This window comes from Pseudodesulfovibrio thermohalotolerans, assembly GCF_021353295.2.
In the GTDB taxonomy this organism is placed as follows: Bacteria; Desulfobacterota; Desulfovibrionia; order Desulfovibrionales; family Desulfovibrionaceae; genus Pseudodesulfovibrio; species Pseudodesulfovibrio thermohalotolerans.
On the sequence record NZ_CP120635.1, the window covers coordinates 2104897 to 2333535 of the forward strand.

Genomic DNA, 228639 nt, shown 5'->3' on the forward strand with positions numbered 1-228639 from the left:
CCTGGGCAGCCGCCCGGGAAAGGATGGATTTGATCGCCTGCTGTCCGGCAACTTCCTCAAAGGTCTGGGGACGATACTTGGCCGTGAGATTCGCTGTGCTCATGGGTATGCTCGGGGCTGTGGCGCGGAAAGGGCATTTGCCGGGAAAGATTGACGGAAAAGGGGAAATCCGACATTCCGCGCCGGATTTCCCCCTACTTACCAGATGATGCCCCGGTTTTCTAGACTTTCTATTAAACCTGGTAGCGATGCAGCCAGTGCTCGTAGTCCGGATTTTCGCCCTTGACGATATTGAAGAACTCGGTCTGGAGCAGCTTGGCGACAGGACCGGCATGGCCGGAGCCGATCTCACGGCAATCCACGGAGCTGATGGGGGTCAACTCGGCGGCGGTGCCGGTGAAGAAGACCTCGTCCGCAGTGTAAAGCATGTCGCGGGTGATGGGTTCCTCGCGAACCTCGTAGCCGAGGTCACCGGCCAGGGCAATGAGGGAGTCGCGGGTCAGGCCGCCCAGCACGCCGTCGGTGTGCGGGGTGTAGATGATGTCGTTGAGGACCATGAAAATGTTCTCGCCGGAACCTTCGGAGACATGGCCGGTGGTGTCGAGCATGATAGCCTCGTCATACCCGTCGGCCAGGGCCTCGGTCTTGGCCAGCACGGAGTTGACGTAGTTGCCGGCGGACTTGGCTTTGGTCATCATGACATTGACGTGATGACGGCTGAAGGAACTGACCTTGACCTTGATGCCCTTTTCCAGGGCGTCCTCGCCGAGGTACGCGCCCCACGGCCAGGCGGCGATGATGGTCTGGATGGGGTTCTCGCCGGGACTGACGCCCATGGCGCCCTCGCCGACGAAGACCAGAGGACGGACATAGGCTCCGGCCAGCTTGTTGCGCTTGAGGGTCTCGATGGTGGCGTCGGTCAGCTCGTCCGCGGTATACGGCATCTTCAGGCCGAGAATCTTCGCGGAATTGACAAGGCGGACCATGTGTTCCCGCAGGCGGAACACCTCGGAGGAGCCATCGCCGCACTCGTATGCGCGAATGCCCTCGAACACGGCGGTACCGTAATGCAGGGCGTGGGTAAGGACGTGAACGTTGGCCTCGTCCCAGGGAACCTGTTTGCCGTCGAACCAAATGGTTTCGGATTTTTGAACCATGAAATGTCTCCTTATAAATTTCGGCGTAGCCGTACATCTTTTGATTGGAAGATGGACGCTAAAAAAAACTGTCCCCAAGGTCAAGGCGCAACCGCCAACTCCCTGATTCCGCGCCCTTGCCGGGGAGACGCCGCAGGCCATTTTCATTTTGACACTACACACGGCGCAGAGTAAGAAAAATCTCTTGTACTAATACATTTTGAGGAGTTTTCCACCATGTCACAGTTTGCGAGAGTAGATAGACTGCCCCCCTATGTGTTCGCTCAGGTCAATGAACTCAAGATGAAGCTGCGCCACGCAGGCGCGGACATCATCGACCTGGGCATGGGCAATCCCGACGTGCCCACACCCAAGCCCATTCTCGACAAGCTGGCGGAAGCGACCTACAAGCCCGGCAACTCCAAGTATTCGGCATCCAAGGGAATCAAGGGCCTGCGCAAGGCCATCCGCGATTGGTACTACCGCCGTTTCGACGTCACTCTGGATCTTGATCAGGAGGTCTGCGTGACCATGGGCGCCAAGGAAGGCCTCGCCCACCTGGCGCTGGCCATGCTCTCCCCCGGCGACGTCGTTCTGGCCCCGGACCCGGCCTACCCCATTCACCCGTACGCCTCGATCATCGCAGGCGCGGACGTGCGCCGCGTGCCCATCGGCCCCGGCCAGGATTTCTTCGAGAACCTGGAAACGGCCATCCGGCACACCTGGCCCAAGCCGAAGCTCCTGATAATCAACTTCCCGCACAACCCGACCACTCAGTGCGTGGACTTGCCCTTCTTCCAGCGCATCATTGATTTCGCCAAGGAAAACGGCCTGTACGTCATCCACGATCTGGCCTACGCCGACTTCGTCTTCGACGATTACAAGGCGCCGAGCCTGATGCAGGCCGACGGAGCCAAGGACGTGGCCGTGGAATTCTTCTCCATGACCAAGAGCTACTCCATGGCAGGTATGCGAGTCGGCTACTGCGTGGGCAACCAGGACATGGTTCAGGCCCTGACCCGGATCAAGAGCTATCTGGACTACGGCATCTACCAGCCCATCCAGATCGCGGCCGCCTGCGCCCTGAACGGCGACCTGGACCCCGATCCCAAGTTCACGCAAGAGGAAATGGACAACTCGGTCCGTGAAATCATGGCCGTCTACCAGGACCGCCGTGACGCCCTGTGCGAAGGCCTGAACCGCATCGGCTGGCCCGTGACTCCGCCCAAGGCGACCATGTTCCTGTGGGCGCAAATTCCCGAAGAGTTCCGTCCCATGGGGTCCGTGGAATTCTCCAAGATGCTTCTACAGGAAGCCGAAGTGGCCGTTTCGCCCGGCCTCGGTTTCGGTCAGTACGGCGACGATCACGTGCGGTTCAGCTTCGTCGAGAACCGTCACCGCACCAACCAGGCCGTGCGCAACCTGCGTAAATTCTTCGCCAAGGGATAAATATGGATGTAATAAGACTCGGTCTTGGAGGTTTCGGCACGGTCGGTTCCGGCCTGGCCAAAATCCTCGACATGAACGCCGAACGCATTGAGAAGCGGCTCGGCAAGCGCGTGGAAATCGCCAAGGTCCTGGTTCGGGACCTGAACAAAAAACGCGCCTTCGACCCCGGTTCGGCCGTGGTCTTCACCGATGACCCGGACGAGTTGGTAAACGACCCGTCCGTGAACATCGTGGTGGAGCTCATGGGTGGACTGGACACGGCCCGCGATCTCATGCTCAAGGCGTTCTCCGCCGGAAAGCACGTGGTCACGGCCAACAAGCACCTGCTCGCCGAACACGGCCTGGAATTGTTCCAGGCCGCTTCGGACAATGCAGTGGGGCTCATGTTCGAGGCCAGTTGCGCCGGTGGCATCCCCATCGTCCAGACCCTCAAGGAGAGCTTGGCGGGCGACGAGATCACCAAGATGCTCGGAATCATGAACGGCACGGCCAACTACATCCTGTCCGAGATGACCACCAAGGGCATGGACTTCGAAGCCGCACTGGCCGACGCGCAGGACCTGGGCTACGCCGAAGCTGACCCGAGCTTCGACATTGAAGGGTTCGACACCGCCCACAAGCTGTGCGTGCTCATTCGCATGGCATACGGCTTGGACTACCCCCTGGCTGAGCTGCCGGTGCAGGGCATTACCAGCGTGACGCCCATGGACATCGATTTCGCCCGCGAATTCGGCTACCGCATCAAGCTGCTGGCCCATGTCATGGATGTGAACGGCCGTCTGGAGGCGGGCGTGCACCCGGCCCTGGTCCCCTACACCTACCTGCTGGCCCGTGTGGGCGGCAACTACAACGCCGTGCGCCTGGAAGGCAACGCGGTGGGACCGATCATGCTGCACGGCCAGGGCGCGGGAGACCTGCCCACGGGCAGCGCGGTACTGGCGGACATCATGAACCTTGTGCGCAAGATCAGCGACGGCTGCACCGGCCCGGACAACACCGGCTTCCACAACCAGCCGATCCCCAAGGCGAAAATCCTGCCGCCGGAGGACTCCGAGTCCAAGTACTACTTCCGGTTCACCGTGGCCGACCGCACCGGCGTAATGGCAGCCATCACCCGGTCCATGGCCGATCACAACGTTTCCATCGCCCAGGCGGTGCAAAAAGGCGAAGGCGGAGCCGAAGGCATTCCGCTGGTGATTATCACGCACGAAACCTCGGCGCGGGACGCGGACGCTGTACTGGCTGAAATCGACGCCATGGACTTCTCCGTGGAGCCCTGCGTCAAATTCCGAATCCTGTAAACGGATCGCACATGAAGCTTCTTTATCTCATAGCGGACGGCATGGGCGGATGGCCCCTGGAAGAACTGGGCGGCAAGACCACCATGGAAGCCGCGCACACGCCGAATATGGACGAACTGGCCCGCACGGGCGCGGTCGGTCTTGCGCAGACCGTCCCCGAGGGTATGGCCCCCGGCTCCGATGTGGCCAACATGGCCCTGCTCGGTTTCGACCCGGCCGTTTATCACACGGGCCGCGGCCCTATCGAGGCCGCCGCCCAAGGACTCTCCCTCGGCCCGGACGACCTGGTCTGGCGGCTCAATCTGGTGACTGTCTCCAAGCTGACCATCGACGGGGCCATGCGCGACTACTCCTCGGGGCACATTGCCTCCGAGATTTCTCGTCCCCTGGTGGAAAAACTCCAGGAGAAACTCGGCGACGAGACCTACACCTTTTACCCGGGCATCCAATACCGCCATCTGCTGGTCCAGAAGGACGGCGCGTTGACCGACGACGCGCACCTGTTCATCAACCCGCCGCACGACATCACGGACAAGCCCATCAAGCTCGACCTGCGCGCCTTTTCCAAAAGCCCGCACCTGTGGGACCTTCTCTTCGAAGCCCATGAGTTCTTGGCCGACCGATCCAACAACCGCTCGGCCGCCAACTCCATCTGGCCCTGGGGCCAGGGACGCCCCCTGAATCTCCCCGACTTCAAGGCAACCAACGGGCTCGACGGCGCAGTCATTTCCGCCGTGGACCTTATCAAGGGACTCGGCTTCGCTTCGAACATGTCTGTTCTGGACGTGCCGGGTGCCACAGGACTGCTCGACACCAACTACGAAGGGAAAGTGGAAGCGGCCCTGTCCTTCCTTGAGGACCACGACTTCGTCTTCGTCCATCTGGAAGGACCGGACGAATGCGGCCACGGCGGCAGCGCAAGGGACAAGGTGGAGGCCATCTCACGGTTCGACGCGCGAATCGTCGCCCCCTTGCGTGAAGCGCTCAAGGATGAAGAGACCGCCTGGATCGTCACCTGCGACCACTTCACGCCCATCAAGGAACGGACTCACACTTCCGACCCGGTACCCTTCCTTCTCAACGGTCCGGGCTGTGCCCCTTCCGAGGTGGACGGCTTCAGCGAGAAAAATGCGGCCTCGGGCAAAAAACTGGACAACGGGCACGAACTGCTCGCCCACGCCCTCAAAATCTTCGGGATACGGTAATGGCGACCCCAAAGGACTTCCCGGAACAAGACACCTGGTACACTCACTATGTCTCCTACGGCGAGACCGACGCCATGGCCGTGCTTTATCACGCCGAATACCTGCACCTGTTCGAACGCTCGCGTAGTCAGTTCATTCGTGAATCGGGCCTGAGCTACCGTGAGGCAGAGGCACGCGGCATCATGCTCCCGGTTCGCGATGCGGCCTGCCGCTACCGCACCCCTGCGCGCTACGATGAACGCATCCATGTGCGCTGCGGCATCTCCAAATGGGGCAGGGCCTCGGTGAACTTCGTCTACGAAATCTGGAACGACGACAAAACCGTCCTCCATGCCACCGGCTCCACCAGCCATGCCTGCGTCAACCTCGACGGCAAGCCTATCCCCATCCCCGGCTGGCTTCGCGATTTATTTCAATAAAATCGCTTTATTGTCATGAATTTTACGGCAACATTTTCAAACAACCGTTTACAGTCCCGGAGAGGACCGGGTACACTTCCGTCATGCGAATCGACATACATACTCACGCTTTTCACAACAAGATAGCCGACAAGGCGGTCCACCATCTTGTGGATCACTACGGCATCAACCCGGTGGGAACCGGGAAAGCCGACGACCTCATCGAACGACTCGACCGAGCCGGATTGGACAAAGCCGTTGTGCTGGCCGCAGCCACCTCGCCCCGCCAAGTCGTTCCCGCCAATAACTGGGCCATCGAGTTGAAGAAGACCGCTCCCCGTTTTATCCCCTTCGGCACCCTGCACCCCGGCTACGACCGCAATGGCGAGGAACTGGAGCGGCTCGCCGCCAACGGTATTCAGGGCCTCAAGTTTCATCCCGATTTCCAGGGATTCCGCATGGACGATCCAGCGTTCTACGACCTCATGGAACTGGTTGACGAGCGGTTCATCTGCATGTTCCACGTCGGCGACGACTTGCCGCCCGACCAAAACCCGTCCTGCCCGAAAAAAATGGCGGCCCTGCGCAAGACTTTCCCCAAACCGATCATGATCGCGGCCCACATGGGCGGCCTCAAACAATGGGAATACGCTATCAAGCACCTGGCCGGGCTGGATGTGTATGTGGACTGCTCCAGCGTCATGGACTTCGTGAACGACGATCTGCTCGAACGCCTTGTGGAGGCTTTCACACCGGACCGCATCCTGTTTGGCAGCGATTATCCCTTGTACGACGCAGATAGGGAAATTCAGCGCATATCCCGGCGTCTCAACATGTCCGAGGAACGGCTGGACGCCTTTTTGAGCCGCGCAGGCAAAATATTCGGTTAATATTACCCGACAGAATCATTTAGGCATTGATAAATCGCCCTATAAGGGGCTATTGTCTGCCCAATATCGAAACATTCGGGAGTTTTCATGTCCGCATTGCCGAAACTGCTGGCAGCGTGCCTTCTGGCCCTAGCCGCCTGCACGACAACAAGCTACAAAATTACTACCACGAACGGGCAAATCTATTTTGCCCAAGACAACCCGGTATACGACGTTTCCTCGGACACCTATGTCTTCGTCGACGAAAACGGCGAACAGGTGACCTTGGGAAAATGTGAAATCAAACTCATCAAAGAACAGTAGATTTCAAAGAAAAGCCCCGACATTCCCGGGGCTTTTCTTATGCGGCCCCATGTCAAGGACTCCCTATTTACTCGATTTCCCTATTTCTTAGGCCAGACTCCACCCTCACCATAACGGCTATTGGTTTGTATTCCTTTTCTTATTCGTGCTCTACGGCACCAAGTACCTATTCGGTACGTAAATCAGTTTAAGATCGCCATTTCTATTTTCGTGGTCTACGCCACCAAAGCCCCGCCGCGATCTTTGTTTACGACTGCGTTACAGGTAAGCTGAGCTTCCACAAAAGCGCGGCCAATTTACGAGCAAGCGCAGCTATTGCTTTTTGTGCCACACCATGTCGGCTATAAATTCGGTTGTAGAACTCCCTGGCCCACTCATCTCGCTGCTTCCACACCCAAGCTGCTTCAATCAGTAAACTTCGTAATCGCTTTTGACCGACCGGGCGAAGTGTTGCCTTACCCTTGCTGCCTCCACTTTGCCGCATCACTGGCGCAAGGCCCAGGTAAGCTGTCACCTCTTCGCTGCGATTGAAACGTTCCGGGCGGTAAACCTCTGCCGCAAAAGTCGTGGCCACGACTTCGCCAACGCCGGGAACGGACCTCATGGCGGCAATACGTCTTGCCTCGTCTTGTTCCCGGATGCTTATTCGCAAACGCTGATCCACTTTGCGTTGTGCACAAGCGAAGTACTCCAGTTCATCGAGCAAGCTTTCAAGAGTCTCTTTTGCCCCCGAAGGAAGTTCCACCTGATGAAGTGTGAGTATGGCAGCCTTGCTCCAATGGTCCAGATCGGCAGGCTCCTGCGCTCCAAGATAAAGAAGAAGTGAACGAATCCGTTGTTTAGCTCGACGAAGAGAGTCGGTGAGCTGATGCCTTCGACGCTCAAGAGCACGGAAGGCTTCAGCTTCAACGGAAGGAATGGCGATTGGTCTGATCAGGCCGGAGGCTGCCAGCTCTGCCAGTTTGCGGCAGTCCAGGCTGTCGGTCTTGTTGGTAGCGGTAATGGGGCGCGGGATTCGGCTTGGCGCAGCAACGACAACCGTAACACCTTCTGCTTCGAGGCTCCTGGCCAACTCAAAGCCAGTCGGTCCAGATTCATAGCAAACCGCGCCAACCTCAACAGGTAATGACATGACAAGCCGGGTGAGTGCTGTTGCATCAGCCGGACAAGTCCAGTCCTTCACGGCACCATCAGGTCTGAGCAAAGCCACGCTGAAACTCAGCTTATGGACGTCCACTCCTATCCATACCTTCTCGCCGGAAAACGCTTCAACAAACCGATGAACAGATGATACTTTGAGCTTTGCCATGTCGGCCTCCCTTGGGTTTGGGTTTCACTGGTACTGTTACCAGCAAAACTTGGGAGTGCCGACATGGTATTTCTTTGTTCAGGTAAACAGGCACAGGTCACATTCGCCCGCGTATTTTATAAACTCTTCCGCAGTCCAGACCGACGCCTTCCACGAAATCCTCCTGCTTGAGCTTCATCATCTCCATGGTCATGTGACAGGCCACCAACTTTACCCCTTCCAGTTGCGCCATCTCGAACATCTCGGCGGCGCCGGGAATGTTGGCCTCGTTCATCCATTTCTTCATCATGCCGGTCGCAATGTGGGGCATTCCAGGGATCGCGCCCATGGTGCCTTCCGGATAAAACTTTAACTTCTCGATGCCGCCGGGCCGAATCACGTCCATTCCCATGAATGTGTAAAAAATGGTCGCGTCATTGCCGAGCCTGACGGAATTGAGCGCCATGACCAGCGCAGGCATTGCGCCATCCAAAGTTCCCCTGGAGGTAATGAAGCCGTGCTTCTGGTTCATGCCTCCGGTTTTCGTTGACTGGGACATAACATCCCCCCAATATTTCATCGTATTAACTTTTATATTAAAAAAAAATTACTCGACCACATCCTTTGCCGTCTTCATGTGACAAGAAAGCAAGGAAAGAGAATTAAGCAATTCTCCACGCTGTTCAGAGCTGAACTGTTCAAGCACGATTCGGTGCATCTCGAAACGAAACCTGGAAATATCCTTGAGAAGTCTTCCCCCTGCCGACGTCAGGGAAAGTAGCTTCACCCGGAAATCGGCCGGATCGGGCAACGACACAAGGAAACCACGTCGGACAAGGGCCGCGACTAGCTTTGTCACCCTGCTCTTGGCAACATTGAGACGATAGGCCAGAGCCTTGGCCGTCAGGTATCGTTCCCCATTGAACTGTAGTAGACAGCGCAACTGGGCATCGGGCAGATCGAACCGTTCGCTCTGATCCTGCATCCGCTCCCGGCAACATTGGAAAATACCTTCCATGAGGTGTCGAAATTCCGCTACGTCCCGATCTGGGATCAATGTGTCGTCTTTTTTGTTCATACTATTTACCATATCGGTGAGTCACGGATGTCAACCAGAGGGAATGTACACACAACAAAAAAAGCCTCTTCGCGCCGAAACGCAAAGAGGCTTTCAAGCCGATCCAGATGGGATCAGCCGAGATCCGGAACCGCGCCTTTTTCTTCGCGAGCTCCGCTGCCCGCAGACAGTTTGCGCTCAAGCGCGTTGAAAAAGCGGGAAAAGCCGAAGGTCAATGTCAGATAGATGACCCCGACCCCGACCAGGAACGGAACATAGGTGTAATACCGCGCACCCAGCACCTTGGCGGTGAACATGAGTTCTGCGACGCCGATGGTGGAGATCAGGGACGAATCCTTGAGCAGAACGATAAGTTCGTTTCCAAGGGGCGGAATCATCCGTTTGAGGGCCTGGGGAAGGATAACGTGGAACATGGCCTGCACATGCGTCAGCCCTGTGCCGCGTGCGGCCTCCATCTGTCCCTTGTTGATAGACTGGATACCGGCGCGAATGATTTCGGCGTTGTACGCGCCACTGTTGATACCCAACGCCACGATACCCGTAAGAAGCGGGTCGGGAGTGTAGCTCTCGCCAGTGACCGTCATGAAAATCTGCGGGAATCCGAGATAAAAGAAAAATATCTGCAACAACATAGGGGTGCCGCGAATGATCTGAATGTAGATGTCGGCTATGATGCGGATATGCAGACGGCGGCTGATGCGCCCGGTTCCTGCCAGGATGCCGAGAAAGAGCCCCAAAGACAAAGCCCCGAAGGTTATCTGCAGCGTGGTCCATGCGCCCTGAAGGAGCATGTCCTGGTGTTTGAAGATAAGGGAAAAATCCATCGCCAAAACTCCTGAAAAGGCCGGGGACGCAAGGCCCCGGCCCGGTTACGCCAAAACTACAGATTCCACTTCTTGACGATGGCGGCATAGGTGCCGTCAGCCTTCACTTCCGCCAGCGCCTTGTTCAGGGCGGTGAGCAGATCGTCGTTACCCTTGCGGGTAATCATGGCGAACTCCTCGAAGGAAAGCGGCTCTCCGGCGCGCTTGAACATACCGCGCTTGACGAACTCGTCGGCCACGGAGATGTCGGCGATGACCGCGTCGGCGGCCTTGGTATTCAGCATCATGAAGGCGATGTTGTAACTCTCCGGCTTGACAACTTCCGCGCCCTCAATCTTGTCGGCCTCCTGCTCGCCGGTGGTGCCGAGCTGAACCGCAATCTTCCGGCCCTTAAGGTCGGCGGCGGACTTGATCTCGGAATCACTGCGAACCACGATGACCTGGCCGCTGGCGAAATAGGGAGCGGAGAAGCTCACCTGCTCGGCGCGCTCGGGCGAAATGGAGAAGCCGGACATGCCCATGTCCACCTGACCGCTCTGGGTGGCGGTAACGATGGCGGCGAAGTCCATGGTCACCCACTTGACCTTGATGCCCATCTTGGCGGCAATGGCGTCAAGCAGGTCGACATCGAAACCAACGCGCTCGCCGCCGTCGCCGATGGCTTCGAACGGAGGATAGTCGGGAGAGTTGCCCACGGTGATCTCACCGGCGGCTTTGACCTTCTCCAGGGTGGTTCCGGCCTGGGCGAAAGAGAAAGCACACAGCGTAAGAGCCATGACCAGCATGAGGATGACGCGCAATTTGCTGAACTTCATATCTGTCTCCTTGTAAAAATGATTAATGGATCAATCCGGCCGGAGTGGCGGGAAAATTATACAAGCTCTTCATGACGGAAAGGTCTAATCGACGATCCCGGCCATGAGAGGACCAATCTTGCGGAAGGTGTCCTTGTCGGTATTGTCCAGGACATCCAGAATTCGGCCCCGGTAGATGACCGCGATGCGGTCGGCCAATTGCAGGGCCTCGTTGAGATCCCCGGTAACCAGAAGCACGCCCGCCATGGACCGTGCTTCAAGCAGCCGCTTCCAGACTTCTTCGGTGGCGGACACATCCAGTCCCTGGGTGGGTTGTTCGGCCACGATGAGCTTGGGTTCGCGATAGAGTTCGCGGGCCAGAACGGCCTTCTGAAGATTGCCGCCCGAGAGCTGCCAGGCCAGGGCGTGAATGCGGCCGGGGCGGATATCGAATTTCTCGATGAGCCGGACCGTGTGCTTCGCGGCCTTTTTCTTGTCCAGCCATAGCCCTTTGGCAAACCCCTTGCGGGTAGTCAGGAGCAGGTTGTCCACGAGGTTCTGATTGGGCAGCGTGGCCAGGCCCAAACGGTCCTCGGGGATGTAGCACATAGACCTGTTCCAAGTGGATTCGGCAAAGAACTTGCGCCACGGGTGGCCCATGATGAACACGGTGTCGAGCGGCGGCTTGGTCAGGCCGGTCACGGCCTCCACCAACGCCTTCTGGCCGTTTCCGGCCACGCCCACCAGCGCCACGACCTCGCCACGGCGAACGTCCAGGTCCACCTCGGTCAGACCGAGGCCGGTGAGATTCCTGACCTCAAGGACCGTATCGCCGATCTCGGCGGGCTGCCGGTCCACTTCAAGAAGGACTTCCTTGCCGACCATGCGCGAGGCAAGATCGGCCTTGGACTCGATGGATTCCGGGTCCAGCTCGCCCTCGATCCGACCGCGCCTGAGAATGGCGATCTCGTCGGCCAGGGCGATGACCTCTTCCAACTTGTGGGAGATGAAAATGATGGACTTGCCCTGCTCGGTCATGCGCCACAACGCTTCGAAAAGGCTGCGCGTCTCCTCCGGGGTGAGAACCGCCGTGGGCTCATCAAAAATGAGAATGCGGCTCTCGCGGTAAAGAAGTTTGAGAATCTCCACCAATTGCCGCTCGCCCATGGACAGATTGCAGATGCGCTCGCCAGGCTTGATGTCCAGGCCGTATCGTTCCGCCAATTCACCCACGCGGTGTTCCATCTCGCGGGGGGAGACGAAAAAGCTGCCCTCCTGCCCGAGAAGAACGTTTTCAGCCACGGTCATGGAATCCACAAGCATGAAATGCTGATAGACCATGCCGATGCCCGCCCGAATGGCGTCCTTGGAAGAATTGAACCGGACAGGCCGACCGTCCACCTCGATCGTTCCCTCGTCGGGCTTGTACCTGCCCGCCAGCATGGACATCATGGTGGACTTGCCCGCGCCGTTCTCGCCGAGCAGGGCCTTGATGCGGCCCGGATACACGTCGAGCGTGATGGCGTCGTTGGCCACCACCTTGCCGAACCGTTTGGTCAATCCCTTGAGGCTGACCACCGGCCGCGCGTCCTTGGCAAGGGGGCGGGTCCGCACGGGCCGGACATATTGCAGGTCGGTCATCCCCTACCCCTCCGGCTCGATGTTGGTGCCGAGAGCGGCCGGAGCATCAATACGGCGGCCGCGCCAAGCGGAGAGAATCAAGACCAGGATGGTCAGCAAATACGGAAGCATGAGCAGCAGAGAGGACGGCAGATGCGTACCCGCGGCCTGGAGCCTGAGCTGAAAGGCCATGACCCCGCCGAACAGGTACGCCCCCACCACGGCCCGGCCGGGCCGCCAAAAGGCAAAGATGACCAACGCCACGGCGATCCAGCCACGACCGCCGGAAAGCCCGTTGGTCCAGAGGTGAGTGTAGGCCAGGGACAGATACGCCCCGCCAAGTCCGACCAGGAATCCGCCGGCCATCACCGCGAAGTAACGCAAACGAATGGGCTTGAGGCCGACGGCAGCGGCTGCTGCGGGCATCTCTCCGGTGGCGGCCACATGCAGGCCAAGACTGGTCCGCCGGAAGAAGAACCAGAACAGGAACGGAATGACGAAGGAAAGATAGACCAGCATGTCATGCTTGAAAAATATTTCGCCCACACCCGGAATCTGCGACAGCAGCGGGAAATCAAACGGATCGAAGCCGGGCGCGGCAAGGCCGACGTAGGGCACGCCCAGAAAATGAGTCAGACCACCGCCGAGGATGGTCAGGGCCAGGCCGGACACAACCTGGTTGCCCAGGCAGGAAATGCAGACGAAGGCGTGTAGTGAGGCAAGGAGCATACCAGCACAGCCGCCCGCCACAAACCCGAGCCAAGGGGAACCGGTGACGAGGCTGGTCCAGAATGCGGCCAGAGCGGCCAGGGCCATCATGCCCTCCACGCCGAGGTTGAGCACCCCGCCCTTCTCGGTGAGCATTTCACCCAGGGTGGCGTAGAGGATGGGGGTGCCGGACTGCACAGTGGCCGCGAATAGCGGTATGAGGAATTCCCACATGACCTTACTCCTGCCTCGGTTTGCGGACCAGCTTGTAGGTCAGGAAGAACTGTCCGGCCAGAACGGTGAGAAGAATGACGCCTTCCATGATGGTTCCGAAGGCGGCCGGAATCTGAAGCTTGAGCTGCATGTTCTCGACGCCCACCCTGAGAGCGGCCAGGAGAAAGGAGGCGAAAGCGATGTTCAACGGCTCCAGGCGCGCCAGCCAGGCCACCACGATGGCGGTATAGCCGTAGCCGACCATGAGCGAGGGCTGAAGCCGATTGAGAATGGCCGAGGTCTCCACGCACCCCGCCCAGCCTGCAAAACCGCCGGACAGCCCCATGACGAACAGAACAAGCATACCGTAATGAATCTTGGCGTAGCGGGCCACGCGCGCGCCCTCGCCGCTGGCCTTGAGCTCGAATCCGAGCCGGGTGAAGCGCATGAACGCCCACAGACCGACGCCCACGGCCACGCAAAAAAATATGCCCCAGTGCACGCGGCTGCCGCCGATACCGGGAATGATCGCGCCTTCGGTAAATTCGGGAGTCATGGGGAAACCGAAGCTCGCGGGGTCCTTCCACACGCCGAAGACCAGATAGTCGAGGAGCAGGATGGCGATGTAGTTGAGCATCAGGGTGGAAATGATCTCGTTGACCCGGAGCTTCAGCTTGAGGAAGGCCGGAATCAGCGCCCAGGCTCCGCCCAGAATGAAGGCCATGACGAACATGAGCGGCAGCAGGACAAATCTCGGCAGATCAGGGAACGACAAAGCCATCCAAGTGGCCCCGATGGCTCCTAGGGCGAACTGCCCTTCGGCCCCGATGTTCCACAACTGCATACGAAAGGCCACGGCCACGCCCAGCGAACACAGGAAAAGGGGAATGGCCTTGAGGAGCACGTCCTCCAGGGACCAAAGGCTGCCGAAGCTGCCCTGCCAGAGCACGGTCAGGCCGTAGAACGCGTCCTTGCCCTGCCCTTCGAGAAGCAGGCCGCTGATCGCGAGGGAAAAGAGCAGGGCGCCCAGGAAAACAACCAGGGCGCCCCACTTCCAGGGTTCATCTCTTTTTCTTATCTTCAGCACGTGTACCGTCTAGTTGGTGGTGCCGACCACGCCTTCAACGAACCAGTCCATGCCGAGCAGCGCGGCATCATCGGGGGCGGTACCCTCGGCGAAGACCACTTCACCGGCCTGATTCTTGACGGGGCCCGCGAAGATGACGTCCTTGCCGGATTTGAGCTCGTCCCGCTTGGCATTGACCATGGACTTCACGTCGTCCGGAACCATGGCACCCAGGGGAGCGATATCGACCACGCCGTCCTGCAGGGAGCCCCAGGTGGACTTGTCGCCCTGCCAGGTGCCGTCGCGAACCTCTTCAACGGTCTTCACGTACATCGGACCCCAGTTCCAGATGGCGGAGGTCAGGTTGGCCTTGGGAGCGAAGGAAGCCATGTCGGTGTTGTAGCCAATGCAGTAGGCGCCCGCTTCCTGGGCCGCTTCCTGCGGAGCCGGGGAATCCTGGTGCTGGGTGATGACGTCGCAACCGGCGTCGAGCAGGGATTTGGCGGCGTCCTTCTCCAGCGCCGGATCATACCAGGTCTTGGTCCAGACAACGCGGACCTGAGCCTCGGGGTTCACTTCGCGCACGCCGATGGTGAAGGCGTTGATGCCGCGAATGACTTCGGGGATGGGGAAAGCAGCCACATAGCCGATTTCATTGGACTTGGTCATGGAACCGGCGACCAGGCCGGTCAGGTAGCGGGCCTGATAGATGCGGCCGAAATAATTATTGACGTTGGGACCTTTCTTGAAGCCGGAGCAGTGCATGAATTTGGTGTCAGGAAATTCCTTGGCGACCTTCATGACCGGGTCCATGTAGCCGAAGCTGGTGGCGAAAATGATGTCCATGCCTTCGCGGGCCATGTTGCGGATGACGCGCTCGGAGTCCGCACCTTCGGGAACCGACTCGGCGAACTTGGTGGTGGCGAAGGGCAGCGCTTCCACGGCCTGACGACCAATGTCGTGAGCAAAGGAGTAACCGGCGTCGCCCACGGGAGAGACGTAAATGAATCCGGCCTTGACGACCTTGGGCGCTTCAGCGGGAGCCTGGGCTTCCTCGGTCTTGGCGGGTTCCTCTGCCTTCTTTTCCTGCTGCGGAGCTTCACCGCAGGCGAAAAGGGAAAGCGCCATCAGCAGCGCCGCAGATATTCCAATCAGTTTCAGCAGTTTCTTCATGAAGACCTCTCCATTAGCGGTTAAATATCAAAAACGCATATCCCAGCTACCGATATCGGGCAAGACCCAATTTGGCCGGGACGATGCGAGTTCATTGAAATTCAATGCTGTTTTTTCAGCTCGATTCCTATTCATTGACCTGGACAATAGGTTCCACGAACTGTGTACCGGCATCCCATGGAAACAGTATCCAGGTATCCTGGCTGACCTCGGTGATGAAGGTGTCCACCGTGGGGCGGCCTTCCGGCTTGGCGTAAACCGTGGCGAAATGCGCTTTGGGCACCATGTCGCGGGCGATCTTGGCGGTCTTGCCGGTGTCCACCAGGTCGTCGATGAGCAACCAGCCCTCGCCGTCGCAATCCACTTCCTTGAGGATATTGGCCTCGCCCTGATCCTTCCAATTATAAGAGGACAGGCAAATGGTGTCGATGAGGTGAATGTCCAGCTCACGGGCGATAATGGCGGCGGGAACCAACCCGCCGCGCGTGATGGCCAGGATGCCCTTCCACGGGCCCCTTTCCACCAGCCGCCAGGACAACGCCCGGCAATCGCGGTGCAGTTGCTCCCAGGAAACGGGAAACATCTTCTGATATCGGCTCTTGTCGACCATGCGGATAAACTCCTTGCGCGGTGTGGGAACGACGGGCTTCGTACCCGTGTCCGGACAATTAATCAAGGGGGCAAGCGTCCCCTTTGTAATCTAAAAGGAAATCAAATGGCTTCCGAGCCTTGGAAACGTCAGCGGCGAAACGGATCACGACTGAGGCCGGGCGCCGGACAAAGCGGCCCCTCCGCCTCATACGCCCTTGCCGCGTTCCGCCAGCATCTGCGCACCGTAAAAGGCCGCGCCGAACAGGCCGCTCGCTTCGTTACCATTGAGCCGAATCGGAATGGAATGAAGAAATTCTTGATAAACATGGGAGTTGTGAAATTCCACCATGAATTCCGGCACCTGCACGAACATGGGGTTCTTGGCCGCCACCCCGCCCGTTATGAATAACCCGCCGGTGGTCATGAGCCCGATGGCCCAGTTTCGGCACGCCCGGGCGTAAAATCGGGCGTACCATACGGTGGTTTCACTCTCCGGAACGAGTTTGGCGGATATTTCCTTCGGCGTCAGATCCTCGCCGGTCAAATAGCGGTGCAGCAGACTAAGTCCGAGCCCGGTGACCACGGAATCCCCTTCCGGCCAGTTTCGCCCGCCCTCGACGCGATTGAATTCTGCGTACTCGGCCTCATCTTTCCCGACAAACGGAAAAGCCATATGTCCGCCTTCAGAAGGCAAGGCCATCCACGTCCCGCCGGTCTGAAGCAAAGCTGAATAGCCCAGCCCGGTTCCAGCCCCGATAACGCCGATGGTCTCGCCCTCCACGGGCCCCCCTTCCTGAATGACCAGGGCATCGTCCACCGCGCTCGTCCGACAGGCGAACGCCTGGGCGGAGAAATCATTGATGAGGCGCACGGCGGGCGTGCCGAAATCAACTTCCCGGAGATCGATGCCCCAGGGAGCGTTGGGCAGGTTTGGACAAGTAACGCCATGGTACACGGCCCCTGCCGGGGCCAGTACAGCGGCTTCGAAGCCGCCGGGAACAGCCGGGAACTCGCTCTCCCAAAGCTGTTCGACGAGTTCCGGAAATGTCCGCGCCCCATGGGTTTCGAGCCAGATGGACTCCAGCATCTCAAGCCCGTCGCCATGCGCCTCGAACAAGGCAAACCGACTGTTGGTGCCGCCGATGTCGGCGGCCAGAATCTTGGCCATGTGCCCCTCTCCTCCGTGGAACGCACCCTATCACAATCAGCCGAAAAAAAAAGGAGCCCAAGGGCTCCTTTTCCTGCCGATTCGAGATGTTCCGGATCAGGCCGCTTCCGTTGTTTTGCGGAGTTCGCCGTCTTCATCTCCGCCGGGCATGTCGGTCAGGTCCACCGGGCGGTTTTTCTTCTGCACGTATTTGCGAGTGATACGGCGCAGTGTTTCGGTCTTGCCCTCCCGTTCGGCCGGGGAAAGAAACGAAGCGAGTTTGCGTTCCAGCTTGTAGGAGTTCTGCTCCTTGCTGATGGCCACGATGCCCTCCATGACGAGCTTCTGATTGAGCAGCTCGGCCCTGGTGGAATAATTAATGTTTTCCGCAATGGGCGCAAACACGAGATGAGACAGGATAAGACCGTACAGGGTGGAGATGAACGCCACCGGGATATTCTTCAGGATTACGGCGGTATCGTTGATCCCCATGAGCAAGCCGATAAGCCCTATGACCGAACCGGCCACGCCGAAGGCCGGAGCCGTGCGGGCCAGGGTCTGGAAAAATCGCTCGGACTGTTGGCGGCGCAGGTTGAAGAAGGCCATCTCAGCGTTGAGGCATTCACGAATCTCTTCTTCCTTATAATTATCCACCAGCAGGCACAGCCCGCTCTTCAAAAAAGCGCTGGTCGCCTTGTTGGCGGACCGCTCCAGGGAGAGCACTCCGTCCACCTTGGATTTGACCGACAGATCAAGCAGCGTATCGACAATCTCCTCGGCCGTGGTACGCCCGTTGGCGTATACGGCGCGAGCGACATCAAAAGCGTTTTTCACGTGCTGAACGGGGTAGCTGATGAGCATGGCCGCGGCCAGCCCGGATGCGACCACAAGAAAAGCCGCAATATTGAAATACGCCCCGGCCGCTCCGGTGAGCATGAAGCTGCATACAAAAACGGCCAGACTCAGGGCTACGCCGATAATATTTTTTCTGCCCATGAATGCCTCCGATGAATCAATTGTTGGAAATGACGATTTCGACCCGGCGGTTCAGGGTCTGGTTGGCTGCCGAGGTTTCGGGCAGTTCGGGCTGGTACGCCCCCCGGCCCGATATGACCAACCGTTTCGGATCGATGCCGAGCCTCGCGATGAGACGGCCCGCCACATCGGCCGCCCGTTCGGACGACAGGATGAAGCTCCTCACCCCTTCCGCCTCGCTTTGATCCGCGAATCCGATGACGTGCACCATGCCCGGACTCAGGCGAACCACTTCGCCAATCTCGTCGAGATAGACGGCCGACTCGGGTTTGAGCTGTCCTGAATTGACGTCGAAGAAAAGATCGCCGCGCAAGGTCGCGCGCACCTGTCCCGGGGCCTCACGGACCACGGTGATGCCGTTGGCCCGGGATCGGTACAGGACCTCGTTTTCAGGCATACGGACCACATCCGACGATCCGCCCGTCTCGGCCCGGCTGGCGATCTGCCCAATGAGCCCGATGAGCGGGTCCAGGGCGCTGGCCGACTGGGCCTGTTCAGCGGATTGGCGGCTGAACAGGATTTTCACGTCCTGCCGGTTGCTCGCATAGATAAACAACACGGCGAACAAGACGAACATGACCATCATCAAATCCGACCACGGCACAGCCCAATCATTGGCCCCCCGGCTCGGGTCCGCGCCGTCCATCTGGTGAAACGAGGTGAATCCCTGTAGGTCTTTCGAATTCATTTTTTGCATCTTTTCTCCTGCGCCTAGCGCGCACGATTTGAAGCAAAAAGCCTGCCACGATTTTAACACTCTAAAATAATGAGAAAAACTTAAAACTGCGTCGAATCAAGAACGATCCGAACGACAGAAAGACCTTCCGTCCGTCAAGAGTCCGTCGTTGACGCGCGGGATGATATGGGGAACATTCCGGGCATGACAAAAACAGGCCCATTCATCAATCGATCGCCCATCGTCCTGGCCTCGGGTTCGCCCCGACGGCGCGAACTCCTCTCCGACCTCGGACTGACTTTAGACGTCCACCCCAGCCCGCTTGAGGAGCCGGCCCCCAAACCGGACGAATCGCCCGCCGACTATGTCCTCCGCATGGCGGAATTGAAGACTTTGGATGTGGCCGGGAAATTCCGGGGCGCAACTGTGATCGGCGCGGACACCGCCGTGGTCCTGGGCAACCGCATAATGGGCAAGCCGCGCTCCAAGCTCGACGCGCTGGACATGCTGGAAGCGCTGTCCGGCGAAACGCATCAGGTGGTCACCGGATTCTGCGTGGTCCTGCCCGATGGCGCAATCCTGTCCGAAGCGGTGAGCACGGATGTGGACATGCGCGTCTCCACCGAAGACGAGTTGATGAGCTACATTGAAACCGGCGAGCCCATGGACAAGGCCGGAGCCTACGCCATTCAGGGCGTGGGAACCTTTCTGGTCACCGCCATACGCGGCTCGTACACCAACGTGGTCGGTCTGCCCGTGGCACGGCTTTTTGAGGTACTGACAAAATACGGCATCGTGACGCCGGGGAATTTGTAAAGGCGGCCGTTGGCCATTCAGCTCGCGACATGGCATTACACGGCAAAGGAGACAGCATGACGAACCAGGGCGATATCCTCGACTACTCCGACAGGCTTTTTGAAGTCGGTTTCGAAGTTGCCGACCACAAGGAAAAAGCGCTGCGCATAATCAGATCCCACTGCAATTTCGGCTTTCCCGAGCCCGTGCAATCCGGCCGGACATACACAGTGGTCATCCCCATGCAGATCATTCCGGAAGTGATCCGTTCCCTGAGCGAAGCAAACATTGCCGTGTACGGGATCACCCGGCGTTTTTTGGAAGACATGGATTCAAGAAACGCGTCGCCCGCCGCATCCCCTATGGCTTGATGTACCGGACGAGATAGGTAAATTCGCCTAAATCGGCCACACTTTCCTGAACGAAACCGAAAGGCTCGACCAATAGATCAGCGTTCTCGAGGCCGATTCGCTTGCCCATGGACGGGCCGGGGCCGTGGTCGAGTTTCTTGAATTCGATGAGCGAAAAGCGTCCTCCCGGCACAAGCACCCGATTCACTTCGGCCATGAGTCCCGGTCTGACGGATTCCGGCAGGTCATGCAGCACGGTTGCCATATACGCGGCGTCAATGGCCCCGGCCTCCAGGTGAAGCGGCTGCGAGATATCTGCCACCATGGGTTGAATATTCCCCAGCCCTTCCCGTCGGGCGGACTCGGCCAGGGCGGCTATGCCCTCCTCCCAAAGGTCCAATGCGTATATCAGGGAACCGGCCTTCAACCTACGGGCCAAGGGCAAGGCATACATCCCCGCGCCGCAACCGAGATCAAGGTACGTGGCCCTGAGGCCGACAATTATGCTGTCGAAAACGAGGTCCTGATCGATGTGGCCGAAACTGCTCTTACCGGCGGCTTTTGGCATGGCGTCCATGATTTCTCCAGGAAGATGTTCACGAATCAATACAGGATACGCACCAAAGACAACGACGTCAAAAGAATGGAATCGTTTATGGGTTGACCCGTTTGCCCAGAATGGACAGGCTATATTCCCGGCCATCCATCTCGGCGATGTCGGGGAATCTGCCCCACTCCTCGAAACCGAAGGATTTGAAGAGGCGAATGGAACCCTCGTTGTGCGAAAAAATGTAGCCGAGCACGGTCTTGATGCCCAAAGCCGGTGTCATGGCCAAGACCTCCTTGAGAAGCCTGCCGCCCAGTCCCTGCCGTCGATGCTCAGGAGCGATGTAGATGCTTATTTCCGCAGTGTGGTCATAGGCCGGACGGCCGTAAAATGACTCGAAGCTGACCCATGCCGCTACTTTGTCGCTGATGCGCTCCACAAGTATGGGTCTGGCGGGAGTGTGGGAGCGGAACCAGGCCACTTTGGACTCGACCGAGACTTCCTCGGTGTCGGCGGTGGAAATGCGCGTGGCAACCGTGGAATTGTAGATGTCGACGATTCTCGGGAGGTCCTGTTCCGTAGCGGGCTGCATTCCGTATGCTCCTTGATTCCGAACTCTGCCGGGCACGTTTGCAGACAACCTTAATTCCCCTTTTCCCCATCCGCAAGAGGCCTTGGCGAAACAGGCGACAAAAATCCGACGGTACCTTCCGGGCCTTCTCCAAGGATGTTGCCTGCGGCCGCGTTTCCGATTATCACAGCGAAAAAACAGCCTGGAGCCGTCATGTCCACATCCAATCCTCTCGACAAACTGGCTGCCGCAGTGGCCACGCTCGGCCCGGTGGGCCACTTCCCCAAAGCCCCCGGCACCTGGGGTTCCCTTGCGGCCGTAGTGGCCGCGCCCTGGCTTTTCCTGACTCTGTCCCTGCCGTTGCGTGCGGCCGCCCTCGCCCTTGTCTTTTTTGTCGGCACCTGGGCCTGTGGACGGGCGGAAATCGTTATGGGAAAAAAGGACCCCGGCTGCGTGGTCGTCGACGAACTTTTCGGCCAGTGGCTCACCCTGATCTTCTTCACGGCCATGCCCATCTGGTACCTGCCCGCTGCCTTCGTCCTGTTCCGCATCTTCGACATCCTCAAGCCGTGGCCCGTCAAATGGGCGGAAAACGCCTTCCCGGGCGGCTACGGAGTCATGCTGGATGACGGCGTGGCCGGACTTTATGCCATGGGCTGCCTCCATCTTCTGGCCTACTTCGTCTCGATGATCGGCTAAAACCGGCCTCAAAGCTTCCTGGCGAATCGCTGATGCTCCGACGGAATTGATAGATTCAATTCCTCTTCCGCCGTTCCTTCCGGCCACCACCCTGACTCGCTCCGACGAAGGGCCTTACGAGCGCGGCCGAACCAAAACCGCGACAGGCCAACGGTGAGGCCCCGGCCAAAAATAAACGCCACCCCTTTCGGGACGGCGTCTATTATCGCATCGGTGTGCGTCGAGCTATTTGACTATGAACTCGTCGCGGCGGTTCTTGGCCCAGGCGGTCTCGTTATGACCGGGATCGACCGGGTATTCTTCGCCGAAGCTGACGATCTTCATGCGTTCGGGCTCCACGCCAAGAATAACCAGATGTTCATAGGCGGCACGGGCACGGCGCTCGCCCAGAGCGAGGTTGTATTCCTCGGTGCCGCGTTCGTCGCAGTGACCTTCGATAACCACATTGACGTCCTTGAATTTACGCAGAATGTTGGCCTTCTGGGCAAGGGTGGAACGCGCTTCTTCGCTGAGGTCATAGGAATTGAAGGCGAAATGGATGGTCACGTTGGTCAGCTCTTCAACAGCCTCGGCTTTAGCGCGGGCCTGCGCTTCTGCGGCCAATGTGGCCTCGTCGACAACAGGCTCCTCCTGAACGGGCGGAGTCCACTGGGTATCATCCTTCACTTCGACCTGGCTCGGGGCAGGTTCCGTGGTTGTGGATTTCTTTGCACACCCGGCAAAAAGAAGAAGGGACACGGCCATAAGGGCCACCATACCGACATACCATTTGATTTTCATGCTCACTCCTTGGTAAAGCTGTCGCCCGGCCATATTGTATTGATCCGAGAGCGCTCGGTTTTCGCGACTTTTACGATGTACATTTTCCCCAATAAAAATCAAGTCCAGTTGTATTACATTTTACCACTGCATGGAAGTATCCCAGGCCGGAGCGAAGGCGGCTCCCTTGCCAGTGGATATTTTTCGCGGCTTATCTCCGTGCCGGGTCGTTAAATAAAGCTGATATTCTCCGGTCCTGCTGGAGGCGAATGCCACAAAGTAGCCATCCGGGCCGAAGGCGGGGTACTCGTCGTTTCCGGGGCCGAAGGTCAACTGCTTCTCCCTGCCGGTTTCCAGGTCGTGCAGGAAGATACGGTGCCCATTGCTGGTTTGATGGGTGTAGGCCACATACCGGCCATCAGGGCTCAGGCAGGGATGGGTGTTGTACTTGCCCGTCGTGGTCACGCGCCGGACCTGCCCGGTCTTCATGTCCAGAAGATAAATGTGCGGATTTCCGGCCCTGCCGGAGGTGAAGGCCATCTTGGAGGCGGTACGGTCAAAGCTGGGCGAGACATCGATATAAGGACTGGCCGCCAGCTTTTTGCCGATCTTGTAGGACTTGCTCAACTCGTAGATGTTCGTGGTCCCATTCAGATTGAGGGAAAGGTAGAGCACATCGTCCGGGCCGTAGACCGGGCTGATGACCGTGTCGCCCAAGCCCTTTGCGAAGCGGCGGATTTTCTGCGTATTGCTGTCGTAGATGCACAGTTCGTGGCGATCGTCCCCGATGTGGGTAAAGGCGATTTCATCGCCCTCGGCGGACCATGCAGGGCTAAGGTTGAAGCCGCCCAGATCGGAAATCTGGCGAAGCCCCCTGCCCTGCGGCAAAACGGTGTAGATCTCCTTGACCTTGCCGTCCTGCTTGACGAAGGCGATAGGCGAATCAAAGAATCCCTTCTTGCCGGTCAGAGCTTCCAGAAACGCCGAGCAAAACCTGTCGGCCACCATGGGAAGCTTGTCGCCCACATCGCGATAGGCTTTGCCCACCACCCGGCGTCCGCTGAACGTCTCGAACACCCGCGCTTCGATATACTGACCGTTCCAGCCAGTGGTCATGCACAGGTCGACGCGAGCGAGCTGAAACGGCTTGAAGTCGATATCCTGGGCACTCACGCCCCGGCTCGGATCGCCTCCAAGAAGCTCTCCCACGGAAACCAGCTTCAGAAACGGGATGTAGGCGAGGTTGTTTTTCACCAACTCCTCGAATTCCTTGGCCGCGGCCTCGGGAACAGGATTCCCGTCAAGCCCCTTGGGCGGAAGCAAGGTAATGTTGACCATGCGCTGGCCCGGGCCATGAATATCCACGGTCAGGGGGCCTTGCGCCAAAGCGGTCGAAGCCGCGAGGCAGACGAGTGCAATCAAGACAAAAAAGGTCGTTATCCGTTTCATACCGTTTACTCTGAGAGTTCCTGGCTGTTGAAATTGATGCGAATAAGCCGATCGCGCGGGGTTCTCGGCTTTTCGACATACTCGGTTTCCTTGATGGCTCGAAGGGCAGAACTGTCGAACTCAGGATTATTCGATGATTCCAGAACCTTCGAGGAAAGAATCTTACCGTCTTCCGCAAGGGTCATCTCAATGGTCGCCGTCAGATTGGTCTCCCCGGCGAATGCGGGATACCGCCAATTCTTCTTGATGGCGGACCCGACGATGAGAGCATAAACCTCGGACAGACCGGAACCGGAACCGCCCGTAAAACCACCTTCACGGCCGCCCTCCTGCCCACCCGGTTGACCGCCATGGGCATAGACGTCACTCCCCTCGCGCTTCTTGAGCGCGGCCAACTCGGCGGCCAGATTCTTTTTCTGGGCAGCTTCTTCGCGCTTGGCCTGCGCCTTGGCTGCCGCCATGCCTTCCGCCAACAATTGCTGAGCGGTTTTTTGGGGCTTCGGCTTAGGCTTCGGCTTAGGCTTCGGCTTAGGCTTGGGCTTAGGTTGAGGCTTGGGCTCTTCCTTTTTCTTGACCACGGTTTTCTTTTCAACCTTCTTGGGGCTGATGTCCTTGACCTTCGGCTCCGGTTCGGGCTTGGCCTCAACCACCGGCACAGGCTTGGCCTCGGCCGCCGGTTCGGGCTTGGCCTCCACCACAGGCACGGCCGAAGTTTCGACCGGAGCCTCGGACTTGGCCTCCACCTTGACCGGCGGACCGGACGGAGGCGGAGCAAGGGAGATAAGGTCCACGTTGTACACGGGCCGGTCCAGGCTCACACGCGGCGCAGTATAATTCACGCCATAGAGCGCGAAGACGAAAATGCCCGCGTGGAACAAAAGAGAAAGAAAAAAGCCAAGGCCCTGCCGCATATCTCTAACAACTCTGTAAAATTACTTTTTCTTGTCCGGCTTGGGCTCTTCGGCCACGATGCCGAGCTTGTCGATGCCCGCCGCCTTGATTTCGCCCATGACCTGAACCACCGTGCCGTAGGGCACCTCCCGGTCCGCGCGCAGGAAAAGCTGCTTCTTCTGGGTGGCCACCAGCCGCTTGAGGTGCTCCTCAAGCTCGTCCAGGCTTACCTTGTACTCGTCCAGAAAGATGTTGCCGTCCTTTTTCACGGTCAGGACCAGATGTTCGGAATCCTGCGGCAGGTTGCGGACCGTCCGTGTCGCGGGCAGGTCCACCTCGACCCCCTGTGTCATGAGCGGAGCCGTGACCATGAAGATAATCAGCAGCACCAGCATCACGTCCACGAAGGGCGTGACGTTGATCTCGTTGAGAAACCCGCCGCCGGTCTTGATCGCCATGACCGACTCCTAGTGGCGCTCGGGCTTGTCGGCCCAGGCGATTTCACGTTCGGCCCGGTTCAGGAACGCGCCGGCGAAATCCACCATGCCGGACTCCACCTCGTTCAGCTTGCCGAGAAAATAGTTGTAGAAAATGGTCGCCGGGATGGCCACGAGCAGGCCGATGGCCGTGGCGATAAGCGCCTCGGAAATGCCTGGCGCGACCGTTGCCAACGCCGCGGACTGCGCCTGCCCGATGGAGTGGAACGAGTGCATGATGCCCCAAACCGTGCCGAACAGGCCGATGAACGGGGCCGCGTTGGCGCAGGTGGCCAGGAACGGCAGGTTGCGGGTCAGGCCGCGCATCTCCTTGGAAATGCCCTGCTTGAGCACGCGCCGGAGGGTGTCCTTGACCAGGAGCCGTCTGCGCTCCCGGTTGACGTCCGCCTTTTCGAGCTGGCGGAATTCCTTCACGGCCAGCGAGGAAACCCGGGCCAGGGGCGAATCGCTCTTGTCGCCCAACTGCTTGATGCCCTTGGACAGATCGCCTGCGGCCATGAACGCGTCGTAACCGCTGATGACCCGCTTGCGGGCCGTGCCGATGGTGAAGAACTTGAGGAAGATGATGGTCCAGCTCCACAGGGACATGCACCCCAGAAAGAGCATGACCAGCTTGACCGCCAGGGTCGCCCCGGAAAGCAGGGTCAGGATGTCGTTGTCGGGCAGAAAATTCATGATTTCACCTTTGATTCTATGGGCTTTGCAACCCGCTTCATGCGAAGAAAGCCGGGCCAGAAAGCCACGGCTTTTCCGTATCTCCGAAAGTGCCTACGCCTTTTTTGTCACAACAGTGCGACAATCGGGAAACATCATTTCATGCATCGCTGTACGATCTCCCAGGCGTTGGACTCGGTCTGCCGATATTCTTCGACCGTCAGCCCCGCGCCCAGCGCAATGGTCCGGCGCAGCTCCTCGCCCACCAGATCGCGCGGGGCGTGGGCGTCGTTGTTGACCACCAACTTGGCTCCGTGCTTCCGCGCCAGCGCCGCCACGTGTCCGTTGGTGTAGCTGTGGCCGCCGCGCGTGGTGATCTCCAGCGCGACGCCTCGCTCCGCCGCGAGCCGGACCTCCTCGTCGGTAATCAGGCCGGGATGGGCCAGAACATCCACCCCCGCCTCAATGGCCGCCAGGTTGGTGCCGGGAGCGACTGGCTCCACCGGGGTCTCGCCATGCACGACCACCACCTGCGCCCCGCTCTGCCGGGCGGCCCGGGTCATCTCGTCGATGAGCGCGGGCGGCACGTGGGTCAGCTCGACCCCGGCCAGAACGTTGATATCGAAAAAGTGCCCGTGCTTCTTGACGAAACGAAGCACGTTCTCCAAGGCGTGATACATGGTCGCCTCGTCCGCATGATCGGTCATGCAAAGGGCCTTGTACCCGATGACCTCGGCACGGCGGACAAGTTCGGCGGGGATAAGCTCCCCGTCGCTGAAAATGGTATGGGTGTGCAGATCTATCATAGGGGCCTACATCTTATATTTGATGTCGTCTTCGGAGAGTTTGTCCAGTTCATCCTGCCACTTCTCGGCGTCCTCCGTCTTGATGACCGCCTCGGGATGTTCCGGAAACGGGCCTCCGGCTTCTTCCAGAACGGATTCTCCAGCCAAAATGGGACACTCCGCGCGCACGGCCAAGGCGATGGCGTCCGAAGGGCGGCTGTCGATGCGCCAAGTCTCGTCGCCCGAAGCGATAACCAACTCGGCGAAAAAGGTCCCGTTCTCAATGTCGGTGATCTCGACGCGCGTGACCGTACCGCCCATGGCGCGGATGGTATTGAGCAGAAGGTCGTGAGTCATGGGCCGGGGGAAGGGCACCTGATTGATGGCCATGGAGATGGCCATGGCTTCCATGGCCCCGATCCAGATGGGCAACACCACGGTCTCCGCCTCATCCTTGAGGACGATTATGGGAGACTTCCCCGCTTCGTCCAGCGCCAGCCCGAAAATTTCGACCTTTACCACGGCTCGCCCGCCCTCTCTCCCACCAGGGAGTGTTTCTTGGCTTCCTTGATCGCGACCGGAACCATCATGCCGGTCAACCCGGCCGTCTCCTCCATGGATACGTTGACGATGCGCCCGGCCGGGTCGCGCCCTTTCCAGGAAGTGAAATCACCACCCTGCATACGGCTCAACCCTTCGATAAACGCGTCTGTACGTGCGCCCAACTGATTCTTTAGACATTTTCTAGTAATATTATTTTGCAGAGTCTGCAAGCGCAGCAACCGATCCGAGGCCTCTTCAGCAGGGACCTTGGGCTCCATATTTACCGCCGCCACGCCTGGCCGGTCGGAATACTTGAAGGAAAAGCTCGACTCGAAACCGACCCGCTCGACCATTTCAAGAGTCTGCCGGAAGTCCTCCTCGGTCTCGCCGGGGAAACCGACGATGAGATCCGAGGTCAGGCTGATGTCAGGCCTGGCCGCACGCAGGCCCTCCACGATGGAGAGATAGCGTTTGATATCATACTTGCGGCGCATGGCCTTGAGCACCCGATCCGAACCGGCCTGCATGGGCAGATGCAGCGAAGGACAAAGATTCGGCAACTCACCGAAAGCGCGGATGACCTCCTCGGCGATATCCTTGGGGTGCGAGGTGGTGAAACGCAGCCGGTCCAGGCCGGGGATGGCCGCCACGGAACGCAGAAGCTCCGCAAAGCTCACCCCCACTCCGCCCTTGTCCAGGCCGAAGCTGTTGACGTTCTGCCCCAGCAGGGTGATCTCACGCACGCCACTGTCGACCAGAGCACGGCACTCGTCAAGGATGGCGTCCGGGGTACGGGACTTCTGGCGACCGCGCGTGTACGGCACGATGCAATAGGCGCAGAAGTTATCGCATCCCTGCATGATATTGACGAACGCCTGCCGGGTGTCGCCCGAAACCACGGGCGCATCCGGCCGCTCGCGCTCCTCGTAAAGGGTAACGAAATCAAGCAGGGCCACCCGGTCGTCCTTGCCACCGGCAATGCGCTCCAGCGCGTTGGGCGCGCCCGCAATGCCGTCCGAACCGAAGACCAGCCTTACAAAGGGAAAACGATCGAAAAAACCGCGCCCCACCTGCTGGGCCACGCACCCGCCCACGGCGGCAAATACATTCTCGTCCCGCTTGAGATGGGCGGCAACACGTCCGAGTTCGCTATAAACCTTCTGCTCCGGCTTCTCGCGCACGCTACAGGTATTGAGGATATACACCTGGGCGTCGTCCTCGCCGGTCTCTTCCCAACCCCTGCTTTCCAGGGCGGCCGCCAGCCATTGAGAATCATGGACATTCATCTGGCACCCGAAGGTGGTGATGTGAAATTTCATATAATCTTATCCCGTCTTTCGGGTAGGTCGTTAGGTTCAGGCCGACAAGTCGGCGCGGTCAAGCGGGCCATTACGCATTGGCGAGCCATGTGTCCAGAAAGTGCAAGGTTTTTCCCAATGTTTTCTCTCTGGAAAGTGCGGTGTTGTCGATGACGAACTCGGCTTCCGGGTCCTGCTCGAAGGGCACGTCGACGCCGATGACCTCGCCCAACCCCTCAAAACTGCGACCTGTTTTCCGCCGCTCCAGCGCTTTGCGATAAAGATTCGCCATAACCTGGCCCGCAGGACGGCCCGCCTCGCGGGCCATGGCCGTCTCCAGATCGCAATGCACGAATATTTCGGCGAAACGGGGGATCAATCCGCGCGCATACCGCCGCATGGACACCCGATAGGCCGAACCGTCCATGATGATGTTGCGCCCCTCACGCGTCAGGCCGGCCGCCTCCTCCGCGAACAGTGCGTAGGCGGCCTCGCGCTCCTCCGCGGTGTACGTCGGCTCCGGGAAATACGCCTTGCGCCGCTCGTCCATCTGCAACAGCATCGCATCCACGCCCCGGGCCGCAAGGGCAGCGCGCACGCCGCGCGCCAGGGTGGACTTGCCGCTGCCCGGAAGCCCGACGATCCAGACCGCCCACCCCCGCCGTCCGCCGCGATCCGTCATGTCTACTCCAGGTACTTGTTGACGTGCTCCCAATCGAAGATTTCGTCCTCGATGACATTGGACACGAAGTTGAACAGACGGCGACGCACGGAATCGGGATGATCCGGATACCACTCGGGAGAAGCGATGACCAGGCCTCGGAATACGCAGAACGGAGCCAAAACCTCAAGGACCTCGGTGTCGCCGGTACGGACCAGATATTCCTCGAAATACGCCCGGTACAACGTCTCGAAAGGCCCGGCCAAACCGTCGTGGCCGTACATGGACCAGAGCAGATAGTTAATGGCCATGCAGGCCAGATCGCCGCCGGGTTCGCCCCATTCCCCGCGGCTGCGGTCCAACACCGAGAACCGGCCGTCTTCGGTGACAAGGACATTCCACGGATGGAAATCGCCGTGCACTGCGCTCAGCCGATGAGCATACCTCTTAAGCTTCCAGCGCCAATCGACAAGACGCTTTTCCAATGCCTTGAATTGCTCGTCGCCAAAAAAGGCGTAGTTGCGGGGGAACGCCTCATCCACCAGACCGAGAATGCACTCGCTGGCTCCAAGTAGGTTACGGATGCGTCGAGCGTACAGGGACGGGTCGTCCAGTTTGACCGAATGCACTTCGGCCAGCCAGCGGGCGAACTCTCGGGCCATGTCCACGTCAGCGTCACGAAGGCCACGCTCCCGAATACGCTCCAGGTCGCGGAAGTAGTCGTATCCTTCGAGCTTCTCGCTGACGATGAAGAACTCCTTGGGGTCCAACACCGGCACCAGGGCGTCCGAGACGTTCACGTACCCCAACCCGAGGGGCCGGGCGTGACACTCCATGCGGCCCGATGTCTCGTACTGGGACATGAGGATGGCCGCCCGGTCCCAGTAGAACTGGTGGCCATACCTGTCGCCCTTCATAATCGAAAACACGGCCTCCCGGACCTCGCCGCCCGTTTCGAAACGGACAAGCAGCGGTTTTCCGTAGCCGAATCCCTTCATGCCCTGCGCATCGAGGCTGCCGATATCGCCCGCCTTGAGAAGGCGGGCGTCGTCGCCGTATACGCTGCGCAAATACAATTCGATGGCCTGGTCCCTGAGTTCGATCATATCGCCCTCCCCGGCCTGTTCGGCCGCCGCTATTCGAGAGGCCCGAAGACCGACTCGTAGCGTTCCGTAAATTCCTTCAGAGAGAAGGAATGCTCCTGAGTGCCCTTGAACTCCACCGCATAGGTGGCACAGGTTGCGCCCAGCTTGGCCGCCTCGGCAACGGTCTTGCCCAGAGACAGCCCCTTGAGCAGCCCGGCCCGATAGGCGTCGCCCGCCCCGGTAGGGTCAAGCACTTCACTCGCCGGGACCACGCCGACGGCGGTATCCTTGTTGCCGCAACTGACGATGGAACCGTTCTCGCCAAGCGTCGTAATCAGATAGGCCGTGTTTTCAAGAAGCTCGGCCTTGGTCATCCCGGTAGACTTCTTTATCATTTCCAGCTCATAGTCGTTGACGATGAGGATTTCCGCACCGCAAACGGCTTCCTTGAGCTGATCGCCCGACAGGGCCGGAATCTGCTGGCCCGGATCAAAGATATAGGGAATGCCCTGCTCGCGGTAGTACCTGGGATGCTCAAGCATGTCGTTGATGTTGCCCGGGGCGATGAGACCGATGGCGTCGGACGAATCGATACGGCTCATGTCATACTGGCAGGGATACTTCATGGCCCCGGGATTGAATCCGTTGATCTGGTTGTCGGACATGTCGGTGGTAATGTAGCACCCGGCGGTGAACTCCTGCTCAATGGTCCTAATGCCGTCCACGGCGAGACCATACTCCTGAAGCCGCTTGTCGTAGGGAGCGAAGTCCTTGCCGACCTGACTGAGGATGGTGGATTTCACGCCCAGCAGGGACAGGTTGTAGGCGATGTTTCCTGCCGTGCCGCCGAAGCGTTCCACCAGGCCGTTCACCAGGAAGGAGACGTTAAGGATGTGAATCTTGTCCGGCAGAATATGGTTGGAGAACTTGTCGGGGAAAGTCATGATGCGGTCGAAAGCCAGGGAACCGGAAATATAAATCTGCATTTTCGCTCCTTGAAAGCTGATTGAATCACCGGGAAACTACGTGCATGGACGCGAACCTGTCAACGGTGCTCGTAGGCAGGGTCACGACTTGGCCGTCTCGCTCCTGATCCACGCGAGAAAATCCTGGTTGCCGCCGGAAATGGGCATGGCCACGACGCAGGGGACCTCGTAGCCGTGAGCGCCCTTGACCGCTTCGGTCAGCGTATCCACAAGCTCGGTCCTGGTCTTGGCGATAAGCACGACCTCCTTGCCGCGCTCCAGCTTCCCCTGCCACCAGTAAATCGATTTCATGCCGGGCAGGATGTTCACGCAGGCCGCGAGCCGCCTTTCCACAAGCATGGAACCGACGGTCTCCGCCTCGAACTCGTCCGCGCAGGTAATGTAAATGAATGATTCGGACATGGATTCCTCCGTTCACGGAAATGATACATGGTTCGACGCAGGACGCAACCGGGGAAGGGGTTCCTTGACCCTTGAGCCGCGCGGCGACAGGTGTTAACAAGCCTCCGACACGGAGTACATATGAACAAGAAAGAACGCGCGGCTGAAATTTTCGACCGTCTCTCGAAACGGTACCCCTCCCCCAAACCGGCCCTCAGCTACAGCACTCCATGGGAGCTGCTCGTGGCCACGGCCCTGTCCGCACAGTGCACGGACGAGCGGGTGAACAAGGTCACCCCGGTCTTCTTCGAGCGTTGGCCCGAAATCTCGGACGCCGCCGAGGCCGACGTGACCGAAATCGAGGAAGTGGTTCGCTCCACCGGATTCTTCCGCAACAAGGCCAAGAACATCAAGGCCGCGGCACAACGCATCATGAGCGAATACGACGGCGAGGTGCCGAGAACCATGGCCGAGCTGACGACCCTTGGCGGCGTGGCCCGCAAGACGGCGAGCATCGTGCTCTCCAACGCCTTCGGCGTGAACGAGGGCATCGCGGTGGACACACACGTCAAACGGCTGGCCTTCCGCATGGGACTGACGGACAAGACCGATCCGATCCGGGTCGAGAAAGACCTCATGCCCCTCTTCCCGCGCGATCAATGGGGCGACGTCAACCATTCCCTGGTCTTCTTCGGCCGGGAAATCTGTCCTGCCCGTAAACCCAAATGCGATATCTGCGAACTGGCCGACATCTGTCCGAAAAAGGGAGTCGAATAATGACCAAGCCCGGCGATTTCACCATCCACGCGACCGACAACCTTGCCCGGCGCGCCACCCTGACGACCGCCCACGGCGACATCCAGACGCCCATATTCATGCCCGTCGGCACTCAGGGCACGGTCAAGAGCCTGACCCCGCTGGACCTGGAGGAGATGGAGGCCCAGATCATCCTGGGCAACACCTACCACCTCTACCTCAGACCCGGCGACGACCTGGTGGCCCGGCGCGGCGGACTGCACAAGTTCGCCAACTGGAAGCGTCCCATCCTCACCGACAGCGGCGGATTCCAGGTCTTCAGCCTGGAAGGCATCCGCAAATTGTCCGAGGAAGGCGTGGAGTTCCGTTCCTACATCGACGGTTCCAAGCACTTTTTCTCGCCGGAAAAGGCCATCGACATCCAGCGAAACCTCGGCTCGGACATCATGATGGTGCTCGACGAGTGCGTGGGCTACGGCAACGACCGGGCCTACACCGAGAAATCCCTGGAAATGACCACCAGGTGGGCCAAACGCTGCCGCGACCACTATCCCAGGGGAACCGGCGACCAAATCATGTTCGGCATCGTCCAGGGCGGCTTCCACAAGGACTTGCGGGACCGCAGCCTGGAACAGCTCCGGGAAATCGACTTCGAAGGGTTCGCCATCGGCGGCCTGTCCGTGGGCGAGTCCACCGAGGAGATGTACGACATTCTTCATCACATCGCGCCCAAGCTGCCTTCCGGCAAGCCCCGCTACCTCATGGGCGTCGGTACGCCGCTGGACATTCTGGAAGGCGTCTCGGCGGGCGTGGACATGTTCGACTGCGTCCTGCCGTCGCGCAACGCCCGCAACGGGACCCTGTTCACCTCGCAGGGCAAGGTCAACATCAAGCGGGCCGAATACGCCGAGGATGACTCGCCTCTGGACCCCAACTGCGGATGCTATACCTGCCGCAACTTCACCAAGGCGTATCTGCGCCACCTGTACATGGCCAAGGAGCTGCTCTCCTACCGGCTAAACACCTACCATAACCTGTATTTCTATCTGGATTTGATGAAACAGATCCGGAAAGCCATCGAAGAAGGCTCCTTCCGGGATCTCAAGGCGAAATACGAAGCGGCCTACGGCCAAAAATAGACACCGAAATCCGCCGCGCCTCGGTTACTTGTCCGATTCCACCTCGGGAGCGATGCTGAAGATCGCCCCGGGGTATTCTTCGGCGCACTGAAGCAAGGTCAGATTGGCCTCGCTTCCGGAAAGCACTTCAGCCAACCCGCCGAGGATGCGGTCCAGAAAACCGTACTTTTCGTCGAACTCTGCGAAGACACGCGGCTCGCCCTCCATGTTGACGGCCCGGATGATGTCGAGGACGCGAACCTCGCCGAGTTCGCGTGCCGGAGCGTAGACCTCGCTTCCAGGCAGGTCCGCGGGAACGGTGTACCCCGCTGTCTGCAGGACCCGAAAGAGGTCGGAGACCAACGAGGCGGGCGCCATGAGGCCGTCGGAGATTTCCTCCACGGAAGGCAGCGGACGGCCTTCGTGAAACCGCTTGGCCAGGACAACCATCATCAGCACAGCGATCTTCTGCCGCTCGTAGGGCGTGGCCGCGCCGAAATAGCGCTGCTTGACGAATGAGTTGATGTTTTGCCAGGCGTGGCTCACCTGCGCCCCGAGCAGAACTATGAGCCAACTCAAATATATCCAGACCAAGAGCAGCGGAAGCTGCGCGAAACTGCCGTAAATGGCGTTGTACTTGACCGCGCCGATCTGCCAATTGATGTAAAGCCACTGGGCCATCTGCCACAGCACGCCGCCCACCACACCGCCGATGACCGCCGCCCGTATGCGCACATGCGTATTGGGAATGAAGGCGTACATCATGGAAAAGGCCATGATGATAAGGAGGTAAGGCACCGCCTTGAGAAACATGGCCTCCAGGTAGCCGATGGCTCTGAGGCTCACCACATTGGAAATGAAATCCTGATTTTGCAGGCTGAAATTGAAGCTCGACGCGACAAACAGGAAAATGGGACCGAAAAGGATGATGGGAAAGAAATCCGTCACTCTGCGCCAGGCGGACCGACCCTTGCCCACGCTCCATATGACGTTGAATGCTTTTTCGATGGTTCCCACCAGGGAAAGAACGGTGAAAAGCAGCGTAACCACGCCGACCCATCCCAAGGCCTGGACATTGGTCCGATCAATGTATTCGATAATCTTGTCCGCCACCTCGGGCTGTCCCGTGGTCAGATGAAGGATGAGGTCGCGCATCTTGCCGGTGTTCTGGAACCCGAACCCCTTGGAAATGGAGAAGGCCACGGCCAAAAATGGAACGATGGACAAAATGGTGGTGAAAGTCAGGGCGGCCGCGCGGATGATGGTCTGATCCTTCACGAAGCTGAAGCCCACCAGATAAAGCAGACGGCAACCTCCCCGCAATGTACGAATCAAATAGGGAGTATCCGGAGTGTCGCGCACCCAGATATCTTCCAAAAGCTGTCTCTTCAGTTGTAATAACTGTCTCGCCGGATTCATAACCGCTCCGCGTGGATGATGAGAGTTCGTACCGTTGCCGCTTACACCGAATCAGCCTTCGCGGGCAAGTTGAGATCGCCCGATCAGAAAAGATCCCGCAGGAACTCGAAGGATTTCTTGGGCAGGCTCAAGATGTTGAGCACCGTATCGTTGAGGATTCTGCCCGTGGGGACTTCCACCTTCGGGTCCGTCAGTTTGCCCGTCAAACGCAGGGTGACGCTTGGCACGGCCACAAAATCGTTGCGAATGGACATCGCGATGGTATTGGCGGGCAGGCTGAAATTCCCCTCGCCGTAGGCCTGGAGCACGGGAGGCGCCTCAAGCCGGAACTTGTCGAGATGGAACACGCCTTCCTTGACCGTGGCTTCGGAATAACCCCGCCGAAAAGCCGTGCGTCCACTGGAGTGCACCGTCCGGCTCGAACCAATCTGGGGACTCCGGGATGCGGTAGGCTGACTGACGCCTCCGTTCCAGCCTGTAAACTTGAAAGAACCGTTGAGGATACTGAGCGAAGCCTTGCCCCTCAAATTGGCCAGGATTTCGTCGTCCGTTTTCCCAACGCTACGCAAATCCCCTTTGATGTTTGTCTCTCCGCGCATGTACTCCCGCTCGGCCATCTCGGCCATGAACGGTCCTGCCTGCATCCTTTCCACATCCAAGATCAGATGCAAATCAAGCGAATCCGACCCGACCTTTCCGTCCAAATTTCCCTTAAAATCGCCACCATGTAGCTTGGCTTGCAGCCGGGCCAAGGAAATGATGCCCGCGTTGGCACGAACAAATCCCTCTAGGAACTCCCCACGAATTCTGGCCAGAGTGAACTCCCGGAAAAAGAGCTTGCCGTTGAGCTTGAGAGCGCGAAGGAACTCAAGGGGCATCTCCACCGGCTCGGATTTGGGCACGACGCCCCTACGAATGTCCTCCAAGCTGGGAGCGGGACTCTTGGTCAGGTAGCGGTCGAGATCGAAAGAGCCTGCGGCCAGGGAAAAGGCGAACATGGGGTGGACATATCCCGTCCCGACCACATGTCCCTTGATCTCCATGCCGTCCAACTCTCCACGCAGGTCGCTCAAGGTGAACCCCTTCCCGTCCGCTGAAAATTCGGTGCGGACCGACGCTTTACGCAGAGCCTCGCCGTCCCGGGTCGAAAGACTTTTCCCAGTCAAAAGGTAAATTATGCGTTTGGGATCGGCCCCGTCAATGGAGAGGCTGCCCTCCGCTCTTCGCTCCTTGGCCGTTCCGGCCAACCGGGCACTGCCCTTGAGCGTGGTTTCCAAAGCTTGTAACACGCCGTTTTCCAGCCGGGCCGTCCCCTTCCCGGAATCAAAGGAGATGTTCCCGTCAAATCCCAGCCGCCGAGCTTCGTTGGGCAGCAAAGGGGTGGTCAGGTAGCCGTTGACGGACATTCCGGAACTTTTGGCATGAAGTTGATCGATATCCGCCGTGACAGGTCCCTTCGCCGTGACGTTCAGACTTCCCAGCGTCCCGGGGCTGCGTGTCTTCGCCGTGGCCGACACATCACCGCTCCAGATATTCGCGTCTTTCAAGGCTCTGGAGGTGATCTTCAAATCCAAATCGGCCTGGGTATAGGCGAAATCGAGCGGATCGCCCTCTTCCTTCTGGACAACCGCCTTGCCCTGACCAAGAAATAGTTTAGCCGTCACATCGAGATGCTGAAGCAAATTAATGGAGCGGGCCTCCGGCCGACATGTCATTTGGGGGACCATGGCCTCCAGATGAAGCTTTCCGGTTCCCCCGGCCTTGAAAGATTCGTGCTGCAGAAACGCAAACCCGTCCCCCTTCGATTCGGCATCCACCACGCAATCCAGGGAGAGGGTCGGAATCCCTTTGGCCTCCCGGCCGATGGCCACATTCAGCTTTCCGCCCAGCGAGGCGAAGCCGTCCCGGATCGCCCCGGCATCCACATTGAGACCCTTATCCGTGGCGGCCGCCTTCAGGCGAACGTCCGAAACGGTGATGTCCAAGACCTTGAAATCGTCAGCGCGTATGGCCCCGCTTCCCCGAAAGCCCCCGAAGAACGGCAGGCCGAAATCATCCCAAATGAACGGAGTGCCGGTCCTGAACAGGGGCAGATAACGATCCAGATCGATAGAGTTGCCGCGCAAAGCGAAATCGAAAACCGGCTTTTGCCACCCCTTGAAGCCGCACCGACCGCGCACGGTGATATCGTCCAGGGCCAGGACCAGGTTGTCGAAGCTCATCCCCTCTTCGGTGACGTGCACAAAAGTCGCGACCGCACCGCTGTTCAGGCCGTCCACATCCTTGAGCGGCAGTTCAGGAGCGTATCGGGCGATGAGTTCCCGTGGCACAAAGGGACGCACCGAGACATGTCCCTTGAAATCGATCCCTTCATTCAGATCGCCGCTGGTCACATTGCCCTCGGCGCGCAGGCCGAACAGACTGGCCTTTACATTGTCGAATGCGACAATTCGTTTGACAAGATCGAGATCAACGTCGGCGATGAATTCACCGGGCTCGGCATTTTTGGGAAGAAAATCACCGAACACCTTGGCCTGAACGCTGGTCCGTGAAAAGACCGGAGGCGAACCGTCGCTATTTGCCCGGACCATGCCCTTGAGTTCCAGGGCCGCCTTGATCCCCTGGTCGGCCCAGGAAAAATCACTATTCAAGAAAAATGGAACATCGACGCCAAACTTGACGGTCCCGGTGTTGATATCGATGCCGCTCAACCGATACTCGGTCTTTTCCTGCTCATCGCGAAACAGAATTTCGGCATCCGTGATCTTCACGCTATGCACGGCGAAGGTCCACTCGTCCGCCGCGTCCGCGCCGGAATCGTCCTGACCGTCGGACTCAGTAAGGGACTGCCAGTTGAAAACGCCATCGCTATTCCGGATGACATTCGCTTCCAGGCCGTCGATTTCCAGGGATTCCACCTTGATACGCCGGGAAAAAAGCGGAACGATCCGCACGCGGATACTGATATCGTCGAACCGGACCGCCGGATCGTCGCCAAAACCGGCAGCCTCGCCCACACTGACATCTTCCAGCGTGACGGCGAGCCGCGGCCAAAATGCGAGGTCGATATCGCCGCCGACCGTAACAGGCCGGTCGATAGCGTTCTCGACGGTGGTCTTGAGACGAGCGCGAAACTCGCCGGTATCAATGTAATAAGAGACCCACAGCAGGAGCCCGGTGCAAACCAGGACGAACGCCACCAGGCACTCGACCAGGATGCGCGGCAGCTTCCTAAGCATGATCTCCCCCGGCCCCGTTGCCGCCGGGCCCTTCGCAGACACTCACGCACAGGGCGCTCTCGCCGAAATTCAGGCCGGTCTTCCTGGCAATGCGGGGGCACTTGACCTTGAAGGCGCAAAAGACACCGGCCCAGACCCCGTTCAAAGCCTCGAAATTGCCTTGTCCCTTGCTCAGGATGACATCAGATTCGCGCATACGCTGAAGGAATTCAGGCGTGCAACGGCTCAGAACCGTGCCGGGAGTGTCCACGCCGGACTCAACCACGGGACAAAGCTCGGTCATGCCCACGGCCTTTGCATCGGCCATGGTGGCGTCGTTGAGCACGGGTTTGGAACGGACCGCGTAGGTAACATCGCAGCCGAGCCGGGAAAGTTCCCGGACCAGCAGGGTGTCCAGGACGATCTCGCCGGTATTGTCTCCCAAAATAAGCACGGAAACGCCCGGCCTCGCCTGCTCCGCGAACGCGGCAAGAGCATCGGGAGACACCGAACCGGCCACGTCGGCCAGTTCCTTTTCGAGGTCGAATTCAAGCTCGACGCCACGATCGATATAATTGCCGATGATGGACAGCTCCAGGGCCAGACTCAGAGAATCGCCGGTTGCGCGCGCAGCCTCCACGCGTTCTTCCAGAGACGGCAGCAGACCAAGAACGAATTCGTTGGCGGCTTTTTTATCTTCGACATAGAGATCACGGCAGCCCGACACTTCGCGAACCAGTTCGGCGAGCAGACGGGCAATAGCCGGCGGCGGCTCATCCATATTCAACCGGGGAAGGAGCGCCTCCCATCGGGTCAGGATTTCCTCGCGGAGATCCGGATCGTTCGGGCACGCGATTTGCGCCTCCCGGACCGCCATTCTCTTGAAACAGGGCATACATTCGAGGGCTGTATCCATGAAATAATCCGTATTTGAAAAGGGAAATGGAAGTTGTGGATATTATGGCCGACCATAACTCCACGACTTCAAAGACTAATCGCACAACGTCCCGGCATTGGCAAGGAGACGGCGAACTGAACGACAAAATGTCAGGAAGTTTCTGGAAAGGACCCCGGGGTCAATCCGACCACGGTGATGCCCGCCTTGTCGGCGAACTCGACTGCCGCTTCCCTGTCGAAGAAAAGACTTTTCCCGGCTTCGACGCCGAGACAGGTGGCCTTTCCTTCGGCCATGAGGCGGAGGGTGTCCAGACCGAGGCTCGGCAGGTCCACCTCCTTCTGCTGGCCGGGCTTGAAGACCTTGACGACCACGCACCCGGAGCCGCCATAGCGCGCCCCCCGGCGCAAGGTCTCGTCCGTGCCTTCAAGAGCCTCCACGGCGACCACGATGCCCTCGCGGACCACGACGCACTGTCCAACGTCCATACGCCCCAGCTCTTTGGCGATGCCCCAGCCGAACTTGAGATCGCTCCACTCGCGCTCGTCGGGCTCGCGGCGGGTCATGACGCCTTCGGGAGAAAGCAGATCCGGCATGTATTCGTGGGCGGGAACCACCGGCATTCCCTCTTTCTCGAATTCGCGGGCGATGATCCCGAGCAGCGCGGAGTCGCCCTTGTCCTTGCGTCCAAGGACAAGCTTGATGGCACGCATATCCAAATGGCGGATGTCCATGACCTTGGGCTTCTCGATGGTCCCGGCCATGATGACCTTGTCCACCTTCTCGGACTTGAGGAAGCCGATGAGCTGATTGAGTTTGCCGAGCTTGAGTTCCTTGAACACGTCGGCCAGAGGGACGACGTCCATGTTGGTGTGCCCGGTAAAACCGGCCACCACAAGCCGGTGGCCCTTGGCTTTGACGCCACGGGCCACCAGAACGGGAAACTGCTTGCCTCCGGCAATGAGGCCGATGGTGCTGACAGACTCGGTCATGCCGTTCGATTGCTGGTTAGTGGCCGTTTGCGGAGCGCTGCTTGTGATCGGGCACCACGCCGTTCTTGCTCTCGCGAATGAAGGCGATGAGGCGGTCAACGGACGGAATTCCCTGAATCTCCTCTTCTACCTGGGCCAGACTTTGCTCCTTGGTCAGACCGGAGCGGAAGATGATCTTGTAGGCTTTTTTCAAAGCCTTGCAGGTGGCGGAATCGAAACCGTTGCGCTTGAGACCGATGAGATTGGGGCCGAACAACATCCCGCGGACGCCGTGGGCCAACATGAACGGCGGCACATCGAGCTTGTAGCCGCTGGCTCCGCCAAGGAAGGAATATTCGCCGATGCGGATGAATTGCTGGACGGCGGACATGCCGGAGATGATGACGTTGCGCCCCACTTCCACGTGTCCGGCCAACTGCACGGCGTTGGCCAGGATGACATGGTCGCCGATCTTGCAGTCATGGGCAACGTGCGAATACGCCATGAACATGCAGCCGGAACCGATAACAGTTTCCTGCACGCCCTGCACGGTGCCGCGATGGATGGTCACGCACTCGCGAATGATGTTGTCGTCGCCGATGCGGGTAAAGGTCTTTTCCCCTTTGAATGCGGCGTGCTGAGGCTCTCCGCCGATAACGGCGTGGGGATGAACATGGTTGTTCCGGCCGAGTTCGGTGTTGGCCTGGATGACGCAATGGGCCTCCAGGAAGGTGCCGTCACCGATTTTGGTGTCGGCACCCACAACGACGTACGGGGCAATCCGAACGTCGGCTCCCAGTTCCGCCGAAGGATCAATGACGGCGGTGGGATGAATCAGATTGGACATTACATGTCCCCCTTGCTGGCGATGGCGGCGGAGAATTCGCCCTGGCAGGCCACCTGGCCCTCCACTTCGGCAACACCGCGCATCTTCCAAATGTTCAACTTTTGTTTCAGGAATTCGACCTTGAGGATGAGCTGATCGCCCGGAACAACAGGCCTGCGGAACTTGACCTTGTCCAGGCCGGTGAAGAGGAAAACCTTGTCGCCCAGGGGCTCGTCAAAGGAACTCATGACGAAGACCGCCCCGGTTTGGGCCAGAGCCTCCAACTGAAGCACGCCCGGCATGACGGGCAGGCCGGGGAAATGCCCCTGGAAGAATTCCTCGTTCATGGTCACGTTCTTCATGGCCTTGAGCCGTACTCCAGGCTCAATCTCCAAAACGCGATCGACCAACAGAAACGGATACCTGTGCGGCAGCATTTCCATGATCTTTCGTATGTCGAGAGGGAATTGGTTACTCATCGCTCACTCCCGATGCCGCCTTCAGGGCAGCCAATTCTTTTTCCAATTTCTTTACTCGCTTGTAAAACTCAGGAAGCTTGGGCAAGCAAACGCCCGCAGCCTTGAGAAACGTTTTGGCGGGCATGGCGGGACTGCCCGCGAGCCTGCTGCCGGGCTCCACATTGCCGAGGATGCCGCTCTGAGCGGCAACCATGGCCCCGTCACCGATCCTGACGTTATCCGGCACGCCGGTCTGGCCAGCCAGGACCACGCCGTTTCCGACCACGGTGGAACCGCCGATGCCGGTCTGCCCGATAATAAGGCAATGTTCGCCTATTTCAACATTATGGCCGATCTGGACAAGATTGTCGATTTTTGTCCCACGTCCAACGTGCGTGGTGTCCAATGCGGCGCGATCAATGGCGGAGTTGGAACCGATTTCCACGTCGTCTTCAACGCGAACCGTGCCGATCTGCGGAATCTTCATGTGTCCGAGCGGCGTCTGGGCGTAGCCGTAACCGTCGCCTCCAAGAACCGCGCCGGGCTGAAGAATAACGTTGTTGCCAAGAGACAAACCGCCCATGACAACGCTGTTCGGGTAGAGGATACACCGATCGCCGATAACGGTTTCTTCGCCGACATAGGCACCGGCGAAAATCACGGTTTCTTCGCCGATCTTCGCCCCCGCCCCCACAAAGGCGAAGGGATAGATCGTGGCCGAATCGGCCACCTCGGCATCAGGATGGACAAAGGCCAGCTCGTGCGTCCCGGTCAGGCACCCCTGGGGACGCGCGAAAACATTCACCACCCGCGCAAGATCCATGTACACATTTTCGCTGACGAGCGCGCACTGGGCCTTGTGGGCATAAGAGCCGGATGTGAGGACACATCCGGCATTGGTGGTTTCCAGCTGTTGCAGATACTTGGGATTGACCAGGAACGACAGATCGCCGGGTCCGGCCTTTTCCAGGGTGTTCACCCCGTCAATATCCCTATCCGCGCCGGTGTATTCGAGCCCGAGCTTCTCGGCCAGGGCGGACAGCTTGATGGACATTGCTTATTTTCCGGCCTTTTTGGCTTTGTCGAGTTCCTTGACAAGCGCGTCGGTGATGTCCAGGCCATCGGCGATGAAAGCCAAACCGGGGGTGTGCTTGTCGAAGGCGATGGAGTAGCCGTGAGTGGTGCAGTAATCCAGAACAATCTTCTCCAGCTTTGCGAGGACAGGCTTGCCCAACTCATTCTGCTCGGCCTGGATGGCCTTCTGGTAGACGGAGAAATCCTCATTCCAGTCGCGGCCGCGACGGCGAAGCTCGGTCACTTTGTCCTGCAGGGTCTTGCCCTCGAAGGCATTGCTGTCGATCTGCATTTTGAGCTTCTCCAGATCTTCCCGCTCCTTCTTAAGCTGAACGCCGCGGGCGTTGAACTTGGCGTTGAGCTTTTCGCTGACTTCTTTTCCGTAAGCGGACTTCATCATGACCACCTTGGTGTCGAAAACCGCGATCTTGGTCTCGGCAAAAGCCACGGACTGAAGCAGAAAGACGAAGCAAACGGCAAACAGACTGATTTTTTTCATTGTATGACTCCTTAAACTGATTGATAGCAATACGGGTTAAAACTGCTGCCCCATGATCAACTCGACAGTATGCTGCTTCGAGTCGTCCAGGTCGTCCAGGGCATATGCATAGATGAGACCCACGGGACCGATGGGGGAATACCAGTTGATGCCGACGCCGACGCTCTTGTAGAGGCCGAAGGAAGGTTTACCGACATCGCCGCGCTCAACGGACTCGAACCACTCTTCCCCTTCCTGCCAGGAGTTACCCGCATCGAAGAAGCCCAAGGCCACGATGCCGAGTTCCTTGCTGATGGGACGCTTGAGTTCGAGGTTCGTGTAAAACGCCTTGTTGCCGCCCACGGACGAGTTGGAAGTCGGCCCTTCCGTCGGCGAAATGCCGTAGTTGGAATAACCGCGGACAGTATATACACCGCCGATATCAAACCGCTGAGCGGTGGGAACTTCATCTCCTCCGAAGTTTTTGTGCAGGTAACCAGCCCAGAACTTGGAATGGAAAACGACTTGCTCGAACACGGGCTGCCACCACTCGTACTCGCCGATGTACTTGACGAAGTCATCAGTGCCGCCCAAGGGGCCGCCGCCAAAGTATATGGTCAAGGTCGTCTTGGTGCCGGAGGTGGTATCCCGAAAATTGTCCCGGGTATCACGCGAGACGGAGGCGCTCAAGACCGAGGCAAGGTGCTCGCCTTCGTCGTCCTTGACATCCTGGGAGGCGTCATCGTCGACATCCTTGATCTTATAGGATTCAAGACCGTAGTTCCAACGAAGTCTAGTATATTCGCCGATGGGATAGAAGAAGTTCAGGTCCCCGCCAGTGCCGTCCAGGGTGTATTGATTGTACTCGGTTGAACGATTGTAGGCCTGGAGACCAAAACCGAGGTCGGTATCGTTGATGCGCGGGTTGGTGAAATACAGGACGTATTTGGTGGTGGAACCGCCGATCTGCCCGTTGAAACCGACATCATACCCGCGGCCGAACAGGTTTTTTTCGGAGATTTCGCCGCCGAAAAAGACGCCGTCATAGGTCGAATACCCGAGACCGCCGCTGATCTTTCCGGTGGCCTTGTCCTTGACCTTGACCACCAAGTCCATTTCCTCGGGGTTGCCGGTGGGCACCGGGGCTATGTCTACCTTTTCGAAGAAATCAAGGTTGGTCAAACGCTGGCTCGAACGCTTCAATTTCTTGCCGCTGAACTGGTCTCCGTCGGCAAGACGCATCTCGCGCAGGATGACGTTGTCCCTGGTGACCGTATTGCCCTCGATAAGCACTCGTCGGATATGCACGCGCTGGTGCTTGCTGACGTTGTAGACGACATTGACGATCTTGGTCTCGGGATCGTCGTCGAGTTTCACACCGACGTCGGCATAGGCATAACCGTAATTGTTGTAATAATTGGTGAGGGCGGAAACGTCGTGCTTGAGGATGAGGCGGTCGAAGTACTCGTCATTTTCCTTGAGCTGATCGATCTCGGTTACCTGCAGAAGCTTGGCCGGATCGTCGATGAGGTCGCCGGTAAAGGAAGTCTCGCCCATCTTGTAGCGATCGCCCTCCCAGACCTTGTAGATGACGTCGATGCCGTCGTCCTTGATCTCCACCTCGGGCTGGCCAACTTTGGCGGCCAAAAAGCCCTTGGACTGATAGAAAGCCATGATGGCGGCGGCGTCACGTTCCAGGAGCTCCTCCTTGAGGACGCCGGAATCGTCAATCCAGGAAAGCCAGCCGCGTTCCTTCAATGCGAGAACATCCTTGATGTCATCCGGGTCGAGCTGTTTGGCACCGTCGATGACAACATTTTCAATGTAGAGCTGCGGCCCCTCGTCTATAACGAAAGTCAGACGGGCGACGCCGGAGCCCGCGTCTTCGATCTCCTGGGTGACATTGGCCTTGTAGTAGCCTTCCTTGCGGTACATCTCGCGAATGACGCGGATGTCGTCAGACAGGACCTTGGGGTTGGTGACGCTGCCCTTCTTGGTGGACACGGCCTCAAGAATGTCGTCAGCGTCGATCTCCTTGGCCCCGCGCACGCCGATAGCCTGGATACGCGGCTTTTCCTTGACGACGAAGATGACGTTCTTACCGTCCTCGGCATCCTCGACTTTCACTCGAACATCATCAAAATATCCGAGATCATATACATTTTTCAGAGCAGTATTGATAGCCTTACCGGTAATCATGTCGCCCTTCTGCATGGTCATGCGCATAAGGACCACGTCCTTGTCCAGGACCTTGGTGCCTTCAACGTCGACTTTCGCGACAATGTCGAGACGCAGGAGGTCCATACGCATCCGGTCTACCAGGGCGTCGACTGCGGGCAGAAGGTTGATAAGCCCTTTTTTTGTAACGGAAATTTTCTTGCCGGTATCGTCGGCGTAGGCGTCAACCAGGCGGCCATCAATGGCCAGGTCCTCACCTATCTGATTCAAGACACCATAAACGGAGAATTGGGCTCCGGACGCGAGGGCCAGTTCGCGGGCCTTTTGGGGATCAAACCGGGTGTATCCCTTTTCGGCGATCAAACGGGCGACTTCCTTGGGGTCGACGACCTTGAAGCCCGCCTCGACCAATCGATCCTTCAGGAGTTCGGGAAGACTCTCTCTGAGATAGCTTAAATCCTCCCCCGCGTTGACTTCGAAGGGCAGGACAGCGACAGAAACGTCCTGGTTGAGTTTTTCGGCGGCGAGTGCGACTCCGGAGGCATACAGGACGAGTGTGGCGACTACCCCCATCGCCAGTCCGCGAACAAAATTACTGAGCATAGAGTTCCCCTGAACGCAGTTCGACGCGCCGATGCATCATCGCTGCGAGTTCCGGATTATGTGTAACGACAACGAAGGTCATACCCAATTCATTATTTAGTGAGGTCAGCAAGCGGCCAATTCTGGCACCGTTCTCCTCTTCGAGATTGCCCGTCGGCTCGTCGGCAAGAAGAACCTTGGGACGAAGAAGGATGGCTCGTGCAATAGCAGCCCGCTGTCGTTCTCCGCCCGACAGAGTCGTTACCTTGTGTTCAAGCCTGTGAGCAAGCCCAACCATGTCGAGCGCCTCCTTTGCCATGCGCAACCCTTCGTTGCGCCCCTTCCCGGCGATGAAAGCGGGCATGGCGACATTCTCCAGCGTGGAAAATTCAGGCAGGAGATGATGAAACTGAAACACGAATCCGATTTCCTTGTTCCGCAGTTCCGCCCTTTCCCTGTCCCCCAGCGTGCCGAGGTCGACGCCATTCAAAAAAATCTTTCCGCCGGACACGGCATCCAACGTGCCGAGCATATGCAGCAGCGTGGTCTTGCCTGAGCCGGACGCCCCCAAAATAGCCAGAGATTCTCCCCTGCGTATTTCAAGATCGATTCCACGCAGAACGCGGACTACTTCGGACGGCCCATCGAACTCCTTACTAACGTCAATCAATTGGTATATCGCCTCCCTACTCATAACGCAAGGCCTCCGAAGGGCTCAGAGCCGCCGCCCGCCGGGCGGGATAAATAGTGGCCACAAAACAGAGCAGGAAGGCGGCTGCGCCGATGGTGAAAAGGTCGAGAGCTTCCAGTCGGACAGGCAGATAGTCCACGGGGTAGACGTTGCTCGGCAGCTTGATGAACTGATACTCCTTGAGAAGCAGGCTGAGTGGCACGCCGATGAGGAAACCGAAGAACGTTCCGGCAAAGCCGATGAACGTCCCCTGAAGCATGAAGATGTTGCGAATGCTCCGCATGTCGGCCCCAAGGGACATGAGTACGGCGATGTCCTTGGTCTTCTGGATGACCAGCATGACCAGCGTGGTGACAATACTGAACGATCCGACCAGGACGATCATGGCCAGGATGATGAACATGGCCGTTTTCTCAAGCTCCAACGCGGCGAAAAGATTGGCGTTCATATCCTGCCAGTTGCGCACATAGACCGTAAAGGACGAGACCCGTTCGCGCAGGTCGCTGGAAATCTTCTTCACGTTGTAGACATCGTCCACGCTGATTTCCAGCCCCGAGACCACATCGCCCTTGAAGCCAAGCAATTGACGGGCGGCGGGAATGCTTACATATCCCATGGAGGAATCGTATTCGAACATGCCGGTGCGGAAAACGCCGGCCACGACGAAACGGCGCACCTTGGGCGTAAACCCGGCCGAACTGCTCCTGCCAGACGGCGAAAGCAGATTGACCAGAGAGCCCTCGGTGAGCCCGAGTCGTTTCGCCAGCTCGGAACCGATGATGATTCCGGGAAAGTCCCCGTTGTCGTTGAGCCGGTTTACATCCCCGCTGACCATATCCTTGGACAAGGACAGGACGGACCCCGAAGTGGACGGATCGATGCCGCGAAGAACCACGCCCTTGACCCCTGTGCGGGTGGAAAGCATGACCTCAGAATAGACGAAGGGCGTCACTCCAGTGACGCCCGGAACCTTTTTCGCTTCGTCCGCCAGTTCCTGATATTCGCCTATGCCGCCACGCAACGACGTAATCAGGATGTGCGCGTTGACCCCGAGAATCTTGTCGCGAAGGTCAGTCGAGAACCCGTTCATCACCCCAATGACCACGATCAGCGCGCCAACGCCTATGGCCACCCCGCACACAGCAAACAGCGATATGACGGAAATGAACGACTGCTTGCGCAGTGCGAACAGGTATCTCAGTGCGACGAATGTCTCAAAGCGCATACAGCTCTACCCCGCCTCCGGCCTGAGGAGCGGGAAGAGAATGACCTCGCGGATGGAGGCGCTGTCCGTGAGCAGCATGACCAGCCGATCGATGCCGATGCCCTGACCGGCCGCCGGAGGCATACCGTATTCAAGAGCGCGGACGTAATCTTCATCCATGAAATGGGCCTCTTCGTCTCCGGCCTCCTTCTCCTGGACCTGGATCTCGAAACGACCGCGCTGGTCGACGGGATCGTTGAGTTCGGAAAAGGCATTGGCCAGCTCGCGGCCGGTCATGAACAACTCGAAACGATCCGTGATCTCGGGGTTTTTCTCGTTTCTGCGAGACAACGGCGAAATATCCGTCGGATAATGATAGATGAAGTGAGGCTGAACCAGCTTGGGCTCGACCAAAAGGTCGAAAAGCTTGGCTTGTAGTTTGCCCAGCTTCTCGCCGGTGATGACCTTTTCGCCCTTCTCCTTCACCAACGCCGCACACTTCTCGTAGTCCGTGTAGACCTCGGGAGACACCCCACCGATCTTCTCCAGAGATTCGTGGAAGGGCATCCGGGTCCAGGCCCCCACGGACAGGTCGATCATCTCGCCCTGATACGGGACCACGGAGGAGCCTGTGACCTTCTCGGCTATGCGAGAGAAAATCTCTTCGGTCAAATCCATGAGGTCTTCGAAGGTTGCGTACGCCCAGTAGAATTCGAGCATGGTAAACTCGGGATTGTGCTGGGTGGAAATGCCTTCGTTGCGGAAGTTGCGGTTGATCTCGTAGACGCGCTCGAACCCGCCCACCAGAAGCCGCTTGAGGTAAAGCTCCGGCGCGATGCGCATGTAGAGCTTCATGTCCAGGGCGTTATGGTAGGTCTCAAAGGGCTTGGCAGTGGCACCACCGGGGATGGCCTGCATCATGGGGGTTTCCACTTCCATGAAACCCTTCTCGTCCAGAATGTCCCTCAACTCGCGGATAATTGCCGTGCGGGCCTGAAAAATCTCCTTGGTCCGGGGCGTGACGATGAGGTCAACGTAGCGCTGGCGGTACCGGGTCTCCACATCCTTCAACCCGTGGTATTTCTCGGGCAGGGGACGCATGGACTTGGTCACCAACTGAAAATGTTCCGTCCGGATGGTCAACTCGCCCGTCTTGGTCCTGAACAGGGAGCCGGTCACGCCGACGATGTCGCCTATGTCAGTTTTTTTGAAGAATTGGTATCCTTCGGGACCGAGCTCGTCGCGGGCCGCGTAGACCTGAATGCTGCCGCTGCGGTCCTGCATATGAAAGAAGGTGACCTTACCGAAAGAACGGTAGGAAACCACGCGTCCGGCAATAGTGAACTGTTCGTCCAGGCCGTCCAAGGCTTCGCCGTCCGTCTCCCCGTACCGATCCCAGATGGATTTGATTTCCGTATCTCTGCGGAAATTGTTGGGGTACAGATCGATGCCGCTGTCCAACAGCAGGCACGCCTTCTCGACACGCGTCTTGATAACGGAGTTGAGTTCGTCCTTGGCCTGGAGGGCCTCAAGCATGTGCGTGAACCGAGCCGCATTGGGCGACTTGGTTGCCAGCTTAATTTTCTTTGTATTCTTAGTATCTTGTCCCAAAATTTTTTTCCTTATCTCCCGCCAAGTCTAGAAAAATACGAGAGACGTTGATTCCGTAAGCCATATAATGAATGGCGTCAAGAAAATGGACTCCTTAGCCTCCGGCAAAACCTTATTTGCATTTTCTAAAAAAAATCCACTTTTTTACTTGACCCCCCGGAACGATTTGTTTAAACCCTCTCTCGCTTCGACGGAAAAACGTTCCCCAGTAGCTCAATCGGCAGAGCGGGTGACTGTTAATCACTAGGTTCGCGGTTCAAGTCCGTGCTGGGGAGCCAAAGAGAACAAGGCCCTTACGAGAAATCGTAAGGGCTTTTTCTTTTTCTCCATTGGGGTACACACCCGCAACGTCCCGTAAACGCCGAACATCCTCCATTCTCCGCCTTGTTTCCAGTCCTGTTCCTCCCTGTCCACGCAAAGGATGTCCACAAACGGCTTTACTCGAAACCGACGGCCCTTGCGGAAATCCGCAAGGGCCTTTTCTCATCAACGCCTGACCAGGCTCCCGGCCGCACCTTCGGCACAGCCCAACCCTTTATAGTATCTATCTTGTCAGCGAATTATAATCACATTGCCTATATTTTTCTGCTAACTACCCATAACGCATCAAACAACCACGCACACGCCCATGGGTTTCGGGTGTTGCCGCAGGAGGGAAGGATGAGTCTGAGATTGAAGCTCTATTCGGCCATCGGGATTCTCCTGGCCGTGGGCCTTGGCATGTTTGTCGCAACTATCGTCATAACCTCGGCTCAGGAGCACGACGGGCTGGTCATCAATCTGGCTGGACGCCAGCGGATGCTCAGTCAGAAGATGGCCAAGGAAGCCCTGCTCTACCTGGAAGAGAGACGGGCCGGCGGCGACGGCGACGCGCTGCGAGGCCAGGTGGTGACAACCTCCCGCCTGTTCAGGGACACCCTGACCGCCCTGACCGACTCCGGGCCTGCCCCGGTGACCGCCAATCCCGACGGGCCGAAGCGGGACCTGCCCGCTCCGTCCGCATCCGTGAAGGCGCAACTGCTCAAGGTCAGACAGCTTTGGGGACCTTATGACGCGGCCCTCGGCGACATCCTCGAAAGGCAAATCCTGGACAGCGACTTCAACAAGAAAAGCCTGGCGGTCCTGGTCAACATGAACGAAGCCGTGACCATGATGCAGGCGGAATCCGAAAGCCGGGTGGACGTCCTCCTCGCCACCCAGATAGCGGGTATCGCCATCATGATTCTGACCACTCTGGTCAGTTTCCTGACCATCCAGCGCAAACTGGTCAGGCCCCTGCACACCTTCGGCTCGACCATGGACACCATCTGCCGGGGCGACCTCACCCAAGCCTACGACAACCGGCAAAAAGATGAAATCGGCATGGTCGCGCGCACCCTGAGCACGATGGAGGAAAAACTCAAGAGCGTGGTCAGCCGTGCCAAGGCGTCGACGGTGAATATGGCCGACCGTAGCGCGGACCTGAACGACATGGCGGCCGACCTGGCCCGAAGCGCCACCAGCCAGGCCGCTTCCGTGGGAGAAATCGCATCCCTCATGGAGGGAATGCGCTCGACCATCTCGACCACGGCGGGCAATTCGAGGGAAACACACCAACTGGCCGTAAAGGCGGCGGAAGACGCCCGAAAGAGCGGCGAATCCGTGGGCACGGCCCTGGAGGCCATCACCACCATCGCGGGAAAAATCACGATCATCGAGGAAATCGCGAGACAGACCAACCTCCTGGCCCTGAACGCGGCCATCGAGGCGGCGCGGGCGGGCGAGCACGGCAAGGGATTCGCCGTGGTCGCATCCGAGGTCCGCAAGCTCGCCGAACGAAGCGGCCAGGCGGCCAAGGAAATCAGCGAATTGTCGGCCAACACGCTGGGCATATCAAATGAGGCCGGGGAACTGCTACAGCTTCTGGTTCCCGACATTGAAAAGACCGCATCCATGATCGAGGAGATCAACGCCTCCAGCGCCGAACAGCAACGGGACGCCGAGATGGTTGGCCGGTCTGTCCGAGACCTGGACCAGGGCATCGGGGAAACCGCCCACATGGCCCGTAACCTTTCGGCGACCACCGAGGAACTGTCCGGCGAGGCGGACGCCCTTCGCGGCGAACTGCACTTTTTCAAGACCGGCAAAAGTGAACAAGCTCCGCCGCCCCGAAAGGCGAAACCGCAGTCGGAATATCCGCTCCCGTCGGGCCCGGCCCAAAATCCAGCCGCGCCCACAACTCCCAAGCGGACTGCGCATTTCCGCAAAGAGCGCCTCTCAACCGAGGGAAACAAGCCGCTCATCGTCTGGGACGACAGCATCGCCACGGGCATCGACCTCATCGACGACCAACACAAGGAGCTGGTCAAACTCATCAACCGACTGAACAGCGCCATGCTCCAGGGCAAGGGCAAGGCCGTGATCGGCGAGACACTGGAGGAACTGCGGCGCTACACCACATTCCATTTCAATCAGGAAGAAACTCTTTTCGAAAAATACGGCTACTCCGAAACGGATGAACACAAGTCCGTCCACCGCGAACTTCTCGGCCAAGTCTCGGAATTCATCGACAAGTTTGAATCGGGACAGACAGCCATGAGCCGCGACCTGTTCTATTTCCTCAAAGACTGGCTGGTGAACCACATACAGGGCGTGGACAAGCGGTATGTTCCCCACATCAGGGAAGCCCTGAAAAATGACAGTTGACCCATCCTCCTCCTAGGGCTTCGGGCCGCCTCGCGCGGTCCGGAGCCCCAAACCTCCCCTCCGTCCCGGCCGAAACATGTTTACAATGCGCCCCCGGCAAACTATGAGTGCAATATCCATCAGTTGCAAGGAGCCAGATACCGTTGCCGATTTTCCCCCTTTTTGCTGGCCTGTTCGGCGGCCTCGGCCTCTTTCTGCTGGGTATGCGCCTCATGACCTCGGGTATGCGCAACGCTGCGGGCAACGCCCTGCGCAGTCTGCTCGGCAAATGGACCAGGACGCCCCTCCACGGGCTCTTCACCGGGTGCGCCATCACCGCTCTGGTTCAGTCCTCCAGCGCCGTCACCGTGGCCGTTATCGGCTTCGTCAATGCCGGACTCCTGTCCCTGCCCCAATCCGTGGGCGTGATCTTTGGCTCCAATATCGGCACAACGGCCACCAGCTGGATCGTCGCCGCCGTCGGCGTCAGTGTGAACGTCAAGGCCCTGGCCCTGCCCATGGTCGGCCTGGGAGCCCTGCTCCGCCTGACAGGCAGCCGGACGCGACGCAAATACTTCGGCGACGCCCTGACCGGATTCGGCATATTCTTCCTGGGCATCGAGATTCTTCAGGGCACATTCCAACACCTCGAACAGATGGTGGACCTGTCGGCCTACAACATCGGCGGGATCGGCGGCATGGCCCTCTTCACGGCCGTGGGCGCGATCCTGACCCTGCTCATGCAAAGCTCCAGTGCGGCGATGGCTTTGGTCCTAACCGCCGCCATGTCCGGGGTCATCACCCTGGAAAGCGCGGCGGCGGCGACCATCGGCACCAATGTCGGAACCACCTCCACGGCCCTGCTTTCCGTGATAGGGGCCACCTACAACGCCAAGAAGGTGGCGGCCGCACACATTCTTTTCAATCTGGGCACCGGGCTCGTCGCCCTGCTTGGCATCCCCCTGCTGCTCAAGGGCGCGTCCCTACTCGCTACCCTCGGGCCTGACTTCGACACGGCAACCATCCTGGCCCTGTTCCACACCGCCTTCAACCTGCTCGGCGTGGCCATATTCCTGCCTATCACCAACCGACTCACCGCGTTTCTGGACCGACACATCGGACGGGAAGAGGCCGAGATGGGCAAGCCGAAATACCTGGACGACACAGCGCTCCAGGCCCCGGGCCTGGCCATGGACGCCCTGTTCATGGAACTGGGCAGGCTCGGTGACATGACCCGAGACATTTGCCAAAAGGGACTCGCCTCCAAATTCCGCCCCGGCGATTTCCTCAAGGACCGGGCGGCCGTGGAAACGCTGATCTCCGCCATCCGCGCCTATTGCATCAAGCTTCAGCCGCTGGAGCTGTCCGACAACGCGGCCCTGCGGATGCCCTCGGCCCTGCGGGTCATTCAATATTACGCCAAGGCCCTGAATATCGTCTCCGAAATATATCAGCAGTACGCTGACCTGGACCACCAGTTGCCCGGCACCTATGCTGAGACCGCCCGATCCTTCCGCCGGGAGGTCCGGCGCATCCTCGATGCGGCACGCACGCCGTGCGCCCCGGAGTTCGCGGACCTTGCGAAAATGATGTACGGCATTGAAGAGCTCTATCACGAGCTGAAAGAGGCATTGCTCAAAGCGGGCGCTCAGGGTAGCCTTGAACTCGACAGGATGGTTTCGCTGCTGGAATTCTATTCCCATGTGCGCGTCATGTGCGAACAGGCCGTGAAGGGAACCACCTATTGGTCGAGGCTGCGGGATATCGAGCTGACCTGCGCCAACGCCGACGCGGACAACAAGTACGCCTGGAAACACGAAGGATAACCCACATAATTCCCTGCCGGGAGGCATGGTCATGAAACAGAACCGGACCGCCCTCATACTGATCGTCTGCGCCGCACTGCTCGCCGTCGGCGCCTTTCTCATGCTGAACAGAACCAAGGAGGACCCCTTCTCCGTCCGGGTCGAAGTGACCCAGCCCGCCGAACCGCCCGCGAAAGCACCGGATTGGGTCGACAACGGCCAGGAAGCAAAGCCTGACTACTCAGCCGCGACGGCCGAGCCGGAAACCATCGCACCTTCCCAGGAACCCGCCCAGGCTCCCAAGGAACCGGAGACCATAGAGGTCACCGAGGACAAGATGGTCACGTTCTCTTTCGTCGAATCCCTGACGGACTTCCTGCTCCAACGCTTTCAGCCGCGCAACTCCAACGGCAAGCCCGACTCCCTGGCCACAGCCGTGGCCCTGAACAGATATTATGGCCGCGAACTGGACGGCTTCGCCGTGTCCGGCAACGACATCGTCACCTCGCGCAAAGCGGTCTACGACTATGTTTTCACCCCCGGAATGCTCAAGACCCTATATGAGATCTACGCCCCGGCCTTCATGGTCCATCTGGTGGACACCGCGTCCACCAGCGAACGCGAGTACGTGGTCGGCGACGCCACCGAAACACGCACCCTGACCAACGACGAGATCAAGGTCATGCTCCGGCTCAACGCGCAACGCATCGAGCGCACCGCCGATGTGTTCCACGCCTTTGCCGACGATCCGTCCATCGTCGAGATGGCTGGCAAATACCGCCGCGCCGCCAAGGCCGTGGAGCGGGCCAACGGCCAGTTGCAAACCGCCATGGCCGAAGGCAAGGACTCCGGCGAGGCCAGCGACCGCCTCAAGCAGGCCATACTCTTCCGTGAACGGACCCGGGCCGAAATCGTCGGGCACCTGAAGAAGGTCTGCCAGCCCTGCCCCGAAGCTGAACTCTTCTACCTCTCCCAATGGGCCTACCGTCGCACTCTGGGGCAATCCGAAGAAAAGCTGAAGGTATTCGGCGCGGCGGCGGACATCATGGACGACCTGGCCGCGCGCTTCCGAACCAAGGCGGACGAACTCAAATAATTGCTCACATGTTGCATTGATCTCCCTTAGTGCTTATCCTGTCGGCAGCAAGAAGAGAATCCACCAAGGAGCCGATCTATGTACTTCAAACAGATCACCACACCCGGACTCGGTTGTTTTTCCTACGTCATCGGCTGCCCGGCCGCCGGCGAAATGATCGTCGTGGACCCAAAGCGCGACGTGCAGGACTATCTTGACATCTCCCGCGAGGAGGGCATGAAGATCGTCCACGCCATCGACACCCACGTTCACGCCGACCACGTATCCGGCGCGCAGGAGCTCAAGTCCCAAACCGGCTGCGATATCATGGTCTACGAGACCTCGCCGGTCACCTATGACTTCACGCCCCTGGCCGAAGGCGACCCACTGACCGTAGGCAACGCCAAGCTCGAAGTCCTGCACACCCCCGGCCACACCCCGGACGCCCTGTCCCTGCTGGTCACCGACACCACGCGCGGCGACGAGCCGTGGATGCTGCTCACCGGCGACGTGCTTTTCGTCAACGACATCGGCCGCCCCGACCTGGTGGGCGGAGCCAAGCTCGACGAGCAGGTCCGGAACCTATGGAACACCCTGTACGTCAAGTTCGAGAAATTCCCCGACAGCCTGGAGGTCTTCCCGGCGCATGGCGCGGGTTCCCTGTGCGGACGCGGCATGTCCTCGAAGCCTAGCTCCACACTGGGCTTCGAACGTCGGCACAACCCCATGCTGGGCTTCGACAACTTCGAGGAATTCCATTTGGCCATGAGCCAGAATTTCCCGGCCAGGCCTAAATCCTTCACCCACATCATCTCCACCAACGCGGGCGGTGCGCCGCTCCTGGAACGATGCCCGCTCGACCTGGCCATGAACCCGTACAAGTTCGAGGAGAAAATGCTGGACGGCGCCGTGGTCATTGATGTGCGCGACGCCGCGGCGTTCGCCGGATACCATATCCCCGGCTCCCTCAATATCGGCTTCGAGCCGAGCCTGGCCAACTGGGTCGGCATGACCGTGGAGCCCGACGCCGACATCCTCCTGGTGGTCGACACACGCGAGGACTACGACCGGATGCGCACGGAGCTGCACCGCATAGGCTACGACCGCATCTACGGCTACCTGTCCGGCGGCATCCAGGCCTGGGTCTATTCCGGCCGCCCGGTGGACTCCCTGGCCATCGACTCCGCCCAGGTCCTCCAGAACATCCAGGAGGAAGGCAAGCCGATCAGCCTTATCGACGTGCGCACTCCCACCGAGTGGGAAGGCGGACACATCCCCGGCGCCAAGCACCTCCCCCTGGTCGACATTCTCGACGGCAAGGTGGATCTCGACGAGAACGCGCATCACCTGCTCTACTGCGCGGCCGGTTATCGCGCCAACATCGCGGCGTCCTACCTTCAGAAGCACGGTTACTGGGATGTGCGCAGCCTTGCGGGCGGCTATCTCGCATGGAGCCGCGCGGGCTTCCAAACCGAAAAATAATCATCGCATCCGAAAACGGTTTCCGACACGACAAACGGCCCCGATTTTTCGGGGCCGTTTTCTTTTTTTCGCTGTAGCCCGCCATCGCGCGAGAGCTATCCGTCTGCAAACACAACTGATCGCGAATGCACAACCAATAGTGTAAAATGTATCACAAAACTGTACTTCAACCGTTCACCCGGCAATATATTCGGTAAACGGTTTCGATCTGTCGGGGAACGGAGGGTAAATGACTTGACCAGAAGCCCGGAAATCGCGACATAAATAAGATGGATTGCATTTAATTCGCATGATCCGGTCCGCACGGACCGTACGGGATTCGACCGTCGAACCCCATATGACCCAGGCAGACACAGGTCCAATCAAACCACTTGGAGAAGCACATGCCCAAGAAAATCATGAAAACAATGGACGGCAATACCGCTGCCGCGCATGTGGCCTACGCCATGAGCGAGACGGCCGCCATCTATCCCATCACACCGTCCACGCCCATGGGCGAAATCGCCGATGAATGGGCGGCCCAGGGGCGAAAGAACATTTTCGGCCAAACCGTGCAGATTCGCCAGATGCAGTCCGAGGCGGGCGCGGCGGGCGCGGTTCACGGCTCCCTGGCCGGCGGCGCGCTGACCACCACCTTCACGGCCTCCCAGGGGCTGCTCCTGATGATTCCGAACATGTACAAGATCGCGGGCGAACTGCTGCCCGGCGTCTTCCACGTGTCCGCCCGCGCCGTTGCGGCCCACGCCCTGTCCATCTTCGGCGACCACCAGGACGTCATGGCCTGCCGCCAGACCGGCTTCGCCATGCTCTTTTCGAACTCGGTGCAGGAAGTCATGGACCTCTCCCTGGTAGCGCACATCGCCGCCGTTGAAGCCAGCGTCCCGTTCATGTCCGTGTTCGACGGTTTCCGCACCTCCCACGAAATCCAGAAGATCGAAGTCATCGACTACGAGGACATGAAGCCCCTGCTGAACATGGACAAGGTGGCCGAGTTCCGTAAACGGGCCATGAACCCGGAACATCCGAACATCCGAGGCACTGCACAGAACCCGGACATCTATTTCCAGGGCCGCGAGGCGACCAACACCTATTATGAGGCCATCCCCGACATCGTCGCCGACGCCATGGAAAAGGTCGGCAAGATCACCGGCCGAGGCTACAAGCTGTTCGACTACGTTGGCCACCCCAACGCCGAGCGCATCATCATCGCCGCGGGTTCCGCCTGTGAGACCATCGAGGAGACCGTCAACTACCTGACCTCCAAGGGCCAGAAAGTCGGCCTGGTCAAAGTCCGCCTGTACCGGCCGTTCTCGATCAAGCACATGTTCTCCGCCATCCCCAAGACCGTGAAAGAGATCGCGGTGCTTGACCGCACCAAGGAACCCGGTTCCCTGGGCGATCCCCTGTACCTCGACGTCTGCGCCGCCTACGCGGGCAAGGCCGACGCCCCCGTCATCGTCGGCGGACGCTACGGCCTCGGCTCCAAGGACTTCACTCCGGCCCAGGCCGAGTCGGTCTTCAACTCCCTGGCCAAGCCCAAAAACGGCTTCACCGTCGGCATCAACGACGACGTCACCAACACCTCGCTCTTCGACTGCGACTGTGTGGACACCACCCCCGAGGGCACGGTCCAGTGCAAGTTCTGGGGCCTGGGTTCCGACGGCACGGTGGGCGCGAACAAGCAAGCCATCAAGATCATCGGCGACAACACCGACATGTACGCGCAGGGCTACTTCGCCTACGACTCCAAGAAGTCCGGCGGCATCACCATCTCCCACCTGCGCTTCGGCAAGAAGCCCATCCAGTCCACCTACCTGGTGCAGAACGCGGACTACATCGCCTGTCACAACCCGAACTACGTCAACCTCTACGACGTGCTGGAAGGGATCAAGGACGGCGGCACCTTCGTGCTCAACTGCCCTTGGACCGCTGATGAGATGGACTCGCGCCTGCCTGCCGCCATGCGTCGCACCATCGCGGAGAAGGGCCTCAAATTCTACACCGTCGACGCCGTCAAGATCGCGGGCGAGGTGGGCCTCGGCGGCCGCATCAACATGGTCATGCAGACCGCCTTCTTCAAACTGGCCGACGTCATCCCGTTTGATAAGGCCGTTACCCTGCTCAAGGAAGGCATCGTAAAGGCATACGGCAAGAAGGGCCAAAAGATCGTCGACATGAACAACGCAGCCGTGGACGCGGCCACCGGAGCGATCGTGGAAATTCCCGTGCCCGAGGCATGGAAGACCCTCAAGGACGACAAGCCGGTCAACCGCGACGAGCCCGACTACGTCAAGGACGTCATGCGCCCGGTTCTGGCCCAGAAGGGCGACACCCTGCCCGTCTCGGCCTTCTCCCACGACGGCACCATGCCCTCCGCCACCGCCAAATTCGAAAAGCGCGGCGTGGCCATCCTGGTCCCCCAATGGATCAAGGAAAACTGCATCCAGTGCAACCAATGCGCTTTTGTCTGCCCGCACTCCGCCCTGCGCTCCGTGCTGGCCACTGACGATGAGTTGAAATCCGCCCCCGCGACCTTCGAGACCATCGACGGCATCGGCAAGGATGCCAAGGGAATGCACTTCCGCCTTCAGGTCAACACCCTGGACTGCCTGGGCTGCGGCAACTGCGCCGACATCTGCCCGGCCAAGGAAAAAGCCCTGGTCATGAAGCCCATCGCCACCCAGACCGAGATCCAGGTGCCGAACTTCGACTTCTCCGAGACCGTCTCCTACAAGGACGCCTTCGGCCGCGACACGGTCAAGGGCTCCCAGTTCCGCAAGTCTCTCATGGAGTTCTCCGGCGCCTGCGCAGGCTGCGGCGAGACCCCTTACGTCAAGGTCATCACCCAGCTCTTCGGCGAACGCATGGTCATCGCCAACGCGACCGGCTGCTCCTCCATCTGGGGCGCATCCGCTCCCACCGCTCCTTATTGCGTCAACGGCGAGGGACACGGCCCGGCCTGGGGCAACTCCCTGTTCGAAGACGCGGCCGAGTTCGGCTACGGCATCGAAATGGCTACTGACCAGCGGCGCACCCATCTGGCCGCGCTCTGCACCGAGGCCGCCAAGGCCGAGGAAGGCGCGCTCAAGACCAAGCTGAACAAGTGGGTCAAGGTCATGGACGATCCCGAGGAATCCCGGCTTGCCGGCGAAGCCATCAAGGAAGCTCTCAAGGGAACTCGCAAGAAGGCCCTCAAGGAGATCCTGTCGATGTCCGACCTGTTCACCAAGCAGTCCATCTGGGTCTTCGGCGGCGACGGCTGGGCCTACGACATCGGCTACGGCGGGTTGGATCACGTTCTCGCCTCGGGCAAGGACATCAACGTCCTGGTTCTCGACACCGAAGTCTACTCCAACACCGGCGGCCAGTCCTCCAAGGCCACTCCGCTCGGCTCCATCGCCAAGTTCGCGGCGGCCGGAAAGACCACCAACAAAAAGGACCTCGGCCGCATGGCCATGACCTACGGCTACGTCTATGTCGCCTCCGTGGCCATGGGCGCCAACAAGCAGCAGTTCCTCAAGGCCGTCAAGGAAGCCGAGGCCTACCCCGGCCCGTCCCTGATTATCGCCTACGCCCCCTGCATCAATCAAGGCATCAAGAAGGGCATGGGCAAGACCCAGCTGGAACAGAAGCTGGCCGTGGAATCCGGCTACTGGCCGCTCTACCGCTACAACCCGCTGCTGGCCGACGAAGGCAAAAACCCGTTCGCCCTGGAGTCCAAGGCTCCCGACGGCTCCCTTCAGGAGTTCCTGTCCGGCGAAAACCGCTACGCCATGCTCGAACGCTTCTATCCCGAGTTCTCCAAGGAGTACCGGACCAAGATCGAAACCGACTTCAACAAGCGTTACGAGACCCTCAAGCACATGGCGGGCGAAGACTGCAAGGAATAGCCTGTCCGTATCCACAACCATCAAGACAAGGCCGGGGCGAAAGTCCCGGCCTTTTTATCTCCGCAGCCCCGCCGTCCTCCTCCCGGCATGATTCGGGCGGCCATGACAACAGCTTTTTGAAGGCCGAACATTGACGTCGGAAGGGAATGGGTCAATTCTTGGGCGGTTGGCCGCTTGTTCGGCGGTCCCTTTTCATACACTTCAAATAAGGAAAGACACCGTGAGTTGTGTAGCCACCTTTAGCATCTTCCCCCTGGAACGGACGGACGAAGGGTCTCTCGCGCCCTACGTGGCCCGGACCATTGCGATCGTCCGGGAATCCGGGCTGCCCTATGAACTGGGAGCCATGGGAACCGTCATCGAAGGCGATTTCGACAAAGTCATGGCCACCATCAAGCGTTGCCACGACGACATGCGCAACGACTGCGGCCGGGTCTACCTCACACTGGCCGTCGATTCCCGGTCGGGCGAGGCGGGACGGATGCAAAGCAAGGTCGACAGCGTCGGGGAGCTGCTGAAATGAGCGCTTCCGAAACGTTGATAAAAAGGGTCTGGAACGATGTGCGAGCGGTCCGAGAACAAGCCCCGCTCATCGTCAACATCACCAATTACGTGGTCACCAACAACACCGCGAACTCCCTGCTCGCGCTGGGGGCCTCCCCGGCCATGAACCATGTGGCCGAAGACCTGCCCGGGCTCGTGGACCTGGCCGGCGCGCTGGTGGTCAACATCGGCACCCTGGCGGACGACTACGTGGAGGGAATGCATGTGGCCATGACCCAGGCCAACGACATGAACATGCCCGTGATTCTCGATCCCGTGGCCGCCGGAGTGAATGCGCTGCGCACCGGCATTTCGCTGGAATTTCTGGAAAAGTATCATCCCGTCATCCTTCGTGGCAACGCCTCGGAGATCATGGCCGTGGCGGGCGAGGACGGCTGCCCCAAGGGTGTGGACACCTCCATGGAAGTGGACGAGGCCAGGGGCGCGGCCAAGGCACTGAACAAGCGGTACGGCTGCGTGGTTCTGGTCAGCGGCGAGACCGACCTGGTAGTCGACGCGTCCCGGGAAATCCGGTTGGCCGGAGGCTCGGCCATGATGCCCCGCGTAACGGGCCTCGGCTGCACCTGCACAGCCCTTGCCGGAGCCTTCGCCGCGGTCCAGCCCGACTATTTCCAGGCGGCCGTGGACACCGCCGCGGTCATGAACATCGCCGGAGAACAAGCCGCCGAGGTCTCGCCCGGCCCAGGCAGCCTGCAAATGCATCTGCACGACGCGCTCTACCTCCTCGACGAGGACACGATACGCGCAAGACTCAAGGTAGCGGCGTTATGAGAACCGAAGACCTGCTCGTCTATCTCGTTACCGACCGCATCCTCTGCCTGGGCCGTTCCCTGGAGGAAGTCGTGGCCGAGGCCGCCTCGGGCGGTTGCACCATGGTCCAGCTGCGGGAAAAGGACGCCGACACCGGAGAGTTCGTCGAACTGGCCCGCTCCCTGCATCGACTGCTCAAACCGCGCAACATCCCCCTGCTCATCAACGACCGCGTGGACGTGGCCCTGGCAGCCGGGGTCGAAGGCGTGCACGTGGGGCAATCGGACATGCTTCCCGAAGACGTCCGCCGCCTTATCGGCCCCAACGCCATCGTCGGCCTGTCCGTGGACACCGAAGCCGAACTTCTGGACGCCCAGAACCGTCCCGTGGATTACCTCGGCATCGGCCCGGTCTATCCCACCGACACCAAGAAGGACATCAAGGGCACGCCATGGGGCCCGGAAGGGCTGCGGCGCGCCGTGGAGCTATCCTCCATCCCGCTGGTGGCAATCGGCGGCGTACAGCGCGACAACGCCCGCGCCGTGTCCGGTTCCGGAGTGGCGGGCATAGCCGTGGTGTCGGCCATCTGCTCCGCCCCCTCCCCGGCCGAAGCGACGCGGGCGTTGGTCCGCGCCATGAAGGAAGGGGCGCAATAACGCCCCCTCTCCAAGGCCCCGCTCAGGGGCGTATACGCGGCCTCAATCGGGGGCCGCGTTATTTTTCGGCCAGATTCCGGTATGCTGCGGGCGGCCGTTTGAAGGCCATGATGTGCAGCTTGCGCCGGATGTCCTCCAGAATCATATACAGGCACGGCACCAACACCAGGGTAATCAGGGTGGCGAAGAGAATGCCGAACCCGAGCGACAGGGCCATGGGGATGAGGAACCGGGCCTGCATGGAGGTTTCAAGGATCATCGGAGCCAAACCGCTAAAGGTTGTCAGAGTGGTCAGCAGGATGGGCCTGAACCGGACCGTGCCTGCGTCGAGCACCGCGTCGTGGGCACACCGCCCCTCCCTGCAATACTGGTTCGCCCGGTCAATGAGCACCAGCGAATCGTTGACCACCACGCCCGACAGGGCAACGATGCCGAGCAAACTCATAAGGCTGATGGGATAGCCGAAGGCCATGTGCCCGAGAATCGCGCCCACCGCGCCGAACGGGATGCTGACCATGATGATGGCCGGCTGGACGTAGCTCTTGAACGGAATGGCCAGCAAGGCGTACACGGCGAGCATGGCCAGCATCAACCCTTCAAACAGGGTGTTGGTGGACTCGGTCATGTCCGCCTGCATCCCCTGCATACGGCAGGACAGCCCCGGATACTTGACCTTGAGCACAGGCACGACCTCGGCCAGGACGCTCTGCATGACCTTGGTTGCCTGATCGCGCGGGACCACGTCCGCCGTGACGGACAACACCCGTCGACCGTCCGTGCGGTTGATGGCGGTGTAGGCACTGCCCCGCTTGACGTCGACCACGTCGCGCAGGAGCACTTCCTTACCGTCCGGGGTCTTGAGCACCATCTCTTCCAAATCGTATTCCGACACCCGTTCCCGCTCGGGCCTGCGAACCACCACCTTGACCTCGTTGCGGCTCCGCTGCTGGCGCAGAACCTCCTTTCCGTTGTAGGCGGCGCGGACCTGACTCGCCACTTCCTGAGCGGTCAGCCCCAGAGCGCGGCCCGCAGCGGTCATGCTGAAATCGAGCTGATCCTTGCCGGGAGAAAATCCGTCGTCCACATCCGTGACGCCCGGATATTGCGCAAGGTCCTCGGACAACTCGGCAGCCGCCCGCTCCAGAACCCTGGTGTCCGAGTGACTGAGCTCGAATTCAAGGGCGGCCCCTGCGCCTGGGCCGCCCCGGTCCGAAGCGAAGGACAGGACTTCGAGCCCGACGATGTCGCCCACTTCCTCGCGCCACTTGTCCACGAACTGCTGCGTGGTGATGGGGCGAATATCCGCCGATTCCAGGTACACGTTGATCTTGACCACGTGCGTACCGGAGATGTCTCGGCCCGCCCCGCCGATCTTGGAATCCACCCCCACGACCAGCCGGTCGCCGCCATTCTCCGCCGTCACCTTGTCGGCCGCGGCCAGAAGCCTGTCGCGCACGGCCTTGGTTTTCTCCACGGGCGACCCATAGGGCAACTCGGCCGTGGCATAGGCGAAATCGGACTCGACCTTCGGCATGAGAGTAAAGCCCAACCGGCCGCTCACGACGAATGCGCCGCACAGGAGAAGCAGGCCGACCCCCGTGGCCACCGTGGCGTACCGCCATTGCAGGCACCAATCCAGAAACGGACGGTAGACGCTTCGAATGAACCGGAGCAGTCCATTGGCCACACGCTCCTGATATCGGGTAATCCAAGCCATGCCCCGGCTCCGCTTGTCGCCCAGATGGGACAGGTGGGCGGGCAGGACGAACAGGCTCTCGATGAGCGAAACCGAGAAAACGGCTATGACCACCACCGGGATGGCCCAGAACATCTTGCCCATGACACCGGGGACGAACAGCAACGGCATAAAGGCCGCAATGTTGGTCAACACGCTGAAGACCACGGGCATGGCGATGCGCCTGGCCCCGGCTATGGCCGCTTCGAGCGGAGACAGCCCCTCCTGCCGCATGGTGAAGACGTTTTCGCCCACCACAATGGCGTCATCCACCACGATGCCGAGCGCGATGAGAAAAGCGAACATGGTTATCATGTTGATGCTCACGCCCAGCAGGGAAAGGACCAGGAAACTGCCCAGAAAAGATATGGGGATGCCCATGGCGACCCAGAAAGCAAGCTTCGGCTCCAGGAACAGGGCCAGGAAAATGAAAACCAGGGAGAGCCCCATGACGCCGTTGCCCAGGAGCAGGTCCATGCGCTGGGAATATGTCTCGGACATGTCGTTGAGGATGTCCACGGACACGCCCGCCGGGAGCCTGGCTTTGAAGGTCTTAAGCGTCTCCTTTACCGAATCGGCCACGGATATAGGCGTCTGGTTACCGACGCGATACACGTCCAGACGGACGGCGGGCTTGCCGTTATATGAGGTGATGATGTCGTCGTCCTCGAACCCGTCGACGACCTCGGCGATATCCTCCACGCGCACCTGGGTGCCGTCGTTGCCGGTGACCACCGGGATGCGGGCGAAATCGCGGCCGTAATCGCGGCGGTCCTTCATGCGCACCAGGACTTCGCCGGACTGCGCCTTGATGGCGCCGCCGGGCAGGTCTACCGAGGCCTCGCCAATGCGGTCCGCCACCTCTCCAAGGCTCAGATTATGGGCGCGCAGACGGTTCTGGGGGATCTCTATGGAAATTTGAAGCCCGCTGACCTCGGACAACTCGGCCTGTGTCACGCCCTGATTGGCGATAAGCTCCTCGCGGAGCTGCTCGGCCAACTCGCGCAGGGTGGTTTCCTGTAGATCGCCGTAAACCACCACCGACAGGACCTGCCGTTGATGGGAGACCTCGGAGACGACCGGGTCCTCGGCCTCTTCGGGAAAAGAGGTGATGCGGTCGACTTCGGTTTTGATGTCCTGCGCGAGCTTTTGCAAGTTCGCCCCTTCCAGGGCTTCCACCACCACGCTGCCGTTACCTTCGGAGGAAACCGAAGTGACCTCCTTCACACCGTCAAGCCCCTGCACGGCCTGCTCGATGGACAGGACACACCCCTGTTCCACCTCCGAGGGACTGGCCCCCAGATAGGAGATGGACACAGTGACCGTATCCATGGAGAACTCGGGAAAAACCTCCTGCTTGATTTGCAGGGCCAGGATGAGACCGCCCACCAGAAACACGACCATGAGCAGGTTGGCGGCTACGGAATTGCTCGCCATCCAGGCAATAGGTCCTCGGGGAGCGTTTTTTTCCGCGTTAGCCATTGTCGGCCTCCCCGGCACCCGGCACAGCTATTTCGTCGTCCTCATTCACATCGTGAAGGGCCATGCCCTGCACCGGGGCCGAGAGATCGGACATGACGATACGTTCGCCGGGTGCGAGCCCCTCCCGCACCACGATGCTCTCCTCATCCCTCCAGACCGGGGCCACGGTGCGGATATCCAGGGTGTCGTCCTCGGCAAGAACCCAGACCTGGCTGTTGTCGCGAAAAGCGGTCCTCGGAATGGCGAACACGTTGTCGAGTTCGCCGCCCTCGATCCTGACCGACACATAGCTGCCGAGAAGGAGCGGATTGACGCCCGGTTCGCCCTTGAGATTGAGCGGGTCCTTCACGGTGATAAGCACGCGGGCCATGCGGCCTTCGTCTTCGAGCGCCGGGAGCAGACGGACCACATATCCCTCGCATTCGGACTCTCCTGCCGCGCCCACCGAGACAATCCGGGCCTTCGCCCCCTCCGGGGTGTTGTCGGACGGAAGACTGATCCAGCCCAACCGGTCCACGGGCACCGACGCCTGAATCCAGAACTCGTCGGTCCCCACCAGGGTAGCAAGGTCTCCCTGCACGGCCACGGCCGCGCCCAAATCGACGGTCCTGGACTCGACCTTGGCCGCGAAAGGCGCGGTGACGCGGGTGCGCGACAGATCGAGGCGCGCCAGTTCAAGCTTGGCTCTGGCCGCCCGCAGGTCCGCCTTGGCCTTTGCCAAATGCGGCTTGCGCAGCGCCAGTTCGGCCTCGGCTTCGGTGGCTCGCCCGGCTTCCTGCAACAGGTCCCATTCACGAGCGGAGACGTTCTGATACCCCTGCTCCACCTTAAGGTTGTACTCGGCCTCCGCCACCTCGGCCTCCACCTCGCGCACGGCCAGCTCGTAATCCTTGGGATCAATGGTCAGAATCTCCTGGCCCGCGTCGAAATAGCCGCCGGGCACGAACTCTCCGCTGACCCCGACGACCTTACCCGACACCTGCGACTGAAGCGCGATCAGCCTCGCCGCCGTGACCGTGCCCATGACGTCCACGACCACCCGGTGATCCATCCGGACCGCCTCACGAGTCTCCACACCGGGGCGAATAACCTGGGGCGGCATCTTCATCGCCTTGGGCGCTGACATCACGGTCGCGTAGGCTCCCATGGCGCCCGCCGCCAGGATGACAAGCGGTATCAACGCCTTGGGACGAAAAATCGACAATATTTTCTTAAAGTGACGGTTCATGTTTATCCCTCGATTCCTGTCTGTTCGATGTTGATGTCAGCGGTTCGTTTATCGGGATCGGGCAGCGATTCGGTCCAGGTCCCGCCCAGAGCGCGGTACAGGGAAACGCGATAAAGCATCAGGTTGGTCCGCTCCGCGGCCATGGTCACTTCGAGATTCTGGACGGACATGAGCGCGCTCAGGACGGGAAGATAGTCGTCCAACCCCTGCGCGTATCGGGACACGGCTTCCCGCAGGCTGATCCGTGAGGCTTCGAGCTGGGCGGAGAGCGCGGCGATGTATTCCTTCTGCCACTTCTCCTCGGTCAGGGCGTCCTCCACCTCCTTGAAGGCTGTGTAAACGGTCTCCCGGTACGCGGCGAGCCTCTCGTCCACCACGGCGCGGGCCTTGTCCACTTCGGCCTTGCGGTAGCCGCCGTCGAAGATGGGCCCGACAACCGCCCCGGCCAGACTCAGCATCCAATTATCGAAGAGCGTCCCGAGCTGCGCGCCGGAATACTGCCCGCTCCCCGCCAGGGTGAGCGACGGCAGCCTGTTCGCCCTGGCCGCGGTTACGGACCAATCGGCCGACGACAGGGACAATCCGGCGGAACGGACGTCGGGCCTCGCCGCGAGCAGGTCGGCGGGCAGCCCCAGCCCGGGCAGTTCGCGCGGTTCCAGGACCTCGGCGTCGGATACGGCCACAGTCCCGGCGGCTTTGCCCAGAAGCAGGGCCAGCTCGTTGAGAAGAAGCTGTTCCTGGGACTTCACTGGCGGCAGGAGCGCCTTGACCTTGGCAAGGTTCTGACGCTGCTGATAGACGTCCAACGCCGTGGATATGGAATTGCGAAAACGCAATTGAATGAGTTCAAGATAGGTCTCGTTGGTCTTGATCTGCTCTTCGATGATCCGCTCCTTGCGCCGTTGGGACTGGATTTCCAGCCAACGGGAGACGACCTCACCGGCCACGGTCATGGCCGAGGTGTTCAAGTCCTCGCGAGATGCCCGGTAATCAAGGCGTCCACTCTGGGCTTCGGCCTCAATACGGCCCCACAAATCGATCTCGTAACCGGCCTCAAGGCCGATGGCATGAGTCTCCGAAGTGGTAGAAGAACCGGTCCCGTCCTTGGCGCTCGACCGCGTATGCTGATAGTCGCCCGTAGCGTCCAAGGTCGGGTATTTGTCCGCCGAGGACTGCACGGAGACGGCTCCCGCCTGGCGCAATCTGGCCCACGCCTGGATGATGTCCAGATTGGCCGCCAGGGCCGTCTCAACCAAACCGTTCAGCTCGGCGTTGCCTATGGATTCCCACCACTTGCCCATTTCACGGGGCTGCTCCGAATACAGGGTGTAGGCCACGGGCAACGGCGCAAGCGTCGTTGTACGGGCGTCCGGCCTGAACGGCGAGCAGGCCGTCAGGGCCATCGCCAGAAGGAAGACCGCCGCCATGGACGCAATGCAATATGGAATTCTGCCTGTCACGTTCCTCTCCGCGTATGATTTCACTGGCCCCGAAAGTACCGGAAAAAGTTCGGCAGAGTGTTGGATGGATGATAAAAGTTGTTAAAGATTGTAAAAGAACGCGAAGGAACCTTTTCATTCCACGCCGCATATGGGTAAGGACAAATCATGAAAAACAATGGCCCGATCCTGATTATCGACGACGACAGCAAACTGCGCGACCTCGTGGTGGAATATCTTGAGGAATACGACTTCGCCACGGCCACCCTCCCCTCGGGCGCCAAGGCCCTGGAGACCATTCGTTCGCTCAATCCCAGCGTCATCGTGCTGGACGTGATGATGCCCGGCAAAGACGGGCTCGAAGTCCTGCGCGACATCCGCGCCGAATTCGCCACCCCGGTAATCATGCTCACGGCCAAGGGCGAGGACACGGACCGTATCGTGGGCCTGGAGCTCGGAGCAGACGACTACATGGGCAAACCGTTCAATCCCCGCGAACTGCTGGCCCGAATCAAGGCCGTCCTCCGACGGATGACAAACAACAACGACCGCAAGCCCGAAGCCACATCCATCCGGGCCGGAGGGCTCATCCTGAATCTCTCCCGGCAAGTGCTGGTCATCGACCATGACGAGATCGAACTGGCCCCAACGGAGTTCCGCCTGCTCAAATCGCTCATGGCCCACGTGGACCGGGCCTTGACCAGGGACGAACTCATGGACATGGTCTGGGACAAGGATTTCGCGGCATACGACCGCTCCATCGACGTGCACATCTCCAAGCTGCGCTCCCAGCTCAAACCGTATCCGGCCCATGCCAAGCGCATCAGGACCGTCTGGGGCACGGGCTACATGTTCGTGGGTGAATGATGAAAGTCAGCCGACTCTACCTCCGCATACTCCTGGCCTTTATCCTGGTCCTCCTGGTCGCAATTGCGGGCGTTGGTGTGCTGCTCAAGATGGGCCACATGCGGCCGCCCTTCACTCTGCACGCCAAAAACCGCACCGAGGCCCTCAAACAAATCGTCGGACTGGAAATCAGCGATTCGGCCGGGCTCACCCCGGAACTGCGCGACCGCCTCAACCGCGTGCTCGACATCTACTCCAACGCATTCAACGGCCAGGCATGGATCGAGAACGAACAAGGCGAGATCGTGGCGAAGTCCTTCAGCACCCGTCCCCTGACCGGCGAGGAGAAGCTGAACCTCAAGTTGGTCACGGCCGAGGGAGACCGCATCTATTTCATCCGAAAAGGCAAAAAGGGGGCCATCTATTCCTACGGCCCGCTTGAAACCCCGCTGGGGCCGCTGACCGTCCACCTGCTCAATCAGTGGTTTGCCCGCAACGAAGAGATATGGTTCATGGAAGGGCTGGCCCTGATGGCCACGGTCGCCGCCCTGCTGCTCATCCCGGTATCGCGGCGCATCACCCGGCCCATCAACCAAATGACCAAATCGGCCGGAAAACTGGCGCAGGGAGACTTCTCCCCCCGGGTGGATGAAAGTCCGAAGGACGAGCTGGGAACGCTGGCCAGGACCTTCAACCACATGGCCAACAGCCTGGAAAAAATGGTCCGGGGCGGACGCGAGCTGACCGCAAACCTCTCCCACGAACTGCGCTCCCCCCTGGCGCGCATCCGCATCTCCCAGCAAATCATCCGCGAGCGCCTGGATGCCGGGCGTACGGACGGAATCTCCAAGCACGTCCGGCGCATGGAAGAGGAAATCAACCATATGGATTCCCTCATCGACCAGATTATGAGGCTCTCCAAGCTCGATCTCCAGGAACCGCCGCCCCGCGAGGATACGGCCGACCTGGCGGAAATGCTGGAGGAAGCGGCGGAGCGCGTCAGGCCGCTCTCGGGCGGGCGGAATATCCCCGTCAGGCTCGACCTGTCACCCATGCCTCCCTATCGCTGCTGCAAGCAGGACATGCGCATCGTTCTCGACAACGTGCTCTCCAACGCGGTAAAATATTGCCCGGACAACAACCCGGTGGACATCGTCTGCGAATCGGACGACGAAATCGCAACCATCCGGGTGACAAATGCCTATCCGCCTCTGTCCGAAAAGGAATTGGAAACCGTGTTCGTGCCATTCAGGCGGCTTGGCTACGATAACGTGGAGGGCAACGGTCTTGGCCTGGCCTTCGCCCGCAAAATAGTCGAGGACCACGCCGGGACCATCAACGCGTCCAGTGTCGACGGAGGATTTTGCATGACCATACGCTTGCCGCTGCGCTGACCGCTCCTGCTTCCCCTTTTCCATGGGAAAAGGCTGCGCCTGGATACAGAGAGGTACCCGCCTCATCCGGGCTACCCGACGTTCGGCCGATGCGCCCAAACCGCCCCGCTCGAACCGAAAAACTCGCCTTTCTCTTATCCCGATTCTCCTGCCCCTCCCCGTTTTCGCCTCAAAAACCATCAGTAACACACTGAACATTAAGTAAAAAGTTTCTTCCAGCAAAAACACGGTTTCAAAATTGATAATACTGAATCCATCGCGTACTGTGCATTTCTTTTTTTGAACTTTGCCTCCCCGCGACAGGGAATAAACTCAAGAGAAAAAGCACTGACCCAAATGATGCAATACAATAATGAAAACAGATATGTCCGCCGACGCTTTTACCGCGTCTCCCCGCTAGCCCTCATAATACTCGCCCTGCTCCTGCCCGGCGCGTTCCATGCCCAAACGGCCGAAGCCGTGGAAAACAGCGGGTTCAGCCGCCAGGTCGTGGTGGACCGGGCCAGGGAACTGAGCCAAACCCCGTTCGACCCCAATCAGGGCCAGGTGCCCAAGGCCCTGCTCAACCTCTCCTACGACGCTTGGCGCGACATCCGCTTCCGTCCGGAAAAGGCCCTGTGGAAAAAGGAAAACCGTCCCTTCCATCTGCAATTCTTCCATCCCGGCCTCTTCTATGATCGACTTGTAGACATCAATATCGTGGACAAAGGGACTGCGAAACGGCTGCCCTTTGATTCGACGATGTTCGACTACGGCAACAACCACACCGTGCCCGAACAGATTCCGACTCCGTTCGGATTTGCCGGATTCCGCATCCACGGGCCCATCAACACCGCAAAATATTTCGATGAAATCGCCGTGTTTCTGGGAGCCAGCTACTTTCGGGCCGTGGCCAAGGGACAGGTCTACGGCCTTTCCGCCCGGGGCCTGGCCGTGGATACAGCCCTGCCGGACGGCGAGGAATTTCCCTATTTCCGCGAATTCTGGATCGAAAAGCCGGCCCGCCGGAGTTCAAGCCTGACCGTGCACGCACTGCTGGACAGCAAGAGCCTGACCGGAGCCTACACCTTCGTCATCCAGGGCGGGAAAACCACCACCATGGACGTCACCGCCACCCTGTTCCTGCGGGTTCCCGTGAAAAAAATCGGCATAGCCCCGCTGACCAGCATGTTCCTGTTCGGCGAGAACACCGACGAACGCAAGGTTCGGGACTTCCGCCCCGAGGTGCATGATTCGGACGGCCTGCTCATCAAGAACGACTCGGGCGAATGGTTCTGGCGTCCCCTCGACAACCCGGCAACGCTGGCGGTCAACGGATTCAGGGCCGACAACGTCCGAGGCTTCGGACTCATTCAGCGAGACCGCAACCACCACAGTTACCAGGACCTCGAAGCCAACTACGAACGGCGGCCCACGTTGTGGGTGGAGCCGCGCGGCGACTGGGGCCACGGTCACGTGGAGCTTATCAACATTCCCACGGACCAGGAGATTCACGACAATATCGTGGCCTTCTGGACCCCCGAGGACGACCTGCCCATCGGCGTCCCGCAAACCTATGAATACCGGCTGTTGTGGTATCACGGCAGCTTCACCCATCCGCCCCTGGGGTACACGTACGCCACTCGAACCGGCGACGCGGGCAACGGCGGACAACGCTTCGTCATCGACTTCAGGAGCAAGGCCCTGAATCTCCTTGAACCTCCTTCCAACATTGAAGGAGTGATAACCTGCGGCGAGGGCGCGACCGTCACCGAGCAGCATGTGGAGAAAAACACGCATATCGGCGGCTGGCGGCTTTCCTTCGTGGTCCGCCCCGACCAGGCGCCCTCGGCCCTGGAAAAGGTATTGCCCAACCGTCGGGCTCCCGTGGACCTGCGCGCGTTCCTGAAAATCAACGACACCACCCTGACGGAAACGTGGAACTATGCCTATCGCCCCTGACCCCCGGCCGTCCGACGATGACGCCCGGCGCGAGCTGACCGCCCGTTGTCTGCTGGAATATGCGGAACAACTCCCCATACCCACTGAGCAACGCCTGGCGCTGGTTCTCGAAACACTGCGCGAGCTGCCGCGCGACGCTTCTTCGGCCCAAGCCCTGGAGGCATTGCTCGCGCGGTTGCCCGCCGTGGCCCCTTCGGCACATCCGCCGAGCCATCCGCCCATCGACCGCAGCCATATGCCCGCGCAATACCTCGGTCGGCCGCACTCCGGCCTCAGCGCCTTCCTCGTCCACTGGGCCTGGCTTGGCGTCGTCGGGCTTCTGCTGGCCCTGACCCTCCTGCTGAACTTTTCCCAATGAGAAACCCGATGCAAAGCGATTCGCAGGTTCCCGGACTGTCATTCTCCACAGGAAAACGGCGCCTTGTCCTGACGCTGCTCATCCTGATCCCCTCGGCCATGGCCAGCGCCTACGTGGGATCTGTCCTGCCCGACAAGGGCTCCACCCCGCTGGAGCTCGCGATCATCATCGTCTACTCCATCCTTTTCGCCTGGATTTCCGTCGGATTCTGGACGGCGATCATGGGGTGGTTCACGATCATGCGCCGCTATGACCGCTTCGCCGCGAGCCGCGCCCTGTCCGAGCCGTTCGACCCGAACGATTTTCCGCGCACGGCGGTCCTGTTCCCCATCTGCAACGAAGATACGCCAAGGGTCATGGCCGGGATCAAGACCACGTATCTTTCGCTTCAGCGCACTCCCGGCGCGAACCAATTCGACATCCATATCCTGAGCGACTCCGGCAGCGCGGACAAATGGATGGAGGAAGAAGCGGCCTGGGCCGATCTGGTAAAGGAACTCGGTGCGCAGGGCCGCATATTCTACCGCAACCGAAAGGTGAACCTGAAGCGCAAGAGCGGCAACGTGGCCGATTTCTGCCGCCGACACGGCAGCGAATACACGTACATGGCCGTGTTCGACGCTGACAGCGTCATGAGCGGCGACACCCTGAACGCCATGGTCCGAATAATGGAGCGCCGCCCCAGGATAGGCATATTGCAGACCGCCCCGGCCTGTTTCGGCCGCGACACCCTGCTCGGAAGGCTTCAGCAGTTTGCCAACCGCGCCTACGGCCCCATGTTCGCCGCCGGGCTGCATTTCTGGCAGTTGGGGGACGCCCAGTACTGGGGCCACAACGCGCTCATCCGCATCGAGCCGTTCATGAAGCACTGCGGCCTGCCCAGGCTGTCCGGCAAGCCCCCGCTGGGCGGCGACATCCTCAGCCATGACTTCGTCGAGGCCGCGCTCATGCGCCGGGCCGGGTGGGAAGTCTGCCTCGCCTTCGACCTGACCGGCAGTTGGGAGGAATGTCCGCCGAACCTGCTTTCGGAACTGAAGCGCGACCGCCGCTGGTGCCAGGGAAACCTCCAGCACCTCCGACTGCTGTTCACGGAAGGGCTCTTTCCCGCACACAGGGTCCTGTTCCTCAACGGGGCCATGAGTTATGTCTCGGCCCTGCTGTGGTTCCTCTTCCTTATGCTCTCCTCGGCCGAGGCCGTTATCCAGGCCGTTGTCGGCCCGAGCTACTTCGCCGCCACGCGCTCCCTGTTCCCGTCCTGGCCGGTGTGGCAACCGCTCTGGGCCCTGATCCTGCTGGCCACCACGGGCGTGCTGCTGTTCTTCCCCAAAATCCTGAGCTATCTCCTGATCGTGCTGAAAACACGCCGCTCGAAGCAGTTCGGCGGTGCGTTCCGCCTGCTGGCGAGCATCGCTTTGGAGGTAGCCTTCTCCGCCCTGCTGGCCCCCATCCGAATGCTCTTTCACAGCAAATTCGTCTGCATCACCCTTCTCGGACGACAGATCGGCTGGGGTTCGCAGCAACGGGACGACCGCCCGACGTCCTGGGGCGAAGCGATCCGCTTCCACGGCGGCGGCGCGATTTTCGGACTGCTCTGGGGCGGTGTGGTCTGGCTCTACGCCCCGTACTTCTTTTGGTGGATCGCGCCCATCGTCCTACCCATCGTCCTCTCCATGCCCCTTTCGGTCCTCACCAGCCATGACGGCCCTGGACGCTGGCTCCGTCGAAAAGGGCTGCTTCTCATCCCGGAGGAGACAGTACCGGCCCGCGAAATCCGAGATGTGATCCGATTCACCAAGGAAATGGAAGCCGCGCCCACTCCCCTAGAACTCCCGCGCGAAGCGGGCTTCCTGCGCGCCCTGCTTGATCCGGGCGTCAACGGACTTCGACGCGCCCTGCTGTCCCGAAACCAGCGGCGGCCCGGGGAAAAGGCCCGCGAACGCAACGCGAAACTGGTCGAAAAGATTCTCGGCAATGGTCCCGAGGCCCTGACTCCCGACGAGAAGCTCTGCCTCCTGCGCGACCCGGACGGCCTGCTCGAAGTGCATACCCGGGCTTGGACGGCCGACGACGGCGCATTGCGAAGGGCATGGCTCCAACGGAACTGAGCCAGGCCCAAAGGTGTGCCAATCCTCGGCCAACCATCATTTCATTGACCTGACCCCGGTGTAGGGTAATATGAAATTGGCGCCGGGTTTTCCGTCCATGAGGCAGGGAATCCGGCACGAATTATCCCGGATACAGCGACGAGGACTCCGATGCGCACCGCCGCCATTTGTTTCAAGGCTCGACCGCAGCAACAAAAAAACCCCGCCATTTCTGACGGGGTGTGTGTTCTGAGTGGTGGGTCACCAAGGAATCGAACCTTGAACCTCCGGATTAAGAGTCCGCTGCTCTGCCAATTGAGCTAGTGACCCACTCGGCCGTGTTTGTCACGACGGGGGGATATTTATAGAGCCTCCCCGGAAATGTCAACAGCAACAAGGACATTCATGCAATTTTCCTACATTTTTTTTCGGAACCCGCACCAACAAAAGAAAAACCCCGCCATTTCTGACGGGGTGTGTATTCAGAGTGGTGGGTCACCAAGGAATCGAACCTTGAACCTCCGGATTAAGAGTCCGCTGCTCTGCCAATTGAGCTAGTGACCCACTCGGCCGTGTTTGTCACGACGGAGTGATATTTATAAGCCGCTCCCGGAAATGTCAACAGCAACGAGGACATTCATGCAACTTGCTCACGTCTTTTTTTTCGAAACACGATCCAGCTCAAGAAAAAACCCCGCCATTTCTGACGGGGTGTGTATTCTGAGTGGTGGGTCACCAAGGAATCGAACCTTGAACCTCCGGATTAAGAGTCCGCTGCTCTGCCAATTGAGCTAGTGACCCACTCGGCCGTGTTCGTCACGACGGAGAGATATTTATAAGTCGCCCCCCGAAAAGTCAACAACTAATTTTCATTTTTTTCATGGGACTTAAATGATTATAAAAAAACCCCTTTTCACGTTGCTCCTGAGTTTGTTCATCCTCCTTTCCGCAACGTCCGCAATGCCCCTTTCGCAGCCGTCTTCCCTCCCCTTGAAGACCTCGGTGGAGCCGTTCGCCGTCGCTGCGGACGCCATCCGCCCCGGGTCGCCCGGAGGCGTTCTCCTGGCTCTGACCCTGCACATGGAAAAGGAATGGTACTCATATTCCAACGTCCCCGGCGAAACGGGCAAACCCACGAGCCTGACCGCCAAGGCGGCCGACGGGACTCAGTTGGAGGTATTTTATCCCGCCGGCAAGAAAAAGCCCGACTCCTACGACCCGACCATCACCGTGGCCGCATACCTCGACGGAACGAAACTCTTCGTTCTCGTGCCCGACGGGCTCACGGCCCCCTTCCCGACCAGTCTCGCCCTGGACCTGCTTCTGTGCCATCCGACGAAATGTGTCCCCGCCCGCGTCAATCTGACTTTCGGCCAAGCGGGTCTCGACACCGGCACGCTTCCGCCTGCGGACGGACAGCCCTGGTGGAGTGAATTTCAGGGAATGAGCGGGGGCCAGGTCAAAACGCAAGATTCGACAAAAGAGGACACCGGAAACGCGCACATAGTGGACTGGCAGTTCACCCCCGCGTATTTCCAGCCCGGCCTCGAAGTACGCGGCCTGCTTTCGGCGGTGCTCATGGGTCTGCTTGCCGGGCTCATTCTCAACGTCATGCCCTGCGTCCTGCCCGTGGTCAGCCTCAAGCTCTCCTCGCTGCTTGGAGCCGGAGCCGAAAAAGGCCCCGACCGCATCCGCGCATTCAGGGAGCACAACGTTTTCTTCGTACTCGGGGTAATATCCTTTTTCCTGTTCCTGGCCGCTGTCCTGGGCGCCACCGGCTCGGCCTGGGGCGCGCTCTTTCAGGACCGCTGGCTGGTACTCGGCATTGCCGCCGTCATGGGCGCACTCGCCCTGAGTCTGTTCGGCCTGTTCCATCTGCCGGTGATCGACCTCAAATTCGGCGTCGGGAACAAGGACCCTCGCAAGCAAGCCTTTTTCACCGGCATGTTGACCACCCTTCTGGCCACCCCGTGCAGCGGCCCGTTCCTGGGCGGCGTGCTCGGCTGGGCGCTCATCCAGGGACCGGTCGTCATCGCCACGGTTTTCGTGTCCATAGGACTCGGCATGTCCGCGCCGTATATTCTGCTGATCCTCAATCCCGGCCTGGCCCGTTTTCTGCCGAAGTCCGGACCATGGATCGAATATGTGGAAAAGGGCATCGCCTTCTTCCTGCTCGGCACGGCCTTCTATCTGGTAGGCATCGCCCTGGGAGACGCCAGCCTGCGCATTCTCGCCCCGCTTTGGGTCATTCTCTTCGGCGGCTGGTTGTGGTTCCGCACCAAAACCGCCGGGCAAGGCGTCCGGCTCCTTCTGCGCGTGAGTATGCTCGTGCTCCTGGCCGCCACCGTCTACTGGACCACCCCCATGCAGACAGAAGTTGACCCGTGGGAACAATTCAATCCGGCCGTCCTCAACCAGGACCTTGGCGAAGAGCGGATATTCCTGGAATTCACTGCCGACTGGTGCCCAACCTGCAAGGCCCTCGAAGCAACGGTCATGACCCGCGAGAACGTCGAGGACTGGAAGGAGCGGTACAACGTCCGCTTCATCAAGGTGGACATGACCGAGCGCGATCCCGAGGCTGAAGCCCTGTTGGAGGCCCTCGGAAGCCGAAGCCTGCCCACGGCTGCCGTGTTCCGAAAGAACGATCGGCAAACCCCGGTTGTCATACGCGACCTGTACACCGTGAACCAACTTGAAAACTTGCTGAAATCCCTTTAGATCAGAGAAAAAACATCGAGGAGACGCTTCGTGCTCAATTTCCAATACTACATGCCCACCCGCATCATCTTCGGCCCCGACAGCCTCGACAGGCTGGGGGACACCCCGCACCTGCCCCGGGGCGACAAAGCCATGATCGTCATCGGCGAATCCGGAGTCATGATCGAACAGGGATACCTGGCCCGCGTCCAGTCCCTGCTTTCCAAGCAGGACGTCCAAACCATCGTCTACGACCGAATCAAGCCCAACCCCGAATCCGACGCCGTGGATGAAGCCGCAGCCATCTGCCGAGAAAAAGGCGTCAAATTCGTGGTCGGCCTGGGCGGCGGCTCCACCATCGACTCGGCGAAAGCCATCGCCGCCATGGCCGTCAATTCCGGCAAGTATTGGGACTACATGCAATCCGGGTCCGGCGGCGGCCAGACCCCGGAAAACGAGCCACTGCCCATCGTGGCCATCCCCACCACGGCCGGGACCGGCACCGAGGCCGACCCGTGGACCGTCATAACCAAATCCGGCACCGACTCCCGCGAGAAGCTCGGCTGGGGGTATGACGGCACCTTCCCGGCCCTGTCCGTCGTGGACCCCAAACTGATGCTCTCCGTACCGCCGAGACAGACCGCCTACACCGGCATGGACGCGTTCTTCCACGCGGCCGAGGCCTACCTCGCCACCTGCCGCCAGCCCGCCAGCGACATGCTCTCCTTGGAAGCCGTCCACCTCATCGCGCACACCCTGCCGCAAGCCGTCGCCGAGGGCGACAACCTGGAAGCGCGGACCGTCATGGCCTGGGCCTGCACCGCAGCGGGTCTGTGCGAAACCTATTCCTCGTGCATTTCCCAGCACTCCCTGGAACACGCCCTGTCCGCCTTCCACCCGAACCTGCCACATGGAGCCGGACTGGTGCTTCTGTCCAAGGCATACTTCGGTTTCCTGGCCTCGCGCGGCGAGGAGCGCCTCGGCGACCTGGCCCTGGCCATGGGCGACACTCTTGAAGAAACCGTTGAAGAGGAAGTGACCGGCGTGGCCTTTCTCGACGCCCTGGACAACCTCATCACCGAGGTCGGCCTGGCTGACGAAAAGCTGTCCGACTACGGCGTGACCCGCGAAGAAATTCCGGCGCTGGCAGAAAACGCCCTGACCACCATGGGCGGCCTCTTCGATGTCACCCCCGTGGATATGTCCCTGGAGGACGTCATCGCCATATTCGAAGCGGCCTACGATTAGCCCGTCCGACCATACGCGACAAAAAAAGGCTCCCTTTCGGGAGCCTTTTTCATGTCTCGACACAGGGATATCCGGCCCTAGGGACAGAGCCACTCCTGAGCTCCCCGCTGTGACTGAAAGCCCTTGTATGATGCGGAACGGTTGACCAGAGCCGTCTCCACGAGTCGGCTGGATTCCGGATTGTACGGATTGGAAAGAACGGCAAGGCGAAGGCCCAGCTTGGCCACGCCCTGATCCTCCATGAAATTGGCGAACGTGATGATATCCAAAGGCGACAGGGTCAAACGAAAGGTCCGATTGTCCACAAGTACCCGCGTCCGCTGACAATGGCGAGTCTTGTCCACGAGCTTCAGGCCCCATTCGATGAAAGTCTCGACATCAGATACTTCACCGTCCGTGATGCACAACAAGTATGAATCCTTGATGGTGAATATCTGCGTATAGGTCATGATCCCCCCGAGTTTGATGCAGGCGTGTGAAAACCGTCCCGCACGGCGTCAGCGTACTCAAGCGCGCAGAAAAGACAACATTAATAATGCGTCATTCCACCGGAATCATGTCATATCTGTCGCCGGAGATGCATCGGCAGCCGTCGGCGGTGATCTCGAAAGTGTTCTCCACGCCGACCATGGCTTTGCCGCGTATGCCCTGCTTGGGCTCAAGGGCGATGACCATGCCCTGCTCCAAAGGGAGGGAAAAGCCTCTGGCAATGGGCGGAAACTCGTCGACGGTCAACCCAATGCCATGGCCCACGAACGGGACCTGGTTCTCGTCGAGCCCCATGAAGCCCTCGGCATACCCACGCGTCCCGGCCTCGTCCAGGCAATGACGATAGAGCTCCTCGGGGGTAACGCCCGGCTTGGCATGGGCACACATCCAATCCTGCAACTCAATGCAGAAATCGTGAGCGCGGCGGATGTCGTCGGGCATGGCCTCCTGCGGCCCCGCGAAATACGCCTGGGTCTTGTCCGTGTGATACCCTTCCAACTGAAAGCCTATGTCGAGCATGAGCGGCTCGCCCAATTCCCATACCTTGTTCTCGTTACCCATGAGGGCGGAGGCCGGATGCTCTCCGCGCAATCCGAGAGGCCCGTTGAACCCACTGGGATAATTACCGGAATCACCGGCCGAGACATGGCCGAGGAAAGCCTCCTCGCCGTGGGCCTGCATCCGCAGGATGCCCATGTGTCCCTCGCTGAAAAAGGCTTCCCACGCCTTGTGGGCGATCTCCCGCTCGGTCATGCCGGGACGGATCACGGTCGGCAATATGTCGTAAAGACACCGATGGTGCTTCTCGCCGCAACGTCGGAGAATATCGAGCTCGAACTCGGATTTGACCATCCTGGCCAGGGTCACGGCGTGATCGCCCGGCACGATGGCATAGTCCTTGAGCTTGTCCGCGAGCATGATTCCGAGCTGCCAGGTAAGCCCCGACATCACTGCGGCCAGGGTCGGCGTAAAGGGGCTGCCCGCGTCGGCGCACAAGCCGGGCAGTTCCGAATAGGACTTGTACGGCAGGATGTGCTTCACGCCGGCTTCGAGCCGGGCGCGATTGACGCCCTTGCGGATGAGCAGCACGGACTCGCCGGAAAGAGGCAGCCATAGCACGCCCTGGCCGAACGTGCCGGTCAGGTAGTAGATGTTCAACCGGGAAAACACGAGAATTCCCCCCGCTTCCGGGGCAAGATCCTGAAGGTGATGCCGGACGGAATCCCGGCGACGTTTGAGTTCCTCTTCGGGGATGCGGGCTATGGCTTCGAACATGGGGGACTCCTTCGGGGATATATCGACTAGGCAACCGGAAAGGTTTGCTGTACAAGGACGGTCACAATCAACGAGGTATCGAAAATGCTGATCGACATAAAAGAGCTAGCTCCCCTGCTGCGCGAGGTCAAGACCATCGCCATTGTCGGGGCGGTGGACAAACCGGGCCGCCCCGTGGACATGGTCGGCCGGGCGCTCATCGAAATGGGCTTCACGGTCATCCCCGTTCACCCCAAGCGAAGTGACGTCTGGGGACTGCCCACCTATTCCGCCCTGGGCGACATTCCGATGCAGGTGGACATGGTTGACCTGTTCCGCGCGCCGCAATTCTGCCCCGCACATGCCCGCGAGGTTCTGTCCATGACCCCTCTGCCCAAGATTTTCTGGATGCAGTCCGGCATCTCCAGCCCGGAGGCCCGGGAAATACTGGCCGGAAGCGGCATTACCGTGGTCGAGGATCGTTGCAGCAAAGTCGAAATGCAAGCCATGGGAATTCACCGATGACCGAGAACGCCTTCGAATGCCGCATGTGCGGCCACTGCTGCCAAGGCGAGGGCGGCATCGTCATGACCGCCAAGGACCGTGAACGTCTGGCCGCCTTCCTGGGCATCGACGTGGACGAACTTGTCTCCCGATACGCCCACACGCGCGGCGGGAAAATCCATCTCAACGTGGGCGAAAACAACTACTGCGTCTTTTTCAAAGAAGGTTGCGGCGTGCATCCGGGACGTCCCGACATCTGTCGGGCCTGGCCCTATTTCCGAGGCAATCTCATCGACAAGACCAGTTGGGAGATGATCCAGGATTACTGTCCCGGCGTGAATCCCGATGCGGGGCACGAGGAGTTCGTCCGCCAGGGACGCGCGTATTTGCGCAAGGAAGACCTTTTGCGCTATGATCCCGAATCTTCGCCCAACGCATTGATTTCCGACGAGTAACCAAGGACGCGTCCCATGAATCTCCAGGAGTGCCTCAAGGAGCTTCAGCTCGCCCCCGGGGCGAACCTGGAAGAGGTCAAGTCCGCCTTCCGCAAGCTGGCCTTCAAATACCACCCGGATCTCAACCCGAGCGCATCCGCCGCCGAAAGGTTCCGTGTGGTCAATGAGGCCTATGTCACGGCCAAAAAGCTCATTGATACGGACGGTCCTTCGTCTTCCGCCGCGCCCGGGCCTGATGCGGGCGGCCCCAAGACGAAACGCGAGGAAGGCGCCAAGACGTATGCCCGCCAGCAGCGCAGAACGCCCCCGCCCGGCGCGGAGAAGAAGCGTCGTTCCACCAGCAGGGCCAGGGCCCAGAGGTATTACTATAAGGAAGAGGAGGTCCTGAAGACCATCCTCAACGATCCCTTTGCCAAGAAGGTTTTCGAAGACATCTACTCGCAAATCCGCAAGGAACAGCCCGGCTACCAGGGGCCGTTGGAGCTGAAAAAGCGAAGCCTCCAGCTTCACTGGGGCGAGCGGACCATCAATCTCGACTTCTCCAAGGGCATCAAGGGCTGGCTCAAGGGCCAAATGGACTTCGAGCAGACCGTCCACTACCCGGCAACGCACCTCATGCCCGGCCGCAAAATCCGCATTTCAGTGGAACGCCCCTTCACCAAAGGGGCTAAAACCATTGAAATAACGTTGCCGACGGACTTCGTGGTCGGCCGTCCCATCCGGCTCAAGGGACTGGGCCGCAGGCTCGGTCCCTTCAAGGGCGATCTCCTGTTGCGCATCCTCGGGAAATAGCCGCCTGGACCGCTCTCCGCAATCCCTCCCAACTCCCCGCCGCAACGGGCGTTTGCCAATCCTGGCATACATTTTTGAGGCTAAAATAAAAGCCTTGTTTTCCCCCGCTATTTTTACTAGTCGCTGTAGGATACCGAGTTTCAAGCGGAGGAACCAATGCTCGCCATCTTCGATTACAAAGCGGGGAACCAGACCAGTGTCCACAGGGCATTGGAACACCTGGGCATCCCGAATGAAATTACCAACGATCCCGAAAAGCTCGACAAGGCCATCGGCATCATCTTCCCCGGTGTCGGCGCGGCCGGCCAGGCCATGGAAGAACTCGAATCCGGCGGTCTCGACGAAGTCATCAAGAAACTCATCTGGCAGAAAAAGCCGGTGCTGGGCATCTGCGTCGGTTGCCAGATTCTCTTGGACTACTCCGAAGAGAACGACACCAAGGCCCTGGAAGTGATTCCCGGTGAATGCCGCCTCTTCAACCCCTCCTGGGTGGATTACGAGGACATCTCCATCCGCGTTCCCCACATGGGCTGGAACCAGGTGGAACTGCTCCAGGACTGCGAGCTCTTCAAGGGCATCGATCCGGACGCGGACTTCTACTTCGTCCACAGCTACTATCCGGCGCCCAAGGAGGAGTTCGTCATCGGCACCACCCGCTACGGCATCGACTTCTGCTCGGTGCACGGCCGAAAGGGCCTTTGGGCTGTCCAGTTCCACCCGGAAAAAAGCGGACGCCCCGGCCTGCAAATGCTCAGGAACTTCTACAATTTCTGCCGGGAGGCCACCGATGCTGAGTAAACGCGTCATTCCCTGCCTCGACGTGCGCAATGGTCGTCTGACCAAGGGCATCAAATTTGAAGGCAACGTGGACATCGGCGACCCGGTCGAGTCCGCCAAAAAATACTACGAGGAAGGCGCGGACGAGATCGTCTTTTACGACATCACCGCCTCTCACGAGGCGCGCGGCATCTTCCTTGATGTTGTCGAAAAGGTCGCCTCCCAGATATTCATCCCGTTCTCCGTGGGCGGAGGCATCAACTCCGTCGACGACATGCGCGATGTGCTCGTCGCGGGCGCGGAAAAGGTCTCGGTCAACTCCGGCGCGGTCAAGAACCCGGACATCATCAGCGAAGGCGCGGCCCGGTTCGGCTCCCAATGCGTGGTGCTCGGCATGGACGTCAAACGCGTGCCCGTTTCAGAGGAAATCCCTTCGGGCTTCGAGATCGTCATCCACGGCGGCCGCAAATACATGGGCATGGACGCCATCGAATGGGCCAAGACCGGCGAGGCGTTGGGCGCAGGTGAAATCTGCCTCAACTCCATCGACGCGGACGGCGTCAAAAACGGTTACGACCTGGAGCTGACCCGTTTGGTGGCCGAGGCCGTTACCATCCCGGTCATCGCCTCCGGCGGCGCGGGCAACCCGCAGCACATGGTCGACGCCGTCACCGAGGGCAAGGCCACCGCCGCCCTCATCGCCTCCATCGTCCACTATGGCGAATACACTATCCCGGAAATCAAGAAATACATGTCCGATCACGGCGTTCAGACCCGCATGGTTTGGTAGCGACAAACGGACGAAAGCACAAAAGAAGCCCCGTCGGATAACCCGACGGGGCTTTTTGCATTCTCTGTTCGATGCGTCCGGCTATTCGGCCCGGAAGGTCCCGCTCTTGCCACCGGATTTGAAAACCAGACGGCAATTGTCGATGACGATGTCCTTCTGGACCGCCTTGCACATGTCGTAGATGGTAGCGGCCGCAACCTGGCAGCCGATAAGGGCTTCCATCTCCACGCCGGTCTTGTAGGCGGTGCGAACCTCGCATTCAAGCTCGATGGTCGAGTCGGTGTCCGCCACATTGAAGCGGACGTCGATATAGCTGATGGGCAGGGGGTGGCACATGGGAATGAGGTCGGCGGTGCGCTTGGCGGCCTGAATGCCCGCGATCTTGGCCGTGGTCAACACGTCGCCCTTGGGCAGCGCGTTCTCCTTGAGCAGCCTCATGGTCTCCGGCGCAAGTCTGACGAGCCCCCGGACTATCGCGGTGCGATTCGTGTCGTTCTTGGCGGACACGTCCACCATGCGAGCATTGCCGTCCTGATCCATATGCGAAAAACCGTCTGCCATCGTCTACTCTCCCATGACCTTGCTCTTGGCCTTCTTGAAGAACCCTTTGGCCCGATTGCTCAATTTTCCGGTCTCGATCTCGGCGAACTCACGGAGCAATTCCTCCTGGCGGCTGTTCAGGCGGGAAGGCGTCTTCACGCGAACTTCCACGAGCAGGTCGCCATTGTGAGTCGAACCCAGATGGGGCAAACCCAGTCCACGCAGTCGGAATATCTCCCCGGACTGAGTACCGCTGGGGATGTCCAGGTTCACCGGATCGTCCAAGGTGGGCACTTCGAGCCGATGGCCCAACGCGGCCTCGACCATGGAGATTTCACGGCTGATGATAAGATTCTGGCCCTGACGCTCGAAGGTCTCGTCCGGCGCGACCCGGATGACCACGTAGAGGTCGCCCGGAGGGCCGCCGTTGACGCCCGCTTCGCCCTCGCCACGCAAGCGCAGGCGGGAGTTGTTGTCCACACCGGCCGGGATGCGGACATTGAGGTCCTTGTCCTTGATGACCGTCCCGCGCCCCATGCAGGTGTCGCAGGGATCGGTAATCAGCTTGCCGGTGCCGCGGCACTGGGGACAGGTGGCGGAAATACGGAAAAAGCCCTGGGACTGTTGCACGGTCCCGGACCCGCCGCACTGGGGGCAGGTCTCGGGCGAGGAGCCGGGAGCCGCCCCGCTGCCGTCGCAATCCTCGCAGGTGACTTCCACGGGTATCTTGATGCCGACCTCGGTACCCTTGGCGGCTTCCCTGAAGGATATCTCCAGGTTGTAACGGAGGTCGGAACCACCTCTGGGCCGGTTGGCGCCACGGCCCGCAGAGGAGAATCCGAAGACCTCGCCAAAGATATCGCTGAAGGCCCCGAAGATGTCTTCGTTGCTGGAAAAACCGGAAAAGCCGTGACCGTTCATGCCGTCGTGGCCGAACCGATCGTAAGTCTGACGCTTCTCCTGGTTGCCCAAGACCTCATAGGCCTCGGCGGCCTCCTTGAACTTGGACTCGGCTTCCGGATCATCCGGGTTGCGGTCGGGATGATACTTGAAGGCCAGCTTTCGATATGCCGTCTTGATTTCGTCCTGAGTGGCGGTCCGCTCCACTGCCAGGACTTCGTAATAGTCGCGCTTGGACATGGTCGGGTACTAGGCTTCCTCGGTTTCGGAAGAATGGAGATGCAGGTCGGTGGAGGTATCCGGAATGACCTTGGAGGCCGCTATCTCGCGCAGGGCGCTGACCACTTCCTTGTTCTTGCTTTCGACCAGAGGCTCATACCCTTCGCGGTACTGCTTGACCCGCTTGATGGCCATCTGGGTAATGAGAAAACGATTGCTCACTTTTGCCAAACAATCTTCTACGGTGATCCTTGCCATGATATTCTCCTTGAGACTTCGTTTGAAGCGCCGTTATTTCTATTCCACGATCGGGCCGGCCGGGAACATGCCCTGCAGGTCCTTAAGCAGCCGCGCGGAAACGGGATAATACATTCCGTCCCCGTTCTTCATCCAACATTGCCCCTGAGGCAGCTTCGGGTCGGCGTAGAAGGTTATCTCCTTCAACTCGTTCCCGTCGCGGTCCAGCAGGCGGCAGTGCATGAGCTTCACAGCAGTGGCGGCCAGGTTGTTCAGCGGCAACGCCTCAAACTGTAATTCAGTAAATCGCCAGAGCGCCATGTCAATGCCGGGAATGACTTTTTCCGTGCCCACGGACCGCCATCCGGCGTCCTCCCGCACCACGGCATAGCGACGCTCCCCGTTGGTGACGACGAAAGTGGCCACCTGGCCGATATCCAGGGTAAACACATTCCGGCCCTGAACGTCGAACGCGCTCTTCACAAGCTGGCTGACGCTTTCCGCATCAAGCAGAAAAGGCACAGTCAGCCAGGACGAACGCCCGTAAAAATGCTTGGGATCACCCTCGATGGGAAAGAACTCCACCGAAGAGGGCTTCTTGGCGTTCCCGGACCAGACCTTGATGGTCAGCGCCGCCATCCCCTTCTCGCCCTCCGCCTCGGGCTCAAGCACCAGCTTGCCCGCGCGAAGCAGAGCAAGAGCGTGAACGTAGAGCTTGAGCTCGGAATCGGCCGCCTCCTTGTCCTTGAGATAGCCGGGCAGGGTAAAGTAAAATCCGTTCTTTCCGCGCTTCACCACCCAACTGGAGCCGAAGGGTTGGACAAGCTGCACCTGGTTGACCTTCTCCTCGTTGAAACGAAAGACCCTGGTATCGAGGAAATAGGCTGCCGGAAGCGCGAGCTGCTCGTATACATCGCCCACGAACTCGAACGCCAGATCGGGCGTCTCCGAGTTCCAGCCGTAGGTCCTGCCGGTTTCATCCTTCGAGAAACGGAGGCTCAAGGGGGCGTTCACATCCTTGAGACGGACAACAAGCATCAGGCCAGGCTCTTCGAGACCGTACTGCCGCTGCACATCGCCCTGCTCTCCTTCCAGCGAAAGCAGCGGAGCCAGTTGAGATATCCTTTCGAGATAGTCCCGGACCCGGCCGCGCAACGCCTTGGCCGAAACGCTCCCTTCCCCGCCGGGAATCCGCATGTCCCAAAGGCGGTCCCGGGCGACGAGAGTATAAACGTCACTCCCCATAACCACCTGCACGGACTCGGCCTTGTCCAAGGGATGCCCCAGCCAATGGAACGATGCGACGCGTTCATCCACGCTCGTCCTGTACCAATACGCGCCCCCGGCCAGCGAGGCCGCGAGCACAATGGCGACAAGGAACAATAAACGTCTCAAAACAGGCATCCTCCGGGGGGACCTTGTTCGGCCTCGGGCGTACCTTCCGGACCGTGACGCGAAAGCTTGTAAAGCTGCCCCAAAGGGGCTTGCAAGTCAAGCGGGAATACACTATCCCCCTTAGCTGGCCCGCCCTGCATACCAGATAGAAAGGAAGAAAGACAGATGGCCTCATGGGGCAAACTCACCTTTGCACAGAAAAAATGCGTCACAGCCACCGGCAAGCTCATGCAGCGAACCGACATGGTCTCGAAAGGAGCGCGCATCGGCCTGGCCATCTCCGGCGGGGTCGACAGCTTCCTCATGCTCAAGGTCATGACCATCCGCAAGGCCATCATGCCTTTCCCCGTGGAACTCATGGTCCTGCATGTAAATCCCGGGTTCTCACCCGAATCGCACGAGCCGCTGGTCAGGTGGTGCGCCGACAACGGTCTGGCCGCGCACATCGAGCTGACCGACTTCGGCCCCCGCGCCCACACCGAGGAAAACCGCAAGAACTCGCCCTGCTTCTGGTGCGCGATGCAGCGCCGCAAGCGGCTCTTCGAACTGTGCCGCGACTACGGCCTGACGCACCTCGCCTTCGGCCACAACGCGGACGACAACGTGGTCACGTTCTTCATGAACATGGTCCAGAACGGTCGCGCGGACGGCCTGTCGGCCAACGAACCGTTTTTCGGCGGCAAACTGAATGTTATCCGACCCACCATGCTCCTGGACAAGAAAACCGTCATAAAAGCGGCCACGCAGTGGGAACTGCCCATATGGGAAAACGTCTGCCCCTCGAACGGCTTCACCAAACGTGATGAAATACACGAATGGCTCCGGACCATGTGGCGTCACGATAAACGCATAAAAAACAATATCTTCAATGCTGTAACAAGACAACAAGTCGACTTGACAAGCAAAAAAGTCTAGACTAAAAGTACACAAGCCTCAGAGCTGGCTGCTCTACAAAACATGTAACATCCTGGAAAGGTAATGCTTTTCCGAAAATACCACATAGTTGTCTTTAAGGACAAACAGGGGTCGTGCAGGAAATTCCAGCTTCGAGGCTGGTTTATCGCATTCCTTGTCTTGATGACCGTCACCATGGCCGCCGGCAACGTGATCCTTTGGAAAAATTATGCCGAGCACTCGCGCATCGAACAGGGTCTGAACATCGCCGAGAAAACCGTCCAAGAACAGAAAACCCAGCTACTGAGCCTCTCCCAAAAAATCACCGCACTGCAAGGCAACCTGAACCGCATCCGGGACTTCGACTCCAAGCTGCGGGTCATGATAAATCTGGACCAGGACGGCAGCCAGGCCGCGGCTCCCAAGGGCGGTCCCGCCAACGACAATTTTTCCAAAGGATACCTGCCCCTCTATCGCCAGGAACTCCTTGCCCGCAAGATGCATGAATTCCTCCGCCAGTTGAATGTGGAGGCGCGTCTTGAAGAGGTCCGCCAGCAGGAGATCATGCATACCCTGCGCAGCAATCAGAACATCCTCGAAGCCACCCCGTCCATCTGGCCGACATCCGGCTGGGTGACCTCGGGCTTCGCCTGGCGCTCCTCGCCCTTCACCGGGAAGCGTGAATTCCACAAGGGTCTGGACATCTCCGCCCCCAGGGGCACCCCGGTGTACGCACCGGCCCGCGGGGCAGTGACCTTCGCCGGACGCGACGGCTCCTACGGCCTGTCCATCCGCCTGAAGCACAACTCAAGCCTGTCCACCCGGTTCGCGCACCTCAACCGCATAGCCATCAAGAGCGGTCAAGAGGTCACGAGAGGCGAGCTCATCGGCTACGTCGGCAGCACGGGTCGCTCCACCGGCCCCCACCTCCACTACGAGGTTCGCCTGAATGGCGTGCCGGTGAACCCGAAGCGGTACATCCTCAACTAAACCGGCCCTCGGTTCGCGAATGTCCCAGGCCCTTTTGGAATGTGATGTTCCAAAAGGGCCTGTCTTTTGCGGGCCGAACCGGATGAAACCCGACTTGGTTCGGGTTTTGCATTGAGTCTGGCAATGGAGATTTTCGGATTCAACCCGGGCGACATGCTCAGCTTCTTCCTGACGCTCTTCCGCATCAGCGTCGTGCTCTTTCTGCTGCCCTTTTTCGGAGGGGCGTCCATTCCCAGGCCCGTCAAGGGAGCCCTCGTCCTGGTACTTTCCATGGCGCTATGGCCGCAACTTTCCTTTCCCGGCTCCATGATGCCCACCGGCTGGAACATCCTCATCATGTTCCTCGGCGAACTGGTGCTCGGCCTGATCCTCGGGATGCTCGTCAATTTTCTGTTCGCCGCAGTCCAGTTGGGAGGCCAGATCATCGGCTTCCAGATGGGGTTCGCCATGGTCAACGTGGTCGATCCCATCACCGGCACGAGCAACGCGGTCTCGGCCCACTTCCTCTATATGTGCACCATGCTGACGTTTTTCGTCCTCAACGGCCACCTGTACCTCCTCAAGGCCGTGGGCATGAGCTTCCAGTACATCCCGCCGGGAACGCTCCTGCTTCACCCGGAATTGGCCAAAGACATCTTTCATTTCTCCAACCTGATGTTCACCCTGGCCATCAAGATCGCGGCCCCGGTCATGGCCGCCCTGTTCCTGGTGGATCTCTCCCTGGCGCTCATCTCCCGCGCCGCGCCGCAAATGCATGTGCTCATTCTCGGCTTCCCCATCAAAATTACCGTGGGATTCTTCTTCCTTGGCTTCATCTTCAGCATCATGGCCCTGTATGTGGGCGACTTCCTGAGCGGCCTGAGCAATATGTATGAAAACCTCATGAAATTCGGAACTTCCACCATCCCATAAGGAGCGTTAGCCATGATAGGCCAGGAAGATCCGAGTAAAACCGAACGAGCCACGGAAAAACGGCGGACAAAGCAGCGCGAGGAAGGCAACGTCGCCAAGGGTGACGAAATTACCAAAGTGATGGTCCTGCTGTCCGGCGTGCTGATCCTGCGCGCCATGATCGGCTTCTACAGCGACCAATTCACCGAGATCTACCGTTGGACCTTTTTGGAGGCGATCAACTTCACCGTCGACAAGCCCATGGCCTACACGCTGTTCACTTGGGGCTTGCAGAAAATGGCGCTCCTGGTGGTGCCGTTCATGCTGGTCATCGCCTTCGTATCGTTTCTGACCATGCGCCTACAGGTGGGCTCACTGTGGACATCCAAGCCGCTAAAACCGAAATTCGGCAAGCTTTTCAACATTATGAGCGGCATCAAAAAAATTATGGTCAGCCCCGATGCCCTCATCAAGCTGGCGAAAAGCATCCTCCAGGCAATGGCCGTGGCCATAGCCCCCTACATAGTCATCCGACAAGAACTGCCCAACCTGCTGCCCTTGTTTCACGCCAACGTCCAGGGCATCCTCGTCTTCATCCTGTCCGTCGGCTACAAGATGGTCTGCTACGCGCTGATTCCCATGTTCGTCATCGCCCTCGTCGACCTCTGGTATCAGCGTTGGAACTACGAAGAACAGATCAAGATGACCAAGGACGAAATCAAGGACGAACGCAAGCAGGCCGAGGGCGATCCCAAGATCAAACAGAAGCAGCGTCAGAAGATGATGGAGGTGATGGCCTCGCGCATGTTCCAGGACATTCCCAAGGCGGACGTGGTCATCACCAACCCGACCCACTACGCGGTGGCCTTGCAATACGACCCCATAAAAGCTCCCGCTCCCCTTGTGCTGGCAAAAGGCGTGAACAAGGTTGCCGAACGAATCAAGGAAGTTGCGCGGGAAAACTCCATCCCCATCGAAGAGAACCGCCCCTTGGCACAGGCTTTGTATAAACAGGTTGAAATCGGTGAAACCATCCCGGAGGAAATGTTTCAGGCCGTGGCCGCAATCCTGGCGAAGCTGGAGAAATTCAAGCATCGTCAGTAATTGCGGGGACCTGACAACCTCCACGGGAGTAAAAGCCCAACCGTCCGAGAGGTGTCAAAAACATGGCCCAACCTTCTGCCAAGAGCGCTATTCCGAAAATCGACTACGCCAAATTCGCCAAGCAGGGCGACATCCTTCTCGCGGGCGGTGTGGTGGTCATCCTCTTCGTGATGCTCATCCCCCTGCCCACCCCGTTCATCGATTTCATGCTCTCGGTCTCCATTTCCCTGGGACTGGTCATCCTTGTGACGTCCATGTTCATGACCTCGCCCCTCGAATTTTCCATTTTCCCGTCCCTGCTGCTGGTCACCACCCTGCTTCGGCTCGCCCTGAACGTGGCCACGACCAGAGCCATCCTGCTGCACGGCGACGAAGGCACATCGGCCGCCGGTTCGGTCATTCAGAGTTTCGGTGAATTCGTGGTCGGGGGCAATTACGTCATCGGCATCGTCATTTTCATGATCCTGTTCATCCTGAACAAGACCGTCATCGTCACCGGTACCACCCGTATCGCCGAGGTCGCCGCCCGATTCACCCTGGACGCCATGCCGGGCAAGCAGATGGCCATCGAGGCCGACCTCAACGCCGGACTGATCGACGAGGAGCAGGCCACCAAGAAGCGCGATGACCTGCGTCGTGAAGCCGACTTTTACGGCGCCATGGACGGTGCGGGCAAGTTCGTTTCCGGAGACGTCAAGGCTGGCCTGATGATTACGGCCATCAACATCGTCGGCGGCTTTCTCATCGGTGTGCTCCAGAAGGACATGGAGTGGATGGACGCGGCCCAGACCTACACCCTGTTGACCATCGGTGACGGTCTGGTGGCTACCATCCCCTCGCTCATCATCTCCACCTCGGCGGGCATCATCGTCTCCCGCGCGGCAGCCGAAGCCAAGATGGGCGAGGAGTTCATCGGACAGCTTTCCTTCCATCACAGGGCTCTCAAGCTCGTCTCCGGCATCCTTGTCATTTTCGGCATCGTTCCCGGAATGCCCACCCTGCCCTTCCTGACCCTGGCCACCATTGTCTTCGGCGTCGGGCACATTTCGTCCAAACAGCAGCACGGTTTCGCCGTGGAGCAGGAGGAAAAGGAGCAGAAGCAGCCCGCCACTCTGGACACCCCGGAGGAAGTCCAGGCCCTGCTTCCCCTGGACCAACTGGAACTCGAAGTCGGTTATGGACTCATCCCCCTGGTGGACGAGGAACAGAGCGGCAACCTGTTGTCGCGGATTCGCTCCATCCGCCGCCAGTTCGCCCTGGACATGGGCGTGGTCATCCCGTCCCTGCACCTGCGCGACAACCTGCAGCTCAAGCCCGGCGAATACCGCGTGCTCATCAAGGGCAACCCCGTGGCCAGCGCCGAACTGCTCATAGACCATTACCTTGCCATGGACCCAGGCGACGCCAGACACCGCATCGAGGGCGTGGAAACCGTGGAGCCGGCCTTCAACCTTCCGGCCGTGTGGATTCCCGGAGCCCAGAAGGAAGAGGCCATGTTGGCGGGGTACACAGTAGTCGACCCGTCCACGGTCATCGCCACGCACCTTACCGAGGTCTTCCGGCGCAACCTGCACGAATTCCTGGGGCGGCAAGAAACCCAGGAGCTGCTCGACAACCTTTCCAAGCGCGCTCCCAAGGCTGTGGAATCCCTGGTGCCCGCAGTGCTCAGCCTCGGCGGCGTCCAGAAGGTCCTCCAATCCCTGGTCCAGGAAAACGTGTCCATCCGCGACCTCCTGACCATCGTGGAAACCCTCGCGGACTACGGCACAGCCACCCAGGACCCCACGCAGCTCACGGAGTATGTCCGAGCCCGCATGGGCCGGACCATCGTCAAACCGTATCTCGGCGAGAACGGAGTGTTGCCCATCATCACCCTGAACCCGAAGATCGACGAAATTCTGAACCATGCCATGCGTCCGGCTGAACAAGGCGGCTACCTGGCCCTTGAGCCCGGCGTGGCGCAACAGATCATCCAGGCCATCAACCGTTCCACCGAGGACGCCATGGTGGCCGACGGCCAACCCATCCTGTTGGTCATCCCGCAGATCAGATCGCAACTGGCGCAACTTCTGAACAGGTTCATCCCGACGCTCCCGGTCATTTCCCAGGCCGAGATTCCGGCGGACGTCAAAATCCAGTCAGTCGCAACCGTTGAAATCTAGGACCCATTATGAAAATGAAGACGTACAGGGCCGCCACCTCCACGGCCGCCTTCGCCAAGGTCAAATCCGAACTCGGCAACGAGGCCGTGATACTGTCCAACAAAACCGTCGTTGAAAACGGATGCAAGTGTTGCGAAATCGTAGCCGCGGTGGAAAGCGCGCCTGTCCGCCCGCAGCGGCACAGCAAAGAAAGCGTGGTGGACGCCGCCCTGTGCGACTCGGTGGGCTGGCAGCGGGAATGGAGCCAGATCAAGGGGCAGATCATGGCGCTGATGAAGCCGCAGATGGACCCGTCCAAGCTCACGCCGAAGCAGCGCATCGCCTTGGAATACCTGGAGCGAGAAGAGGTAAACGAGCGTGTTCTGACCCACATCTACTGCACCATGCGCGAGACCAGCGACTGCCCGGTGATGACCGCTCTGGACCCGCTCATCAAGGCGACTCCGTTCCGAGCCGAGACCTGGACCAACACTTTTCACGCCTTTGCCGGACCCGGTGGCGCCGGAAAGACGTCCAGCCTGGTGCGACTCGCTCTGCGCATGAAAAAGGAGCGCCCCGGCATGAGGCTATGTCTGGCCACCGCCGACGGCGGCCGGGGCAAGGGCCGTCTGGTCCTCAAGCATTACGCCGAATTGAGCGGCCTGGCCTTCCGCGAAATCATCACCAAGGAGGACTTCGCCCTGCTTCAGGAGGAGTCCCGGCAGTTCGACATGATCCTCATCGACCTGCCCGGCCTGTCAGGCCAAACGACTCTTGAAGAGTGGACACGCCTCTACGGCCTGGACGACTGCCGCGACCTGTCGATCCACCTGGTCATGAACCCCTATTACAGCACGGCCCAATTCGAACGGTTCGTGGACAAATACAAAAGTGAACAACTAGCAAGCGTTATCTGGACGAAACTCGATGAAGCCTGTACATTCGGAGCAGTGTTGAACTTGGCGTTCACCAGCGGACTGCCGGTATCCGCCCTGTCCTACGGACCGGGCATCAAAAACAGCATCCGCCCGGCCTCGGAAGAGATGATCTGGCGGCTCATGTTCATGCGCACGTTGCCAGACGGCAACAAACAACCCTAAGGAGCACGACACACGTTATGAGCTCGCATCTTCCCCTGGTCCTCTCCGTCACCTCCGGCAAAGGAGGCGTCGGCAAGACCAACATGTCGGTCAATCTGGCCTACACCCTGAGCGCCGCAGGCAAGAAGGTGGTCCTCCTGGACGCTGATCTGGGCCTGGCCAACGTGGACGTCATCCTCGGACTCGCGCCCCAGTACAACCTCTTCCATCTGTTCCATGAAGACATGACCCTGGACCGGATTCTCTACGACACCCCCTACGGGTTCCGCATCCTCCCGGCTTCGTCGGGCGTGAGCGACATGGTCAACCTGGACAAGGGACAGAAGCTCGACCTGCTGGACGCCATGGACTCCCTCGAGGACAACGTGGACTACCTGATCGTGGACACGGGCGCGGGCATCAACGACAATGTACTCTATTTCAACCTCGCCGTGCAGGAACGGCTGCTCATCATCACCCCCGAGCCTACATCCCTGACCGATGCCTACGCGCTCATCAAGGTCCTCAAGCTCCACCACGGAGTGGAAAAATTCCGGGTGCTGGTGAATATGGTCAAGGACGTGAAGATGGCCCGCGAGGTGTACCTCAAGCTCCTGAACGCCTGCGATCATTTCCTCGACGGCATCTCCCTCGACCTTGTCGGATTCGTGCCCTTCGACCAGAACGTGCGCAACTCGGTCATCGCGCAGACTCCGTTCTGCCACAAATTTCCCAAGACCCCGGCCAGCGTGGCAGTCCGTCAGACGGCCCAGAAGATCAAAACCTGGCAAGTAACCCCCAACACCGATGGCAATATTAAATTCTTCTGGAAGAAGCTCCTCTTCCATGAACGATCCGTGGCTTGAGCTGGAACAAGGCGTCAGGCATTGGGACGATTTTTCGCCGAGGGACCGGGAAAACATCGTTCGATACTACTCGCCCAAAATCCGCATCCTGGCCCTGCGACTCAAGGCGAAGCTGCCACAGAGCGTCGAGCTCAACGAGCTCATCAGCGCGGGCAGCCTCGGCCTTTTGGACGCCCTCGGAAAGTTCAACCCGGAATTGGGGATCAAATTCGACACCTATTCGGAGAACCGCATCAAGGGGGCCATGCTCGACGAACTGCGGCGCATGGACTGGTTCTCCAGGGGGCTGCGCCAGAAGGTCAAGGTGCTTGAGGACTCCATGCGCCAGATCGAGCACGAGACCGGCTCTCCCGCCACCACCGAACAGTTGTGCGAACTCACCGGCATGTCGGACCGGGAAGTGCAGCAGGGGCTTGAGGCCCTGAACAACCAGGTCTGCCTGAGTCTCGATTCCTTCCAGGACAATCTCATCGGCCCAAAAAAAATGACCGACAACGAGCCGTTCCAGTCGGCCGCCTTCCAGGAGATTGTTGACAAAGTAGCCAATCTCATTGAAGAATTGACTCCAAGAGAAAAATTGGTCATATCTCTTTATTACGGGGAGGAGTTGAACATGAAGGAGACCTCCGAGGTTATGGACATAACCGAGGGCCGCGTTTCACAGCTTCACTCCCAGGCCTTGAATAAATTGAGAAAAACGTTCAGAGCTCGCTACGAAAACGAGTAGAACTCATGAAAGGAGACTTTCAATGGCGTACGATACCAATATGCGCATCCTGGTTGTAGACGATTTTTCCACCATGCGTAAAATCATCAAGAACATCCTGCGCCAACTGGGCTTCAACAACATCGTCGAAGCCGACGACGGCTCCACAGCATGGGACACGCTCAACAAGGACAACATCGACTTCATCGTTTCCGACTGGAACATGCCCACCATGTCCGGTATCGAACTGCTCCGCAAGGTGCGCGCCAGCGAGGAGTATTCGGACATCCCCTTCCTGATGGTCACCGCAGAGGCCCAGCAGGAAAACATCATCGAGGCCGTCCAGGCCAAGGTGTCCAATTACATCGTCAAGCCGTTCACTCCCGAGACCCTGGGCCAGAAGATCGAAAAAATCTTCGCCTAAATTCGTAGCTGTTAGGCGTATGCCATGGTTCTGCTCGTCCCGGATGATGCCGATGAAGTAACCGACGCTCCCGCTGAACAACGAAAAGCGGAGCTGGACGACGCTTCGACGAGCAGAGCCACGCAAAAGGTCGACCTCGACCTCGATGACGCCCCCTTCCTCGAAGATGAGGAAGAGGAAGAGGAAATCGGTGACGTCGAGGTCGAAACTCCGCTCCTCGCCGGGGACAAGGCCCAGACCAAGCCCGGTCTGGCGGCCCTGCTCAAGAACAAATTCGTACTCATGGGCCTGGGCGTCATTCTCGTCCTTCTTATCGTCATTGCCATCCTCCTCCTGCGCGAACCCGAAACGCAACTCCCTCCGCCACCTCCTCCGACCGCGGAAAAAACGGATATCCCCGAGCCGGGACCGGCTGTGGAAGAGACGCCACAGATCATCATCAAGCTCGACCCGTTCCTCATTGAGCAACACGACAAGAAGGGCGACATACGGTTCCTTGAAATCAGCATTCTGCTGTCCACCGAGGACGAAGGACTGGCCCGACAGTTCAAACAGGAGACGTTTGCCGTTCGCAACGCTCTGTTCTATTATCTCAAGAATAAGAATCTCCAGTTTCTGTCCGATAAGGAGAACAGTGAGAGACTTAAAAGAGAACTGCTGGTAATCGTCAACCAGTACATGGGGTTCGGCCAGTTCGACACATTGATGTTCGAACAATATCTTGTGAGGTGATCCATGAGCTCCACGCCGTTGGACCTGCCCATTCTCATATCTCAACTGCCCTTCGTGCAGAAAATCGCCCATGCGGAAAAGGCCAAACCGGAAATCAACCGACTGCTTTTCGGCCCGCTTATCCAGGCGCAACTCCGCCAGCGCGAAGGCACGGTCCAGCAAGTTCAAAAGAAGACCGCCACCGATCCCGTGGACCGCGACGGCCACGACAATCAGCGGCAGGAGGCCGCCTCGGAACGCAAGGACCGGGAACGGGACGAGGACACCCCTGAAACCGGCGCCTCGGACGGCTCCCCCTGGTCCGGCAACATCGTCAACGTCAAAATCTGACCCCGAAAAGGGCAAGCCATATCATGTCCGATCTGCTCATCATTCTTTTCTCTCTCAGCGAAGTCGTGCTCCTCGGCGTCGTCATCGTCTTCTTCCTCCGACTGCGGAAATCCGAAACGCTTCTGAACGGCTTGCACGCCCGACAGGAGGAATTCATCAAGCGTCTTCAATTCAACACGCAACTGGAAAACGAACTGGTGGCCACCTTTGAACAGCGCCAGCAGGAGCTCGTTGCCTTGAATTCCCAACTGGAGCATAAGGCCGACGAACTCGGAAAACTCGTCAAGCTCGCCAGCGAATACGCCAAGTCTCCGCAATTCATGCGTGAAATAATCATCCAGGGACACCGTTCCGGCAAAACACCGATGCAACTCGCAAAATCCACCGGCCTCGGGCTGGAGGAGGTCGAGCTCATCATAGACCAGGCATAGGTCCGCGTCATGCGCATCTCCGGTTCAGGCAACTCCGGATCATACGGCGGAGGCGGCAGCCGGTCCGATCGTTTTCGCAATCGACACCGGCCCGGCCAGAAAGTACGAGGTGTACTCCTCAAGAATCTGCCCGACTCCATGGCCTGGGTGGAGATCGACGGCGAACGCCTGCTCGCACAGCTCGAAACCGTGCACCCGGAAGGCAGCAGACTACTCTTCCTCATCCAGCAACTCACTCCGAAAATCATCCTCAAGGAGTTGTCCGCAGGGGCCGGGGGCGCGGCCGCAAACGCCCTGGGGATTGTCAGTGACTTCGATTCGGCCCGCACGCTTTTTGAAAACCGTCTTCGGCCCGCGCTCGCGCAGGCAGGCCTTTCCGAACGCCCACTCACCCAGCCCGAATTTCTTCTCCTGCTTGCCCAAACTCCCGACCTTTACGCAGCCTACCTAGACGCGGCCAACTGCGTCCACCCCCTGTCCAAGGCCTTGGAGTCGGCCAATAAAGGACACCTCGCTTATCAGCCGTGGCTCGCCCCCTCTTCCCGCCGACAAATCACCTTTGTGAAAACATGCGAGGCGACATCCCAACTGACCGAAACCATCGTTGAATTCGAACACGACAAGATGGGACTGACCCGCGTGCAATTCCTCGCGAATCCCGACACGCTGTCCTGCCGGGTCCTGCTTCAGCATCCGGAACACGCCGAAGCCTTATCGCGCTATCTCGGCTCCCGCCGACATCCCGACGCCGCATTCAATGTTCAGCACCTCGGCATCGGGAAGCTGCCCCGAACAAGCCACGCGGGCATCCTCGCGGAATTGCTTTTCAGATAAGAGCCGAACCTCCCCCGCCGTTCCATGGTAGCTTGCCTTCTACGGCGGCCCAGTGGCCTCCTGAGCATCCCCAAATCAGATCCCGGTGGCGGACAAACGCTAAGCGGCAGCACGAAGCAGACCCAGATCAACCGGCTTTCGCCACTCTTTGCCGACTCTGAACCGGAATTGTCCCCACAAACGAAGTGCCCATTCGCCAGGATTAGCCTAGGACCTCGCGCAAGACATAAAAAAAGACCCGCCAACAGGCGGGCCTTCTTCCTAATCTATTGCTGTGGACTAGGCCATGGCGGGAACAGGCTGAAGCCGTTCGCGGCCGATGGCCTCCTCGGCGACTGGAGCCGACTGGGACTTTTCCTCCAGATAGAGGTCCCGGTTCTCGTCCAGATGACGCAGGAAGGCGTTGTTCAAGGCGTGACCAGAGGCGAAGACCTCGAAGCTGCCCTGGAGACGCGAACCAAACGTGGCGATGTCGCCGACAAAGTCGAGCATCTTGTGACGCACGAACTCGTCTTCGAAACGCAGTCCCTCGGCGTTGAGGATATTGTACTCATCCAGAACGACCGCGTTGTCCAGAGAACCGCCCAGAGCAAGACCATTGGCATGAAGGTAATCGACTTCCTTGAGGAAACCGAACGTACGGGCCTTGGCGAGATGCTGCGAGAAGTTCTCGGGGGTGATCTCCATGGACAAGTGCTGGCGGCCGATGCGCGAATGGGCGAACTCGATGGTGTAATCCAACCGCAAGCCGTCGTACGGGCGAGCCTTGATGTACTTGCCGTCCTGCTCGAAATCCAGAGCTTTCTTGATGGCCATGACCTTGCGGGGCTTGTTCAGCCTGCGAACTCCGGCCTGCTTGAGCAGGTAGACGAAGGAGGCGGCGCTGCCGTCCATGATGGGCACTTCCTTGCCCGACACCTCGATATGGATATTGTCGATGCCCATGCCGTTGATGGTGGCGAGCAGATGCTCGACAGTAGCCACGGTCTCGCGTCCGTCACCCAGCACCGTGGCCAGGCTGGTCTCGACGACCAGGGACGGGGCGGGAGTGAGGAAAGTGGACCCGGAACCATCGCGCAGTGCGAACAGAATGCCGGTGTCTTCCGCTGCGGGCCGAAGAACCATATCCACCTGTTTTCCGCTGTGGAGTCCGATTCCGGTGCAACGTACTGATCTATGTATAGTTGTCTGTGACATTATTCCTCCGGTTGATTAACCAATCACGATAAAGCAAGAATAATGCCACGACACTATAGCAATGCAATTTGTTGATTTTAATGACTTTTATGTTTTTCAACGATTAAAACGCGTGTTGCATTCACACGAATCTTCGTTTTTTTACAACACCAATCAAACGATCGTGTTGCATTTCTACGATTATTTCTTTCGCGCGGCCACAACACGATCCAGCCCGGCAAGGTCTTTTCGCACCTCAACCGACTCGAATTGCGGGAATTTTTCAGTAATAATATCTATTATCGCCTGCCCCTGCCCACAGCCAATTTCCATGAAAAAACGACCGCCGGGCTTGAGCATGGCCACGACTCCAGGAAGCATCGCCCGAATGTGATCGAGCCCATCCGCCCCGCTCACCAGAGCGCCTGTGGGCTCGAATCCGGTGACTTCACGGCTGGCCTCCTCAAACTCAATTTCGGTCACATAAGGGGGATTGGAAAGAACGAGATCGAATTCCCCTTCCGGAGTTTCCCTGGTGAAATCGAGCAGATGAAATGCAATTCGATCCCCTACGCAATGGGCTGCCCCATTGGCGCGAGCCACTTTCAGGGCGTCCGCACTGATGTCCACGGCCGTACCGCGAGCCAAGGGGAAGAGTGACGCAACGGTCACGGCCAGAATGCCGGACCCGGTGCCGAGATCGGCAAAAAGAAAAGGGAACTCCTTGGAGTAGGTCTCTTCCACGGCCTCCACGAGATGCTCGGTTTCGGGGCGGGGAATGAGCACTGCGGACGAAACCGCGAAATCAAGGCCGTAAAATTCCTTGGAACCGAGAATATAGGCCACCGGCTCACCGGCCTCGCGGCGCGACACCAGGGCGTCCACGGCGTCGAACTCTTCGTCGGTCAGCGTCCTGCCGCGTTCAAGGTTCAGGGACAGGCGCGAACAGCAGAGGGCGTGGGCAGCCAGCAGCTCGGCGCTCAAACGGGGCGAGTCCACGCCTGCAAGGCGGGACTCGCAATCCCTGAGAACATCCTGAATGTTTCGGGGCACCGGAGTTTCTCGGCGCGGAGGCTTAATCGCCCTGCCGCTTGAGCGCTTCGGCCTGGAAGTAGCTTATCAGCGCATCGGTCAACTCCTGCAACTCGCCCTCCATGACCTGGGGAAGCTTGTGCAGGGTCAGGTTGATGCGATGATCGGACACGCGGCCCTGGGGATAGTTGTAGGTGCGGATACGCTCGGACCTGTCGCCGGACCCGACCTGGCTCCGACGGGCGGCCTCTTCCTCAGCCTTGGCCTTGTCCTGCTCGACCTGCAACAGACGGGAGCGCAGAACCTTGAGGGCCTTGGCCTTGTTCTTGTGCTGGGACTTTTCGTCCTGGCAGATGACCACCAACCCGGAAGGAATGTGCGTCACGCGGATGGCGGAGTCTGTGGTGTTGACCGACTGACCGCCGGGACCGGAGGAACGGAACACGTCCACACGCAGATCCTCGGGACGAATATGCACGTCCACCTCTTCCGCCTCGGGCATGATGGCCACGGTTACGGCCGAGGTGTGGATACGGCCCTGGGATTCGGTGGCCGGAACGCGCTGCACCCGGTGAGTGCCGGACTCGTACTTGAGCTTGCTGTAGACCTTGTCGCCGGAAATGGAGGCGATGACTTCCTTGTAGCCGCCGGAACCCGTGTGGTTGGCGCTCATCTCCTCGACCTTCCAGCGGTTGATCTCGGCATACCTGGTATACATGCGGTACAGGTCCGCCGCGAACAATGCAGCCTCGTCGCCGCCAGTACCCGCTCGGATTTCAAGAATAATGTTCTTTTCGTCCATGGGGTCCTTGGGCAGCAGCAGGACCTTGAGCTGATCCTCCAGCACGGGCAGGCGCTCCTCGATATCCTCAAGTTCGGCTTTGGCCATGTCCCGGATATCCGGGTCGGAGTCGCCCATCATCTCTCGGTTGTCTTCGAGATCCTGCGAAAGCTGCTTGTACTTGCGGAAGACCTCAACTACCTCGCCCAGATCGGCATGGGCCTTGGAGACCTTTTTGTAACGCTCCTGGTCGTTGAAAATATCGGGTTGAGCAAGCTCCTGCTCCAACTTGACATATTTTTCCTCAATCTCTTCAAGCTTGCCAAACATAATCAGCACTCCTCGGCATTGACGGCACAACGCAGGGCGGCAATAGCCACCTCAAGCTGGCTGTCGTCGGGTTCCTTGGTGGTCAGCATCTGCATCATCAGCCCGGGCCAGCACATCAGTTTGCACAGACCGTTCTTGCTGTATTTGCCGGCGAACTTGATCATCTCGTAGGCCACGCAACTGACCGGAATCATAAGAATGAGCTTCATGCCGACGATGTACAGATGTTTGACGATAAAATGTTCCGGAGAATAGAACGTCAGAAGCCACGGCACCAACACGGCATAAAGCATGATGGACACCGCCAGGACAAACAACAGGAAAGCGGTGCCGCAGCGCGGATGCAGACGGCTATAAAAACGGCTGGACGCCGGAGAGAGTGCCTTGCCCTCTTCCCAGGTCCAAATGACCTTGTGCTCGGCCCCATGATACTGAAAAACCCGGTGGATGTCCGGGATATAGGAAATGGCCAGGATATAGCCGACGAAGACGATCATCTTTATCAGCCCGTCCCAGGCGTGGAAACTCAGGGAATCCACATCGCCGCCCAGGCCGAGCATCTCCATGCCCACGGACAGGAAATGCGGAAGCACCACGAACAGTCCGAGGGCGGCGCCCAGGGCCAGCACCATGGTCAGCACCAGATGCCAGGTGGTCAGTTCGCCGCCTTCCTCCTCGCCGTCATCGGCCGCTTGCACGGCGGAATAGTTAAGGGCCTTGATGCCGTTAACCATGGTCTCGATGAGGATGGGAAAGCCGCGCAGGAAGGGTTTCTTGAGCAAGGGATGCTTGACCATGGTATACCACGGCCGGACATCGGTGACGATTTCGCCGTCCGCCTTGCGGATGGCAATGGCAAGTTTGTCCTGGGCGCGCATCATGACGCCTTCGATCACAGCCTGACCGCCCACGGATTGGGGAGCGGCCATCGTCAGAATTCCTCGCAGTTTCAAGTAGATACCCTCCGGTAATGAAATAGGACCGAGGCGGCTGACGCCATGCCCCGTACTACGGAGAATTAAGGATTCCCCGCCCGTTGTAAAGCACCGGATAAAACAATATGCCTCCGAAGGGTACACGACCCCAACGAAGGCATATGGTCTCGGCTTGCGCCGAAAAAAAGAGCTACTTGGACTTGGCGGCCAGGGTGCTCAGATCACCGTACTTCTTGCGGAAGCGATCGATGCGGCCGGCGGTGTCCACAAAACGCTGCTTGCCGGTGTAGAAGGGATGGCAGTTGGAGCAAATTTCCACTTCGAACGCCTCACCCTTGGTGGTCAGCAGTTCGGCCTCGTAACCGCAGTGGCAACGAACCTTTGCCATGTAAGTCTTGGGATGAATATTGTTTTTCATGACTATCTCCTGTCATTCTTTGTGCGTGGAACTCGGTCTTATACGCACTGCCCCACCGATTGGCAAGCAAAAACTATCAGTTTTTCCCGGTCCTCGCCGCATTTCGGCTACTCAGCCGCCCCGTTCCACCCGGGCGCAAAAAAGGCGGGAGCCGAAGCACCCGCCTTGAACTGTCGAGTTCGATGAGAACTAGACGCAGCCGGTGGGCTTGGGCAGACCGGCCATCTTACAGGCTCCCTTGCCCGGTCCGGACGGGAACAGCTCGTAGATCTGCTTCAGCTTGAAGCCGGTGACCTTGGAGAGGATACGGACCATCGGAGCGATGCCGTTCTTCTTGTAGTAGTCCTGCAGGAAGTCGATGACTTTCTGATGGTCCTCGGAGATCTCCTTGATGCCCTCGGATTCCTTCACGTATTCGACCCAAACAGGGGTCCAGTCTTCAAATTTCTGCAGGAAGCCGTCTTCGTCAACTTCGAAAGAAGAGCCCTGGAATTCAACAACAGCCATTGTATCCTCCTAAGTGGATGTTTCTCTTGCTGTAGCTCCGCGCAACCGTCGGAGCGACCTTATCCAAATAAACAGCGATCCGCTGCTTAGCTGCAAACTAAAAGACACGGCTCAAAACCGTGTGGGGACATTACGTCGACTCCCCAACCTTGTCAAGTACTCGGCACATTTCAATACAACAAAAAACGATCTGAAAGGACGCCCGTAACAAACTAGGATTCCAGAAGTTCGTTCAAATGTTTTTGAGCATAATCCAAGGTCGGGTCCATATCGAGAGCAGCCTGAAGGTAATCGGCCGCTTCCTCGCGGTGACCCAGGAACTTGTGACACAGGCCGAGGTTGGCCAAATCATGCGGCGAACCGCTGTCGATATCAAGAGAAGCCTTGAAGTCGGCGGCGGCAAGTTCGTACCGTCCGCCCTTGAAATGCGCCACGCCGCGCAGGTTGAAGAACTCCCGGCACTCGCGGTCCAGTTCGATGGCCCGATCCAAAAGCCCGACGGTGTCCTCCCACTCCTCGGCCTGGGACAGGGCGTAGGCCTGATAAAAGACGGCCAGACCGCGTTCGGCGTCGGCGGGTTGCAAGTCCACGGATTCCTCGAACCGTGCGGCCGCGTACATGGGATCGCCCATACGCAGAGCCAGAAGACCGTGGAAGAAAGGCAGGAAGTACGCACCCGGATAGACATCCTCAAGCACGTCCAGCCCTTCCAGGGCCTCGTCGAAATCGGCGTCCTCCGCCAGAATGCGGCCCACGAACAACCCTATGGAGCGATGCGGGGTCCGCTCGCGGAAATCGAAACCGGGCACAAAGTTGTAGTTGGCCGTGACCATCAACTCCGGGTGCCGGGTATCGACGGAATAAAGGGTGCGCCCCATATCCGCGAGTCCACCGGCCAGGGCCATCAGTTCATTGTAAATGTCCGAGTCCTCCACCGAAGGCAGGGAATCGAGCGGAACGACCTCCCCTTCCTTCAGCCACTCGATCTGGTCGAGTTCGGTGAACTTGGGCAGTCCAGACGCCTCATAGACGCGGCTGGTCTCGAAATCGCCCGCCAACTGGGCCACTTCCGTCACAGCGCGGATGGCCGCCTTGACCGGCGACGATGCGGTGCCCGCAGTGAAGACTATCTCACTCAGGGCGGGAAAGGTCTTGCGATCCCAGGCGACGGCTCCGACGGTGGGAACGGGGTGGCCGAGAGAGAAATCCTTGAGGATGATGGTCACGCCGTTTTGCTCGAAGCAGTCCAACAGGCGGCGCAGAACCGAATCATCGCTGGAAGCGGGATCAATGGTCGGCGTGACCTGACGGCTGCGGTCGATAAGGGCGCAGACATGGCGCTCGACCAGCTCGCACGCTCCCTGGGCAATGGACTCCTCGAAGGTGTTGCCTGCGGAGGACCCGTTGAACTCATTAAGCTTCTTGAACCAATCCAGGGGAACATACTCCTCCTTGCCGGAGAGCACGTTCAACGCGGGATGGAACTTCCAGCGCAGCAGGTCCATGAGTCGTACGGCCTTGTCGGGATCGAGGTCCTCGTCCACCGAGCGAATGATCTGCCCGATGTCCATGACCTGCCCGGGCCACATCTTCTGCGCCTCGGACCAGGTCAGCTCCGTGAAGTTGGCCGGAGAGGCCCAGAAGCTGAAATAGGAAAACCGCTCCACCAGCTCCATAAGCGCGGAGGCTTCAGCCTGTTCAGGGGACGCGCCCTTGCCCATCTGCTTGCGGGTGGGCATGACCTCGCGGGCCTCCGGTCCACACTCGCTGACGAACACCGGAATCCCCAGCCTTCCGGTGTCGACCCGATCCGTCTTGGCCAGAACGCCCCGGCATTTTTCAGCCAGAATTCCCTTTACGCGGGTAACGGTCTCCACCGGGCTGCACGCCTTGTCCTGATCGGTGGTAAAGGATTTTCGGCAATTTCCAAGTTCCATCATGCCCCCTTCCTTTTCATCCGGAACAGGTTGACGATGTTCTCTTCGCCGGTCTCATTATCCTTATAACTTGCGCCGGACTTCATCATGGCGAACATGCCGTCCGCCTTGTCGAAGAACTTCCGGCCCTGCCGCTTCTTATCCATGGCCATGAGCACCTCGGCCTTCGGGGACGTGGACAGATGCGCGTCCAGAAAGTCGGCCAGCGGCTCGTAAACGGCCTCCTCGTAAAGGACTTCGCAGCCGATGATATAATCGAAACGGCGTCCCAGCACATCCTGGGTGAAATCGACTTGCCGAATGTCCACCTTGCCGTCCAGGCCGTTCTTGAGGATGTTGATCCGGCTGACGAGCAACGCGAAAGGCTCCACATCGGTGACGGTCACCTTGTGGCCGAGCTTGGCCATGACCATGCCGTCGACGGCACAACCCGCGCCCACCTCAAGGATTGAGCTGCCGGGAGCGAACGGGAACCGGGTCAGGGTGTAGCCAAGCACCAGACAGGACGGCCAGACCTTGGCCCACAGGGGCAGCTTGATCGTCTTGCCCGACCTGCTCTTGTCCACCAGTTTGTCGAGATATTTCTGCATGTGCAGAACCTGGAGAACCTCCAGATTCATGTCACCTATGGTCACGGTTTCAAAGCCAACTTCGCCGAACTCGCGAACCGCGACGTCGATGAGCGCACCAATAGGCTGATCCAGGTCGAAAACGGTATCCGCCATGTTTCCCTCCGGGAACGGTAAGCCTCAAGAGGAGGCTGTGTTTTTATTGAACGATCGAATTGATTTTTTCCAGAATCCACAGACCGCCGCGCACGGATTCGTTGCTGTCGAACTCCCATACGGTCCGATGCTGAACCGGACGGCCCTCCTCGCCCACACGCAACTGAGCGTCGTAATGGACGGAGGCGGTGGTCAGGTCACCTTCGGTCTTCACCTCCAGGAGTCGGGCGGAGACCAGCATAACGTCGGTCCGGGGACGTTCCCCCGCGGCCACGGCGTCACTATAGACCTCGTCGGACAGGAAATCCCGAATGGCGTCGAAATCCTCCTTGTCCCTGGCCTGCTGGAAACGCGAAAAAAGAAGCTTGGCTCCCTCCAGGAACTCGGCTTCGTCGAACCCGTCCGCCCGGACCGGCGCACCGGTGGGCGTGGTGGACGCGGGCTTGTCCTGCCCCTGGGAGCTGAGCATATCCCAGGTACGGCGGGCGGCCTCGTGGCGGTCCATGGCGGCGGGCTTGGACTGTTCCCCGCCGGACTGGCCGTCTTTGCCGGAAGCGGAGCCGTCGTCGGGACGAGCGGAATCATCGGGTCGGCTCCATTGGCCGGGACGAGTATTGTCTCCGCCACCCGACCGCCGCCTGAAGGCGCGGACCAGGAAATAGGCGATAAGCGCCAGCAGAAGGATATTCAGGACACTGCCGGTGCGGCCGGAGGTCGCGTCCTGGGCCAGGGCCGGGGTGGCCGTAAGCAGGACCAGGGCGGACGCGGTCAGGCAACGAGCCAGACGGGCAACCGGGCCCGGCGCGATAGCATGAATGACGTTGTGCATGAGTACTTCGTAAAACAAAGTCGAAAGACAGGCAATCAATCGATGAACGCCAGATTGCGCAGAATGGCGTAAAGGCTCTCCACCTCGATGGGCTTGGGCAGGTATGCCGCCGCGCCGCCCTTGTAATAGGCGCGGACCACGGTCTTCGGATCGTTCAGGGCGGTAATCATGATGACCTTGGCCTCATCGGCGGCGGAAACGCCCGCCTGCTGCTCCATGGCGCGGATATCCTTGAGAGCCTGATGACCGTCCTTGTTAGGCATCATAATATCCATGCAGACCAGGTCATAGGGTCGCCCGTCCTCAAGAGCCCGACGGAATGCATCCACGCATTCAACGCCGTCGGAGGCAGTATCGCACTCGCCGAAATCGGACAGAAGAGCGGTCAACAGCTTGCGACTGGTAAATTCATCTTCCACAATGAGAATTCGCATTACGACACCCCTCCTTTACCGGGCGGAAGATACATCAAACTCACAAGAAATTCAACGGGCAGGGAGCTACGCCTTGCCCGATTATAATCAACCGCGACGGTCCCCGCCCGCGACCGGGACTTGCCCTGAAAGCATTTGCAACGTAGGAACAGGCCACGGCGAACCTCGACGTGCGGGAGGAACGAACGCATGGACTTTTCACATATCCCCGCCATTCTCGGCGGCTTTTTCGATTTCCTGGACAGCCCCCAGTGGCGCGCCTGGCCATTCAACTCCGGCTACGGCGAACACATCCTGCCCGCAGCGGCCCGGATGCTTTTCGTCGCCGCGATCATCGGTGTGGTCCTCCTTTTTCTCCGTGTGCTCTTCGGCCCCGGCGGTCCGCTCCGGGACAAGGAACTGGAGGAAGAGGCCCGGCGCGAAACCGAACAGGAACGGGCCGAACTTGAAGAAATGTTTGCGAAAGGCGAAATTTCCGAGATGGAATACAATGTCAAGATGAAGGGCCTCAAGGATTGACCATGCCCCTGTCCGACCATGTCCGCCTGGTCAGGGAATTCGCCGAAGGCCACCTCATCGGTGAAAATCGCCGCGACTACCACATCCGCCTGAAGCTTGACCACTCCATGCGGGTGCTGGACAACGGCATGGCCATCATCAAGGGCGAGGGCATTGACGGCCGCACCGCCGACCTCGCGGCCATGGCCGCCCTGTACCATGACATCGGACGGTTTCCGCAGTTCGCCCGATACGGGACCTTCAAGGATGCCGAATCGATCAACCACGGACGCATGGGTGTGCTCACCCTGCGCACCCTCGACCTTCCCGGCGGGTTCACGCACGACGAATGGCGGCTTATCCGGGCCGCCGTTGGCCTGCACAACGCCAAAGAGGTCAACCCCGGCCTGAAAGGCGTCCTGGCCACCATGGTCAACGTCGCCCGCGACGCGGACAAGGTCGACATCTTCGGCGTGGTCCTGGACCACCTGAGCCAGCCGGACTCACCGGACCGGGTGGTCGTCCTTCAGCTTGAGGAACACCCCACACGCTACACCCCGGCCGTTCTCGACGCGGTCATGTCCGGCGGCTCCTGCGACTACTCACTGATGCGCTACGACAAGGACTTCCTGCTTCTCATGACGGGGTGGCTCTTTTCACTGGCCTACGGAACCTCGGCCCGACTGCTGCTTGATCGCGGCATGGTGGCGCGCACGTTCGGGATGCTGCCGAAAAACGATGACATCAGTGCGCTGAAAGAAAAGGTGCTCCGCCACCTGCAAGCCGCAGCCTCGGCCCGACGCTGAACGAAATCCCGCCGCGAGACACCCGGGCCGTAAAAATCCGCCACGGCGAACGGCCGCTCCCTTTCTCCCGATGGATGCTTTACATCCTGTCGCGAATGCTTATCCTTTTCGATAACGCATTCTATCCGAACACAGGAGAATTCCCATGTCCGACACACTTTACGACGTCGCCATACTCGGCTCCGGCCCCGGCGGCCTACAGGCCGCCATTCATGCCTCGCGCAAGAAAGTCAAAACCCTGATGCTCGGCCGCATCGACAACTCCAGCCTCTACTGGGCCCATGTCGAGAACTACTGCTGCCAAATCGAGATCACGGGCGAGGAAATCCTGAAAAAAGGCCGTGCACAGGCTGAGAGCTTCGGCACCGAATTTCGGGACGAGGATGTGCTCGCCATCGAACCCGAAGGCAAATTGTTTTCCCTCAAGCTGGAATCCGGGGACATTGTCCGGACCAAAAGCGTCATCCTCGCCACGGGCTCCAACCGCAACAAGCTGGGCGTCCCCGGCGAGAAAGAGCTTCTCGGCAAGGGGGTGAGCTACTGCGTCGATTGCGACGCGGGCTTCTACCGCAACGAAGTGGTGGCCGTGGCGGGCTGCCGCAGCGCCGCCGCCGGTGGAGCCGTGGCTCTGACCAACTTCGCCAGCGAAGTGCACCTCTACTGCGCCGAGCTGGATGTGAACGAAGGATTGCGCCAACAGCTCGTCGACACGGGCGTAAAAGTCCATGAAGGCGTGAGCATCAAGGAAATAGTCGGCGAGAACGCGGTCGAGTCCGTGCTTCTGGACGACGGCACCACGCAGCCGGTCTCCGGGGTATTCATCGAACTCGGCGCCAAGGGAGTGCTGGAGCTGACCGCCATGCTCGGAGTGCAACTGGACGAAAACATGAAATATATCGAAACCGACAAAAAACAGCGCACCAATGTGCCCGGCATATATGCAGCGGGCGACATCTGCGGCCCGCCCCTGCAAATGGCCAAGGCCGTGGGCGAAGGATGCGTGGCCGGAATCGAAACCGCCACCTACGCCAAAAAACTGGAACTGAACTAGTCGGAACGCTAGTCTCCCGAAATGCGGCAGCAGACTCGGGCCTTGATGAAACCGGATATCCGCTCGCGGGTGTCCGGTTCGTCGTTTTCGAAGCTCAGGACGGCATACCGCTCATGATCCTTCATGAACATCTTAAACACGGAGCAATCGACGGACACCACGGCCCCCTTCACACCGTAAGGCCTAATCGTCAGCAAGACCTCAGCCCCCTTGTCGATGGGAAAATCGTCCCGGCTTGAGACCGGGAAACGGATTCGTGCGCAACTGTCGGAGATGTCCTCGACAACTCCGTTGACGACACGCTCCCCAACAACCACCGACGCCGGGAAAAAACAGGCATAGCGAGGTTCGCCGCGCTCTTCGGCGTCAAATGCCGCCTGCGGGGCCGCCAACTCGATGTGCGCGTCCGGCGAACCGCCAACGCTCAAAATACGGGTATCGAAACAGAGCAACTCGCCATCATAGACGTAAAGGACTTCGGCAAAGACGTCGGCCTCGATCCGGTCCAGAACGGCAGAAGGCACCTCGGCGCGGACCACCAGGCTGCCGTCCCGGCCAACGCCGGATACAAAGGCGATAAAACGGTCCTCGAACGTGGACACTTCGAGGAGTATGTTGTCGCCGACGCCGATATCCATACAGCCCTCCTTATCCCTTCAATAAACTATGGCCTTTCCGCCCGCAATTATATATACACGCTCCCCATGCTCAAAACGCTCGGAATCCTCGCCTGGGGAGGATGCCTTCTGACACTGGCCTGGCAAGGAATAGCCTGGGCCGTCACCGGATCACGCCCCTCCCTGACCCTCATGAACGTTCTCGGCGGTCTGTTTGGCCTCGACCTGCCGGCCCTTGCGCTCAGGCTTCCCCTCGACATGGCCGCAAAGGCCGCCTACTTGCTCGCCACAACCGAACTCGCCCTGTTCCTATGGTGGGCGGGAGTGGCGATATTCGGTCTGATGTTCGCCATCGGGCTGCTGCGCCGGAAATAAATTCGGCCCGAAACAACCATTTTCGGACAACCGTCGTCACAACCATGAAACCCTTAGGGTATGGACTAAACCACACGATTTCAGCTAAACATTGGTATTAAGCCCTAAATCAAGAGGTTCATCTATTGCAGAAACGGTATCTCCCCATCGTCATCGTGACCGGCATCCTCTTTCTCGCCGCCCTGGGCGGCTATCTGGCCCCAACCGGTCACGAAGGACCGCCGGTTCGGGTGCTGCTGGAGAATAAAGGCGGCAAGGTCATCCTGAACCACGCCCAACACATCGAGGACCAAGGCGGACAGTGTGCGGACTGCCACCACACCACTGGTGACGACCCGAACCCTCCGGCCTGCTCCACCTGTCATGTGGCCAAGTTCGACAAGGCGTTCGCTGCCGAACACCAAAAGACCATGGACGAAAAGCTGTGCGCCTCCTGCCACCACGCCGGAGCGACCATCAACAGGTTCGACCATGACGAACATGCGGACGACTACGCCGACGGCGACTGCCGGTCCTGCCACCATTCCGAGGACATCGAACCAGAACCGCAGGCCTGTTCCGACTGCCACTCGAACGGTGACGACTCCCTGCCCAGCCTTCGCGACGCGGCCCACGCCCGATGCGCCGACTGCCATGACGACATGTTCAAGGAAGGGACTCCGGGCTGCACACGCTGTCACGAGCGCAAGACCGAACCGACCGCCAAGGCCGAATACCGGGCCTGCGCCGACTGTCATACCGTCCCGACGGACCAGTTGATACCCACCACCATGGCCGCCTACCACGCGCAATGCATGAGCTGCCATGAAGAAAACGGAAGCGGCCCGTTCGGCGACGACGCCTGCTACCAATGCCATATGAAATAAGGGATCCGAAGAACATGAGCTATTACGACTTCAGCCTGCTATGTGGCGAGACCGGCCCCCTGGCCTCGGCCTCCCTCCCCGACAGGCTGCGCCTCCCCATGGACGGTCTGACCCCGATCCTTGCCGTGGGCGACCAGGTCCTTGCGGGCGCCAAGGTGGCCGTGGGCAACGGTCCGGACACGGGCGACCTGCACGCCCCGCTGGCCGGGACCATTCTCGAAGTGGAACGCCACTCCATGCTTATTGAAATGGATGGAGGCGGAAAAACCGACACGCTTCAACCTTGTCTGGACGGCGGCGAGCCGCTCAGGCTGTGGCTCAAATCCATGGGCATCAACGTGGGCGCGCTGTACAAGGCCCCCACCCTGATCGTGAACGGCGTTCCGCCCGAACCGGGCATATCCGTATTCGAGCCTCTGCTGCACGACTACCGCAAGACATTGGAACTGGGTCTGGAGACGGCCGCCAAGGTTGTGGAGCCGTCCAAGATGTACCTGGCGGCCGCCAAGGGCAACCGGGCCAACGCCTTCGCCAACTGCGAAGTGGTCCACGTGGCCCCGGTCTATCCCAACGGGCTCGATCCTCTGGTGTACAAGGCGGTCCTTGGACAGGAGGTCCTGCCCGGTTCCCGACCGAACAACGCCACCATGCTTTCCGTCGCCGACCTGTACGCCATCGGCCGGGTCATGGAAACCGGCCGCCCGGTGACCGAGACGGTCATGACCATCGGCGGGCAGAACCAGCTCGTCCGCGTGGGCACCCCCGTCGGCTTCCTGGCCGCCGAGGCCGGAGCGCAAATCCAACCGGGCGACCGCATCGTCCTGGGCGGGCCCCTGCGCGGCCTGGCAGCGGCCAACCTCGATCAGGGCGTGGGCAAGGACGCCTGCGGCCTGACCATCCTGCGCCGTGAAGCGGCCCTGGAGCCCACAGACAATTTCTGTCTGGGCTGCGGAACGTGCGAACGCCACTGTCCGGCCCGGATCATGCCCGGCCTGATAAGCCGGTGTGCCGAATTCAAACAGTTCAAACGGGCCGAGGCCTATCACATCCACTCCTGCATGGAATGCGGCCTGTGCGGCTACTGGTGCACGGCGCAACGCCCGCTCCTGCAATACATCCGCCTCGCCAAGTACGAGCTGGCCCTGCTGGCCGGAGCCAGCGCGCCCGCCGGACCTTCGGGCGACGAAATCAAGGAGCAGACCGGAGACACGCCATGCTGAAGCCGCTCAATCCAATTCTGACCGTAACCGCCCCGCCGCACGTGCACTGCGGACGGACCATCCGCCGCCACATGCTGGACACCCTGATCGCGCTCCTGCCGGCGGCCGTCATGGCCGTGGCCGTCTTCGGCGTGGAAGCGCTCCGGGTCATGGCCCTGTCCTGCGCCGTCGCCGTGGCCGCCGAGGCCGCGCTCAACCGAATCATAAAACGCGAACAGTCCGTGGACGACTACAGCGCCCTGGTCACGGGCCTGATGCTCGCCTTCCTGCTGCCCGCCTCGACCCCGTGGTGGCTGGTGACGGTCGGCTCGATCGCCTCCATCGCCATGGGCAAGATGATCTTCGGCGGCCTGGGCGGCAACCCGCTCTGCTCGCCGCTGGTGGGCTGGGCCGTGTGCCGCATCTCCTGGGGCGGCTACATGGACACCAACGCGACCATGCTCTCCTCCAGACTGGCCGCGCCCCTGCAACAACTCAAGTACTTCGGCGTGGACGCCATCGACTCCATCCACTTCTCCGACCTGCTCCTGGGCAACCAGCTCGGCGGCCTGGGCGCGGTCCATGTGGCCGCTCTCCTGGCGGGCGGAGCCTACCTGCTCCTGCGCAGGCACATCTCATGGGAAATCCCGGCCGCATTCATCGGCGGCCTCCTGCTGACGGCCTGGGTCTACCGGCTCATCGACCCCACGGTCTATGCCCCGCCCCTGTTCCACCTGCTGGCGGGCGGTTCGGTCTTCGGAGCCTTCTTCCTGGCCACCGACCCGGCATCCAGCCCCATCGGACGGCTGCCGTCCGTCCTCTTCGGGCTCATGGCCGGGGCCATGGTCATCGTCATCAGGGTTTACGGCATCTATCCCGACGGCGTGCCCTTCGCCATACTGCTGGCCAACCTGTTCACCCCGCTGCTGGACCGCATCCGGCCCAAACCGTTCGGCGGTCCCTATTCATTCCTGGACGGCACGGAGGGCGCGTAAATGAAAGAAATGATAAAGATGGTCCTGGTCCTGTCGCTCATCTGCGGCCTGTCCGGGTTGACCCTGGCCTCGGTTCGTCAGGCCACCTCCGAACGCATCGAGGAACAGGTCATGACCTATGTGCAGGGCCCGGCCCTGACGCAAATATTCGCCGACTGCGACAACAACCCGGTCAAGGACCGCAAGACCTTCGACCTGCCCGACGGCCCGGTGACGGTGTTCCCCGCCATGAAGGACGGCAAGCTCCTGGGCGTGGCCTTCGAGACCTTCGGCAAAGGCTATGGCGGCCCGGTAGGCATCATGGTCGGCTTCGACACCGACGGCTCCAAACTGGCGGGCATCGGCACGACCACCCTCAAGGAGACGCCGGGACTGGGTATGCGCCTGGTGGAACCCGAGTACCGCGATCAGTTCCGCGGCCATTCCACCGACTCCCTGGCCCTGTCCAAGGACGGCGGCGACATAACGGCCATAGCCGGAGCGACCATCTCGTCCACCGGCAGCGTGGCCGCCGTCAACGAAGCGATCAGGATTTTCCAACAGATCAAGGACAAGATCCACACCACGTGGGCGTCCTAGCAAGGTATTGAGCATGAGCACATTGTGGAAGGAATTCTCGAAAGGACTGTGGCGCGACCTGCCGCCGTTCAAGCTGGTCCTGGGGCTTTGCCCCACCCTGGCCGTGACCAAGACGGCCTACAACGGTTTCGGCATGGGCATGGCCGTCATCTTCGTCCTGGCCCTGTCCAACATGCTGGTATCCATGTTGCGCAACATCATCCCGTCCAAGGTCCGCATCGCCTGCTTCATCGTGGTGGCCGCATCCCTGGTGGTCTGCGTCGAGCTGCTCATGCAGGCCTACGCCTATCCGCTGTACCAACAGCTCGGCATCTTCGTGCCGCTCATCGTGGTCAACTGCATCATCCTGGGCCGGGCGGAGGCGTTCGCCTCCAAGAACCCGGTTCTGTTGTCCGTGGCGGACGGCCTCGGCATGGGGCTGGGCTTCACCCTCTCCCTGACGTTTCTCGGCTCCCTGCGTGAACTGTTCGGGTACGGCACCTGGTTCGGTATGCAGATCATGGGTTCCTGGTACGAGCCCTTCGGCTTCATGGTGGAGGCCCCCGGCGCCTTCGTCTGCCTGGGCGTGTTGCTCGCGGGCATGAACGCCCTGACCAACTGGCAGCGCAAGACCAAGGGACTGGAAGCCATCGAAGGCCCGGTCCACGACTGCAAGACCTGCGGCATGTGCTCCAGCAAGCCGAGAGTGTAGGGAGGCATCATGGATTACTTCGTTCTCGTCATAGCCGCCATCTTCGTCAACAACATCGTGTTGGCGCAATACCTGGGCAACTGCCCGTTCATCGGCACGTCCAAGGAATCGGGCGTGGCCATCGGCATGGGGCTGGCCGTCGTCTTCGTGGCCGCCATGGCGGCGGTCATCACCTGGTGCGTGCAGAAATTCCTGCTCGCGCCCAGCGACCTCGGCTACCTCCAGACCATCGCCTTCATTCTGGTCATTGCCGCCCTGGTCCAATTCGTCGAGATGTTCCTGAAAAAGGCCATCCCCCCGCTCTACAAGTCGCTCGGCATTTTCCTCCCGCTGATTACCACCAACTGCGCCGTGCTCGGCATCGCCATCATCTGCCAGCGCGAGGAATACACCCTGCTCGAAACCCTGATCTTCTCCGTGGCGTCGGGCTTCGGCTTCATGCTCGCTCTGGTGCTTCTGGCGGGCATCCGCGAACGCCTCGACCTGTCCAGAGTGCCCATGGCCATGAAGGGCACGCCGCTCGGCCTCGTCATGGCAGGCCTCATGTCTCTTGCCTTCTTCGCCTTCAAGGGCATGGCTTCCTAGGAGTTTGACTACATGATAACCGCTTCCGTTCTGATTCTTTTCGGCATCGGGTTCACGGCCGCCATCATCCTGGCCGTGGCCTCCAAGCTGCTCTACGTCTACGAGGACCCGCGCATAGCCCAAGTGGAAAGCGTGCTGGCCGGGGCCAACTGCGGCGGTTGCGGCTTCCCCGGCTGCGCCGGGGCGGCCCAGGGCGTGGTCGAAGGCAAAGCCGGCGCCACGGTCTGCGTCATCGGCGGAGACGCCGTGGCCGAAAAGGTGGCCGCCATCATGGGCCTTGAGTTCTCCTCCATGGAGAAACAGGTGGCGTTCGTGGACTGCACCGGCGGCGTCCGCGCCGAGGAAGTCTACAAATACGCGGGCGTCAAGGACTGCCGCGCCCAGCACATGCTCTACAGCGGCTCGAAAATGTGCCCCGAGGGCTGCCTCGGCTTCGGCACCTGCGTCACGGCCTGCCAATTCGGCGCCATCGAGATGGGGCCCAACGGCTACCCCGTGGTCGACCCGAACCTCTGCACGGCCTGCGGCGGCTGCGAACAGGTCTGCCCGCGCGGCGTGATTACCGTCTGGGGCATGTCCGCGCGCATCACCCATCTCAACCTCGAATCCGACTGCCTGGCTCCGTGCCGACAGAAGTGCCCGGGCCAGATCAACATCCCCCGCTACATTGAGCAGGTCTCGCGCGGCGATTATGCGGGCGCTCTGGAAACCATCCGCGAACGCATCCCCATGCCCCTGTCCATCGGAAGGGTCTGCCCCCACCCCTGCGAAGGCGTCTGCCGTCGCGGCCACGTGGACGAACCCGTGGGCATCAACATGATAAAGCGGTTTGCAGCGGACTGGGAAATGAACTCCGGGACCCGACTGCCCATCTCCTGCGCTCCGGACACCGGCCGCAAGGTAGCGGTGATCGGCGGCGGCCCCGCCGGGCTGTCCTGCGCCTTCTTCCTGCGCCGCCTGGGCCACAGCCCGACCATTTTCGACTCCATGCCCAAGCTCGGCGGCCAGTTGCGCTACGGCATCCCGGAATATCGGCTGCCCAAGGCCGTGCTCGACTGGGAGATCGAGGGCATCCTCGACCTGGGCATCGACGTGCAATACGAAAAGTTTTTCGGAAAGGACTTTTCGCTGAACACCCTGCGGGAAGACGGCTTCGAAGCCGTGTTCCTCGGCATCGGCGCCTGGATGAACATGAACCTGCGCATCGAAAACGAGGACGCCTCGGGCATTTCCACCGGCACCGAGTTCCTGACCAAGGTGGGACTGGGCGTCGACACCGGCACCGGCAAGAAGGTCGTGGTCATCGGCGGCGGCAACACCGCCATCGACGCGGCCCGGACCAGTCTGCGCCTGGGCGCGGAAGTGACGCTCATGTATCGCCGCACCCGCGACGAGATGCCCGCCAACGTGGAGGAAATCATCGGAGCCGAGGAGGAAGGCGTCAACTACCTCTTCCTCGCCGCGCCCACGCGCATCGTCACCGACGACAACGGGCACGTCACCCATATCGAATACATTCAAATGGAACTCGGCGAACCTGACGCATCGGGCCGCCGCAGTCCCGTTCCCATCGAAGGGTCCGAGACCCTGCTCGAAGCGGACACCGTATACACCGCCATCGGCCAGAAGCCCGAGCTTTCCTGCCTGTACGAAGACGGCGTCTGCCAACTGGAGGAGACGCGCTGGCGCACCCTGGCGGCCGATTCCGATACCCTCCAGACGGCTTTGCCCCATGTCTTCACCGGCGGCGACATGCACACCGGTCCGGCCCTGGTCATCACCGCGCTGGGCGAAGGCCGCAAGGCTGCCCGGTCCATCAACCAGTACCTCAACGGTGAAACGCCCCATGTGGACGAACGCACCCAGCGCGACCTGCTCGCCTACACCATGTTCACGGACATCCCGGATGTCGGCTGGCGTGAACGATCCAGAATGCCGCACTTGTTGGAATGCGACGAACGGGCCTGCTCCTTCGACGAAATAGAAGGCGCGCTCAACGAAGCCCAGGCCAAACACGAGACGTGCCGATGCCTGCGGTGCGGTCTGACCTGCTACAATCGGGACATGACCGACGGCCAGGAATGCGTCAGCGAAGATTGTGTAAAAAATCAGTAAAAAAAGGTTGCCAAGCGTCAGGGTAGAAGGATATACAGTTTCTCCCTTGAGGCGATGTCCCCGAGGGAAGACCAAAGTGGGCGATTAACTCAGCTGGTCAGAGTGCCATCTTCACACGGTGGAAGTCACAGGTTCAAATCCCGTATCGCCCACCACTTTGATTGAAAAAACGGACGCTTGAATCAAGCGTCCGTTTTCTTTTGTATGTGATCAAGACCGTCTTTGGCCGGAGCCTCAAGACGTGACCCACTCCAGGGCCTGGCCGAGCTTCTCGGGCGGGTACAATCTTATTTCGCAGTCCATGAGCAATTCGCCGAGCTTGACTCCCCATCGCACCCAATTGGGACCGCCGACCACGGCGAGTCTGCGGAAATCCTTGCGATGGGCCAGGCCGAACTTCGCGTCGTCCCAAGCTGCCATTACATCCCACCCGGTGAAGTCCGCATCCATGCAAAACAAGGCATCGGCCTTGCCGTTCTCACTGATGACCTTCTCCAAGGCCGGAATCCAGACGTCCCGGTAGTCAGCGTCCGTCAATCTGCCGGAAGCCCGGACAGCGAGCATCATCGGCGTGGATTGTTCCATAACGGTAATCATGAGGCTCCTCCTTGATCGAATGGCACTCCACGATACAACCATACCTCATTTGCAAACGTAAGCCCAGAACCAGCCGCCGACCGAATCAACGGTTGAGGTGGCGAAGCAGCTCCAAGGCGGCGGTGTCGCCGGGCGACCGTTCCAGGGTCCGCATGGCCAATTCCCTGGCCTTTTCCGGCCTGCCCGTGGCCAGATAGACATTGGCAAGAGCCACGAAATAGTCGCGTCGCGGATCGGCGGCCAGCGCCCTCTCCAAAGCTCCCCCCGCCTCCAAAGGCCGATTCAGGGCAAGCAGGACCTGCGCGTGGTTGTACTGAACACGACCGTTTTCCGTCATGTGCGCGGCCGCCCGGCCAAGATGGCCCTCGGCCTCCTCGTATCGGCCCATTTCGGCAAGGAGCAGGCCGAGAGAGTAGGCGACTTCGTGCAGATCTGGATTGTCGGTGACAACCTCCCGCAAAAGCCGCCCGGCCTCGGCATTGTCTCCCCTCCGGTTCAGGAGCATGGCCAGATTGACCTTGGCAGGATAGAACTGGCTGTCGATTTCGATGGCCTTGCGGTATTCCCGCTCCGCCTCGGCGTCCTGCCCCCGGTTAACGGCCAGATTGCCAAGATTGTACCGTTGGGGGGCGAAGTCGGCGTTGTAGCGCATACTCCGCCGGTACGCTTCAAGGCCACGCCGGAAGGCTTCCCGATCCGCCTCGCGGAGGTCCTCCTCGGGCAACGCGCTGAGCAGCGCGGCGGCTTCCATGCGCACGGCCGCGACCGGATCGTACAACTTGGGCGCAATGCGTTTGAGCCTGGTCCCGGCGTCGAAATATTCCAGGCTTCGGATGGATGTGTAACGAATCAGGGCGTCCTCATCCTCCAAAGCTCTGGCCAAAGCGGCCCGGCTCGCATCCGACGGATAGGCGCGGAGCAGCTCCAGAGCCGTGGCCCGGACAATGGCGGGCGAAAGCGCGTCATCGGCCAGACGGACAAGCTCTGCCTCGGCCCCGGGCATTTCAGCCCTCCCCGCCGCGATAACCGTACCGTAGTGCGGTTTGCGCTTCTCCCCGTACCACTTGGTCGCGGCCTTCACATTCCACTCCAGCGGCTTGTCGCCGTGGCAACCTTCGGCCGAACAGGCGTTGGGAGTTCCCTGGGCCGCGCTCAGATCGGGACGCGGAATCCGCAGGCTGTGATCCGCCCGTCTGTCGATGCCCATATAGGTGGACTCGGGCATATGGCATTGAATGCACAGATGCCCCTCGCTCGGCTTCCCCTCATGCTCCCGCTTGTGGAAATGATGGCCAGGCGAATCATAGACCTCGGCCCGATGACACCGGGTGCACAGATCATTGCCGTCCGCATGACGCTTCAAACCGTGCACGTCATGGCAATCGCCGCACCGCACCCCGCGCGCGAACATCCGGCTCTGCACGAAAGAACCGTAGACGTAGACCTCTTCCTGTATCTGGCCATCCGGATAATACATCCCCTCGCCGAGCAATTGCGGTATCATCAGGTTCAGCAATTCCTCCTGAACGTGGCGGTTGTCGCCCAACTGAAAACGGCGTGAATGGCACGGGGCGCAGATCGCGGCCTGCTCCCCGGCAGTGAGATTGGCCGTGCGCACGGTCAGGGCATAATTCGGCGTGTCCTTGCGCGCCAGGGGCGGCAGCCCGGCCCACTCGACATGCTTGGAGCCCGGCCCGTGACAGGCTTCGCACCCCACGTCGATCTCGGCCCAAGTGGTGTCGTAGACGCCGCTCTCCGGGTCATACCCCTTTCGAAGCCGCGTAGAATGGCATTCGGCGCACATGGCGTTCCAGGTCTGGCCGCCGTTGGTCCAGTGAAGCCAATCGCTCGGTCCTTCCACATCGTAGGGCGGCAGGCGGTACCATGCCTTCCGCTCGACGTCCCAGGCGATATTCAGGCATTGCAACCTGCCCCCCGGGAACGGAATGAGATATTGTTGCAGAGGATAGACCCCGAAGGTGTGGGAAATCTCGAACCGCCCGGGTTTGCCGTCCGGCCCTTCGGTTTCGACGCAGTATCGCCCGTCGCGCCGATAGAAACGGGTCGCCGCGCCGGTATGAGGATCGGTGTAGACGACGTTATCGAAATCGCCGAGCACCGTGGTCTCGTCGGCCACGTCCATGGCCCTGTCATGGTCAGAGCCGAGCCACTTGTCATAAGCGCTTCGATGACATTCGGCGCACGCCTTGGAACCCACGAACCGAGCGGATTCCTCCGGCTCCGGCGCGACGGGCGGACGAAGATGCAGAGCGGCAAACGGAGACAGCAGGATGAGGACCGCCGCGACGAATGCGATCCGCTCCCATATTGCCGAGTCGTGAAAGGGTTTGGCCATGGCGACGCCTCCGCTCCCCGCGTCCTAGATTCTCGTCGCCTGTTCCGCAAGGAAGCGGTCCCGGCGACGGGCCTTGGCGCAGTCCACCTTGACCATGCCGTTTTCTATACGCACGGGATAGGTATCCAGGGGCCTCGGCGCAGGCCCGGTCAGGACCTCCCCTGTCAGACTGAAAGTCGAACCGTGGCAGGGGCAGACAAAGGCCCCTTTCTCCTCATCCCACGGCACGGAACATCCCAGATGGGTGCAGGTCCTCGACAGGGCCAGAAATCCCCCGTCCGGCAGTCGGGCGAGGTAGAACTGCCCCTGTGGCACTGCCGTCACAGTGCCGGGCAGGAACATCGAGATTTCGCCCGCGTCAACCACGCCGACCTCGCGCTCCGGCCGGTTGCGGTCCCTGCGCGAAGCCAGGAACGATATGCCAAGCCAACCGAACTCGGCCAGAGCCGCCAGACCGAGCACAGCCCAAAGCCTGTTGAAGAAAGTCCGGCGGCCAATCTTGAACCCGGCGAAACGCGTATCCGTTTTGCTCACAAGCTGCCTCCTGTTCCATGCCAGGGCCAAACCAGGTGCATCTCCGCGCCGCGGAAGAAAACGCCGACAACAGTGAGTACAGTGAGAATCGCGAACCCCGCGACAAGACCGGCCATGACCGCTTCCGCCCTGGTGCGGTTCGCGGCCTTGACCAGCAGCCAATACCCCCCAGCCGCCAAAAGAATGACGGCCGAGGTGGGAACTATCCCGCGCGCAATCAACGCACCCGCAGCCATGCCGACGCCCGGCTGCCGAAGGGCGTTGTCGGCCAACACGGCGGCCACGGCCAAAAGCGCGCCGCCTCCTGCGGCCCATGCCGCCAGCCCCCTGCCCCGCTCCGAACCGAACCAGACGCCGCCCGGCAGTGCGCTGCCCGGAATGAGAGGGAGCAGCAAAAGCGCCGCGCCGCCCAGAAACGGCCAGACAAACGCCGCAAACACGGGATGAAGATGCAGCAGCAATTCCTGCAATCCCTGGAAATACCACGGCGCCTTGGTTGGATTGGGGCTCATGCCCGGATTGGCCTGCTCAAGCAGGGGGGCGTTCCAGAACATGGCCAGAAAAAGGACAAAGGCGACGAGGGACAGGCCGACGGCCGCCTCGCGGGCGATCAGATTCGGCACCACGGGAATCCGCCGAATCGGCTCGCCCCCTTCCGACGCGCTGATGAGTCCACCCGCCCTGCGCACAAGCCAGAAATGCCACAGGAGCAGAACCAGCAGGGAGCCGGGAATAACCGCCACATGCAACACATAGAAGTTGGACAGGGTCGCCTGTCCGATCTCGGGCCCGCCCTGGATAACCCCGCGCAGCCAATCCCCGCACAAGGGAATATAGCCGAGCGCGGCCATGGAAACCGTCACGGCCCAATAGGCGAGTTGATCCCATGGAAGCAGGTAGCCGGTGAAATTGGCGGCCAGCACGAGAACGAGCAGGCCGAGCCCAATTGTCCAGTTGAGGCGGCGGCCCGGCCCGAAGGCTCCGGTAAGGGCCGTGCGCAGCAGATGGAGCACGACGACCACCGCCAACAGGTTCGCGCTGGCATGATGAATGTTGCGTACCCAATATCCGAGGGGAATGTCGCGGCCCAGGGCCCGCACCGAGCCGTAGGCTTCCTCAAGCGTCGGCCGGTAGGCGAGGAGCAGGAGCGCACCCGTAAGAAAAAGCAATCCCGTCAAGACTACGGCCATGCCCCCCAGCCCCCAGCTCAGGCGGAAGCGGATCGTCGGGTACGGCACGGTCCGGGGATGGAGGTGGAGAATGAAGTCGGTGATGGACTGCCTGGACGCCTTCATGAATCTTCCTTGTTCAAGAATCGGCGGGACGCTGGCCGGACAATATACAGACAAGGTATAACGCACATCCGGCCAGAATGAAAGGAACTCCACCCCGCCGCACACAAGTCGCGGCGAGGCGGAGCGAATTCCGGCAGACCGGGCGCGCTACTTGGTTTCGGGATACACCGTCTTCCAGTCGTTCTTCATGTCCACCACGGCCCAACCGGACTTGGCCGCCTCGGCCTGTGCCTTCTCCGCGCCCTTGTCGTAGGCGAACTCGCGCCCGCCGTCGGTATGGCGAACCAGAAGGGCGAAACGGGCACCCTCCCCGGCCATGGTGTACTGCAACATCTGAAGGTCTCCGTCCGAATTGCCGAAGGCGGCGACAGGACGGCGGCCGATGTGCAGGTTGATGCCCACGGGCTTGCCTTCCTTGTCGTCTATGAAGCCCAGCTCGGCTTCGCGGATGATGACCGGCTTTCCATCACGCATCTCGAATTTAGTCTTGATGGAACTGCCCACGACCTGCTCGGGCGGAATACCGTACACGGCTTCCGACCAGGGGCGCATGAACTCGATGCCGCCGCCGGATACGATGAAGGTCTTGAAACCGTTGGCGCGCATATAAGCCAAAAGCTCAAGCATGGGCTGGTAGACCATCGCCGTATACGGCATCTTGGTCTGTGGATGCCTCGCCGTCGCGATCCACTGCTTGACCCGGGCTTCGAATTCGGCAGAGGTCATGCCCGCATGGGTGGCCATGACCACTTCGAGGAGCGACTTCATCCCGCCCTTGGCCGCCGTCTCCATATCGCCTTTGAGCAAGGAGGCGAAAGGCTCCCGCGTCTTCCATTCGGGATGCTCCGGGGCCAGTTCCCTGACCCGGTCCAGGGCAAAGAACAATTGAAAATACATGGGCTTTTCCGCCCACAAGGTGCCGTCATTGTCAAAGACGGCTATCCGTTCGGAAACCGGAATGAAATCCGGGCCGCCCTCCGATGTCGTCCTGCTCACGAAATCGACAATGCTCCGCTTGACGTCGCCGTCATTCCAGGAGGGAAGCGGATCGGCGGCCTGCGCAAGGCCCGAGAAGAAAACCAGGACAAAAGCCGCAAACAGTATCTTCCAAGTCTTCAAAGTGTAGCCCATGGCGTCTTCCTTTTGGGGCTTTAAGCGGACAGTCCACCCGCTTGGACGGACTTGCCCCCGAAAGCTTCGCGCTCCCGGGGGCAAGCGTCACGGATTGTCGTTCGATCAATTCAACACGGCTACGGTCCAACCTAGTTGCCCGTGGGCATGGGCAGGCTGATGCCTTCCTTGTTCAGGGAGTCACGGACATACTGGAAACGCTGATAGTTGGTCAGCGTCATCGGGCCGGTGTAAACCTCGCTCTGGAGCTTTTCGGGAGGATACTCGACATAGGTTTTCATCAGCTCCTTGACGGCCAGATTAAAGGACACCAGCGTCCAGGTATGCTCGGTGTAGTTGTTCATGAACACGTCGTAGCGCTCCTGCGGGTCCTGCCAGAGGTCAAAGACCTGAGGTACGGTCGCCACGTACTTGTCGGGCCCCTTCCAACCGAGGTTGGAGTCCACGGCAAGACCGCCGGTATGCGCGCCGTTGTCGCCGCGGAGATTGTACACGGCCTTGTAATTGCCCACGCGCACCGCGCCAGGGGTCAATTCGTTTTCGGTGAAGTAGAACCAACTGTTGCGCTCAGACTTGCCCTTGCCGAAAAGGACCGGGGACATGTCGTAGCTGTCGAAGACCATGGGCTTGCCCTCGACGTTGTTCTTCGGAAGCTCGACTCCGGCCACGGAAGCGAATGTGGCCATCAGGTCCAGGCCGCCCAGGATGTCGCTATTGCGGCTGCCGGCCTTGATCTTGCCGGGCATCCAGGCAATGGCCGGAACGCGGTTGCCGCCCTCGCGGACGGTGCCCTTGGTGCCGCGGAAGGGAGTATAGCCCGCATCGGGGTACACGTCCTGCCAGGCGCCGTTGTCCGTGGTCCAGAAGACCAGGGTGTTCTTATCCAGGCCGAGCTCGCGCAGCTTGTTCATGATGTTGCCGACGCGGGTGTCAAGCTCCACGATGGAATCGGCGTACTTGGTCTTGGACAGGGACTTGTGCTTGAACTCGGGAGCCGGAAGGTTGGGCTGGTGCACCTTCATGAAGTTGGCGTTGATGAAGAACGGCTTGCCGTCCTTGGCGCCCTTGGCTGCCTCTTCCAGGAACTCCAGGGTCGCCTTTTCCACGTAGCTGTCCACGAAGGGGATGCCCACCACGCCCTTTTCCGGGGTGTTGTTGTAGGAGCCGTCGACCTTGAAGTCCTCCTTGGCCTCTTCTCCGGCCTTGGCGGACAGGGACCCCTTGGTCACCTTCGCGAACATTTCACGCAGCTTGGGGTCCATGTCGGGGAACCAATTGGCATCGGCATAAGTATACGCGTTGAGGTGATACAGGAAACAATACTTCATCACGTCGTAGCCATGGGCGTTGGGCAGCGCGTAATCGTCCTCTCCCAAATGCCACTTGCCTGTGAAGTAGGTATTGTACCCCGCCTTTTTGAGCACGGAGGCCAGGGTCCACTCGGAAGCGGGCAGGCCGCCTCCCTGACCTTGGAAGGCAACCGTGGTCATGCCGCTGCGGTTGGGGATACGGCCGGTCTGCATGGCGGCGCGGCCCGGCGTGCAGCTCGGTTGGGCATAGAACGAGAACATCGTCATGCCTTCATCAGCCAGCCGGTCGAAGTTGGGCGTGGGCATTCCGCGCCCTTCGCCGCCGCCATAGACGCCCAGGTCGCCGAACCCGGTGTCGTCGGAGACGATCAGGAGAATGTTCGGTTTCTCGGCCGCCACGGCGAACGCCGCGAGACAAAGGACCAGGGCGGACGCAATTGCCGCCACAAAAAACATTTTCGGTCTCATAAGCAATTTCCTCCCTAGGTTTAACTATGGGGCCTGGGAATGAAGTTCCGTCGTCGAAACCAACGCCTGAAAAACTGACGAGCACTCACTGCCGGCAGACGAGCGGCACCGGCAAAAACACACCAAGAGATACCGTGTAAACGGAAAACCATCCCGCCATAACACTATAACCTATTTTATTTTCTAAAGGCGGTTTCTAAAATTTGCCAATGCTTTTTTGTTTCTATTCGATAATTTTTTGTTATATGCATACAAGGTTATTTTTTTTATTCGAAAAACGAGATCGTTACGCCAACGAAAAAAAGACCGCAAAAAACACCTCGCTCTGGATCAGGACGCACGTGGTTAATTCATACGCACCCCCAACGGGAGCACGAAATGCACATTACTCTCAGGCACATCGAACAAATCGACGCACTTTGCCGATACGGGAATTTCCGGCTCGCGGCAGACAACCTCTGCATTTCCCAACCGGCGCTCAGCCGCTCCATCCTCACCCTGGAGGAAAGGCTCGGAGTGAAGCTGTTCGACCGCACGCGCGGCAAGCTGCTGCCCACCGGATATGGAGCCCTCATCCAGCAACGGGGACAAAAAATGCTCCGCGAGGTGCAATTGCTGCATCGTGACATTTCCATGTTAAGAGGGGGCGAAGAGGGGATCATCCACATCGGATGCGGCCCGTTTCCCGGCGAAGTGCTGGCGGGCGAGGCCATCGGGCGGTTCAACAAGCTGTATCCGAAGGTACCGTCAAACTGACCGTGGACCACGCGCCGAGGCTCAACGGACTACTGCGCAAACGGGCCATCGATTTCTATGTCGCGGACGCCTCCCAGATGCACGGCAATCAGGAATTCTCCCTGACCCCGCTCCCCCAACAGCAGGGCTATTTCTGCTGCCGGAAAGACCATCCGCTGATCAAACTTCCATCGCCTTCAATCAAAGAAATTTTCAACCACCCGATGGCCATCATGTGGACGTCCGAGCCCGTGCTGGCCCTGCTCAGCAAGCTCCTCGGGGAAAAAATCCGAAGACTCGAAGACCTCGGCACCGGCCTGATAAAATGCGACAACCTGCACACCCTACTGCGTGTGGTCAGCTCCGGCGATGCCTTCACCATCACCACACGTGAGGTGTTCGACAAGAGCGTATTCAAGGACAGCCTCCGCCTCCTGCCGGTGGATGTGCCGGAATTGAGGACCGATTACGCCATAGTGACCCTGAAGGGACGTTCAACCATCAAGGCGATCGACTGCCTCCACGACCTCTTCATGGCCGTGGCCGATGAGGTGGTGTACCGTAACGCGCCCGAAACGGACCATCGCGCGGACGGGAAACGCGCGCCTATTTTCCGAAGAGAGGTTCAGTGATAAGCGACTTTATCACCGGGGAGATCTGAATGCGGAACATGGCCTGTTGGCCGAAGTCCTCGGGCTTGACCACCGAATACTCGATCCCAGCCTTGATGTTCACGGGCGTGCCGCCCATGCTGACAGTCTTGCCCACAAAGAGCCCCACCGGCACGGTCCATTTGTTCCCGTCCGAGGCGTTGTGGTTATAGGTGATGGTCGGATTCATGCCCACCTGCCAGGCATCGGGCAGATTGAAGGTCAGGAAATACAACATGGTGCCCTGACTGAGATCAGCCTTTCCGCCTTGGCCTGCGGACGCAAGCTTTCAAAAATAATTGGGGAAAATACCGGCGGTGAACAGCTTGTTCTTATACCCGATCACGGCAGCCGGTCCCAGGCCCCACTGGTCCTGGCCCAAACGGCTGTCCGTGGCGGTGGGCAAAAGGGCCGTGGCTCCCGCTCCAATAATCAGATTAGATCCGGTCACGTTGATCGACGGCGTGTAAATGACCGGCAACTGAATATCGCCGAGGCCGCTCACCTGACGCACATCGCCCCCTCCCTTGGGAACGGGCTGTGAAAAAATGATGGGCACTACGGGGCGGGTGACAAGTTTGGACTGATCGTCGCCCGAGCCCATGAGCGGAATGGGCAAAATCGGTTGAAAATTCAGCCCAACGCCATACTTCGGCCCGCCGTCCACTTCTTTCCCGTCAAAGAACTGCAATGGATGCAGGTCAAAATTCAAGGCCCACAGGTCGCCCAAGGGGTTGGCAAGCTTGGCTCCGGCCTCGGACAGGGAATCGGGACTGTGAACCGTGGCGGACGCCTTGCCGTCCTGGGCCTGAGCAGGGATCACGACAACGCACAATCCCGCCAGCACGGCGACAAAAACAAAGACCGAACGCGCAGCCGAGCGCATCCGGTCTTCCATGATTCTTTTCAGGAAAGTGGCGTTCATCGAAAAGCACTCCTCATGGCTTTCCACACAGATTTGATAACAAAAAACACTATATTCATGTTAAAACATAATTTTTTTGTTATCATCAAATGTCAAGAAATAATGGAGCACCTGTTACCTGTCGACAAATACAAGCCGTCGCCGACTAAATATAGGTCAGACGAATCTGATCCGAATAGCCACATCGCCGGTCTTGCCCGCAAGCCCGGCGATAAAATCGTCCGCGCTCATGCCGTCCACTTCGATAATCCGGTCCTTCTTTCCGTCAAGGAACTCGGCCAGCACCGCAGCGTCGACCAGGATGCCCCGGCCGAGGATATTCCTGCCGCTCTCCACGGCCAACGTGCTGAAAACCTTCACAGACAGCCGCGCCGGGGCCGCTTGGGCCGGAACGTGATCCTTGACGGAAATGCCGCTGCGGAAACTCTTGTAGAAATTGTCGCGGCCCATGACGATACCCACCAGGCCGGGCATTGCGCCCCCCAGGGCCAGCCGGTCCCCGTCCTTGACGAAGGTATCGTCCAGATCGTCCACCGGACTGTTATTAAGGAATATGGTCCTGACTGTCCCGTCGATGAATTCGTCGTCGAAACCAAGCGCGCTCCGCAAAAAATTTCTCACCGAGCTGCCGGAAATCGTTTCTAAGGCAAATCCTTTCTGCAAAAGATAATTCCACGCGGAAACCGCCTCTACGGGCATCAATATTTCCATATAGTCGTTTTTCCCGGACAAATTCACTTCCTCCTGTCCAAACCATTGTACCGAAATCAAACATTATGCCAAACCGAGCACAATATACTGTTTTTTTTGACATTAATTTTCAAACTAGGCTATGATTAAATCAATAGTCAGAGTATCGACAAAGCGTCAAGAAAAACGCTGAATCCTAACCGCAGAGGGTAATCCTATGCCTAAGATCCTTAGAATCAATTGCCGAACTCAAGAATATTCCTTTGATGAAGTCGGCCAGTACGTCGGCTTGGGCGGTCGCGCCTTGACCTCCAGAATCATCAACAAGGAAGTCCCCGCCACCAGCCATCCCCTGTCCGCCGAGAACAAGCTGGTCATCGCCTCCGGCCTGTTGGGCGGCTCCACGGCTGCCAACTCGGGCCGTGTGTCCGTTGGCACCAAGTCCCCGCTGACCGGCGGCATCAAGGAATCCAACTCCGGCGGCTTGTTCGGCCACAGAATGCCCAAGCTCGGACTCCTCGCCATCGTGCTTGAGGACAAGCCCGAGGAAGACGCGCCCTTCTCCACGTTGTTCATCACCGAAGACAGGGTCGAGTTCCGCGACGCGTCCGACATCGCCGGAATGGACACCTATCCCGGCCATGACAAGCTGTTGGGCGAATACGGCGACAAGCTGTGCGCGGCCATGATCGGCCCCGCCGGCGAGACCCTGCGCAAGACCGCGACCATCCAGTTCACCGATCCGTACAAGCGGCCCGCCCGCTCCGCGGGACGCGGCGGCACCGGCGCGGTCCTGGGCTCCAAGAAGATCAAGGCCATCGTTCTCGACCCCGAGGTGAACGTGAAGGTTTCCGCCGTCGACAACGACGCATTCAAGGAAGCCCGCTCCACCTGGGTCTCCATCCTGAAGGGACATCCGGTCACCGCCGAGGGCCTGCCCGGTTTCGGCACCTCCGTGCTGGTCAACGTCATCAACGAGGCGGGCGCACTGCCCACCAAGAACTTCCGCTTCGGCCAGTGCGACCACGCAGCGGACATCTCCGGTGAAAAGATCGCCGAGGTCATCACCGAGCGCGGCGGCAAGACCACCGAAGGCTGCCACACCGGCTGCATCATCCAGTGCTCCCAGCAGTATAACGACGCCAACGGCAACTACCTGAGTTCCGGCTTCGAGTACGAGACCGTCTGGGCTTTCGGCGCCAACGCCATGATCCGCGACATCGACGATATCGCGATGATGGACCGCCTGTGCGACGAAAAGGGCATGGACACCATCGAAATCGGCAACACCATCGCCGTGGCCATGGACGGCGGCATCATCCCCTGGGGTGACGGCAAGGCCGCCATCGAGCTGCTCAAGAAGGTCGGCACCGACGATCCCATGGGCATGATTATCGGCAACGGCGTGGACTTCGCGGGCGGCGCCTTCGGCGTGGAACGCCTGCCCACGGTCAAGGGCCAGTCCATGCCCGCCTACGACCCGCGCGCGGTCAAGGGCGTCGGCGTGACCTACGCCACCACGGCCATGGGAGCCGATCACACCGCTGGATACGGCGTCACCGCCAACGTCCTTGGCGTGGGCGGAACCGTTGACGGACACAAGAAGGAAGGCAACGTCGAGCTGTCCAAGAACCTCCAGGTAGCCACCGCCGCCATCGACTCCATGGGCTTCTGCCTGTTCGTGGCCTTCGCGGTCCTGGACTCCGAGAACGGCGTTCAGATCATGGCCGACCTGGTCCAGTCCTGGACCGGCAACTCCTTCTCCGTGGACGACCTGGTCGCCTTGGGCGCGGGAGCCATGCAGGACGAGCAGGACTTCAACGAGCGCGCGGGCTTCTCCAAGGTCGACGACCAACTGCCCCGCTTCTTCGAAACCGACCCCCTGCCGCCCCACAACGTGGTCTGGGACTACACCGTTGACGAACTGCAAGACGCAAAGGCCTAGTTCGGACGACACTGTCCACGACATGGGCCGGGGACTGTTCCCCGGCCCTTTTTTATGGTTGACCCAGACCCTTCAACCGCCTAGATTCAGAGCATGGGAATAGAAATCAAATGCTTCGCCACCTTGGCGAAATATCTACCGGAAAACGGCCAGGACTATCCTATTGAACCGGGCGAGACCGTCCGCTCCCTGATAGCCAAACTCGGCATCCCGGAAAAGGACGTCACCCTGGTGTTCATCAACGCCCTGCGTTCAGGCCCGGACAGCGAAATCGCCGACGGAGACCGCGTGGGCCTGTTTCCCCCGGTTGGCGGAGGCTAGCCCTTTGGACGGCGCCCTCAAAGACGACATCCTCGCCACTGCCCGTCCCGGCTCCCTGCCCTGGGGCGGCACGGGACAAGTCCTTGATGTGGAACGGGTGGCCGACCTTGCCGCGCGCCACGCTGTGCCCGGCTGCGAAATCGAGGCGTTGGCCCTTGAGCTCGACGTCACGCCGACCCGCTACCTGCGCAACCGGCAATCCGTCTCCCCAAAGGATCAGATCCTCCTGCTCCGATCGCACGTGGCCCAGGTGGGCCTCGGCGGCCTGGGCGGCGCACTGCTGGAACAGCTCCTGCGCCTCGGCGTCGGAACCTTGCGCACGGCTGACGGCGACACATTCGAGGCTTCCAACCTGAACCGGCAGTCTCTGGCCACCTTAAGCGGCCTCGGCCGGGGCAAAACCCGCGCGGCCAAATTGCGGGCGGCGGAGATCAACCCCTCGGCAACCCTGGAAGCCCGGCCCGAATTTCTGACGCCGGAGACCCTGCCGGAATTCCTGGAAGGCTGTACCGTGGCCGTGGACGCCCTGGGCGGCCTGACCATGCGCGGCCACCTGCAAAAAGCCGCCACTGCCGCGTCCATCCCCTTGGTGACCGGCGCCCTGGCCGGGTGGACCGGCTATGTGGCCGTGGTCATGCCAGGACAGATCGGCCCGGCCGATCTCATGGGCACGGACAACGGCGGCGAAGAACTGCTCGGCTGTCCGGCCCCGGCCGTAAACCTCGCGGCCTCGCTCATGGCCTCCGAAGTCGTCAACATTCTCACCGGCCAACCGACCCTGGCCGGGAAAATGCTTGTGACCGATCTGCGCTCGCACACATTTGAAACCGTTTCGCTCTGATTCGGTGCCAAGTCCTGTTGAATTATGTTTTCGTTGACGTAATTCCCCAACATCGTCTATTTTCTTCATCTGCTATAATATTCTTTACAAAATGGTGGGTTCACCGGCCTGCGAACTCCGAGGTACTCCATGAAACAACAACCCGAAACCGTCCTGAGACTCCGCGTCTGGCTCGACCATGAAGACCAGACCTACATCGGCATTGGCAGCACTCTCCTGCTGCAACAAGTCGAAAAACTCGGCTCCCTGCGCAAGGCGGCCGAAGCTCTTGGCATGTCCTACCGCCGTGCATGGGGCAAACTGAAAAACGCCGAGGAACGCATCGGCAAGCCTCTGGTTGAAAAGACCAAGGGCAAGGGCCAGCGCTTCAATCTTTCGCCCTATGGCAAGGAAGTCATGGAAAAATTTCTGCATTTCTATCTGGATGTGGAGGAATACGCCACGCAACGCGCTGCGGAACTCCTCGACATGGACGTCAAAAAAGCCGGCGAATTTTACCGGGACGACACGGAATAGAGCCTCATATCGTTTGAGGCCAGCGGATATAACTGCTCATAAATGGAGGGAAAAATGAAACGTTTGCTGATCGCCACCCTGTCCTGCCTCATCATCGCAGCCATGGCCCTGCCCGTTATGGCAGGCCAGACCCTGATGATGGCCACCACCACCAGCACCGCCAACACCGGCCTGCTGGACGACCTGATCGTGCCCAAATTCATGAAGGACACCGGCATCGAAATCAAATTCGTGGCCGTGGGCACGGGCAAGGCCCTCAAAATGGCCGAGAACTGCGACGTGGACGTTGTCCTGGTCCATGCTCCCGCATCGGAAAAGGCGTACATGGACAAAGGCGTGCTCGTGGACCGCAAAGAACTCATGTACAATGACTTCGTCATCATCGGCCCGGCCTCCGATCCGGCGGGCGTGAAGGGCATGGATGTGGCCGAAGCGCTGAAGACCATCGCCCAGAAGCAGGCTGTGTTCGCCAGCCGTGGCGACAACTCCGGCACCCACAAGAAGGAATTGTCCCTGTGGAACGCCGCCGGAATGCCCGTGCCCGAAAAAGACGCCTGGTACGTCCAGACCGGACAGGGTATGCTCCCGACCATCAACATCGCCAATGAGAAGAACGGCTACACCATGACCGACCGTGGCACCTACATCAAGTACGCCGACACCAGGGGCGGCAACCCGCCGTTGGTTGTCCTGGTCGAAGGCGACAAGGTCCTGTTCAACCAGTACAGCGCCCTGGCCGTGAACACCGCCAAGTGCAAGAACGCCCAGTACGAGCTGGCAACCAAGTTCATCAACTGGATGGCCACTCCCGACACCCAGGAAGCCATCGGCAACTTCAAGCTGCTCGGCAAGAAGCTGTTCATTCCCAACGCGAAATAACATCACAGTCCTGATCCGGCGGGGGAGGGAGTTACGTCTCCCTCCCCCCCCTTTACGAGACCTATATGGAATATCTGCTGCAAGGCTTCATGCAGGGGTTCAAACTCCTCTTTTCAGGCAATCCCGAGACCTACTCCGCCATCACGGCGACGGTCTATGCGTCCACCCTGTCCATGATATGCAGCCTGTCTATCGGCGTGCCGCTGGGGTTCCTGCTCGGCTACAACACATTTCCCGGAAAGAAGGTCGTCCGCACCATCGTGGACACCCTGCTTTCGTTTCCCACGGTGGTCATCGGACTGGTCGTCTACGCCTTCCTGACCCGACACGGACCGCTGGGCGGGACCGGACTGCTCTTTACCGTGCCGGGCATGGCCATAGGCCAGACCCTGCTCGGACTGCCCATCATCATCGCCATGACCGCCAACGCCGTGGAGTCGCTCGACAAGCGGCTGCCCATGACCCTGCTCACCCTGGGCGCGACCCCGGTTCAAATGATGTGGGCCACGGTCCTCGAAGCCCGCTATTCCATCATGCTCGCGGCCATGGCCGCATACGGACGCATCGTCTCCGAGGTGGGCATCTCCATGATGGTCGGCGGCAACATCAAATGGCATACCCGGACCATCACCACAGCCATCGCGCTGGAAACCGGCAAGGGTGAATTCGCCGTGGGCATAGCCCTGGGCATGGTTCTCCTGGCAGTGGCGCTGCTGGTCAACATCGGAGCCGCGGGCCTCAAAAAACGGGCTGTCCAATGACCACCCCTCTCATCTCCCTCGACAAGATTCGCCAACGGTATTCCGAGCGGACCGTCCTCGACATCGACCACCTGGAGTTCGAAGAAGGCTCCATCGTCGGCCTCGCAGGTCCCAACGGCTCCGGCAAATCCACCTTGCTTCGGCTGCTCGCCTTTCTGGAATCCCCGAAGCAGGGCACCATCACTTTTCTCGGCCGCCCCGCCCAGGCCAAGTCAACCGTGAACCGACAGGTCACGCTGCTGGTGCAGGAACCCTACCTGCTCAAGCGCACGGTCTTCGCCAACGTGGCCTACGGACTACGCATTCGAGGCAAGAACGACATCCCGATCAAAGTGGCCCGGGCGCTCGAAATCGTCGGGCTCGCCCCCACCGTCTTCGCCAAGCGGCAATGGTACGAGCTGTCCGGCGGAGAAGTGCAGCGCGTGGCCCTGGCGGCCCGCCTTGTTCTCAAGCCCAAGCTCCTCCTCATGGACGAGCCCACGGCAAGCCTCGACGCCAAAAGCGCCGAACTGATCCATCAGGCCGTGCTGTCCGCCCGCGACGAGTACGGCGCGAGCCTGGTCATCGCCAGCCACGACATGCCCTGGCTCGAAGGGGTCGCGGAACGAATCCATTATCTCGACAGCGGCCGCCTGGTGCGGACCGTCTAACCGTTCGGAGGAATCCATGAAGGCAGTCTCCCTCGTCGGACCGAAGAAATCCGGCAAAACCACCCTGGGCGTGCAGCTCGCCCGTCATCTCAAGGAACAGGGACTGACCGTTTCCGCGGCCAAGTTCAGCCACCACGGCTTCGACTGGAGCGACGCCGACACCACGGACTACGCATCCGTCTGCGACACCGTGGCGGGCCTGAGCCCCAAGGAGACCTTCGTTCACTGGACCAAACGCAGCTTCCTGCCCGACCTGCTGCCGCTGCTGAACAACGATGTGCTCATCGTGGAAGGAGGCAAGGAACTGGGTTTCCTGCCGCGCATCCTCTGTCTGAGCGGCGACCTGTCAGACGGCATCGACTGGCTCCACCCCGAGCTGGCCATAGCAAGCGTGGGCGATGAATCCGTGGACGGCGTGCCCGTGCTCAACGACATCCCGGCCCTGGCCGACACGGTGCTTGAGAAGGGATTCTTCCTGCCGGGCATGGACTGCGAGACCTGTGGCCGCCCCGACTGCCACACACTGGCGTCGGAGATCGTGGCGGGAAAGGCTACGACCAAGGCGTGCCTTGCCATGCACAACTCCATCCAGCTCGACATCGACGGCGCGCCGGTCGGCATGAAACCCTTTGTGGAGGACATCATCTCCGCCTCCATCAGGGAAATGATCCGCACCCTCAAGGGGTACGCTCCCGGCAAAGCCACCATCAAGCTAGACGTTTAGATCATGCGCATCGTTCTCTTCGAGCCGGAAATTCCGCCCAATACCGGCAACATCGCGCGGCTGTGCGCGGCCACGCGGACCCCGCTGCACCTCATCGAACCGCTCGGGTTCTCCGTCGACGACAAGCACCTCAAACGCGCCGGACTGGACTACTGGCCGCATGTGGACGTGACCATCCACCCGAACTTCAACCACTTTCTTGAAACGGTCGCGCCGCCGAGACTGGTCATGGCCACGACCAAGGGCAGCACCGCCCACCACCTTTTCGAGTTCCGGGCCGATGACGCCATCGTCCTCGGCCCGGAATCGCGCGGTCTGCCCGCCGAGCTCATGGACGGCCATCCAAAGGTGCGTATCCCCATCTGGGGCGAGGTCCGCAGTCTGAACCTGTCCACTGCGACCGGCATCCTGCTCTTCGAAGCCCTGCGCCGCACGGATTCCATCGTGGACACCTTCCCGGCTTGAGTTTTTACCCGCCCGGCTGTAGGATTTTCAAAGTTCAAGAATCCCCAAACCCTTTCACCCAGACCAACAGACATTCCATGAAACTACTCGTTACCGGCGGCTGCGGCTTCATCGGCACCAATTTCATCAGGCTCATGCTCGCCTCCCATCCGGACTGGTCCATCCTCAACCTGGACAAGCTGACCTATGCGGGCAACCGGCTCAACCTCCTGGATTTGGAGGAAAACGAGCCCCGCTACGAATTCGTGCACGGCGACATCTGCGACCGCGATCTGGTCATGGACCTGCTGTCCGGCAACAACGTGGACGCGGTAGTCAACTTCGCGGCCGAGTCCCACGTCGACAGGTCCATCAACGACCCGTCGCCCTTCGTGGCCACCAACACGGCCGGAGCACAGAACCTCATGGAATGCGCCCGGCAGTGTCGCACGGAGCGATTCGTGCATGTATCTACCGACGAGGTCTACGGCACCCTCGGCCCGTCAGGGAAATTCACCGAAACCACACCGCTCGCGCCCAACAGCCCGTACTCGGCCAGCAAGGCTGGCGCGGACCTCATGGCCCGGGCCTATTTCGAGACCTACCATTTCCCGGTGCTCATCACCCGCTGCTCCAACAACTACGGGCCGTACCAATTCCCCGAGAAACTCATCCCTCTCATGTTCCTCAACGCAAAAGCGGACAAGCCGCTGCCCGTCTACGGCGACGGCCTCAACGTGCGCGACTGGATATATGTGGACGACCACTGCCGAGGCGTGGAGCTGACCCTGACAAAGGGACGCGAGGGACAGGCGTACAACTTCGGCGGCAACGCCGAGGAAACCAATATTTCCGTTGTCAAAACCCTGCTCTCCATCGTGGGCAAGCCGGAATCGCTGATTACCTACGTCACCGACCGGCCGGGACACGACAAACGGTACGCCATGGACTTTTCCCTGGCCCAAGAGGAACTAGGCTTCGCCCCGACCCTGCCCTTTGCCGAGGGGCTGGCGCGAACCATCGCCTGGTACGAAGCCAACGGGACCTGGCTCGAACAAGTCCAGAGCGGCGAATACCGGAACTTCATGGATACCTGGTACGAGGAGCGCGCCTGATGCGCATAGAAGGACTGCGGGTTGCCATCCTGGGCGGTAGGACAGGACTGCTGGGACAGGCGCTGACCAAGGCGTTCGGCCGCGCCGGTGCCATGGCCTTCCCCCTGTCCCGCAAGGATTGCGACGTCCTCGACCCGTTGTGCGTGGAAAAATGGCTGGACCGGAACGACCCAGACCTGCTCATCAACGCCACGGGCTATACGCAGGTGGACCTGGCTGAGGACGAGCCCGAAAAGGCGTTCGCCCTCAACGCCACGGCTCCGCCGCTCTTGGCCACCCTGGCCGCGCGGCGGGCCATCCCGTTCATCCACTACAGCACGGACTTCGTTTTCAACGGCAGCAAACATTCGCCCTACACCGAATACGATGAGGCCAACTCAACCTCTGTATACGGAATCAGCAAGGCGGACGGTGAACGCGGCCTGCTCAAGCTCGGCTACGACCGCACCCTGATAATCAGGATATCCTGGCTCTTCGGGCCGGGCAGGACGAATTTCGTGAAAAAGATTCTCGGGCTGGCGGACACACGCAGGAATCTGAGTGTGGTCAACGACCAGATCGGTTCCCCCTCCTACACGCCCGATATTGCAGAAAACACCATCCGGCTGGTGGAACGGGACGCTTCGGGCATCTTCCACCTCGCCAACTCCGGGGAAACCTCCTGGCACGGGCTGGCCAACACCGCCGTCAACCTTGCGAACAAGGACTGCACGGTCTCGCCCGTCCCCACCTCCGCCTATCCCACTAAAGCCGTCCGGCCGTCATACTCAGTGCTCGACCTGGCCAAGTTCACTCGGACCACGGGCGCCACCCCACGCCGATGGGAAGACGCCCTCAGGCAGTACGTGCTGGAAGATCTCGGCCTTGGGGCCTAGCCCGCTTACGATCACCTAGGACATCAAATCGCGGACCCGGGCATTGCTCGCCGCCAGCCGCGCGGACAGCAGATTCACCAGAAAACGGTTGATGGCCGTAACCAGCCTGGGAGCACGCGCCTCGATGGCTTCGAGCCTGCGCAAGGTCAGGCGATAGAGAACGCACTTTTCGGCGGCTCGAATGGTCGCCGACCTCGGGGACAGGGTATAAATGCCCATTTCGCCGAACACCGCACCCGGCCCCACTTTTTTCAACCGGACAATGCGTCCGTCGGCCAGTTCCAGTTCCACATCCAGCCTGCCGGATTCCACGAAATACATGGCGTCCGAACCGTCACCCTGACGAAAGACCGTCTCGCCCGCCCGCACCACATCGCGCTGGAGAGCCTTCATGAGCGCCGGTATATACCGGGTCTCCGGGAAGATGGGTACCAACAGTTCGGGCAGGGTCCTGCGCCTCATCTCCAGCATCCCTTCGGCGTCGAGCACGCAATTCTCGCACCACTCCAGGGCATAATCCAGGTTGAAGAAAATTCTGAACTGGCCGTCCTCATCGCCCGCATAGCCCAGGGAGACGAGGTGGGTCTCCAATTCCAACGGCGCGCTGGTGATGACCACCTGCACGCCGCCCTCTTCGGCCAGCCTATGCAGCTTGGCGAAACCGAGCCCGGAAGTCGAAGCAAAACCGTCCACCTGCCGGAAATCAAGAACCAAATAGTCCAGGGAAAGCCGATTTCGTTCCTCCAGCCTCGCGCGCACCGCCTTGAGAAGCCGCTCCATGGACCCGAGAAAGAGGAAACCCTGAACGCGCATAATATGAATGTGGTCGCCATATTCCTTGAGAATCCGCTGTTGCGCCGAGGCCCTGTCCACGTTGCTGGAGTGTTGGGAACCCGAAAGCTGGTTGCGCACCACGCCGCCGCGGCCCGCGCGGCTCACCGTGACCATCAGGGCCAGGACCACGCCGAAGCCGATACCTTCGAGCAGGCCGAGAAGGATGGTGGCCGCGAAGGTCAGCCGGAGCAACCACAGATCGGCCCGGCCGGTGAAGGAAGAGCGGGTTCGGAATCCCCAGTCGCGAATGAGATCAAGCCCGGCGTACACGAGCAGCCCCTCGGGCACGAACCGGGGAATCATGGGCAGCACCACGTCCGCGTAGAACAATCCCACGCCGCAGACCAAACCGGCCACGATCCCGGCCAGCGGCCCCCGGCCTCCGGCGGCATAGCTGCCAGCGCTCCTGCCGTAGGAGAGGGACACGGGCATCCCGCAACACAGCCCGGAAACCATATTCGTCACACCGAGGGCGGCGTATTCGCGGTTCAGATCACTCTCTTTCCCGCGCATAATTTCTAGCCGGGTGATCCGGTACATGACCGTGAGCACGGCCAGAACAACCATGGCGCCGATGTAAAGTGAATGGGACTTGATTACCGCCCACTGGATGTCGCTGAAAAGCAGTGGGGAGCGCAGCACCTCCACCAGATGAACCAGGAGCGAGCCTTCCGGAAACGGCACAGGCGCGGCCAGGTCCTTGAGGGTCGAATCTGTCGCCCAGACACCCACTCCGTTTCCGGCCCCCACGGCGGCAAGAATCAGAGCCAGCAGGAACAGGGAATTCTTGGTCCTGAACATGGCGAAAAACAGGAACAGGCCAAAGATCACACTCGGCCCCATGGTATTGAGGTCCTGATTCAGATCGAAATTGCTGGCCAGAGAGAGGCCCAGACTATAGACGTTGCTCCAGTCGGGATTCAGGCAGCCCATCCAGGCGAACGCCCCGACAAGCACGAACACGCCCACGCCGCCAATGGCTCCGCCGACGATTTGCAGGGGAATGAAGCGAATGAACTCGCCGAGCCTGAACCGTGCCAGCAAAAGCAAACTCAGTCCTGTCAGCAAAGCCGCCACGCTGATGCCCGCCAGGATGGTCGGCAGGATGAGTTCCGGGGCGAAGGTTTCGGACATATGGCGATACATGCCCCCGATGAACAGAAAAAGCACGGCGGTCAGGACCGTTTCCGGGCCGACCAGGGCAAAGGGAATGCGGGAGAGGAAAGAAAAACAGATGGAGCCGACGATGACGCCGGTAAGCGCGGTGCCGAGCAGAAACGGCAGATATTGGTGCATCCCGCCCTGGGAGGCGGCCAGCAAGGACAGGGAATAGACGAAAAACAGCGACAGCAGGCCGGAAACGATGCCCGCGTAAAGGTTGAGCGCCTTGCCACCACGGAGCAGCCGCCAGCGGTCGGGATCCGAGGCGTTCTCAAGGTCCGCCGCGCCTTCATCACCCTTGAAGTCCGCGTCCCACACTTCCGGTCCGCCCGGCTCGGCAAGATCGCTGACGTCGATCTCGCTCTCGTCCACCTCGGGCACGGCCTCGATACTATCCAGCAGCGCGCCGCAACTGGAGCACTTCAGCCCGCTGCCCTGCGCCTGGGCATGGCCACAGGCTGTGCAAATGACGTCTTCCGCTCTCTCCGGCTCAACCGCCATCCCATCGTCGAGATTGATGGGCTGCAAAGGCTCGTCGTCCTCAGCGGCCCTGGAGGGCGCTTTCTCCGGAACACGGTCGCCCGCCACGGCTACACCCTGGCCGCAACCAGGGCACCTGGCTCTCTTCCCAATCAACTCATCCGGGACAATTCGCTCATAACCGCACGAATCACATTTGAAAATAGCCACAGGTTACCGCCGGGTACAAGAGGTGCATCCATAAACCGGGGATAGACGAAACCGGTCGACATATTGTTTCACGCTTCTAGCTACATACGTCAACCCACGGCCTCACGCAAGCCGACCCGCCAATTGAATGCCCGTGCTTTTTTCAAAAAAACATACGTTCAGGGTCTAAAGTTCCCGATCTATGGGCCGATGCAATAAATGCGAGTGAGGCGAATTGTGTACACGGATCGTACCAGCCTCTTCGGACGAGAAACCGAATCCCATGGAAGGGAGACATGCGCAAGCATACCGTTTCCATAATCGTTTCCGACTTGGAAACCCACCCCGCCCTGCCGCGCCTGTTGCAGTCCATCTCCAGGCAGTCCGACGGGCTCGACCGTACCGAAATCGTGATTGCGGGAAACGGCGGGCACGCCTCTTCCGACCTCGGCATATGGCGGGCCATCACGGGACTCGAAGCCATTCGCCTGGAAGAATTCGATGCCGACGTCACCCCTGCACGGGCCCGCAATCAGGCCGCTTCCAGGGCTCTCGGCGACCGGCTCATGTTCGTGAGACCCGATTACCGCCTCGACCCGAAATACCTGACCACTGCCGATGCGGTCTTCGAGGATCATCCCGAAACCGGAATCATGTATGCCGACTACATCCGGCTCGCCCCCGCCAAAAACCGCAGTCTCGGACCATCCATGGTCCAACTCCCTTCATACCGTGACGGCCTGCTCCAGGTCCGGGGCTTCCTCGGTCCTGGCGTGCTCATCACTCGCGAGGCATTCGACCGGACCGGCGGATTCCGGGACAACACCTTTTATCGGGACTGGGACCTCTGGGTCCAGGCGGCCCTGTCGGGCACCCGCTTCCATCACGTCGCGTACCCCCTGGCCTCCTGCGAGCATCACAAGGCGTCCTTCAAAGAACGTGCGGAAGACGGCCGGTGCAAGGCTATCCTGGTCATCAACAACCAGCAGTTTTTCCATGAACACACCGTGCGATGGGCACTGGCCTATCTGCGCGGCGACGCCTGGGCGGCAGCCTTCGGATTCATGTCCATTCCCGGCCCCCTGGACGTCACCCACATGCTTCACGACCACGCCATGCGCGCCATGGGCACCGATGCGCTGGCCGATGAAGCCATCCGCCGATTCCGCCACGCGGCCATCAACTCCGGTCCATTCTGAACAAAGCGCAAAAGGACGCCGCAACCGAAAAGCCTTTGCGCGACATCAATGCATGAAGCCGGAAAACCCGGCAGTCAGGACGAAATAATCCGATGGAATCACCGGCGACGGGAGGCAAAGCGCCGGTATATGCGGCGAAGGATCAACGCCGCGTAACCGAGAAGGCCGGTCAGCAGAAGGATTGCGCCGATGGGGAGCGCGGGACCGAACTCGCGGAGAACACCGTCCTCATCGACGGTGACGAAATAATTGCCCAAAGCGAGCAGAACCAACGCCGCAGCGAGAAGAGCCGCGACCACGGCCCAGGCAACGCGTCCCTCGGCCGATTTATTGAAAGCCTGAAAAAGCGACCATCCGATCAGGCCGACAACCGCCAGAAACAAAAACACATTCATTTGCAACTCCGGTCATGACGCCGGGGCCGCCGGGACCGCCGCCCGGGTCAACCCCGGGCATGGCGGCCCCGAACACGGTCCGTCCCTAAAGAGGGATGCCGGTCTCGACCAGGTCCTGCCGCAGCAGTTCCCTGATGCGCCTGGCGACCGGGCCGGGCTTGACGTCGTGGATGGGCTTGCCGTTGAAGCGGACCACGGGAATGGCGTCCCCGGTGGTGCCCACGATAAGAACTTCGCGGGCGAGGAGGATTTCCTCCTCGCTGATGCCGCGAAAAATAATGGGGACCTCACCCTTGATGAGGTCCACAGCTCGCATGAGAGTGGTTCCGGCCAGGGCGTTGGTGAACTCGGGAATGACCAGACGGCCGTTCTCGTCCACGATGCAGACGTTCTCCGTGGCCCCTTCGGCAAGCAGGCCGTTGTGGTCGAAACAGAACGGGAAGTCGTAGCCCTTCTCTTCGGCCTCGTGCTTCATGAGCACGTTGGGCAGATAGTCGATGGACTTGATGGTCGCGAGATACGGTTGCTTGGCCGGAATAGAGGTCTTGAAGGCGGTGACGCCCTTCTCGTAGACCGACTCCGGTTTTTGGTGCAGGTCGTAGGCCACGACGTAGAGGCTCGCCTCGGGGCATTCGGACGGGTAGATGCCGAAACCGCCCGGCCCGCGCCCGATGAGCACGCGGACCATGCCGTCTTCCCGTCCGCCCGCCCTGGCAACGTCCAGAATGATCTGCCGGATGTCGTCCCAGGGACACGGCGGGGCCATGTAGATGGCCTGGCAGGAACGTTCCATGCGGGCCATGTGCGGCTCAAGCTGATACAGTTTGCGGCCCACGAACTTCATGGTCTCGAAGATACCGTCCCCGCGATGGACCAGATGGTCGTCCCAGGGCATGAGCATGAGCTTCGGGTCCGTGCAGATCATGCCCACACGGTGCTCGTAAAACGCCTGAATCTCGCTCGCGCCGGGCCGCTCGACGGCCAGCATGGCCTCCAGATACGCCTTGGAATCCGCTACATTGGCCACGATGAACTCCTTAGGGCACGCGCACCAGGTCGCGCTCAATGAGGGTCTCGGCGATCTGAACGGTGTTCAGGGCCGCGCCCTTGCGGATGTTGTCGGAAACGACCCACATGTTGATGCCGTTCTCAATGGTTTCGTCCTCGCGAATGCGGCCGACAAAGGTGTCGTCTTCGCCCGAGGCGGTGATGGCCATGGGGTAGGCCAGCTTCTCGGGGTAGTCTTCGACGACAACGCCGGGAGCCTTGGCCAGCAGCGCGCGAACATCGTCGGCGGTCAACTTGAGCTCGGTCTCGATGTTGATGGACTCGGAGTGACCGTAGAAAACGGGGACGCGCACGCAGGTGGCCGTAACCTTGATATTCGGATCGCCCATGATCTTGACGGTCTCGTTGACCATCTTCATCTCTTCCTTGGTGTAGCCGTTGGGCTGGAAAACGTCGATGTGCGGCAGGCAGTTGAAGGCGATCTGGTGCGGATAGACGTCGGCCACGACGGGCTGGCCGGACATGAGGCGGCGGACCTGGTTCTCCAGTTCCTCGATAGCCTTCTGACCGGTGCCGGACACGGCCTGATAGGTGGAAACCACCACACGCTTGATCTTTGCCTCGTCATGGATGGGCTTGAGCGCAACCATCATCTGGATGGTGGAGCAGTTGGGGTTGGCGATGATGCCCTTGTGCCAATCGAGGTCCTCGGGGTTAACTTCGGGAACCACCAGGGGGCACTCGGGGTCCATACGCCAGGCCGAGGAGTTGTCGACCACCACGCAACCCGCCTTGGCTGCGATGGGGGCGAACTTCTCGCTGATGGAGCCGCCGGCGGAGAACAAGGCGATGTCCACACCGTCAAAGGAATTCTCGGTCAGTTCGACCACGGTCAGTTCTTCGCCCTTGCACTCGACCTTTTTGCCCGCGCTTCGGGCGGAGGCCAACGGAATGACCTTGCTGTAGGGGAAATCCCTCTGCTCCAGGACCTTCAGCATCTCCTGGCCCACCGCACCCGTGGCGCCGCACACGGCGACAACGAAATTCTTGCTCATCTTCCTTACTCCCAAGAACTATATATTGAGATTTTTTCCGATTTCCAAAACAGCCTCGGCGCGGTTGAGCGTGTACAGATGCACGCCCGGCGCGCCTCCTTCCAGAAGCTCGCGCGCCTGTTTGGTCGCGTAGTCGATGCCGAGCTTGTACACGGCATCGTCACCGCCCTCCTCATGCGCCTTTTCCAAGGCGCTCAGGAACTTGCCCGGTATGGCGGCGCCACACAGGCCCAGGATGAACTTGGCGGATTTCAGGCTCATGATCGGCAGGATGCCGGGAATGACCGGCACATCCGAACCCATCAACCGAAGCCGCTCCACGTAGTCGAAATACATACGGTTGTCGAAGAACAACTGCGTCACCAAAAATTCCGCGCCCTTGCGGACCTTCAGATGCACCATTTCCAGATCGGACTTGATGGACGGAGACTCGCAGTGAGGCTCGGGATAGGCCGCGCCGCCCACGCATAAACCGGGATACCGCCCGGAGATGTACTCGATAAGGTCCGATGCGTGCCGGAACTCCTGGGCATCGAAATCGAAATTTACCACGCCGCGAGGCGGATCGCCGCGCAGGGCCAGGACGTTGTCGATATCGGCCTTGACCAGGCCTTCGAGAAACCCGTCCAATTTTTCAGCCGAGGCCCCGACGCTGGTCAGGTGGGTGATGGGTTCGATGCCGTGGTCCCGTTTCATCCGGGTGGCGATCTCCAGGGTATTGTCCTGCGTTCCGCCGCCCGCACCGTAGGTCACGGACGCGAACAGGGGATCAAGGACCTTGAGTTTGTCGACCACCTCGAAAAAGACGGGCCATGCTTCCCGCTCTTTGGGCGGAAAGAACTCCATGGAGATGAACGGGGACTTCCCATCGATCAGATCACAAACGCGCAAAGCTTACTCCTTCAACAATCGCTTCAAGTACGGCCCATGGGGGGCAAGTGAAATCATATACTCCTTCTCGGCCCAACCTTCAATGGGAAATGGCGCGGGGCGCGGCGGGAAGGCGATCCGAATCAGGAATGGAGCGCTTCGACGATGACGGTGTCGGCGGGCAGGAAATCGAGTTGGAGCGGTCCGGAGGGATCGACCCAGGCCATGAGCTGATTTTCAAGACCCTTCAACCCACCGGAATATTGGCGAATATGAAAGAAATGCAGATGCACGGAGAATTCGTCGTACTCATGCCGCAGGTCGCGCCAGTACTCGAATTCAAGGGGGGTTACGTCCAACTCCTCGCGGAACTCGCGGACGAGCGCCTGCTCGCGGGTTTCGCCCGGCTCCACCTTTCCGCCGGGGAACTCCCACCACCCGGCCATGGGACCGCCGTCAGGCCGCCGCACGGCCAGATACTCGCCGCCGCGCCAGACAATGCCGGCCACCACCTCAAGAACGGGTTTGGTCATGCGGGCTCCCCGTCGCCGGAGATGGCCTCCATGCGCTCTTCCAGTTCGGCCATGCGCTCCATGAGGTTCTCGGCCCACTCGGTGGCATCCTTGTAGGCGGCATTGAGCTTGAGCGCCTCTTCAGGCTTTGCGTACGTGGCGGGATCGTTCATCTTCTCTTCCAGCCCGGCCTGCTCGTCCAGGACCTTTTCCAGGTCCGCCTCAAGCTTTTCATATTTCTTTTTGAGAGGCTTGAGCTCGCGATAAAGGCGGTTGCGCTCCTCGGCCTGGCGGCGCTTCTCCTCCTTGGAAAGCTTGCGCCGCTCCAAAGCCTCCTCGGGATCGCACGAGGCCTGCCCGTTGCGGCACGCCTCCTCCCGCTTCTGCTTCGCGTGATACTCCTCGAACCCGCCGATATGCTGAATCAACCCGTTCTCGTCCAGCGCCCAGACCTCTTCGGCCACCTCATTGAGCAAATAACGGTCGTGGGCCACGAAAAAGAGCGTCCCCTCGTAATCCTGCAACGCGCGAATGAGCCCCTCGCGGGTCTCGATATCCAGATGGTTGGTGGGCTCGTCGAGGAGAAGCAGGTTGGCCCTGGCAAGAAACAACGTGGCCAGGAGCAGGCGGGACTTCTCGCCGCCGGAAAGTCCCCGGACCTTGCGGTCGAAATACGGCTCGCCCAGCAGGAACAGGCCGAGAACGCTCATGACCTGCTCTTCGGTCAACCCGGAGCTGGACAACCGTCTGATCTCCCCGAGGACGGTGCTGTCCAGGTTGAGGATTTCGTGCTGGTGCTGGCTGAAATAGCCCATTTCCGTGCCCGGCCCGATCTTGACGGTACCTGCCGAGGGCGTCAGTGCCCCGGCGATAAGCTTGAGCAAGGTCGACTTGCCCGCGCCGTTGGGCGCGACCACGGCCACCTTCTTGCCCCGAAAGAGCTGAAAATTCAGGGCGGGCCAGACGCTCTCCCCTCCCTCGTAGTGAAATTCCAAATCCACGACCGAGATTGCGACCTTGTCGCCGCGCTTGGGCTCGGGCAAACGGAAGTTCAGGCTCCTGCCGCGATGATGGGAGGCCTGAACCTCCTTGATCTGGCTCAGTTCCCGCTCCAGCTTCTCCACCTTCTTGAGCTTGCTCTGGGCTTGGGCGGCCTTGCGCGCCTTGACGCGGAACTTGTTGATATATTTGTATTCGTTTTCAATCTTCGCCGAAAGCTTGTCCGCTTCCTTGCGCCGCTGCTCCCGATTCTCCTCGTCCCAGGCCAGAAATTCGTCAAAAGACCCCTTGCGCAACAGGGGCTTGGCTCCTCCAAGGAAAAGCACGTGTGTACCCACCCGGTTCAGGAAGATGCGGTCATGAACCACGAAGGCGAGCGCGCCCCGGTAGTTGAGCAGATAGTCCTCAAGCCACTCAACGGCCTCCAGGTCGAGGTGGTTGGTGGGCTCGTCCAGAAGGAGCACGTCCGCGCCCTGCAGAAGCACTCTGCCGAGCTTGGCGCGCTCGCGCCAACCGCCCGAAAGCTCGCCGATGCGCTTGTAAAGCGATTCCTCGGCGAACCCGAGGCCGGTCAGGATGGCCCGCGCCTTGTGATCCGGGTTGTAGCCGTAAAGACGCTCGAACTCGGCCTGCCGATGGGCCAGTTGCTCAATGCGGGCATTGTCGCCCTCGTGCACGGCCCGTTCCCACTCCTCCCAGAACTCGTTCCAGGAAGGCAGCGCGGACAGGACCCAGGCCAAAAGCTGCTGCTCCAGGATCTCGCCGGTCATCTCCTGGGCCACGTAGCCCACTCGGGCTCCCTTGGTCAGGGTGACCTGGCCGCCGTCGGGTTCTATTTCCCCGGCCAGGACCTTGAGCAAGGTGGACTTGCCGCAGCCGTTGGGGCCGGTCAGGGCCAAACGCATACCCGGCGCGACCTCGAAGGCGACGTCGGAAAAGATCGGCTCTCCGCCGAAGGATTTCTGTAGGCTCTGTACTGTAATGCGGGACATGTGTGGACCTTTCTGTTTTGCGGATGACAGATATAATGGGAGGACGGGATTGGCAACCGTTTTGACCGCGCGCGGCCCGCAGGGTACACTGCGCCCATGCAAACATGGCACGTTTACCTGCTCCGTTGCGCGGACAACAGCCTCTATTGCGGCATCACCAACAATCTGGACCGGAGGCTCGCGGCACACAACGCCGGGACTGCCTCCAAATACACCCGGGCGAGACTTCCCGTGCGCCTGGCGGCAAGCGTGACGGTGGACGGCAAGAGCGCGGCCCTTCGGCTGGAGATGGCCATCAAGAAAATGCCCGCAGGACAAAAGATCGAACGACTGCTCGCCACCGGCGAACCTATCCTGAATTCCTAAAGAATTTCCAGTATTCGCTTGCCTCATACCATAATCCAACGTACATTCAATGGAGCCAAGAACGCCGCAAACCCGACAACGCAAAGCTTCATTTCATGCTGGAAGTCAGTACCCTATATCTTCTCCTGGCCATGTTCGGGTTTGTTCTTCTGGGGATTCTTGTCATCCACCACCACAACTGCACCGACCAGGTTTGCCGCAAGAGAAATGAAATCCGGCGGCTGACCGTCGACCTCTCGGCCAAGAACGCCGTTCTCGAAGAACAGATCGCGGAACTCAAAACCAAAATCAACGAAATCGACGACCAGATCGCCCTGCTCGAACAGAGGCAACAGTCATGATGACCTTCAGCATCATCCTGGGTTCCGCCCTCGCCTTCTTCGTCACGGTATTCCGCGCGCTCTCCCGGCACCGCTACACCACCCTGATTCAGCTAAACAACGAACGCCAGGAAATGGACACCCTCCATCAATCCCTGAGCAAGCAGAAGCGGGAGCTCCAACGGGAGCGGACGAACAAGGAGCAGACCCTGTGCTCCCTCAAGAACAAGCGCGGCGATATCCCGACCGTCACCGTTGACGCCCTGGAAGCTTTGGAGATGAACGAAAACGACAAGATCAGCCGCTATCTGCTCGGTCGGAAAAAGATCTCCATGGAGCAGCACGAACGGGCCATCCAAAAGATGAACATCCTCAAAATGGACTACCTCAGCGTATGTCTGACGCTCGGATTCATCGACTTGGAAACCAGCAAAAAAGTCCAGCAGGCCAGCAAGGCCAACGTCCCCTCCCGCTGATCCACTACACCAGACAAAAGGGCCGCATCGCCAAGCGAAGCGGCCCTTTTTTTCAATCTTCACGCAAGCGGACTACATGTTCTTCAGCACGGCCTCGGCCATGGCGGCGCAGCCCACGCGCTTGCAGCCTTCCTGCATGATGTCGCCGGTGCGGTAGCCCTGCTCCAGGGTCTTTTCCACGGCCTGCTCAATGCAGTCGGCCTCGTCGGCCATGTCAAAGGCATGGCGCAGCATCATGGACACGGACAGGATAGTGGCCAGGGGATTGGCCAAATCCTTGCCCGCAATGTCCGGAGCCGAACCGTGAATGGGCTCGAACAGCCCAGGATTGCCCTCGCCCAGCGACGCGGACGGCAACATGCCGATGGAGCCGGTGATGGCCGCAGCCTCGTCGGACAGGATGTCGCCGAACAGGTTGCCGGTGACCAGAACGTCGAACTGGGACGGATCACGCACCAACTGCATGGCCGCGTTGTCGACGTACAGGTGCGACAGCTCCACGTCAGGGTAATTCTTGTGCTCGTCTATGACGATCTCTCGCCACACGCGGGACACGTCCAGCACGTTGGCCTTGTCCACGGAGCAGACCCGGCCGGAGCGCTTGCGGGCGGCCTCGAAGGCCACCTTCGCGATACGGCGAATCTCATGCTCATAGTAAACCATGGTGTTATAGCCGTACCGCTCGCCGTCCTTTTCGCCGTCGAAACGGGGTTCACCGAAATAGATGCCGCCGGTCAGCTCGCGCACGACCATGACATCCAGCCCCTTGGCCACGATGTCGGGGCGGAGATAACAGGCGTCGGACAACTGCTTGAACAGCCGCGCCGGACGCACGTTGGCGAACAGCCCGAGCTCCTTGCGGATGCCGAGCAGCCCTTTCTCCGGGCGGATGGCGGGGTCAATGGTATCCCACTTGGGACCACCAACCGCGCCCAACAGCACAGCGTCGGAATCCTTGCACCGGGCCACGGTCTCCGCAGGCAACGGCACGCCCTCGGCGTCGATGGCGCAGCCGCCGATCAACGCTTCCGTGGTCTCGAAAGCGCGGCCATACTTGTCGCCGACCTTTTCCAGCACCCGCAGGGCCTGGCCCACAATTTCCCGGCCGATGCCGTCACCGGGCAATACACAAATCTTCATCGTCTTCTCCTGTGGATGCGAGATGCCTCCGGCGGCCCTACCGGGGGTCGCCTTCGGCGGGACCAGAGAACCTTTTGAAAAAGGCTCTCTGGACTCTCCAAAACTTTTTATCGCGCCTTCGGCGAGGCCGAGGCGTGCAACAATTCCTTGATCCCCCAATAACCGTTCACGACCTTCATGTCGATCAACGGCCCGAACCTCCTCCCCTTCCCCCGGCCGCCGGAGGCATTCCTACGCCAATTTCCTCTTGGCGTATTCCACCAAGCCGCCCGCATTGAGGATTTCCTGCATGAACGGGGGCACCGGGGCGGCCTGCACGGTCGCGCCGGTGGTCAGATTCTTGATGAGGCCGGAGGCGGTATCCACCTCGATTTCATCGGTATCGCTGAACTTGTCGATGTCATCGCCGATTTCGAGCAGCACCAGGCCCATATTGAACCCGTTGCGGTAAAAGATACGTGCGAAACTGTGCGCCAGGACCACGGGAATGCCCGCGCCCAGGATAGAAATGGGAGCGTGTTCGCGGGACGAGCCGCAGCCGAAGTTCACGCCGCCTATCATGACGTCGTTTTCCTTGATCCGCTTGACCCATCCGGCCTCAAGTCCCTCCATGCAGTTCCTGCCCAGCTCCTTGGCGTCGGTAGTCACCAGGAAACGGGCCGGTATGATGGCGTCCGTATCGATATGGTCGCCCACTTTGTGAGCGGTTCCGGTTACTTTCATTATTGCGCCCTCCTACAGCTTGGCGGGGTTGGTGATCTCACCGGCCACGGCGGAGGCGGCGGCCACGGCGGGGTTGGACAGGAAGACCTCGGATTCCAGGGAGCCCATACGGCCCTTGAAGTTCCGGTTGGTGGTGGTGATGGCGCGTTCGCCGCCCGCCAGGATGCCCATGTGGCCGCCCAGACAGGGGCCGCAGGTGGGCGGTCCCACGATACAACCGGCATCCATGAAGATTTCCATCAACCCTTCCTTCATGCACGCCTTCCAGATGGACGGAGTGGCGGGCAAGATGATGCAGCGCACCTTGGGATCAACCTTGCGGCCCTTGAGCACTTCGGCGGCAAGACGCATATCCTCGATGCGGCCGTTGGTGCAGGAGCCGATGACGGCCTGATGAATCCTGAGCCCGGCGGTCTCGTCGACGGGCTTGACGTTCTCGGGCAGATGCGGACAGGCGACCTGCGGAGCCATGCCGGTCACATCAATGTCGAGCACCCGCTCGTACACGGCATCCTCATCGGCGGCCATAAGCTCGCCACCGGAGAAACCGGCGTTATGGGAATAGTCCAGGGCCTTCTGATCGGCCGGAAAAAGCCCGACTTTGCCACCAGCTTCGATGGCCATGTTGGCGATGGTCATGCGCCCTTCCAGCGACATGTTGTCCACAACCTCGCCGCCATATTCGAGTGCCTTGTAAAGCGCGCCGGACACACCGAGAATGCCGATCTGCTTGAGAACGAAATCCTTGGCTCCCACGTACTGACCGGGGGTGCCGGTGAAATTCACGCGGATGGTCGGCGGCACTTTGAACCAGGTCTCGCCCAGGGCCATGGCCGCACCGATATCGGTGGAGCCCATGCCCGTGGCGAACGCGCCCAGGCCGCCGTAAGTGCAGGTGTGGGAGTCTGCGCCCACGACGATGTCGCCGGGACCGACGATGCCCTTCTCTGGCAGGAGCGCATGTTCCACGCCCACCTCGCCGCATTCGTAGTAATGGGTCACACCCATTTCCTCGGCAAATTCGCGGACCACCTTCACCTGTTCGGCGGAATCAATGTCCTTGTTGGGAGTAAAGTGATCGCAGACCAGGGACACCTTGTCCTGGTCGAAGACCTTTTTCGCGCCCATCGCTTTGAAGGACTTGATGGCCAGGGGGGCGGTGATGTCGTTGGCGAGCACCATGTCCACCCTGCACTGGACAATCTGCCCGGTGCCGGTGACCTCCTGGTCCGTGTGGTTCTGCAAAATCTTTTCTGCTAAGGTCTGCCCCATTGTTTTATTTCTCCTCTTTCGCTTTTTCCAAGCGGTTCAATGCGTTTATCATGGCCAAAGCACTGGCTTTGACCACGTCGCCGTCGTTGGCACGGCCTACGGCCTTGATGCCTTCGAACTCGATGCGCACGGCAACGCCGGCCAAGGCGTCGGCTCCCTCGGTCACGGCATTGACCGAGTAGACTTCGAGTTTCGGCGACACGCCTACTAATGAGTAGATGGACTGGAACACAGCGTCAATGGAGCCTTCACCGAAATTGCTGGTTTTGCGAATTTCGGCATCGCCCTCGGCTCCAAACTCCATGACCGTGGCGGCATGGGGAGGAACGTCGCCGGTGCCGGAAAACACGGACATGTCCACCAGGCGGAAGCGATCCTTGCGGCGGTATACGGACTCCAGGATGAGCGCCTCCACGTCTTCGTCGAAGATCTGCTCCTTCTTGTCAGCCAAATCCTTGACGGCTTTGAAGAGCACGGAGATCTGTTCCTCGTCCAGCTTGTAGCCCAGTTCACCGGCCTTTTTGCGCACGGCGTGCGAGCCGGAATGCTTGCCGATGACAATGTCGTTTGACGTGCGCCCGATGGAAGCCGGGGTCATGATCTCGTAGGTCAGACGGTTCTTGAGCACACCGTCCTGGTGCACGCCGGACTCGTGGGCAAAGGCGTTGGCGCCCACAATGGCCTTGTTGGGCGGAATGGGCATTCCGATAATCTGGGAGAGACGTCGGCAGGACGGGAAAATCTGCTCGGTGTTGATGCCCGTCTCGACGTTGTAGAGCTCCTTGCGGGTGTTGATCGCCATGACCAAATCCTCAAGGGCCGCGTTGCCCGCGCGCTCGCCGATGCCGAGCACCGTGCACTCCACCTGCCGCGCACCTGCCTTGACGGCGGCCAGAGAGTTGGCCACAGCCGAACCAAGGTCATTATGGCAATGGACCGACAGCATGGCCTTGTCGATGTTCCGCACGTTGTCCATGAGGTACTTGGTGAGCTCGTAATACTCGAAAGGCTGGGTATAGCCCACGGTATCAGGGATATTGACCACGCAGGCCCCGGCGTCGATGGCCGTCTCGGCGACCTTGACCAGGAAATCCCAGTCCGACCGCGAGGCGTCCTCGGCAGAGAACTCCACGTTGTCGGTGTACTTCCGGGCGTGGCTGACAGCCTTCTCGATCATCTCGATGACCTCGTCGGCAGTCTTGCCCAGCTTGTGTTTCATGTGAATTTCACTGGTGGCCAGGAAGGTGTGGATACGCGGATGCCTGGCGTCCTTGATGGCCTCCCAGCAACGGTCGATGTCCTTGGTCACAGCGCGGCACAGCCCGGCGATCTGCGGTTTCTCGACCGCCGCGGCAATGGCCTGGACCGCCTCGAAATCACCTTGGCTGGCGATGGGGAAGCCGGCCTCGATGATGTCCACGCCCAAGGTTTCGAGCTGACGGGCCATGCGGATTTTTTCGTCCAGGTTCATGGTCGCGCCCGGAGACTGTTCGCCGTCACGCAAGGTAGTGTCAAATACGTACACTCTGTCTGCCATGGTGTCCTCCGATGGTTCCCCCTGCGGGGATATGTTCTAAATGTTTGACAACGGATATGCAACCGCCAAGCGCAAAACCCGCACGGGGTAGCGTGGCGATAAGGGTCAGTACGACGTACTGATATGGGATGAGGAGTCTAGCTCAGCTCTTTCTTGGAGCCATCCCGCAGTAGTCGCTTGTTGGTGCGGGATAGTAGGAAGAGCGTGTAGAGAGGGCCGGACACGAGGTAGCCCAGGAAGAAGACGAAACCAAGCACCTTGGGACGGGAGGCGATGAGCGAGAAGAGCAAAATCGCGGTGACCATCCAGCTAAAGGGGTGAGCCTTGAAGGCGCCAATTTCCTTGAAGGAGTAGAAGCGAATAGTGCTGACCATGAAGAAGGACAACACATAGACGAGAACCAGAGTGCCCACCGAAACCACGGAATGGATGTATTCCTGCGGCACGTACTCGGAGAAGAGCACCAAAGTGGCCAACGTACAGGCGGCGGCCGGGATGGGCAGGCCCACGAAATGCTTCTTGGAGGTGATGGCGGCCTGGACGTTGAACCGGGCGAGACGCAAAGCCCCGCAGGCCATGAACAGGAAAGCGGCCATGAGGCCGAGGCGGCCAAAATCGTTCAGAACCCAGAGATAGGACATGACTGCCGGAACCACGCCGAAGGCTACCAGATCGGCCAAGGAGTCGAGCTGGACGCCGAATTCACTTTGCGTGTTGGTAATGCGCGCGACCTTGCCGTCCAATCCGTCGAACACGCAACTTGCCAGGATACACAGGGCGCAGGAGGCGATATCCCCCTGAATGGCCCAGGTGAGTCCCAGAAAGCCGACAAACAGGCTGGCCGTAGTCAGCAGGTTCGGCAGAAGGTAGACACTTTTATGGCGCGGCAATTTTTCCTCAACCATGGCAATCGTTTATTCCGTATTTCCGGATCAGGCGGTCCGTTTCTCCGCCAGTACCGTTTCGCCCGCGACGGTCTTCTGACCGACACCGACAGTTGGTACATAGCCATCCGGAATGTAAAGGTCAACTCTTGATCCGAATTTAATCAAACCATACCGCTCTCCGCGCTTGAGCTTATCTCCGGGCTCGGCCCAGCAGACGATGCGGCGGGCGATAAGCCCCGCGATCTGGACCATGGTGAACCGCTGATTGCCCTTGCCCGTGACGACCACGATGTTGCGCTCGTTGTCCTCGCTCGCCTTGTCGAAGGAGGCGTTGAAGAACTTTCCGGGGATGTAGCGGATGGTCTCAATCTTTCCGCTGACCGGCATCCGGTTCACATGCACGTTGAAGACGTTCATGAAGATGGCGATGTACTGGCGGGAGTCGCCGGTGACGGGATCGATGGCGCGGTCTATCTTGATGACCCTGCCGTCGGCGGGAGCGGCCACGGCTTCCGCGTCCTCAGGTCCGACACGCTCCGGATCACGGAAGAAATGACCGATGAAAGCGGTGGCGGCGAGCCCGAGCAAGGCCATGGGCCAGCAGCCCATGATGGCGAAAATCAGGGTCGTGAATGCAGCGATTATTATATAGGGCACCCCTTCCAGGGCAACGCCGACAGACGGTTTCAACATAGCGCGTCGAGCTCCTTTCAAAAGAATTTCACGGTCCTTACCCCCGGCTCCCTCAAACCGCAAGTTTGTTTTTTACAATATATTCCTCCCAAGGTATACCCCATGATATGGATCCGGTCACGCACCTCTCGTCGGGCCTGCTCGGCGGCATGGCCGCCCGCAGGTGGTTTCCCGAGGCGAAGCACCTCGTGCCCGCCTGCGTGCTCGCGTCCTGGATTCCCGACGTGGATATCCTCTTCGGCAACAACGATCCCGAGTTCGACCTGCTCTATCACCGGGGCGTCAGCACCTCCGTCTTCGGCACCCTGTTCCTCGCCCTGGCCCTGGCCGGTCTGTACAAGCTGGTCTCCCCGCGCACTCCGTTCACCAAAATCGCGCCCCTGTTCTATGCCCTGACTCTGGTACACGTCTGGCTCGACCTGATTACCACCTACGGCACCCAGTTGCTCGCGCCTTTCTCCAACCACCGCTTCGCCCTGGACGGGGCGTTCATCATCGACCCGCTCTTCACCTTCACGGCGTTGGGCCTGATCGCCACGGCCCTGTTCCTGAAGACTCGCCGCCAGGCCATAGCCCTCGCTGGCATGGCCTGGTTCTTCATCTATCCGCTGGCCAATATGGGGATGGGAGCGATTCTCCAAACAGTCTACGCCCGCCAGCTCGACGCCAAGGGTGTTGCCTACGGCCACGTCCACGTCACTCCGGACGCGCTGTCGCCCCGTTTCTGGAAGGTAGTCGTCACGGCCGGACCGGACTACCTCCTCGACACCATGGACCTGTTCGGCGACGGCGAACCAGACGCGCCCCTGCGGGTCAGGCGGGCGGACAAGCGGGTATTGCGCAAGCTCGGAGAACAGCAGTCCATGTTCGCCACCTACGCATGGTTTTCCAAGTGGCCCTATGTCGAGGAGACCGAAACTCCCGACGGCAGGACCCTGATCTTCCATGACCTGCGGTTCACCTCCACCAGTCCGGCCATGGCGTGGGTTTATCGCGACAGGGAACCGCCGTTCACCCTCACCGCGCACCTCGACGGCTCCGGCCACATCACGGCGTGGTCCTTCGAGGGCGGCGTCAGTTCCAGGGGCGACGCCGGGGAACCGCCCAAGTGACATGGTTCGCGCTCTCCCTGGGGGCGGCCTTTTTCATGGCCACCAACTCCGCGTTCATGAAACGGTTCTTCTCCGACCTCTCGGCCTGGGAAATGAGCCTCATTCCCTATTTCTACGCCATGCCGCTCATGGTCCTCGCCATGCCCTTCATCGCAATTCCGGCCATCGGGCCGAGATTCCTCCCGTCCCTGGCCTGGGTCCTGCCCGTGCTCATGATATCCATCATCCTGCATTACAGGGCCATCCGCATGTCGCCCCTATCCCTGACCCTGCCCTTTCTGAGCTTCACCCCGGTCTTCGTCCTGTTCACCGGCGGCTTCATTCTGGATGAAACGCTCTCCGTCCCCGGCGTCGCTGGGATGCTCCTGGTGGTCGTGGGCGGCTACGTACTCAATCTCGATGCCGCCCGGTACGGATTTATCGGTCCCATACGGGCCATCTGGAAAGAACCAGGTTCAGGGCTCATGCTCATCGTCGCTTTCCTGTTCGGCCTGACCTCCGTGGGCGGGAAAGTCATGATCCTGGACTCCTCCCCCATGTTCGCGGCCTTGTCCGTATTCATCCTCTACGGCCTGCTGCTGACACTCATATTGATATGGACGGGCAGGGCCTCGCTCAAAAGCCTCACACGAAGGCCGCTCCTTGGGACGGCGGCCGGACTGATCGTCTTCGCAGAGATCATTTGCCACAACCTGGCCATGTCCATGACCGCGGCCGCCTATATGATTACCATCAAGAGGACGACCGGCATCTTCTCGGTCCTGTACGGCTGGATTCTCTTCAATGAAAGCGGCATACGGTTCCGCTTGCTCGGAACGGTCATCATGACCGCTGGAGCGGCCGTCATAGCCCTGTGGGGATAACGCCCGGCCCGACGATCTTCCTCAAGCCCACACCTCGCCCGATCGCCGCCCCGGCCCCGGTCGCGAACACTAAAAACGCCCGGAAGAACCGGGCGCTTACATATTTCGGATCAAATCGAAATCAGGTCAGGCAGCGGTAGAAATCCCCGCCAAGCCTATGCATGGGCACCACGCGGCCTTCGAGAATGAGCCCCTGGGGAATGAATTTCTCGCCAAGATACTCCGTCGGCGGCTGGAAGCCATTTTCGCGAACCAGGATGACCGATGCACGAGTGGCCGCGCTATGCGCTATGAGTCCTTCCGGAAAGAATTCGGCCCGATCCACACTGTCGCCCACGGCTTCGAAGAATGCGCGATACTTGTCGAAACAATTATCCGCGGCCAGGGTCTGCTGGATGCCCGCCATGATCTCGTTAGCCACGAAATCAACCGACCGGCCACGGACCAGCGCATAGGCGTTGCGCCGGGTCGGATCGGCCAACATGACGGCTCCCGCGCCCAGCGAATGGATCAAATCGTGCGTTCTTTCCCCGGACAGCGGGTCGCTCTGGTAGCCCAAGGTCTGTATATCCGCGCACCTGCCGCGCCGCGCCAGTATCTGCATGGCAAGCAGCATGATGCCGGTCCCCGCTCCGATATCCACGCCGAGAAAGGAACCGTTTTCCCGGACCGTTTCCGTTCTGGACAGGACCGCACGCATAAGGTGAGCTGCCTTGGGAGCGTCGGCCAGAACCCGCAGCACCGGCGACCACATACGCAGCCGGTTCATGATCTCGATATCGTCTCCCGGCTCGTTCATGGACTGATGGCGTGAAAACCGCTCATACAACGCGGCCAGCTCGCCGTAGGGCACCGGATCGCGATGCGCGTTCTCATGTACGTAGGCAAAGAAATATTTCACTGCGACGTTGAGGAGGCGGGCATCGGAGACGGGCTCGCCGGGGTCGCACAGATGCTCCACATCCGAAGCCAGGGAATCGGAGGTATAAAATTCCGGGACGATGGCCGGGGCCTGACAACCGACCAAGGCCGTGAAGTTGCGGGCCTGCATTCCCGCCGAGGCGAGAGGAGAGCCGGTCACCCCGCCGGATACCGCGCTGTGCGTCGGATCGAACATATTATGTACGCTTGTCTTGCTCATGGTCGCTGGAACGGTCGTGTTAGTGGAAATTGTTGCCGTCCAGCCCGTATTTGCACGGACCATACCGGCGATGAAAGAAACGTCGCACAAAAGTCGCAATTTCTCACTAATTCCACAAAAACAAGCTGATAAGGGATTAACTCGGCACAAAAAAAGCCGACCTCATTGAGGTCGGCCTGATTGCCTGGAGCGGGAAACGGGATTTGAACCCGCGACTTCAACCTTGGCAAGGTTGCACTCTACCACTGAGTTATTCCCGCGTGGTGATATGGAGACTCCCCCCAAAAAAGCCGGTCTCTCGCAGAGACCGGCCCAATTGGCTGGAGCGGGAAACGGGATTTGAACCCGCGACTTCAACCTTGGCAAGGTTGCACTCTACCACTGAGTTATTCCCGCCGGTGGAGGCGACATCCGGATTTGAACCGGAGAATGGAGGTTTTGCAGACCTCTGCCTTACCACTTGGCTATGTCGCCGACTTTTTTGGAGCGGGAAACGGGATTTGAACCCGCGACTTCAACCTTGGCAAGGTTGCACTCTACCACTGAGTTATTCCCGCCCTCAAAAGCGAACCACTGTTTACCCGTGCCCCTTTCAGGTGTCAAGCGGATTCTATGATTTTTTTTAAAATCCTGAGGCATATGAACATCCTGTATTTTTAACCCTAACGGAAAGACTTTACTTTTTGAGCCTTTTTGGTATACCAACGCGCTTTAATTCAGTAGAACTGTGTGTGCACCCTTAGCTCCTCAAACAGATTGCTCACTATCAGAGGGGAGGTTCAAATGGAAGCCAATGACCTGAAGTACTTCAAGGAAACTTTGAACGGTATGCTCGACGATATCCTCCAGAAAAGCGAGGCAACGATCGAAGACATGACCGAATCCGGAGAGGTCTACGCCGATCCTGCTGATCGGGCCACGGCCGAAAGCGACCGCGCCTTCACACTGCGTCTGCGCGACCGCGAACGGAAGCTCATCAAAAAGATCCAACAGGCCATCAACCGCATTGAAGACGGCGAGTTCGGTATCTGCCAGGAGTGCGGCGACGACATCTCCATCGCCCGACTCAAGGCAAGACCCATGACAACGCTGTGCATCAATTGCAAAAGCAAACAGGAAGAGGACGAGGCCGTCCGCGGCGATTAGCCGCCTCCCCGGTCTTGGACGAAAACGGCCATGGAAGCCAACTTTTTCCGCTTCCTGAGCGCGGAACTCGCGTCCTTTCTATCCGGTCGCCGAATAGACAAGGTATTCGGCCCGGCCCCCGGAGTCTGGGTGCTGGCCATCCAGAACACGGGCGAACCTCTACACATGATCTTCAGGCCCGCCAAATCGGCGGGCCATTTATTTCTTTCCCCGGTCAAGCCCGTCAACCCGCAAACCGCTCCGGCCATGGCCATGTGGTTCCGCAAGCGGCTGCGAAACCGCAAGATTCTGGCGGTGCACCGGGATTGGCCCAACCTGCGGCTGGCGTTCGAGCTCACCCCACGCACCGACCCGGACGGCAAAACTTTCCTCATCCTCGACTGCCGCACCGGCATGACCCTGGCCGACGAGTTGCCACAATCCTTTTCAGACGAGCCGGAATGGCCCGCCCTGGAGGACGTCCTCGACGATCCTGAAATTTGGCGCGCCTATCCGCACATATCGCCGCTCCTGCGCAAGGTCCTGGCTGGTCTTCCGGAAGACCAGGCCCACGCCCTCTACTTCCGCGTCGCCACCGCCTCCGCCGATCAATTTCACATTCCCCGATCCGGCGACCGCCGACAGCCTCCCACGGCCTGGCCGAACGGCAACGACGACGAGGTGTTCGCCTCGGCCGTTGACGCCGCCCGCGCCTACGGCGAGAGCACTCTCTTCCCCCTGCTCGACATGGAAGAGGACAAGGCGCAAACCGTGCAGCTCAAGCGCGTGCGCAAGAAACTCAAGCGCAACCTCGCCCGGCTGGACGAAGAACAGGCGCGGCTCGAAACCCTTGCCGCCGAACAGATCAAGGCCGAGGCATTGCAGGCCGAGCTGTATCGATTCAAGAACGCCGAAGGGCTCGAATCAGTGGAAGTATCGCACCCCGTGCACGGAACCATGACCGTCCCCCTCAATCCCTTCCTGTCTCCCACCGAGAATATGGAGCGGTATTTCAAGCTGTCGGCCAAGGCGCAACGAGGTTTTCCGCACATCGAACGACGCCGCCGGGAATTGCTCTCCCAGCTTGCCAAGGCCGAGGACGGAACGCTTGAAATACATCCCGCCGCGCACCAATCTTCCCCCGAGCCGGAAGGCCCTGCCGCCCTGCCCAAACGATTTCGCGGCCTGGCCGTCAGCCTGTTCCGCACCACCGACGGCTTCACGGTCATTCGCGGCAAGAACAAACAGGCCAACCACCACATGCTCAGCAAGGCGGCCTCGCCCTTCGATTACTGGTTCCACGCTGAAGACGGCCCCAGCTCCCACGTCATTCTCAAACGCGACCACCCTGGTCAGGACGTGCCCGAAGCATCCCTGATCCAGGCAGCCGCGCTCTGCGGACTCAAAAGCTATCGCAAGGACGATGGCAAGGCCGACATCATGTACGCCCTGGTCAAGGATGTGCGCAAGGTCAAGGGATTCAACCTCGGCCAAGTGGCCGTGGACCGCAAACTCGGCACGCTGCGTGTCGACCTGGACCCCGATCTGGACAGCCGATTGGCGTAGGAATGCCTCCTGGCCCCCCTACCCCCCCCCTCTCCCTCCGAAACTTTTTATATGTGCTTCCGCGCAGCCGAAGCTCCGCAATAAGATAAGCTTCTTTTCTACCAGAGAGGCTAACCCCACAATCCGTAAAAAAGAACTCCCCAACACGCCACTCACACTTGCAAAGCAACATAAAAGGCTTTGGAAAAGAATGGAGATGGGGGGGCGGGGGAAGAGGAAGGAAAGAACCTTTCACCGAAAGGGTTTTCCTTCCTCTTCCCCTGGCCCCGGAGGCACCGCCTCGTCTACACCATACGGTTGACGGACATTTTTTGGAGCATGTTGAGGGCCAGTTGTTTTTCGGAATCCATGCGGTCGGCCACACTGCGCCGGACCCCGACGGTGGACGAGCCGAACTGGCCTTTCCTGGATTCGTAGACGCCTTCGATAAGTTGGGCGTTGAAATCGTCGTTTTGTCCGTGCCCCAGGAACTTGTCGATGACCTTGTTGAAGATGTTGGCCGCGCCGGTCGGGCCGTGCTGAACCGAAGTGGACCAAAGGACTTCTTTAAGAACGGGCGGGGCGTTATCGAAATCCAGGCCGGTGCGTTCCAGAATCATTGCCCGGGCCGGGGCATAGGTCTGGCGGGCGATGAAATCGTGCTGGGCCTTTTCGAATCCGGCCGGATCCTCGGCGGCGATGGCCTGCCAGACGCCCGGCATGGCACCCTGCTTCGAGCCGGTGTCGGCCGGACCGGCCTCGCGCAGACGATTCGCCCACTCGGGCCGTGCATCATCGAGATACGTCAAGAATTCGTCTATGGTGCCCGGCTTGGAGGCGATTTGATACTTGCCATAGGAAGTCCCGCCCACACGGTCGTAACCGATAGCCGCCACACCCGCGTCGCCCGACTCGAACCGCGCCGAGAGCTCTCCCGGGATATGGGCCGGACCGCCGGTCCGGACCGTTTCACGGGCACCCTGCTGACGGGCTGAAGGCGAACCGTTGGCGGTTTGAAGAGCGGCTTCGTCGCGCATGATGCTGGAGATGGCGGACAACGCCTCAAGGACCTGAGAATCATTGATGACTGAGACATCGAAAGACCCAGCGCCGGACTCGTCGCCGGTCCCGCCGGAGTCGTTGCCGAAAAGCGCGCGGGTCATGCGCATCTGGTTATCAAAGGAAGTCCGCAAGGCCAGTTGCCGGGCATCGCGCGCACCGGATGAATCCTGCGTTGCGTTAAGGGTCTCGTAACCGTTTATCCTGCCGATGGACATGGGCTGCTCCTGCGCTGAAGACGTCAAAAAAATGACCCCCGCTCGGGTCCGCTGAATGAGAAGCAAAGGCCGTGCCTATGAATGCAGCACGAAGGAATGGTCGGGGATCAATCCGTGAACAGGTGGGAGAAACGCATATCGGCGAGCATATGGTCAACCAGCTTGCGGTGCCCGGAAGGCAAGGCGTAGCCGGAAAGCTCGGCCGGACGCACAAAGCCGCCCCGGACCGCCTCATTGAAGACCGGCTCGGTGGGGTCGCCCGCATAGCGGCAAAGAAAGCAGTCCATGGTCACCCGGTAACGGGTGTAGCTGTAGCGGACCACGGTGATCTTCTCGACAGGCTCCACGGCCAGCTCCACTTCTTCCAGATACTCGCGTCTGAGAGCCTGCTCGGAGGTCTCGCCGGGCTCGACGCACCCGCCGGGAAATTCCCAAAGGCCGGGCCAAACATCGGTGAGCTTGCGCTTCTGAATAAGCACGCAGCCCTCGTGGACCAGAAAGCCGGTGGCCATGTCGATACGAATGGGTTGCCTGGACACGGGAAGCACCGGACGAAGCGGCACGGTGCCCGCCTCAAGCGCGCGGCAGTATTCGCGGACCGGACAGGTTTCGCAAAGGGGATTCTTGCGGCAGACCAATGCCCCGAACTCCATGATCGCCTGGTTGAAATCGCCGGGCCGGTCGGCGGGGATGATCCGCCGGACGGCGTCCTCAATCATGTTGCGCCCGGCCCTGTCGCGGACCGGGATATCCATGTCCAGCAGACGGGCGAAGACCCGAAGAACGTTGGCGTCAACAGCGGGCTCACGTTGGTTGAAGGCGATGGACGCCACGGCTCCGGCCGTATAGTCCCCCACTCCCGGCAGGGAGCGGATGTCTTCGATGTCGGAAGGGAAGTCGCCGCCGAATCGCTCCTCGATAAGGTGCGCGGCGCGGCGCATGTTGCGGGCGCGGGAGTAATAGCCGAGCCCTTCCCACAGATTGAGGACGTCCTCCTCGTGGGCCTCGGCAAGGGAATGAATGTCGGGGAAACGCCCCATCCACCGGGTGTGGTATTCCACCACCCGATCCATCTGGGTCTGTTGGGCCATGATCTCGGAAACCCATACGGCGTAGGGCTCGGGATGTCGCCGCCAGGGCAGGTCCCGTCCATTGGCATCATACCAGCCAAGCAGCGCGCGAGTGAATCCGGTCTCATCCATGACCGGAGTTGTTTACCTTCCCTTGGCCTGGTTGGCAACCGCTTCGGCGGCCCTTGCCGCTTCCTCGGGATCGCCCAGATAGTAATGCCTGATGGGGGTCAGATCATCGTTCAGCTCATAAACCAGAGGCAGGCCGGTGGGAATGTTCAGGGTGGTGATCTCCTCGTCCGACATACCGTCCAGGAACTTGACCAGCCCGCGCAGGGAATTGCCGTGGGCCACGATAAGCACCCGCTTCCCGGCGCGCACCTGTGGGGCGACGGTGTCAAACCAGTAAGGCATGGTCCGGTCAATGGTCAGGCTGAGACTTTCGCAACGCGGCAGGTCTTCCGGAGCGAGGGACGCGTAGCGCGGATCGTTGCCGGGGAACCGATCGTCGTCCTGGTCAAGTTCCGGCGGCGGGGTGTCGAAACTGCGACGCCAGACAAAAACCTGCTCGTCCCCGTATTTTTTCGCGGTTTCGGCCTTGTTCAACCCCTGCAATGCGCCGTAGTGCCGCTCGTTGAGCCGCCAGGTCTTGAATACGGGCAGCCACATGAGATCCATCACGTCCTGAACGCGCCACAGGGTGCGGACGGCCCGCTTGAGCAGGGAGGTATGGGCCACGTCGAAGGTGAACCCCTGTTCCAAAAGCAGCCCTGCGCCGTGCTCGGCCTCGCGCAAGCCCTGCTCGGTCAGGTCCACGTCGGTCCAGCCCGTGAACCTGTTTTCAAGGTTCCACAGACTCTGCCCATGCCGAATCAATACCAATTTACGCATGACGCCTCCGCTTCGTGTTCGCTTTACGACACGACATCATAGCCCGAGAACGGGAGGCTTGGAAAGGACGGCCCGCCGAAGTCAGTAACGTTTGGAAGTCGAACCGCGAATTTCCTTGTCGATCTGATCGAAAAGCTCGCGCTTGCGCTTGTCGAAGGTCAGCGCGCTCTTGATGGCCGCCGCCGCCACGCACAAAATGCTCAGGATGATGACCAGCCCCTTGGATATTTCCCACCGCTGGCTCGGGTCCTTGATGGTATCAAGGATTATGTTCCCCTCAACGCCCTGGGTAAAATAGATGAGCGAAGGCAAGGCGACGAGCAGGATACCAAGGCCGATGAGTTCAAGCCAGATGAAACTGCGGCCGAGCATGAGGATGAACAGGGTGGCGTCGCGGATGATGCGCAAAGTGACGAGGCGGCCCTGAAGGCTGTCGATATGCTCTTCGATCTCGTCGGAGAACCGCAAGGATTTGCGAAAATTGTCCGCCTCCTGGAGGCGCTGGGTGCGAATCCAGTTGATCTTGTCCACACAGTGGTTGAATTCCTTGTTGAATTCTCTGAGGAGCTTGGGAAACGGGAACCAGGCGGCCTCCCGCTGAATACCCCGCACCCGTTCCGTCAGGTGGCCGATGTTCGCGTTGATCCGCTTGACCTCCCGCCTGACCTCGTCATCAAGGCCCGCCCGGAATTTATCCGTTCCCTGAAGCAGTTGGTGATAGGCCACATAATTATTGGTTTGCCCGAAGCCGCGCAGCCGGTCCAGCTCCTCGTTGGCCGCTTCGAAATAGGGGTGGGTTTCGTCGAACCGCCTGGAAATGTCGTCGGTCAAATCCTCCACCTGCTTGCGGGTCGTTTCCACCGATTTCTCGGCTTCGTTCCACTTCTCCCACATGGCGCTCAATAACTGCACCCTACCGCGATCGAGTTCGGGATCAACGAGGATGCGATTAAAGTAATTCGGATCGCGGTCCACGAGATCGAAAAGCGTGTCCATTGCCTGGCCGGTAAAGCCCATCTTGACCATGCACACGGCCTGCCGATAAACCGGCTGAAGCCAACTCGGGGCCAGAGTGTTGACCCGTTTGTAGGTGTTGATGGCGTTCTTGTAGTCCCCTTCGACCTCCATGAGCCTCGCTTGAAGGAAAGCCATGCACCCCTGCTGCAATGGGGTGTAGCTCATGCGCTCGGCCTCCTGCCAATGGAACATGGCCTGGGTCGTATCGCCCCTCTCCAGATACCAATAGCCCCAAAGAGATTGAGGCTGATAGCTTCTCGGGTACTTGATCTGAGCGTCCTTGAGAAACCGCTCGGAATTGTCCATGTCGCCCTTTTCCAGGCAGTCCAGAGCCTCCCAGATATAGTCCCCCTCCTGAGGAGCCAACTGCTTGAAGGCTCCGTCCCACTCCTTGCTCCGGCAACGCCAGACGAGCTTCAGGGTTCTGAGCTGGACCGGAACATTAATCTCGAAAACCGCCCTTGCCAACAAACTCTCCAGGTCGTCCCTGGATTCCATGACTTTGAGGATACCGGAGACGAAATCCTCCTTGCTCAGATCGGTGTCGAGGCTGGCGAACCCGTCGGAGAAATCGTTGAAGTCGGCCTTGGCGAGCAACCGCCAGACCTGGGGCTGAGGAGTGACAATCTTCCTGCTGGGGCACTGGGAGGCCTCGTGATTTTTGAGCCCGCAATAAAAGCATTCGCCGCCCCCGTCGGAAGCCACCAACGCGTTGGGAAGGGGCACCTGCATGGTCCCGTATCCTCTGCTTCCTTCGGCGTCCCGCAGGGACAGGGTGCACCAGGAGTCCAGGGAAACCGGCCCGGCTCCGTAGCGCGCTTCGTTCATGCGGAACCAGGGAGAAAGCAAAAAGCCGTCCATGAAGCGCACGTGGGGATAGTCCGGGGTGAGCCGATTCCAATCCAACCCGACCTTGCGGGGCAGATCGGCGGTGAAATGCAGGTCGCCCTGGGGCACCGCGGCCATGACCACGGGCCAATATTTCTTGTCCGAGGCTTCCTTGTTGCAGCGGATGAGATTCACTATCTCCGTGCAAAAGCTCTTGAGCAGCCGGAAATTGTCGAGAGGCAGGAAGAGCGCCCCTTCCTTCACGTCGGAAATGTATTTGAGTCCGAGCCGTTGCAAAAGCTCGATGATGTCGGTGGAAAAATCGCGCCAGCCAACAATGCTCTCCTTGTCCGACATGCGCCCGAGCGGCTTGATGATGAAATACCAGCGAAGCATGGACTCGTAGTCGAGCCCCTGGTCGGCGACAAGCCGCAGCCACTTGACGTTGGCCAGCCCGTCCATGCTCCCGGCGGGTTCGGTGGACAACCCGGCCACGGATTGAATGCGCTCCTTGAGGCCGGGATGGACGACCACTTCGAAATCATTCGGAGGTGCCACCCGCTGGCGGTCCAGTTCCACGGACAGGGATACGGAAAATTCGAGGTTGTAGCCAGCCAGAAAAGTCAGGGGCACCAACTGGCAGAAAACCGGCATGGGATTGACCCTGGCCCAAACCTGCAACCTGGCAATGGCCCGGAACACCTCCACGGTGTTGCAATACCAAAGGGCCTGCTCACCTTCCCTGGCCACGCACAGGGCGCCGAACTCCTGGAGGGTATTGTCCACCACGCCGTGCAGGTCGCCCTTCCAGACAACCCATATGCCGAAGCCGGAGGCCACCAGCCGGGACTGGCTGATGACGGGCAGGGTCTCCAGAAGCTTGCTTATATTCTGCACGGGGCCACCTCTCGCCGCTGACGGGCATCCTTCTCCACGGGGACGAAGCATGTTGCGCGGCCGGACCGCGCGACATGCGCTAACTCAACGTATTCAGGGGAATATCTTTCCCGTCGCGCACCATGCAAAACAGGTTCCAAACACGTTGCGCTTCTTCACTTTTTCCTCTTTTTTCACAACCTTGCATATAAATTTCAACCTTTCGCCGAAGAGAATCCAGGGCGAGCCCCCGAAAGGTGTCGTCAAGTTTTCGGCTTTGCAGGATTTTCATCAACGCGCGGATGCGGTGCAGGTCCGCGCACGGCACGCAGACGGAGAGCTGGTCCGGCCTGCCGCCATGCTTGACAGTCAACGGCTCGCGGACCAGTCCCACCGGAAAATGCAGACAGGCCCGCAGCCACATGTCGTAATCCTCGCAGGAAGGCATGGCCGTATCGAAAGGTCCCATGACCTCCCACGCCTTGCGGGTGAACATGGTGCACGACGGACTAATCAGGCACATCTCCAGCGAAGCCTCGAAGAACCACCCCTCGGGCTTGGCGTAGCGGGCGGGCTGATTGACCCGCCTGCCGCCGCGATACCAGATTTCCTCGGTCTGGCAGATCTCGTAGCCGTTCCCCGCCATGTACGCGAGCTGGGTTTCGAGCTTGTGCGGCATCCATTCGTCATCGGAATCGAGCAGAGCCACGACCTCGCCGAGGCACGAGGCTATGCCTGTGTTGCGCGCCCCGGAAACCCCCTGGTTCTCCTGACGGCTGTAGTGAATGCGCGGATCGTCGAACCGGGAAAGGACCGCTTCGGTGTCGTCGGTGGAGCCGTCGTCAACGATCCGGCACTCCCAGTTGCCGTAGGTTTGCGACAGGACCGATTCGAGCGCCCTGCCTATGTATTCCGCCCGATTGTAAGTGGGCAGGATTATGGAGACCAGACTGTTTTTCATGTATCAGAGCCCTTGCTTTCGCCGTCGTGAACTGTCATGTTGTGTATCCAACAGTCCACCCAGGCGCAATCAATGAGAATATTTCAAGTCATCAATGTCCGCTGGTTCAACGCGACGGCGTGGTACGCCATCACCTTAAGCAAACTCCTGGCCGATGCCGGTCACGAGGTCCTGGTCTTGACGCAGGCCGGAACGCAATCCGAGGCCATGGCCCGTGAAGCCGGGCTCGAAACCGTTTCCGTCGACCTGAACACCACCAATCCCCTGCGCTTCGCCGCCGCCGCAAGGCATATCATACAACTCCTGCGGACGCACCGCCCGGAAATCGTCAATTGCCACCGGGGTGAAGGCTTCTTCCTGTGGGGACTGCTCAAACTCTTCGGCTTCCACTATCAATTGGTGCGCACCCGGGGCGACCAGCGTCCGCCCCGCTCCGACGCGATCAATCGCTGGCTCCACTCGGGCGTCTCCGACGCCGTGGTGGTCACCAATCGGCGCATGGCCGAATATTTTCTGCACAAGATGCGTACCCCCGGCCCCGGATTATGGCTCATCCACGGCGGCGTGGACACCGCAAAATTCCACTTCGACCAGGCTGGTCGGGATCGGGTCCGTGAAGAGTTCGGCTTCGGCCCGGACGACCTCGTCGTGGGCCTGCTCGGACGGTTCGACCGGGTCAAGGGACACAAGGAAACCATCGAGGCCGTGGCCGCCCTGCGCCGACAGGGCATGGACAACATCCGTCTTCTGCTCATCGGCTTCGACACGGCCATGACCACCGACCAGATCGAAGCGCACATCCGGGCTGCCGGGGTTGAGGACATCACCCGCATCAGCGGCAGGCGGGACGACGTGGCCGCCTGCGTCAGCGCGCTGGACATCGGCGTGGTCGCCTCGCTGTGGTCCGAGGCCATCGCCCGCTCCGCGCTGGAAATCATGGCCGCCGAACGGCCGCTGGTCTCCACCGACGTGGGCGTCATGCCCGATCTGGTGGACGCCTCCGTGCTGGTAAAACCCGAGGACGTGGATGGACTGGCCGAAGCCATAAAAGGCGTGGCGACCGATCCGGATCTGCGCGAACAGGTCCTGGCCGCCCAGAAACGGACCATGTCCCAGCTCACCTTGGACGAGTTCCTCAAGCGGACGCTGAACCTCTACCAGAGTCTTCTGGAAGACGCCTGATCCGAATCAGCCCCCGAACAGCTCGCGGGTCTTGGCGATCCTGTCGGCCACGGCCAGAACGGTCAGGGCGTAGCTTTCGGAGTGGTTGTAGCGATAGATGACCTTGAGCTTCTGCTCCGGCGTCATGGAATCCTTCCAGCCATGCGCGGCCACGAAGTTGGCCATGCTGTAGAGGGCGTCCCGCATCTCGAAAAGATCGATACGCCCATCTCCGGACCCGTCCCGGCCGTAATGTTCCGCATTGGTCGGCATGAACTGGCACAGGCCAATGGCGCCGTACACCGAGCTGCGGATGGTCAACGGGTCCTGTCCGATGCCCTGGGCATAGCGAATGAGCGCCTTGAGTTCCTCATAGGCCCAATCTCCCTTCTCCCGGGTCCGCCTTCTGAGCCAGTCCATGGTCTCGTCGGACAAGTCTGTCCGTTCGATGCGATCGCGGATGAGCTCAAAATCTCCAGCCAGGGCCATGGAGGCCAGTATGGTGAAACCGTTGTGGTCGCCGACGCTCATGCCCAGCCGGGTCTCCAGCAACATAAGCGCGGTCAGGATTTCACCCGGCACCCCGAACTCCTCATGAATCAGGGTCAAATCGGCGCGGTGTTCACGGTAAAAGGCATAGGCTCCGGCGATAAGCAACGGATTCAGATAGCGATCCATGACCTGCGGTTCGGCCCGAGGGCCTGGCTCTCTGGAGGAAAGCCGGGTGTTGAGCAGGACGTTCATCTTGCGGGCCATGATCTCGGGCTTGAACTCCAGGTCCGGACTGGAGAACAGATAAGCGACCTTGCGCCGCTCAAACCCGTCCTCCGCGAGACGGCCCACCAGCGGGTCCCACAGGCCACCCGACGCTGCGGCCGCCAGTCCAAGGACACAAACAAAAACGGCGGCCAACGAAATTCCGATGGCCGCGCGTTTCATGCGCCTTTTGGGCTGCGAGTCAAATTCGATCCATGGGCACAAACCCCATCTCCTCCTCGAAATCCTCGTCCATCTGCGACGAAAACTTCCTGAGATCATAGACCGCGCCGCAGGATGGACACTTCAGCGTAACCTCGCGGCATCCCCTATATGCGGTCAGGTCGAGACCGCACTTCTCGCATTCCATGCCCTTGGCATGCCAAGTGCGTTTGCGCCCGAACGTCATGGGGCTACTTGACCTCCTTGAGGCCAAGGTTCTTCTCGCCCATGGCCACGTAAAGCTTGGAAACGGCGGTGCCGTAATCGGCCAGGGCCTGGGAAAGCTGAGCTTCGGCCAGACTGAGGCGCTCTTGGGCGTTGAGCACATCGGTGTTGGTGCCCACCTGGGCCTGATAGCGGGCCACGGCCATGCGGTAGGCCTCCTCGGCGGCCACCACGGATTTCTTGGCCACGGAAATGCGGTCGGCCGCTTCCTGCAGGTTCAGGATGGAGCTCTTGACCTCGAACCCGGCGTTGAGCCTGGTGTTCTCCAGGTCGGCCTGCATCTGCTTGACCATCTCGTCGTAACGCTTGGAATCGTAGTAGTCGGCGCCCCACTGGAAAATTTCCATGGTGGCGTCCACCCCGGCGGTCCAGTACTCGCTGGAAGCCTCGGAACGGTAGCCGCTGCCGCTGACGGACGGATCGTCGCCGCGGGTGACGTAATCCCAACGGCCGGTGACCGAAGGATAGAAACTGCTCTCGGACATGGTCACGTCCTTCTGAGCCATTTCCACGCTCTTCTGGCCGATAATCAGGTCAGGGCGATGCGCGTAGGCCCGGGTCAGGCAGTCCCGAAGGGTCAGATCAAACGGAATGTACCGCAGTTCGCCCACATACTGGATCGGGGCTTCCAGGGGAATGTTCAGCAAGGTGTTGAGCTGGGCTTCCTGGGTGGAGACGCTGTTGCGCGACGTGAGAAGCAACTGCTTGGCGGTGGCCAGATCGACCTCGGCGTCCAAGACCTCGGCCTTGGGCCGCAGTCCGACCTCGTAGAAAGCGTTGGTCACCTTGAGCTGGGATTCCAAACGGGCCACAGAATCCTCGGCGCTCTTGACGTCCATGCGCGCCTTGAGCAGAGACAGGAAGTTGGCCTGGACGGATTCGATCAGGGTCAATTCAACATTGGTCAGAGAAGCCTCGGTGGACTCTCGATTCAACTTGGCCTTCTGCCAGTTGGCCAGGAGGTTGAAGCCCTGGAAAATCGGCTGGGAAAGATTCAGGGAGGCGACCCAATCATCTTCCTGACCGCTGTAGGAATTGCCGCGATTGTAATGGGTATACCCGAAAGCCGCGCCGAAAGCGGGTCCGAACTGCCCCAACGCCGACCTCTGGCCGAATTCCGCACCCTTCAACTGAGCTCGAATGGCCTGCATGTTCGGATTGGACGTCAAGGCGCGTTGCACGCACCGTCCAAGATCGTAGGGACCGGAGATGTCGTCCGTCTCCGAGACGCTCATTGCCGGATCGGCATCCTGAGCGAAAACAATACCGGCCGAAGCCAGGAGGGTCGAAAAAATCAGGGCCAAAAACAACCGGGTACAGTTCATATTCGAATTCCTGCCTGAAATTGCACGTTAAGTTGAACCATCAACAATCATCAATCCAACTGTTTATCAACTCTCTTTCCAGGCCGCAAGCCCAAAAGATCAATCGTTGCGTAACACCGCGCAGTCGGACGGATCGCCCTGGAGCTTCTCCAAAGTATGCCGGAAAGTCGGCAACAGGGGGGCGAGGCATTCCGCCACGGCCTTGGGACTGCCGGGCATGTTGACGACAAGTGCCCGCCCCAAGGTTCCGGCCACGGCGCGGGAGATGGCCCCGTGCGGTGTCTTGGCCAGACTGGCCGCGGTCATGGCCCGCTCATAGCCAGGCAGACGCTTCTCTATGACGGCCAGCGTCGCCTCGGGAGAAACATCCCGGGGAGCGACGCCCGTGCCGCCCGTGGTCAGGATGAGATCGAAGCCCTGAGTCAGGGCCAAGTCAGCCAGGAGGCCCTTGAGCTGGCCCTCCTCGTCCGGAATGACGAATCCCTGCACGCAGTTCAGGTCCAGGGCCTCGCCCACGAGCCTGCCCACCAGCGGGCCGGATTCGTCCACGCGCTCGCCCCTGGCTCCCTTGTCGCTCAAGGTGATCCACGCCAGGGCGTAACCGGTACGCGAGACTTCAAAACGCCCTTCGCCCGGCGTCATATCGTCGAGAGCCTCGACAAGATACAAGGGGCGGGACGCGTCTTCCGTTCCCTGAGTCAGCCAGGCGGCCGAACGGACCAAAAACGCGCCGCCGTCTCCGGTGAGCCGATCGCCCACGAGCAGGCCGGGGCGGATCGTATCCGTTACCAGAGGAGCCGGGAACGCTCCCCCGGCGAGAGAACACAGATGGATGAGGCCGCCTTTTTTCACCGGGGCCTCCAGCCGTAAATTCAGATTCTTGCAGGACATGGTCTCTCCCTTGCTTATCAGGCCAACAGGACCGACAGGATACCGGCCACGAACACGCCGCCGAAGATGCCGGGACCGCCGATGGCAACCAACTGCGTGCCCACCTGGTTGCGGAAACGCGGCGTCAGGAGCGGAATGATGTTGCCGCCGAGCACGGCCCCCATGGTCCCCGCCACATAGGCGGCCACGGGCCGGTACTCCTGCGGCACGAAGAAATACACGCACAGAAAGGTTATCAGGGCGGGAAGGACCAGGGGAATGCGGACGCCGGTGACGGGGTCCGGTTTTGACATGGCGTAGCATCCCCCCGCGACCATGAGCATGACGAAGCCGATCCACGGGTACACCCCGTCCGCCTGAAAGATCATGTGCTGGCGTATAATGAAGGTAATGCTCAGAAGCAGGGGCATGAGAAAGCCGCCCACGTTGATGGCGAAGACCTGCTTCTTCAGCTCGCTCTCCCCGCCCGCGTCGATGCGCACGGGACGGCCGCTCTCGTCCAGCCCGAAGCTGACGGTGCGTGGCTTGTTGACCACCACCAGCCGCTCACTGGTATGAACCGGGATATTCACCATGCGCCCGAGCAGGATGGCGATGAACATGAGCACGCCCTGCGCCGGAGTCAGCCCCAGCTTGGAAAAGGCGTCGGCCACAAGGGACACCGGCAGAAAGACGAACAGAAAGAAAAGCGCCACCAAAAGGAGCAGTGCCGGGATGATGCCGCCGGAATATTGAAAATACGGATACATTATATACACCTTGGATTAAGGATGCGCCCGGGCCTCTCGCTTTTGCTTTTATCCCGGCCCTATAGTAAGGCAACATACACGCAGTTGGGATGTATCCTAACTTGAAATCGAAGTAAATCAAAGCACTCAGAGGCACACATGAAAGGCATCATCCTCGCGGGCGGCTCCGGCACACGGCTCCATCCGCTGACCAGGGTGGTCAGCAAGCAACTGCTGCCCGTCTACGACAAGCCCATGATCTATTACCCTCTGTCCACCCTGATGCTGGCGGACATCCGGGACATCCTGATAATCTCCACTCCCCACGACCTGCCCAATTTCAAAAAACTTCTCGGCGACGGCTCCCAGCTAGGCCTGAACCTGAGCTACCGCGAACAGCCCAGACCGGAAGGACTGGCCCAGGCTTTTCTCATCGGCGAGGATTTCATCGACGGCGACAACGTCTGCCTGGTGCTCGGAGACAACATCTTCCACGGTCACGGCCTCGGCTCCATCCTGAAGTCGGCCGGAGGCCTGCAAAAGGGCGGCCTGGTCTTCGCCTATCTGGTCAAGGACCCGGAACGCTACGGCGTGGTCGAATTCGACAAGGACTTCAAGGCGCTCTCCATCGAGGAAAAACCGGCCAGCCCCAAATCGAAATACGCCGTCACGGGCCTCTACTTCTACGACAACGACGTCATCGGCATGGCCCGGTCGCTCAAGCCGTCGGCGCGCGGGGAGCTTGAGATCACGGACATCAACAAGCTCTATCTCGAACGCGGCGACCTGGAGGTCCAGACCCTGGGCCGGGGCTACGCCTGGCTCGACATGGGCACCCACGAGTCACTACACGGGGCGTCCGGCTTCGTTCGCGCGGTGCAGGCCCGGCAGGGATACGTCATCTCCAGCCCCGAGGAGATCGGCTACCGCATGGGCTTCATCTCACGCGACCAGCTCATGCGCCTGGCCTCGGAAATGAGCAACAACGATTATGGACGCTACCTAATGGAAGTGGCCAAGGAAGCTCCCGGCATGTTCTGATTCGGCTGCCCGAATACCAAAAACGACGAAGCCGCTTCCCCCGACAACGGGAAGCGGCTTCGCGGAAAAAGAATTCGAGACGCGATTCTGAAATCGCGTTTTCCACGTTCTAGTGGTGGTTCTCGTGCATGGCCTCGCGCACGCGGATGACGCCTATGGCGAGAATCCAAGCCAGATAGATGAAAATCAAGGACACGCCGACAAATCCGGCGCCGGTGCTCTGAGTCATGCCGTGAAGCAGTTCGCCAATCATGTTATTCCTCCTCGCTCGCCCAATTTACTTGAAAGATATACCTTATTGCCCCTCGAACAGGCTTGTTGTCAACCCCCTCCCGCCATTTGGCCGATTCCTCCGGGAGAAACCGAATCCATTGTCAGCCCCCCTGCCTTGCGAAGGCAGAGGCCGGACGTGCCGCCGTGACCGGCCCGGCCCTGGTATGCTTGTCAGAACCTCGGCTTTGGCCTAATATTATCGACAGACGCGAAACCCTTCAACAAACGACAGAACATGGGCATTCTGGACTCTCTGGGCAAGATATTCTCCCGATCCGGGAAAGGCGGCTCCCCGGCCGCGCCCGATACTGCCGGGTCCACGGCAGACGTCCGCATAGGCACGAAAACGGCCTCGCCGCCCTCGGCCACGAGCCGAAACGAAACCTTCCACGCCGATCCGGTCGATGATGCCGCCCTCGGTTTCAGCATCACCATAAAAGACGGCCGAATCACCAAGCGCAAAGCGTTCCGCGTCACGGTCAGAGGGCTTGCTGTCTTCATTCCCCGATTGGGCAAGACGTATCCGGTGACCGACATCAGCACGTCCGGCCTAGGCTTCAGCTTTGAAAAACCCAGGATCAAGACCGGAGCGAAGATCAAAATGGATCTGCTTCTGGACGGCGGGCGAGTGGTGGAAGGCGTCCCGTGCGAAGTCGTGCGCCATGAACGCGGCGTTGTCGGCTGCATCTTCAAAGACATGGACCGGAAGCAGGAGGAAGCGGTGGACCACCTCGTCCTGGAAGGCGAAAAGCAGCTCGCCGCCCGACGGGTCGCCACCAGGGGAACGAAGAACTAGCCTTCGCCCCCGCCCTCCCCGCGCAATTCCATTATATACGCCTCAAGGTCGTTGGGTTCGCCCGGCTTGTGCTCCTCGGGATAGAGCAACGCGGTCATGAAGAAGACGCTGCCGATGCGAAGCGCCGTCGCCGCGCTCGTGGAGAACCGTTCTAGCCGCCCGGCGATATCGTCGCCCATCGCGCCGGGTATTCCTTCCACGAGTTCCTCGGAGTTTTCAGCCAGCCCGGCCAGCAGTGCGGCCTTTCGTTCCAGGCAGGCCTGAAAAGCGGCCTGCCCCTCATCGGCCAGGGCACGTTCCCCTTCCGCCTCGATACGCCCGACCTCGGCGTTCACTTTTTCCAGATACGCTATCAATTCCGACAAACCATCGTTGGACATGATATTCTCCTGATTTTTTACGTTGAATATAGCCGTGGAACTCCTGGAAAACAAGTGAGAGCGAAGGACGTCGACCACCTTTACGGAACTAAATCCGCTTTACACGGAGGCCAAGAGGTTTTACCTGAATGGGTCCCGGAACACGAACTCCCAAGGAGCCCTGAATTGAGCATTCTATCCTCCAGCCTCGGGCTGACACGATACCGCATAATAGAAGACGTGCCTAACGAACTTCTTCAGCAGGTGCCTGAAAAACTGAGGCAATTCTGCATGGTGGACATCGACGGCACAGCCGACGAGCGTGCCTTCGGCTGGGCAAACATCGACGACATGCTGGACATGAACTGGGCCGTGTCGCCGCCGGAAAAGGCCAACTATTTCGCCTTCTCCCTGCGTCTGGACACCCGACGAATTCCGCCGTCCGTGCTCAAGAAGCACAACACCATCGCGGTGAACAAGGAGCTGGCGCACAACAAGGAGCAGGGCAAGAACTTCGTCTCCCGCGACCGCAAACGCGAGATCAAGGAACAGGTCGCCCTCAGGCTTCGCGCCCGAACCCTGCCCATCCCGGCGGTCTTCGACATCATCTGGAACCCGACCACCAACCGGATTTATCTGTCCACCACCAACGCCAAGGTCCGGTCCCTGTTCGAGGATCATTTCACCCTGACCTTCGATCTCCATCTGGAGCCGCTGACCCCGTTCTTCATGGCCATGGACATCCTCGGCGAAGACGCCGCGCCCAGGCTGGAAAACCTCGACCCGACCATATTCGTTTAGGAGCACGCCATGGATCTTTCACTCGTTGAACGCGAAAACACCCTGCTCGGTCAGGACTTCCTGACCTGGCTCTGGTTCAAGACCGACCAGGACACCGTGCTCTTCAAACTCGAAGACAACCGGACCTTTACCCTGCAAATGGAACAGAAGGTCTCAGTCCAGGGCGGCGAAGGCGAAACCAAGGCCACGGCCACGGTATCCAGCCCGGCGGGCGAACTCTCCGAGGCCAAGACAGGTCTGCGCACAGGCAAGAAAGTCAACAAGGCCCAACTGCTCTTTGCCATGGACGAGGACGAATGGCTGGTCACGGTCAACTCCACGGATTTCGGCCTGTCCGGCCTGAAAACCCCGAAGATCAATACCAAGGATGACGAAGGCGACGACCCGGACGCCAAATTCCTGGAAAAGATGTTCCTGCTGGAGCGTTGCCTGGAAATGATCGACGTGGCCTACACCCAATTCCTCAACCTGCGCCTGAGCAAGGATTGGGCCGAGGAATCCGCCAGGGTGAAGCTCTGGATCAACGGCTAGGTCATGACCTCCCCGTTCCGTATAGCCTGTTTCGGCGACAGCCTGACCGAAGGGTACGGCCTCGCCCCTGACGAAGCCCTGCCCGTCGTGCTGGAACAATCCCTGCGCGATCGGGGAGTGGACGCACGCTGCCTCAATTTCGGCGTGTCCGGCGACACTGCGGAAGATGGGCTGCGCCGTCTGGACCAGGTGCTTGAAGCGGACCCGGACGGCGTGATCCTGGCCTTCGGGGCCAACGACTGCTTTCTGGATGAACCGGCTGAAGACGTGGAGTCCAGGCTCGCCCTCCTGATCGAGGCGTTTCGGAAACGAAGCATTCCGGTCCTGTTGGTGGGCGTGAACGCCGAACTCAATCCCGACGAAGACTACAGGGCGAGCTTCGAAGCCGTCTATCCCTCCCTGGCGGAACGGTACGGCCTTCCCCTGTTCCCCGACATGCTCGCTCCGTACCAGGGCGACCCGTCCCTGACCCTGTTGGATGGGCTGCACCCCAATGCGGCGGGAGTGTCGGCCATTGGCCGCGCCCTGCTCCCCCTGGTCGAGGAACTGGCCACGACCGCCGCGCGATAGGCGGATTTCCCCCGTCCCCTTCCGTTTCCATTCCTTCTGGACACTGCCTTTCCGTCCCCATGGTCCTGTGCGCCGGCGGCCATGGGGACGGAAAGGGGCCGTCTTTTCTCCTGCCTCGTCCTGTATGCCCCCGCCGTAACGGGCCTTGTACTCCATCGCGGAATGCCATAGCGTAGCGCCTTGCCTTATACGCCCCTGCTTCTCATGGAAACAGCGGCGAAAAATGATGCGGGAAACCGGAGGAAGCCCATGCGCTACAAGTTGCAAATGATGAATACGGATTTCGGGGTAGGTATGTTCGCCGCCCTGCCGGACGTGAACCTGAGCCACAACGAAATGCTCGACCACCTCCGCGCTCACCCCTTCGACGACTACATGCATGAGTTCGTGCTTCAGGGCTTCAAGGAATTCCGTCCGCGCAAGCTGGAAAAAATGATTACGGCAATCATGCGTGACAAGGGCGAATCCGATCCGGCGGTCGCCGCAATCATGTATGAAGCGTGCATCTGCCATCAACGCCTGAACCGGCTCCTGCCCCTGTTCGACGGCGTCGATCCCGAATTTCTCCTGAATCATACTCCGGCCATCCACATCCGCTCCCATCTGCTTGTGGACCAATCCCGGCACCGGGAATGGGCCCGCATCTTCGGCCGCAACATCTTCACCCTCGCGCCCCTGCCCGACCCGAAGGATGCGCCCGAACCGCTTTTCGACGAAAAGAAGCTGGATGCGCCCGAGCCGGTGAGCGCCGCGACGATTCGCGCCGAGATGGACGGCAACCTGCCCGCGCCCCTGCCGCGCAGGCCTTTGCAGGAAACCATCGACACCGCCCTGCCCGCCCTGGACAAGGCCGACGCCTTCATGGGCCCAGCCATGGAGCACAGGGCGTCCCTGTCGCCCGTGGCCCGGTTGCGTCACTGGTCCGTCAAGACGCGTACGGTCAACGGCAACCTGTCCAACTCCCTGCATGGCTTGCAGACCTGCTACGGACGGGGACTTTCCATGGAACGGGCCGACGCCTCCTACGCCATGGAAATGGCCGAACGCTTTTCCTCCTACGCCAGCTTTGGACCCAAGGGCGTACTGAACTACGCCCGCGAGTACCCGCTGACCTACGCGTCCTTCGATGAACTGGATGCGCCCGCCATAAACCCGGCCGACATCCGGCTGGAAGTGCCCTATGCGGGCCAGAGGCTCCACTGGCTGGAAGGGCATGGCCCCGACGGCGAGCCGATTCTGGTCCCGGCCCAGTTCGTCTTCCTGTTCTGCAACCTGGACGAACAGACCCTGTTCAGCGCGCTGGGCTCCACCGGCCTGGCTTCGGGCAACACCCTCTTCGAAGCCAAGGCGGCCGCCCTTACCGAAGTCATCGAACGTGATTCGGACGCGACGCAGATATTCGACCCCAAACGGTGTTTCCGCGTGAGAAGCTGCGATCCCGAAATCGGCTCGCTCCTCCAGAACTACCACGAGGACGGCATCGACGTCTGGTTCATGGACATGACCACCGAACTGGGCGTGCCGTGCTACAAATCCGTGGTGCTTGGCAAACACGGCGACGTGAACAAGGGAGGCGGCTGTTCGCTGAACGGCAAGGCCGCCCTGGTTTCGGCCATGACCGAAACGGCCTACCCGTACCCCGGCCCCAAGAGTGGACCCGCGCCGGAAGGATTGCCCGTCCGCAACCTGGAAGACCTCCCCGACCTGTCCACGGGCAGCGCCGAGGGAGATGTGATGGTGCTGGAAAAAACGCTTCTGGCCAACGGCTACCGGCCCGCTTACGTGGACCTGACCCGCAGGGACCTGAACATCCCGGTGGTCCGTGCCATCGTTCCCGGCCTGGAGCTGATCTCCGACTTCGACCAGTATTCCCGGGTCAGTCCGCGGCTGTATCGGAACTACCTCAAAGCGTGCGAGTAACCCGGGCTTCCCGGCGGCGCTTGCGCGGCCCCTTGGTTCCGAGGGTCCGGTAGGTCACCTCCAGAACGCCCGCCCCGCCGAAGAGCGCGGCCAGCACCCAGACATTGGCCGGATCGTCGCCGACGCTCTGCCAGACCATGGCCCCGAAAGCGGCGGCGCAGGCCACTACGCCCAGGGCGGACAGAGTCCGGCCCGCCCCGGCGTCCTCATCCTTGAAATTGGCCGCGTTGACCACGGCGAACAAGGACAGGAACCCCGCGCTGCCCAGGGTGGAGATGAAGGAAAGATCGCCCACGTTGGCCAGAATGAGGGCGAGCGCGGACGTGACCAATAGGCCCTCGGCGGGCGCGCCCCACATCTGCCGTTCAAGCTGAACCGGCAGTTCCCCTTCCTTGGCTATGGTGTAACAAAGCCGTGAGGAGCCGTAGAGGGTCGCGTTGATCGCGCTGAACGTGGACAGAAGCGCGGCTACGGCGATGAGGGTAAAACCGGTCCGTCCCAGGAACGGCCTGGCAGCTTCCGCTAGGGCGTAGTCGCGGGCCCCCGTGATGGCGTCAAGCGGCAGGTTGCCCACCACCACGACGGCGATGGCCACATAAAGCAGGATCACGAAGCCCACGGATAGATAGAACGCGAGCGGCAGGTCCCGCTCGGGATCGCGGATTTCCGCGCCGGTATTGGCAATGAGCTCGAACCCCTCGTAGGCCACGAAGATAATCATTCCCCCCGCCACCAGGGGCAGCATCGGAACCCAGGTGTCCGGGGCCAGCCGCGCGGGCTCCACGCCCTTGACGCCGACTACCAGGAAGAAAAGCAAAATGGATATCTTGACGACCACCACGTAGGTCTCGGCCTTGCCGACCACTTTGGCGCTGGTCAAATTCAGGACTGCGGGCACGATGATCGCCAGGGATATCAGTCCGTGCCGCACCAGCCAACCGGTGTTCTCCGGGAAGAACACGGCCCCGTATGAGCCAAAGGCGTGGGCATAGAGGGCAAGCATGACGACATAGGAAAACCACAGCAGCACATTGAGCGCGCCCACATGCATGGAGTTGCCGAAAATCCGATCCAGGAAGACCACGGTTCCGCCCGCCCCGGCGTATCGCACGGACAGCCGCGCATAGGAGGAGGCGGTGACGAGGGCGACCAGTCCGGCCAGCGCGAAAGCGACGGGCGTGCCGCCGCCCGCCAATTGCACGCTCAGTCCCAGCACGGCGAATATGCCGCCGCCCACCATGCCTCCCACCCCGATGGAGACCGCTCCCCACAGGCCCATTTTGTTGTCCTTCACGACCATATCACGCTCCGTTTACGGCTGTCGGCCGGGATTTCCCCGCTCCTGTGAGAGGACAGAATACTCCAATCCATCCCATCGATAAAGCCGACGCCGCCCTTCGCCTCACCGCCCGGCCACAAACGGCCAAAAGCATTGACTCGCCGCAGGATTGCACGATATTGAAACTACCTCGCGCCGGGGGAAAATCGGATAGGCAAAACAAGCCCGGTCCTTGAACAGGCCGGTTCGCATTTTCCTTCCCCGAGCGGATACCGCACATATGCCGGAGTGGTGGAATGGCAGACACACGGGACTTAAAATCCCGAGATCCTTAGGATCGTGAGGGTTCAACCCCCTCCTCCGGTACCATTTATACAACAAGTTAGGCCGGTTCTCCGGCCTAACTGCTTTTCTGCGACCAAAACGCAAACGTTCTGGCCCTGCTTTCCCTTTTTTCCCGTTCGGGAATTACGCCCCGCTCTCCGTTTCTGATGAATGGATCAGAATCGACCAAAGACGTGGACACCGCCAATGACAGCGACTGCGATAATGTTTGATCGTTTCATGTGAAAGTATGCTCTTCACGGGCAGCGGAGATTTTCCGCTGCCCGGGTAATATTAGCGGTCGGACTCCATGCGAATGCTCTCCGCATACAGACGGGCTTCGATATACTGGGAAAGAGCGGCCACGGCGCGATCGCACACTGGGAAGATCGGCACGCCACTGTTGTGTAATGCATCGCGCATGGGGTCATACAGCCTGCCGCCATCGATGACGCCGACAACGGGCTTGTCGCTACGGCCGACAACCTCCGCCAGAAGCTGCACAATGCCGCTTTCCGCCTTCATGTCGAAAGCCGGAACATCCGTCTCCAGCAGCGTGTGCATGGCCGGGGAAAGCGGATCAAGGCCTACGACAACCGCATCAACACCTTCGTCATGGGCGAGAATATCGGTAATTTCGGCATGGGCCTGGTCGTCGGCAGAGGGATTGATGTCCAGGGGATTGTGCACGGTCACGAGCCCCGACAGTCTCTTGGCGTCCAGGATTTCCGTGATCTTCTGATGGGATTCGGCTGAGAACGAAGCCAACTGCATCTGGTAATCGTCGGAGTGAATCGAATCCGCCATACCCACGGTTTCGAACCCGGCCCCGGATACGGCCGCGAGACGGTTGCCGTTGATACGTTTCCCGGCCATGTTCTCCGCCAGCAGGAAGAGGTCCTGGAACTCCGTGAAATTGCGGGCGACGATGGCCCCCGCCTGCCGCACGCAGGATTCGCAGACCATGTAATCGCCAGCCAGCGAGGCCGTGTGTCCAGAGGTCGCGCTTTTGCCTTCGGGAGTGCGTCCCGCCTTGTAAAATACCACCTCCTTGCCCGCCAGCACGGCTTCCCGCACAGCGGTGCAAAACTCCAATCCATCGAGATCGTTGAACCCTTCAGCGTAGACAGCGATAACGTCCACTTCTGTGGAATCCCTGAAGTGTTTGACCATGTCGCCCAGCGTCAAATCGGTCTGATTGCCCATGGAAATCATGTATGCCGGCTTCATTTCCGGACACTGCGAAGAGCGATGCAACATGAAGGCCCCGGACTGGGATACCAACGCGGCGCGCCGATACGCGGATTCGCGGTCCTTGGGCAGCTTTTCCTCCGGAATGAACCAGGTGTCGTACTTGCCCGGACGGGAAACCACGCCCATGCAGTTTGCTCCAAGAAAAACAGGCCCGCCGTCACCGTTCCCGTGCGCCTCGTCAATGGCCTCAATGACCTTTTGCGCGCGCTCGCGGCTTTCTTCTGTCTCGCCCATGCCGCCGGGGATGAGCATGACGGAATTGGCGGCGTCGAAACGGATGATTTCATCCACCAAACCCGGCACCTGGTCGGCTCCCACGGCCACGACGAACATGTCCATCTTTTCGGGCAAATCCGCCAGGTTGGGATAGCACTTCACGCCGTCGATCTCGTCCACTCCCTCACGGAGCAGGAAGATGTCTTCCTTGGCGAATCCTTCGGCCAGAATGTTGTCGAGGATGATGCGGCCGAAATTCCTGCGCTTGGTGGAAGCGCCGATCAGGCCGATCTTTCCGGGATGCAGAAGGTTCTCGATCTTGCCGATGGGACGCCGGTTCTCCCTCTCGCGGGGAGACCCGAACTTGCACATGCCGTCCAGGGGAACCATGAGGAAATCCGTGAAGGCGTATGGATTGATTTCCATTTCGTTGATGACGAATTCGGCATCCGGATTCATGGGGGAATAGTGGCGGCCCATTTCGATGAAGGAAGAGAAGCACTCCACCAACTGCTCGTCGGTGACAATGCGACGTTGCCCCCGAGTCAGGCCAGCCAGCTTCCTGTATGAAATGGTTTTGCGGAAAAGTTCGAAGAACGCCTTGCCGTCAATCAACTCGCAGGACGCCGCCACGATGGCCTGCCCCTTGCGAAACCGTTCGGCGTACAATTCCGTATCGGTGCCGCCCAGGCCCGCCGAAACAACCATGCCGAATTCACGGGTGTTGCGCAGGCCGACGATGAGCTCGTTGCCGAACGCCGAGGAATCCGGCGGCATGAATTGGACCATGAGCACGCCCTTGAGGTCCCTGCGGATGGCGGCGACGAGGTTCTCTCCGGCAAGTCCCCGATATTCCGCGGGAGCGTGCTCGGGCGCAAGGTTTATCATGTTCGCGTAATTTTCCGGGACGTCGTACAACATTCTCCGGACAGCCGAACGAATTTTATCCGGGTTCTTGGGGACCACTCGAACGCCGCCGACCTCGGTTTTGTGGACGATGGTCGGAGAGACGATCTTGAGAACGACCTTCTCCCCGGGCAACGCGTTCAATTCGTCATCGGAAGAACGCGCCCCGCGAGGAAGCAGAATGCACTTGGGAGGCGTTTCGGCTCCCGACCGGCCCAACAGGTTATATACTTCGTATTCAAAAAGATAATCGCGGCCTTCCTCTCTGGCGGAGCGGAAAAGGTCGGAAATGGCGTCAAATTCAATGGCGACGCTGTTCAGTACTTCCATGGTAAAACCTTTTTGGTTGTTCAGCAGCGGCCTCGCGGCCTTGTACCACCGCTTGAGGACATCTTCCCTGCGCGGATCAGCCGGATCAAAATCGATACAGGGTTTGGTGGCGCAGAGATGGGGACCGGACGCCGCGAACTTGATCTCCATTGTATGGGCAAGAGAAACGACCTCATGCTCATCAAGTCCTTTGCGCATCATGGCCCAGCCGCCTACGGCTCCGCCTCGCAGGGAATCGATGACGTGCCATCCCTTTGCCTCCGTTTCGGAATCATTTCATTCAAAAACGATCTCAGGTTGCTTTTATTCAAAGGCGTTAAGCAGTTTCTTTGTTTGCTCAACTCCATATCAATTTGAATGATGATTTAAACATCGAGCCAAGTGGGCCACAAATTCCGCCAACAGGGAATCTTCGAGATTTTTACACTGATAGTTTGTGCCATCCACCGAAATAACTGGCGTTTTCCCTTTCAGTCCTTGCCTTGCTATCTCCAGATAACAGGTGGTTACTCGGACACAAGCCGAGACCCCTTCGTTTTTCAGATGGGTCCGGAGCCGTCTGGCGGCTCGTTCAGCCCGGTTTGTGTCAGGGTCCAGGATGGTGATTGTTATCCCTGACATGCTGGACCTACCGCGTAGTGTGTATGAAACGTTCGGCTTCCAGAGCCGCTATGGTGCCATCCGCCATTGCCGTGGTGATTTGCCGGTATTTCTTGGGACGCACATCGCCCGCGGCAAACACGCCGGGCAGGGAGGTCGCCATGACGTCATCCGTAATGATATAGCCATGCTCGTCGAGACGCAGTTGTTTGGCAAAAGCGTCGGTGCCGGGCTGTTGGCCCATGAACACGAACACGCCGTCGCATTGCAACTCGCTCTCCTCACCGGTCTCCATATTGCGGAGGGTAACGGATTCAAGTTTGCCGTTTCCATTCAACGACAGGACTTCCGTGGAGTGCCGTGTGGAGGCGTTTTCCCTGGCCGCCAATGCATCCTGTGTGGATTGGGCGGCGAAGAAGCGGTCCATTTTCTCTACCAGAGTCAACTCGCTGACGCCGAGATCAAGCAGAGCGATCGCCTCGTCGAATCCACTGTTGCCGCCCCCCACGATGAGCACCCGTTTGCCGATATAGGGCGCGCCATCGCAGATGGCACAGTAATGGACCTGTTCACAGTCACCGGCCACGGGAAGAGGAACCGGCTTGCGGCCTGTGGCGACAATGACCGCCTTCGCCGTATACGTCTCGTCGTCCGCCTCGATCCGCTTTACAGCCCCGGACAGGTCCATGGAGTCGATGCAGACCGCTTCCTCAACGGTCACTCCGAGCGACTCGACTTGCTTCTGCATTCTCTCCATGAGTTCCATGCCGCCGATGCTGGCATAGGAAGGCATGTTCTCCACTTCTTTGGTCCAGTTGACCAACCCGCCACAGGCATTTTCATCCAGCAACAGAACATCCAGGTTCGCTCGGGCCGTGTACACGGCTGCGGTCATGCCTGCGACGCCGCCGCCGAGAATGATAACGTCATATTCATTACTCATGATCGACTCCGCCGCGACTACAGGGATGCATGGAGCGCTTTCAATTCACGCGGATTCATGAGGCCGGAGTAAATGTTCGCAACCTCGCCGTTTCGGATGAAGATCAGCGTGGGAACGCGCTCAAAACCGAGTTCCGCCATGAGATCCCCTTTGACTTCGCTGTCAACACAATACAGTTCGGTTTCAGGAGACTTGGCGCCGAACTTCATAAGTGCCTTTTCCATGTTCTTGCAGTGCGGGCAGAGCTCCTTGTAAAAAATGACGATGGCGTCATTGTAGGAACGGAAAAGCTCGGATGAGGCCTGATCTGTGATATTCTTTATTTCATTCATTGATTTATCTTGTTTTGTTAGTGGTATGCTATGGCGGCAAGGGCTTCCATGTTCAGAATCTGCAATTTGTTATCCCGCAGTATCTTTATGAGCCCAACTCTCTCAAGCGATTTGAGCGCCTTGTATAAGGTGGCTCGATGCACTCCCAGTATGGACGCGATATCCTTCATTCGCAGTGAGCCGAGCGAAACAATATCATTGGAAGGCAGATCCATTGAATTATAGCGCAGAAGCACGAATTTCACGATTCGTTGCATCATAGTGTCGAGCCCCAACGAAGCCAACTGATTGCTGAGGACATTCACTTTTTGAGAAAGCGTGTAAATAATATCCTTCGCAATACAGGGGTGCGTTTCCAGCATTATGTCCACCGTCTCCTTGCAAAAGGAGTAGACCACGGCGTCCTTGTGGCAAACAAAAGAGCTGTCGATCGGTTCCTTGGTGAAAAAGGGCACCTCACTGAAGAGCGAATTCTCTTCCACATGCATGATGATCTTTTCGTTGCCGCCAGAGGATGTCCGCTTCATGGACACGGTTCCGGACTGGAGATAGCGCAACTCCGTCACCAACTCCCCCGCGAAGACAATATGCTCGCCCTGTTTGAACTCTTTGCGGACACCCAAAGGCAAAACCTTATTCCAGGCGCCGCTGTTGACTTTTATTCGCCAGAATTCGTTTACATGCGGTGCCGACATATCGTCTCCCGTGCGGGGAAGTTGGTCTTGCGCGAATTTTAACTGGTTCGCAGTTCCCCGATGTACAGTTTCAATTTTTGCAGCAATTCCTTGGCCTTTTCGGGATTGCTTTTGATGATGTTCTCCAACTGGAATGGGTCCTTGCGGCGATCAAAGAGTTCATCCATATGCGGCACCGAAACTTTCGCCCCGGGAACGCAGGTCCACATCTCCTCTTTCATCTCCAACTTCGCGGACTGTGCGCCCGCGTTGCCGCCGGAACCGGAACCATCGTAGAATATCTTGTTCATGGAGTCCGTGTCGATCTCCTTTTGAATCCAGTGTATATAGCTGTAATCATGGTTAATAATAGACCAGGACATGCCATAATAACCAGCTATGGCGAAATCGCGGACCGTATCGGTCTCGCCGCGCATGACCGGCAGCAGACTGATGCCGTGCATGTCGTCGGCATCATAAGTCGAGATGCCTTCATGCCCGGTCTGCTCCACCGCATCGGTCCCAAGCCCCAGGCCGTCGAGAAGCGTGGCGGTAATGTCCACGTTCTGGACAAAGGAGTCGATACGCTTGCCGCCCTTCAAACCGGGAACATGGACCATCAGGGGAACATGCACCAACTCTTCGTAAGGCCAGGGGCGGCATTTACGCATCAGGCCGTGGCCGTGCTCGCCGGAACCCATTGGCTGCCCGTGGTCGGAAGTGACGATGACCATGGTATTGTCCCAGAGTCCCTGCGCCTTGAGCGAATCGAAAAGCTTGCCGAGCCACTTGTCGACCAGAGTGACTTTTTCCGCGTAGAGAGCGCGAATGTGAGCGCACTCCTCTTCGGTCATGACGCCATCGATCTCGGTCCACGGGGCGAGCAGCAGCGGATTCCCCTCGTAATCCGGATTGTACGGGCACGGCTTCTTTTCCCAAACGGACGGCGGATCCCACGGCTCGTGGGGATCGAACGAATCGAGCCAAAGGAGGAACGGCCGATTGGGATCACGCTTCTCCTTCAGCCAACTATCCGCCTCGGAGATCACCACCGAAGCGTAATTATCCGCATCCGAATGCCAGTTCTGGCGCTGTTTCAAGTAGCACTCGGCTTCCCGGATCAGGGATTTGCTGGAATCGTCGTACTCGCCGTCCTCATCCTTCTTGAGCCAATTGGGAGAAAGATAGTCCTCTCCCTTGAATTCGGCCTTGAGCGGGACATTGCTGAAGGTTTCGTGATCCAACTCATGGCCGTTGCAGAAACGGACATAGTCGAATCCACGGGAATAGCCGTATTTGGGGAGACGCATCGGCGGGGTGTCATACACCAAAGCCGTCTGCACATCGCGACACCAGAGAACATCGGTGATGGACGTATCCTCCGTGGTCAGCGGACGCCAGCCGCTCTCCGGCAAGGTATACCGTCCCGTAAGGAGGGCTCGACGAACCGGAATGGTCGGCAGTCCCTCACTGTACGCGTTTTCGAACAGGAAACCGTCTTCGGCGAACTTGTCCAGATTCGGAGTTTTGACTTCCTTGTTCCCGTAACAGCCCAAGTAATTGAACTGTAGGGTGTCCAGCATGACGAACAGAACGTTTTTGATTTGGGATTTAGACATTGAACTACCTTATTGAGTTAAACTGATTCGGAATCGGCTGCCGACTTCAGCGATCGAACGGAAGTGCCGTCAGTCTTCATGATTCCGAAACCGGTTGCGGCCAAAGCCAGAGATACGAATGGAATTATCACGTTAAAAAAGGCGAAGGGAACGTAATCCACTGCGCCGACGCCGAGTATGCCAAGGATATAGAAGGCGTGAACGGACCAGGGCACCAGAGGACACCCCAGGGTGCCCGCGTCTTCACAGGTGCGAGAAAGCACCTGGGGAGCGATCTTCGCGTCTTTGTAGTTCTGGCCGAAGGCCCGGCCGGGAACCACCACGGCCAGGATTTGGCTGCCGGTACCAAGCAGAATGATGTAGGCGGCACCGAGAGTCGCGCCGACAAGCGAAAGCGCGGAGTTCGCGCCCCGCAACATCGCGTCCAGCAAGACCTCAAGCACGCGGGCTTTTTCCAGGATACCGCCAAAAGCCATGCCGCTGGTAAGCAGCAGGATCGTGACCATGACGGACATTAGACCGCCACGGGAAAGAAGCGAATTCAATTCCGGGGAAGGCGTGGTAGCCGTGTAGCCGGTCGTCAACTGCTTGGCCAAAACGGAAATGGTGGCACCGTCATACAACGCAATCGCCAATGCGCTGAGAATGCAGACGACCATGACAGGCAGGACAGGCATTCGTTTATAGGCCAGCACCACCATCAATACGGGAGGCAGGAACGCGATGGGGGAAAGCGAATAGCTCGCTTCCAGGGAAGTGAGAATCGCATTGATATTCCCCACGCCGGAGAGATCGCCGGAATGCATGGAGCCAAGCACGGTATAGCCGACGATGGAGATCACGGCTGCCGGAACGGTGGTCCACAACATTGAGGCTATGTGCGTGAAAAGCGGAACCTCGCAGACTGTGGCGGTAATATTCGTCGAGTCGGAGACGGGCGACATCTTGTCGCCGAAGTAAGCTCCTGAAACAATGGCCCCCACGGTCCACGCGGGATTGAACCCCATTGCTCCGCCGACTCCGAGCAGGGCCACGCCGATGGTGCCCATTGTGCCGAAAGAGGTTCCCGTCGCCAGAGAGGCAACCGAACACAACACAAAGGTGGATGTGAGAAAATGCTCAGGAGCAATAAGCTTGAGCCCCCAGTAGATGATAACCGGGATAGTGCCGGAAGCCATCCAGGAGGCGATAATCATGCCGACAAGCATCAGGATGGCCACCGCAATTTGAATACGCCCCACGGCCGCAAGCATCCCCTCCTGCAACTCCCCCCACGAATAGCCGATTTTCAGGGCCATGACGCCCGCCACGGCCACGGCCACAAGCAAAGGCAAAACAGGCGGACGCACGCCGACCACAACTGTCCCGTACAAAATAATTGCGACAGGAATCGCGAAGGTTAAGAAAGCCCACAGTAAAGATGGTTTTTTCCCGTCCGAACTCATTTCCTCTCCTCTTTCGGCATATAATTCACTGTTTTTCCAACATCATTATTTCGAGCAAGTTGCTAAAATGCTTGTAAGATCCACGTAGCCTTGTTGCCAGGTCTTGTTGTTACGATAGGTCTGATCGCGGAGCGTGTCTGTTGCCTAGGCAACAAAGGCTGCGCAATCGAACAATTTATTGCAGACACACCTCTTCGGCCGAAAAGAAGCGCTGCAATGCAATAAATCAACGTTGCCAATCCACATGGTTTGACTTCGCCGCAATAAAAAGACGTTTGTTCACCGAAGGATATTCCATACGATCGAAACCGTTCCGCCGAAGGCCTGGTCCGCAGGCCCCCTCTTCCCGACGTGAACAATGGCATTGAACGCCGAAGGCCAAGGAAGAACTCCCTTGGGCCTATCGCCGCATGAGTCACCACACATCGCCGGGGATTTACGGAAACTAAAGACTTTGCTGATGCAGTATGCGCGGATGAGAAGACATTACCTGAAGCCGTTTTGATTTGATCGATCGATTCCTTCTGAAAAACGAAAGGCTCTCCCATTTGACGGGACTAGCGAGGAACCATCAAACCGAGCCCAAAGCTCAAAGGAGAACTTCGCGCCAGTCTCAATCACAACGACAGAAAACACAAGTTCGGCTTGCCCTATCTTGCGGCTAAATTCGACAATGTTTCGAAAAACTGCCGACAGATGAGGAATGGTGTTAATTGGGAACGGACTGTGCGGACACGAAACTCGGGAAGCCCCTTGGCGGCAAATTACTCTGCGGCCAACACGCTTAAGCCTCCCATAGCGCCATTCGCCCCAGGTCAACCCGTCGAGAGGTCTTTCCTCAACCTATCCCCCGCCGCCGGATCAGAGGGGGGGGAAAAAACGGCCCTCGCCAAGCCCCCAAAAAAAAAGGGCTCCAACCAGTGGAGCCCTTTTGATCTATTTCCGAATGCCTAGGAGTTGCGACGCCTGCGGGCGTAAGCCAGGAACCCGAGCATACCGAGTCCCATCAGGAGGAACGACCCCGGTTCGGGAACGGGAGCGCCGGGATCGCCGGGAGTAACGGAACCGAAGGTGATGTCATCGAAACCGATCTGGTTGATAACGCCGCCGAAGCTGACCGAGTAAGCGATGCCCTCAAAAGCGACGCCCGTGGCCACGAAGGGGCTGAAATCGCCCGTGGGATCTCCGCCATCCGACGGAGTGACGTCCAGATTCAGGGTGGCGAGCAGATCGCCGGTGCCATCGAGGCCGCTCCACACATTCACGCTGCCCGGGTTGTTGATGGCGGAATAGAAAAAGGAGAAGCCGGTATCGAACCCTGCCGCGAGGCTCATGATGGCCGCGTCACCGTTCAGGAAAAAGAGGATGGTATCCGGGCTGGGCTCGTTGCCGAAGTTGCCGGTGCCACCGGCATCGGAGTCAATAATGCTCAGGGCGTTGTCGCTGAAAGAAACGCCGTAGTCCGTCCCGGAGTTACCCATGGAACTTGTTCCGCCGTTGTAGAAATCAAGAATCTGGTCATGATCGCCCAGCCCCTCGAAATCGAGAACAAGTGCCTGGGAAGGCGTCACGAGAAACAAACACATGACGAATGAAGAAAACAGAATTGCAACCTTGTAAATCCTATTCATAGCAGCCTCCTGGCAGTAGTATTCCCCAACCACTGACAAACGAAGCAAACACCATACCAAAGATATTGCTCATTTATTCCAGGATATTAGACAAAAACAGCAAAGACATCCTGTCGGTTTTCTTTACGTTTCGACAGAAAACTTTACTTTCGCGATCTGATCCGGCTGACATTCCATGTTTTATGGTAAACGGCACAGGCTCTCCCGGCGCGTTCGGACGGTCATGCGCCGCAACCGTCCAGCGGAATCAACGGCCGTCGACGGCTACAGTTGCACGGTGTTCAGGACGACCGACATGGCCTTGAACCAGAACTCGACCTCGTCGCCGGGCTCAAGGGCAAGGTCCCGGGCGCTCAGGGCGGAGATGAGGGCGCAGACGTCGGTGCCATCGGGGAGACGGCCCAGAACCTCGGTCAGCACAGGGGTGTCCGTGACCCGGAGAATCCGGGCTTCCAGACAGTTGCGCGCGCTGCCGGAGAGCCGCTCGGCCCGACGCAGGACATTGACCAGCGGGGCCTTGACCGTGGCGACGACGGGGCTGCCCGGCTGAATTTTCAAATTGCGCAGGGAGTCCATGGTGATGACCGCGCAAATCTTGAGATTGGAACGGGTCTCCAAAACCACCTGGGCCATAACCTGATCCGTGTCGACCTCGACGACGTGGCCCAAAAAGGAGTTGCGGGCCGAAGTGCGTTTGCGCATGGCCTCGTAGGCGTTGCGCACGATGGACTGCACGTCGCCCGGCGAAAACTGCTGGAAGTTGGCGGTCAGATCCAGGGAGGACTGCCCCAGGACTTCCTTGACGATGGTGATGGGCACGCCGCTGCGGAGCATCTCAACGGCCCGGGTGTTGCGCAGGGACTTGGGACAGACAAGGTCCTTGGACAAGCCGCATTCCTTGCCGCGCTCATAACAAATGCGCCGGAAATAGCCGGGGTCCACCCTGAAAAGCTCCCCGCGCAACCCGCAGCCCATAGGACTCTCCCGGAACGCGGCCAGCTCGGCGAAAAAGTCCTCGGGCAGCGGGACCTCGCGAATCCGGTCCTCCTTCCCCAAACGCACAAACGGCCCCTGTGCGTCAAACGCCTCGGCGTCGTCCAACGACAGGATTTCCCCGAGACGCGCGCCGGTATGGCGGACAAGCTGAAAGACCAGCCACAGCCGGGTCCTGGCCCGGACGCTGTCCATACGCCTGGCCGAATCCTTCCATTTCCTGAAAGATTCTTCCAGAGCGTTCATTTGCGACGGTTCCAGGTAGCTCACCTGATCCGAAACGCTGAAAAATTCGCGGGGGCACACCTTGCCCGAAGCCCTGTCTTCTCGCATGAAACCATCACCTGCCGAATTATCACGCCTTTATCCATTCGCGTGACTTGGTTGCGACATAACAGCACAGAACATAGGGAATTTAACGACGGGGCACAACCCGTTCGCAAACAGCCCACCCGCCGCGCCGAACGCGGCGGCGCAAGGAGAACCACCATGCACCGCATCCGTTTCTGTGCCGTCATGCTCACTCTGCTTCTCGCCCTGCCCACGAGCGCCTTCGCGGGCGACAAAGTCGTCCTGGCCGCCGGGGCTGGCTACAAGAAGATGGTCAACGCGCTCAACACGGCCTACGAAAAGAAAACCGGCCGATCCATGGACCTCATTTACGGCAACATGGGCAGAGTGACCACGCTGGCCAAGGAAAGCGGCAAGGTGGACATCGTCCTGGGCGACCGGCAGTTCCTTATCGTTCGGGCGGACCTGCCCGTGACCGAGGAGACCGAGCTGGGCCGGGGAAAGCTGGTCCTGGCGTTCGCCAAAGGGTCCGAATTTTCCAAGGAATCCGATCTGGACAACCCAAAAGCCGAACGCATTGCCCTGCCCGACACGAGCAAGGCTATCTACGGCAAGGCGGCGCGCGAATACCTGCTGACGACCGGCAGGCTCCCGGGCATCAAGCCCAGGCTGGTGGAAGTCGCCACCGTGCCACAGGTTTTTTCCTACTTAGCCACCAACGAGGTGGACATGGGCTTCATCAACCTGACCCATGCCCTCAACGTCAAAGACAAGCTCGGCGGCTACATGATCGTCGACGAGAAGAACTACGCGCCCATCAGCATTATCGCGGCCGTGCTCAAGAACTCACCCAACAAGGTTGAGGCCGGAAAATTCCTCGAATTCATCAAGACCGCCGAAGCCCAGGCAATCGTCCGAGCGAACGGCCTCTAGCATATGGACTTCGTCGGCATACTGGCCCAGCCGGAGACAATCGATCCTCTACGGCTCACCCTCAAGGCGTTGGCCGCATCCGGTGCGCTGCACCTGGTGGGCGGTGTGCTCATCGCCTACTACCTGACCTCCGGCAAGGGCGCGTTGCGCTCGGTCGTGGACTTTCTGGTCACGCTGCCCCTGGTCTTTCCGCCCGTGGCCACCGGGTTCATCCTGCTCATGCTTCTGGGCAGGGCCGGATGGCTCGGACAGTATTCGCCGGTGGACATCGTCTTCAACTTCCCCGGCGTTGTCCTGGCCTCCTTCGTGTCCGGGCTGCCGCTCATGGTCAAGCCGGTGGAGGCGGCCCTCAGGGGCGACGTGCGCAGGCTGGGCGAGATATCCCAGGTACTGGGCAAAAGCGACTGGCAAACCTTCTGGCTGGTGCTCCTCCCCAACATCCGGCGCAACGTGACCGCAGGCTGGTTCCTGGCCCTTGGCCGCTCGCTCGGCGAAGTCGGGGTCACACTCATGCTCGGCGGCAACATCATCGGCAAGACCAATACCCTGTCCCTTGAAATCTACAACGCGGTCTTCAGCGGCGAATTCGACCGGGCCATGGTCCTGGCAGTGGTCATCGGCCTGTTCTCGCTGACCATATTCGCCGCCTTGAAAAAACTGTCCGCCGTCTAGGAGACGCAATGAAAACCATACTCGAAACAGTGCATGAACGAGCCCTCGAACTCTGGACCAAGGAGGGCATTCTCGACGAAAGCATCACCGTGACCGCCGCTCCCCTGAGCGTCAAGGAGGCCATCGGCACGCCCGAAGGCAACGACTTCCCCATCCAAAAGGGCAAGGAAAAGCTCATGGAGGCCAACTTCCGCGGAGCGCGAGGCCAGGCGTTCACCGACCACTACGGCAATTATTCCGGCACACTGGCCGAGATATCCGAGCTTCCCATGGACGACAACTTCCACCGCGCCGTGTTCGTCTCCACCACGAACGCCGTGTGCGGCTCCCTGGGACTGACCGGAAACACGGTCCACTGCCGAGACAAAGGCCCCGCCGAATGCGCCAAGGGCGTTTTCCGATACATCGACGAGCAGTACGGCAAATGCCGCGTCGCCATCATCGGATTCCAGCCAGCCCTGGCCCAGGCCGTGAGCGCGGAGACCGACGTAAGGCTCGTGGACCTGGACCCGGACAACATCGGCCAGACCAAGCGCGGCGTGCTGGTGGAAGGGGGAGAGACATCCGCCGACGCCATCGACTGGGCCGACCTCCTGCTCGTCACCGGCACCACGCTGGCCAACGGCACCATCGACATGTTCCTCACCGGCAAGCCCGTGCTGTTCTACGGCACGACCATTGCCGGAGCGGCCGCCCTCATGGGATTCGATCGCTACTGTCCGCAGAGCAGCTAGGGGGTCTCCTCCATCACCTCCCCGGCTGCGGGGAAAGGGTTTCCGCCTGCCGCGCGGGGACCCTTTCCCGAGGCGGACACCGTCCATTCTCCCATCTTCTCCCGCCACCCGGCAGGCCGAAAACCATCAGTCCATGCGGCCGCCTCGACAAAACCCAAAGCCTCTCGACCATCCCGGCGGCCAATGGTATCATGTGGCAGACAACGGACCGTAGCGGTTCGACGACACGCTGCTTCCAAAACCAACCCACGGACCGATGACATGATGAAACGACTGTCCGCCGCCCTTGCAGGCCTTCTCCTCATGGCCGTCCCGGCCATGGCCGATGTGGTGCGCACCGTATCCACGGAATATTATCAGGTGGACGGACTCATGCCCGCGACCATAGCCCGGAACCTCAGGCACGACTCCCCTCTTACTGAGGGAAACAAGACCTACCAGGCCAACACGCGGACCGACATCAGGACCACCTACGAAATCAAGCCGGAAGGCGGACAATGCCGAATCACCAACGTGGTTGTGTACATCCACCTGACCTACCTCTACCCGCGGCTCAAACACAGCGTGGACTTCAAGACCCGTAAATGGTGGAAGAAATTAAACCGCAAGCTTGAGAACCACGAACTCATCCACGGCGAAATCTCCACCAAGGCGGCGCATGAGATCAGCGACACGCTGGACAGATTTCCTTCCAGCGACTGCGCCAATGTGAAGAAAGAGGTCAGCGCCGAGATTCGTAGGATCATGAACAGGATGCGACAGGATCATATTGAATATGACAGGCTGACCCAGCACGGCCTCAAGCAGGAAAGGAATATGGGCCGCTACCCATAGCCGCTCCACTCCCCACCAAATCCAATCCCTATAAACATGTTTTTTCCCTCTGCGCCGTTTTCCCGATGGGACAACCGCAAAGAGACAGGGAGGCTGGAGGATGGGGCGCAGACAATAAAAATAAAAGTCGGCGGGAACGCTCCCGCCGACTTTTATTTTTAGTATCGGCCGCGCCGCTATTCCATGGGGGCCGGATTTTTCATGTCCCAGATACCGCAGGGGCAGGCGTCGGCGCAAAAGCCGCAGGCGATGCACTTGTCGGGATCGACCACGCGCTCAAAGCCGCCGTCGGGCAGTTCATTGCGCTTGATGGCGTTCTGCGGACAGAGGGTGTCGCAGATGTAGCAATCACGGCAGGAGCCGCAACTGGAGCATTCCGCACCGCAATGATTGGCGTCGCTAAACTCGATGACGCGCGGGTCGAAGTATTCGAGCGTCATGCGGGTGTAGTCGATCATCTCGCGGGTGTCGCTTTGCGGACGGCGGTTGTTGAAGATGTCGTCGATGACCTCGGCGGCCCGACGGCCGTGCCCGATGGCATGGGTCAGCAGGCCGGGCCGAACCGCGTCGCCGATGGCGAAGACGCGGGAGTCGGTGGTCTGATAATCGTCGTTAACCACGACATGGCCACGGTCCAAGGCGATGTTTTCGGGCAGGAAGTCCACGTCCGGCTGATCGCCGATGGACATGATGACCGTATCCGCCGGGAGCAGTTCCCCGGACTGGAGCAGTACGCCCTCTTCCGTGATTTCCTTGGTGAAACAAGGCCACTTGAAACGCGCGCCCACGGCCTCGGCTTCCTTGCGTTCCTTGCCGAAGGAGGCAGGTTCCTGAATATCGATGAGGGTGATGTCCTCGGCACCCACGGAGGCGGACACGGTGGCCACGTCGCAACCCACGTTGCCCGCGCCGATAATGACCACCCGCTTGCCGGAACGCATTTCGCCCTTCTTCACTTCCTGAAGGAAGGTCAGAGCCGGGATGATGCGCTCATGGCCGGGCACAGGGATCATGCGCGGCTTCTGCGCGCCCACGGCCAGGACCACGAAATCGTACTCCTCCCGAAGCTCCTCGAACTCCTTGGTCTTGAGCTGCTGTTGCAGATGGACATGGGGAATGACCTTGGCCGCGCGCTCGATCTCCTTTTCCACGACCTCCTTGGGCACGCGGCTGTAGGGGATGGCCGAGGCGATCTTGCCGCCAAGGGTCTTGGCCATGTCGAAGACCACGGCTTCATGGCCCTTCATGCGAATCTGCCAGGCCACGGAGATGCCGGCGGGGCCGCCGCCGATGACGGCGACACGCTTGCCGGACAAAGGCGGCATGGTCGGGGCCTTGGATTTGTGCCCTTCACGGCCGAGCTTGGTGATATCCACCGCGGCCATGTTCTGCTGGGTGGACCGGGTGCAGCCGTCCATGCACAGGTTCGGACAAAGGTAGCCGCAGACCGAGGCCGGGAACGGCGTATAGGCCAAGGCGAGGTCAACGGCCTCGTCCACCAGCCCGTCGCGGACCAACTGCCAGCGTTTCTGCACAGGCATACCCGTGGGGCAACTGGCCTGGCACGGCGCCATGAACTTGCGGTTCTCCCAGACAGGCACGCGGCGACGAAGATCACCGTGGACGATAAGCGGAATGGGGGAACGGTCGAGGTCGGTCAGGTCGCCGATGATGCCGCCCCTTCCGAGTTCGGCATCCCATGTGTTGACCCGGAAGTCGTGCATGGCGCGACGGACACGGCCCTTCTTCTCAAAGGGGGTCTTGGCCCGGATGAGCTGCCATTCCTCGCGTCTGGTCAACCGTTTCAGGAGACGCGACCGTTTGATTCGCTTAAGGAACTGCTCGATATTTTCAGTCAGCCACGCCCAGGTCGCGTCGTCGATGGGCTCCATAAGGGCGTCGGCCTGGGAGAACCCGTCGATGGGGCCGCGCACGAAGATGCGGCCGCCGACCATGCCCACGCAGGGGCGATAGCCGAGAACGTTGCCGGGGCTCTGGGCCTCGTGGCCGCAGATAACGGCGGTGCCGCCAGCCATGAACTCGGCGAAGTAGTCGCCCACCGAGCCGAGTACCCACAGTTCGGGCGCGTCGAAACGGGGGTTGGTCTTGGTCATGGTCATGCCGCGCGAGCCGATGTTGCCCGCGATGAAAACCTTGCCCTGCGCCATGGCGTTGCACGCGCCGTTGGAGGCGTTGCCGTGAACGACGACCTCCGCGCCCGCGTTGAGCCAGGCCACGTCGTCCGAGGCCGGGCCCATGACCTCGATGGTCGTGCCGGGAAAGCCCTTGGAGCCGATGCGCTGGCCCGGGGAGCCGGTGATGGTCACTGAAATGGGCTCTTCCTTGGAAAGCCAGAGTCTGCCGCCAATGCCGTGCTGGCCCATGGCGTCGATCTCCAACCGGCGCGCCCCCTGACGGACCGCGTTCTGGATGCGCTCCTCAAGGATGCGGGATTCCACGCGGACACCGTTCTCGTGTCCGTTTATGCGCTGTATTTTCTTAGCCATTGTGTACTCCGATATGTCCTGAGGCTTCGGTTAGATGACGTACTTGATGTCCAGGCGGTCAGCCGCGTCCTTGTCCGAGATGCCCAGTGCGTCGGACATGCCGACGGGCAGGGACGTGGAGCGGCCGAGCGGCGCGAAGACCTTGCGCAGTTCCGTGTCGAAGCTCAGGTAGAAGTCCACCACCCGCTCGGCGACCTTTTCGGGATCGAGACGACGGTAGACCCTCGGGTCCTGGGAGGTGATGCCCTTGGGGCAGACGCCGATGTTGCAGACGTTGCAGCGGTCCTTTTCGCTGCCGAGACAGCCCGCGGCCGCCTGCATGACGTATTTGCCGATCTGGACCATGGACGCGCCGAGCATGATGAGGGCTGCGGCGTTGGCGGCCAGGTTGCCGTGCTTGCCGATGCCGCCGCCCGCGATGAGCGGGATCTCGTTCTGGGCCCCGGCCACGCAGAGCGCCTTGTAGCAGTCGCGCAGGTTGGAGGCGATGGGATGGCCCATGTGGTTCATGGAGACGTTGTAGGCCGCGCCGGTACCGCCGTCCTCGCCGTCGATGGCCAGGCCCGCGGCGTAGGGATTACGCACCAGATTGTTGAGCACGGCGAGCGAGGTGGAAGAAGCCGATATCTTGGGATAGACCGGCACGCGGAAGCCCCAGGCCATGGACATGGACTGGATCATCTTGGCCACGGCCTCCTCGATGGAGTACTTGGTCTGGTGCGTGGGCGGGCTGGGCAGGGAAACGCCCTTGGGCACGCCGCGAATGGCGGCGATGAGCTTGTTCACCTTGTACCACATGAGCAGACCGCCATCGCCGGGCTTGGCTCCCTGGCCGTACTTGATCTCGATGGCGCAGGGATCTTCCTTCATCTCGGGAATGGCGTGGATGATCTCGTCCCAGCCGAAATACCCCGAGGCTATCTGCAAAATGACATATTTAAGGAAGCGGGAACGCAACAGGCGCGGGGGGCAGCCGCCCTCGCCCGTGCACATGCGCACCGGCATGTTCATTTCCTCATTGAGGTACGCCACGCCCATCTGAAGCCCTTCCCACATGTTCGGGGAAAGCGCGCCAAAGGACATGCCGCCGATGACCAGGGGATAGATTTCCCGGACCGGCGGCTTCCAGCCGTTCTCGCGGAAACACTTTATCTCGGCCTCGGGCGAAAGGACCCTGCCGAGCAGGGTACGCACGTCGAACTCATGACGGCCCGCGTCGAGCGCGGGGTCGGTGAGCATGGAAATGCGGATGAACTTGATCTGATCGAGAAGAGACTCGGAATTGTTCCGACGGCCGCCGCGCGTCCTGGGCTGACCGCCCCGGTTATTCTGGAACTGGAGCGTGGTGGAATCGTACTGACGGTTCGGCTCGATGGCGTTGTTCGGACAGACCATGTTGCACATGGCACAACCGATGCAAGCATAGGCCGGGTCCGTACGCTGGCGGATGCCGTAATAGGTGAAGAATTCCGTGGTCGGCTTGGCATTGAGGCCCATGGGCGGCTTGACGTCCCGCTTGCGGAACACACCCAGCTCGATGGCGTTGACGGGACAGACCGAAGTACACCGGCCACACTTGGTGCAGGTGTTTATGTCCCACTTGATCTGCCAGGGCAGATCCTTGCGGCTTAAAGTTGAGGGCGTAATGGGTCTTTCTGGGAGCATTGGAGAACCTCCCGGCAATCGGGTCCGACGATCGCCGTGTCGAGATGCATGGGTTGAAAATCCTTGGTCCGGTCACGATCGGGGATGGCGGCATTAAGCCCGCATATCTCGGAGGAGAAACCGTAGATGCCGAGCTCGGGATTGCCGCCGACCACGCCGGGACGGAATTTCTTGCGGTCCTGCGCCATGAACATGGAACCGTCGGGAAGGCAGCCGATGACGCAGTTGGGGCCGTCGATAATCAGCTTGCGACAGGCGCGCTTGAGATCGGACAGGAATTCGCGGTCCGGGTGATCGCGCATCTCGTCGTCGTTCATCGGCGTGATGACGTGCTTGTAGGCACTGATGTCGAGCCCCAGACGCTTGGTGGCGTAATGGGCTATATGGGTGAACACCTCGGAATCGGACTGGTAGCCCTGATAGCCGGTGACGCCACGCGACATGAGATATTCGCGGATGGGCACGAAGGCGGTGTTCTCGCCGTTGGTCATGGTGGAAATGCCCTCGATGAAGAAGGGATGGCAGGCGTAGAGATTGATGGCGTAGTTGGTGTTCTGCCTGCCCTGAGCCAGGATGTGGCGAGCCTGAAGCTCTTCGCGATCCAGCTTCAGATAATCCGCTATGGCCAGCGGATCGCCCACTTCCTTAATCATGATGGTGTCGGGCCAGAAGGAAAAAACCATGATGTCGCCGGACTCTTCGCCCATGGCCCGGAGGTTCAGGCGCATCTGGACCAGATTCCGACTCACCTGATCCTCGGCCATGCCCTTCCACCCATCGGGAATCTTGAAGGCGATGGAGGCATAGGTGCCGCGCCGGGGCGTACCGCCCGGAGGCTCCACATCAGGGGTGAACGTCGCGGAATACTTGGGCTGAAACCCGTTCTTGGTCATGTAGTCGGACATCCGCGAGAGGCCCTCGTCGGTAAAGATGCCGGACAGTATGGGGTATTCCTTAAGTTCCTCCCACGGTCCCCCCAGACCGCTCAGGAACAATCCCACGCCGGAGCCGTCGTGCCCTTCCTTCATGACGTTCAGGGCATCGATGGCGCGCATGGGTGACACAGGGTCACGGCTTGTTAGCGCAAACAAACGGCACATGGTCTCGATTCACTCCGCTGTTAAAGGTCCCTCGCCCGCACCGCCAGCAATGGGCCGGGCGTCTACGCGGCACCGGGAAAAATCCAATGATCCCAAGTAGTCCACTTCTCGATGGAGCGCACTCGACAGGGGGCAAAAAAGCCTGCGGACCAATCGTCGGATCAATCGCGGCAGGCTCTTCGGCTCTAACTTTTCACAATTATGCAACTTCCAAGGAGCTATTTACCGTTGCATTGTATACAGAGTCTATACAAATCCCGGAAGCTGACCATAAGTCAAATCAGGAAAACCTGCAACAGCAACACATTCTCACTATTTAACATTTTTGTAATAGAGTAAAGACGGTCGGCAAAAACCGACTCATAGCCTCCACAAATGACAGGAGAATTTTATTCTCGTCACCAAAAGAGGCCGTACAAAAAACGGCTACGAAATGGTGGATTCGGGGACTCAGGAGGCGAAAATATCGTTCTTGAGCGCCATTCTCGACGCGGCGGCAAGAAAATCGGCGGGTGAAACACCATACTCCCGGCAATATTTCTCGATTCTGCCCAAAAGATGAACGTGCATGACCATTTCGAACTCTTCGAAGTCGCTGCCATCCCCTTCAACCGAGATATTGATCGCTTTTTTGCCTTCGTTCTCGGGTTGAGCGAGCAAAACCTTCTTTTTTGAGGGTTCCGGGAAGAGTTCACCACCCGCAAAATGCTCTTCCACGAACATGGCCAACGCTTCGTGGGCATTATCCACGGCTTCGTCCAAACTCTCGCCGAAGCTGGTGCATTCCGGGAAATCCGGGAATGTCGCGGAAAAGCCGTGCTTTTCCTCTTCGAACAACGCTACATACTGCATTCGCAGCCTCCTTGGGTGCAAAATAACGTATAGATTATTGAGGATTGCCGGGCAAAGACGCGAGGACGCGCTTGCTCAGGGGCATGTAGACCACGGCCCCCTCCTGGAGATGCCCGGCCAGATGCTCGGCCTCCTCGCCTGTGCCGCAGAAAAGGTCCATGCGCGTGCCTTGGATGGCGCCGCCCGTGTCCTGCGCCAGGACAAGAGAAAAGAACTGCTCGGAACCGCCGGTATCGTAGTCCATGAGTGCCGTCTTGAGGGCGACCACGCTTCCGAGCGGGATCATGCTCCGGTCCACGGCAACGCTGACGCGCGGCGTGAGGATGGCGTTGATGGAACCAAAAGGCCCCTCGTCGGCCAGCCTGAAAAAGACGTAGCTGGGATTCCGAAAGAGAATGTCCTGAGCAACATCCGGGTTCTCTCTCAGGAACTTCCTGATGCGCTGCATACTCATCTCCTCCCTGGGGACGTACCCCTTGTCGATGAGCACCCGGCCTATGGATACGTACTGGCGGCCGTTCTTGCCGCCGTACAGGATGTGCTTGTAGGTTCCGTCGGGCAAATCCAGCCTTCCGGACCCTTGAATCTGGAGAAAAAACACGTCCACCGGGTCCGCGGCCCAGGCTATCTCGTCGCCCGCCCCCTCCAGCGCGCCCAATCCATCGATGGCGGAACGGTCGTAATACGGCTCGATGCGGTCCCCGTCCACGCGGTAGACGAGCCTCTGCCCCGCCCAACGCGGATGAAACAGCCCCAGGTCGGCCACCTTGAGGTCGCCGGGTACGCCATACAGCGGATACTTGTAGTTATTGTCCGGGGCGAGGGAAGCCTTGAGCCAGGGCTCGTAATAGCCGGTCAGCAACGTTCCGGGCTCAAGCTTGAACCAGGAAAACCGCTCTGCCAGCAGATTCGGCGCATGGTCGAGCTGATCGAGCAAAGACGCGAGCTCGCTCACCGAATCGTGCAACTGGCCCCAGGTCAGAACCAGACCGGGCCGCCTGACGCAGACCGCGTCCCGGGAACGGGTGCGGATGTAGCGCAGGTTCGCCTCGATGCCGGGCCGCAAGGCCGACCAGGAGCCGAGATTCTGGGCCTTGATCGAGAGCTGGGCCACAAGCTCACGGGCCTCGGCCCCGCTCAGGGGAGCATAGGCGGGAGTTTCGGATACGGCGGCGGGCGGCGGAGGCGCTTCGGTGGCGCACCCGGCCGTCAGCAGCGTGAACACAAGGGCGGAATAAACGAATAACTTTCGGAAGATCATTGGGCAGCCTCTTCGTGGTCGTCCAGATCGTCGGCGTATTCCTCCAAGTATATCTGCAACATGACCATGACAAAACTCAGGATCAACGGGCCGTAGAATATGCCCAGCATACCAAAGGAATAGATGCCGCCGAGAATGGCTATGAAAATGTAGAAGGTCGAAACACGCGAAGCCTCGCGCATAAAAATGGGACGCAGAATGGTGTCAATGCTGACCACGAATATGCCGCACCACAGGGAAAGGAATATGGCCATCTTCCACTGCCCCGAAAGGAACAGATAGATCACGGCCGGAACCCACACCAACCCCGTGCCGAGTACGGGAATGAGCGAAGACAGGGCCATCATGCCGCCCCAGAAAAACGCAGGGATGCCCGCCACGGCCAATCCGAAGCCGCCGGCAATGCCCTGGAGCACGGCCACCAGCAGACAGCCCATGAGCACCCCCCTGGCCACTCGCTTCAGGCTGTCGATGATATAATCCTCCTGCTTGGGCCGCAACGGCGAAAGGCGCTTGATGTAGGCGACCATCTTGGTGCCGTCACGCATGAAATAAAACAGAATGAAGACCATGAGCAGAAAATGCAGAATAAGCTTGGCCCCGTCCCTGGCCAGCGATGTGCCGAAGGACAGCATGGATTGAGCGAACTCGCGGGAATACTGGAGAATACCCGCCTGTATCTGTACCTCGTCGACACGCAGAAACGGCAACTGCTCGTGGAGCATGGCCACGTATTTGTCGAGCATCTCGATGCTGAGGAAGGTCTTGTAGGTTCCTTGGGCGATCCAGGCGTTCAAGGCGACGAGGGATTCCACGCCCTGGCTGATGAGTGCCATGAACAGAAAGGCCATGGGCAACAACAGGGCGAAGATGATGATCCCCACGGTCAGGCCCGAGGCCATGGTTCGACGGCCCTTGCACAGCTTCAGGACCCAATTGAACACCGGGGTGAACAGGACCGCCAGCACGGTAGAGAAGATCATGGTATGCATGAACGGCTGCACCAGCGAAAATCCCAAATACAGGGAAAACAGCAGGAGAATGATCATGAACACCTTATAGATGCCGCCATTGATCAGGGGAGTAGGTCCTTTGATTTCGCTCATACTAGCTCGGGCTCCATGGAAGGGAACAACAACACAGGATATATTCCGTCTGCAAAGAGGATTGTATGATTGCGGCGACGGTGTCAACGTCAACCGCCCCGCACAAACGGCCGTTCAACGGATTCCGACGCCTCCTCCCACCGACGCTCCCATGGCCCACGGCAGGCCCCTGCCGCCGAAAATTCGGCGTGGCGACCGATCGCACGCAGTCCTTGTCGCCGACAGAGAGAATCCCGCGTGCGGCCATTCGTTCTCTTCTTCGAACGGCCGGGAGCGCTTCCTTCCACGGCCAAAGATCGGTCCCGCACACGGACAAAAAACGTAACAGGAATTTATCGCGTATTTTCTTTAGCGGCCCTCTTCCCGAACGACCGCCGCCCGCCCGCGACATACGACCGAAACATCCTGACTCATATTCTGCAATTTAACAAAAATGCCGCAAAACATTCTGTTTGAAAAGAATGCCCGACAAGCTGCCGCAAAGGGGCACTCTCTTGAATTTTCCGGTCATAGAGGCTATGGATGACTGTCGATCTGTGAACAAAATCGTTCAATACAAAAAAACGACACAGACGAACCCGTGCCCCAAAACCGTGTACCCGGACGGAACCAGGGCGGCGGATATCTACCAACTTATGTTTCATTGGAGGAAAGGATGAAACGCATCATTACCATCATGGCCGTACTGTCCGTGCTGCTTTGCACCGCAATGTCCGCACAGGCTGCCGACATCGAACTCGCAAGAAAATCCACCCTTGAGCAGATCGTTCAGCGCGGCACCCTGCGCGTCGGCCTCGAAGCGGGCTACATGCCCTTCGAAATGACCGACAAAAAGGGCAACATCGTCGGCTTCGACGTCGACATGGTCAGGGAAATGGCCAAGGCCATGGGCGTCAAGCTTGAGCTCGTGAACACTGCCTGGGACGGCATCATCCCCGGCCTGCTCTCCGGCAAGTACGACCTGATCGCCTCCGGCATGACCATCAACCAGGAACGCAACCTCAAGGTCAACTTCGCCACCCCCTACATCGTGGTCGGCCAGACCGCGCTGGTCTCCGCCAAGTCCGCGGACAAGATCAAGACCTGGAAGGACCTGAACCAGAAGGACGTCATCATCACCTCCAAGCTCGGCACCACCGGCGAACAGGCTGCCAAGCGCCTCTTCCCCAAGGCCACCTACAAGTCCTTCGAGATGGAAGACCAGGCCATGCTGGAGACCATGAACGGCAAGGCCGACGCCACCGTCTACGACCTGCCCATGACCTCCATCTTCTACACCCAGCACGGCAAGGAAGCCGGCATGAAGTTCCTGGACGAGCCCTTCACCTACGAGCCGCTCGGATGGGCCATCAACAAGGGCGACCCGGATTTCCTGAACTGGCTGAACAACTTCATCGTCCAGATCAAGAACGACGGCCGTTACGACCGAATCTACAACAAGTGGTTCGGCTCCAACGAATGGTACAACGAAGTCCAGTAACCAACGAATAATTCCCGGGGGCCGCTAGAAGCGGCCCCCGGTTTTTTCGCGCATCCATCCCATCGAGCACGCAATGAATGATACCAAGACGGTCGAACCCAAAAAGGAATTCGACAAGAACTTGTTTTGGAAGGCGGTATATGCGGTCACCCTGGTCTGCGTATGCCTGGGCTTCTACTGGGCCACCACCCAGACCGACTACATCTGGCGCTGGAATCGTATCCCCAAATATTTCTACTACATCGACGACGTAAACGTGACCGCCGAGATTGAGGGCGAAGTCACATCCATCACCCAAAAGGATGAGGATTCCGTGGTCATCGTCTCCGATGGAACGGATTCCGAACACTACACGATCCCCGGCTCCGACCTGATGGTCGACGTTGGCCAGACCGTGTACATGGGCGACACCATCGGCTCCTACTCCGAGGGGAGAATGGGATTGCTGGTGGAAGGCACGATCATCACCATCGAGGTCAGCATCGTGTCGATCATTTTCGGCATCCTCATCGGCCTGTTAACAGGATTATCGAGGATATCGACCAACCCGTTCCTGAAGATGTCGGCCATCACCTACATCGAAATCATCCGAGGCACTCCCCTGCTCGTCCAGATCATGATCTGGTACTTCGTGCTCGGTACGATCATCAACAACCTGCTGTTCAAGGCGGGTCTGTTCCAGATTCCGGAATTGTGGTTCGGCATCGCTTCCCTGGCCATCTTTGCCGGGGCATACGTTGCAGAAATCGTCCGCGCGGGCATCCAGTCCATCCACAAGGGACAGATGGAAGCGGCCCGATCCCTGGGCATGACCAAGACCATGGCCATGATCAAGATCATCCTGCCGCAGGCATTCAAGCGAATTCTGCCGCCCCTGGCGGGACAGTTCATCAGCCTTATCAAGGATTCTTCGCTGCTTGGCGTCATCGCCATCCGCGAGCTGACCAAAGCCACCCGCGAAGCCGTCACCACCAGCCTGATGCCCTACGAACTGTGGTTCGTCTGCGGCGTGCTCTACCTGGTTATAACCTTCACCCTGTCCATGTTCGTCCAATACCTCGAAAGGCGAACAGCGGAGGCCTAGTTCATGATCGACGTAAAAAACGTACACAAGACCTTCTTCGTCCCGCACGAAGTCCAGGCCCTGCACGACGTGTCCTATCACATCAATCCGGGCGAGGTGGTCGTCGTCATCGGGCCGTCCGGCTCCGGCAAATCCACCTTCCTGCGGTGCCTGAACCGTCTTGAAAAGGCCGACTCCGGCCACATCATGATCGACGGCGTGGACATCCTCGATTCAAAGACCAACATCAACAAGGTCCGCATGGAAGTGGGCATGGTCTTCCAGTCCTTCAACCTCTTCCCGCACCTGACCGTGCTGGAAAACGTCACCGTGGGCCAAACCTCGGTACGCAAGCGCGGCAAGAAGGAATCCGCGGAAAAGGCCATGACCCTGCTCAACAAGGTCGGCATCCACGCCAAGGCAAACAACTTCCCGGCACAACTGTCCGGCGGCCAGATGCAGCGCGTGGCCATCGCCCGCGCCCTGGCCATGGACCCCAAGGTGATGCTCTTCGACGAGCCGACCTCGGCGCTGGACCCGGAAATGGTCGGAGAAGTCCTGGATGTCATGAAGGCCCTGGCCAAGGAAGGCATGACCATGGTTGTGGTCACCCACGAAATGGGTTTTGCCCGCGAAGTGGCCGACCAGGTGGTCTTCATGGACGAAGGAAAGATCGTTGAGGTGGGCACCCCGGAGCACTTCTTCACCGACCCGCAGCACGACCGGACGAAGCTCTTCCTGAGCCAGATATTGTAATCCGCCGGAACGACCGACGACGGGAACTTTACGAAAAACAGGTCCGCCAAAGCGGATCATTGAGCGGCATCACCCCGGTGAACGGCGGATCAGGCCGCGCCGCTCGGCAGGGCCAGGCCGGAAGGAGAAGAATCTCCTTCCGGCCTGGCCCCTCTCCGTTTTGAGACAACACTCTCCCCTCAAATAATAGGCGTGCAATGTCGTTCCCACTTGCCATCGCACCCGTCCCGGCCAAACCGCATCCCGCACACGAGCCGCGTCTCAAGCCGCAAGGGGCCACTCCAGGCTCCGGGGCACGGTTTTACGGCTACCGCACTACCAGGCAGCCGAGAAGGAAAGCGCGCCGAGGTCTTGCCGGACGACAATCCATACAGGCCGCCCCCCGCCGAGGCAGGGGGCGATCCGAATCAGCAATATGAGTTGGAAGAGACAAGAGGTCCAGGTTCAGAGGCAGAATGGCTCAGGACCTACGGCGATGCGCTGCCGCATGTTGCTCTTGGAGATAATTCTCCAAGAGCACGGCCAGCCAAAGTTATATCGCCTTTACTTGTAAAAGCGGATTGAAAGGAGAGGCTTACCCCTCAACACTCAATTGGCGGACTTCGTCGTCAGAAAGGGTTTCACAGAATTGCATCGAGTGAAGCTTGGCGTAGAGGGGACAGGTCTCCAGCAACTCCGCGTGGTTGCCAACGCCGACAACTTCACCCTTCTGCATGACGACAATCCGGTCTGCGTTGATAACCGTGGAAAGGCGGTGAGCGATCACGACGCTGGTTCTGTCCTGCATAAGATTCTGCAACGCCATCTGGACGATTCTTTCCGACTGAGTATCAAGAGCGCTGGTCGCTTCGTCCAGAATAAGCAGAGCCGGATTTTTAATCAGGGCTCTGGCGATGGTGATTCTCTGTTTCTGCCCACCGGAAAGTTTGACGCCTCTTTCCCCACAAATCGTGTCGTACCCCTCGGGCAACAACTCGATGAATTCGTGGGCATACGCGAACTTGGCGGCTTCGATAATCTGCTCCTCGGTCACGCCCGGGGAACCATAGGCGATATTCTCGCGGATGCTTCTGTTGAAGAGAATGGGGTCCTGGGAAACGATGCCGATTGATCGACGCAGCGAGCCCAATTCGAGTTCGCGCAGAGGCGTCCCGTTGTAAGATATTTCCCCGCAGTCAACGTCATAGAATCGCGGGAAAAGATTAACCAGCGTGGTCTTGCCCGACCCGCTCGGCCCGACAAGGGCAATCCGTTCGTTGCGGTTGATCGTCAACGAGAAGTTCTTGAGCGCCGGTGTGGTGACGGTGGGATACGTAAAGGTGACGTCCTTGATCTCAAGCGTTTCAAGAGGACGCTCAAACGGGATGTTTCCGTTCTCTTCCGGACGAATATCGGTCGAGTCGAGAAGACCGAAGACACGCTCGGCACTGGCCAAGGATTTTTGGATCACTTTGTTGGAATCGTTGATTTTCTTGATCGGCTCGTAAAGCATTATCAATGCCGTCACGAAAGAGAAGAAAGTACCCGGGGTAGACACGCCGTCCAGGACCTGCTTACCGCCGTACCAAAGGACGCCGCTGATGGCCACACCACCCGCAAGCTCCATTATGCGGCTGGACATCTCGCTCGCCAGAACCTGTTTCTTGGACAGACCGACAATTTTGAAATTCTCTTTCTTGAACCGTTTAGCTTCCTTGCTCTCGGTGTTGAAAGCCTTGATGAGGCGAATGGCGCTGAAGTTTTCCTGGAGAACCGAGTTGATGTCCGCCCCCTGCGCCTGAAGCCGCCTGCCCAACATTCTCAATCGCTTGCCGAAATGAATAATGGGAACCGCGCATGTCGGGAGCACGATGATGGAAACCACCGCAAGCTTCCAGTTCTGATAAAAAACGACGCCGACGAGACCGATGATGGTAATGAATTCGCGGATGCTCATGACCAATGTCGGCACGGATTCACGGATGCCGTTCACGTCGCCCAGCACTCGGGACATGAGCATACCAACCTGGCTTTCCTCAAAAAAACGCAGGGGGAGAAGAATGATGCGCGAAAACATCTCGTTGCGAAGCTGATACAAGACCAACAAGCCCGTGACGTTCATCAGATAGACTTGCGTAAAACGAAAAATGGATTTGACGACGATCACGCTGAAAAAGGCCAGGGGCACCAGGACCAGCGAAACCGAGTCCTTTTGTATGAACACATTGTCCATGGCCGGTTTAACCAGATATGCCGTAGCTGCGCTGGTGCCCGAGACAATGATGGCGGAAATCATGCCTATAACGATTTTGAACGCATGAGGCTTAAAATAGGAGACACAACGTTTCAGCAGATGACGATTGTCAAAATGTTCTATATTTCTAAGGTCATATTGAGACAAAATACTTCCTATGTGCTTGTGGGATTTGAATGTCCAGCGGTGACGATATTCAAAGGAGCCTTCATGGAATTGGCAGATTCAAGCAAGCTGCTCATCAAACATAGCGAATCCATCTGCCGGAAGGACCTGTTTTTCTTCTCCACCGGACAAATTCTTCAGATAAGACTCAGCGGAAATAGCCCAATTTAATCCCGAGGTCAAAAGGTTGCGCGAGGAGAAAGCCTGCCAAATCACGCCCATTCGTAGCTAAACGCATGATGTACAGCCTTAATCAAGCTCTCATTTTCCAGGCGGAAGGTGATTAAATGAGAATCATCAGATGATAGTCAAAATATATCTGCGCCCCTCCCCTCGCACAAAAACGCCCAGGATATCCGGGGAACCCCGCCAAACACATGCCCGAGGACAGCAATCGTCGGCATTGGTCGCCTTGATCCGGGGAAAGCATCCGCGTATCCACCACAACTGAATTGCGGAACCCGGATGACTCCTACCAGAACAAATCATCGTTGCGCCACAAGCTCGTTCAGATATCTTTTTTATGGTAAGTTCCCAATAATCAGGCGAGGCCAAGCATCTGGCCTGCCCGCGCCAAACCCATATTTGCAGTTGGAAAACGCATTGCTTTTGTTTAAGAAGCCAAGAGTCGCCCGCTTCAATTCAGTTCCCCTCGGATTGGCCTTGCGCAACCAGTTGGGGATACTGTCTCAGCCTTGGCGGCGGCAGCGATGTCGAAAGATTGGTTGTGACCAGACATTGAGTCCTCCACTCCTTCAAGACTGCCGATATTCTTATTTCCCGGCCAACCACGCCTTGAAGGGCGTTGGCCAGCCACCCCTGCTTCCGGAACGCGTAACAAAACAGAGGACACAAGAGAAAGAATGCCGTTGAATGTCCTTTTTTTCGAGTCCGGTATATCCGGGGGCGGATCATTCGAAAGCCTGCACCAACTGCTGCGAAAGATTGATCGGAGCAGGATACGGCCTGTCGTCGGTTTCCTGAACAAAACCAGATACTTCGATATTGTTCGCAATCTTGATGTGCCGACGTATTTGTTGACCGACCTCGTTTACACGCAAAAGATACCGAAAATCCTGCGGGGAAATCTTGAGCGCCGGGTGGACAGAGTCTTCCTCAACCGCCCACAGCTCGCTGATTTTGTCGTCAGCCTTGGGCACGGCTGGCTGATATCGCAATTATGCTCCATCGCGCGGAAGGAAAAAATAGATATCCTGTACTGCAACGACAACATTAATCGGGACATCTTCGGCTGTTACGTCGCCAAAAAGATGAACATCCCGTTTGTGAGCCATTTACGCAGTACGGATGGAAAAACCTTTGCCGGAGCCAAAGTCGATTTCGCCAACAGGTGGGTGGACTCGTACATAGCCAACTCGGATCAGTGCGCCACGTATTGGATTGGACGGGGAGCGGCGTCCCGGAAAATGCACGTGGTTTACAATGCGGTCGAACAAGTCGACTCCCCTTCCGTTGACATCAGGAAAGAATTGCACATCCCCGCCAACACGAAAATCATCGTGAGCATGGGACGATTGGTGCCGTTGAAGGGGCATCCCTTCCTGCTGAATTCTTTTGCGGACCTGCTGAAAAATGGTGTGAACGCCCACCTGGTAATTGCGGGCGACGGTCCGGACAGGACCAAACTCGAAGCGTTGGCCAAGTCGCTGGGGTTGGAGGGACGTGTTTCCTTCATCGGACATGACTCCAGGGGGAGTGCGCTGATAGCGGGAGCGGATCTCCTGGCGTTGACTTCAAACAAGGAATCTTTCGGCCGCGTTTTGATCGAGGCCATGCAGGTCGGCGTGCCTGTCGTCGGCACAAATATCGGCGGAATCCCGGACGTAATCCAGCATGAAAAGAACGGATTGCTAGTCGAATACGATGATCGTACAGGCCTGTCCAATGCGTTCAAACGACTGCTTGAGGATCAGGAATTGCGTCTGCGGTGTATTGAAAACGGGCAGTTGGTCGTTGCCGACAAGTTCGATTTGAATGTTCACGTCAACGAAATTGAAAGAATAATCGAAGCGGTATCGGCGAAGGCGAACCGGATGACGGAGCAAAGATGAAGATAGCCGCCCTGCTGTGGGACAACATATTCAAGACCGGCGGACGCGAGGTCTTCACCATAAATCTGCTCACCCGTCTTGCGAAACGGGGACATTCCGTGACCCTGTATGTGCCCGAGCGGGAAAAACGGAAACGCAGCCTCCTCTACAATCTGCTCCCCTTCGAGGTTCGATATTTCCCCTACTGGCAGCGGTATGCCTGGAGCCATTGCCCGCGTCTGCTGCAATTATGGCTCAAGCGTGAACAGAAAAAACACGCATATGATTTGTGGCAAGGGATGGGGGCGTATCCCGAATCCTACCTGCTTGCGGCGGTTTCCGCCCCATGCGTGGTCAGGATGTACGGCGAGGATGTCCAGATTCACGAAGGGTTGAATTATGGCGCCCGGCGTAATCCAATCATCCGGGACAGGGTCCGGCAAGGGTTCTCCAACATGACCGGCATCATTGCGATGACCCCCTCCCTGGCGCAGGATGCGCTTAATGCGGGGGCGAAGCGGGAAGCTGTCCGCATTGTGCCCAACGCCATCGATTTCAAGCGACTTCAATCCGGGCACGGAGATAAATTTCGAAGGGATTACGGGCTCGACAATGACACCGTCGTCCTTCTCACGGTGGGCCGCAATCACGCCAAAAAGGGATTCGACCTGATTCCTGAAATCGGAAGCAGGCTATCGCCCGGCAAGTGGAAATGGTTCATCATCGGCTCTGGAACGAACGACCTGCTGGCTGAGATCAGCGCGAGGGGATTGGATGGACGAATCATCCCGCTTCAGAACATGGCCTCCAGCGAGGAAGACCTCAAGGAAGGCAGCCTGGCCGTCCCGCCGCAACCCTTGATTGACGCTTTCGCAGGCGGCGACGTGTTTGTCTTGCCATCGAGGATTGAAGGTTATTCCAGAGTGATAGCGGAAGCCATGGGCGCGGGGCTGCCGGTGATTACAACCGATGCTCCCGGGTGCGGTGAAATTTTCACCCATGGCGTCGAAGGGCTGGTTTCTCCTGTTGACGATGTGGCGTCCATGGCGGCGGATATCGACTCGTTGGTGGAGGATGCGGACTTGAGAAACTCGCTTTCGGCCAATGCCGTCTCCATGGCCGGGAAGCTGGACTGGAATCGTATTGTCGACGCTTACCTGAAGACTTATGACGAGTTGCAAGGGTGACCCCTTCAGGTGCATAACGGCGTCTTGACCCGATTTGGTGTCCCGAGTAACTAGACCCGTTTGTCAGCGGACGTGATTACGAAATTGGAAATAAGGAATACACATGGGCAGAACACAGAAGCTTGTCGACGAGACTCTGGAAATGGTTGCCAATATGGGGCCGGACGCGGAAGTAAAGAAAGAATGCAAAGGCGTATACCGCACCTTGGCCTCTCTTCTTCGGCGATTCGGGCACACTTTGCTCCCCGCAGAGTATGCGGAAAGACTCAAGGCAAACCAGGTTGCGCCCAAAAGAGCCGCCGGAATGCTCCGGGAATTGATTACTGCCCACGAGGAATTTGACGCGATCTATCCCCTGCTTGCCGATCAGGAATCGAAGGAGTTGGTTGATCGACTGATTCGCTTCAGGACGGCATGGGGATTTCTCGGGTCCGAAAGAACGACTCGCCTGTTCCCCGCGCCGCTGACGCTGGAGCGGTACGAGGAGGCAATCAAAGCCTGCTCCGGCAAATCCAGTCAGCTCGGCATTCCCGCCAAATACGTAGCCCTGTTATGGGAGCTGGGTCATTATTCCCTGAAAGGCGTCTGTGAAGTGGAACCTGGCGATACCGTCATGGACATCGGGGCTTTTCGTGGGGACAGCGCCCTGTTCTTTTCCGAGAAGTGCGGTTCCGCCGGAAAGGTCTATGCATTCGAGGCGCTGCCCAAACACGTTGCCGAGATTCAGGCGCACGCAAACAAGGCTGATTGTCCGATAGAGGTGGTTCCGTTTGCCGCCTGGGACGAGCCCGGTCGCTTGAACATCACCTCGTCGGGCGGAGAGTCGACAGTGAACATGAATGGGGAAGGCGATGGAGTTGATGCCGAAACCATAGACAATATCGTCCGGGATCGGGAAATAGCCACAGTCGATTTCATCAAGATGGATATCGAGGGAGCCGAGATTCGCGCATTGAAAGGCGCGGAAAGAACCATTGTCGAGCACAAGCCAAAGTTGGCAATCAGCGTCTACCATCTTGCAGACGATCTCTACACGATCCCCAACCTGCTCAAGGCTTTCAACCCGGACTACACGTTCTACCTGCGCCAATATCACCCGCGCCACGACGAAACGGTGCTGTACGCGGTTCCCTAAGCCCGTTCAGCCTCGCTTGAACCCTTTTGGCGTTAGCCCGGCCAGCATATTTTCTATCCCGACACAGATAGGAGCGCATATTTCATTCAGTTTTTCTTTTGAAGTCTCTCTCCAAAGACTCATGAAATCACCTTTCACGCACCATTGATCCAGAGTTCCAATCCGTTCGATGCTGTCGTCTTCCACCGGATTCGAAATCAAATCGTAGATCACACCAGGGAGAAGCGTGAGGTCCGAGCATTGTTTGATCGCCTTCCCGACCGGATACAGAGGGTTGCCAAGCAGCAGTGAACTCTTTTTCATATTGGCGGCTTCCCAACAGCAGGACCCGGTTATGCTGACCACGAGGGAAGATGCGGCCATAAGCTGATGGGTGTCTTCCCACGGCGATATCAGCCTTACATTGCTCAACTTCTTAAGACTGTCGTAGAAGCCCCTGGGGCGTTTTCCGACCATGGACTGGTGATCTTTCACATAGAGTTTATGCGAAAGAGGAATCGCCTTGCTCAAGGCTTCAGCAACCGCGGTCTGATCCGTATAGGCAGGCGCGAAGAGCATTGTGGAAGCTTCTGGGTCCACGTGAAGCGGGAAAAGCACAAAGGGTTCATTTCGAGGGGACTCAAAACCGAAATCGTATGCCGAAGCCTGGGCTATCTCGAAATTGGCCTTGCACCACCATTCGGACAGGGGAAGCTTCTCATACGCTGATTTCGGCGTATGAAACAAAGTCCTGAGCGCAAGCTTGACGAATCGTCTCCCATATCTCCAATAGAGCTTGAACTTCCCTTTTTTCTTCAGATTTTGCTGGCGGCTTATGTATGCCTCTTTCCAAATGGGAACAGGCACTTTTCTGCCGGAAAACTTATCGTGGTACTCTTCAAGGGAAGCATCAAGTTCCGTGTTTTCGCAGGAAGCGTACGCTTCCTGCGAAGGATAAAGGCCGAAGCTGAGTTGTATCCTGTTGGGAAGCAGACACGGACAAATTCGAATCGTGGGAATTCCGAAATGGGTGGCAACGTGCCCCAAGGCCACGGCATGTGCTGCGGCGACTGCGGGCAGAAAGACTATATCCGGTTTGAATTCGGTCAGACGCTTTTCATAATATGCCAGCAAACGGCAGGTGACTTTTTGTTGAAATTCATGATCGATCAGTTTGGTCAGAGCGATCTGCGGATAACGCCCCCCCACGGAATATTCCCTGCCGAACTGCCTGTCGGCAACGATCATATCCCTCAATCCCAAGCCCAGCTTCTTTTCCCAGGCCTGAGTTTCGGCGACGGACGCCGCGCCGTTCACGGCCTCTTCAACAAGCTCTTCATAGGAATCAAGAAACTCGTACTTCGCATCATCCTGGCTATTCAGCCAGCCCTTGAGATCATAATCCTTGGCGACAAAAAGACCTGCAAACTGAGCCGTGGGATCCTTGGCCTTCCAATAAGCCGCCATGGCATGGCAAAGAACGGCCTGTTTTTTCATGTTGAAAGAGAAAAAAACTTTCATCTCACTCCCCAAGCTTGCTGAAATTGCGCGTAGTCGCCTTGGTGTCGTCTGAAACGATCAGTATTCGCTGAAATTGTGGCATATACGGCCAGCTCCATGAGCCAACCGGCTCCGCCGATGATCCAGAAGGGCTAGCCGATCTTATCCCAACCGAGCGGGGTCCCGCGCGGGATATCCACAACCGCCTTCTTACCCAGAACGACCTTGAGATATCTCGTGTGCAGACCATACCCCGGACGAATGCTCCGTACATTGCGTTCGGTCAGTTCTTCGCCGGCCTTGATATCTTCCACAACGAAAAGGGAGCGTCGGAACACCTTGCTGTCTTTCTGTTTTCGAGTGATTTCATATGAGACCTCTCCCAGCGCCTTTTCCGCCATGCGAATATCGGCGACCATGGACGCGAATTCGTCCGGTTCCATGGAAAACGCGCTGTCCGGCCCTCCCTGCGACCTGTCTATGGTGAAATGCTTTTCGACGATGCAGGCGCCGAGAGCCACCCCCGCAATCGCCACTCCGTTTCCCATGGTGTGATCGGAAAGACCGGCAGGCAGGCCGAAAGACTTGGCCAAGTGCGGAATAGTCCTGAGATTCGCCTCTTCCGGGCTGGCCGGGTATGCGCTGGTGCATTTCAGCAATGCGATGTCCGTGGCTCCATTCGCCCTCAACGTGCGTACGGCTTCGTCTATCTCGGAAAGAGAGGCCATCCCGGTCGAAACGATGACAGGCTTTCCGGTGGAGGCGATCTTTTCCAGGAGAGGAATGTCGACTATTTCGAAGGATGCGACCTTGTATGCGACAACCCCCATCTCTTCCAGAAAATCCACTGAAGTGAAATCGAATGGAGAGGAAAAGCAATCCATGCCCAACGATTCCGCATACTCCTTGAGCTTGGGTTGCCACTCCCATGGGGTGAAAGCCTCCCCATACAACGAATGGAGATTCTTCCCTTCCCATATGGTTCCATGAATACGAAACCATTCGTTATCGCAGTCGATTGTCATGGTGTCAGGGGTATAGGTCTGCAACTTGACGGCATCCGCCCCGGCCTTGTGGGCGGCTTCGATAATCCTTAGCGCCTGGTCGAAATCATGCCCGTGATTCGCCGACATTTCCGCGATGATATACGCGGGCTGCCCTTCGCCTATGAGCCGGTCGCCAATCCTGATCGTATTCTTCATGATTAATCGTCCGCTTTATTGATTTTGATTGTATACTTGTGCCCATTGAGCTCGAAGTACGCAGGGTAACTCTCATTATCGACGACTCGCAGCAAATTGAACTGGGCGGCTATTGTCTCATTGGGATCAAGTCGCGAATCGCTGGCGACCCGCCGCGGATAATAAGTGGGTTCCCCTACCTGCTGCTTCGCGTTGGCGACGATGTCATGGTAATCGACGACGAATTCCTCGCACAGCTCGATGGTCATCAGCGCGAGGGCTTCCCTGAGTTCATCGATAAGTTCATGCCCTTCAAACTCAAGCAGCTTTTGAAGATAAATCTGGCCGGAATCGACATGTTCTTCCGCTTCGAACAGCGTAATGGGGATCGTGTTCTCCCCTTCAAGAATTTGCCATGTCATAGGCGACCACCCTCTTCCTTTCGGAAGACAGCTGGCATGAACAACCAGATTGTGGGAATTCTTACTGAGAATATCTTTCGGAACAAGCTGATTGCAACTCAGATAAAAGGCGATGTCACATGCGGTTATCTGATAAACGTCATGAAGAAGCCGGACATCGTGGCCCAGAGCCCCGAGCTTTTGGACAAGCGTTTCGATATAGTCGTTGAGCCAACTGCTCTTAGTGGTGACAATCTGGATTTCCATATGATTTCCTCAAATGAGAAGCGTTGAATAAATGGAGTCGACCACCCTTGATGCCCCATTGCCATCAACCAATTCCCGGGCGTTAAGCGATAATTCGTTTCTGCGGGCGGGCGAATCAAGCAAACCGGCGCAGAGGCGCTCCAGTTCACCCACCGTCACATCTTCATGCCAGCCCGCGTAGATTGCCGCGCCGTTCTTATCCAAGTCTCTCGCGATTCCCAACTGGTTGTCGGCCGTTGCGACAAGAATGGACGGGATTCCGTAAAGACAGAGTTCCCAGCACGTAGACCCGCCGGCGGAGATGCACATGTCCGTCCGTTCAAGGACTTTCGCCATGTCGTGAACCGAATGCAGCAGGGTAACATCGCTGGACGATCGCTCGATTGCGGCGTTCAGCGACTCCAGATTCGGATTGGCCGCCCCGGCGATGATGCTGACGGACGCCTTGGCATTTATATTCGTCAGAGCCGTCAAAACCTTGAGCGTGACATTGTGGATATCCTCACCGCCCATGGTGATGAGAATACTCTTAACGGAATCGGAGTGGGCGGACGGCCTCCCGCGCCGGAGGAACTCCTTGCGAATGAGGGCGAACTTCGTTCCGATCAACAAGCGATCGGCAGGGAGATCATATTGGATGCTCCCGGCGGATACGTTCTGATTGAGAAGCATGTCGGGACCATAACTCGCCAAATGATGAAAATCATCCACGACAAGCGTCTTGGCCCCCAACTCCCGAACCGCCGAATGGTATGCCCCGTCGAAATGGTATCCGTCGATGACGACCGCTCCCAGGCGGCCGATCCTGGCAAGGACTTCCCCCAGAGCACGCAGATCGCCGTCATCCGGATAATGACCGGACATAAGGAAGACCTCGACGCCCTCCTCCTTCAATCTTTCGACGATAAGCGGATATTCGCAATGGGTTACAAAGATGACCTTGTCCCCCCGGGCCATGAACTCCTGGGCAAGGGCCAGGCTCCGCATTATGTGACCCGTGCCCAGGCCCTGAAAAGCATCTGCACGGATCACATGTGTGAGCTGATCTGTACCGGTGCGCATTACCTGAAATCGCCCCAAGCCAGCTTTTCCCCCGCAGCAATATTGCGCTGGGATACCCGGCCTATGACGTGCGAATCCAGATTGGCGGGAATTCCGTCTCCGGGGCGAGCATAGTCGATCATTTCCTGAACGATTTCTTCCCCGACCGAGATATCCCTGGCCGCGATGATGCTCCGGCGGACAACGGTTCTGCCTTCAATCAGCGTCTTGGCAGTCATGGTCCGGCGGGGGGTTCCGAGCGCGATTTCAAGCTCGCGGATGCTTCGAACGAAATCGGCGGCTTCATCGGGTTCCAGGGACATGATGTGCTCGGGGCTCTTGATGGTCTTGTCCAGAGTGATCGTTTTTTCGATCATGTTCGCCCCGAGGGCCACGGCCGCCACGTCCATGGTGCACCCGGGATTATGATCTGAAAAAGCAATGGGATAAGGAAAGAGCTGTTGCAGCGAGGTGAGAGTCCGCAGATGAACGGACTCCAGGTAGGCCGGATAGCCGGACGGGCAATGGTTGATGATGATTTTCCGGCAACCCGCTCCTTCCAGGACATCCACGGCCTGCTCCACTTCGGCTATGCTGGAAGACCCCGTGTCGATTTGCACCGACCAGTCATACTCGCTGGCTTGCCGCAAGAAGTGGTGATAGGTGATATCGCCCGAGGCTATCTTCACGGTGTCCACGCCATGCGCAGAGAGGAAGTCCAGTTCCGCCTTATTTGATGCGGTGGAAAAGAAAATTAGGTTCTTCCGCTTGCAATAGGCGATCAATTCCGCCCATTCATCACGAGTGAGTTCACGGCGCTTCAGGATTTCCTGAAGGGATTCCGTGACGGTCTCCACCTCGTTGGTCTCCTTGTCCTTCAGATACCTGTAGGTGAACATCGTCTCTTTGGACGGGACCAGCTTCTCGGAATCGATCAATTGAAATTTAACCGCATCCGCACCCGCATCAGCCGCCACGTCAACCAGCTTCTTGGCGGTTTCAAGACCATCGTGGGTGGGGCCGCACTCGAAGACTATGAAGCAGGGATGCCCCAATCCGAGGGGCTTGCCTTCGATCGTGATCGCTTGGCTATTCATCAAATTTTCCTTTTTCAATGAGGTATTGTGCGTATTCGAAGTCTTCAATGCTGTCGATGTCGACACATCGTTCCGACGGCATGATGTAATGGAGCAGCGGAGTTCCGAAATACGTCCTGCTTTCGACGAAAGCGGGGACATCCAGAATGTGGATCGCACCATTCGGACGGTATGCCTTCGGAACCTCATGGCGCTTTGCGCCGACATACTCCGGGAAACAGGGGATGACCGTTTCCGGATGATTCTCGTCAATTTTCAACATGGAGTAAGGGAGGTGCTCGCTCTCGTTGACGCTCATCAGGAATTTGCCCCGATTCGCGTCAAAGATGCGATTCGCCTCGACAATATCCTCGCCCGAGCGGAAGGGAGCCGTCGGCAGCAAGATTATCAGCTTGTCATACGTCTTGCCGCGCCGCTCGAATTCCTCAAGCATGAACAGGCAGACATCGGCAACTCCGTACGGGTCCCGGGCGAGATGTTCAGGCCGAAAAAAGGGAACCAGGGCCCCCTCTTGCTCGGCCACTTCCTTGACGCGCCCGCTCTCCGTAGAGACCACGACATCCCCACACACGCCGGATTCAAGCGCGGCGCGCACGCTCCATCCCAGCAGGGGACGATTGCCCAACAGCCTGATATTCTTTTCTGGAAGCCGCGTCGAGCCGAGTTTCGCAGGTATTATCGTTAAAGTGGCGCTCATGGCAGATCGTTGATAAAGCCGGTTAACGTGTCGGCAACCGTGAGGATCTCCGCATCCGTAAGGTCCGGGAACATCGGCAGCGAAATGATCTGTTCATACGCCGCCTCCGCGGCAGGGCACAAACCGGGGCCAAGCCCCAGCTCCCGCCGATAATACGGATGCAGGTGAACCGGGATGTAGTGGACGTTCACGCCTATTCCGGACTGCCGAAGATGACTGAAGACCTTGCTCCTCTCCGGCACCTTGACCACGTAGAGATGGTAGGCGTGTTCACAGCCCGCCGTTTTGCCCAAAGGGGTCACCCGTTCGCATTCGGCGAAGAGGTCGTCATATTGCTTCGCGATTTCCCGTCGCCGGGCCAGAAAACCATCCAACTTCTTCAACTGGCTCGAACCGAGCGCGGCCTGGATATCCGTCATCCGGTAGTTGAAACCGAGGTCGGTCATTTCGTAGTACCAGGCGTTGGCCTTGTCCCGCTGATGGCTGTCGGAGGTAATGCCATGGGTGCGGAACAACCGGCATCGGGAGGCCGTGTCGGCGTCATCCGTAAGAATCATGCCGCCTTCGCCGGTCGTAATGTGCTTCACGGGATGGAAGCTGAAGACCGTCAGATCGACAACCGTGCCTGTTTTGACACCCTTGTAGGTCGCCCCCAAGGCATGGCAGGAATCGGCGACAAGAATGATGTCCTTGCCGGCGACAGTCGCTTTCAATGCGTCCCAATCGCAGGTGTTCCCGGCGTAATCAACCCCGATAACGGCTTTGGTCGAGGGAGTGATCTTCCGCCCCACATCGACCGGATCAATGGCGAGCGTCTTTTCGTCCACATCCGCGAAAACCGGCGTGGCCCCCACATAACGAACGCAATTCGCGGTCGCAGCAAAAGTCAACGGCGGCACAATGACCTCATCCCCCGGCTTGATGCCGAGGGCGAGCATGGCCACATGCAGTGCCGCCGTGCCGTTGGCCACAGCCACGGCTTCCGCTGCGGAGCAATATTGCGCAACATCCTTTTCAAAGGCGGCAATTGCCGGACCGGTCGTCAGAAAATCTCCACGGAGAATCCGTTCGACGGCAAGAATGTCGTCTTCGTCTATGTGTTGTCTGCCGTATGGAATCATAGTTCCATGGCCTTTTCGTTGAAGTCCTTGATTTCTTCAACGCTCAGGAAGTGCGGGTTGGAGGCGGAATTGTATTCGAAGCCCTGTTCGACCCGGACGCCCTCTTCTCCCAGGGCATTGACCTTGAAATCGGATTTCGTGGTGAAGCTGATGGAAGGCGTGATGACGAAGTGGTCGTCGAATTTCACCGTGAGGTGCGAGTCGTCGGCGGGGCACATGATTTCATGCAGCTTCTCACCGGGACGAATGCCTATGATTTTGATGGCAATACCGGGAGACATGGCTTCGGCAAGGTCCATGATGCGAATGGACGGAATCTTGGGAACGAAAATTTCCCCGCCGTGCATTCTCGCGAAGTCCTTGAGAACGAAATCCACGCCATCCTGAAGGCTGATCCAGAAACGAGTCATGGCTTCATCGGTGACCGGCAGGCAGTCGGCCCCTTCATCCAGCTTTTGCTGGAAAAACGGAACAACCGAGCCTCTCGAACCCACGACATTACCGTAACGGACAACCGCGAAACGGGTGCTGCGTCCACCGGAGATGTTGTTGGCGGCGACGAAGAGTTTATCCGAGCAGAGCTTGGTGGCGCCGTACAGGTTGATGGGGTTGGCGGCCTTGTCCGTGGAGAGGGCTATGACCTTGGAGACGTTGTTCTCAAAGGCGGCGTGTATGACGTTCTCAGCGCCGTTGATGTTGGTCCTGATGCATTCGGTGGGGTTGTATTCGGCAGCGGGGACCTGCTTCAAGGCAGCGGCATGGATGACGTAGTCGATATCCCGCATCGCCATGGTCAAACGTTTCTCATCACGGACGTCGCCGATGAAATACCGCATGCATTTGTCATTATACACCTGCTGCATTTCAAACTGCTTCAACTCATCGCGGGAATAAACCACAATCCGTTTGGGTTTGTAGTTTTTGAGAAGCGTTTTAATATACTGCTTGCCGAATGAACCTGTTCCGCCAGTAATCAGAATTGACTTGTCGTTGAACATCCTTGAACCTTCATTTTGACTAATTATATTTTAATATTGGCAGGTTGCACGCAGAGCCCGTTCCGACCTGCTGAAGAGAGCGTTCAGCCGGTTGTTTCAGCCCGAAAATAAAAGCAGATTTGCCCGTTGGTGTCTAGGTGATTGTCCATACGTCCCATCGCCGGAAAGTCCCGCTACCCGAGAATTTCCCTATAAATGCCCTTAAGCCGTTTGAGATAGTTTTCCATGGAAAAACGCGGAGCGGTTGACAGTGCGCGCCGGGACATGTCCTGGTACAATTCCTCGTCGTTGAGGAGCTGTATCAACTTGGCCGCAATGTCGTCCGTTTCCGTCTTGCAAATCAGAGAGGAATCCGCGGCGACCTCCTTTGACGGGACAAACTCGGAGATGACTGCCGGGAGTCCGCAGAAAAGAGCTTCGACATGGGTTATCGGGAGCCCCTCGTAGTCCGAAGGCATGGCCAGGATGTGCGATGCGCGAAGATATTTGGGCACATCGGCATTGGGAACGTAGCCGACAAGGTGGACAACGTCTTCCAAGCCGAGTTCGGCACGCAGCTCCCGGAGCGCGGGCATCTCGCCGCCGTCCCCGAGAATTAACAGCGAGACGTCGTCGACCTCCCTGCGCACCTTTTCGATGGCCCGGATAAGCAGGTCGAAATTCTTCTGCTTAACCAGACGCCCGACACCTATGACGACCCGGCCCGTGATGTTGTGCTTTTCCTTCAGATCGAAGGCCTCGACATCAAGTTTAGCAGGATTGACCGCGTTGTAAACGACCTCTACCGGGCGTTTGGCCGCATTGTGTTCCCGTTCGATGGTCTCGGCAGCCGCCTGGGACACCGAAAGGTATTTCGTCGTTTTCCATGACAGCAATTTATTGAAAAACCGGCGTCTGGCCTTGGTCTCGGACTTGATGTTCCTGATGTGGGTGATGACCGGAACGCCGAGTCCGATGGAGGCCAAACGGCCAAAAAAATCGCCCGAAAAATGCAGGGTATGAATGACGTCCACCCGCAAAGTCTTGAGGACCTTGCGCAGGGCCAGGACGGTATCGATCCTGTGGGTTTTGATGGTGGCCTTGTCGTTTCCGATGCATATGACATTTATGCCACATTCCTCATACCTGGGCATGAGCTGCCCTGTTCCGGAAACATTGATGACAAACGGCGTGACGGAAGGGTCGCCCCGCAAATTCAGCATAAGATCGAGCAGCCAGTTCTCGACTCCCCCGAAAGGGAGTCCGCCGATGACGTAGGCTATTTTAATGGGAGTGTTTTCTTCGGGCATTGGTCGGGCCGATTTTGTTAGGTGACTCTTAAAGTGCAATAGCCGGTTCAGGAACCAGTCGAAGGTCGACTGTTTAACCCCAATAAAGGCTTCTTTCAAACGAAAAGGGCCTCAACTTTTTGTCAAGGCCCATGCTGTCTGTGACGCCGAAAAGAAAACTCGACCCCCTACGCGGGGCCACGCACCAGCCCCATGAAATTTGCGAGCCCATCAATTTCAATACATCTTCGCAAGAATTAATCTCCTCGCCCATCCCTGTCAACAGACACGCGCCGGCCTTAAAACGAAAGGACGCAACCACAAAGATATTTGCTTCGTTGCGGGCCATGTTTCAAGCAGGAACGAAGAGCGGCAAGAGCATCCACGCGATGCGTCTTAATCGGCTTCCCGCCGTTTCCAAGGGAAACGATCTCTTGACCGGGTACTTATTGCGCCCCCCCCCGACGCTTCAGGCAATCTTCCAGAAAATCTGAGAACTTGGAGAGAACCTGCTCGGGCGTATGGTCCCTGAGACATTCCATCGTTTCGATCTTGCAGGTATTTTCGTTGCACCCATGGCATCCCTCCCGCCGGATGAGGCTCAAATGCTCATCGCTGGGGAATCGCCATGCGGTGCTGGTCGCGCCCTGAATGGTCACGCTCGGGGTGCCGACGGCCACCGCGAAATGACGGGGCGAAGAACAGTTGCCCAAGTGCAACACCGCTCTTTCCATCACCGCAGCCATCTGCCGGAGGGTCAACATTTTGTTGGAGAGAACAACATTGGCGCCGCTTTCCGAATGGATGCGGTCCGCCAGCTCCTTCTCCCCAGGACCGTAGAGAAGAAAAATCTTCAACTCCGGGTGCCGTTCTTCGAGCAGCTTGAACAAGCTCGCATAATGTTCCGCAGGCCACCGCCGAGTCTCGCGGCGATGGCTGGGCCCGACGGTGATGAACGGTCCATTGGACAGCCCCTCCCCTTCGAGGAAATCCGAAGCTTCGGCGCGTTCCTCGGCGGTGAGAAAGATTTCAGGTCGTTGCCTGTCCCACTCGATTCCGAGGGGGCTGAGCACACTCGCCTTGGCCTTGGCCGCATAACCGCGCGCCATGTCCGACCAGTGCGTATAAAGGAACTTGTTGTACCACGGAGGCGTAAAGGTCAATTTCACGGGTGCGCGGGAAAAAAGCAGTACCCACTTGCATCGGGGAAGCTGCTGGAAATCCACAATCAAATCATACCCCGCTCCGCCTACTTTCGCATAATACCGCAGGGCCTTGAGGGGATTCTTCAACGCCTTTTTATCAATAGGCCAAACCCGCTCCAGGTGGGGATTGTTTTCCAGCACCGGCGCGCACTTTTTCTCTGTAAGCATGTCTATCTCCGCTTCCGGGTACTTCTCTTTGAGCAACCGGATCGCGGGAGTGGACAGCAACACATCGCCGATCTGCCTCAATTGGCAGACAAGTATGCGCTTCGGATGAATATTGGTGATATCGTCTTTCGTCATAGAACCCGTGAACAAATAAAATTCAAAGCAAAACCACCCCGGCGAAACCCCGGGCGGACTCCGAAAAAACGTTATTGATCGGCGCTCGTCTCATGGACTTCCCGAGTCGGGAATCCCGTCCGATATTACGCCTGATGAAGATTCCGGTACAGCGGACAACACTCGGGCCCATCCGCGCGGCGCACAATATCCACAATTTTCCCCTTGCCCACAACCACAATCTTGCGCCCTATCCGCATACGCCCACACCTTGGAGTCCAACGCAACGACGCAAACGTACTTGCAATTCAAAGGACAGAGATAAAATCCATAAGTCACACAACCTACGGCTGTGCTCAATCCCCGTTTTTTTCAAGCCGTACAACCACGTTGGCCAAGCTGAAATACTTCAGGAAGGTATACCGCCGCTTTGCGTTGGAGACACGCCTCTCCAAAAAGGTTTCGATCGGAACGGCATAGTTCAGCGAAGTTGCAAAGCCCGAATGCCCTACCAATATTTTCGGAGTAAAACCGACCTGGCGCGCCGCATCCATCAACTCCCTGTACGTTGGGAGGCCGATGTGGCCGGGGATATGCTGCCTGATATTGAACAAGTGGGGCGTGCGAATGAAAAAGACCCCGGTATTGGAGAGAGCATCATAAACGACTTTCAAAAAGGAGACGTGATTCTCGTAGGCAATATGCTCATACACATCAAACGAATAGGCATAGTCAAACATTTTGCCTTTGAGTTCATGTATATCCGCGCACACGAAATCAACGTTTTCAATGGAAAGAGCATCGGAAAGCGCATGAGCCGCCTTGATCGATTTGTCAGACAAATCAATGCCGGTAAGGTTGAACCCTTTCTGAGCCAAAGCACATGTCAGGCCGCCTCCGCCGCACCCGACATCCAGACCGGGCCTGCCTTGAAAACTATTCAAGGCCTTGAAAACAGGTCGAATCTTATTCGATAATTTCTTCCCGAAGCAGCCCTTGTATGCTTCCATGTTTTTTTTGAAGACCTTTTGCTCATCCTCGGAAAGCAAATCATATTTTGCTGACTCCATTCTTGTCCTCAAGATTCTGTTAAATTTCACGTCCGCTTTATCGTCAGGAAACACGAAAAGCCCAGCGACCAACCTCGCGCCTCGCCCTCAGGGAGAAGGCTCAAGGCAGTGCCTATGCAGTCTTTCCCGGCCTTATCCGTGGGGAACGCTCCCGAGAACATGCTGCGACGTCATTGGTTGTATGAAATCCATGGACCAAACGGGGTTGTCTGGCTCAGGCGCTAAACAACGCCTATTTCCTTATTTTTGAGCATTCAGCACGGGGAACGCAAGTTATGGAATAGGGCTCAGCCACACAATTCTCCGAACAGGAGCCCGCCATCGGAACGCCGCCCCCGGCCCGCCACGAAGCTGCCAAAATCCGCAGATTGGGATAACGGAGCTTCTTCAGACCAGTTTTCTATGCTGTCCTTACGAGAAAATGCTATTTTTTAGAACCACTATTTTGAGGGGGGGGGGAATTGCCGTCCTAATCCTTGCGATCATCCTGACGGTTCTTGAAAGTGATGGACGCAAGGCAACCCGCGAGCCCGCCGAGCACCACGGCCTTGCCCGCTGCCATCATGCCCGTGAAGCTGAAGAGATAGCCGATGGCCGCCCCCGCGATTATGCCCTTGGCCAGGACGTCGATCCATTGCATGAACTCTCTTCCGTCATCACCCATTGGAACTCTCCGCGACTGTTGCGAGGTTAGTGGTTGCCGGACGCGCGCATTGTCATTATCATCCGCGCTCAAGCTTCGGAATATGAGCATAAAAATCCCCGGAAGACAAGGAATACCGGGCTATTCACCCCTCAGACGGGAAAAGCTTTTTTTTGAGGCTTGCTGCTTGACATTGATTCTCAACATCACTATCAAGTTTTTGTCCGGCATTGATGTCGGAAAAAACTTTGAGGGAATCGTCATGCTCGACACCATAATCGTCGTCGCAATCATTGCCGTTGCGGCCTTTTTCGTGGGCCGCAGGCTGTTCAGGACCTTCACCGCCAAGCAACCCTCCTGCGGATGCAGCGGTTGCGGCCAATCCGGATCATGCTCCGGCAGCAAGGACGGCCCCGGCAGCAACTGCGGTTGCGATCCGCGCTAATTTTTTTGACCGACCGTTGATAACAATTCTCAACTAACCAGCTTTTCAAGGAATTACTGAAATGGCGCAAGACATGTGTTTACGCAAAGCCAAGGTCAACCAGAAACTCAAGATCAGAACAGTAAGCGCCGACGGCGAACTAGGCCGCCGCATCCGCGACATGGGGCTCATTCCGGGTACCGAGGTCACGGTCATCGGCAAGGCTCCCCTTCGTGATCCCGTGGCCCTGCGGCTCCGCGACTTCACGCTGACCTTGCGCAACAGCGAGGCCGACCACATCACCGTCACCCCTCTGGAGGACTAGCGCATGGGTAAATACACCATCGGCATCGCGGGCAACCCGAACTGCGGAAAAACCACCATGTTCAACGCCCTGACCGGGGCACGGCAACACGTTGCCAACTGGCCCGGCGTGACCGTCGAAAAAAAGGTCGGGCACATCCACATGGGGGAAGATTCCATCGAGCTCGTGGATCTGCCCGGCACCTATTCCCTGACCGCCTACACCCAGGAAGAGTTGGTCGCCCGGAATTTCCTCGTGGACGACCGGCCGCAGGCGGTCATCGACATCATGAACGCCGACGCGCTTGAACGAAACCTCTACCTCGCCGTCCAGATATTGGAACTCGGCGTGCCCCTGGTTCTGGGCCTGAACATGATGGACGAAGTGCGCAAGTCGGGCAAACGGATCGACAGCGCGCGCCTCGCGGCCCTTTCCGGCTGCACCGTGATCGAAACCGTGGCCCGGTCCGGCCACGGGGCCAAGGAGTTGCTGGCTTCCACTCTCGAAGTGGCCAAAAACCAGACGGGAGAATGGACTCCTCTGAACATCTCCTACGGCCCGGACCTCGACCCGGTTCTCGGCAAGATGGAAAAAATCATCGAAGAGGCAAAATTCCTGACCGACAAGGCACCTGCCCGCTGGACCGGAATCAAATACCTGGAGCGCGACGAGGACGTCATCGTCAAGGGCCGCATGGCCAACACCGCGCTCTCCGAACAGCTTGAAGCCATGGCGGCCGAAGTGGCCGCCCACACCAGAAAGACTCTCAACATGCGGCCCGACGCGCTTATCGCCGACTACCGCTACGGCTTCATCGCCTCCATGGTCAAACATGTGGTCACCTACCCCGCATCGAACGCGGACCGCATCAGCCGGTCCGACAAGATGGACAAGGTCCTGACCCACAAATTCCTCGGCCCCCTGATTATGCTCGGCATCGTCTACCTCATCTATCAGGTGACCTTCGCCGTGGGTGAAATCCCCATGGGCTGGCTTGAGGCCCTCTTCGGCTGGATAGGCGACACCGCCACAAACCTCCTGCCCGAAGGCTACCTCCAGTCCCTGATCGTCTCCGGCATCATTGACGGTGTGGGCGGCGTCATGGGCTTCGTGCCGCTCATCATGTTCATGTTCCTGATGATTTCCGCTCTGGAGGACTCCGGATACATCGCCCGCATGGCCTACATGCTTGATCGTGTCTTCAAGATTTTCGGACTGCACGGCACCTCGGTGCTCCCCTTCATCGTCTCCGGCGGCATCGCGGGCGGCTGCGCCGTCCCGGGCGTCATGGCCAGCCGCACCCTGCGCTCGCCCAAGGAAAAACTGGCCACCCTGTTCGTGGCCCCGTATATGACCTGCGGCGCCAAGGTGCCCGTTTTCCTCATGCTGGCCGCGGCCTTCTTCCCCGAGGATTCGGCCACGGTCATGCTGATCATCACCCTGTCCGCCTGGGGCATGGCCCTGCTCGTGGCCCGACTGCTGCGCTCCACCGTC

220 protein-coding genes, 10 tRNA genes and 1 pseudogene (2 of these 231 cut by a window edge) are annotated in these 228639 nt (G+C 59.3%); 99 read left to right on the forward strand and 132 right to left on the reverse strand.

The genetic code is table 11. The annotated features are described in order from the left end of the window. On the reverse strand, positions 1-103 hold the start of the coding sequence (gene dnaX / locus LF599_RS10005; protein ID WP_279520636.1) for a DNA polymerase III subunit gamma/tau. It extends 1757 nt beyond the left edge of the window; 103 of the gene's 1860 nt are visible here — the first part of the coding sequence; its start codon is at positions 101-103; its stop codon lies beyond the left edge, outside the window. A gap of 130 nt (positions 104-233) precedes the next feature. Beyond that, positions 234-1157 carry a branched-chain amino acid transaminase gene (locus LF599_RS10010; RefSeq protein ID WP_269942563.1) on the reverse strand — a complete coding sequence of 308 codons (924 nt, stop codon included), beginning with the start codon at positions 1155-1157 and terminating at the stop codon, positions 234-236. Positions 1158-1373: 216 nt separating this feature from the next. Between LF599_RS10010 and LF599_RS10015 the strand changes: the two genes are divergently transcribed. The 6 genes from LF599_RS10015 (at position 1374) to LF599_RS10040 (ending at position 6682) form a co-directional block, all read left to right on the forward strand. Beyond that, entirely contained in the window at positions 1374-2585 is a 1212-nt protein-coding gene (locus LF599_RS10015; protein ID WP_279520637.1) for an aminotransferase class I/II-fold pyridoxal phosphate-dependent enzyme, read from the forward strand. Between the two features lie 2 nt (positions 2586-2587). Next, on the forward strand, positions 2588-3886 hold the full coding sequence (locus LF599_RS10020) for a homoserine dehydrogenase (protein WP_279520638.1): 1299 nt from the start codon (positions 2588-2590) through the stop codon (positions 3884-3886). An 11-nt stretch (positions 3887-3897) separates the two neighbouring features. Next, positions 3898-5091, forward strand: coding sequence for a cofactor-independent phosphoglycerate mutase (locus LF599_RS10025; RefSeq protein ID WP_279520639.1), 1194 nt, complete (start codon positions 3898-3900; stop codon positions 5089-5091). Further along, the gene (locus tag LF599_RS10030; RefSeq protein ID WP_269942562.1) at positions 5091-5510 is read left to right on the forward strand and encodes an acyl-CoA thioesterase; all 420 of its coding nucleotides are present in this window, start codon (positions 5091-5093) and stop codon (positions 5508-5510) included. Before LF599_RS10025 ends, LF599_RS10030 begins: the two co-directional genes overlap by 1 nt. An 83-nt stretch (positions 5511-5593) precedes the next feature. After that, a complete protein-coding gene (locus LF599_RS10035; RefSeq protein WP_279520640.1) occupies positions 5594-6379 on the forward strand; it encodes an amidohydrolase family protein in 786 nt (261 codons plus the stop codon). Positions 6380-6466: 87 nt separating this feature from the next. Further along, a complete protein-coding gene (locus LF599_RS10040; RefSeq protein WP_269942561.1) occupies positions 6467-6682 on the forward strand; it encodes a YgdI/YgdR family lipoprotein in 216 nt (71 codons plus the stop codon). A 247-nt stretch (positions 6683-6929) separates the two neighbouring features. Here the strand turns inward: LF599_RS10040 and LF599_RS10045 are convergent, their stop codons facing one another. From LF599_RS10045 to LF599_RS10105, 13 genes are all read right to left on the reverse strand, one after another. Further along, positions 6930-7991: an IS110 family RNA-guided transposase gene (locus LF599_RS10045; protein ID WP_269942321.1), complete on the reverse strand. Its 1062-nt coding sequence runs from the start codon at positions 7989-7991 to the stop codon at positions 6930-6932. A gap of 97 nt (positions 7992-8088) precedes the next feature. Continuing rightward, positions 8089-8502: a DsrE/DsrF/DrsH-like family protein gene (locus LF599_RS10050; protein WP_279520641.1), complete on the reverse strand. Its 414-nt coding sequence runs from the start codon at positions 8500-8502 to the stop codon at positions 8089-8091. A 75-nt stretch (positions 8503-8577) separates the two neighbouring features. After that, the gene (locus LF599_RS10055) at positions 8578-9048 is read right to left on the reverse strand and encodes a MarR family winged helix-turn-helix transcriptional regulator (RefSeq protein WP_279520642.1); all 471 of its coding nucleotides are present in this window, start codon (positions 9046-9048) and stop codon (positions 8578-8580) included. Between the two features lie 113 nt (positions 9049-9161). Next, positions 9162-9872 (reverse strand): amino acid ABC transporter permease, encoded by a 711-nt coding sequence (locus tag LF599_RS10060; RefSeq protein ID WP_269942556.1) that lies wholly within the window; start codon positions 9870-9872, stop codon positions 9162-9164. 56 nt (positions 9873-9928) lie between these two features. Beyond that, complete coding sequence (locus LF599_RS10065; protein ID WP_279520643.1) at positions 9929-10687, reverse strand: basic amino acid ABC transporter substrate-binding protein; 759 nt, start codon at positions 10685-10687, stop codon at positions 9929-9931. An 84-nt stretch (positions 10688-10771) separates the two neighbouring features. After that, the gene (locus LF599_RS10070) at positions 10772-12307 is read right to left on the reverse strand and encodes an ABC transporter ATP-binding protein (RefSeq protein WP_279520644.1); all 1536 of its coding nucleotides are present in this window, start codon (positions 12305-12307) and stop codon (positions 10772-10774) included. A gap of 3 nt (positions 12308-12310) precedes the next feature. Beyond that, positions 12311-13228 carry an ABC transporter permease gene (locus tag LF599_RS10075; RefSeq protein ID WP_279520645.1) on the reverse strand — a complete coding sequence of 306 codons (918 nt, stop codon included), beginning with the start codon at positions 13226-13228 and terminating at the stop codon, positions 12311-12313. Between the two features lie 4 nt (positions 13229-13232). Continuing rightward, on the reverse strand, positions 13233-14294 hold the full coding sequence (locus tag LF599_RS10080; protein ID WP_279520646.1) for an ABC transporter permease: 1062 nt from the start codon (positions 14292-14294) through the stop codon (positions 13233-13235). A gap of 9 nt (positions 14295-14303) precedes the next feature. Continuing rightward, positions 14304-15446 (reverse strand): BMP family ABC transporter substrate-binding protein, encoded by a 1143-nt coding sequence (locus tag LF599_RS10085; protein WP_279520647.1) that lies wholly within the window; start codon positions 15444-15446, stop codon positions 14304-14306. A 127-nt stretch (positions 15447-15573) separates the two neighbouring features. Beyond that, positions 15574-16056 carry a xanthine phosphoribosyltransferase gene (gene gpt / locus LF599_RS10090; RefSeq protein ID WP_269942554.1) on the reverse strand — a complete coding sequence of 161 codons (483 nt, stop codon included), beginning with the start codon at positions 16054-16056 and terminating at the stop codon, positions 15574-15576. A gap of 186 nt (positions 16057-16242) precedes the next feature. Next, a complete protein-coding gene (locus LF599_RS10095; RefSeq protein ID WP_279520648.1) occupies positions 16243-17205 on the reverse strand; it encodes a glucokinase in 963 nt (320 codons plus the stop codon). A gap of 96 nt (positions 17206-17301) precedes the next feature. Further along, on the reverse strand, positions 17302-18180 hold the full coding sequence (locus tag LF599_RS10100; RefSeq protein WP_279520649.1) for a motility protein A: 879 nt from the start codon (positions 18178-18180) through the stop codon (positions 17302-17304). A gap of 16 nt (positions 18181-18196) precedes the next feature. After that, on the reverse strand, positions 18197-18907 hold the full coding sequence (locus LF599_RS10105) for an OmpA/MotB family protein (protein WP_279520650.1): 711 nt from the start codon (positions 18905-18907) through the stop codon (positions 18197-18199). Between the two features lie 192 nt (positions 18908-19099). On the opposite strand from LF599_RS10105, the gene LF599_RS10110 reads away from it, so the two are divergent. Continuing rightward, entirely contained in the window at positions 19100-19711 is a 612-nt protein-coding gene (locus tag LF599_RS10110; protein WP_279520651.1) for a Maf family protein, read from the forward strand. Positions 19712-19767: 56 nt separating this feature from the next. After that, on the forward strand, positions 19768-20061 hold the full coding sequence (locus LF599_RS10115; protein ID WP_279520652.1) for a hypothetical protein: 294 nt from the start codon (positions 19768-19770) through the stop codon (positions 20059-20061). Here LF599_RS10115 and LF599_RS10120 read toward each other — a convergent pair. Both LF599_RS10120 and LF599_RS10125 read right to left on the reverse strand, forming a co-directional pair. Beyond that, positions 20051-20617 (reverse strand): class I SAM-dependent methyltransferase, encoded by a 567-nt coding sequence (locus tag LF599_RS10120; RefSeq protein WP_279520653.1) that lies wholly within the window; start codon positions 20615-20617, stop codon positions 20051-20053. The genes LF599_RS10115 and LF599_RS10120 overlap by 11 nt on opposite strands. A gap of 76 nt (positions 20618-20693) precedes the next feature. Then, positions 20694-21179 (reverse strand): GNAT family N-acetyltransferase, encoded by a 486-nt coding sequence (locus LF599_RS10125; protein WP_279520654.1) that lies wholly within the window; start codon positions 21177-21179, stop codon positions 20694-20696. A gap of 192 nt (positions 21180-21371) precedes the next feature. On the opposite strand from LF599_RS10125, the gene LF599_RS10130 reads away from it, so the two are divergent. Then, positions 21372-21857: a phosphatidylglycerophosphatase A family protein gene (locus LF599_RS10130; protein ID WP_279520655.1), complete on the forward strand. Its 486-nt coding sequence runs from the start codon at positions 21372-21374 to the stop codon at positions 21855-21857. 225 nt (positions 21858-22082) lie between these two features. Here LF599_RS10130 and pal read toward each other — a convergent pair whose 3' ends face one another. From pal to cutA, 12 genes are all read right to left on the reverse strand, one after another. Next, positions 22083-22637, reverse strand: coding sequence for a peptidoglycan-associated lipoprotein Pal (gene pal, locus LF599_RS10135; RefSeq protein ID WP_269942548.1), 555 nt, complete (start codon positions 22635-22637; stop codon positions 22083-22085). A gap of 120 nt (positions 22638-22757) precedes the next feature. Then, complete coding sequence (locus tag LF599_RS10140; RefSeq protein WP_279520656.1) at positions 22758-24065, reverse strand: protein tolB; 1308 nt, start codon at positions 24063-24065, stop codon at positions 22758-22760. Between the two features lie 5 nt (positions 24066-24070). Then, positions 24071-24976 carry a TonB family protein gene (locus LF599_RS10145; protein WP_279520657.1) on the reverse strand — a complete coding sequence of 302 codons (906 nt, stop codon included), beginning with the start codon at positions 24974-24976 and terminating at the stop codon, positions 24071-24073. Positions 24977-24997: 21 nt separating this feature from the next. After that, positions 24998-25414 carry a protein TolR gene (tolR, locus tag LF599_RS10150; protein WP_279520658.1) on the reverse strand — a complete coding sequence of 139 codons (417 nt, stop codon included), beginning with the start codon at positions 25412-25414 and terminating at the stop codon, positions 24998-25000. Between the two features lie 9 nt (positions 25415-25423). Then, the gene (locus LF599_RS10155; RefSeq protein WP_269942545.1) at positions 25424-26128 is read right to left on the reverse strand and encodes a MotA/TolQ/ExbB proton channel family protein; all 705 of its coding nucleotides are present in this window, start codon (positions 26126-26128) and stop codon (positions 25424-25426) included. Positions 26129-26262: 134 nt separating this feature from the next. After that, positions 26263-26913, reverse strand: coding sequence for a histidinol phosphate phosphatase domain-containing protein (locus LF599_RS10160; protein WP_269942544.1), 651 nt, complete (start codon positions 26911-26913; stop codon positions 26263-26265). A 6-nt stretch (positions 26914-26919) separates the two neighbouring features. Next, complete coding sequence (locus LF599_RS10165) at positions 26920-27414, reverse strand: bifunctional nuclease family protein (protein ID WP_279520659.1); 495 nt, start codon at positions 27412-27414, stop codon at positions 26920-26922. Beyond that, positions 27408-28754 carry a tRNA (N6-isopentenyl adenosine(37)-C2)-methylthiotransferase MiaB gene (gene miaB / locus LF599_RS10170; protein ID WP_279520660.1) on the reverse strand — a complete coding sequence of 449 codons (1347 nt, stop codon included), beginning with the start codon at positions 28752-28754 and terminating at the stop codon, positions 27408-27410. The genes LF599_RS10165 and miaB overlap by 7 nt, the downstream gene beginning before the upstream one ends. A gap of 70 nt (positions 28755-28824) precedes the next feature. After that, positions 28825-29415: an adenylyl-sulfate kinase gene (locus LF599_RS10175; RefSeq protein ID WP_279520661.1), complete on the reverse strand. Its 591-nt coding sequence runs from the start codon at positions 29413-29415 to the stop codon at positions 28825-28827. A gap of 2 nt (positions 29416-29417) precedes the next feature. Beyond that, complete coding sequence (locus tag LF599_RS10180) at positions 29418-30500, reverse strand: phosphotransferase family protein (RefSeq protein ID WP_279520662.1); 1083 nt, start codon at positions 30498-30500, stop codon at positions 29418-29420. 29 nt (positions 30501-30529) lie between these two features. Then, positions 30530-31465, reverse strand: a complete 936-nt coding sequence (locus LF599_RS10185) for a carbohydrate kinase family protein (RefSeq protein ID WP_269942543.1) — start codon at positions 31463-31465, stop codon at positions 30530-30532. Positions 31466-31546: 81 nt separating this feature from the next. Continuing rightward, complete coding sequence (cutA, locus tag LF599_RS10190; RefSeq protein WP_279520663.1) at positions 31547-31867, reverse strand: divalent-cation tolerance protein CutA; 321 nt, start codon at positions 31865-31867, stop codon at positions 31547-31549. A 120-nt stretch (positions 31868-31987) separates the two neighbouring features. On the opposite strand from cutA, the gene nth reads away from it, so the two are divergent. Both nth and tgt read left to right on the forward strand, forming a co-directional pair. Further along, positions 31988-32623, forward strand: coding sequence for an endonuclease III (nth, locus tag LF599_RS10195; RefSeq protein WP_279520664.1), 636 nt, complete (start codon positions 31988-31990; stop codon positions 32621-32623). After that, positions 32623-33741: a tRNA guanosine(34) transglycosylase Tgt gene (gene tgt, locus LF599_RS10200; RefSeq protein WP_279520665.1), complete on the forward strand. Its 1119-nt coding sequence runs from the start codon at positions 32623-32625 to the stop codon at positions 33739-33741. Before nth ends, tgt begins: the two co-directional genes overlap by 1 nt. Positions 33742-33765: 24 nt before the next feature. Here the strand turns inward: tgt and LF599_RS10205 are convergent, their stop codons facing one another. The 12 genes from LF599_RS10205 to lysS all read right to left on the reverse strand — a co-directional run bounded on the left by LF599_RS10205 (position 33766) and on the right by lysS (position 49250). Next, on the reverse strand, positions 33766-35097 hold the full coding sequence (locus LF599_RS10205; protein ID WP_279520666.1) for a YhjD/YihY/BrkB family envelope integrity protein: 1332 nt from the start codon (positions 35095-35097) through the stop codon (positions 33766-33768). 125 nt (positions 35098-35222) lie between these two features. After that, positions 35223-38378 carry an AsmA family protein gene (locus tag LF599_RS10210; RefSeq protein ID WP_279520667.1) on the reverse strand — a complete coding sequence of 1052 codons (3156 nt, stop codon included), beginning with the start codon at positions 38376-38378 and terminating at the stop codon, positions 35223-35225. Then, positions 38371-39273 (reverse strand): damage-control phosphatase ARMT1 family protein, encoded by a 903-nt coding sequence (locus tag LF599_RS10215; protein WP_279520668.1) that lies wholly within the window; start codon positions 39271-39273, stop codon positions 38371-38373. Before LF599_RS10215 ends, LF599_RS10210 begins: the two co-directional genes overlap by 8 nt. A 131-nt stretch (positions 39274-39404) precedes the next feature. Beyond that, the gene (locus LF599_RS10220; RefSeq protein WP_279520669.1) at positions 39405-40244 is read right to left on the reverse strand and encodes an LpxI family protein; all 840 of its coding nucleotides are present in this window, start codon (positions 40242-40244) and stop codon (positions 39405-39407) included. Between the two features lie 16 nt (positions 40245-40260). Next, the gene (gene lpxA, locus LF599_RS10225) at positions 40261-41070 is read right to left on the reverse strand and encodes an acyl-ACP--UDP-N-acetylglucosamine O-acyltransferase (RefSeq protein WP_279520670.1); all 810 of its coding nucleotides are present in this window, start codon (positions 41068-41070) and stop codon (positions 40261-40263) included. Further along, positions 41070-41528 (reverse strand): 3-hydroxyacyl-ACP dehydratase FabZ, encoded by a 459-nt coding sequence (gene fabZ, locus LF599_RS10230; protein ID WP_279520671.1) that lies wholly within the window; start codon positions 41526-41528, stop codon positions 41070-41072. Before fabZ ends, lpxA begins: the two co-directional genes overlap by 1 nt. Further along, positions 41521-42561, reverse strand: coding sequence for a UDP-3-O-(3-hydroxymyristoyl)glucosamine N-acyltransferase (gene lpxD, locus LF599_RS10235; RefSeq protein WP_269942537.1), 1041 nt, complete (start codon positions 42559-42561; stop codon positions 41521-41523). The genes fabZ and lpxD overlap by 8 nt, the downstream gene beginning before the upstream one ends. A gap of 3 nt (positions 42562-42564) precedes the next feature. Beyond that, complete coding sequence (locus tag LF599_RS10240) at positions 42565-43080, reverse strand: OmpH family outer membrane protein (protein ID WP_279520672.1); 516 nt, start codon at positions 43078-43080, stop codon at positions 42565-42567. Positions 43081-43116: 36 nt separating this feature from the next. Then, positions 43117-45840 carry an outer membrane protein assembly factor BamA gene (gene bamA, locus LF599_RS10245; protein ID WP_279520673.1) on the reverse strand — a complete coding sequence of 908 codons (2724 nt, stop codon included), beginning with the start codon at positions 45838-45840 and terminating at the stop codon, positions 43117-43119. Beyond that, the gene (locus tag LF599_RS10250; RefSeq protein ID WP_279520674.1) at positions 45830-46513 is read right to left on the reverse strand and encodes an ABC transporter ATP-binding protein; all 684 of its coding nucleotides are present in this window, start codon (positions 46511-46513) and stop codon (positions 45830-45832) included. Before LF599_RS10250 ends, bamA begins: the two co-directional genes overlap by 11 nt. Continuing rightward, a complete protein-coding gene (locus LF599_RS10255) occupies positions 46506-47735 on the reverse strand; it encodes a lipoprotein-releasing ABC transporter permease subunit (RefSeq protein ID WP_279520675.1) in 1230 nt (409 codons plus the stop codon). The genes LF599_RS10250 and LF599_RS10255 overlap by 8 nt, the downstream gene beginning before the upstream one ends. Before the next feature lie 6 nt (positions 47736-47741). Continuing rightward, positions 47742-49250 carry a lysine--tRNA ligase gene (gene lysS, locus LF599_RS10260; RefSeq protein WP_279523095.1) on the reverse strand — a complete coding sequence of 503 codons (1509 nt, stop codon included), beginning with the start codon at positions 49248-49250 and terminating at the stop codon, positions 47742-47744. 277 nt (positions 49251-49527) lie between these two features. Here lysS and LF599_RS10265 point away from each other — a divergent pair. From LF599_RS10265 to thiE, 9 genes are all read left to right on the forward strand, one after another. Beyond that, positions 49528-49603 (forward strand) — tRNA-Asn (locus LF599_RS10265). Between the two features lie 382 nt (positions 49604-49985). Continuing rightward, positions 49986-52010 carry a bacteriohemerythrin gene (locus tag LF599_RS10270; protein ID WP_279520676.1) on the forward strand — a complete coding sequence of 675 codons (2025 nt, stop codon included), beginning with the start codon at positions 49986-49988 and terminating at the stop codon, positions 52008-52010. Between the two features lie 143 nt (positions 52011-52153). Next, on the forward strand, positions 52154-53815 hold the full coding sequence (locus LF599_RS10275; RefSeq protein ID WP_279520677.1) for a Na/Pi cotransporter family protein: 1662 nt from the start codon (positions 52154-52156) through the stop codon (positions 53813-53815). A gap of 31 nt (positions 53816-53846) precedes the next feature. Continuing rightward, the gene (locus LF599_RS10280; protein ID WP_279520678.1) at positions 53847-54890 is read left to right on the forward strand and encodes a hypothetical protein; all 1044 of its coding nucleotides are present in this window, start codon (positions 53847-53849) and stop codon (positions 54888-54890) included. Between the two features lie 78 nt (positions 54891-54968). Beyond that, a complete protein-coding gene (locus LF599_RS10285; protein ID WP_279520679.1) occupies positions 54969-56351 on the forward strand; it encodes an MBL fold metallo-hydrolase in 1383 nt (460 codons plus the stop codon). A 383-nt stretch (positions 56352-56734) separates the two neighbouring features. Beyond that, complete coding sequence (gene nifJ, locus LF599_RS10290; RefSeq protein ID WP_279520680.1) at positions 56735-60241, forward strand: pyruvate:ferredoxin (flavodoxin) oxidoreductase; 3507 nt, start codon at positions 56735-56737, stop codon at positions 60239-60241. Positions 60242-60461: 220 nt separating this feature from the next. Continuing rightward, the gene (locus LF599_RS10295; RefSeq protein WP_279520681.1) at positions 60462-60764 is read left to right on the forward strand and encodes an MTH1187 family thiamine-binding protein; all 303 of its coding nucleotides are present in this window, start codon (positions 60462-60464) and stop codon (positions 60762-60764) included. Next, entirely contained in the window at positions 60761-61576 is an 816-nt protein-coding gene (gene thiM, locus LF599_RS10300; protein WP_279520682.1) for a hydroxyethylthiazole kinase, read from the forward strand. The genes LF599_RS10295 and thiM overlap by 4 nt, the downstream gene beginning before the upstream one ends. Further along, the gene (gene thiE / locus LF599_RS10305) at positions 61573-62211 is read left to right on the forward strand and encodes a thiamine phosphate synthase (RefSeq protein WP_279520683.1); all 639 of its coding nucleotides are present in this window, start codon (positions 61573-61575) and stop codon (positions 62209-62211) included. The genes thiM and thiE overlap by 4 nt, the downstream gene beginning before the upstream one ends. A gap of 58 nt (positions 62212-62269) precedes the next feature. Here the strand turns inward: thiE and LF599_RS10310 are convergent, their stop codons facing one another. Genes LF599_RS10310 through LF599_RS10320 form a run of 3 tightly spaced genes read right to left on the reverse strand, consistent with a single transcriptional unit; the run spans position 62270 to position 68116 of the window. After that, complete coding sequence (locus LF599_RS10310; RefSeq protein ID WP_279520684.1) at positions 62270-65383, reverse strand: efflux RND transporter permease subunit; 3114 nt, start codon at positions 65381-65383, stop codon at positions 62270-62272. 37 nt (positions 65384-65420) lie between these two features. Then, positions 65421-66656 carry an efflux RND transporter periplasmic adaptor subunit gene (locus LF599_RS10315; protein WP_279520685.1) on the reverse strand — a complete coding sequence of 412 codons (1236 nt, stop codon included), beginning with the start codon at positions 66654-66656 and terminating at the stop codon, positions 65421-65423. Positions 66657-66658: 2 nt separating this feature from the next. Next, positions 66659-68116, reverse strand: a complete 1458-nt coding sequence (locus LF599_RS10320; protein WP_269942520.1) for an efflux transporter outer membrane subunit — start codon at positions 68114-68116, stop codon at positions 66659-66661. Between the two features lie 147 nt (positions 68117-68263). Here LF599_RS10320 and LF599_RS10325 point away from each other — a divergent pair, with 147 nt between their 5' ends. From LF599_RS10325 to mdoH, 5 genes are all read left to right on the forward strand, one after another. Continuing rightward, positions 68264-68962 (forward strand): response regulator, encoded by a 699-nt coding sequence (locus tag LF599_RS10325; protein WP_269942519.1) that lies wholly within the window; start codon positions 68264-68266, stop codon positions 68960-68962. Beyond that, positions 68959-70335 carry a HAMP domain-containing sensor histidine kinase gene (locus LF599_RS10330; protein ID WP_279520686.1) on the forward strand — a complete coding sequence of 459 codons (1377 nt, stop codon included), beginning with the start codon at positions 68959-68961 and terminating at the stop codon, positions 70333-70335. Before LF599_RS10325 ends, LF599_RS10330 begins: the two co-directional genes overlap by 4 nt. 336 nt (positions 70336-70671) lie before the next feature. Beyond that, complete coding sequence (locus LF599_RS10335) at positions 70672-72276, forward strand: glucan biosynthesis protein (RefSeq protein WP_279520687.1); 1605 nt, start codon at positions 70672-70674, stop codon at positions 72274-72276. After that, positions 72260-72634, forward strand: coding sequence for a hypothetical protein (locus LF599_RS10340; protein WP_269942511.1), 375 nt, complete (start codon positions 72260-72262; stop codon positions 72632-72634). Before LF599_RS10335 ends, LF599_RS10340 begins: the two co-directional genes overlap by 17 nt. 8 nt (positions 72635-72642) lie before the next feature. Then, on the forward strand, positions 72643-74739 hold the full coding sequence (mdoH, locus tag LF599_RS10345; protein ID WP_279520688.1) for a glucans biosynthesis glucosyltransferase MdoH: 2097 nt from the start codon (positions 72643-72645) through the stop codon (positions 74737-74739). Positions 74740-74972: 233 nt separating this feature from the next. Here the strand turns inward: mdoH and LF599_RS10350 are convergent. The 3 genes from LF599_RS10350 to LF599_RS10360 all read right to left on the reverse strand — a co-directional run bounded on the left by LF599_RS10350 (position 74973) and on the right by LF599_RS10360 (position 75519). After that, positions 74973-75048, reverse strand: a tRNA-Lys gene (locus tag LF599_RS10350). A 158-nt stretch (positions 75049-75206) separates the two neighbouring features. Next, positions 75207-75282, reverse strand: a tRNA-Lys gene (locus LF599_RS10355). A 161-nt stretch (positions 75283-75443) separates the two neighbouring features. Then, a tRNA-Lys gene (locus tag LF599_RS10360) sits at positions 75444-75519 on the reverse strand. 90 nt (positions 75520-75609) lie between these two features. Between LF599_RS10360 and LF599_RS10365 the strand changes: the two genes are divergently transcribed. Beyond that, positions 75610-77439 (forward strand): protein-disulfide reductase DsbD family protein, encoded by a 1830-nt coding sequence (locus tag LF599_RS10365; RefSeq protein WP_279520689.1) that lies wholly within the window; start codon positions 75610-75612, stop codon positions 77437-77439. Positions 77440-77469: 30 nt separating this feature from the next. Next, complete coding sequence (locus LF599_RS10370; RefSeq protein WP_279520690.1) at positions 77470-78666, forward strand: iron-containing alcohol dehydrogenase; 1197 nt, start codon at positions 77470-77472, stop codon at positions 78664-78666. A gap of 77 nt (positions 78667-78743) precedes the next feature. Here LF599_RS10370 and LF599_RS10375 read toward each other — a convergent pair whose 3' ends face one another. Beyond that, positions 78744-79115: a hypothetical protein gene (locus tag LF599_RS10375; RefSeq protein ID WP_269942504.1), complete on the reverse strand. Its 372-nt coding sequence runs from the start codon at positions 79113-79115 to the stop codon at positions 78744-78746. A 91-nt stretch (positions 79116-79206) separates the two neighbouring features. Beyond that, on the reverse strand, positions 79207-80430 hold the full coding sequence (locus LF599_RS10380) for a M24 family metallopeptidase (RefSeq protein WP_279520691.1): 1224 nt from the start codon (positions 80428-80430) through the stop codon (positions 79207-79209). Positions 80431-80514: 84 nt separating this feature from the next. Here LF599_RS10380 and LF599_RS10385 point away from each other — a divergent pair, with 84 nt between their 5' ends. The 5 genes from LF599_RS10385 to hisF all read left to right on the forward strand — a co-directional run bounded on the left by LF599_RS10385 (position 80515) and on the right by hisF (position 83727). Continuing rightward, positions 80515-80934 (forward strand): CoA-binding protein, encoded by a 420-nt coding sequence (locus tag LF599_RS10385; RefSeq protein ID WP_269942503.1) that lies wholly within the window; start codon positions 80515-80517, stop codon positions 80932-80934. Then, entirely contained in the window at positions 80931-81368 is a 438-nt protein-coding gene (locus LF599_RS10390) for a YkgJ family cysteine cluster protein (RefSeq protein WP_279520692.1), read from the forward strand. The genes LF599_RS10385 and LF599_RS10390 overlap by 4 nt, the downstream gene beginning before the upstream one ends. A gap of 15 nt (positions 81369-81383) precedes the next feature. After that, positions 81384-82160 carry a J domain-containing protein gene (locus LF599_RS10395; RefSeq protein ID WP_279520693.1) on the forward strand — a complete coding sequence of 259 codons (777 nt, stop codon included), beginning with the start codon at positions 81384-81386 and terminating at the stop codon, positions 82158-82160. A 156-nt stretch (positions 82161-82316) separates the two neighbouring features. After that, a complete protein-coding gene (gene hisH / locus LF599_RS10400) occupies positions 82317-82958 on the forward strand; it encodes an imidazole glycerol phosphate synthase subunit HisH (protein WP_279520694.1) in 642 nt (213 codons plus the stop codon). Beyond that, entirely contained in the window at positions 82948-83727 is a 780-nt protein-coding gene (gene hisF, locus LF599_RS10405; RefSeq protein ID WP_279520695.1) for an imidazole glycerol phosphate synthase subunit HisF, read from the forward strand. Before hisH ends, hisF begins: the two co-directional genes overlap by 11 nt. An 81-nt stretch (positions 83728-83808) precedes the next feature. Here hisF and moaC read toward each other — a convergent pair whose 3' ends face one another. Genes moaC through LF599_RS10425 form a run of 4 tightly spaced genes read right to left on the reverse strand, consistent with a single transcriptional unit; the run spans position 83809 to position 87018 of the window. After that, positions 83809-84288, reverse strand: coding sequence for a cyclic pyranopterin monophosphate synthase MoaC (gene moaC, locus LF599_RS10410; protein WP_279520696.1), 480 nt, complete (start codon positions 84286-84288; stop codon positions 83809-83811). A 3-nt stretch (positions 84289-84291) separates the two neighbouring features. Continuing rightward, positions 84292-85407 (reverse strand): molecular chaperone DnaJ, encoded by a 1116-nt coding sequence (gene dnaJ, locus LF599_RS10415; RefSeq protein WP_279520697.1) that lies wholly within the window; start codon positions 85405-85407, stop codon positions 84292-84294. A 9-nt stretch (positions 85408-85416) separates the two neighbouring features. Next, a complete protein-coding gene (gene rpoZ / locus LF599_RS10420) occupies positions 85417-85644 on the reverse strand; it encodes a DNA-directed RNA polymerase subunit omega (RefSeq protein WP_269942500.1) in 228 nt (75 codons plus the stop codon). Between the two features lie 39 nt (positions 85645-85683). Continuing rightward, positions 85684-87018, reverse strand: a complete 1335-nt coding sequence (locus LF599_RS10425) for a DUF4340 domain-containing protein (RefSeq protein WP_279520698.1) — start codon at positions 87016-87018, stop codon at positions 85684-85686. A 165-nt stretch (positions 87019-87183) separates the two neighbouring features. Between LF599_RS10425 and LF599_RS10430 the strand changes: the two genes are divergently transcribed. The 13 genes from LF599_RS10430 to LF599_RS10490 all read left to right on the forward strand — a co-directional run bounded on the left by LF599_RS10430 (position 87184) and on the right by LF599_RS10490 (position 98440). Next, the gene (locus LF599_RS10430) at positions 87184-87933 is read left to right on the forward strand and encodes a tRNA lysidine(34) synthetase (protein ID WP_279520699.1); all 750 of its coding nucleotides are present in this window, start codon (positions 87184-87186) and stop codon (positions 87931-87933) included. Positions 87934-87996: 63 nt separating this feature from the next. After that, a complete protein-coding gene (locus tag LF599_RS10435) occupies positions 87997-88902 on the forward strand; it encodes a M23 family metallopeptidase (RefSeq protein WP_279520700.1) in 906 nt (301 codons plus the stop codon). Between the two features lie 123 nt (positions 88903-89025). After that, complete coding sequence (fliR, locus tag LF599_RS10440; RefSeq protein ID WP_269942497.1) at positions 89026-89814, forward strand: flagellar biosynthetic protein FliR; 789 nt, start codon at positions 89026-89028, stop codon at positions 89812-89814. 12 nt (positions 89815-89826) lie between these two features. After that, positions 89827-90897, forward strand: a complete 1071-nt coding sequence (gene flhB, locus LF599_RS10445) for a flagellar biosynthesis protein FlhB (protein WP_279520701.1) — start codon at positions 89827-89829, stop codon at positions 90895-90897. 62 nt (positions 90898-90959) lie between these two features. Next, positions 90960-93059, forward strand: coding sequence for a flagellar biosynthesis protein FlhA (gene flhA / locus LF599_RS10450; protein ID WP_279520702.1), 2100 nt, complete (start codon positions 90960-90962; stop codon positions 93057-93059). Between the two features lie 8 nt (positions 93060-93067). Then, positions 93068-94138, forward strand: coding sequence for a flagellar biosynthesis protein FlhF (locus LF599_RS10455; protein WP_279520703.1), 1071 nt, complete (start codon positions 93068-93070; stop codon positions 94136-94138). Positions 94139-94155: 17 nt separating this feature from the next. Continuing rightward, a complete protein-coding gene (locus LF599_RS10460) occupies positions 94156-94983 on the forward strand; it encodes a MinD/ParA family protein (protein WP_279520704.1) in 828 nt (275 codons plus the stop codon). After that, positions 94925-95710, forward strand: coding sequence for a FliA/WhiG family RNA polymerase sigma factor (locus LF599_RS10465; protein ID WP_279520705.1), 786 nt, complete (start codon positions 94925-94927; stop codon positions 95708-95710). Before LF599_RS10460 ends, LF599_RS10465 begins: the two co-directional genes overlap by 59 nt. Before the next feature lie 22 nt (positions 95711-95732). Continuing rightward, entirely contained in the window at positions 95733-96113 is a 381-nt protein-coding gene (locus LF599_RS10470; protein WP_269942494.1) for a chemotaxis response regulator CheY, read from the forward strand. A 24-nt stretch (positions 96114-96137) separates the two neighbouring features. Beyond that, the gene (locus LF599_RS10475) at positions 96138-96845 is read left to right on the forward strand and encodes a flagellar basal body-associated FliL family protein (protein WP_279520706.1); all 708 of its coding nucleotides are present in this window, start codon (positions 96138-96140) and stop codon (positions 96843-96845) included. A gap of 3 nt (positions 96846-96848) precedes the next feature. Further along, complete coding sequence (locus tag LF599_RS10480; RefSeq protein WP_279520707.1) at positions 96849-97175, forward strand: hypothetical protein; 327 nt, start codon at positions 96849-96851, stop codon at positions 97173-97175. A 23-nt stretch (positions 97176-97198) separates the two neighbouring features. Then, positions 97199-97606, forward strand: a complete 408-nt coding sequence (locus tag LF599_RS10485; RefSeq protein ID WP_269942637.1) for a hypothetical protein — start codon at positions 97199-97201, stop codon at positions 97604-97606. Positions 97607-97615: 9 nt separating this feature from the next. Continuing rightward, the gene (locus LF599_RS10490; RefSeq protein ID WP_279520708.1) at positions 97616-98440 is read left to right on the forward strand and encodes a hypothetical protein; all 825 of its coding nucleotides are present in this window, start codon (positions 97616-97618) and stop codon (positions 98438-98440) included. A 279-nt stretch (positions 98441-98719) separates the two neighbouring features. Here the strand turns inward: LF599_RS10490 and lpxC are convergent, their stop codons facing one another. The 10 genes from lpxC to LF599_RS10540 form a co-directional block, all read right to left on the reverse strand. Continuing rightward, positions 98720-99637 (reverse strand): UDP-3-O-acyl-N-acetylglucosamine deacetylase, encoded by a 918-nt coding sequence (gene lpxC / locus LF599_RS10495; RefSeq protein WP_279520709.1) that lies wholly within the window; start codon positions 99635-99637, stop codon positions 98720-98722. Between the two features lie 180 nt (positions 99638-99817). Beyond that, positions 99818-100669: a peptide chain release factor N(5)-glutamine methyltransferase gene (gene prmC / locus LF599_RS10500; RefSeq protein WP_279520710.1), complete on the reverse strand. Its 852-nt coding sequence runs from the start codon at positions 100667-100669 to the stop codon at positions 99818-99820. 22 nt (positions 100670-100691) lie between these two features. Next, a complete protein-coding gene (gene prfA / locus LF599_RS10505; RefSeq protein WP_279520711.1) occupies positions 100692-101759 on the reverse strand; it encodes a peptide chain release factor 1 in 1068 nt (355 codons plus the stop codon). Between the two features lie 2 nt (positions 101760-101761). Then, on the reverse strand, positions 101762-102688 hold the full coding sequence (locus tag LF599_RS10510) for a DUF1385 domain-containing protein (protein WP_269942489.1): 927 nt from the start codon (positions 102686-102688) through the stop codon (positions 101762-101764). 196 nt (positions 102689-102884) lie between these two features. Then, complete coding sequence (rpmE, locus tag LF599_RS10515) at positions 102885-103112, reverse strand: 50S ribosomal protein L31 (RefSeq protein ID WP_279520712.1); 228 nt, start codon at positions 103110-103112, stop codon at positions 102885-102887. A gap of 189 nt (positions 103113-103301) precedes the next feature. Beyond that, positions 103302-103619, reverse strand: a complete 318-nt coding sequence (locus LF599_RS10520; RefSeq protein WP_014321317.1) for a TusE/DsrC/DsvC family sulfur relay protein — start codon at positions 103617-103619, stop codon at positions 103302-103304. A 212-nt stretch (positions 103620-103831) separates the two neighbouring features. Continuing rightward, complete coding sequence (locus tag LF599_RS10525) at positions 103832-105559, reverse strand: YcaO-like family protein (protein WP_269942488.1); 1728 nt, start codon at positions 105557-105559, stop codon at positions 103832-103834. After that, positions 105556-106281: a class I SAM-dependent methyltransferase gene (locus tag LF599_RS10530; protein ID WP_279520713.1), complete on the reverse strand. Its 726-nt coding sequence runs from the start codon at positions 106279-106281 to the stop codon at positions 105556-105558. The genes LF599_RS10525 and LF599_RS10530 overlap by 4 nt, the downstream gene beginning before the upstream one ends. Before the next feature lie 43 nt (positions 106282-106324). Then, entirely contained in the window at positions 106325-107110 is a 786-nt protein-coding gene (locus LF599_RS10535; protein ID WP_279520714.1) for a TIM44-like domain-containing protein, read from the reverse strand. A gap of 35 nt (positions 107111-107145) precedes the next feature. Beyond that, positions 107146-107544, reverse strand: coding sequence for a response regulator (locus LF599_RS10540; RefSeq protein WP_269942485.1), 399 nt, complete (start codon positions 107542-107544; stop codon positions 107146-107148). A gap of 189 nt (positions 107545-107733) precedes the next feature. Between LF599_RS10540 and LF599_RS10545 the strand changes: the two genes are divergently transcribed. The 3 genes from LF599_RS10545 to LF599_RS10555 all read left to right on the forward strand — a co-directional run bounded on the left by LF599_RS10545 (position 107734) and on the right by LF599_RS10555 (position 109899). Beyond that, positions 107734-108063 carry an SHOCT domain-containing protein gene (locus tag LF599_RS10545; protein WP_269942484.1) on the forward strand — a complete coding sequence of 110 codons (330 nt, stop codon included), beginning with the start codon at positions 107734-107736 and terminating at the stop codon, positions 108061-108063. Between the two features lie 2 nt (positions 108064-108065). Continuing rightward, complete coding sequence (locus LF599_RS10550; RefSeq protein ID WP_279520715.1) at positions 108066-108848, forward strand: HD domain-containing protein; 783 nt, start codon at positions 108066-108068, stop codon at positions 108846-108848. 145 nt (positions 108849-108993) lie between these two features. Next, on the forward strand, positions 108994-109899 hold the full coding sequence (locus LF599_RS10555; RefSeq protein WP_279520716.1) for an NAD(P)/FAD-dependent oxidoreductase: 906 nt from the start codon (positions 108994-108996) through the stop codon (positions 109897-109899). Positions 109900-109907: 8 nt separating this feature from the next. Here LF599_RS10555 and LF599_RS10560 read toward each other — a convergent pair whose 3' ends face one another. Then, positions 109908-110537, reverse strand: coding sequence for a PilZ domain-containing protein (locus LF599_RS10560; protein ID WP_279520717.1), 630 nt, complete (start codon positions 110535-110537; stop codon positions 109908-109910). A 66-nt stretch (positions 110538-110603) separates the two neighbouring features. Here LF599_RS10560 and LF599_RS10565 point away from each other — a divergent pair, with 66 nt between their 5' ends. From LF599_RS10565 to LF599_RS10605, 9 genes are all read left to right on the forward strand, one after another. Next, positions 110604-110891: a potassium:proton antiporter gene (locus LF599_RS10565; protein ID WP_269942480.1), complete on the forward strand. Its 288-nt coding sequence runs from the start codon at positions 110604-110606 to the stop codon at positions 110889-110891. Between the two features lie 125 nt (positions 110892-111016). Further along, the gene (locus LF599_RS10570; RefSeq protein ID WP_279520718.1) at positions 111017-111757 is read left to right on the forward strand and encodes a cytochrome c3 family protein; all 741 of its coding nucleotides are present in this window, start codon (positions 111017-111019) and stop codon (positions 111755-111757) included. Positions 111758-111771: 14 nt separating this feature from the next. Then, positions 111772-112977, forward strand: a complete 1206-nt coding sequence (locus tag LF599_RS10575) for an electron transporter RnfC (RefSeq protein WP_279520719.1) — start codon at positions 111772-111774, stop codon at positions 112975-112977. After that, positions 112971-113951, forward strand: coding sequence for an RnfABCDGE type electron transport complex subunit D (locus tag LF599_RS10580; RefSeq protein WP_269942475.1), 981 nt, complete (start codon positions 112971-112973; stop codon positions 113949-113951). Before LF599_RS10575 ends, LF599_RS10580 begins: the two co-directional genes overlap by 7 nt. After that, a complete protein-coding gene (gene rnfG, locus LF599_RS10585) occupies positions 113952-114530 on the forward strand; it encodes an RnfABCDGE type electron transport complex subunit G (RefSeq protein ID WP_269942474.1) in 579 nt (192 codons plus the stop codon). Positions 114531-114543: 13 nt separating this feature from the next. Next, entirely contained in the window at positions 114544-115221 is a 678-nt protein-coding gene (locus LF599_RS10590; RefSeq protein ID WP_279520720.1) for an electron transport complex subunit E, read from the forward strand. 9 nt (positions 115222-115230) lie between these two features. Beyond that, positions 115231-115806: an electron transport complex protein RnfA gene (locus LF599_RS10595; protein ID WP_279520721.1), complete on the forward strand. Its 576-nt coding sequence runs from the start codon at positions 115231-115233 to the stop codon at positions 115804-115806. 12 nt (positions 115807-115818) lie between these two features. After that, positions 115819-117921 carry an FAD-dependent oxidoreductase gene (locus LF599_RS10600; protein WP_279520722.1) on the forward strand — a complete coding sequence of 701 codons (2103 nt, stop codon included), beginning with the start codon at positions 115819-115821 and terminating at the stop codon, positions 117919-117921. Positions 117922-117999: 78 nt separating this feature from the next. Further along, positions 118000-118076 (forward strand) — tRNA-Val (locus tag LF599_RS10605). 79 nt (positions 118077-118155) lie between these two features. On the opposite strand, the gene LF599_RS10610 is transcribed toward LF599_RS10605, so the two are convergent. The 6 genes from LF599_RS10610 to LF599_RS10635 form a co-directional block, all read right to left on the reverse strand. Further along, the gene (locus tag LF599_RS10610) at positions 118156-118518 is read right to left on the reverse strand and encodes a SpoIIAA family protein (RefSeq protein WP_269942473.1); all 363 of its coding nucleotides are present in this window, start codon (positions 118516-118518) and stop codon (positions 118156-118158) included. An 85-nt stretch (positions 118519-118603) separates the two neighbouring features. Next, complete coding sequence (locus LF599_RS10615; RefSeq protein ID WP_279520723.1) at positions 118604-120874, reverse strand: tetratricopeptide repeat protein; 2271 nt, start codon at positions 120872-120874, stop codon at positions 118604-118606. A gap of 24 nt (positions 120875-120898) precedes the next feature. Continuing rightward, positions 120899-121408 carry a QcrA and Rieske domain-containing protein gene (locus LF599_RS10620; protein ID WP_279520724.1) on the reverse strand — a complete coding sequence of 170 codons (510 nt, stop codon included), beginning with the start codon at positions 121406-121408 and terminating at the stop codon, positions 120899-120901. Next, a complete protein-coding gene (locus tag LF599_RS10625; protein WP_279520725.1) occupies positions 121405-122703 on the reverse strand; it encodes a cytochrome b N-terminal domain-containing protein in 1299 nt (432 codons plus the stop codon). Before LF599_RS10625 ends, LF599_RS10620 begins: the two co-directional genes overlap by 4 nt. A 147-nt stretch (positions 122704-122850) precedes the next feature. Beyond that, the gene (locus LF599_RS10630; RefSeq protein WP_279520726.1) at positions 122851-123834 is read right to left on the reverse strand and encodes an HAD family hydrolase; all 984 of its coding nucleotides are present in this window, start codon (positions 123832-123834) and stop codon (positions 122851-122853) included. 131 nt (positions 123835-123965) lie between these two features. Next, positions 123966-125612, reverse strand: coding sequence for an arylsulfatase (locus LF599_RS10635; protein ID WP_279520727.1), 1647 nt, complete (start codon positions 125610-125612; stop codon positions 123966-123968). A gap of 378 nt (positions 125613-125990) precedes the next feature. Between LF599_RS10635 and LF599_RS10640 the strand changes: the two genes are divergently transcribed. Next, complete coding sequence (locus LF599_RS10640) at positions 125991-126368, forward strand: LysR family transcriptional regulator (protein WP_279520728.1); 378 nt, start codon at positions 125991-125993, stop codon at positions 126366-126368. Between the two features lie 2 nt (positions 126369-126370). After that, positions 126371-126979: a LysR substrate-binding domain-containing protein gene (locus tag LF599_RS10645; protein WP_279520729.1), complete on the forward strand. Its 609-nt coding sequence runs from the start codon at positions 126371-126373 to the stop codon at positions 126977-126979. On the opposite strand, the gene LF599_RS10650 is transcribed toward LF599_RS10645, so the two are convergent. The 3 genes from LF599_RS10650 to LF599_RS10660 form a co-directional block, all read right to left on the reverse strand. Continuing rightward, positions 126954-127235 (reverse strand): hypothetical protein, encoded by a 282-nt coding sequence (locus tag LF599_RS10650; protein ID WP_269942460.1) that lies wholly within the window; start codon positions 127233-127235, stop codon positions 126954-126956. The genes LF599_RS10645 and LF599_RS10650 overlap by 26 nt on opposite strands. A gap of 51 nt (positions 127236-127286) precedes the next feature. Next, on the reverse strand, positions 127287-127922 hold the full coding sequence (locus tag LF599_RS10655; RefSeq protein ID WP_279520730.1) for a hypothetical protein: 636 nt from the start codon (positions 127920-127922) through the stop codon (positions 127287-127289). 156 nt (positions 127923-128078) lie between these two features. Beyond that, complete coding sequence (locus LF599_RS10660; protein WP_279520731.1) at positions 128079-128543, reverse strand: hypothetical protein; 465 nt, start codon at positions 128541-128543, stop codon at positions 128079-128081. A gap of 286 nt (positions 128544-128829) precedes the next feature. Between LF599_RS10660 and LF599_RS10665 the strand changes: the two genes are divergently transcribed. From LF599_RS10665 to rfbD, 11 genes are all read left to right on the forward strand, one after another. Further along, positions 128830-130557 (forward strand): aldehyde ferredoxin oxidoreductase family protein, encoded by a 1728-nt coding sequence (locus tag LF599_RS10665; RefSeq protein ID WP_279520732.1) that lies wholly within the window; start codon positions 128830-128832, stop codon positions 130555-130557. Positions 130558-130650: 93 nt separating this feature from the next. Then, complete coding sequence (locus LF599_RS10670; protein ID WP_269942457.1) at positions 130651-130878, forward strand: MoaD/ThiS family protein; 228 nt, start codon at positions 130651-130653, stop codon at positions 130876-130878. 4 nt (positions 130879-130882) lie between these two features. Continuing rightward, positions 130883-131719 carry a HesA/MoeB/ThiF family protein gene (locus LF599_RS10675; protein WP_279520733.1) on the forward strand — a complete coding sequence of 279 codons (837 nt, stop codon included), beginning with the start codon at positions 130883-130885 and terminating at the stop codon, positions 131717-131719. 129 nt (positions 131720-131848) lie between these two features. Beyond that, positions 131849-132235, forward strand: a complete 387-nt coding sequence (locus LF599_RS10680) for a winged helix-turn-helix domain-containing protein (RefSeq protein WP_279520734.1) — start codon at positions 131849-131851, stop codon at positions 132233-132235. Between the two features lie 54 nt (positions 132236-132289). Next, positions 132290-133114: a substrate-binding domain-containing protein gene (locus LF599_RS10685; RefSeq protein ID WP_269942454.1), complete on the forward strand. Its 825-nt coding sequence runs from the start codon at positions 132290-132292 to the stop codon at positions 133112-133114. A 65-nt stretch (positions 133115-133179) separates the two neighbouring features. Then, entirely contained in the window at positions 133180-133875 is a 696-nt protein-coding gene (locus tag LF599_RS10690; RefSeq protein ID WP_279520735.1) for an ABC transporter permease, read from the forward strand. Beyond that, positions 133872-134525, forward strand: coding sequence for an energy-coupling factor ABC transporter ATP-binding protein (locus tag LF599_RS10695; RefSeq protein WP_279520736.1), 654 nt, complete (start codon positions 133872-133874; stop codon positions 134523-134525). Before LF599_RS10690 ends, LF599_RS10695 begins: the two co-directional genes overlap by 4 nt. Positions 134526-134541: 16 nt before the next feature. After that, a complete protein-coding gene (locus LF599_RS10700) occupies positions 134542-135249 on the forward strand; it encodes a molybdopterin-guanine dinucleotide biosynthesis protein MobB (RefSeq protein WP_279520737.1) in 708 nt (235 codons plus the stop codon). A gap of 3 nt (positions 135250-135252) precedes the next feature. Then, the gene (locus tag LF599_RS10705; RefSeq protein WP_269942453.1) at positions 135253-135714 is read left to right on the forward strand and encodes a tRNA (cytidine(34)-2'-O)-methyltransferase; all 462 of its coding nucleotides are present in this window, start codon (positions 135253-135255) and stop codon (positions 135712-135714) included. A gap of 77 nt (positions 135715-135791) precedes the next feature. Continuing rightward, positions 135792-136808: a dTDP-glucose 4,6-dehydratase gene (rfbB, locus tag LF599_RS10710; protein WP_279520738.1), complete on the forward strand. Its 1017-nt coding sequence runs from the start codon at positions 135792-135794 to the stop codon at positions 136806-136808. Further along, positions 136808-137683 (forward strand): dTDP-4-dehydrorhamnose reductase, encoded by an 876-nt coding sequence (gene rfbD, locus LF599_RS10715; RefSeq protein WP_279520739.1) that lies wholly within the window; start codon positions 136808-136810, stop codon positions 137681-137683. The genes rfbB and rfbD overlap by 1 nt, the downstream gene beginning before the upstream one ends. A 15-nt stretch (positions 137684-137698) precedes the next feature. Here rfbD and LF599_RS10720 read toward each other — a convergent pair whose 3' ends face one another. Continuing rightward, positions 137699-140266 carry a SulP family inorganic anion transporter gene (locus LF599_RS10720; RefSeq protein WP_279520740.1) on the reverse strand — a complete coding sequence of 856 codons (2568 nt, stop codon included), beginning with the start codon at positions 140264-140266 and terminating at the stop codon, positions 137699-137701. A gap of 377 nt (positions 140267-140643) precedes the next feature. Between LF599_RS10720 and LF599_RS10725 the strand changes: the two genes are divergently transcribed. After that, on the forward strand, positions 140644-141546 hold the full coding sequence (locus LF599_RS10725) for a glycosyltransferase family 2 protein (protein WP_279520741.1): 903 nt from the start codon (positions 140644-140646) through the stop codon (positions 141544-141546). Positions 141547-141644: 98 nt separating this feature from the next. Here the strand turns inward: LF599_RS10725 and LF599_RS10730 are convergent, their stop codons facing one another. From LF599_RS10730 to LF599_RS18370, 7 genes and pseudogenes are all read right to left on the reverse strand, one after another. Further along, the gene (locus tag LF599_RS10730; protein ID WP_279520742.1) at positions 141645-141941 is read right to left on the reverse strand and encodes a DUF3955 domain-containing protein; all 297 of its coding nucleotides are present in this window, start codon (positions 141939-141941) and stop codon (positions 141645-141647) included. Positions 141942-142026: 85 nt separating this feature from the next. Continuing rightward, on the reverse strand, positions 142027-142968 hold the full coding sequence (locus tag LF599_RS10735) for an aminotransferase class IV (RefSeq protein WP_279520743.1): 942 nt from the start codon (positions 142966-142968) through the stop codon (positions 142027-142029). A gap of 10 nt (positions 142969-142978) precedes the next feature. Continuing rightward, on the reverse strand, positions 142979-144004 hold the full coding sequence (locus LF599_RS10740; RefSeq protein WP_279520744.1) for an aspartate-semialdehyde dehydrogenase: 1026 nt from the start codon (positions 144002-144004) through the stop codon (positions 142979-142981). Between the two features lie 18 nt (positions 144005-144022). Next, entirely contained in the window at positions 144023-144895 is an 873-nt protein-coding gene (locus LF599_RS10745) for a methylenetetrahydrofolate reductase (RefSeq protein WP_279520745.1), read from the reverse strand. Between the two features lie 122 nt (positions 144896-145017). Further along, positions 145018-145407 carry a (deoxy)nucleoside triphosphate pyrophosphohydrolase gene (locus LF599_RS10750; RefSeq protein WP_279520746.1) on the reverse strand — a complete coding sequence of 130 codons (390 nt, stop codon included), beginning with the start codon at positions 145405-145407 and terminating at the stop codon, positions 145018-145020. Further along, a complete protein-coding gene (locus LF599_RS10755) occupies positions 145404-146849 on the reverse strand; it encodes an ABC-F family ATP-binding cassette domain-containing protein (RefSeq protein WP_450091457.1) in 1446 nt (481 codons plus the stop codon). The genes LF599_RS10750 and LF599_RS10755 overlap by 4 nt, the downstream gene beginning before the upstream one ends. Then, positions 146835-147377, reverse strand: a pseudogene (locus LF599_RS18370) (ATP-binding cassette domain-containing protein); the annotation flags it as partial. The gene LF599_RS10755 and the pseudogene LF599_RS18370, both read right to left, overlap by 15 nt. A 96-nt stretch (positions 147378-147473) precedes the next feature. Between LF599_RS18370 and LF599_RS10760 the strand changes: the two are divergent. The 3 genes from LF599_RS10760 to LF599_RS10770 all read left to right on the forward strand — a co-directional run bounded on the left by LF599_RS10760 (position 147474) and on the right by LF599_RS10770 (position 148539). After that, complete coding sequence (locus tag LF599_RS10760) at positions 147474-147743, forward strand: GIY-YIG nuclease family protein (RefSeq protein WP_269942447.1); 270 nt, start codon at positions 147474-147476, stop codon at positions 147741-147743. Between the two features lie 95 nt (positions 147744-147838). Continuing rightward, positions 147839-148084 carry a hypothetical protein gene (locus tag LF599_RS10765; protein WP_269942446.1) on the forward strand — a complete coding sequence of 82 codons (246 nt, stop codon included), beginning with the start codon at positions 147839-147841 and terminating at the stop codon, positions 148082-148084. Further along, positions 148081-148539, forward strand: coding sequence for a hypothetical protein (locus tag LF599_RS10770; protein ID WP_279520748.1), 459 nt, complete (start codon positions 148081-148083; stop codon positions 148537-148539). Before LF599_RS10765 ends, LF599_RS10770 begins: the two co-directional genes overlap by 4 nt. Before the next feature lie 72 nt (positions 148540-148611). On the opposite strand, the gene leuB is transcribed toward LF599_RS10770, so the two are convergent. The 6 genes from leuB to LF599_RS10800 all read right to left on the reverse strand — a co-directional run bounded on the left by leuB (position 148612) and on the right by LF599_RS10800 (position 154791). Next, positions 148612-149679: a 3-isopropylmalate dehydrogenase gene (gene leuB / locus LF599_RS10775; protein WP_279520749.1), complete on the reverse strand. Its 1068-nt coding sequence runs from the start codon at positions 149677-149679 to the stop codon at positions 148612-148614. Positions 149680-149910: 231 nt separating this feature from the next. After that, positions 149911-150402, reverse strand: a complete 492-nt coding sequence (locus tag LF599_RS10780; RefSeq protein WP_279520750.1) for a 3-isopropylmalate dehydratase small subunit — start codon at positions 150400-150402, stop codon at positions 149911-149913. A 12-nt stretch (positions 150403-150414) separates the two neighbouring features. Then, positions 150415-151674: a 3-isopropylmalate dehydratase large subunit gene (gene leuC / locus LF599_RS10785; RefSeq protein WP_279520751.1), complete on the reverse strand. Its 1260-nt coding sequence runs from the start codon at positions 151672-151674 to the stop codon at positions 150415-150417. Positions 151675-151678: 4 nt separating this feature from the next. Then, a complete protein-coding gene (locus LF599_RS10790) occupies positions 151679-153211 on the reverse strand; it encodes a 2-isopropylmalate synthase (RefSeq protein WP_279520752.1) in 1533 nt (510 codons plus the stop codon). A 137-nt stretch (positions 153212-153348) separates the two neighbouring features. Further along, the gene (gene pssA / locus LF599_RS10795) at positions 153349-154116 is read right to left on the reverse strand and encodes a CDP-diacylglycerol--serine O-phosphatidyltransferase (protein ID WP_279520753.1); all 768 of its coding nucleotides are present in this window, start codon (positions 154114-154116) and stop codon (positions 153349-153351) included. A 27-nt stretch (positions 154117-154143) separates the two neighbouring features. After that, positions 154144-154791, reverse strand: a complete 648-nt coding sequence (locus LF599_RS10800; protein WP_269942444.1) for a phosphatidylserine decarboxylase family protein — start codon at positions 154789-154791, stop codon at positions 154144-154146. 107 nt (positions 154792-154898) lie between these two features. Here LF599_RS10800 and LF599_RS10805 point away from each other — a divergent pair, with 107 nt between their 5' ends. Together LF599_RS10805 and LF599_RS10810 are read left to right on the forward strand one after the other, a co-directional pair. Continuing rightward, positions 154899-155903, forward strand: a complete 1005-nt coding sequence (locus LF599_RS10805; protein WP_279520754.1) for a metal-dependent hydrolase — start codon at positions 154899-154901, stop codon at positions 155901-155903. Next, positions 155900-156766 carry a DMT family transporter gene (locus tag LF599_RS10810; RefSeq protein ID WP_279520755.1) on the forward strand — a complete coding sequence of 289 codons (867 nt, stop codon included), beginning with the start codon at positions 155900-155902 and terminating at the stop codon, positions 156764-156766. Before LF599_RS10805 ends, LF599_RS10810 begins: the two co-directional genes overlap by 4 nt. Positions 156767-156887: 121 nt before the next feature. Here the strand turns inward: LF599_RS10810 and LF599_RS10815 are convergent, their stop codons facing one another. From LF599_RS10815 to LF599_RS10835, 5 genes are all read right to left on the reverse strand, one after another. After that, positions 156888-157907 (reverse strand): hypothetical protein, encoded by a 1020-nt coding sequence (locus LF599_RS10815; protein ID WP_279520756.1) that lies wholly within the window; start codon positions 157905-157907, stop codon positions 156888-156890. Positions 157908-158092: 185 nt separating this feature from the next. After that, positions 158093-158167: transfer RNA gene (locus tag LF599_RS10820), tRNA-Gly, on the reverse strand. Between the two features lie 61 nt (positions 158168-158228). Next, a tRNA-Gly gene (locus LF599_RS10825) sits at positions 158229-158303 on the reverse strand. Positions 158304-158306: 3 nt separating this feature from the next. Then, positions 158307-158381: transfer RNA gene (locus tag LF599_RS10830), tRNA-Cys, on the reverse strand. An 8-nt stretch (positions 158382-158389) separates the two neighbouring features. After that, positions 158390-158464 (reverse strand) — tRNA-Gly (locus LF599_RS10835). A gap of 226 nt (positions 158465-158690) precedes the next feature. On the opposite strand from LF599_RS10835, the gene dksA reads away from it, so the two are divergent. Together dksA and LF599_RS10845 are read left to right on the forward strand one after the other, a co-directional pair. Next, entirely contained in the window at positions 158691-159053 is a 363-nt protein-coding gene (gene dksA / locus LF599_RS10840) for an RNA polymerase-binding protein DksA (RefSeq protein ID WP_279520757.1), read from the forward strand. A gap of 30 nt (positions 159054-159083) precedes the next feature. Next, positions 159084-160598, forward strand: coding sequence for an NFACT RNA binding domain-containing protein (locus LF599_RS10845; protein ID WP_279520758.1), 1515 nt, complete (start codon positions 159084-159086; stop codon positions 160596-160598). Between the two features lie 284 nt (positions 160599-160882). Here LF599_RS10845 and LF599_RS10850 read toward each other — a convergent pair whose 3' ends face one another. The 5 genes from LF599_RS10850 to LF599_RS10870 all read right to left on the reverse strand — a co-directional run bounded on the left by LF599_RS10850 (position 160883) and on the right by LF599_RS10870 (position 167497). Then, positions 160883-161854 carry a VgrG-related protein gene (locus tag LF599_RS10850; protein WP_279520759.1) on the reverse strand — a complete coding sequence of 324 codons (972 nt, stop codon included), beginning with the start codon at positions 161852-161854 and terminating at the stop codon, positions 160883-160885. 107 nt (positions 161855-161961) lie between these two features. After that, positions 161962-163056, reverse strand: a complete 1095-nt coding sequence (mutY, locus tag LF599_RS10855; protein WP_279520760.1) for an A/G-specific adenine glycosylase — start codon at positions 163054-163056, stop codon at positions 161962-161964. A gap of 12 nt (positions 163057-163068) precedes the next feature. Further along, the gene (gpmA, locus tag LF599_RS10860) at positions 163069-163815 is read right to left on the reverse strand and encodes a 2,3-diphosphoglycerate-dependent phosphoglycerate mutase (protein WP_279520761.1); all 747 of its coding nucleotides are present in this window, start codon (positions 163813-163815) and stop codon (positions 163069-163071) included. 81 nt (positions 163816-163896) lie between these two features. Beyond that, the gene (locus tag LF599_RS10865; protein ID WP_279520762.1) at positions 163897-166557 is read right to left on the reverse strand and encodes a tetratricopeptide repeat protein; all 2661 of its coding nucleotides are present in this window, start codon (positions 166555-166557) and stop codon (positions 163897-163899) included. 79 nt (positions 166558-166636) lie between these two features. After that, complete coding sequence (locus LF599_RS10870; protein WP_279520763.1) at positions 166637-167497, reverse strand: glycosyltransferase family 2 protein; 861 nt, start codon at positions 167495-167497, stop codon at positions 166637-166639. A 72-nt stretch (positions 167498-167569) separates the two neighbouring features. Here LF599_RS10870 and LF599_RS10875 point away from each other — a divergent pair, with 72 nt between their 5' ends. Next, positions 167570-168679, forward strand: a complete 1110-nt coding sequence (locus LF599_RS10875; RefSeq protein ID WP_279520764.1) for a glycosyltransferase family 4 protein — start codon at positions 167570-167572, stop codon at positions 168677-168679. A 6-nt stretch (positions 168680-168685) separates the two neighbouring features. On the opposite strand, the gene LF599_RS10880 is transcribed toward LF599_RS10875, so the two are convergent. From LF599_RS10880 to LF599_RS10900, 5 genes are all read right to left on the reverse strand, one after another. Then, entirely contained in the window at positions 168686-169570 is an 885-nt protein-coding gene (locus LF599_RS10880; RefSeq protein WP_279520765.1) for a lytic murein transglycosylase, read from the reverse strand. Between the two features lie 46 nt (positions 169571-169616). Next, positions 169617-169823 carry a dual CXXC motif small (seleno)protein gene (locus LF599_RS10885; RefSeq protein WP_279520766.1) on the reverse strand — a complete coding sequence of 69 codons (207 nt, stop codon included), beginning with the start codon at positions 169821-169823 and terminating at the stop codon, positions 169617-169619. A 4-nt stretch (positions 169824-169827) separates the two neighbouring features. Next, positions 169828-171186, reverse strand: a complete 1359-nt coding sequence (locus LF599_RS10890) for a TolC family protein (protein ID WP_279520767.1) — start codon at positions 171184-171186, stop codon at positions 169828-169830. 99 nt (positions 171187-171285) lie between these two features. Beyond that, on the reverse strand, positions 171286-172077 hold the full coding sequence (locus tag LF599_RS10895) for a MogA/MoaB family molybdenum cofactor biosynthesis protein (protein ID WP_279520768.1): 792 nt from the start codon (positions 172075-172077) through the stop codon (positions 171286-171288). A 17-nt stretch (positions 172078-172094) separates the two neighbouring features. Continuing rightward, on the reverse strand, positions 172095-172826 hold the full coding sequence (locus LF599_RS10900; RefSeq protein WP_279520769.1) for a DUF1614 domain-containing protein: 732 nt from the start codon (positions 172824-172826) through the stop codon (positions 172095-172097). A gap of 138 nt (positions 172827-172964) precedes the next feature. Here LF599_RS10900 and rfbA point away from each other — a divergent pair, with 138 nt between their 5' ends. Then, on the forward strand, positions 172965-173846 hold the full coding sequence (gene rfbA / locus LF599_RS10905; protein WP_279520770.1) for a glucose-1-phosphate thymidylyltransferase RfbA: 882 nt from the start codon (positions 172965-172967) through the stop codon (positions 173844-173846). 109 nt (positions 173847-173955) lie between these two features. On the opposite strand, the gene LF599_RS10910 is transcribed toward rfbA, so the two are convergent. Continuing rightward, positions 173956-174099: a hypothetical protein gene (locus LF599_RS10910; RefSeq protein ID WP_269942422.1), complete on the reverse strand. Its 144-nt coding sequence runs from the start codon at positions 174097-174099 to the stop codon at positions 173956-173958. Between the two features lie 255 nt (positions 174100-174354). On the opposite strand from LF599_RS10910, the gene LF599_RS10915 reads away from it, so the two are divergent. Continuing rightward, entirely contained in the window at positions 174355-174915 is a 561-nt protein-coding gene (locus LF599_RS10915) for a PilZ domain-containing protein (protein ID WP_279520771.1), read from the forward strand. Here LF599_RS10915 and LF599_RS10920 read toward each other — a convergent pair. Next, positions 174912-175295: a hypothetical protein gene (locus LF599_RS10920; protein WP_279520772.1), complete on the reverse strand. Its 384-nt coding sequence runs from the start codon at positions 175293-175295 to the stop codon at positions 174912-174914. The two genes, LF599_RS10915 and LF599_RS10920, sit on opposite strands and share 4 nt — an antisense overlap. Positions 175296-175460: 165 nt before the next feature. Here LF599_RS10920 and LF599_RS10925 point away from each other — a divergent pair, with 165 nt between their 5' ends. From LF599_RS10925 to LF599_RS10940, 4 genes are all read left to right on the forward strand, one after another. After that, positions 175461-176075 (forward strand): hypothetical protein, encoded by a 615-nt coding sequence (locus tag LF599_RS10925; RefSeq protein WP_269942418.1) that lies wholly within the window; start codon positions 175461-175463, stop codon positions 176073-176075. Between the two features lie 9 nt (positions 176076-176084). After that, entirely contained in the window at positions 176085-176606 is a 522-nt protein-coding gene (locus LF599_RS10930; RefSeq protein WP_269942417.1) for a hypothetical protein, read from the forward strand. A gap of 3 nt (positions 176607-176609) precedes the next feature. Then, positions 176610-177176 carry an arylesterase gene (locus LF599_RS10935; RefSeq protein WP_279520773.1) on the forward strand — a complete coding sequence of 189 codons (567 nt, stop codon included), beginning with the start codon at positions 176610-176612 and terminating at the stop codon, positions 177174-177176. 249 nt (positions 177177-177425) lie between these two features. Further along, positions 177426-179096, forward strand: a complete 1671-nt coding sequence (locus LF599_RS10940; RefSeq protein WP_279520774.1) for a YcaO-like family protein — start codon at positions 177426-177428, stop codon at positions 179094-179096. On the opposite strand, the gene LF599_RS10945 is transcribed toward LF599_RS10940, so the two are convergent. After that, on the reverse strand, positions 179080-180396 hold the full coding sequence (locus LF599_RS10945; protein ID WP_279520775.1) for an APC family permease: 1317 nt from the start codon (positions 180394-180396) through the stop codon (positions 179080-179082). The genes LF599_RS10940 and LF599_RS10945 overlap by 17 nt on opposite strands. Positions 180397-180657: 261 nt before the next feature. Between LF599_RS10945 and LF599_RS10950 the strand changes: the two genes are divergently transcribed. Beyond that, positions 180658-180744: transfer RNA gene (locus LF599_RS10950), tRNA-Leu, on the forward strand. A gap of 249 nt (positions 180745-180993) precedes the next feature. Here the strand turns inward: LF599_RS10950 and LF599_RS10955 are convergent. The 8 genes from LF599_RS10955 to LF599_RS10990 form a co-directional block, all read right to left on the reverse strand. Continuing rightward, the gene (locus LF599_RS10955; protein ID WP_279523096.1) at positions 180994-183405 is read right to left on the reverse strand and encodes an acetate--CoA ligase family protein; all 2412 of its coding nucleotides are present in this window, start codon (positions 183403-183405) and stop codon (positions 180994-180996) included. A 628-nt stretch (positions 183406-184033) separates the two neighbouring features. Beyond that, complete coding sequence (locus LF599_RS10960; protein WP_279520776.1) at positions 184034-184948, reverse strand: NAD(P)/FAD-dependent oxidoreductase; 915 nt, start codon at positions 184946-184948, stop codon at positions 184034-184036. A gap of 17 nt (positions 184949-184965) precedes the next feature. Then, positions 184966-185280: a thioredoxin family protein gene (locus LF599_RS10965; protein ID WP_279520777.1), complete on the reverse strand. Its 315-nt coding sequence runs from the start codon at positions 185278-185280 to the stop codon at positions 184966-184968. A 17-nt stretch (positions 185281-185297) separates the two neighbouring features. Further along, the gene (locus tag LF599_RS10970; protein ID WP_279520778.1) at positions 185298-185975 is read right to left on the reverse strand and encodes a Crp/Fnr family transcriptional regulator; all 678 of its coding nucleotides are present in this window, start codon (positions 185973-185975) and stop codon (positions 185298-185300) included. Positions 185976-186013: 38 nt separating this feature from the next. After that, a complete protein-coding gene (locus tag LF599_RS10975; protein WP_279520779.1) occupies positions 186014-187573 on the reverse strand; it encodes a sulfatase in 1560 nt (519 codons plus the stop codon). Between the two features lie 17 nt (positions 187574-187590). After that, complete coding sequence (nhaC, locus tag LF599_RS10980) at positions 187591-189018, reverse strand: Na+/H+ antiporter NhaC (protein ID WP_279520780.1); 1428 nt, start codon at positions 189016-189018, stop codon at positions 187591-187593. A 950-nt stretch (positions 189019-189968) separates the two neighbouring features. Then, positions 189969-190649 carry a PEP-CTERM sorting domain-containing protein gene (locus LF599_RS10985; protein WP_269942408.1) on the reverse strand — a complete coding sequence of 227 codons (681 nt, stop codon included), beginning with the start codon at positions 190647-190649 and terminating at the stop codon, positions 189969-189971. Positions 190650-190913: 264 nt separating this feature from the next. Then, positions 190914-191975, reverse strand: coding sequence for a TOBE domain-containing protein (locus tag LF599_RS10990; RefSeq protein WP_279520781.1), 1062 nt, complete (start codon positions 191973-191975; stop codon positions 190914-190916). 156 nt (positions 191976-192131) lie between these two features. Here LF599_RS10990 and modA point away from each other — a divergent pair, with 156 nt between their 5' ends. The 4 genes from modA to LF599_RS11010 all read left to right on the forward strand — a co-directional run bounded on the left by modA (position 192132) and on the right by LF599_RS11010 (position 195106). After that, a complete protein-coding gene (gene modA / locus LF599_RS10995) occupies positions 192132-192866 on the forward strand; it encodes a molybdate ABC transporter substrate-binding protein (RefSeq protein WP_269942405.1) in 735 nt (244 codons plus the stop codon). A 3-nt stretch (positions 192867-192869) separates the two neighbouring features. Continuing rightward, a complete protein-coding gene (locus LF599_RS11000; protein ID WP_279520782.1) occupies positions 192870-193538 on the forward strand; it encodes a molybdate ABC transporter permease subunit in 669 nt (222 codons plus the stop codon). Between the two features lie 8 nt (positions 193539-193546). Beyond that, positions 193547-194272 (forward strand): Rossmann-like domain-containing protein, encoded by a 726-nt coding sequence (locus LF599_RS11005; RefSeq protein ID WP_279520783.1) that lies wholly within the window; start codon positions 193547-193549, stop codon positions 194270-194272. 261 nt (positions 194273-194533) lie between these two features. Then, a complete protein-coding gene (locus LF599_RS11010; RefSeq protein ID WP_269942403.1) occupies positions 194534-195106 on the forward strand; it encodes a DUF922 domain-containing protein in 573 nt (190 codons plus the stop codon). Positions 195107-195282: 176 nt separating this feature from the next. Here LF599_RS11010 and LF599_RS11015 read toward each other — a convergent pair whose 3' ends face one another. The 6 genes from LF599_RS11015 to LF599_RS11040 form a co-directional block, all read right to left on the reverse strand. Continuing rightward, positions 195283-197613: an FAD-dependent oxidoreductase gene (locus tag LF599_RS11015; RefSeq protein ID WP_279520784.1), complete on the reverse strand. Its 2331-nt coding sequence runs from the start codon at positions 197611-197613 to the stop codon at positions 195283-195285. A 30-nt stretch (positions 197614-197643) separates the two neighbouring features. Beyond that, positions 197644-199278 (reverse strand): glutamate synthase-related protein, encoded by a 1635-nt coding sequence (locus tag LF599_RS11020; protein ID WP_279520785.1) that lies wholly within the window; start codon positions 199276-199278, stop codon positions 197644-197646. After that, complete coding sequence (locus LF599_RS11025; protein WP_279520786.1) at positions 199242-200378, reverse strand: class II glutamine amidotransferase domain-containing protein; 1137 nt, start codon at positions 200376-200378, stop codon at positions 199242-199244. Before LF599_RS11025 ends, LF599_RS11020 begins: the two co-directional genes overlap by 37 nt. Before the next feature lie 450 nt (positions 200379-200828). Continuing rightward, the gene (locus LF599_RS11030) at positions 200829-201215 is read right to left on the reverse strand and encodes a type II toxin-antitoxin system HicB family antitoxin (RefSeq protein ID WP_279520787.1); all 387 of its coding nucleotides are present in this window, start codon (positions 201213-201215) and stop codon (positions 200829-200831) included. A gap of 49 nt (positions 201216-201264) precedes the next feature. Further along, a complete protein-coding gene (gene mltA / locus LF599_RS11035; protein WP_279520788.1) occupies positions 201265-202491 on the reverse strand; it encodes a murein transglycosylase A in 1227 nt (408 codons plus the stop codon). Beyond that, the gene (locus LF599_RS11040; RefSeq protein WP_279520789.1) at positions 202488-203597 is read right to left on the reverse strand and encodes an AI-2E family transporter; all 1110 of its coding nucleotides are present in this window, start codon (positions 203595-203597) and stop codon (positions 202488-202490) included. The genes mltA and LF599_RS11040 overlap by 4 nt, the downstream gene beginning before the upstream one ends. Positions 203598-204252: 655 nt before the next feature. Here LF599_RS11040 and LF599_RS11045 point away from each other — a divergent pair. From LF599_RS11045 to LF599_RS11055, 3 genes are all read left to right on the forward strand, one after another. Then, positions 204253-205077: a transporter substrate-binding domain-containing protein gene (locus tag LF599_RS11045; RefSeq protein ID WP_279520790.1), complete on the forward strand. Its 825-nt coding sequence runs from the start codon at positions 204253-204255 to the stop codon at positions 205075-205077. A 73-nt stretch (positions 205078-205150) separates the two neighbouring features. Continuing rightward, positions 205151-206161, forward strand: coding sequence for an amino acid ABC transporter permease (locus tag LF599_RS11050; RefSeq protein WP_279520791.1), 1011 nt, complete (start codon positions 205151-205153; stop codon positions 206159-206161). A gap of 3 nt (positions 206162-206164) precedes the next feature. Beyond that, entirely contained in the window at positions 206165-206896 is a 732-nt protein-coding gene (locus LF599_RS11055; RefSeq protein WP_279520792.1) for an amino acid ABC transporter ATP-binding protein, read from the forward strand. Between the two features lie 574 nt (positions 206897-207470). Here LF599_RS11055 and LF599_RS11060 read toward each other — a convergent pair. Further along, the gene (locus tag LF599_RS11060) at positions 207471-209276 is read right to left on the reverse strand and encodes an ABC transporter ATP-binding protein (protein WP_279520793.1); all 1806 of its coding nucleotides are present in this window, start codon (positions 209274-209276) and stop codon (positions 207471-207473) included. Between the two features lie 881 nt (positions 209277-210157). Between LF599_RS11060 and LF599_RS11065 the strand changes: the two genes are divergently transcribed. The 3 genes from LF599_RS11065 to LF599_RS11075 all read left to right on the forward strand — a co-directional run bounded on the left by LF599_RS11065 (position 210158) and on the right by LF599_RS11075 (position 213667). Continuing rightward, positions 210158-211366, forward strand: coding sequence for a glycosyltransferase family 4 protein (locus LF599_RS11065; protein WP_279520794.1), 1209 nt, complete (start codon positions 210158-210160; stop codon positions 211364-211366). Beyond that, positions 211363-212532 carry a glycosyltransferase family 4 protein gene (locus LF599_RS11070; protein ID WP_279520795.1) on the forward strand — a complete coding sequence of 390 codons (1170 nt, stop codon included), beginning with the start codon at positions 211363-211365 and terminating at the stop codon, positions 212530-212532. The genes LF599_RS11065 and LF599_RS11070 overlap by 4 nt, the downstream gene beginning before the upstream one ends. A gap of 103 nt (positions 212533-212635) precedes the next feature. Beyond that, complete coding sequence (locus LF599_RS11075; protein WP_279520796.1) at positions 212636-213667, forward strand: FkbM family methyltransferase; 1032 nt, start codon at positions 212636-212638, stop codon at positions 213665-213667. Positions 213668-213673: 6 nt separating this feature from the next. Here LF599_RS11075 and LF599_RS11080 read toward each other — a convergent pair whose 3' ends face one another. From LF599_RS11080 to LF599_RS11135, 12 genes are all read right to left on the reverse strand, one after another. Beyond that, the gene (locus tag LF599_RS11080; RefSeq protein WP_279520797.1) at positions 213674-215167 is read right to left on the reverse strand and encodes a hypothetical protein; all 1494 of its coding nucleotides are present in this window, start codon (positions 215165-215167) and stop codon (positions 213674-213676) included. Positions 215168-215298: 131 nt separating this feature from the next. Next, positions 215299-216348: a pseudaminic acid synthase gene (gene pseI / locus LF599_RS11085; RefSeq protein ID WP_279520798.1), complete on the reverse strand. Its 1050-nt coding sequence runs from the start codon at positions 216346-216348 to the stop codon at positions 215299-215301. A 2-nt stretch (positions 216349-216350) separates the two neighbouring features. Continuing rightward, positions 216351-216995 carry a formyltransferase family protein gene (locus LF599_RS11090; protein WP_269942386.1) on the reverse strand — a complete coding sequence of 215 codons (645 nt, stop codon included), beginning with the start codon at positions 216993-216995 and terminating at the stop codon, positions 216351-216353. Between the two features lie 9 nt (positions 216996-217004). Further along, positions 217005-218075, reverse strand: coding sequence for a UDP-2,4-diacetamido-2,4,6-trideoxy-beta-L-altropyranose hydrolase (gene pseG, locus LF599_RS11095; RefSeq protein WP_279520799.1), 1071 nt, complete (start codon positions 218073-218075; stop codon positions 217005-217007). Continuing rightward, on the reverse strand, positions 218057-219133 hold the full coding sequence (locus tag LF599_RS11100; RefSeq protein ID WP_279520800.1) for an N-acetylneuraminate synthase family protein: 1077 nt from the start codon (positions 219131-219133) through the stop codon (positions 218057-218059). The genes pseG and LF599_RS11100 overlap by 19 nt, the downstream gene beginning before the upstream one ends. Next, positions 219126-219830, reverse strand: coding sequence for an acylneuraminate cytidylyltransferase family protein (locus tag LF599_RS11105; RefSeq protein WP_269942382.1), 705 nt, complete (start codon positions 219828-219830; stop codon positions 219126-219128). Before LF599_RS11105 ends, LF599_RS11100 begins: the two co-directional genes overlap by 8 nt. Continuing rightward, positions 219827-220951 (reverse strand): UDP-4-amino-4,6-dideoxy-N-acetyl-beta-L-altrosamine transaminase, encoded by a 1125-nt coding sequence (gene pseC, locus LF599_RS11110; protein ID WP_279520801.1) that lies wholly within the window; start codon positions 220949-220951, stop codon positions 219827-219829. The genes LF599_RS11105 and pseC overlap by 4 nt, the downstream gene beginning before the upstream one ends. Next, entirely contained in the window at positions 220948-221949 is a 1002-nt protein-coding gene (pseB, locus tag LF599_RS11115; RefSeq protein ID WP_269942381.1) for a UDP-N-acetylglucosamine 4,6-dehydratase (inverting), read from the reverse strand. Before pseB ends, pseC begins: the two co-directional genes overlap by 4 nt. A gap of 173 nt (positions 221950-222122) precedes the next feature. Next, complete coding sequence (locus LF599_RS11120) at positions 222123-223238, reverse strand: glycosyltransferase (protein ID WP_279520802.1); 1116 nt, start codon at positions 223236-223238, stop codon at positions 222123-222125. Positions 223239-223663: 425 nt separating this feature from the next. Next, the gene (locus LF599_RS11125) at positions 223664-224725 is read right to left on the reverse strand and encodes a glycosyltransferase family 9 protein (protein ID WP_279520803.1); all 1062 of its coding nucleotides are present in this window, start codon (positions 224723-224725) and stop codon (positions 223664-223666) included. 335 nt (positions 224726-225060) lie between these two features. Further along, on the reverse strand, positions 225061-225774 hold the full coding sequence (locus LF599_RS11130; protein ID WP_279520804.1) for a class I SAM-dependent methyltransferase: 714 nt from the start codon (positions 225772-225774) through the stop codon (positions 225061-225063). Positions 225775-226243: 469 nt separating this feature from the next. Further along, positions 226244-226438 carry a hypothetical protein gene (locus LF599_RS11135; RefSeq protein WP_269942377.1) on the reverse strand — a complete coding sequence of 65 codons (195 nt, stop codon included), beginning with the start codon at positions 226436-226438 and terminating at the stop codon, positions 226244-226246. Positions 226439-226679: 241 nt separating this feature from the next. Between LF599_RS11135 and LF599_RS11140 the strand changes: the two genes are divergently transcribed. The 3 genes from LF599_RS11140 to feoB form a co-directional block, all read left to right on the forward strand. Continuing rightward, positions 226680-226862 carry a FeoB-associated Cys-rich membrane protein gene (locus LF599_RS11140; protein ID WP_279520805.1) on the forward strand — a complete coding sequence of 61 codons (183 nt, stop codon included), beginning with the start codon at positions 226680-226682 and terminating at the stop codon, positions 226860-226862. Between the two features lie 61 nt (positions 226863-226923). After that, on the forward strand, positions 226924-227166 hold the full coding sequence (locus LF599_RS11145; RefSeq protein WP_071543966.1) for a FeoA family protein: 243 nt from the start codon (positions 226924-226926) through the stop codon (positions 227164-227166). A 3-nt stretch (positions 227167-227169) separates the two neighbouring features. Next, a protein-coding gene (feoB, locus tag LF599_RS11150) for a ferrous iron transport protein B (protein ID WP_279520806.1) crosses the window boundary here: on the forward strand, positions 227170-228639 show its 5' portion. It continues 666 nt past the right edge of the window; 1470 of the gene's 2136 nt are visible here — the first part of the coding sequence; it begins with the start codon at positions 227170-227172; its stop codon lies off the right edge, out of view.

Bases quoted from the DNA above. Each gene is read 5' to 3' on its own strand.
- LF599_RS11010 (WP_269942403.1), top strand. From the start codon at position 194,534: ATGATGAAACGACTGTCCGCCGCCCTTGCAGGCCTTCTCCTCATGGCC.
- rfbD (WP_279520739.1), top strand. From the start codon at position 136,808: ATGCGCATAGAAGGACTGCGGGTTGCCATCCTGGGCGGTAGGACAGGA.
- LF599_RS11140 (WP_279520805.1), top strand. From the start codon at position 226,680: ATGCTCGACACCATAATCGTCGTCGCAATCATTGCCGTTGCGGCCTTT.
- pseI (WP_279520798.1), bottom strand. From the start codon at position 216,348: ATGAAGAATACGATCAGGATTGGCGACCGGCTCATAGGCGAAGGGCAG.
- flhB (WP_279520701.1), top strand. From the start codon at position 89,827: ATGATAGGCCAGGAAGATCCGAGTAAAACCGAACGAGCCACGGAAAAA.
- LF599_RS10140 (WP_279520656.1), bottom strand. From the start codon at position 24,065: ATGAAACGGATAACGACCTTTTTTGTCTTGATTGCACTCGTCTGCCTC.
- LF599_RS10740 (WP_279520744.1), bottom strand. From the start codon at position 144,004: ATGAGCAAGAATTTCGTTGTCGCCGTGTGCGGCGCCACGGGTGCGGTG.
- LF599_RS11125 (WP_279520803.1), bottom strand. From the start codon at position 224,725: ATGACGAAAGACGATATCACCAATATTCATCCGAAGCGCATACTTGTC.
- LF599_RS10390 (WP_279520692.1), top strand. From the start codon at position 80,931: ATGACCGAGAACGCCTTCGAATGCCGCATGTGCGGCCACTGCTGCCAA.
- LF599_RS10975 (WP_279520779.1), bottom strand. From the start codon at position 187,573: ATGTCTAAATCCCAAATCAAAAACGTTCTGTTCGTCATGCTGGACACC.
- LF599_RS10750 (WP_279520746.1), bottom strand. From the start codon at position 145,407: ATGACCAAACCCGTTCTTGAGGTGGTGGCCGGCATTGTCTGGCGCGGC.
- LF599_RS10185 (WP_269942543.1), bottom strand. From the start codon at position 31,465: ATGCAGATTTATATTTCCGGTTCCCTGGCTTTCGACCGCATCATGACT.
- nhaC (WP_279520780.1), bottom strand. From the start codon at position 189,018: ATGAGTTCGGACGGGAAAAAACCATCTTTACTGTGGGCTTTCTTAACC.
- lpxC (WP_279520709.1), bottom strand. From the start codon at position 99,637: ATGTCACAGACAACTATACATAGATCAGTACGTTGCACCGGAATCGGA.
- LF599_RS10955 (WP_279523096.1), bottom strand. From the start codon at position 183,405: ATGGAAGTACTGAACAGCGTCGCCATTGAATTTGACGCCATTTCCGAC.
- LF599_RS10020 (WP_279520638.1), top strand. From the start codon at position 2,588: ATGGATGTAATAAGACTCGGTCTTGGAGGTTTCGGCACGGTCGGTTCC.
- LF599_RS10935 (WP_279520773.1), top strand. From the start codon at position 176,610: ATGACCTCCCCGTTCCGTATAGCCTGTTTCGGCGACAGCCTGACCGAA.
- LF599_RS10940 (WP_279520774.1), top strand. From the start codon at position 177,426: ATGCGCTACAAGTTGCAAATGATGAATACGGATTTCGGGGTAGGTATG.
- LF599_RS11130 (WP_279520804.1), bottom strand. From the start codon at position 225,774: ATGGAGTCAGCAAAATATGATTTGCTTTCCGAGGATGAGCAAAAGGTC.
- rpmE (WP_279520712.1), bottom strand. From the start codon at position 103,112: ATGAAAAACAATATTCATCCCAAGACTTACATGGCAAAGGTTCGTTGC.
- LF599_RS11000 (WP_279520782.1), top strand. From the start codon at position 192,870: ATGGACTTCGTCGGCATACTGGCCCAGCCGGAGACAATCGATCCTCTA.
- LF599_RS10540 (WP_269942485.1), bottom strand. From the start codon at position 107,544: ATGCGAATTCTCATTGTGGAAGATGAATTTACCAGTCGCAAGCTGTTG.
- LF599_RS10760 (WP_269942447.1), top strand. From the start codon at position 147,474: ATGCAAACATGGCACGTTTACCTGCTCCGTTGCGCGGACAACAGCCTC.
- LF599_RS10700 (WP_279520737.1), top strand. From the start codon at position 134,542: ATGAAGGCAGTCTCCCTCGTCGGACCGAAGAAATCCGGCAAAACCACC.
- LF599_RS10025 (WP_279520639.1), top strand. From the start codon at position 3,898: ATGAAGCTTCTTTATCTCATAGCGGACGGCATGGGCGGATGGCCCCTG.
- LF599_RS10635 (WP_279520727.1), bottom strand. From the start codon at position 125,612: ATGAGACCGAAAATGTTTTTTGTGGCGGCAATTGCGTCCGCCCTGGTC.
- LF599_RS10095 (WP_279520648.1), bottom strand. From the start codon at position 17,205: ATGGCCAAGATTCTGGCCGCCGACATCGGCGGCACCAACAGTCGGTTT.
- LF599_RS10455 (WP_279520703.1), top strand. From the start codon at position 93,068: ATGAAAATGAAGACGTACAGGGCCGCCACCTCCACGGCCGCCTTCGCC.
- LF599_RS11065 (WP_279520794.1), top strand. From the start codon at position 210,158: ATGCCGTTGAATGTCCTTTTTTTCGAGTCCGGTATATCCGGGGGCGGA.
- LF599_RS10030 (WP_269942562.1), top strand. From the start codon at position 5,091: ATGGCGACCCCAAAGGACTTCCCGGAACAAGACACCTGGTACACTCAC.
- LF599_RS11120 (WP_279520802.1), bottom strand. From the start codon at position 223,238: ATGCCCGAAGAAAACACTCCCATTAAAATAGCCTACGTCATCGGCGGA.
- lysS (WP_279523095.1), bottom strand. From the start codon at position 49,250: ATGCTTGAGGCCCTCCAGGCCAAGGACGAACTCAACTCCGTTATCAAG.
- LF599_RS10705 (WP_269942453.1), top strand. From the start codon at position 135,253: ATGCGCATCGTTCTCTTCGAGCCGGAAATTCCGCCCAATACCGGCAAC.
- nth (WP_279520664.1), top strand. From the start codon at position 31,988: ATGAACAAGAAAGAACGCGCGGCTGAAATTTTCGACCGTCTCTCGAAA.
- fliR (WP_269942497.1), top strand. From the start codon at position 89,026: ATGGAGATTTTCGGATTCAACCCGGGCGACATGCTCAGCTTCTTCCTG.
- LF599_RS10490 (WP_279520708.1), top strand. From the start codon at position 97,616: ATGCGCATCTCCGGTTCAGGCAACTCCGGATCATACGGCGGAGGCGGC.
- LF599_RS10885 (WP_279520766.1), bottom strand. From the start codon at position 169,823: ATGACGTTCGGGCGCAAACGCACTTGGCATGCCAAGGGCATGGAATGC.
- LF599_RS10930 (WP_269942417.1), top strand. From the start codon at position 176,085: ATGGATCTTTCACTCGTTGAACGCGAAAACACCCTGCTCGGTCAGGAC.
- LF599_RS10070 (WP_279520644.1), bottom strand. From the start codon at position 12,307: ATGACCGACCTGCAATATGTCCGGCCCGTGCGGACCCGCCCCCTTGCC.
- LF599_RS10870 (WP_279520763.1), bottom strand. From the start codon at position 167,497: ATGAAAAACAGTCTGGTCTCCATAATCCTGCCCACTTACAATCGGGCG.
- LF599_RS10475 (WP_279520706.1), top strand. From the start codon at position 96,138: ATGGTTCTGCTCGTCCCGGATGATGCCGATGAAGTAACCGACGCTCCC.
- LF599_RS10655 (WP_279520730.1), bottom strand. From the start codon at position 127,922: ATGAACGCCACTTTCCTGAAAAGAATCATGGAAGACCGGATGCGCTCG.
- LF599_RS10215 (WP_279520668.1), bottom strand. From the start codon at position 39,273: ATGGATACAGCCCTCGAATGTATGCCCTGTTTCAAGAGAATGGCGGTC.
- LF599_RS10805 (WP_279520754.1), top strand. From the start codon at position 154,899: ATGGATCCGGTCACGCACCTCTCGTCGGGCCTGCTCGGCGGCATGGCC.
- leuC (WP_279520751.1), bottom strand. From the start codon at position 151,674: ATGGGGCAGACCTTAGCAGAAAAGATTTTGCAGAACCACACGGACCAG.
- LF599_RS10535 (WP_279520714.1), bottom strand. From the start codon at position 107,110: ATGCACAACGTCATTCATGCTATCGCGCCGGGCCCGGTTGCCCGTCTG.
- LF599_RS10325 (WP_269942519.1), top strand. From the start codon at position 68,264: ATGAAAAACAATGGCCCGATCCTGATTATCGACGACGACAGCAAACTG.
- LF599_RS10395 (WP_279520693.1), top strand. From the start codon at position 81,384: ATGAATCTCCAGGAGTGCCTCAAGGAGCTTCAGCTCGCCCCCGGGGCG.
- lpxA (WP_279520670.1), bottom strand. From the start codon at position 41,070: ATGTCCAATCTGATTCATCCCACCGCCGTCATTGATCCTTCGGCGGAA.
- LF599_RS10580 (WP_269942475.1), top strand. From the start codon at position 112,971: ATGCTGAAGCCGCTCAATCCAATTCTGACCGTAACCGCCCCGCCGCAC.
- LF599_RS11045 (WP_279520790.1), top strand. From the start codon at position 204,253: ATGAAACGCATCATTACCATCATGGCCGTACTGTCCGTGCTGCTTTGC.
- LF599_RS10385 (WP_269942503.1), top strand. From the start codon at position 80,515: ATGCTGATCGACATAAAAGAGCTAGCTCCCCTGCTGCGCGAGGTCAAG.
- LF599_RS10845 (WP_279520758.1), top strand. From the start codon at position 159,084: ATGGAAGCCAACTTTTTCCGCTTCCTGAGCGCGGAACTCGCGTCCTTT.
- LF599_RS11040 (WP_279520789.1), bottom strand. From the start codon at position 203,597: ATGAGCGAAATCAAAGGACCTACTCCCCTGATCAATGGCGGCATCTAT.
- LF599_RS10365 (WP_279520689.1), top strand. From the start codon at position 75,610: ATGATTATAAAAAAACCCCTTTTCACGTTGCTCCTGAGTTTGTTCATC.
- LF599_RS10565 (WP_269942480.1), top strand. From the start codon at position 110,604: ATGCTCAAAACGCTCGGAATCCTCGCCTGGGGAGGATGCCTTCTGACA.
- LF599_RS10085 (WP_279520647.1), bottom strand. From the start codon at position 15,446: ATGAAGAAACTGCTGAAACTGATTGGAATATCTGCGGCGCTGCTGATG.
- miaB (WP_279520660.1), bottom strand. From the start codon at position 28,754: ATGAAATTTCACATCACCACCTTCGGGTGCCAGATGAATGTCCATGAT.
- flhA (WP_279520702.1), top strand. From the start codon at position 90,960: ATGGCCCAACCTTCTGCCAAGAGCGCTATTCCGAAAATCGACTACGCC.
- mdoH (WP_279520688.1), top strand. From the start codon at position 72,643: ATGCAAAGCGATTCGCAGGTTCCCGGACTGTCATTCTCCACAGGAAAA.
- LF599_RS10040 (WP_269942561.1), top strand. From the start codon at position 6,467: ATGTCCGCATTGCCGAAACTGCTGGCAGCGTGCCTTCTGGCCCTAGCC.
- rpoZ (WP_269942500.1), bottom strand. From the start codon at position 85,644: ATGGCAAGGATCACCGTAGAAGATTGTTTGGCAAAAGTGAGCAATCGT.
- gpt (WP_269942554.1), bottom strand. From the start codon at position 16,056: ATGGTCGACAAGAGCCGATATCAGAAGATGTTTCCCGTTTCCTGGGAG.
- LF599_RS10650 (WP_269942460.1), bottom strand. From the start codon at position 127,235: ATGTTGTATTTCCTGACCTTCAATCTGCCCGATGCCTGGCAGGTGGGC.
- LF599_RS10985 (WP_269942408.1), bottom strand. From the start codon at position 190,649: ATGAATAGGATTTACAAGGTTGCAATTCTGTTTTCTTCATTCGTCATG.
- LF599_RS10060 (WP_269942556.1), bottom strand. From the start codon at position 9,872: ATGGATTTTTCCCTTATCTTCAAACACCAGGACATGCTCCTTCAGGGC.
- LF599_RS10335 (WP_279520687.1), top strand. From the start codon at position 70,672: ATGATGCAATACAATAATGAAAACAGATATGTCCGCCGACGCTTTTAC.
- thiE (WP_279520683.1), top strand. From the start codon at position 61,573: ATGAGAACCGAAGACCTGCTCGTCTATCTCGTTACCGACCGCATCCTC.
- LF599_RS10685 (WP_269942454.1), top strand. From the start codon at position 132,290: ATGAAACGTTTGCTGATCGCCACCCTGTCCTGCCTCATCATCGCAGCC.
- LF599_RS10015 (WP_279520637.1), top strand. From the start codon at position 1,374: ATGTCACAGTTTGCGAGAGTAGATAGACTGCCCCCCTATGTGTTCGCT.
- gpmA (WP_279520761.1), bottom strand. From the start codon at position 163,815: ATGCGTAAATTGGTATTGATTCGGCATGGGCAGAGTCTGTGGAACCTT.
- LF599_RS10575 (WP_279520719.1), top strand. From the start codon at position 111,772: ATGAGCTATTACGACTTCAGCCTGCTATGTGGCGAGACCGGCCCCCTG.
- LF599_RS10850 (WP_279520759.1), bottom strand. From the start codon at position 161,854: ATGTCCATCGGCAGGATAAACGGTTACGAGACCCTTAACGCAACGCAG.
- LF599_RS10010 (WP_269942563.1), bottom strand. From the start codon at position 1,157: ATGGTTCAAAAATCCGAAACCATTTGGTTCGACGGCAAACAGGTTCCC.
- rfbB (WP_279520738.1), top strand. From the start codon at position 135,792: ATGAAACTACTCGTTACCGGCGGCTGCGGCTTCATCGGCACCAATTTC.
- LF599_RS10330 (WP_279520686.1), top strand. From the start codon at position 68,959: ATGATGAAAGTCAGCCGACTCTACCTCCGCATACTCCTGGCCTTTATC.
- LF599_RS10485 (WP_269942637.1), top strand. From the start codon at position 97,199: ATGTCCGATCTGCTCATCATTCTTTTCTCTCTCAGCGAAGTCGTGCTC.
- LF599_RS10210 (WP_279520667.1), bottom strand. From the start codon at position 38,378: ATGCTTAGGAAGCTGCCGCGCATCCTGGTCGAGTGCCTGGTGGCGTTC.
- LF599_RS10640 (WP_279520728.1), top strand. From the start codon at position 125,991: ATGCACATTACTCTCAGGCACATCGAACAAATCGACGCACTTTGCCGA.
- LF599_RS10875 (WP_279520764.1), top strand. From the start codon at position 167,570: ATGAGAATATTTCAAGTCATCAATGTCCGCTGGTTCAACGCGACGGCG.
- LF599_RS10465 (WP_279520705.1), top strand. From the start codon at position 94,925: ATGGCAATATTAAATTCTTCTGGAAGAAGCTCCTCTTCCATGAACGAT.
- LF599_RS10125 (WP_279520654.1), bottom strand. From the start codon at position 21,179: ATGCAGCCCGCTACGGAACAGGACCTCCCGAGAATCGTCGACATCTAC.
- LF599_RS10460 (WP_279520704.1), top strand. From the start codon at position 94,156: ATGAGCTCGCATCTTCCCCTGGTCCTCTCCGTCACCTCCGGCAAAGGA.
- LF599_RS10280 (WP_279520678.1), top strand. From the start codon at position 53,847: ATGAAACAGAACCGGACCGCCCTCATACTGATCGTCTGCGCCGCACTG.
- LF599_RS10430 (WP_279520699.1), top strand. From the start codon at position 87,184: ATGGCCTCATGGGGCAAACTCACCTTTGCACAGAAAAAATGCGTCACA.
- LF599_RS10530 (WP_279520713.1), bottom strand. From the start codon at position 106,281: ATGGCGGATACCGTTTTCGACCTGGATCAGCCTATTGGTGCGCTCATC.
- LF599_RS10525 (WP_269942488.1), bottom strand. From the start codon at position 105,559: ATGATGGAACTTGGAAATTGCCGAAAATCCTTTACCACCGATCAGGAC.
- LF599_RS10175 (WP_279520661.1), bottom strand. From the start codon at position 29,415: ATGACGGATCGCGGCGGACGGCGGGGGTGGGCGGTCTGGATCGTCGGG.
- LF599_RS10680 (WP_279520734.1), top strand. From the start codon at position 131,849: ATGAAACAACAACCCGAAACCGTCCTGAGACTCCGCGTCTGGCTCGAC.
- LF599_RS11075 (WP_279520796.1), top strand. From the start codon at position 212,636: ATGGGCAGAACACAGAAGCTTGTCGACGAGACTCTGGAAATGGTTGCC.
- LF599_RS10765 (WP_269942446.1), top strand. From the start codon at position 147,839: ATGCTGGAAGTCAGTACCCTATATCTTCTCCTGGCCATGTTCGGGTTT.
- LF599_RS10180 (WP_279520662.1), bottom strand. From the start codon at position 30,500: ATGATCGAACTCAGGGACCAGGCCATCGAATTGTATTTGCGCAGCGTA.
- LF599_RS10800 (WP_269942444.1), bottom strand. From the start codon at position 154,791: ATGTTGAAACCGTCTGTCGGCGTTGCCCTGGAAGGGGTGCCCTATATA.
- LF599_RS11020 (WP_279520785.1), bottom strand. From the start codon at position 199,278: ATGCTCCCAGAAAGACCCATTACGCCCTCAACTTTAAGCCGCAAGGAT.
- LF599_RS10035 (WP_279520640.1), top strand. From the start codon at position 5,594: ATGCGAATCGACATACATACTCACGCTTTTCACAACAAGATAGCCGAC.
- LF599_RS10625 (WP_279520725.1), bottom strand. From the start codon at position 122,703: ATGAAGGCGTCCAGGCAGTCCATCACCGACTTCATTCTCCACCTCCAT.
- hisH (WP_279520694.1), top strand. From the start codon at position 82,317: ATGCTCGCCATCTTCGATTACAAAGCGGGGAACCAGACCAGTGTCCAC.
- LF599_RS10510 (WP_269942489.1), bottom strand. From the start codon at position 102,688: ATGGCCGCTCCCCAATCCGTGGGCGGTCAGGCTGTGATCGAAGGCGTC.
- LF599_RS10790 (WP_279520752.1), bottom strand. From the start codon at position 153,211: ATGGCAGACAGAGTGTACGTATTTGACACTACCTTGCGTGACGGCGAA.
- LF599_RS10315 (WP_279520685.1), bottom strand. From the start codon at position 66,656: ATGAACCGTCACTTTAAGAAAATATTGTCGATTTTTCGTCCCAAGGCG.
- moaC (WP_279520696.1), bottom strand. From the start codon at position 84,288: ATGGCAGACGGTTTTTCGCATATGGATCAGGACGGCAATGCTCGCATG.
- LF599_RS10895 (WP_279520768.1), bottom strand. From the start codon at position 172,077: ATGTCCTGCAAGAATCTGAATTTACGGCTGGAGGCCCCGGTGAAAAAA.
- LF599_RS10920 (WP_279520772.1), bottom strand. From the start codon at position 175,295: ATGTCCAACGATGGTTTGTCGGAATTGATAGCGTATCTGGAAAAAGTG.
- LF599_RS10270 (WP_279520676.1), top strand. From the start codon at position 49,986: ATGAGTCTGAGATTGAAGCTCTATTCGGCCATCGGGATTCTCCTGGCC.
- LF599_RS10480 (WP_279520707.1), top strand. From the start codon at position 96,849: ATGAGCTCCACGCCGTTGGACCTGCCCATTCTCATATCTCAACTGCCC.
- LF599_RS10110 (WP_279520651.1), top strand. From the start codon at position 19,100: ATGACAAAAACAGGCCCATTCATCAATCGATCGCCCATCGTCCTGGCC.
- LF599_RS10545 (WP_269942484.1), top strand. From the start codon at position 107,734: ATGGACTTTTCACATATCCCCGCCATTCTCGGCGGCTTTTTCGATTTC.
- LF599_RS10130 (WP_279520655.1), top strand. From the start codon at position 21,372: ATGTCCACATCCAATCCTCTCGACAAACTGGCTGCCGCAGTGGCCACG.
- LF599_RS10695 (WP_279520736.1), top strand. From the start codon at position 133,872: ATGACCACCCCTCTCATCTCCCTCGACAAGATTCGCCAACGGTATTCC.
- hisF (WP_279520695.1), top strand. From the start codon at position 82,948: ATGCTGAGTAAACGCGTCATTCCCTGCCTCGACGTGCGCAATGGTCGT.
- LF599_RS10100 (WP_279520649.1), bottom strand. From the start codon at position 18,180: ATGGGCAGAAAAAATATTATCGGCGTAGCCCTGAGTCTGGCCGTTTTT.
- LF599_RS11090 (WP_269942386.1), bottom strand. From the start codon at position 216,995: ATGGAAATCCAGATTGTCACCACTAAGAGCAGTTGGCTCAACGACTAT.
- lpxD (WP_269942537.1), bottom strand. From the start codon at position 42,561: ATGTCCATCAAGCTGTCCGCCCTGGCCGAGAAGCTCGGGCTCGAATAC.
- LF599_RS10890 (WP_279520767.1), bottom strand. From the start codon at position 171,186: ATGAACTGTACCCGGTTGTTTTTGGCCCTGATTTTTTCGACCCTCCTG.
- LF599_RS11145 (WP_071543966.1), top strand. From the start codon at position 226,924: ATGGCGCAAGACATGTGTTTACGCAAAGCCAAGGTCAACCAGAAACTC.
- LF599_RS10560 (WP_279520717.1), bottom strand. From the start codon at position 110,537: ATGGATATCGGCGTCGGCGACAACATACTCCTCGAAGTGTCCACGTTC.
- rfbA (WP_279520770.1), top strand. From the start codon at position 172,965: ATGAAAGGCATCATCCTCGCGGGCGGCTCCGGCACACGGCTCCATCCG.
- LF599_RS10690 (WP_279520735.1), top strand. From the start codon at position 133,180: ATGGAATATCTGCTGCAAGGCTTCATGCAGGGGTTCAAACTCCTCTTT.
- LF599_RS10285 (WP_279520679.1), top strand. From the start codon at position 54,969: ATGTACTTCAAACAGATCACCACACCCGGACTCGGTTGTTTTTCCTAC.
- LF599_RS10470 (WP_269942494.1), top strand. From the start codon at position 95,733: ATGGCGTACGATACCAATATGCGCATCCTGGTTGTAGACGATTTTTCC.
- LF599_RS10730 (WP_279520742.1), bottom strand. From the start codon at position 141,941: ATGAATGTGTTTTTGTTTCTGGCGGTTGTCGGCCTGATCGGATGGTCG.
- LF599_RS10670 (WP_269942457.1), top strand. From the start codon at position 130,651: ATGGGAATAGAAATCAAATGCTTCGCCACCTTGGCGAAATATCTACCG.
- LF599_RS10075 (WP_279520645.1), bottom strand. From the start codon at position 13,228: ATGTGGGAATTCCTCATACCGCTATTCGCGGCCACTGTGCAGTCCGGC.
- LF599_RS10050 (WP_279520641.1), bottom strand. From the start codon at position 8,502: ATGAACCAGAAGCACGGCTTCATTACCTCCAGGGGAACTTTGGATGGC.
- nifJ (WP_279520680.1), top strand. From the start codon at position 56,735: ATGCCCAAGAAAATCATGAAAACAATGGACGGCAATACCGCTGCCGCG.
- cutA (WP_279520663.1), bottom strand. From the start codon at position 31,867: ATGTCCGAATCATTCATTTACATTACCTGCGCGGACGAGTTCGAGGCG.
- LF599_RS11055 (WP_279520792.1), top strand. From the start codon at position 206,165: ATGATCGACGTAAAAAACGTACACAAGACCTTCTTCGTCCCGCACGAA.
- pssA (WP_279520753.1), bottom strand. From the start codon at position 154,116: ATGGTTGAGGAAAAATTGCCGCGCCATAAAAGTGTCTACCTTCTGCCG.
- LF599_RS10725 (WP_279520741.1), top strand. From the start codon at position 140,644: ATGCGCAAGCATACCGTTTCCATAATCGTTTCCGACTTGGAAACCCAC.
- LF599_RS11100 (WP_279520800.1), bottom strand. From the start codon at position 219,133: ATGAATAGCCAAGCGATCACGATCGAAGGCAAGCCCCTCGGATTGGGG.
- LF599_RS10990 (WP_279520781.1), bottom strand. From the start codon at position 191,975: ATGCGAGAAGACAGGGCTTCGGGCAAGGTGTGCCCCCGCGAATTTTTC.
- LF599_RS10065 (WP_279520643.1), bottom strand. From the start codon at position 10,687: ATGAAGTTCAGCAAATTGCGCGTCATCCTCATGCTGGTCATGGCTCTT.
- pseC (WP_279520801.1), bottom strand. From the start codon at position 220,951: ATGATTCCATACGGCAGACAACACATAGACGAAGACGACATTCTTGCC.
- LF599_RS10615 (WP_279520723.1), bottom strand. From the start codon at position 120,874: ATGGCCAAACCCTTTCACGACTCGGCAATATGGGAGCGGATCGCATTC.
- LF599_RS10155 (WP_269942545.1), bottom strand. From the start codon at position 26,128: ATGAATTTTCTGCCCGACAACGACATCCTGACCCTGCTTTCCGGGGCG.
- LF599_RS10555 (WP_279520716.1), top strand. From the start codon at position 108,994: ATGTCCGACACACTTTACGACGTCGCCATACTCGGCTCCGGCCCCGGC.
- LF599_RS10115 (WP_279520652.1), top strand. From the start codon at position 19,768: ATGACGAACCAGGGCGATATCCTCGACTACTCCGACAGGCTTTTTGAA.
- LF599_RS10915 (WP_279520771.1), top strand. From the start codon at position 174,355: ATGGGCATTCTGGACTCTCTGGGCAAGATATTCTCCCGATCCGGGAAA.
- LF599_RS10255 (WP_279520675.1), bottom strand. From the start codon at position 47,735: ATGCGCTTTGAGACATTCGTCGCACTGAGATACCTGTTCGCACTGCGC.
- mltA (WP_279520788.1), bottom strand. From the start codon at position 202,491: ATGATCTTCCGAAAGTTATTCGTTTATTCCGCCCTTGTGTTCACGCTG.
- LF599_RS10160 (WP_269942544.1), bottom strand. From the start codon at position 26,913: ATGATAGATCTGCACACCCATACCATTTTCAGCGACGGGGAGCTTATC.
- LF599_RS10965 (WP_279520777.1), bottom strand. From the start codon at position 185,280: ATGAATGAAATAAAGAATATCACAGATCAGGCCTCATCCGAGCTTTTC.
- LF599_RS10550 (WP_279520715.1), top strand. From the start codon at position 108,066: ATGCCCCTGTCCGACCATGTCCGCCTGGTCAGGGAATTCGCCGAAGGC.
- LF599_RS10770 (WP_279520748.1), top strand. From the start codon at position 148,081: ATGATGACCTTCAGCATCATCCTGGGTTCCGCCCTCGCCTTCTTCGTC.
- thiM (WP_279520682.1), top strand. From the start codon at position 60,761: ATGAGCGCTTCCGAAACGTTGATAAAAAGGGTCTGGAACGATGTGCGA.
- LF599_RS10375 (WP_269942504.1), bottom strand. From the start codon at position 79,115: ATGACCTATACGCAGATATTCACCATCAAGGATTCATACTTGTTGTGC.
- LF599_RS10590 (WP_279520720.1), top strand. From the start codon at position 114,544: ATGAGCACATTGTGGAAGGAATTCTCGAAAGGACTGTGGCGCGACCTG.
- LF599_RS10105 (WP_279520650.1), bottom strand. From the start codon at position 18,907: ATGAATTCGAAAGACCTACAGGGATTCACCTCGTTTCACCAGATGGAC.
- LF599_RS10780 (WP_279520750.1), bottom strand. From the start codon at position 150,402: ATGAAAGTAACCGGAACCGCTCACAAAGTGGGCGACCATATCGATACG.
- dksA (WP_279520757.1), top strand. From the start codon at position 158,691: ATGGAAGCCAATGACCTGAAGTACTTCAAGGAAACTTTGAACGGTATG.
- leuB (WP_279520749.1), bottom strand. From the start codon at position 149,679: ATGAAGATTTGTGTATTGCCCGGTGACGGCATCGGCCGGGAAATTGTG.
- LF599_RS11025 (WP_279520786.1), bottom strand. From the start codon at position 200,378: ATGTGCCGTTTGTTTGCGCTAACAAGCCGTGACCCTGTGTCACCCATG.
- LF599_RS10970 (WP_279520778.1), bottom strand. From the start codon at position 185,975: ATGTCGGCACCGCATGTAAACGAATTCTGGCGAATAAAAGTCAACAGC.
- LF599_RS10595 (WP_279520721.1), top strand. From the start codon at position 115,231: ATGGATTACTTCGTTCTCGTCATAGCCGCCATCTTCGTCAACAACATC.
- LF599_RS11070 (WP_279520795.1), top strand. From the start codon at position 211,363: ATGAAGATAGCCGCCCTGCTGTGGGACAACATATTCAAGACCGGCGGA.
- LF599_RS10945 (WP_279520775.1), bottom strand. From the start codon at position 180,396: ATGGTCGTGAAGGACAACAAAATGGGCCTGTGGGGAGCGGTCTCCATC.
- LF599_RS10220 (WP_279520669.1), bottom strand. From the start codon at position 40,244: ATGACCGAGTCTGTCAGCACCATCGGCCTCATTGCCGGAGGCAAGCAG.
- dnaJ (WP_279520697.1), bottom strand. From the start codon at position 85,407: ATGTCCAAGCGCGACTATTACGAAGTCCTGGCAGTGGAGCGGACCGCC.
- LF599_RS10900 (WP_279520769.1), bottom strand. From the start codon at position 172,826: ATGTATCCGTATTTTCAATATTCCGGCGGCATCATCCCGGCACTGCTC.
- LF599_RS10630 (WP_279520726.1), bottom strand. From the start codon at position 123,834: ATGGGCTACACTTTGAAGACTTGGAAGATACTGTTTGCGGCTTTTGTC.
- LF599_RS10435 (WP_279520700.1), top strand. From the start codon at position 87,997: ATGCTTTTCCGAAAATACCACATAGTTGTCTTTAAGGACAAACAGGGG.
- LF599_RS10665 (WP_279520732.1), top strand. From the start codon at position 128,830: ATGCCTAAGATCCTTAGAATCAATTGCCGAACTCAAGAATATTCCTTT.
- bamA (WP_279520673.1), bottom strand. From the start codon at position 45,840: ATGCTCAGTAATTTTGTTCGCGGACTGGCGATGGGGGTAGTCGCCACA.
- modA (WP_269942405.1), top strand. From the start codon at position 192,132: ATGCACCGCATCCGTTTCTGTGCCGTCATGCTCACTCTGCTTCTCGCC.
- pal (WP_269942548.1), bottom strand. From the start codon at position 22,637: ATGAAAATCAAATGGTATGTCGGTATGGTGGCCCTTATGGCCGTGTCC.
- LF599_RS10055 (WP_279520642.1), bottom strand. From the start codon at position 9,048: ATGAACAAAAAAGACGACACATTGATCCCAGATCGGGACGTAGCGGAA.
- rnfG (WP_269942474.1), top strand. From the start codon at position 113,952: ATGAAAGAAATGATAAAGATGGTCCTGGTCCTGTCGCTCATCTGCGGC.
- LF599_RS11135 (WP_269942377.1), bottom strand. From the start codon at position 226,438: ATGGGTGATGACGGAAGAGAGTTCATGCAATGGATCGACGTCCTGGCC.
- LF599_RS10910 (WP_269942422.1), bottom strand. From the start codon at position 174,099: ATGATTGGCGAACTGCTTCACGGCATGACTCAGAGCACCGGCGCCGGA.
- LF599_RS11050 (WP_279520791.1), top strand. From the start codon at position 205,151: ATGAATGATACCAAGACGGTCGAACCCAAAAAGGAATTCGACAAGAAC.
- pseB (WP_269942381.1), bottom strand. From the start codon at position 221,949: ATGTTCAACGACAAGTCAATTCTGATTACTGGCGGAACAGGTTCATTC.
- prfA (WP_279520711.1), bottom strand. From the start codon at position 101,759: ATGTTTGGCAAGCTTGAAGAGATTGAGGAAAAATATGTCAAGTTGGAG.
- tgt (WP_279520665.1), top strand. From the start codon at position 32,623: ATGACCAAGCCCGGCGATTTCACCATCCACGCGACCGACAACCTTGCC.
- tolR (WP_279520658.1), bottom strand. From the start codon at position 25,414: ATGGCGATCAAGACCGGCGGCGGGTTTCTCAACGAGATCAACGTCACG.
- LF599_RS10380 (WP_279520691.1), bottom strand. From the start codon at position 80,430: ATGTTCGAAGCCATAGCCCGCATCCCCGAAGAGGAACTCAAACGTCGC.
- LF599_RS10045 (WP_269942321.1), bottom strand. From the start codon at position 7,991: ATGGCAAAGCTCAAAGTATCATCTGTTCATCGGTTTGTTGAAGCGTTT.
- LF599_RS10600 (WP_279520722.1), top strand. From the start codon at position 115,819: ATGATAACCGCTTCCGTTCTGATTCTTTTCGGCATCGGGTTCACGGCC.
- LF599_RS11015 (WP_279520784.1), bottom strand. From the start codon at position 197,613: ATGGCTAAGAAAATACAGCGCATAAACGGACACGAGAACGGTGTCCGC.
- fabZ (WP_279520671.1), bottom strand. From the start codon at position 41,528: ATGAGTAACCAATTCCCTCTCGACATACGAAAGATCATGGAAATGCTG.
- LF599_RS10340 (WP_269942511.1), top strand. From the start codon at position 72,260: ATGCCTATCGCCCCTGACCCCCGGCCGTCCGACGATGACGCCCGGCGC.
- LF599_RS10145 (WP_279520657.1), bottom strand. From the start codon at position 24,976: ATGCGGCAGGGCCTTGGCTTTTTTCTTTCTCTTTTGTTCCACGCGGGC.
- LF599_RS10250 (WP_279520674.1), bottom strand. From the start codon at position 46,513: ATGAGTAGGGAGGCGATATACCAATTGATTGACGTTAGTAAGGAGTTC.
- LF599_RS10310 (WP_279520684.1), bottom strand. From the start codon at position 65,383: ATGGCGAGCAATTCCGTAGCCGCCAACCTGCTCATGGTCGTGTTTCTG.
- LF599_RS10815 (WP_279520756.1), bottom strand. From the start codon at position 157,907: ATGAGCAAGACAAGCGTACATAATATGTTCGATCCGACGCACAGCGCG.
- LF599_RS10520 (WP_014321317.1), bottom strand. From the start codon at position 103,619: ATGGCTGTTGTTGAATTCCAGGGCTCTTCTTTCGAAGTTGACGAAGAC.
- LF599_RS11105 (WP_269942382.1), bottom strand. From the start codon at position 219,830: ATGAGCGCCACTTTAACGATAATACCTGCGAAACTCGGCTCGACGCGG.
- LF599_RS10240 (WP_279520672.1), bottom strand. From the start codon at position 43,080: ATGAAAAAAATCAGTCTGTTTGCCGTTTGCTTCGTCTTTCTGCTTCAG.
- LF599_RS10960 (WP_279520776.1), bottom strand. From the start codon at position 184,948: ATGAGTAATGAATATGACGTTATCATTCTCGGCGGCGGCGTCGCAGGC.
- LF599_RS11005 (WP_279520783.1), top strand. From the start codon at position 193,547: ATGAAAACCATACTCGAAACAGTGCATGAACGAGCCCTCGAACTCTGG.
- LF599_RS11080 (WP_279520797.1), bottom strand. From the start codon at position 215,167: ATGAAAGTTTTTTTCTCTTTCAACATGAAAAAACAGGCCGTTCTTTGC.
- mutY (WP_279520760.1), bottom strand. From the start codon at position 163,056: ATGGATGAGACCGGATTCACTCGCGCGCTGCTTGGCTGGTATGATGCC.
- LF599_RS10120 (WP_279520653.1), bottom strand. From the start codon at position 20,617: ATGGACGCCATGCCAAAAGCCGCCGGTAAGAGCAGTTTCGGCCACATC.
- LF599_RS10610 (WP_269942473.1), bottom strand. From the start codon at position 118,518: ATGATTACCGTTATGGAACAATCCACGCCGATGATGCTCGCTGTCCGG.